We start from the raw sequence: 196,415 nt of genomic DNA, 5'->3' as shown, positions 1-196,415 counted from the left end.
TGGTGGGTCATGATGGATTCGAACCATCGACCAACGGATTAAAAGTCCGCTGCTCTACCAGCTGAGCTAATGACCCAAACAGGTGGTGTCGAAGTGGTGGGTCATGATGGATTCGAACCATCGACCAACGGATTAAAAGTCCGCTGCTCTACCAGCTGAGCTAATGACCCACTTCGATAACTTTAGTTTAGTGCGCTTTGGTGGGTCATGATGGATTCGAACCATCGACCAACGGATTAAAAGTCCGCTGCTCTACCAGCTGAGCTAATGACCCCCACTGCGGACGCATATCTTACTGATTTACGGCTTTTGTGCAACCAAAAAGTGTTAAAAAGGCCAAGGTTGTTGCCTGATTGGTCAAAATGCCAGCGTTACCGGCAAACTGGACACAGAAAAAACCCGGCTAACGCCGGGCTTAACTATTGTAATGCAGTTATGCGATCTTGCGCTAACTTTGCCGACGTGGCCGCAGCATGGTCTTTTACTACCTGGCGGTAATAACGCAGCGCTGCGTCTTTGTTGCTTTCACGCTCAGCAACCTGGCCAAGCTTCAACAGCGCATCAGCGACTTTTGTCGATTGCGGGAAATTATTCACCACACGCTCAAAATGGGTTTTCGCTTTAGCTAATTCATTGTTATTGAATAGCAACTGCCCTAACCAGTAATGCGCATTGGGCGCATAACCTGAATTAGGATAGCTACGGATGAAGTTTTCAAATTCGGGGATTGCTGCATCATAGCGCCGATCTTTCAGCACCATATTCACTGCTCGGTCATAGGCATCATTTTCGGAAACATCTGATGAATACACGGCAGCAGCAGGCTCGTTAATTGTAACAGGCGCAGGCGTGCTGGCGCTGTTTGTCGGAGATTGTATCGCACTAACCCGACGGTCGATTTCCTGATACAGGTCACGTTGACGCTGCAGGATTTCCTCTAACTGATAAGCATGCGTTTCTGTAACACCTCTTAAGTCGCTCACTTCGTCGAGCAATTGTTGCAGCTGTGATGTCATGCGCAACTGGGCTTCAGAGCGCGCTTCGACGATACGCTCAAGCGCAGCCAGACGCTGCTCAATAGAGCCGCCCATCTGAACTTGACCGGAGGTGTTAGCCGGGCGGTTACGGGTAATATCAGTAACGGGCGCCGGGTTTGCAATAACACTGGTATGAACCAGTGTTATTGCGGCGAGCAGAGTATATTTAACTGTCATTCGCTTCAATTAAGTGAGTAGTCTGGATTAATAGACTAACACTGCGCGACGGTTTTTGGCAAAGCCTGCTTCAGTACGTGAAGTGTCAGCTGGTTTTTCTTCACCGTAGCTTACAGTAGAGATTTGACCGGCAGAAACGCCCAGATTTTGCAGGTACTGCACTACAGACATTGCACGACGCTCGCCCAGCGCAATGTTGTACTCTGGTGTACCGCGCTCGTCAGTGTGGCCTTCAATTGTTACGCGCACTGAAGGGTTAGCTGATAAAAACGCACCATGAGCTTGCAGAGTTTCTACGAACTCTGGACGTACAGTGGCTTTGTCGAAATCGAAGTAAATGGTGTTTTCCTGACGCAGCGCCTCCAGCTTCTGACGCATTTGCTCTGCCGGGCTAACAACCTGCTCTACGGTTTCTACCTGAACTGTCTCTTGCACACCTGAAGTGTCTGCACCAGACTGGTCAGTAGATGAAGTTGAGCTACAAGCAGCCAGAGTCAGCACTGGTAATGCAATGAACAAACCTTTTAACACTTTATTTAATTTCATGATGTTGTCCTTAGTATTTAAATGTAATTACGATCTTGCTTTTTTATAAAAAAGGCGACCAGGCCGGCGATTTAACTTGTCCTTCCACCGCCGGCAGCCGTGCTTTAAAACGCCCGTCCATAGAAACCAGTGCTAACACCTGAGCATTGCCGTGCATAGTGCTATAAATAATCATAGAACCATTTGGTGCCACGCTCGGTGATTCATCCAGATTAGTTTTAGTCAGCACCTGCAAAAACCGGGTCTGACGATCCATTTTTGCAATGTGGTACTGGCCACGGGTGCGATTTACCATCACCACCGAACTGCCATCTGGCGTATAAGATCCAGCCAAATTCATTTCACCTTCAAAGGTTAAACGTCTGGTTGTATCCGTTAACAAATTTACGCTATAAAGTTGTGGATTTCCACCTCGCTCAGAAGTAAATAACAACTCTCTACCATCTGGCGACCACGCAGGCTCTGTGTCTATTGCCCGGTGATTCGTTACCCTTGTCAGTGCCTTTGTGGCCACATCCATGGTGTATATTTCAGTATTACCGTCTTTTGACAGTACCATAGCCAGCTTACGACCATCGGGTGACCACACCGGGGCACCGTTAATACCCGGCGTGCTACTCAGCATAGTGCGGCGGCCACTGTAAATGTCCTGAATATAAATTTGCGACTGGCGCTTCTCGAAGGTGACATACGCCAGCTTGGTGCCATCTGGCGACCAGCTTGGCGACATTAACGGCTCTTTTGAGCGCAGCAAAATTTGCTCGTTAAAACCGTCATAGTCAGCAACGACTAACTGATACGGAAACTCCAGTTGGCGATTAACCAACACATAAGCAATTTTTGTCAAAAAGGCGCCGCGCTCTCCGGTCAGTTTTTCATACACAATATCGCTGATGCGATGACCATACTGGCGGAACTGACTACCACTAATTGTCGTTTCGCGGCTGTCGAGAATGTGGCCCCCGGTAGTTAAGCGGCCAGCATTTAGCGATTGACGGCTGGCGACATTGCTACCTTTTAATACGTCAATCAGCTCAAAACTTACCGTGTAACGGTCGATACCTACCTCGGTAACCTGACCGATAACAATGGCTTCTACGCCTTCGCGTGACCAGGCGGCATAATCAATTTGTGCAGCGCTTTGTGGGCGCTGTGGAAATTTAATACTGGCCAGTGGGCTAAATTTGCCGCTACGCATCAGGTCGGCAGCAATCACTTCATCTAAACGCTGGCTGGGCAAAGTAGCGCCTTTAAAGGTGAAAGGCAAAATGGCTACCGCCCTTGCCGAGTCGATACCTTCGGTAATCACAATTTCCAGTGACGCATAAGCTTTTGCTGTTAGCAGCACTGTAGCGAACAAAACTGTCGTTCGGATAAATTTCAGCATAATTAAAGTTCTGGGCTTACCGTTAAGTTAATATCTTTTAACTGGTTATACACATCCGGATCTGCCGATACTGGCAGGGTTCCGGCCCGATTTACGGCCCTGACGGTCGCATCACACACCGTCTTGTCACCGCTTAACACGCCAACATTTGTCACAAAACCATTACTGGCCAGCCGGATATTGATCCGGCACGACTTACCACGCATGCTCTCATCAACCAACAAGTTACGCTGAATAGCATCACGTATCAGCGCCGTGTAACGCTGTACTTCTGTGGCTGCCTGTCGCGCGCGCGCTGCTGCACGGGCCTGAGCTTCTTTTGCTAGCTGCTCTTGCATAGCACGCTCTTGATCGGCGCGCTGACGCGCTTCTTCTGCCTGACGAGCCCGCTCAGCTGCTGCTTTCTCTGCAGCTTCCTGTTCCGCTTTGCGTTTTTGCTCAGCCGCTTTGGCAGCCTCTTCGGCTTTCTTGCGCTCCTGCTCTTTTACAATTCGCGCTTGCTCGGCCTCTTTTGCCTTAGCCGCTTCCTGTTGTTGGCGCTTTTTCGCCTCTGCAGCCGCGGCTTTTGCTTTGGCTGCTTCCGCATCAGCTTTACGTTTCTCTTCTGCTACCCGTTTTAACCGGGCTTCTTCGGCTGCCCGGCTCTTTTCGGCTTGCTGGGCGCGGCGCTCTAAATCACGAATACGCTTTTCTTCTGCGGCTTTAGCGGCATCACGTTCTTGCTGAATTTGCGCCACGCGCTTATTGAGCTGCTCTTCGTCTATCGCTACCGCTTCAACCGGCGCTGTCCCTTCACTGTGCAAGCTGACCGATACCATTTCGGGCTTGCTGGAAAAATCAGCGCTAAACACCAGCATAACTATAATGCCAAGGTGTAAACCCAGCGACTTTGCTACTGCTGGTTCTATCTGCACCGCCATATCAACCCGCGTCCACGTTGTCTGTCATCAGGCCAACTGCTGGCGCACCTGCGCCTTTTAACACATTAATAAGCCTGATCACGGCATCGTAACTCACTTTGCGATCGCCTTTTACAATCACCTGAGTACCTGGCTCTATTTTCAGCCAGCTGGCCACTTCCACTGTAAGTTCAGCAGCTGTAAAGGGCCCCTGCTGCTTGCCATCTTTTTCAAAATAATACAGGCCGTCCTGATCAACGGTGGCTACCAACGGCGTTTTACCGTCTTGCATTTGTTTAATTGGCTCTGCAGCAGATTTTGGCAGCTCAACCTTTACGCCTTGCGTAATCAAAGGCGTGGTTACCATAAAAATCACCAGCAGCACCAACATCACGTCGATATATGGCACAACGTTAATTTCAGCCTTTAACCGACGCTTTTTTCTCACATACATCAGGCAGCATCTCCGTTATTGGCAACGGCCTGACGGTGCAAAATATTGGCAAACTCTTCAACAAAGTTGGCATAACTGCTTTCCAGCACTTCTACCTGATGTGAGAACTTGTTGTAAGCAATTACCGCCGGAATCGCAGCGAACAAACCGATCGCTGTGGCAATAAGTGCTTCAGCGATGCCCGGTGCTACCATAGCAAGTGTGGCCTGCTCTACCGCGCCCAGCGCGATAAACGAATTCATAATACCCCACACTGTACCAAACAGGCCGATGTAAGGACTTATCGAGCCCACGGTCGCTAAAAAGGGCAAGTGCATCTCTAAGCGCTCTACCTCACGCGACAGACCTACGCGCATGGCGCGTTGCGTGCCTTCCATCACCGCAGCTGGCTGGCGGCTGTTGGTTTTATGCAAACGGGCAAACTCTTTAAAGCCTGCTTTAAATAACGCCTCTAAGCCATTATTGCTGGCGCGGGCACTCACTTCGTTATAAAGCTTGGCTAAATCAACACCAGACCAAAACCTGTCTTCAAACTTCTTCGCATCCACCACGGCATCGCTTAGTGCCTTACGACGGCGAAAAATCATGGTCCAGGACATTACTGACATCGCCACTAAAATCAGCATCACCAGTTGCACCACGAAACTGGCTTCAATTAACAACCCTAAAATAGAAATCTCACCTGCCACCTGATAATACCTCTGTAATGTCGGCCGGAATGGCCCTGGCCTTCATCTCCTGCGGTGCAACGCAGGCAACCTTAATGGTTGCCGAGCACACTAAATCCCCGGCAACATTATGAATTTTTTGTATAAAAACTATGCTCGCTTGCTTTAAGGTACTGATTTGACTGGAAACCGTCAATAATTCATTAAATTTAGCCGGCTTTTTGTTATCCATTAAAACTTGGGCAACAACAAAGGCGACATTTTTTGACAATAACAAATCCTGCTCAATACCCAGGGCACGCAACCATTCGGTGCGCGCTCGCTCGAAAAATTTCAAATAATTGGCATAGTAAACAATTCCTCCGGCATCGGTATCTTCATAGTACACGCGCACGGGGAATGAAAAGACAGTTTCTGACATGGCTGATCGCTTTAATTGCTGCATATGATAAGTAAGCACGCGCACTAACTCAATCGCCGATGCAAGCTAAACACAACTATATTTTTCTGCATCGCCTACTTGATTTTTTAAATTTGCTTGGTTGGACATTTTTTCTGCAATTAGTTCAAGTATTTCGTTAACTTTTATTCTTGCTAAGTTAAAGGCACCATACATTGTATCCGCTTGGCCCACTACATAAATTGTGACAAAAAGTAATGCGGTTATAATGCGACCTCTATCTTAACCCTGCATGAACAAAAGACCCACAGCAGAAGCAGCAGAAAATGTGCTCAATAATTAAGCAAGCAAAATCTTACTAGCATTAGTTTTTCTTATGCTTCTGTTGCAGTTTTTCTCGTTTGAAGTAAATACTCCAAATCGCCATAATACGCTTGTGTTCTGAGCTAGCGCAAAGATACGGCAGCCGAGCTGCTCTGTCTTAGTAAGGATCACTTGGTAATGAGATTTGTGTTTAAGCCAAATTTTGTTGCTGTTTCAACATGTTCCCTGGATTTTTTGAAGCACTCCTTCAACTTGTTGCATTGCCCGCTCCCTTGAGCGGGCTTTTTTTTATCCACGCCCTGGCTGGCACTACAGCGTTGTTGCCTGCATTAAAACACTGGTGCGCCAGTCCGAAAAACTCACATAGTCAGCTATGCTCGTCTTGCTTTTTAATTTATCGCCTAGCTGAAGCACCATCCAGTTAGTGGATACTTTTATTCAGCTCAGTCTGATTTGGGTATGTCGAAACCAAAGTGGGTGTAAGCGCGTGGCGAAGCTGTGCGGCCACGAGGGGTGCGCTGAATAAAGCCCTGTTGAATTAAAAACGGCTCTATCACATCTTCTATGGTGTCTTTTTCTTCACCTATCGCCGCAGCCAGGTTATCTAGGCCTACCGGGCCGCCGTCGAACTTTTCGATAATGGCTAAAATCAACTTGCGGTCCATATAATCAAAGCCTTCAGCGTCAACGTCAACCATCTGCAGCGCGGCGGCGGCAACGTCTGGCGTTACTTCACCGTTATGTTTAACCTGGGCATAGTCGCGCACGCGGCGCAGCAAACGGTTAGCAATGCGCGGTGTACCACGCGAGCGCCGGGCGATTTCAGCTGCGCCGGCCTCATCCAGGGTTAAATTAAGAAAATGTGCCGAGCGCAAAATGATTTGCGTCAGCTCTGAGACGTTATAAAACTCCAGCCGCTGCACTATGCCAAACCGGTCGCGCAGTGGTGACGTCAGTGCACCGGCGCGGGTCGTGGCGCCCACTAGCGTAAAAGGCGGTAAATCGAGTTTAATGGAGCGCGCTGCCGGGCCCTCTCCTATCATAATATCCAGCTGATAATCTTCCATCGCTGGGTAGAGAATTTCCTCTACCACCGGGCTTAAGCGGTGAATTTCATCGATAAACAGCACATCATTAGGTTCCAGGTTGGTTAACAGCGCCGCCAAATCACCGGCTTTTTCCAGCACCGGGCCCGACGTTGTTTTAATATTCACGCCCATTTCATTGGCGACAATCATCGCTAAGGTAGTCTTACCGAGGCCTGGCGGACCAAAGATCAATAAATGGTCCAGCGGATCACCCCGGCCTTTCGCCGCCTCAATAAAAATCGCCATCTGCTGACACACATGCTGCTGCCCGGTGTAGTCGGCCAATGTTTTCGGCCGTATCGCACGGTCGATGACTTCATCTTCACGCGTGGCACTGGTTTGAATTAAACGGTCGGCTTCAATCATGGCTTACATCATGCTCCTAAGCGCCGCTTTGATAAGCTGTTCACTGCTCATATCCGCTTGCTTCACTTTCTGCACTGCTTTATCAGCTTGCAGCTGACTGTAACCTAAAGAGACTAAAGCGCTGATAGCATCGTGCTCAGCACTTTCTACCGGGCTAAAAATAGCCTCATCGCCCTGCAATAATAACGCATCCGTTACCGGTGTATCCGGGGTTATACCCCAATCTTTTAACCGGTCCCGCATCTCTACCACTAAGCGCTCGGCCGTTTTCTTACCTACGCCTGGCAGTTTTACTAAGGTGCTGACATCATCCAGCTGCACACAGCGTACAAACTGCTGTGCTGTCATACCCGATAGAATCGTCAGTGCCAGTTTCGGCCCGACGCCATTAGCTTTAATCAGCTGGCGAAACAGTGCCCGCTCCGTGGTATTGATAAAGCCATACAATAGCTGGGCATCTTCCCGAACGACAAAATGGGTATAGAGAATAGCTTCTTCGCCAGTCGCGGGTAATTGGTAGAAGCTGGTTAACGGCAATTGCACCTCGTAGCCAACACCAGCGACTTCAATTAATAGATCCGGTGCCTGCTTTTCCAGCAAAATACCGCGTAAACGTCCGATCATAAATTCTGCTTATTTTGTTGCGGCTATGCTTAGCGTAAACGCCCGCGCACCGTCTTGCGCGCCTGGCCCGCTAAACCAATTAAACTTTGCTGAGTATGCCCATGACACAGTGCAACTGCAAGGGCATCGGCGGCATCTGCCTGTGGATTAGCCGGGAGCTTCAATAAGGTACGCACCATATGCTGCACCTGCGCTTTATCAGCAGCACCGGTACCCACCACCGACTGTTTTACTTGACGCGCAGAATACTCGAACACCTCAAGCCCGGCATGTTTGGCGGCAACAATAGCTGCGCCTCTGGCCTGCCCCAGCTTTAATGCCGAGTCGGCATTGCGCGCCATAAAGACTTGTTCAATGGCAAAGATGGTTGGCTGGGTCTGGCAGATGATTTCGCTGACGCCATTAAAGATATCCAGCAGCCGCTCTGCCAACAGATCGCTGCTGTTTAGCCGGATACAGCCACTGGCGACATACTCAAACTTCATACCGCTTTGGCGCACCACGCCATAACCGGTTAACCGGCTGCCAGGGTCGATGCCCAGGATGATATTCACGCTCAGCCGTGCGCTGCCATCAGCTCATCACTGATGTCGGCATTGTGGTAAACGTTTTGCACATCGTCAGAGTCTTCCAGCTGATCGAGCATTTTAAAAAACGCTGCCGCATGGTCGGTGTCTACTTCCGCGCGTGTTGAAGGTACTAAAGTCACTTCACCACTGTCGGCAACAAAACCGGCGGCGGCCAATGCGTCTTTTACATCACTAAAACTGTCTGGCGCGGTGAACACTTCCACACTGCCATCAGCGTCAGTCACGATATCATCTGCACCCGCTTCCAGCGCAGCTTCCATCAGGGCATCTTCATCCACACCCGGGGCAAATACCAGTACACCCCGGCGGGTAAATAAATACGCCACCGACCCCGACGTACCCAAGCTGCCACCGGCTTTGGTAAAGGCATGACGCACATCCGCTACCGTACGTTTATGGTTGTCGGTCATGGTTTCAACGATCACCGCTACGCCGTTCGGGCCATAACCTTCGTATACCAGCTCTTCATAATTTTCACCGTCATTGGCGCCAGCGCCACGTTTAATGGCGCGGTCTATCGTATCGCGGGTCATATTTTCTGACAGCGCTTTGTCTACCGCTAAGCGCAGACGGGGGTTAGCCGTTACGTCAGGGTTTATTCTGGCGGCAACGGTAAGTTCGCGGATAATTTTGGTGAAAATCTTATTCTTTTTCGCATCCTGACGGGCTTTGCGATGCTTCATGTTCGCCCATTTACTATGGCCGGCCATCAGTTACTCCTTTGTTGTGGCAGCAAAGCTGCTGCCACGGTATTGCAGATAAAACAGTATAACGCAGTGTTATTGTGGCTTAGCCACCACAGCAATGCCAAGCTCGGCTAACTGCGCCGGGTTGGCGGCACCTGGAGCATCGGTCAGCGGACAGGCAGCAGTAGCTGTTTTCGGGAACGCCATCACATCACGAATAGACGTCGCACCTGTCATTAGCATCACTAAACGGTCCAGGCCAAATGCCAGACCAGCATGTGGTGGCGCACCGTATTTTAATGCTTCCAGCAGGAAGCCGAATTTCTCAGCAGCTTCTTCATCACTGATGCCCAATAAGGTAAATACCTTAGCCTGCACATCAGCCGTGTGAATACGAACCGAGCCACCGCCTAATTCAGTGCCGTTTAATACCATATCGTAGGCATTTGACAGCAACTCACTCAATTTGAGTTCATTGTTGGCGGTATTTAAGAATGCGGCAGTATCCAGTGGTGAGGTAAACGGGTGGTGTACCGCAGAGAAGCTACCATCATCGTTTTCTTCAAACATCGGGAAGTCAACGACCCACAGCGGCTTCCAACCTGGCTGGGTAATGGCCAAATCTTCACCTAACTTCAGACGCAGCGCGCCCATGGCTTCACACACCACTTTGTAGCTGTCGGCACCGAAGAAAATCAAATCGCCGTTTTGCGCCTCAGTGCGGCTGATAATGCTGCTGATGATCTCTGGCGTTAAAAACTTCGCTACCGGTGATTGCACACCCTCTGCGCCTGCACCAATATCGTTAACCTTCATCCACGCCAGACCTTTAGCACCATAAATACCAACAAAGCTGGTGTAATTGTCGATATCTTTACGCGATACTTTTTCCGCAGCGCCCGGCACTTTCAGTGCGACCACACGGCCTTTAGCATCGTTGGCCGGGCCAGAGAACACTTTAAAGTCAACGTCTTTTAATAAGTCGGCGACATCGACAAATTGCATTGGGTTACGTAAGTCAGGCTTGTCTGAGCCGTATAAGCGCATCGCTTCCCAGTACGGCATACGCGGGAATTTGCCCAAGTCTACGCCCAGCAACTCGTTAAACATCTGATGTACCATCTTTTCGGTTACTTCAATAACCTGCTCAGATGTCATAAACGAGGTTTCAATATCGATTTGGGTAAATTCAGGCTGACGGTCAGCGCGCAAATCTTCATCGCGGAAGCATTTTACGATCTGATAGTAGCGATCCAAACCTGACATCATCAGCAACTGTTTAAACAGCTGAGGTGATTGTGGCAGCGCAAAAAACTGGCCTTTGTGGGTGCGGCTTGGCACCAGGTAATCGCGCGCACCTTCTGGTGTGGCTTTGGTCAGAATGGGTGTTTCCACATCCATAAAACCATGGCTATCCATAAAGTTACGCACAAAACTGGTTACCTTAGCGCGAAACTTCAGGCGCTCAGTCATCATAGGCCGGCGCAGGTCAAGGTAACGGTACTTTAAACGCTGCTCTTCGCTGTTATTTTGATTAGAATCCAGCGGTAGTGGCGCGGCTTTATTCAGAATGATGAGCTCACCGGCATAGACTTCAACTTCGCCGGTGGCCATATCTTTATTAATTTGCGACTCAGGCCGTGCCCGCACGGTGCCTTTTACCTGAATACAGAATTCATTGCGCAGCGTGTAAGCCACATCGAACAGGTCTTTTAAATCGGGGTCACAGACGACTTGTACTAAACCTTCACGGTCGCGTAAGTCGATAAAAATTAACCCACCGAGATCGCGGCGCCGGTTAACCCAGCCACATAAAGATACTTGTTGACCTACCTGTTGTGCAGTTAACAAACCGCAATAATGGCTACGCATTAAACCTTCCTTCTACCTTGCTAATCAGCGGCATTAAAATGACGGCTAATTATATAGAATTGACGCTTAATGTCACTGCCCGCTTACGAAAACACCGCCCGGGAAAAGCAATACTGATTTTTGCCCTGCTGCTTAATGCGGTACATCAAACTGTCAGCCACTTTCAGCAGTTTGGCACTGTCTGTACCGTCTTCAGGGTAAATGGCTATGCCAATACTGGCACCGACCTGCACAGGTCCAACAGACAAGGTGACCGGCTGACTAAACTGATACAGGATTTTTTGTGCAACAATGGCGGCATCGTCACGACTTAACAAACCGGTAAGTAAAATAACAAACTCATCACCGCCAAAACGGGCAACGGTGTCACTTTTGCGCACGGTATCTTTAAGTATGTCGGCAAGTTTAATCAATAACTCGTCACCGGCATCGTGGCCAAAACGATCGTTAACCTCTTTAAAGCCATCTAAATCGATAAATAGTAGTGCCAGAATTTCATTGTGCCGGGCGTGCTGCAGTAATGCTTGCTCAATCCGCTCTTTTATCAGGGTGCGGTTAGGCAGCTGTGTTAAATCGTCATGGGTAGCCATAAAACGCATTTTTTGCTCGGCCTGGCGCCTAAGCGATACTTCACGGCGCAGCGACAGGTTCCAAAACACGACAAACACCAACAACAACGCCACAGCACCGCCAATTTGCCACATTAAATTATGCAGTTGCGCTTTGTTAATACCTTGCGTGATTTGAAAACTAAACCACTTTTGGTACAGCTGCTGCCGCTCTTCCTTGCCAATACTGCGCAGGCCCTTGTTTAGCATTATAACCAGCGGCTGATAATCATCACGCACAGCAATCAGTGACGGGTATGAGGGTAAATCATCGAGTATCTGTACCCGTAGCGATAAGTACCCCATCTGGCGTAGCATCTCACTGGCCGCTTCTACCGAGTCCAAGACATAATCCACATTCTGCTGCTGCAGTAACTGCAGACCACGACGCAACGAACTTACCGCAACCACCTTTATCTCAGGATAAGTATCATTAAGATGGCGGGCCAACTGATAGTCCTGATAAACGGCAACGGTTTTACCATTTAACTGGGCAGTGCTGACGATATTCGTGTTGTCGTAGGCACTGATCACCGCCCATTGTGTCGACCAGAACTCATCAGTAAATTTGGCATAAGCATGCCGCTCTGGCCGCTCTGAGACATTGGCCACCAAATCAATGTTTTTTTGCTTAAGTGCAGCTAACATCTCGGAAAAGTCGGCAAAGGTGACGATTTCAAAACTGGTGTTTAAACGCCGGCTTAAGATGTCAAACATGTCAACGGTCACTCCCGCTGGCTCACCAGCGTCGTTAACGAATTCCATCGGTGGCCAGGTCGATAACATCCCCACTCTTATCTTGCCCGTCTGTTCCAGCCATTGCTTTTCACTCAGAGTAACGGGGACTTGCTGTAAAAACTGCGGAAAATAGCGCAAATGACTTTGTGTGATCCATGCTTTCTCGGTGTCAATTAACTGCTGCAATGGGATTTGATTAAACCCCTGACGGATTTGCTCGGCCAATTGCGGCCGGCCACTGCGGATTAAACTGTACAGCGGCGCACTGATCCGGCTATCCGCCTGCAGTTTAAACACATCCTGTAAATTCATTGCAGGCAAACGCTGCGCCATAATCGCTGTGGCGCCATAAAAGCCGGCCAGTTCACCAGCCATTGTCGCATCAATCATCTGAGTAAGAGAACTAAAACGCTGAAACTGAGCTTTGGGATAGCGCTGTGCCAACTCATCAAGATAAGGTGCGTTTTCAAACAGTCCTATTGTTACAGCACTGTCGGCACTAAGCGGTTGTTCACTTGCGCTTTGCAAAGTATAAAAATGCGAGTCAAACCCATATAACTGATAAGCGGTTGTCACCTCTGCCGGTAATTGCTGGTTGCTGGGAAAACCAATTAACACGTCAATGCGACCTTTGGCCAATTGCTGCAAATTATTGAAAGACGTATCCGGCACAAAAGCGATTTTAACGCCGGTAGCCGCTGACCACAGCCGCCAAAGCTCAACAAACAAGCCTTGTGCTTCTCCCTGCGGTGATACATGCATATATGGCTGGTTATCGATAGGCACACCCAATAACAGCGTATCGTCGTCGGCAGCTACACCGAGCCAGCGCCGCTCCAGTCGCTCAACAAAAGCATCCTCTACGGCGGCGGTTGCCTGCACTATGCTTGACGATAAAACTGAGTCTTTAATCATCGCGTAGTTAAGGCTGATGCTACGTAGCGGCACTTTTTTATACATCGGAAACTGCGCATTCAGCTCATCATAACGTGGATAACGCGGTGGCAAGCGGTCAAGCGCGCTCATTACCAGAACCTCCCCCGCCAGCGCTGCTTCGTACATGGCGCTAACATTCGGATACGGCTTTAGAATCGCATTAGGTAATAGCTTTTTAATGGTATCAACATGGCTTGACTTATCGATTACGCCAATAGCGTAAGGGGTGAGCTCTGCCACGTTGTTGGCATTGGGTAAATCACGATGTAGGAAAATATTGCTCTGAACGGAAATGCCGGTATCGCCCAAGTGATAGCGCTGTGCCCGCTCCGCAGTGTAAGCGATGCCACCATGCAAATGTACCTCACCACTTTGCAGCAATTGCAAGGTTTGCGGCCAATCTGTCATGGTAAAACGTACCGCAACCTCTTGCTTACGCCCCACTTCGCGCCAGTAATCTACCACCAGGCCTGACGGCTCGCCGTTATCATCAGCGAACATGTAAGGAAAGCTGTCGCTGCTGATAGCAACCTGCAGAGGGTCAGGCAAACTTGTTGCAGCAATGTGCCCTGACCAACCCAAGCACAGTAACAGACAGATTAATAATCTTATTATCATTATGTTATTCTTGGCCGTTATTGTTAGGTTCACGCTGTTAGTTGTACGCTGCCACTTTAAGAAGGTCAAGCCAGCATGTTATATCTCGGGTGCCCGGTCTGGGCCAATCCGGCCTGGAAAAACTCAATTTATGCCACAGATCAGCCAGCAGCACATTATCTGACGCAGTACGCTCGCTTTTTCAATACCGCTGAGGGCAATACCAGTTTCTATGCTGACCCATCAACTGAAACGCTGACACGCTGGCAGCAGGACACACCAGACGATTACCGCTTTGTGTTAAAGGTACCGCAGCGCTTAAGCCATCAACAACAAGCCGATCTGTCGCAGCTAACAACCTGGTTGGCGCTGCTGGCACCACTGGCACCTAAATTGGCGCTGGTGCATTTACAATTGCCCGCTCATTTTGGCCCCGACACACAGCCCCGGCTTAGCAGCATGGTGCAGCAGATAAGCCAACACTATCGCTGTGCGGTTGAAGTGCGCCACCCGGCCTATTTCGATAAAGGCCAGTACGAAGTTGCCCTGCACAAAATGCTGCAGCGCTATGGTGCTGAGCGGGTGGTAATCGACAGCCGGGCACTGTTTGCGGTGGCGCCTACCACGCCCGCCCTAATGGATGCACAGGCGAAAAAGCCGCGGGTCGCGGTGCATGCCATCAGCTTTAGCAGCACGCCAATGCTGCGGTTTATTGGCAGTGATGACATGGCATTAAACCGGCAGTTTTATCAGCCCTGGCTTGGTAAAATTAAGCAGTGGCTTGAGCTGGGTAAAACCCCGTTTTGCTTTTTTCATACACCGGATAACACTTTGGCACCGCAATTGTGTCGCCAGTTTGCTGCAGATCTCGGTTATCCGCATCCCTGCCTGACACCCTGGCCGGGCGAGCAGCAATACAGTCTGCTGTAGTGTTGGGCGCTTTTAGGCTAAACTAAGCGCCAAATTTTTAGCGCCACTTTTTACGGTAGTAACGCTTGTATGCAAAAAGATCAGATATTTGCCGAACCGTTGGCACAGGTGCAGGACTTTTGTTTTGACGATCGGGTAGCTGAAGTCTTTCCTGACATGATCCAGCGCTCTGTACCCGGCTATCAGACCATTATTCAAACCATTGGCAAACTTACTGCCCGCTTTCAGCAAGCAGACAGCCATTATTATGATTTGGGCTGCTCATTAGGCGCAGCTACCCTTGCCATGCGGCGTAATATCAGCGCCGCTAATAGCCGCATTATTGCCGTAGATAACAGCAGTGCCATGGTAGAGCGCTGCGAGCGTCACTTACAGGCCTTTCGCTCGGAAGTACCGGTGCAGGTACTACTGGCCGATATCCGCCAGCAACCCATCAAGCACGCGGCCGTCGTGGTAATTAACTTTACCTTACAGTTTTTACCTAAAGCCGATCGTGCTGCACTGATAGCGCGTGTATATCAGGGGCTAAAACCGGGCGGCATACTGATTTTGTCAGAGAAGTTTATCAGTAGCGACAACACCGCTAACGAGTTACTTATCGACTTACATCACGATTTTAAACGCGCCAATGGCTACAGCGAGCTGGAGATCAGCCAAAAGCGCAGCGCACTGGAAAATGTGATGAAACCCGACACCCTGGCCGAGCATCAGCAGCGTTTAGCCGCTGCTGGGTTTAGCAGTCAGACGCTGTGGTTTCAGTGTTTTAATTTTTGCTCTATGGTGGCGATTAAACAGGGTTAACTATGCTTGATTTCTCAGCGTTTTACGCCCAACTGGCGCAAAATAAATTACACCGCTGGCTGGAAACCCTGCCGGCGCAACTGGCCAGCTGGAGCAAAGAGGCGCTGCATGGTGACTTTAAACAGTGGCAAAAAGTTATTAGCAACCTGCCTGCTACCAGCATCAACCAGATTGAGTTAAAGCAACAGGTTCAGTTTGGCTCGGCAGAGGACATCAGCGCAGGCCAGGCACAGCAAATCCATTATTTACTGAAACAGCTTAAACCTTGGCGTAAAGGCCCATTTAACATCCACGGTATACATATCGACACCGAGTGGCGCTCTGACTTTAAATGGGATCGTCTATTACCGCACATAAGCCCGCTAAAGGGTCGCACCGTACTGGATGTGGGGTGTGGCAGTGGTTATCACCTGTGGCGAATGCGCGGTGAAGGGGCAGATTTTGTGGTGGGTATAGATCCATCACAGCTGTTTTATGCTCAGTTTCAGGCCATCAAGCACTTTAATCCGGATCCGACGGTAAACCTGATCCCTATCGGCATTGATGAGATGCCGCCACTGAAACAGTTCGATACGGTCTTTTCCATGGGCGTACTGTATCACCGCCGCTCACCACTGGATTTTTTACAACAGCTGAAGAGCCAGCTACGCCCGGGTGGTGAGCTGATTTTAGAAACGCTGGTGGTGGAAGGCGATGAGCATACCGTGTTGGTGCCTGGCGAGCGCTACGCCAAAATGCGTAATGTCTGGTTTATCCCAAGTGTTGCAGCGCTCACCCACTGGCTGCAGCGTTTAGGTTTCAGCAACGTACGGCTGGCAGATTTAAACCGTACCAGCTTAGACGAGCAGCGCAAAACCGACTGGATGGAAAATGAAAGTTTAATTGATTTTCTTGATGCAACTGATCATAGTAAAACCATTGAAGGCTACCCGGCACCGCTTAGGGCCGTGATTATCGCCAATAACTAACCCTGCCGGAGTGCTGACACTGCTATGCCATACCGCCCTCGCTCAACCTTAGAACAATGGCGCATTTTGCAAGCAGTGGTAGACGCAGGTGGCTATGCTCAGGCCGCTGACGTTCTGAATAAAAGTCAGTCGTCACTGAATCATGCGGTGGCAAAATTGCAGTCGCAGCTCGGTGTAGAGCTACTGGAAGTGCGTGGGCGCAAAGCCTATTTAACCGAAGCCGGTGAAGTGATGCTGCGCCGCTCACGCCTGCTAACGCAACAGGTTGAAGATCTCGAGCTTTTGGCATCGAATATTAACCAGGGCTGGGAGCCGGAAATCCGTATCGCGGTGGAATTAGCCTATCCACGAAAATTTCTCAATCAGGCCTTGGCAGCCTTTTACCCTCTAAGCCGCGGTAGCCGTATTCAGCTGATAGACAGTGTGATTACCGGCAGTGCGGAAATTATCCAGCAAAAAAAAGCCGATTTAGTCATTGCCGCCGCTGCAGTTATCCCCAAAGGCTATTTAGGTGAGCCCTTGTGTGTTACCCGTTTCATCCCGGTGACAAGTGCCCGTAACAGCCTGGCCAGCGCCGGCGAGATTGATCAGAACGAGTTAAGCCAGCATTTACAGCTGGTGATCCGCGATACCGCACAGAAGCCGCAAGAGAATGCCGGCTGGTTACGCGCTGAACAGCGTTGGACGGTGGATAACTTTTTTGAAGCAATAGAAATACTGCAGCTGGGGCTGGGCTTTTGCTGGTTACCCGACTTTTTGGTCAACGACGCCATAGCCGTCGGAGATCTGGTACAAATAAACCTGACACAAAGCAGCGAGCGTATCGCCGCTATTTCGCTGGTGACGCCAAAAGAAGAAACTCTTGGCCCTGGCAGTAAGCAGCTACGCCAGCTGATCCTGGCTGCCCATCAAAAAACTTGAGGCTTATATGCAACCATCTATGACACCACAAGAGCTGGCCAACCTGATGCAAGGATCTGCCACAGACGCCATTCGCTACGCGCAGGACGAGCATCAGCTGCAGCTGGATAACAGTATTGATAGCTTACATCAGGTCGATACCTTGCTGAGCAGCTTGCACCAGCGCGAACAGCAACAACGCCACAGCGCCGAGTTGGTGTTTACCCTATGCAATATTGTCGGCGCCTACATTGGCCAGGTGTTTATCGCAAATGTAGGTGGCAACTGGCAGCTTAATCAGGCTGACAGTGACGCACCTTTTGTTTATGTACAATTTCAGGATAAAGAATTTCCTTTTGCATCAGTTTGTTATCACAAAATTACCCGTGACAATAGCATTAGCCTGTACGACTACGTTAAACAAGCGATGGCAAATGCTATGCAGTAAGGCTTTTGTCGGCGGCGTTAAGCAGGTAAAATGCCGCCACTTTTAGCCTTTCCACTTTAGCCATTCGAGGATAGCCGTGAGCGAGCAAAAAACATCATTAAGCTACAAAGACGCCGGAGTTGACATAGACGCAGGTAATGCGCTGGTCGAACGTATTAAAGGCGCAGTAAAACGCACGCGGCGCCCAGAGGTAATGGGCGGCTTAGGCGGCTTTGGTGCTTTATGCCAAATCCCGGCAGGTTATAAAGAACCCGTGCTAGTATCGGGTACAGACGGTGTTGGCACTAAACTGCGCCTGGCGATGGATTTAAAACGCCATGACGGTGTCGGTATCGATCTGGTTGCTATGTGTGTGAACGACTTAGTGGTGCAAGGTGCTGAGCCGCTATTTTTCCTTGATTACTATGCCACCGGCAAATTGGACGTTGATACCGCCTCAGCAGTGGTTAATGGCATTGCCGAAGGCTGTTATCAGTCTGGCTGCGCCCTGGTGGGCGGCGAAACGGCTGAGATGCCTGGCATGTATCACGGTGAAGACTATGACATCGCCGGTTTCTGCGTTGGTGTGGTAGAAAAGGCCGATATTATTGATGGCAGTAAAGTAACACCGGGCGATCAGCTGATTGCACTAGCCTCTTCCGGCCCGCACTCTAATGGATTCTCACTGATCCGCAAAGTGCTCGAAGTGAGCGGTCAAAGCCCGGATACCTTGCTTGAAGGGAAAACTCTGGCAGATCACTTACTAGAGCCTACCCGCATTTACGTGAAAAACCTACTGAAGTTATTCAACCAAGTTCAGGTTAATGCGCTGTGCCACATCACCGGCGGTGGTTTCTGGGAAAATATTCCACGCGTGCTACCAGAAAACACTAAAGCGGTTATTGATGGTAACAGCTGGCAGTGGCCTGCGATTTTTAACTGGTTACAGCAGCAGGGTAATATCAGCCGGCATGAAATGTACCGCACCTTTAACTGCGGTGTTGGCATGATAGTGGTAGTACCACAAGACAAGCTGCAACAAGCGCTAAGTTTGTTAACACAGGCCGGTGAAACCGCATGGCACCTGGGCGAGATTCATGCTGCCGCCGCTGGCGACGAGCTGGTTGTGATTAACGAATAAGGCTGCTGATGAAATCTATCGTTGTGCTGATTTCTGGCAGTGGCTCTAACCTGCAGGCATTAATTGATGCCTGCAGCAGCGGTTTTATCCCGGGTAAAATCAGTGCGGTTATCGCTAACAAAGCCAATGCTTATGGTTTGGTACGCGCGAGTGAAGCAGGCATCAGTACGCAGGTACTAAGCCATAAGCACCATAGCAGCCGCGAGGCCTATGATAATGCGCTGATAGATGCCATCGACCAGCATCAGCCTGATCTGGTGGTACTGGCCGGCTTTATGCGCATTTTAACACCGGCCTTTGTGCAACATTATCAGGGCCGCCTGTTGAATATTCACCCTTCGTTGTTACCCAAGTACCAGGGCTTAAACACCCATCAGCGTGCTATTGATGCAGGCGATACCGAGCATGGCTGCAGCGTCCACTTTGTTACCGAGCAGCTGGATGGCGGCCCGGTGATATTACAGGCCAAGGTGCCGGTGTTCAGCGATGATGACGTCCAAAGCCTGGCAGAGCGTGTGCACGAGCAAGAACACCGGATTTACCCGCTGGTGGTGCGCTGGTTTTGTCAAAACCGTTTACAACAGCATGCAGATAAGGCATCGTTGGATGGCAATGTATTAGCTGCCAACGGTTATGCCAATGAAGACGAAGACTAAATACCACCTCTGGGCGCCCGCATTATTGTTGGGCGCTCTGCTAAGCCCGCTATTAAAAGCCGAAACCACGTTAAACGCCAAAGCACCGGCACTAGCCACTTTCAAAGCCGACTATGCTGTTTACCGTGCCGGTAAACAGCATGGTACCGCCCAACGTTATTTAAAGCTGACTGACCAAGGCTATCAGTTGGGTTACAGCAGCGATATCAGCTGGATGATTTTCACCGACAAACGCCAGGAAACCTCAGATTTTATTCTGCAGGATGGCCGTATTCAGCCGCAGCGTTATGTATTACAACGCTCTGGCACTGGCCCAAACCGGTATTACGAGCTAAATCTGGACCCGGTGAAGAAAACGCTGAGTGAAGGCAAGAAGCGCACTATTAAACAGGTTAGCTGGCAGGATGACTGGCTGGATCAACTCAGTTACCAGTTGCAACTGGTGTTGGATCTCAAGGCCGGCAAAACCGAGTTTCACTACAATGTGTTAAACCGTAACGGTAACGCCAAGATGTACCACTATAAAGTGGTGGCCGAAGAAGTATTACCCTTACCTTATGGCCGTGTTAATACCCTTCGGATTGCCCGTATTGAGCAAAACAGCGACAAACAGATTTATGCCTGGGTCGCGCCCGAGCTTGATTACATGTTAGTGCGGCTCTGGCGTGGCGAAGATAATGTCGAACAGTTTGATGTGCAATTGCACAAACTTAGCTGGCCCGACGCTCAGGCCAGTGGCGCACCATAACGGAATAACTGGCTTTCGCCCGGTTGCATTTTATGCCACTGCTCGTTATTGGTCAGTGGCTCGGTGGCAATAATGGTAACCACATCATTCGGTGTGGTCTCTCGGGTAAAATCAATATCCACATCGACATCTGACAAGCGCGCCACGCCAAAAGGTGCCCGGCGGGTGATCCAATGCAGTTTAGTGGTGCAGTAAGTTAATAAGTACTCACCATCGGTCAATAGCATATTAAACACACCCAGTTTTTGTAGCTCGCGGCATTTATGCTGAATAAACTTAAATGCCATTTTACGGCTGGGGGCCTTGTTCGGATAGCGTTTATCCAGCTCGCTAAGCAAGTAACAAAACGCCCTTTCACTGTCTGTGGTGCCCACTGGCGTAAAACGCGCTATTGGCAAATCGCGGTAACCGCTTAACTGCCCATTGTGGGCATACGTCCAGTAGCGCCCCCATAGCTCACGGCTAAAAGGGTGAGTGTTCTCCAGGGCTACTCTGCCCCGGTTTGCCTGACGCACATGGGCAATAACAGCACAACTCTTAATAGGATAGTCTGACACTAATCTGGCAATTTCAGACTGATAGCTCGGCAGCGCATCTTTAAAGGTACACACGCCTTTATTTTCGTAAAACGCTACCCCCCAACCGTCTTTATGCGGCCCGCTGCGGCCGCCCCGCTCTTTTAATCCTTTAAAACTAAAGCAAATATCGGTTGGCACATTTGCTGACATGCCAAGTAACTCACACATAATAAATCCCGAAGGTTGATAACAGCCGCAGGCATTATTAAACCAGCAGGCTATGCTTAAGCGTATAAGATTACGAGTTGCAACTTAAGTTGACAATCACTTTGCCGGCCATTACCAGCAAAGGCTTGCAACTTTCGCTAAAGCGTTCTACTCTAGCCAGATAGTGGTCAGACCTCTTATCAGGAGCAAAAGATGGAAGTGTTAATTCTCTGTGCGGCGCTTATCGCCGCTATTGGTGTACTGGCTTACAACCGTGCCAGCCTAACCATGTTTACTGCCGCAATAGCGGTAATACTGGCACTGGGCAGTGCCTTTGATGTTGTCGGCACTGTTGCCTGGGTTGTGTTTTTAGTTATCGCCCTACCGTTAAACATTGCCGGGATACGTCAGCAATATCTGACCAAGCCGTTGCTTAACGTATACCGTAAGATCATGCCAGAGATGTCCAGCACCGAAAAAGAAGCTATCGATGCCGGCACCACCTGGTGGGAAGCCGATTTGTTCCGTGGCAACCCCGACTGGCACAAGATGCACAACTTCCCGGCACCACGGCTAAGTGCAGAAGAGCAAGCCTTTTTAGATGGCCCGGTAGAAGAGCTGTTGGCGATGGTAGACGACTGGCATACTACGCATGAGCGCGCTGATTTATCGCCAGAGGTATATCAGTACCTGAAAGACAAAGGCTTCTTCGCCATGATCATCAAAAAAGAATACGGTGGTCTGGAGTTTTCCGCTTATGCCCAGTCTTGCGTTCTGCAAAAATTAACCAGTAAAAGCATGGTATTATCAAGTATCGTCGGTGTGCCTAACTCGTTAGGCCCGGGCGAGCTGCTGCAGCACTATGGTACTGACGAGCAGAAAAATCATTATTTACCCCGTCTGGCAAAAGGCCTGGAAGTGCCCTGTTTTGCGTTGACCAGCCCGGAAGCAGGCTCTGACGCCGGCGCTATTCCTGATACCGGTATTATCTGTAAGGGTGAGTGGGAAGGCAAAGAAGTTATTGGTATGCGCCTGACCTGGAACAAGCGTTATATTACGCTGGCACCAATTGCGACTGTACTGGGCTTAGCCTTTAAACTGTACGATCCGGAAAAATTACTCGGCGATAAAGAAGAACTGGGTATTACCTGTGCGCTGATCCCGGTTACTACGCCTGGCGTTAAAATTGGCCGCCGTCACTTCCCGCTGAATGTACCGTTTCAAAACGGGCCTACTCAGGGTGAAAACATTTTCGTACCATTGGATTACATTATCGGTGGTGCCAAAATGGCCGGTCAGGGCTGGCGTATGCTGGTTGAATGTCTGTCAGTAGGCCGGGCTATTACCCTGCCATCAAACAGTACCGGTGGTATTAAAGCTGTAGCTATGGCTACGGGTGCCTATGCCCGCATTCGCCGCCAGTTCAAACTGCCGATAGGTAAAATGGAAGGCGTAGAAGAAGCAATGGCCCGTATTGGCGGTTATGCCTATATGGCCGATGCCTCTACCACCATGTCGGTGGGTTCAATTGACCTTGGCGAAAAGCCGTCGGTAATCTCGGCTATCACTAAGTACCACATGACTGAGCGGATGCGCCAGGCCATTATTGATGCAATGGACGTACACGGTGGTAAGGGCATTTGTATGGGCCCGAACAACTACCTGGCCCGCGGTTATCAGGGGGCGCCTGTTGCCATCACGGTAGAAGGTGCCAACATTCTGACCCGTAACATGATTATTTATGGTCAGGGTGCTATCCGCTGTCATCCTTATGTACTGGCTGAGCTACAAGCTGCCCAGTTAGACGATCAGGGCGCGGCAGTTACCGCCTTTGATAAAGCGCTGTTTGGCCATATCGGCTTTGCTATCAGTAACTTCTTCCGTACTTTCTGGTTATCGTTAACCGGTGGTGCCTTTAGCAGCACACCTTTTGCTGACGCTACCGCCAAGTATTATAAGCAGATGAACCGTTTCAGTGCTGCGTTAGCACTGATGTCAGACGTTGCTATGGGAACCCTGGGCGGTGACTTGAAACGTCGCGAGCGTATCTCGGCCCGTCTGGGTGATATTTTAAGTATGTTGTACTTAACCTCAGCGGTACTGAAGCGTTACAACGACGAAGGCCGTAAAGCCGAAGATTTACCGCTGGTACAGTGGGCCTGTGAAGACAACCTGGCCAAAGCCCAGCTGGCGCTGAATGAGTTATTTGATAACTTCCCGAACCGCGCAATCGGTGTGGTGCTAAAGCGTATTGTGTTTCCTTGGGGTCGTACTCTTCGCAAAGCCTCTGACGTGGTTGAGCACAAAGTTGCCCGCATCATGCAAACGCCGGGCGAAGCACGTAACCGTCTGGGTCACTTCCTGTACCTGAAAAACGAGCCACTGAACCAGTTAGGTTTAATGGAGCAGGCTTTAACTGACATTCTTGCTGCAGAGCCAGTCTTTGATAAAGTGGCGCATGCTGCAGGTAAACGTTTACCGTTTTACCGCCTGAATGAGGTGGCTGATTTAGGCTTAGAGTTAAAAGCCATTACAGAAGCCGAAGCTGAACAACTGCGCACCGCCGAGAAAGGCCGCTTATTTGCCATTAACGTGGACGACTTCGAGCCTGAATATCTGGCAGCGGACAAAAGTTTACCGCAGCAAGGTGCAGGTGCAGTAGTGGGTAGCAAAAAGGTCAAAGCGGCTTAAGCGCAATACCGACATCAAGCACTAAACACAAAAACGCCGGCGATAATGCCGGCGTTTTTTATCTTGTGTTTGCTGCTTAGTTAAACTGCACCACCAAGGCTTCTGAGCAACTACCCGTCGCCTGCTGACAGATCTTGTACGTTACGCTGTCGGCCATGGAACGGAAGTTGTCATTTACCCGTCCTGATGGGTTTAAATCTCTTACTGCCACATCATCACGATACAGCGTCAAACCGCTGGCATCACCACTCCAGCGTAGCTGTACCAGGCTCATGCCAAAGCGTGACCTGACAGTACGCAACAGCTGCAGACTGACATCCAGCGGCGGAATCACGGCAGGTAAGTTCAGCGCTACGATCACCGGATCATGATCAGACGAGCGATATGCATCCGGCGCATAGAAATCCAGCTGCTGCTGTGCTGATTTAAACTCGACATTGTAATCCAGTGCTATTGGTTCATCGGCATTAATGTTCCATTTCGCTGCATCGGCCAGGTACTCAACTGCCAGATCGTTCAGCAGTGCATGGTCCAGTGAACCCGATAAACCAGAGAACACGTAACCATGGCTTGGCACCTTGCCCAGTACCTCGAACACGTTCTGATAACCGGCTTGTGCCAGCGTGGTAATAGGATCTTCTTTAGCGTAGGCGTTTAAGTCACCAATCACCAGTGCCGGCACCTCAGCAAAATGCTCTGCAGCAAAGATGCCGATAGCCTGAGCGGCACGAGTACGGTTTAGATTACAGTTGCCCTGACCATCTCCGGTATCAGGATCGTCTGCACCGCAGCCAGAGCCTTTAGATTTTAAGTGGTTAACCATCACGGCAAATTGAGCATCGTTTTCCAGCAAGCGGAACTGCTGGGCAAACATCGGCCGGTTGCGGCTATCATCAAACAAGGCTACGCCCTGCTCGTCCACAGCCGAATTGCTTGAATCTAACACCTTTAACGCACCCACCGGGCTTAGCAGATCGGCACGGTAAATTAACCCAACCGCAATCTCATCAGTGCCTACCGGACCTGCAGCACTTACATACTGCCAGCCATCAATACCTGAAGCCTGACGTAAACCAGCCACTAAATCGGCAATCGCAGAGGTGTCAGCGTAGCCGTCGTTTTCAATTTCCATCAGACCGATGACACTGGCATCCAGCGCCACCATAGCAGAGAGAATTTTTGCCCGCTGACGCTCAAACTCAGCAGCACTGTCGGCACCACGTGACGTTGGGAAGCTGCCGCCTAACCCATCACCATTGAAGTAGTTCAGCACGTTAAAGCTGGCTACTTTCACGTTGCCGTCGGCAGCTAATTGCGGAGCAGCAGTACGCGGGTTAGACGAGACAAAGTTTGGCACCTGCGTCGGCATAATACGATATTCGTTAAAACCATAATGCAAAGTACCGGTTAAATTAACGACAGTATCGCCGCTGCGCACCGTATTGGCCGCTGACAAGCCGCCAGCCGGGTAAGGCACCACTGCAGGGTTTTGCTGGGTACTGGCATCATCCAATAAAATTTTGTTCAGTGCATGCTGCTCTGCCAATGCAATCGCCTCAGCACCTGGCGCAACCACTTGTGTTGGTGTATACCGTCGGCCATTAGCCAGGGTTAACTCGCCGAAACGGCCCAACGTAAAGGTATCGTTTACCGTCAGCTCCTGCTCAAAGCGCACCAGCATGCCTTCAACGGCTTCCAGCACAGCTAAACTGGCAACCGGTAAGGTCAACGGTGTAGGTGTAGGCAATTCACTGCTGCCACAATCTAAACTGGCACTGATATTGGTTAGCTGGGTATGGCCATTAAATTCTGCTACGGTGGCCAATAAACGCACGCGCTGGCCTTCTGCTACCGTTAAGTTACTACTGTTAACATAAACAAACACGCCTTCAGAGGTGGCGGGGTCGTTATCTTGTTCAGTGCCTACAGCCTGAATGTTATAACCACGCAGGCCGGGTAAGGTTTGGGTGACAACCGCCTCTACCTGCACCGTCTGGCCCAGTAATGGGCTGGCAAAGCCTGGCCCCTGAATAGCGGAAATCGGTGTGGCGGCAGCGCCACAGCTTAAAACCGGGTCTGGGTCTGGCTCAGGATCAGTCGGGCCGCCACCCTCACCGTTAAACAAACCGATATCGCTAAAATCGTCCTGAGCAAACCCCAACCATTGATCGGCTGGTTCAAAGGTATCAAAGGGTTCGGTATCCACACTCACGGCTGCGCGACGCAGTGTGTCATTCGCCGTGGTAATGCTGCCACTGCCCCAAGCTGAGCCCGGATCAAAGCCTATCTGGCCGATGCTGTCGACTACAACACCTGCTTTGGTGAGAGTGATGGCATCATCGCCATTCCATAAGCCCGAGCTGGTGGTCTGGTCTGCTAAGGCGACCAGTTCCGGCGCTGCGCTGGCTGAGGCAAATACGTAAACACCACCCGGCACTAATTCACCTGCCAGCGCAACACTTAAACCGGCCGTGCTGCTGCCATTAAAAAATACATTAACGCGGTAGTCAGCCAAGTTAACTGCTTCGTTGCCGGCGTTATAAAATTCCAGCGCTTTGTTATTGCCTGAACCTTCAACATATTCAGAGATAAACACCTGTGACGATACCGCCGGGGCCAATAGCATAGCCATGGTTGCTGATAGCATCCTGAGTTTCATTGTTGCTCCTTGGAGTTATTTTTAGGGTTATTGTTATCGTGTTATTTTGTTTGGGGCAGTCGAATATAAAACGCTTTTATGGCAGATTCATTAACTTTGGTTAAATATTGTCAGGTTTTTTTTGACACAAATTCGTCAAATAAATTTACAGCTATACAAGTGATTGTTTTACAACATAACCACTAAAATTTGGCCACCCAGATAGCTAAATTTATATACGGCTATTTCTTTCACCGTGTAATTAGGTTTTACTGTTAGCCTTTGTTAAAGAGGAGCGACAGATGTTTAAAGTAAACCAGTATTTTGACGGCAAAGTGGCCTCAATCGCCTTTGCCGGTGAGCAACTCCCTGCCACCGTCGGTGTAATGGCGCCGGGCGAATATGAATTTGGCACCAGCCAACATGAAGTGATGACGGTAATAAGTGGGGCTTTAACGGTGTTGCTACCCGGCGCCGCAGGCTGGCAAACCTTTAGCCGCGGCCAGCAATTTGAAGTGCCGGCAAACAGCAAATTTCAGTTGCAGGTGGCCGTTGATACCGCGTACCTTTGCACCTACGCCTGATGTTGTGACAAGGATTAACCATGCGCGGTATGCGCTCTGCGGCCAAACAACCCGAGCCAACTAAACGCCCCGGGGCAACCAGCTTGAAGCAAACCCTGGCCATGCTTTGGCCGTATTTGTGGCAATTTAAATACCGCGTGCTGCTGGCGCTGCTGGCACTGGTTGGCGCCAAAGCCGCAGTGCTGTTTATGCCAGTGGCGCTAAAATACATTGTCGATGCACTGGATAGCGGCCAGCAAGTATTGTTAGTGCTGCCGGTTGCACTGTTACTTTTGTACGGCGGCTTGCGTTTTGCCGGGGTATTTTTAGGCGAAGTAAGAGACGCCTTATTTGGCCGGGTGACAGAGCATGCGATGCGCCAACTCGGCCTTCGGGTGTTTAAGCACTTACATAGTCTGGAGCTGGCATTTCACTTAGACAGGCAAACCGGCGGCATCAGCCGTGATATCGAGCGCGGCACCAATGGCTTAAGCTTCTTGATGCGCTTTTTAATGTTTAATATCGCGCCGACGTTGTTTGAAATTCTGGCCGTTGCGGTTATTTTCGCCGCCTTGTTCTCACCGCTGTATTCACTGGTTACCGTGCTGGCAGTGGGCATCTATATCTTTTTTACTGTTGTGATTACCGAGTGGCGCAATAAATACACCCGCGAGGCCAACCAGGCTGATAACACCACCAACAGCCGCGCCATCGACAGCCTGCTAAACTACGAAACGGTAAAATACTTTAACAACGAGCAATATGAGGCCAATACCTACGACAGCTTTTTAGCCAAGTGGGAGCAGGCCAGATTAAAAAACCGCTTAAGCCTGCTGGCATTAAACTCGGGGCAGGCGCTGATTATTGCTGCGGCCATTACCGCACTTATGTGGTTGGCCGCTGACGAAGTGGTGAATAAACAGCTGACGCTAGGCGATTTGGTGATGGTAAATGCCTATATGATCCAGCTGTTTTTGCCACTGAATTTTTTAGGTTTTGTTTACCGTGAAATTCGCCGCGCTTTAACAGATTTAGAAAATATGCTGGGGCTACTACACCGTAAGCCGGCTATTGTCGATCACCCCGATGCCATGCCGCTGCAACTAACAAGCGGCGAGATCCGCTTTGAGCAGGTGTCATTTGCCTACCAGCCCGCGCGACCGATCTTGCAGCAGCTCAGTTTTAATGTCGCCGCCGGTAGCAAAGTAGCGGTGGTCGGCGCCAGTGGTGCCGGTAAAAGCACTATATCGCGCTTATTGTACCGGTTTTACTCTATTAACGCCGGCGCGATTTATATTGATGGCCAGGACATCAGCAAGGTGACGCTGGACAGCTTGCGCCGCGCCATTGCCATAGTGCCCCAAGATACGGTGCTGTTTAACAGCAGCATCCGCGACAATATCCGCTATGGTCGGCCCAATGCCAGCGAGGCTGAGATTGATCAGGCGATTAAACTGGCGCACCTGCGCCACTTTATCGATAGCCTGCCAGAGGGCGATGCCACGCTAGTGGGCGAGCGCGGCTTAAAAGTATCCGGCGGTGAAAAACAGCGTATCGCCATCGCCCGCGCGATGTTAAAAGGCTCGGCGATCCTGGTGTTCGACGAGGCTACCTCCGCACTGGATTCCGCCTCAGAGCAGGCTATTTTACAGGCCATGCGTGAGGTAAGCCGCAATCACACCAGCCTGGTCATCGCGCACCGGCTTTCAACCATTACCGATGCCGACATTATTATCGTGCTAAAGAACGGCCAGCTGGCCGAACAGGGTAAGCATGATGAGTTACTCGCCGCCAAAGGCGAGTACGCCCGTATGTGGCAGCTGCAACAAAAGCAGCAAGCCATTCAGCACTGAGCAGTCTGCAACCGCTGAGACCCGACTAGTAGTTACTTAAAACCCTAACTGCCTCTGCGATATCGCATACTATGAACGTCGGGTTAGACCACATAAGCATTTGCGCTGCATTACAAAAAGCTGCAGATCTGTTCGAGGCTTTTCTTTTTCATCGCATGTGTTGGCACGGTGGCATCATCTGCCGGGTAGCCGGTGACAATCAGCATATAGGGCCGCTCGTTTTCATTGTCGCGGCCACAGATCTTGCTTAAAAAACTCATCGGCTTGGGCGTGTGGGTCAAGGTGCCAAGACCGGCGTGGTGCAGTGCCTGTAGTAGAAAGCCAGTGGCCAGGCCTACTGACTCATGTACGTAGTAGTTAATTTTATCATCTGCTGCCGCTATGCCGCCGCGCTTTTGGCTAAATACGGCAATGAGCCAGGGGGCTGTATCCAGATAGGCTTTGTTCGCATCTGTGCCAAGCGGTTTTAATGCCTCCAGCCATTCTTCACCAGCACGCCCACTGTAAAAACCCTGCTCTAATGCTTCTGCCTCCTGGCGGATCTGCTGTTTTACATTAGGGCTTTGAATAGCAACAAAGTGCCACGGCTGATGATTAGCACCACTGGGGGCTGAGCCTGCCGCCAATATACATTGTTCAATAATCTCACGCGCCACCGGTCGGTTGGAAAACTTACGAATAGAATGACGACGGCGAATATCCGTCAGATACTGCTGTGCTCTAGCAAGCATCTGCTCTGGTGGGTATTCAATAAAATCGGTCAGCGGAATATGTTGCTCAGTCATCTCATTCACCTTAGCCAAACTCAAAACACAGCCGTTTATAGCGAATATTTTGGAGGTATGCCAGATAAGAATGCGGGCTTTGCATGCGATACATTAGGCTGTACTGCAGTTTTAGTGGTGAGACAGGCCGTCATAACCGCTTACACTTTGTTACCCCCTTTAACCGGTAAAGCCTTTAAGCTTGCGTTATATCAAACCAGTGTATTGCCAGGCGCGTTACACTGCATTTAGTTTAGTACCTCTTGTTGCATTCGGCCGGTCAGTGCCCCAACCCCTGACCGGCCTTTTTTTAGCTTAAATGCTGACGGAAAAACGCCAGTGTTCGCTGCCAGGCCAGCTCCGCCATCTCTTTGTTATACCTGGGAGTCGAGTCGTTATGAAAGCCATGATGCGACGCCGGATACACTTCAATTTTGTAGTTAAGCTGATGCTGCTTAAATAGCGCTTCGGCGGCCGGCCATTGCTGATTAACCCGCTCGTCCAGTTCACCTAACTGCACCAGTAACGGCGCACGAATGTTACCGATAGACTCGGCCGGTGGCGGCGAGCCATAAAATGGCACACCGGCGTCGACGCTATCAGGCAGCTGTGCTGCCAGGCGCCCGGTCATAGCACCGCCAAAACAAAAACCCACTACCCCCAGTTTGCCACTTCCCCCTTCCAGTTGCTTCAGCCAGCGGGCGGCGGCTTCTAAATCGGCAACAATTTTTGCACCGTCCAAGCTGCGCTGCATGGCACGGCCAGCATCGTCATTGCCGGGGTAGCCGCCCAGCGGCCATAACGCGTCTGGCGCAAAGGCAATAAAACCGGCCTTGGCTAAACGGCGGGCCACATCTTCGATGTAGGGGTTTAAACCGCGGTTCTCGTGGATCACCAGTACCAATGGCAGCGGCGCAGTGGCATTTTTCGGTTTTACCAGATAGCCCCGCCCTTCACCATGGCCTTGTGGCGAGGCAAACTTCTGGTAGCTGGCAATGATATCGGCATCATTAAAGGAGACCTGCTGCGCCAATGCATAGTTGGGCAGCATACTGTTAATAAAGGTGGTGGCCAGCGTCGCATTTACCGCCAAACCGGCCATAGCAGTAAAAAAGTCGCGCCGGCTTAGCATGCCGTGGGCGTATTTATCGTAAAGCTGATACGCCTTTGCGGGTATCTGAGTTGAAGGCTGCTGTGTGTTGTTTTTCATCCGTACACTTCCCGTTGCTGAGTTGTTGAGCAGGTGTACGGTGTATAGTGCAGAAACGATCGGCTGTCAGCCTCAGCCGATCGTTTCTGTGTTATTGGCCCTGCTTTAGCGGGATCTTAATATAGCTAACGCCATTCTGTTCCGCTTTAGGCAGCTGGCCGCCACGGATATTCACCTGCACTGAGGGGTATATTAAGCGTGGTACCGCCAGCGTTTTATCGCGCGCTTCCCTTTTTTGCACAAACTCCTGCTCAGGCGTATCGGCTTTGACATGAATATTCTGTGTTTTTTGCTCCAGCACGCTGGTTTGATATTTCAGCTCACGGCCATTTGGCTGATAGTCATGGCACATAAAAATTTGCGTGTCGTCGGGCAGCTGATAAATGCGCTGAATAGAGCGGTACAATACATGAGCATCGCCACCGGGGAAATCGCAACGGGCAGTGCCGGCATCAGGCATAAACAGTGAGTCGCCGACAAACAAATTGCCTGCAATAAGATAACTCACACTGTCGTTGGTGTGGCCCGGTGTGTTAATGACTTTGGCTTCAAGGCTACCAATGCTGAAGGTTTCATTGTCGGCAAACAGCTTGTCGAAATAATCGCCCTTGGCCAGCAGTTCATCATCACCGATGTTAAACACCAGCTTAAAGGTTTGCTGTACCTTTTTAATGCCTTCGCCGATGGCTACCGGTGCGCCGGTTTTGGTTTTCAGGTAATGCGCAGCGGACAAATGGTCAGCATGGGCATGGGTTTCTAAAATCCACTGCAGCGTTAACTTATTCGCGGCAAGATAAGCCAGAATGGTATCAGCCCCTGCGGTGCTCACCTGGCCTGCGGCGGCGTCATAGTCCAGCACCGGATCAATCACCACAGCTATACCGCTACTGACATCAGCGACCACATAGCTGAAGGTAGAGCTGTCTTTGTCAAAAAACATTTCTATTGTTGCGTTAGTTGCGACCATACTCACCTCACCCCGTCAGACACAGCTTTACATTAGAACCTGCTAAATTTTGATTGCAGTTTAACCAAACCCACACTAGAATGCAATTATGGTTATAAGTATATTCCTATTGGTTATATAAGGTAAAGTCATTATGTTAGCCTTACTGGGTGCCATTGTTATCGGGTTAAGTCTGGGGCTATTTGGCTCTGGCGGCTCAATTTTGACCGTACCGGTACTGTTGTATTTATTGCACATGCCGCCACAATTAGCCATTGCGTCGTCACTGCTGATTGTCGCGGGCATTAGCCTGTTTGGTTCAGTGCGTAATGGATTACAACGTGTAATCAGCTGGCGCCATGTATGGTGGTTTGGTCTGCCCGGTATGCTGGGCACCTATGGCGGTGCCTGGCTGGGCACCTTGGTGGATGCCCGCTGGCAATTGCTAATGTTTGCCATACTGATGTTGGTCGCTGCCGTGATGATGTGGCGCAGTAATATTGGCGAACTGGGTAACGGCAAAGCCTTTAAACCAGTAAAAATTGTTATTGATGGTTTAGTGGTGGGTGCCATTACTGGTTTTGTTGGCGTGGGTGGCGGCTTCTTAATCGTACCTGCCTTGGTGTTGCTGGGCGGCTTGAGTATGCCAGTTGGCGTGGCGACCAGTCTGGTGGTTATCGCCATGAAGTCTTTTGTTGGTTTTGGTAAATACTATTGGGTGATGGCAGCGCAGGGCGCGGTGTTTGACTGGGCGACCATCGGTTTAATGATTGGCGCCGGTATTGCTGGCAGCTTTACCGGCTCAGCGCTGGGCAAGCGCTTACCCAAACAACAGCTGCAGCGTGCCTTTGCCGTCTTCTTAGTTGTTATGGCCGCCGTGGTCATTTATCAATCTGTTCTTTAACGTTAGCCGGGAGGCTCAAATGAAAACCGCTCAACAACTGGTCGCTGAAGCAAAAGCTGTGATAAAGGAAGTCAGCATTAATGATTTACAACAAGCGCTGAAACAAGACAGTGAAACCGTACTGGTAGATGTACGCGAGCCTGCCGAGTTTAGCCAGCAGCATATCTTCGGCGCGGTAAACTACCCACGCGGCGTATTAGAGATGAATATTCATAATCACCCCAAAGTGGCCGCCAGTGGCTGTGAGCCTGCAGTTGCCTTAAGTCAGCTTGCGACACAGCCGGTGTACCTGATTTGCCGCTCTGGTGCACGTTCAGCACTGGCCGCTGAGTCATTGCAACGTATGGGCTTTGGCAAGGTTTACTCAGTGGCAGGTGGTATGCAGGCCTGGCTGGATGCCGGTTTGGCGACTAAACAGTAACAGGAGCACAGCATGGAAAACTTTACCCCGTTTGAAGCGTTAATCGGCGGCGGCCTGATTGGCCTGGGCGCCATTATATTGTTTATTTTCTCTGGCCGTATTGCCGGCATTTCTGGCATTACCAGCTCGGCGCTGTTTACCAACGAAGGGCGCAGCTGGCGACTGGCTTTTGTCGCCGGTGTGGTTGCTGGCCCGCTGCTACTTGGCTTGCTGGTTACTGACTTTAGCTACAGCACGCCAGAGTTTGGCTGGCCGGTCATTGTTGCCGGCGTATTGGTCGGTATCGGCACCGGCTGGGGTAGCGGTTGTACCTCTGGCCATGGCATTTGCGGCATAAGCCGGTTATCGCCCCGCTCGATTACCGCCACACTGTTGTTTATGCTAAGTGGCGTTGTTGTTGCCACCTTGCTGCGCTAAGGAGTTTACCATGCCCATTATTATTGCTTTTGTTGCCGGTTTACTGATGTCGGTCGGTATTGCTTATTCGCAGATGATTGACCCGCAAAAGGTACTGGGCTTTTTGACGCTAAATGCCAACTGGGACCCCAGTCTGATATTGGTGATGGCTGCAGGTTTGGCGGTTTACAGCACCGGTTTTTGGTTATTTGCTAAAAAAGACAAGCCGTTATTTGCCAGTCACTTTAACTTACCCAGCAAAAAAGATTTAGATAAACCGCTGATTATCGGCTCTTTATTGTTTGGCGCCGGCTGGGGCCTGGTAGGTTATTGCCCCGGGCCAGCACTGGCGGCGATAAGTTCAGGTAGTGTGGGTACGCTGGCCTTTATTGGGGCTATGGTCACAGGCTGGTTTATCAGCCGCCGCTTACCCATTTAAGCGGCATTTGCTGCAGATCAAGCCGGTATGAGCTATCGAGGTCGCGGGCGGTTTTAGGCTATGTTATGCTGATTTTACTGAGTTTAACTTACCGGGAAGAGCGACCTTATGACGGCTTTCACCTCTATTTACCTGTTTATCGAGCGCAGTTTTTTTGCCACCTTAAGCCGTAAAATTATTGGTAATATCAGTTTCTTAGCCCTCTTTTTTCTCCTAGCACTATATTTGGCTTACCCCGCAGGCGGTGCTGGCACCGCTTGGTGGGCTTTGGCAATGTTGGGGCTTGGCGCCTATGTGTTTACCATAGGCTATATGCATTATCTGATTGTGCGGCCGGTAAAAGCACTGGTATCTGCACTGCACGACACCAATCGTAAAGGCACAGATTTGCATCACCGTCTGCCGGCTTTTACTTATGATGAGTTTCGCACCCTGTCTGAAGAATACAATCAGTTCGTTAGCCAGCTAGGCGTGTTGCTTGGTGACATTCACCAGCAAGCCCGCGAAACCCATCAGGTGAACGAGCAGGTGTCCGGTGCAGTAAAAAGTACCCGCAGCCATCTGCAAGATACCGAAAAGCGTAGCGGACAAATTCGCCGCGAAAGTGACATGGTGTTACAGGATCTGGCAGATATTGTGCAGCACGGTGATGAAGTGAATCAGGTTTCTGGTATAGCGGTAGACAAAGCCGCCGTTGCCAGCGGGCAGATGCAACAGTTAAGCGGTCAGCTGTCGGGAATTGTGAAATTATTGGACAGCTTTGCCAGCACCATTACCGGCTTACACAAAAATTCTGAAAATGTACGGCAAATACTGGTGATGGTAGAAACCTTTTCCGATCAAACTAATTTACTGGCATTAAACGCCGCGATTGAAGCGGCGCGTGCCGGTGATGCCGGCCGCGGCTTTGCCGTGGTGGCCGACGAGGTGCGCACCCTGGCCGCCAAAGTTAATGACGCGACCAAACAAATTTCGGGTTTCTTAAATGAAATGGAGCAGCTAGTCGGCGAAACCCGCACCGAGTCACAAAGCCTGAACCAGCAGGCACAGCAAGCGCAGCAGCAAATTGCCAACACCAGTGACGAGTTTCAGCAATTGCAGCAGGAGCTACAACAGGCAAAAAGCGGCATTCAGAATATTAACCAAACCGTGTCGCAGTTAGAGCAACGCTACCAGCAAACCCATCAGCATTTAACTGCTATTGAACAGGTTACCAGCGATGCATACCGCCAGATGGCGTCAATTGATCAGGCGGCAAAAGATCTGCTTAGTGGCACCGCCCGTACTCAGCAGCAATTAGGCCGCTTTGCCCGCAGCTAGCTGCACTGACCTTCTACAGGTTTAACCGGGTGTGGAATACGGTTAAACCTGCCATATTTGCTTACAGTTAGCGGCTTGATGACATTCAAGCCTGTAGGTATATTTGCCACTGTGGTAAACCACCCCCTACCCTTTTGCCGTCAAGGATGCCTTATGCTGAAAACTCTGCCCCGCTCTCCTGTTATTCTGGCCGTTGTTCTCGCTGTCGCCTTAGTGCTCTGGTTGCTCAGCGGCGACCATTATAGTGCGCAGCAAAGCGCGCCGGCCGCACAGCAAGTACCAGAAAAACAACTACCCCAGGTAGAAACCCGCTGGTCAGAGGCACAGCCTTATCAGGCCACCCAGATTGCTCAGGGCCAGGTATTGCCCTGGCGCAGTGTCAGTATAAAAGCGCAACAGGCCGGCCGCATCGAGGCTTTATTAAAACAACAAGGTGACGTTGTACAACAAGGGGATGACTTACTGCGGATTTCCGATGAAGGCCGCAGCGCCATGTTGGCTCAGGCTGAGGCAAATTTAACCTTGCGCCAAACTGAACTGGCGAGTGCCAAAACCTTGGGTAAAGCCCAGTTTTTATCTGCCACGGAGCTTACCCGGCTGGAAAGCGAATTAGCCAAAGCCGAGGCAGAAATGAAATCCGCCAGCCTGGCAGTGCGTCAAACGGTGCCGCAAGCGCCTTTTGCCGGCGTAATCGACCGCAGGCATGTTGAAGTAGGCGACCTGGTGCAAAACGCCAGCGAGCTGTTGCAGCTGGTAAAAATAGATAAACTTAAAGTCACCGCGCAAATTCCACAGCAACATATTACTGCTATGCACACGGGGCAGCGGGCGAATATCCGCTTGCTGGACGGGCGCAGCCTGCAAGGCGAGCTGAGTTTTATCAGCTACGCCGCCGATGCCGCTACCCGTAGTTTCTACATAGAAGTCACTGTCGACAACCCGCAGCATTGGCGCATCGCCGGTGCCAGCGCCACCGTTGAAATACAGCTTGATAGTGTCCAGGCGCATCGCATTTCGCCCGCACTGCTCAGCCTGAATAATAATGGCCAACTGACAGTTGCCACAGTGAATGAGCAGCAGCAGGTGACGATTTACCCGGTAACGATATTAACGGCTGATAATAATGGGGCCTGGGTCAGCGGCCTGCCACAGCGCGCCCATATTATCACCCAGGGGGCGGGCTTTGTTGCCAGCGGCGATACAGTGCGCCTGGGCGGAGAGGCAAAATGAACCAGCTGATCCAAGCCGCTATTGGCCGAAGCCGCGCCAGCATGATGCTGTTGGTGTTTTTATTTATTGCCGGTATCAGCGCTTATCAAACCATCCCCAAAGAAGCTAACCCCGATGTCGCTATTCCGATGATGTATGTGTCAATGTCGCTGGATGGCATCAGTCCGGAAGATGGCGAGCGCTTGTTAGTGCGCCCGATGGAGCACGAGCTGCGTTCATTGGAAGGCATAAAAAAAATGACCTCTACCGCCAGCGAAGGCCACGCCTCGGTGATGCTTGAGTTTGACGCCGGCTTTGACGCCGACAAAGCCCTGGCCGATGTGCGGGTGAAGGTAGATGCTGCGCGCTCCAAGCTGCCAAGCGAAGCTGACGAGCCTACGGTAAACGAGATTAATGTCGGCCTGTTTCCGGTGTTATCGGTGGGGTTGTCCGGCCCGGTATCAGAAAACCAACTGGTATTTATTGCCCGTCAGCTACAGGAAAATATCGAGGCGATTCCCGAAGTGTTGGAAGTGGACATCGGTGGTGACCGTGAAGACTTACTGGAAATCGTCGTCGACCCGCAGGTGCTGGAAGGTTATGGCCTGGACTACCAACAGCTGTTTAGCCTGGTATCCAACAATAACCGCCTGGTTGCCGCAGGCAGTTTAGATACCGGCGCCGGGCGCATGGCACTAAAAGTGCCGGGCGTAATTGAAGATTTAGACGATGTGCTGTCGATGCCGATCAAAACCGACGGCGATACCGTCATTACCTTTGGTGATGTCGCCACCATTAGCCGCAGTTTTAAAGATCCACTGGGTTTTGCCCGCATTAACGGCCAGCCTGCCGTGGTGTTAGAGGTAAAAAAACGCGCCGGCGCCAATATTATTTCCACCATTGAACAAACCAAGGCGTTAATTACGCAGGCCAGTAGCCAGTTTCCGGACGGTATGCAGATTAACTACATTATGGACCAGTCCAAAGAAGTAAAAAACATGCTGTCAGACTTACTGAACAACGTGTTAACTGCAGTGGTGCTGGTGCTTATTCTGATTGTTGCCACTATGGGCGTACGCTCGGCACTGCTGGTGGGTATTACCATTCCCGGTGCTTTTTTTGCCGGCATCCTGATGATAGCAGCGCTGGGTTATACCATGAATATCATCGTGCTGTTTGCGCTGATTTTAGTCGCAGGCATGTTGGTAGACGGCGCCATCGTGGTGAGTGAACTGGCAGATCGCAACCTGGCTGAAGGCCAGCCGCCGAAACAAGCCTGGGCCAATGCTGCCAGCCGGATGGCCTGGCCGATTATTGCTTCTACTGCCACCACCATAGTGGTGTTTATGCCGTTATTGGTCTGGCCCGGTGTAGTCGGTCAATTTATGAAGTACCTGCCCGCTACCGTCATTTTGTGTTTGGTGGCGTCATTATTCATGGCGCTAATATTCTTACCGGTAATGGGCGGCTTAAGCAAAGCACGCCCACCCGTGCACGAAGTACAGCAAAGCGGTGCCGGTAAAGCCTACCGCAGCCTGCTTGGCCGCTTATTACGCCGTCCCGGTTTAACCTTTGCTGGTATGCTGGGCGCTATGCTGCTGATTTTTGTTGCTTACGGTAAGTACAACCATGGCCTGGAGTTTTTCCCGTCAGTAGAGCCAGAATCGGCTCAGGTATGGGTGCGGGCGCGGGGCGATATGTCCATCTACGAAAAAGACGCCTTGCTGCAAAAGGTCGAGCAGCGCTTGCTGGGTTTAGCTGAAGTAAAAGCCTTATACGCGCGCTCAATGGCAAGTGCTGGCGGTGAGCTGGCACCCGATGTAGTCGGCACCTTGCAATTTCAGTTTATCGACTGGCACGACAGACGTCGCGCCGCGGCCATTTTAGACGACATGCGAGCGCTTACTGCCGACATTCCCGGTGTCCTTCTAGAGTTTCGCCAGCAGCAGGAAGGCCCGGCAGCCGGTAAACCCATAGAGCTGCAGGTTAGCAGTATGGAAAGTGCTGCTACAGAGCAAGCCGTACAGCACATTATTGCCAAAATGCGTGAACTGGAAGGCTTTGTCGATATAGAAGATGACCGCAGTTTGCCCGGCATAGAATGGCGTATTGAAGTCGATCGCGCCGCCGCAGCCCGCTTCGGTGCCGATGTGCTGACAGTGGGTAATGCCGTGCAGATGATCAGCAATGGCTTGCTGCTGGCGAAATTCCGCCCCGAGTATGCCAGTGACGAAGTCGATATCCGTGTGCGTTTCCCACAAAACTGGCGATCTTTAGAGCAGTTGGGGCGTTTAACCATTCAAACTCAGCGAGGTCAGGTACCACTGAGTAACTTTATCAAGTTGGTGCCAGCGCCAAAGACCAGTGTCATCAAACGCATTGATGGCAATCGGGCAGTGACGATAAAAAGCGATTTGGCAGAAGGCTTTCAGGTAAGTGAGCGTTTACAGGCACTGCTGGGTAGCGATATTAAGCTGCCAGACAATGTATTGGTTAAAACCGCCGGCGAAAGTGCCGACCAACAAGAGGCGATGAGCTTTTTGCTCGGCGCTTTTGCTACAGCGATATTTTTGATGCTGATGATATTGCTGGTGCAATTTAATAGCTGGTATCAAAGTCTGCTTATTTTATCCGCGATAATTTTCTCCACCGCAGGTGTACTTTTGGGCCTGCTGGTAAATGGCCAAAGCTTTGGCATTGTCATGGTGGGCATGGGTATCATTGGTCTGGCCGGCATAGTGGTGAATAACAATATTGTGCTTATTGACACCTATAATCAGCTGCGCGATGCCGGCTTGTCTGCCCGCGATGCGGCGCTGGAAACCGGTTGTTTACGCCTGCGCCCGGTGCTGCTAACCTCGATTACCACAGTGTTGGGCCTGATGCCGATGGTTTTGGCGGTGAACGTAAACCTGCTTGAGCCAAGCCTGGGTTTTGGCGCGCCCTCAACCCAATGGTGGACACAGCTTTCCAGTGCCATTGCCGGCGGTTTAACCTTCGCCACGGTGCTGACGCTGTTCTTAACACCCTGTATGCTGGTGCTAGGCGAAAAACTGCGGCCGTGTAAAACGACCAGTGATATAAAAGTAGCCAGCAGTGCTGATGATATTGCCCAGTTGGTGAAAAAGCGGGCCTGAGGTGTATCGGGCAAATATCCGACCAGTCAGTTAGCTGCGATGGCCCGGTTTTTAAGCGTCCGTCTTTAGGCTAAGATGCAGCTAAGTGTTAATACAAGGCTCTGTATGCGTATCTTACTGGTGTTAGGCTTACTACTGTGCTGCAACTTAGCAAGGGGCAGTGAAATCCGCCTCGGAGTACATAAGTTCCCACCTTATTTTGTTATGACAGATAACGAAAACTGTGGCGGTGAGGCGGTAGAGCTGACTCGTAATTTACTGCAAACAGACAGCATTAAACTGACTACCGTTTGCGCGACACCGGCCAGACTCTACAAGATGCTGCAAAACGGTGAAGTTGACCTAACTATTAATATTAAGCAAACCAAAGCCTTGCCCGATAATGTCAGCTTTGTCGCCACGCCTTATGTGCAACTATCGTTAGTGTTACTGACACACGGTGCGGCCGTAGCACGCGATAAAGCCCCTACTATCGCCGCCATTCGTGGTTTTGACTACCACGGCCAGCGTCAGGTATTAACCGATAAAGGCTATACCTTTATCGATCTGCCCGACAGCATCAGTGCGGTTGAAATGTTTATTAAAGCACGCAGCAGTGCGCTGCTGACCTACGAAGCGCCGTTTGACCATTACCTGCAACAGCATAACCTGCCCTTCGCCAAACACTACCAATGCCAGCTGCTGGAGCATATCGATGCGTTTTATGTGATCTCAGAGCAATCAGCACACAAAAGCTATATTAATGACAAACTTAACGAGCATGCCAGGCGTGAACAGTTAAGCTATTTTGCTAATTAGAAATGAGATACCGTTAGACACGCACTGAACTACCGCTAACCAAAAGCAAAAAACCAGCGCAATGCTGGTTTAAAGTGGCGGAGCGGACGGGACTCGAACCCGCGACCCCCGGCGTGACAGGCCGGTATTCTAACCGACTGAACTACCGCTCCGCGCCAATTGCGCTGCAAAATTTCATTTGGGTATCCTGCAGTGCGGCGGGAATGATACGGATAAGCGAAAAGGCCGTCAACTTCTTTTTTGCCGCTTTTGTTTAATCCTTAATCATCCGGCAAGGTCAGATCAAGAATGTCATCCATATCGTTGTTTTTTTGCGCATTCGGCGCATTTCTATCGGTTGCCGCCGCTGTGGCGGCTGGTTTTGCTGTGGTTGGTGCTGCTACTGGCTTTTTACGCCAAAACATCAGGTCAGTGAATTTACGATCCGTCATCACCAGCCAAATCGCTACGCCACCACCGCCCAAAATCACCAGGTTTGCCAGGATCACCAGCAGCCAGGGAAACTCCGGCTCTGGCGGGGCGTTTTCTTTAGCAATTTCATCTTTTATATGCTGGGGTAACTCCTCCAGCACCACCGCTTCAACCACCGGGCGGTTAACCACGAAACTCACTTCAGGCAAGTTCAGCATAAATTCGCGGCCATCCTGCATGGTGCCGTATGCCGATACTTCCAAAATATAACTACCATGGCCACGGTTATGCAGTTTCAGTTCACGCGGCGTGCTGCCTGGCTCGTTCAGCGCAAAGCTGTCTACCTCACCATTGGGGTAACGTACCCGCCCCTGCAGCAACACACTCTCGGCATTCACACTGGCGTCAGTAACTTTAAACAGAACCTGATGCGGTATCGCTTCCTGCTCTGGTTTATCGTCCGGAACCGCAGGCGAGGCAGTAATGTCTGCTACGATAGGTGCAGGTTTTAACACCACCGGTGTTTGTTGCACCTCCCGGGTATACAGTGGCGTTCTGACAATATATTTAGGCGTCCATTCACCGGCGACAAAGCGTAGCTGAAACTCGCCGGTAAACACACCATCGCGCGCTCTTTCATCATAGCCTTTGCCGTCGTCACGAAATTGCGCCACCTGCACCACACCGCGGCCAAAGTTATCGTATTCAGCGTTATTGGTGCTGACAAAGATCACTTCCAGCGCCAGTACTTCATTAAAGTCTTTGGCGGTAATAGGTTCATCACCATTGGTCAGTTTTGCGGTTATTTTTACCGTTTCGCCTACCATTAGGTTAGCCGGTAATGGGTCTACCTGCAGCCGGATTTCTGTCAGCAGCATAATACGGCTTTCCGGCAGCAAGCGGCCTATCGCTTGCCAGGGGCCTGGCATGGGGTTTTTAATCTGAATTAAGTCGTAACTGCTGGCATCGTGCCAACGTACCTGCTGAGCCTCTGCAGTATTAAAGTGGATTTTGCTGCCATCAGGCTTTACCAACACCACGGATGCTGAGCCTCGTCTGCGAAAGAGCAGTAAGGTGATTTCCTCAACGTTGTCATCTACCCGAAAGCGGTTATCGAACAGCGGGATCTGGTTTTTGACCGGCAAATCGTTTAGCAGCGCAAAGCCATGTTCTTGCAGCGCCTGCTCGACCTGCTGTGGTGTAATCGCCTCTTGTGACTGCGGCTCTGCTTGTTGTGCCCAAACAGGCAACGCTAGCAACAGCATCAGACAACAGATTAATTTCGCCACAGGCAACTGCCTCCTTTTTTCTGCACCAGATCAAGCCGGCTTTCATGGGCAGCCAGCTCTGCTTCGCTGGCGCGGATCACCTTTAAGCGACCACTACGTTGTATCGCCACCGGCCCACTGTTATTGCTGGTATTATCCTGCTCATTAGCCAGGTTTAAACTAACCTGACCGCCGGTCATCATCAGATACACATCTGCCAAAATTTCAGCGTCGAGCAAAGCGCCGTGTAAGGTACGGTGGCTGTTGTTAATGTCGTACCGTCGACACAGCGCATCTAAGTTATTCTTCTGGCCCGGATGCATTTCCCGCGCCAGTAATAAGGTATCTAAAATAGTGCAGTACTGCTCTACTGGCGGTAACGCGGGGCGCAGCAGTGAAAACTCATGGTTAATAAAGCCAACGTCGAAGGCAGCGTTGTGAATAACCAGCTCAGCGCCTTGAATATAATCAAAAAAGTTTTTCGCTATCTGGCCGAATACAGGCTCATCTTTCAGTCGCTCGTTGGTAATACCGTGCACCGCCACCGCTTCAGCGTCAATAATACGCTGCGGGTTAATATAGACATGAAAGTTATTGCCGGTAAAACGGCGGTTGATAAGCTCAACACAGCCAATTTCAATAATACGGTGGCCGTCTTTCGGGTTTATACCGGTGGTTTCGGTATCGAGGATAATTTGTCTTTTTGCCATGGCGGTTTCGTTTTCTACAGCATTTGGGTTAGATTATACGCCGTTTTGGTTTGAGGAAAGGCTTAATGCGCAAAACAGTTGCGATCTACACCGATGGCTCTTGCCTGGGCAACCCGGGGCCGGGCGGTTATGGTGTGGTGCTCACCTATAAACAGCATCGCAAAGAATTAAGCGGCGGCTTTAAACTCACTACCAATAACCGCATGGAATTATTGGCGGCCATAGTGGCGCTGGAAAGTTTAAAAGATAGCTGTGATGTAGACTTAACCACCGACAGCCAGTATGTGCGCTTGGGCATTACCCAGTGGCTCTCTGGCTGGAAGCGCAATAACTGGAAGACCAGCCAAAAGCAGCCGGTGAAAAATCAGGATTTGTGGCAGCGGTTGGATGCCGCTGCGGCAAAACACAAGGTAAGCTGGCATTGGGTTAAAGGCCATGCCGGCCACCCAGAGAATGAACGCTGCGATATGTTAGCCCGCAGCGCTGCAGAAGCGAAACCTACAGCAGTTGATAACGCCTTTGAACAAATTCATCAAGCCGGAAATTAGCGTTAACTAACCCTCAACTGCTTGCGCTGCAACACTCGCCTTGGCTCATCAAAGCAACTCGCTACCGCTTGAGCGTTCGCTCAGACACTCTGTGATGACCAACTCGAGGTTCCAGCCGCAGTTGACTACGCCGATGCAGATTTTACTCGCCGGCTTTACTTTCAGTCGCTGCAGCAGCATTAGCTGCCAGCATTTTCTCCAGCGCAGCAATAAAGTCCTTATCATCCGGCGCGGTGCGGCTGCCAAAGTGTTTCACCGTTTGCTCATCGCTACTTACCAGATACTTGTTGAAGTTCCAGCTTGGTGATTCACCGGTTTTGGCAATCAGCGCTTTAAATACCGGGTTGGCCTCATCGCCACGCACCTTAGAGCTGGCAAACATCGGGAATTTAACGCCATAAGTTAAATAACACACTTCAGCCGTTTTCTCGGCGTCGTCATATTCCTGCATAAAGCTGTCTGACGGGAAGCCCAGCACCACTAAGCCCTTGTCTTTATACTGCTGATACAACGCTTCCAAGCCTTCAAACTGCTTGGTAAAACCACATTTGCTGGCGGTATTCACTACCAACAGGGTTTTACCTTTAAAACTGTCACATAAATCAACGCTTTCACGGGTGTTGAGCTGCTGCATAGAGTGGCCGAGGATCTCGCCACACTGAGCGGCCTGTGACGGCGATGCAATCACTGCTCCGGCCAGCACCAGTGCACTTATTAACAACTTCATATTTTCTCCTAATCAGTGTTTATCGACACATTAGTTACGTATCGCAGGCGTTAGCCGATCTGTCCGGGGAACAAGTGTACTCCGGATTAAAAACGGTAAGCCAGCTTTAGTCTTAGCATACGCGGTTCTAGCGGGTGAGAATGTTTGTCCTCAATCCCGCCGGCAGGCTCACCGGCTAGGCGCGAACTGTAAAAATAATCTATATCGCTGTCATCGCTATCAAACAGATTCAGTAACTCCAACGCAAGTTGCCAGCGCTGCAATTGATAACGATAGCCTACATTGACCGTCGTGCTGGCTGATGAACGCTGCTGATTAAAACTATCCAGCGTCCGTTTACCAAAGTGACGCAAACGCACACTCAGCTGCCAAGGACTGTCTGCTTTATAAATCAAGCCCATGCTCAACACAAACGGCAAGGCACCATCGACATAGTTACCTTCATCATCGGCATCTTCAGTAAAACGGGAACGGGTAAGGGCCAGTTCAGTATCCAAACTCCAGTTGCGGTTTAACCAGTAATAGGCCGCCAGTTCAAGCCCATAGCGCTTTGACGCACGGCTTGGTTCATTGGTGCCGGCATCCCCGACATAGAGTAACTCTGAGTCAAGTTTCAGATACCACAACGCCAGCGACACATTAAGTGCGCTGTAATCGAAGTAACGCAGCCCCAGCTCTGCGCCATCACTTTTTACCAGCAAATCTACCGGCAGCACCGCTTCGCCGGTTTGCGGATCGGCTAAGGTAGTAGCGCCTCGGGCATCATTAGAGTGAAACCCCTGGCCGGCATTTAAATAAGCCTGCCAGTCAGCAGCGAACTGATAACTTAACCCGGCTTTTATTGATACGATGTCATCGTGGGTATTACCACTGTTGATTGACGTGTCACTGGCGACATCTGCGGTAAAAAAGTCATAGCGCAGGCCCAGATGCCCTTGCCAATCATCAGCAAGCTGTAGCGTACTTTGGCTAAATAATGCAGCAGAGCCCTGCTTTATGCTGTCCTGACGCACAGTACCCAAGCGCACTCTGGCTTGAGTAGGGTACAAGCCAACTTCAGAAATATCGTCATAGTGCAATTGCACGCCAGCCAGATGCTCCAGCGCAAAGCGGCCCAGCTGTTGGTGCCAATGCCGGCTTAGCTCTGCACCATAACTTCTGCGTTTATCTACCTGTTCAAATTGGTCACCCACAACCGGATCATTGAGGAAATAGGTAAAGTTTGACCAGAGATCTAATCTGCTTTGTATGGCATAAGCATGCCAACGCCAGGCGTCACTGTACCAACTGGCTGACACGCTATAGCGGGCACTGTCGCCACCCACGCTGGTATCCAGTGAGCCAAATGCATCAATCAGGCCCTGGCGTACAGCACGCAGCGGCACCTGATCTGCCGCGTGCCAGCGGTTTTCGTAGGCCATTGCGGTCAGCGCGAATTGTCCCCCACCATACAGCGCACTGTAGCGGCCTAACAGATTTATTTTTTCCACATCTTCGGCAATATCGCTCCAGGGGCCATCATACTGCTGTAACTCTGCCGCAACCAGCATGTCCGCGTGACCATAGCGGCGGCTACCTTTTGCGAGCAATCGCTGATAGCCGTTTTGGCCTAAGGTGAATGCAGCTTCGGTATCGGTGCTGTTTGCCATGCCAAACCTGGCACTACCGGCAGCAGAAAAGTCACCACTGTTGGCATAATATGCACCTTTTTGATAATGAATTTGTGATACCAACTCGGGTATCACAAAGCTTAAATCGGTGTAACCCTGGCCATGCCCATGGCTGCGCATGTTTACCGGCATACCATCCACGTAGGTAGCAAAGTCGGTACCATGATCCAGATTAAAGCCACGCAGAAAATACTGGTTAGCCTTACCACTGCCACTGTGCTGCGTAACCACCATACCCGGTATAAATTCAAGTATTTCGCCGGTCCGTGTCAGGGGTCTGTCAGCAATTTCGGCATCACCCACTATACCTTCAGACGCTGAGCTGGCCAGGCCAAGTAAATCGGTTTGTCGCCCTTTGACACTGATATGCTCCAGCATATGCTGCGATAACGGATCTGCCATAACCGGCATAGCAGTAAAGAGTAAACAGACCGCTGGTGAAGCAAGGTATTTATTAGCCATATATGACTGACTCAGGGTGCAAGTGTTTCAGGGAAAGTGGGTTTATCTGCTGATAACACAGCGTTGGCCTCAGCAGAGGGCAGCAACCAGGACAGTAGTAGCTTGTGGTTGTGCTTGCTATCAAACAGTGCCCGGTAACTGAGCTGCCACTGCTCTGTGCTGCTGCAGTTCACTCTGATGGGCAACACCAAAAACATCTCGTGTTGTAGCTGTTGTACTTTCCAGTCTGCCGAGCCGGTATTTAGCCCACAGGCTCCCGTGGCACTGTTAAAATGGATCTGTTGCCTAACATATTGCTGCACGCTGCTCTGACTCTGTAACACGTGCTGCCAACTCAGCGTATTGTTGTTACCCTCAGCAAGTAGTTCAGCCTGCGCCAGATCATGTAATGACACTTTCCAAATCAGCAGGGGTTGAGATTGCTGCAGATGCACTTCCATATAAGCTGTGCTGAATTTATGCGCATAAGCAGGTGTTAGCGTAACCATGCTGACAAGCGCCAGCAGGACTAAAAAATGTTTCATTACTCAACTCCGGTTTCGTTATTCAGCGCCATGCGGCTTAACATAAGCAATTGCTTGTCATCAGGCTCTTTTGCTGTTTGGTAATTACGCTCGGCCCATTTAAGCGCGGCTTTTGCATCTGCGACGATATACAAAAAATAATTGGCTACATCTGCTGCATGCTCAGTATCACCCCGGGCCAGACGTAATTGCATGCGCTGCGTTAGCCTTTGCTGAAAGTCGCGCGCTTTTCCCAGTTGCTGCTCAGCACGTGCCAGGCGCACTAACAAACTGTCAGACAATTGCGCTGTGGGCAGGACAGACAACTGTTGGTACACAGACGCTGCTTGTCCCTGTGCTAAGTTTAAATCGGCCCATTTAAGCCAGATGCTGGTAGGCGCTTGCGCCAGGATGGGCTCTAACCACTGCGTTGCTGTTGCAGTTAAACCCAGTTGCTCGGCCTGCTCCGCCAGGATGCCTCTTAGCCAGATATTCAGCTCAGTGGGTAAGCCTCTCTGACGTTGCCATAGTTGGCTTAAGGCGGCGTAACTTTGCTGCCACTGGCCTTGCCGACCGGCGACTTCATATTGGCATACGGAAAACAAAAAAAGGTCTTGTTGCCACAAGCGTCCACACGCGCGCCGTGCAGCCTCTGTCTGATCCATAGCCAGATGCACTCTGGCGGCCATTAAGCTGGCCTGCATATCGTTAGCCTGAAGCTGGAACACCTTGTCCAGGCTAGTCAGGGCCTCGGCAAACTGATGCTGTTGCTGCTGAATATCAGCCAGCAGCCGATAGTAGCTGGCAGACGCTGACGCCGGGCTGCTAATATCCTGCAGCAGCTGCTCAGCCTGGTGAAACCAGTCATCGTAACCCGGCCGGCGCGCCCCTGTTAAATAGTGATGTGCTAACTGCAACTTGCTGGCGTCACCCGCGCCACGACGGATCTCTTGCTGCAGCTGGCGCATTGCTTCTGTCAGCGGCAGCTCGGCCTGAATTTGCCATTGTGCTGCGGCTTCAGGGCGAAATTCAGTCGCGCCCACCAGGCACATCCAACACACGCTGACTATATATAGAATTTTTTTCATTATCATTACCAGAAATTGGGCGGCGGGGCCTGTAACAGCCCCGCCGCCTTGACCATTACTGACTATTGATCAGGTCAGCATAATCAGCTTCACTCATCACATCCTGGTTAAACTGCCGGCCATTAAGCGGCAAGGGCTCAGCCTGGCTGTCCTGTGTAAAAGCCATGCGGCTATATGATAAAAAAGACACTACCGCCACATTAACGTCGATAGTAACCTGCCCTTTGTCACTAAGCTTGCCGTCAGATACTTCAACCATAAAACTGTCGCTACCGGTAAACTCAGCCGCCGGGGTATAGCTGAAGCTGCCATCAGCGGCGAGCATCAGGTCACCGTTTTGTGGCCCAGCCACTAGGGTAAACAATAAGCTGTCACCGTTTTTATCGCTGACAATGAGTTTGTCCGTAATGGCGACATCCGTTTCGGTGACAAAACTATTGGCACCCAGCTGAGGCGCAACATTTGGCGCTTTACTGTCGTTACATCCGGTCAATAAAGCAGCGGCGGCCAGGCTGAGTAATAAGGATAACTTTTTCATAGTGCGCTCCTTAGTTTGGTGAACCGGCCAATGGTGTTAGCAAATAAGGGAAAGCCGCATCTAACATACTGGCATTTAACGGCGCACCATCAGTGAAGGGCACGTTGCCCACCGGTGCATCTTCTGGCGCACAGAAACCCAGGTTGGTCGGTTGCCCTGCTACCGGAATGTCATGACACAAGGCGCCCATTACCACTCTCAGGGCAATGTCTACCACATCATCGCCCGGACGACGGCCATTAGGGAAACCCGCCAGATCATCTCCGGCCACACCGAAAGCAGATTGCATCGCGGCAGGCGTGGCGGGAATAGCCGTGTTCAGGCGTAACATTTCAGACGGCGTGACGGTTGCGAGCTGATTAACACCGGCTACCCCCGTCAAGAACGCTGCAACAAGATCGTTACGCGGAAAGTTCGACGGTGCTAAATCGTCAATATTGGTGCCCAGTGTGGCATTAACCGCTTCCTTGAACAGAATATTCAATAACGCCGGTAAACTTGGGTGTGTCACGTAATCAGCAAACTGGCCATCATCTGCTGGCTTGCTACTGTTGAACTTGTCTTTGTCGGCCAGACCAATAACTAACTCGTTCACCAGTGGATTACTCAATCGTGATACCTGCACCATGGCACCACCATTTACTTCAGGACGGGCAAAATTGGCGTTAGGGTTTAACAAACGCGCTTGTGGCAGGCTGGCGGTGGTCCAGGCGCCTATCACGCCGTTGCCGCTACCGGTAACACAAGCTTTAGGCACTTCAATCGCCAGGGCGGTAACATTTTTGTCGCGCAGATCATCATTGGCACTGCTTTGAGTAATACCGCCGGGGAACCCGCCAGCATCACCGGCTCCGGGCGCACTATCCCCTTCCACTGGCACATAGTTTACCAGGTCAAAGGTTTCCCCCAGATTCACCACAAAGGGGTCTTTGCGCTGGCCCACAAAGACGCGGGCCATGGCATCGCAGCCAGGAATGGCGACATCGTACAGGTATTGGTCGGCATAGGCTTGATAGGCGGCAGCATCGCCGAAGGTTTTGTCACCCACATAGTCGTACGGTTTGGTAAATGTTGTGGCACCAGATGGCATCAACATACTGCTGCTGTTGCCAGACGTTAACTCCAGCGTGTAATTCTCGATAAAATTGAGCGAGGCCGAATTGCCAGCGCCAATACCCCCTACATTTTTCAGGGGCACCGCCACCATCTTTTGATTGCCTTCAGGGCCAATGGGCAGCTTAACGCCAGCACCATCGTTCACCAGGCTGTTGCTGAAACGGAAATGAAAACTGAGATTGGCTGCTGCATCACCATCATTGTCGATGTGAATGCTGTAAACGGCTGCCGGATCCATTGCAAAGTAGTTGGGGCCACCATAGGCATCTTGTAGTGGGATATAGTTAGCAATCAGCGTGACATACCCCTCCCGGCCCGGCTCATAGCTGTTAAACAGGTAAAAGTCGGTAGCATCCAGGGTGGGCATGCGGGTGATGTTTGGTGCTTCACGATGGCTGGACGCCTGAACATTAGCTACTGATACCAGCGTGCTTAAGGCAGCGCTGACCGCTAAAAAAGTGATTTTATGTTTCATTTTTTGTGTTCCTTGAAGTTAAGTTGCTACCAAGTAACGACTGACTTTCAGCATCGGATGCAGTTAAAAAGTAAAAAAGTGAAAATAAAAAAACCGCAGAAGCGGTTTTAGTGGATTAAGCAGCTGGCTTACAGCGTGACGATTTCGGCAGTGAACAGCACAGGGCCGGTTGGCGCGCCCGTGGTTGAGCCACCTCTGGGTTCTAAACTTACCGCTAACGCAGCTATGGCGATCCCCTCTGCTTGTGACGGCCAATTTAATACCCGCTCACCCTGTTGAGGTAGCAAGCCTAACGAGATAGGGGCCTGTCCATCAGCAGGTAACATCCAAAGTTCATAGTCATGTTGGATGTCGTCGGTTACCGCTGTGGTAGCCTTCACCTGTAATTTCTGCTCAACCTTACTCACCAGCCACCAGGCTTTGGCATCGCTGGTTTGAATCACCGCGATATCCCGGGGCGACACACTCTGCAACATCGGCCTTAGCATGATCACCGCCAGTAGCAATGATGCCGCCGTAGCCAGCGCCAACCAGTATCGGGTGGTTTTACTCGCCTTAACCGGTGCAGCAGGTGCTGCCAGCCAACCTAAGCGCTGCTGAATACGTTGCCACACTGCATTATTCGGCGTGGTTGCCGGTAAACTCTCGGCAAGGGGATTAAGATGTTGCTCCCAACGCCACACCGTTTTTCGTACCTGAGTATTTGCCATCATTAAGCGCTGAAAGCGTTTACGGGCAGCGCCTTTCATCGCGCCGAGAATAAAATCCACCGCCAGCGCATCCAATAATTCCTGATCTTGGTAATTCATGCTTCAAGGCACCTTTTCAGTTGTGTTAAGCCACGGCGGATCCAACTTTTCACGGTGCCCAGTGCAGAACCGGTATGGGTGGTAATTTCCTGATGGCTTAGTCCGTTAAAGTACGCCAGTTGAATAGATTGGCGATGCTCTTCACTTAAGCCTTGCATGCAATCATCCAGCTTCACCTTTTCCCGTACCAAGCCAATCACCTCCCCCGGCTGCACCTCGTCGCTGCTAAGCTCGAGTTCAGGCGCTGTAATATCCAGATGTTCCGCTTTAACCCGGCGCGACTTCAATAGATCCAGGGCGCGATAACGGGTGATACTGATCATCCAACTCATTACGCTGCCTTTTTCAGCATGATAATCGGCCGCGTTATGCCACACCCGTACAAAGGCGTCTTGTAACACATCTTCTGCCCAGTCATGCCGGCGTAACAGATGCAAACTGACCGAAAACAACTTACCCGATGTGGCCTGGTACAACTGTTCAAACGCCTGCTTATTGCCTTGCGCCGTGGCATAAAGCAGTTGCAACAAATGTTGTTGTGATTGTTCCATCGGTGCCTCTATTTAATTAACCCTCACCTGCAGATACGACACACTGCATGAAACAGATGCAGGCTTTACATTGCCATACGCAAAATTCACGTGTGTTTTTTCCACTATCCGCTATCATCCGCTTCCTTTTTTCACTGGCTCTCGTATGCTAAGCCAGAGTCTACTGCGCCGGAATTGTTATGCGTATTTGCTTTTTAATGTATCCGTGGGAAAAAGTGCAACCCGATGGCGACAGCACTATTCGCATGATCCACGAAGCGGTAAGCCGTGGTCACAGCGTGGCCATTACTCATGCCAATAACCTGACAGTACGTGACAGTATTGCTCAGGCGTTTTGCAAAGTGTTTGTCAAAGGCCAGAAAATCTCCAGTAATATTGCCAGTTTTCACCGTCACGCCAGTTTTAACCAGCAAAAGTTGCCACTGGCTGCCTTTGACGCCATTTTTATTCGCTTAAACCCCCCACTTGATCCGATAGTGCTGAACTTTCTCGATTCGGTACGGGAAGATACGTTTATCATGAACGATTTAGACGGTATCCGCATCGCTAACAATAAGATGTATACCGCCTCTTTGCATGACCCGGACAACGAGTTTATTCCCATCACCCATGTGTCGAAAAATAAAGATTATTTAGCCAGGGTGCTGGCAGAATCGCCCAGCGACAAGATGATATTAAAACCCCTGAACGGCTATGGCGGCAAAGGCGTGATTGTGCTGGAAAAATCGGCCGCACAAAGCGCCCGCTCCTTGCTGGATTTTTATATTGGCGATGCCGAGCGCGGCAATTACGTTATTTTGCAGCAATATGTCGAAGGTGCCGAACAAGGGGATATCCGTATCCTGATGCTAAACGGCAAGCCTATCGGCGCTATGCGCCGTATACCACCGATAGATGATGTACGCTCTAATGTGCATGCAGGCGGCACAGTAATGAAACATCAACTGAGCGAACAGGAAAAACGGCTCTGTGCCCATATCGGCCCCAAACTGGCCCGTGACGGTTTGTTCTTTGCCGGCATTGATGTGATTAACGGCAAGCTGATTGAAGTAAATGTGATGAGCCCTGGCGGCATCGCTCGTATTAACCGCCTAAACGGCGTTCGCCTGCAGGAAAAAGTAATTGATTTTATTGAGCACATGGTTACTAGCAAGCAACAATTGTCGCCACGCAAACAGGGCTTTCGTCAGCTTTTAAGCGATGCCGAACTGAATATTTAATTTTTTTATCGTGTTAAACAAAATAATTCACTGTTTAAAACCACTAAATCTCGGTAAATAGGCAAAAAAATAGCTGAGGTGCGCTTATGTCACAGGTAGAAAGCAACGAGTTTGAACTGGATGACCTTACTGACGACGTTGAGATCATCAAAGAAATATCCCCCAAAGACAGCAAAGCCAAGCAAAAATTAGAAGCTCGGCGACGCATTGACGAGCTGCTGGAGCAAAAACGGCTGCGCCAGTTGTTGGATGACTGGGATTTAGATGACGATGATGCATTAAATGATGCATAAACAACGGGCGCTGTGTAGCGCCCGTTTTTGCTTGTTTAGTACCGCAGTTATATTAGCCGCGGTATTTCTGCATCACTAAAGTTGCGTTGGTGCCGCCAAAGCCAAAGCTGTTCGACATCACAGTGTTAAGTTCAGCCGCAGTGGTTTTGGTAATAATGTTCAGGCCTTTAGCGGCTTCATCAAGCTCACTGATATTAATGGAAGGCGCAATAAAGTTGTGCTGCATCATCAGCAGTGAGTAAATAGCTTCATGCACACCGGCTGCGCCAAGTGCATGGCCCGTCATGGCTTTAGTGGCGCTGATGGCTGGCGACTTACCGGCAAACACTTGCTGAATAGCGCCTAACTCTTTTACATCACCCACCGGGGTGCTGGTGCCGTGGGTGTTCACGTAATCCACATCACCTTTTACGTTTTGCATCGCCATTTGCATGCAGCGCACAGCGCCCTCTCCGCTTGGCGCGACCATATCAAAACCATCAGAAGTGGCGCCATAACCGACGATCTCGGCATAAATAGTCGCACCACGGGCTAAGGCATGCTCCAGCTCTTCTACCACCACCATACCGCCACCACCGCTAATAACAAAACCATCACGGTTAGCATCATAGGTGCGTGACGCCAGCTCTGGCGTGTCATTGTATTTGGTCGACAGCGCGCCCATGGCATCAAACTCCATCGCTAACGTCCAGTGCACTTCTTCACCGCCACCGGCAAATACGACGTCTTGCTTACCCAGCTGAATCAGCTCTACCGCATGGCCAATACAATGCGCGCTTGTAGCGCAGGCTGAGCTAATCGAGTAATTAACACCTTTGATTTTAAACGGAGTGGCTAAACAGGCAGAGCAGGTACTGGACATGGTTTTAGGCACCGCATAAGGGCCTACCCGCTTAACACCTTTTTCACGCAGGGTGTCGGCGGCTTCAACCTGCACTTTGGACGACGCACCGCCAGAGCCGGCTACCAAGCCAATGCGGGGGTGCGAAATTTGCTCTTCGGTAAAACCGGCGTCCTGCATGGCCTCTTGCATAGCAAGATAGGCATAAGCAGCGGCATCGCCCATAAAACGCATGGCCTTGCGATCAATCAGCTCAGCTGGGTCCAGTTTAATATTGCCCCACACCTGAGAGCGCAGGCCCAGTTCTGCAAACTCCTCGGCGCGGGTAATACCGGAACGCCCGGCCTGTAATGCTGAGAGCACCTCATTTTTATTATTGCCAATACTGGATACGATACCAATACCTGTAATTACCGCTCTTTTCATGCTTGCTCCAAAACACCGGCTGCTGCCGGCAAGGTTAACCTTAATGCTGCGCGTTATTGTACGGACTTTAGTTGTTAAAGTGGTCAGCTTTCAGCGCACAGCTGTACTCTGTTTTCAATTCTGCGGTAGCTTAAGGTAAACTACAAGCCGAATTTTATGCCGGAACTGCCGCAGTATGTCTAAGCTTAGCCACGCAAAAATACACTTTAATGACCAGGGCACGCCGGTCGCTGCCGACTTCGACGATGTGTATTTTTCAAACGACGGTGGCCTGGCCGAAACTGACTACGTGTTTTTACAGCACAACGGTTTACCAGAGCGTTGGCGAACACATAGCCGCAGCACCTTTCATATTATTGAAACCGGCTTTGGCACCGGTGCTAACTTTTTACTTAGCTGGCAGCGCTTTCGCCAGTTTCGTGAGCAATACCCGCAGGCCCGTTGCAAACGTTTGTACTTCAGCACTGTTGAGAAGTTCCCGCTAAGTCATGCCGATTTGCGCAAGGCACTGACCGTACACGATGAACTTCGCCAACTATGCCAACAGCTGCTACACGTCTACCCGCTGGCCGTCAGTGGCTGCCATCGGTTAAGCTTCGACAATGGCACTGTCATATTAGATTTGTGGTTTGGCGATGTCAGTACGCTGCTGCCACACCTTGATACGCCAGCAGATGCGATTTATTTAGACGGTTTTGCACCGAGTAAAAACCCCGATATGTGGCAGCCAAACCTGTTTACTAACCTATACCGGCTCAGCCGACCTGGCACCCGTCTATCGACCTTTACTTCTGCAGGCCTGGTGAAACGTGGCCTTATAGAGGCCGGTTTTACCGTAGCAAAAGTAAAAGGATTTGGCCGCAAGCGTGAGATGTTAACGGCTTGCCTGCCCGATACCGTCTCTGTTGTAACAGCCGCACCAGAGAACAACAAACCTGAAGATAGCAGTGTAACGATTATTGGTGGCGGGATTGCATCGCTGTGCAGTGCGCTGGCACTTAGCCAACGCGGCGTAAAGGTGATGCTGCTGTGTGAGGATGATGACGTGGCCTGTCAGGCCTCACAGAACCGCCAGGGCGCGGTTTATCCTAATTTACACGCTAATCTTACCGACGACAGCCAACTGCACGTGCAGGCATTTTTGTATGCCCGCCGTTTTTATCAACACTGGCGCCAGCAAGGTGTTAACTTCGCTATGGACTGGTGCGGTTTGCTGCACATTGCCAGTAATAGCCAACTGCAGCAGCGCCAGCAAAAACTTATCGCCAACGGCTTGTGGCCAGATCAGCTGGTGCGGCAAGTTGACGCCAGTGTTGCCACTGGGCTGTCCGGCCTGCCGCTGACACAAGGCGGCATTTATTTTCCGCTGGCCGGCTGGCTAAACCCACAACAGTTTTGCCGCCAGGCTCTGACCTACTTAACACGGCAGAGCAGTTTTAGTGTGCAATTTAACTGTAACGTCAGCGCTATTAGCCAGCAGGATGGACACTGGCAGCTAAGCACTAACCAGCAGGCTTATAAATGCGATACTTTGCTACTGGCCTGTGGCAGTGCCATAAACCAGTTTGCGCAAACAGCCGGCTTGCCGCTAAATAAAATTCGCGGCCAGGTCAGTCACGTGGAAAATGCGGCGATGGCGCCATTAAAAACCGTGTTGTGCCACAAGGGTTACATTACCCCTCAGTGGCAGGGCCTGCACAGTGTGGGCGCAACCTTTGACCGGCAAGGTACTCAGGCAGTGGTAACCGAGGCTGATAACAGCGAAAACCTGGCGCTGGTAAACGCTCAGCTGCAGCAACCAGCCTGGTTTGCTCAAAGCCGGGTTAACAGCGCCGCAGCGGCGTTTCGCGCTACCCTGCCCGATCATCTGCCTGTCGCCGGACCTGTACCAGCGCAGCCCTCACTTTATGTGCTTGGCGGCTTAGGCGCCAGAGGCATTATGCTGTCGCCCTTGCTGGCAGAGCTTATTGCTTGCCAAATTTGCGCTGAGCCTCTACCGTTATCGACAACGCTACAGCAAAAAATCAGCGCTAGCCGGTTTTAAGCCCATATAACGCCCGGGAGCCATATGACTGCAAAACAGATACTGATTGCCGAGGATGACAGCTTTTTGCGCACCTTGTTGCTAACCCAGTGCCAGAGCCTGGGGATGAAAACGCATGCAGTTGCCAATGGCGAGCATTTAGTCAGCGAAGCGCTGAGTTATCAGTACGATATTATCCTTACCGATATCCAAATGCCGGTCTGTGACGGCATAGCTGCAACCCGTATCCTGCGCCGGCTAGGTTACGACAGACCTATAATAGCGATGTCGGCTGATGAGGTGCACGAGACCGGCTTTGATCAGATCCTGGCAAAACCCATCGACATGGGCCAGCTGGCGCAGTTGCTGCAGCAAACACCGGCACAAGACTCGATTGCACTACAGTTGGATGACGAGCTGATCGCCCTGTTTTACACCAACTTACAGCAACTTAGCAGCGAATTTGCCCGCGCGCTGCAACTGGCTCAGCGCGATACCCTGCGCCAGATCTGCCACAAAGTAAAAGGCGGCGCTGCCAGTTTTGGTGAGGCTGACTTAGCCAAACTGGCCGACAAACTGCAGCATGAGCTGCTATCCGACACCCCGCTGGATGAATTACAGCAAAGCTGTCAGTATTTTGCCCAGCTGCTGCAACAGTTCGGAGGTTCCAATGCGCGAACCTAAAATTTTGCTGGTGGATGATGTCGATTACAGCCGCCAGTTACTGCGTAACAACATTATGGCATTGACTAACAGTCGGTTATTGCAGCACAACACCTTTAATTTTTTCAATTCCGGTACGGCGTCGGCGGCCGTGTCATTGTTTAATCAGCAAAAGCCCGACTTAGTGTTTTTAGATATCGAGCTGCCCGACAGCTCAGGGCTGGAGCTGCTGAGTCGCTTTAAACAAGAGCGGCCTGATTGCTTCATTAGCATGATAAGTGGCCAGAGCACGCTGCAAAACGTGCAGCAAAGTATTGCCAAAGGCGCGGCAACCTTTATCGTTAAGCCGTTTAGCGGTGATAAAATTCTGGCCGCCATGCGTTTATTTGAAAAGCGCCTGACGGTGCGGCCTATTGCGTTAGATACACCATAATAGTGAGCAAAACAGAAAAAAATTTGTTAAGGTAGAGGCATTAAAACGGATTTAAGTAAGGAAATATCATGCGCTTAGCAGTGTTATTCAGTGTTGCGTTAACCTTCAGTGGCATAGCGGCCGCCAACGATTTTTATCAGGTGCCTATTCCCGCTGATGCCCGTGAATTTGCTCGTTTGGACAGCAAAATGCCCGCTGTACTTAGCTATTTCAGCCAGCAAACTGACAGTGCCCTGCGCGATTATTACGTTCAGCAGTTAGGTCAGCCCGACAACGAGCAAACCCTATATGGCCGGCTGCACCTGTATTTTCGTGTCAACAATAACCAGGTGCGAATTTTAATCTCCAGCCAGAACGATTGGCGCCAGGTTGATATCATGGTGCAAAACTAAACCCATCTCAGGGCTTCGTCAGCTGCAATACCACCCGCCGGTTGAGTTTACGTTCCAGCGCGGTGTCATTGGGCGCCACATGGCGGCGCTCACCAAAACCTTCTACCTGCACTTTATCTTCAGACAAACCGGCAGCTATAAAAAAGTTCTTCACTTTCTCCGCCCGCTTTACCGATAGCTGCTCGTTTATCCAGCGGCCACCATAACTGTCGGTATAGCCCTGAATCTCGACGAAATCGATGTCCTGATCGTATTTAAGGTATTCGGCAATCTGCGCCAGGCGCCGCTCTGACTCGCGCGTCAAATCATCACCACCACTTTCATAACTTAAAACGGTAAAGGCAATATCGTCAAAACCGTAGGGCAGCAAGCGTGATACACACTGTGTAAACTGCTGATATTGCGCTGGAAACTGTACCGGGTTCATCGACGCAACCACTTTATCATAAGGGCTGTACCAGTCACTGAAATAAAAGGTCGGGCTAAAGCCCTGCTCCAGCTCGGTGAGTAAGGTCCAGGCGGCTTTTTTCGGCAACTCACCATTAAACTGCTTCAGCAGCTGCATATTGGCTACCGCTTTGGCTGGCACTCCGGGTCGCCAAGTCGGCGGCATCGATATTACCTCGGCCAGCGCGTAGTGATCAGGCAAGCGCAGCATCTGCAGTTCAAAATCCAGATTCAGCGCTTTACTGGCCACGCTGCGAAATATCGCCGCACCAAACTGCGGGATCTCGTGTTGTAATTGGCACTCCAGCGGCGTGTTTTTGCTCAGCTGCCATACCGATTGCTCAATAGCGGCAGAATATTGACGCAATTGTGGCTGAGCAACAGGGCTGCTGCTAATCCAAAGGCTGCCTGTAACCAGCATTAGAGACAAGGTTAAGCTTTTCACCACATTGAAAGTCCTTCGACATCGGAAACATTAAATGTTAAGCAAACACTGTGCCGCAACAAGACGCTGAGCTCATTCTTTGGCATAATAGCCGCTGATAACACAAATGGCGACTGTATGACTGATGTAAAATCCGCTTTGGCCCAACGTTTTCGCGGCTACTACCCTGTAGTTATCGACGTGGAAACCGCAGGCTTTAATGCTAAAACTGATGCTTTGCTGGAAATAGCCGCTACCTTGCTGGGTATGGACGAAAACGGCCAGTTGGTACCAACACAAACGCTGCATTTTCATGTGGAGCCATTCGAAGGCGCTAACCTGGACGCCAGCTCATTGGCGTTTAACGGTATCGACCCCTTTAATCCGCTGCGCGGTGCGGTAAGCGAGCGCGAGGCCATTACTGAAATTTGTAAAGCGGTACGAAAAGCACAAAAAGACGCCGGCTGTCAGCGCAGTGTGATAGTGGCACACAATGCCGCCTTTGATCAGGGCTTTTTTAATGCCGCGGTGGAGCGGCTGAACTTTAAACGCTCGCCGTTTCATGCCTTTGTCTCGTTTGACACTACCAGCCTGTCTGCGTTGGCGCTGGGCCAAACCGTACTAGCCAAGGCCTGCCAGGCCGCTGGCATCGCCTTTAATAACAAAGACGCGCACAGCGCCTTGTATGACACCGAGCGCACAGCAGAGTTGTTTTGTTATATAGTCAATCGCTGGCAGCAACTGGGTGGCTGGCCATTAGCGCTGGATGCTGTAGACACTGACAGCGCCGAAAACACTGAAAACGCTACTGAACATCAGGCATAAAAAAGGCCGCAAAAGCGGCCTGACAACTCAGATGTCACCTTTTGGCTTATTCGGCGGCGTCTTCGGTTTTGTGTTTGGCTGCAGTTGCCTTAATCAGTGGCTGTAACTCACCACGCTGAAACATTTCCAGCATAATGTCGCAGCCGCCAATCAGTTCGCCCTCTACCCATAACTGCGGAAACGTTGGCCAGTTAGCGTACTTGGGTAATTCGGCACGAATGTCCGGGTTTTGCAAAATATCGACATAAGCAAACTGCTCGCCACAGGCAATCAGTGCTTGTGAAGCCTGCGCCGAAAAACCACAGCTGGGGAATTTCGGTGAGCCTTTCATAAACAACAGAATAGGATTGTCAGCAATTTGCTGTTTAATTTTATCTAGCGTTTCCATTACTACCTCTTTGAGCAAGCATCGTGATAATGGCGGCTATTTTACGCGGTTCTTTTGTTACTGGCACTTGAGTTTTACAAAAAAAACCCCACCTCTGTTGCTGATCACAACAAGGCTGGGAGTAAAACCAGCACGCTACACCACGCGTATAACCGCACTGTAAAACTTGAGTATTTTAGTCAGGTTTTGTAGTCTACGCCATGCAGACATGATTAACAACGCCAACGGAGAACGACTATGGCCTTTGAATTACCCGCCTTACCTTATGCAAAAGACGCATTAGCTCCACATATCTCTGCCGAAACGCTGGAATACCATTATGGCAAGCACCACAATACCTATGTGGTGAAGTTAAACGGCCTGATTGAAGGTACACCGTTTGCCGGCAAGAGCTTAGAAGAAATCGTACGTACCTCTGAAGGTGGCATTTTTAATAACGCCGCTCAGGTATGGAACCACACTTTCTACTGGCACTGTTTATCACCCAATGGTGGTGGTGAGCCAACAGGCGCTTTAGCTGATGCGATCAATGCCAAGTGGGGCTCTTTTGCCGCGTTCAAAACCGCCTTTAACGACAAAGCGGTAAATAACTTTGGTTCAAGCTGGACCTGGTTAGTGAAAAAAGCTGACGGCAGTCTGGATATCGTGAATACCAGCAACGCTGCCACACCATTAACTGACACCAGCTTAACCCCGGTAATGACAGTAGATCTGTGGGAGCACGCCTACTACATTGACTACCGCAATGCCCGCCCTACCTACTTGGATGCATTCTGGGCGCTGGTTAACTGGGAATTCGCCAGCAAAAACTTCGCCGGCTAATTAAGCCTGCCCCTGTTAAACCCGGCTTAAGCCGGGTTTTTTGTCCGCCCTGCTTTACACCCTGCCCGCTTTATTTCAGCAAACTATTTCTGCTCCTGCGCGTATAGCTTAAAGAAATTTGTAGATTTTTCTGTCAATTACTCAGGCGGGAACGCGCTTTACTGTCTAACCTTAAACATAACAGCTTGGCTGCTACCCTTTTTCGATGTTTATAAGCTGGAGGTGCATATGAGTATTTTCGAGCACTATAAATCGCGCTACGAAGCGGCAAAAGAAGAAGAATATACCATTGATGAATTCCTGGCGTTGTGCAAACAGGACAAAAGTTGCTACGCCAGTGCGGCGGAGCGTTTGTTAATGGCCATAGGCCAGCCGGAGCTTATTGATACAGCGCAAGATCCGAAACTCAGCCGATTATTTTCTAACCGCGTCATCGCCCGCTACCCAGCATTTGCTGAGTTTTACGGCATGGAAGATGCCATTGAGCAAATTGTGTCTTATTTAAAGCACTCAGCACAGGGGCTGGAAGAGCGCAAACAAATTCTATATTTATTGGGTCCGGTTGGTGGTGGTAAATCCTCACTGGCAGAAAAACTGAAGCATTTAATGCAGCAAGTGCCCATTTACTATCTGAAAGGCTCACCGGTATACGACCACCCGCTGTGCCTGTTTGAAGTGAACGAAGATGGCAATATTCTGCAGGATGAGTACGGCATCCCCAAGCGCTACCTGCGTAACATCATGTCGCCGTGGGCCAGTAAACGGCTGCATGAATTTAACGGTGATATTAGCCAGTTCAAAGTGGTGAAAAAATACCCGTCTATTCTTGATCAGCTCGCCATTGCCAAAACGGAGCCAGGCGATGAGAACAATCAGGATATTGCTTCGTTAGTGGGTAAAGTGGATATCCGTAAGCTGGAGCATTTTGCTCAGAACGACCCTGACGCCTACAGCTACTCCGGCGCCTTATGCCGAGCCAATCAGGGTTTAATGGAATTTGTCGAGATGTTTAAAGCGCCGATTAAGGTGCTACACCCCTTGTTAACGGCAACACAGGAAGGCAACTACAACGGTACCGAGGGCCTGGCTGCATTGCCGTTTGATGGCATTATTCTGGCACACAGCAACGAGTCTGAGTGGCAAACCTTTCGCAATAACAAGAATAACGAGGCATTTTTAGACCGGGTTTATATTGTTAAAGTGCCATACTGCCTGCGGGTGAGCGAAGAGATGCGCATTTACCAGAAGCTGCTGGAACACAGTGAGCTGAATACGGCCCCCTGTGCACCGGGCACCTTAATATCGCTGGCACAATTTGCTGTGCTGTCCAGGCTGAAAAACCCGGACAACTCCAGCATTTACTCCAAAATGCGTGTCTATGACGGTGAAAGTTTAAAAGATACTGATCCTAAGGCGAAGTCCTATCAGGAATACCGTGACTACGCCGGTGTCGACGAAGGCATGACCGGCTTGTCGACCCGCTTTGCCTTTAAAATACTCTCCCGCGTGTTTAACTTTGACAGCACCGAAGTTGCGGCCAACCCGGTGCATCTGTTTTATGTGTTAGAGCAACAAATAGAGCGCGAGCAGTTCCCCAGTGATGTCGCCGAGCGTTATCTGGAGCACTTAAAAGGCTATCTGATCCCCAAATACATTGAGTTTATTGGCAAGGAAATTCAAACTGCCTATTTAGAGTCGTACTCAGAATACGGCCAGAATATTTTCGACCGTTATGTAATTTATGCCGATTTTTGGATCCAGGATCAGGAGTACCGCGATCCGGAAACCGGCCAGTTGTTTGACCGCGCAGCACTCAATGCCGAGCTGGAAAAAATTGAAAAGCCAGCCGGCATCAGCAACCCGAAAGACTTCCGCAATGAGATAGTCAATTTTGTGCTGCGGGCCAAAGCGAAGAACAATGGCAAAAACCCAACCTGGACCAGCTACGAGAAGCTGCGCACTGTGATTGAGAAAAAGATGTTCTCCAGCACCGAAGAGCTGCTGCCGGTGATTTCGTTTAATGCCAAAACCTCAACCGACGATCAGAAAAAGCATGACGATTTTGTCAATCGGATGATGGAAAAAGGCTACACCCGCAAGCAGGTCAGGTTGCTGTCAGAGTGGTATCTGCGCGTGCGTAAATCGCAATAAACGGCGTGAGCCGGAGGTAGTATGGCGCATTTTATCGACAGGCGACTAAACGGGAAGAATAAAAGCGCGGTGAACCGCCAGCGCTTTATTCGCCGCTACAAGCAGCAAATTAAAAAAGCAGTGTCTGATGCCATTAGCAAACGCAGTGTGACGGATATCAACAGTGGCGAGAGCGTGACCATTCCCAGTAAAGACATCACCGAGCCGTTTTTTCATCAGGGTAAAGGCGGTCGCCGGCAGATAGTACACCCGGGAAACGATCAGTTCAGCCCGGGCGATCGCATTAAGCGGCCGCAAGGTGGCGGGGGGGGCAGTGGCCAGGGTGATGCCAGTAATGATGGCGAAGGCACTGACGATTTTGTGTTTTCTATTTCAAAAGACGAGTATCTGGATTTATTGTTTGAAGATCTGGAGCTACCTAATCTGCGCAAAAATCAGCTGGATAAACTGGTGCAGTATAAAAATGTGCGCGCCGGTTATCGCTCAGAAGGCGTGCCGAGCAATATCGACATCGTGCGCTCACTGCGTGGCTCGCTGGCGCGCCGTGTTGCCATGACCGCGGATAAAAAAGCGCAGCTGCGCGAACTGGAGCAGCAATTAGCCGCTATTGAGCGAGAGCCGGTACCGGATCAGCAGCAGCTACGGCAACTGCAGGAGGATATCAGTGCGTTAAAGCAGCGTATTGCCGCCGTGCCTTTTATTGACAGCTTTGATTTGCGTTTTCGCAATTTCCAAAAGCGGCCCGAGCCGACCAGTAAAGCCGTCATGTTTTGCCTGATGGATGTGTCTGGCTCTATGGATCAGGCCACCAAAGACATGGCAAAACGCTTTTACATCCTGCTGTATTTGTTTTTAAGCCGCAGCTACAAAAATGTCGAGGTGGTGTATATCCGCCATCATACGCAGGCCAAAGAAGTGGATGAGCAGGAGTTTTTCTACTCGCAGGAAACCGGCGGTACTATCGTTTCCAGTGCGATAAAACTGATGTACGACATCGTGCAGCAGCGCTACGACCCAACACAGTGGAATATTTATGCGGCTCAGGCGTCTGACGGTGACAACTGGACTGACGACAGTGCGCCCTGCGCCGAGTTTCTGGCCACTAAGCTGTTGCCGCTGCTGCGTTACTACGCTTACATCGAAATAACGCCAAGGGCGCATCAAAGCCTATGGCAGGAGTATGAAAAACTGCTGTCACGTTTTGACAACTTTGCTATCCAGCATATTCAAGATGTCAGTGATATCTACCCGGTATTTCGTGAGTTGTTTAAAAAACAGGCCGCCTAGCCAAAGCAAGATTGTCTAATTTGTCGTGAGGTGCAATTATGGCCAAAGCAAAAGCCAAAACCAGCCAGTGTCTGCCGGATGGCCCGGACTGGACATTTGACCTGCTCGACGCTTATCAGCGTGAAATTGCGCGGGTGGCCGCTTTTTATAAATTAGATACCTATCCTAACCAGATTGAGGTGATCACGGCTGAGCAAATGATGGATGCCTATTCCAGTATCGGCATGCCGATTGGGTATCATCATTGGTCATACGGCAAAAAATTTATCCAGACCGAGCAGCAGTACAAGCGTGGTTATATGGGGCTGGCTTATGAAATTGTCATTAACTCCAATCCCTGCATTGCCTACTTGATGGAAGAGAACACCATCACCATGCAGGCACTGGTGATGGCGCATGCCTGTTATGGTCATAACTCGTTCTTTAAAAACAACTATCTGTTTAAAACCTGGACCGATGCCGGCTCCATTATTGATTATCTGATGTTTGCAAAAAATTACATCAGCCAGTGCGAGGAAAAATACGGCATCAGTGAAGTAGAAGATACACTGGACTCCTGCCACGCGCTTATGAACTATGGTGTCGATCGCTACAAAAGACCACAGAAAATCTCGTTAGATGAAGAGCAGCGCCGCCAGCAGGAGCGCGAGAGTTATTTGCAGTCACAGGTAAATGATTTATGGCGCACTATACCGACCCGCGCCGCCAGCACCGAGCAGCGAAGCAATCGCTACCCGGCTGAACCACAGGAAAACATCCTGTATTTTATTGAGAAAAATGCCCCGCTACTCAAACCCTGGCAACGTGAAATTGTGCGCATAGTACGCAAAATCTCGCAATATTTTTATCCGCAAAAGCAAACTCAGGTGATGAATGAGGGCTGGGCCACTTTTTGGCACTACACCATTTTGCAGCATTTATACGATGAAGGTTTAGTCAGCGACCGCTTTATCCTGGAAGTGCTGCACAGCCACACCAATGTGGTAGCGCAGCCGGAATACAACAGTAAATATTATTCCGGTATTAACCCTTACGCGCTGGGTTTTGCCATGTTCAGCGATATTCGCCGCATTTGTGAGCAACCGACGGCGGAAGATAAAGAATGGTTCCCTGATTTGGCCGGTAGTAACTGGCTGGAAACATTGCACTTTGCCATGCAAAACTTTAAAGACGAGAGTTTTATCAGCCAGTATTTATCACCTAAGGTGATCCGCGATTTTCACTTGTTTGCGATTATCGACGATGACGAAGACAGCAGCCTGGAAGTGGCAGCCATTCACAACGCTGAGGGCTATCAGAAAATTCGCACTATGCTGTCGCAGCAATACAACCTGAGCCAGATAGAGCCGAATATTCAGGTGTATAACGTCGACTTAAATGGCGATCGCTCGCTGACGCTGCGCTATGTTCCGCAAAACCGGGTACCGCTGGCAGACAGCAAGCTACAGGTACTAAAACACCTGCACCGGCTGTGGGGGTTTACCGTTTATCTGGAGCAACAAAACGACGATGGTAGCACCGAGCTGTTAGCCAGCTGCCCGGAGCAGGGCGATTTATAACAGCGGTTAATCTGCCCTGTAGCAAGTTAGCTGGTTACGGCCATTGGCTTTGGATTGATATAAGCCTTTGTCTGCCGCTTCAATCCATTGCCTGTGCTCCTTCATGCCGCTATCGTACTCAGCCAGACCCAGGCTGAGTGTTACTTTGAGTTGTTGTCCATTGTATGGAATTGACAGGGCTTCAACGGATTTACGCAACCGCTCTGCCAATACCGCAGCTTGCTGCAATGGTGTATCAACTAACAATACCGCATATTCCTCACCACCATAACGGCCGGCAATATCGGTAGAGCGCAAGTTGTTGCGCACCGCGTCAGCAATAGCCTGGATCACCACATCGCCGGCTGCATGACCAAATGTATCGTTGATGCGCTTAAAATGGTCTATATCGCACATTAACAAAGTGCTTTTGTGCTGATAGCGCTGCAGCCGTTTAAATTCCTGAATTAAATTTTCTTCCCAATGGCCGCGGTTGAACAGCTGGGTAAGAAAATCGGTTTTGGTCAGCTGCTTTAACCGGCCATTCATCGACTCCAGCTCAATACGGCTTACGGCGACATCGGTCACGTCATAAATAATAAAACACAGGTGTGTCACCTGGCCGCGCGCATCGGTAAGCGGAAAAATGGTGCTGTTCTGGTACATATATTCGGCGCTGCCGGTGATTGGCCGGTAGTTACGGAATTTGAAAATATAGGGCCGCTGCTCCCAAATGGTGAAAGCGCGGTTTTTCAGCAAGATCACCGGGTCGCATTTACGTCTTAACCAGTCTTCATCAATTTCACTAAATAGATCAAATAAATAGCGATCTCGCACCTGACGCGGCGTTAAGCCGCTGTGGTTCTCCATAAAGCCATTCCACACCTGAATACGGTAATCACAGTTGAGCACCACCAACCCCACATCTACCGTCTGAAACATGTCCATCAGCCAGTGTACTTCTGATACCTCAACCTGTGCTTGTGACATGTTCAGCCCTCCAGCAAGAATGCAACTTTGTAGCTCAGCGTTTTCAGACTGTCTTCCGTGAATAGCAACAGCAAATCGCAGCTGATTTCGTAGTTCTCAATACCGTAACTCAGCTCAATTGCCAGAGTTTTCTTCCAGCGTTTTGCGTTGGCTTTGATGAGTTCGCTGACGGTAGCATGCTGCCCCAAAACGACAGGGTGGCCCTGACTAAAACTCATATCAATTTGCTCGGCCAAACCTTTCAATACGGCACCAATAAGAATATTGGCGATGTCCATCAACAGTTCCAGTTCAACTTTTACCGTTAAATCGCCCTGATAGTTCATCAGTTTGGCGATATCTTTAAAACTGGAGTCAGTTAAAATCAGCAGTGCCTCACCTGAAACCCCGCCGCCAATAAAACCCTGACACACTGCTGAGGTGGTCGACTCATGTTCTACCGAGGCCAACGCCATATGCAATTCGCTAACTTCAATTAAGTTAACATTTGGAATGGGTAATTTAACAAACACGTTCAGCAGCCGCGCCAGCAAATCACCGGCCTGCCCCATCGCCACGTTTGTAAGCTCCTGCAGGACGTCACGCATCTCTGCGTTAAGCTCCACAGTAGCTGCGGCTGCTCTGGCCGGTGTTACGGTATTGACAGGGCTTCGTACTGACATCGCATGCTGCTGCATCAGCTGCGCCAATTTGGCACTATCAACTGGTTTGCGGATAAAATCGAGTGCACCCAGGCTTTTCACCCGCTCGATGGCCTCAGGCTGCACATCACCCGACACCACCACGACATTAAGTTGTATTTGCCGCTGCTTCAGCTCAGCCAGCACCTGATAGCCGTCCATCACTGGCATATTCAAATCCAGAAACAACCAGTCAATATCTTGTGTTAGTAGGGTTTCCAGGGCCTCTGCGCCATGGCCGGCAAAAAACAGTTTGCTCTGCCACTCCTGTGGTAGAATCCGGGCAAGCTGTTTGCGTGCCAGGTTAGAGTCGTCACAAATTAATACCGCTACGGTCATTGGCGTCTCACTCAACTCGGGCTTCATTTCAGTCTAGACTGAAATCTCCGCTTAGGGCATAAAGTATAAAAAAATGTGCTGCAGCAGCATATTAGTATTAGCGTTTTCAATATTAACAGGAACTGTATCATGTTTGCCAAATCGCCAACACCATCATGTTTTCGTCGTCAGGCAACACTGGCGCTATTGCTTGCCGTCCTTAGCACCAGCAGTTTTGCCATCGATTTACAAGCCAGGTTACCGGAGCGCTTGAGCAAGGTAAAAGCGGGCAACCAGCAGATAGTGTTACTCGGCAATAAAGTCGAGCTGGGTGCTAAAGCACCTGGTTTTAAAGTGGTCGATGGTAATTTTAAACCGGTCAGATTGGCAGATTATAAAGGCAAAACCGTCATGCTAAGTGTAGTGCCAAGTATTGATACCGGTATTTGCTCACTGCAAACCAAACGCTTTAACAGCGAGGTAGCAAACTTAACGGACGACGTTGTCTTGCTAACCATCAGCGCCGACCTGCCCTTTGCGCAAAAGCGCTACTGTCAGCAAGAGCAGATTGATAAAATGCCGGTGTTATCAGACGCCGTCTGGCGCGACTTTGGCAGTAACTATGGCTTATTAATTAAAGACATGGGCTTACTTGCCAGAGCCGTGCTAATTATCGACGCCGACGGCAAGCTGGTGTATCAACAACTGGTAGACGAGCTGGCCAAAGAGCCAGACTACGATGCCGCACTAACGGCGCTACAACAACTGTTAGCGAAAAAGTAAGCCCAGGCTTCACAGGTCAGGGCAGGAAAATTTTTTCTGCGCTGGCTTGAAACCTCATTAACCGACCTTATTAACAGTGCAGGTGGCTGGATACAGCACCTGAAATACAACGACAGCCGCTGTGCTGTCAGCATTAACGCCCGTTCATATGAAGGGCAACAAAACACCTGTTTGCTAATGAGGAATTGGTTATGACAAATATCGACTTAACACCTTTCTATCGCTCATTTATTGGTTTTGACCATCTGGCGAATTTAATGGACGCCGCTGCCCGTAATGAAAAGCAGCCAGCCTACCCGCCGTATAATATTGAAATTACTGGCGAAGATCAGTACCGCATCACCATGGCCGTTGCCGGCTTTGATGAGCAGGAACTGAGCATTGAAACCGAACACAATACCTTGCTGGTAAAAGGCCAAAAAGCCGGCAAAGAGGAAGGTCGCCGCTTTGTGCACCAGGGCATTGCCGAACGCAATTTTGAGCGCAAATTCCAGTTATCTGACTATATTAAAGTTACCGGCGCCCATATGGCGAATGGCTTGCTGCATATTGAACTGGTACGTGAAGTGCCGGAAGCATTAAAGCCACGCAAAATTAGCATTGGCAATAGCTCAGCACAAGCGACGACACAGCTGTTAAACAGCGAAAAAGTTGCCTGAGCCTCAGCATGCTGACACAAAAAAGCCCTGATTTTCAGGGCTTTTTGCTATAAACAACTTTAGTAGTAGCTTAGCTTAACAAGCTTACCAGTTTAGCCGTTACTGCTTCTACTGCCTGGGTGCCATCAATGTGGTGATACTGCGTACGGCCGGCATCGGCCTCAGCACGGTAATAACCCACCAGCGGTTTGGTTTGTTCATGGTAAATCGCTAAACGCTTACGGACGGTTTCTTCAACGTCATCCGGGCGGATCACTAAATCCTCACCTGTGACATCGTCTTTGCCTGCTACTTTAGGCGGGTTATAGCTAATATGGTAAACACGACCAGACGCCGGGTGCACCCTACGGCCGGCCATACGCTCGACAATCACATCGTCTGGTACGTCAAACTCAATCACATGATCAATGCTGATGCCTTTTTCTTTCATTGCGTCTGCCTGCGGGATAGTACGCGGGAAGCCATCGAGTAAGAAACCTTTGGCACAATCCGGCTCTGCAATGCGCTCTTTTACCAGACCAATAATGATATCGTCAGATACCAGCTGGCCGGCGTCCATTACCTGCTTTGCTGCCAGGCCAAGTTCAGTACCGGCTTTAATGGCGGCACGCAACATGTCACCGGTAGAAATTTGTGGAATGCCATATTTACTCATCAGAAACTGAGCCTGGGTTCCTTTACCGGCACCCGGGGCACCCAACAAAATTATGCGCATAGCAACACCCTCATGTTTTGGGATTGATCCGTTAATATTAAAGGCTGGATCTTTACATAATGCGTCAGCTGAGACAAGAAATTTGTCGGCTACGACCAACTGGTCTGGCTATTTTACTGGCGTTTAGTCGAAGGCTGGTATAAATGCGGTTTCACCACGCTTTTGGTGCTCAAAGCGTTAAAAACAACAGTTTAGCCTAGAGGAAATACGACTAAAGTTTAATGCAAAGCTATGGTTTAGCATCGTGCTAAACCATAGCCAAAGGCGGCGAATTATTTCGCCAATGACAACAGTAAGCCGTTTAAGCGGCTAACAAAGCTGGCAGGGTCTTTTAAGCTGCCGCGCTCGGATAACAGCGCTTGATCTAACAGTACCTGCGACCACTGTTTAAAGCGGTCTTCATCCTGCTCATCTGCAACCCGTTTCACTAATGGGTGCTCTGGGTTAAGCTCAAAAATGGGCTTCACATCGGGTACTTTTTGCCCTACAGATTCCATCAGTTTGATCATCTGGGTACTCATATCAAACTCGTCAGTTACCACACAAGCAGGGCTTTCAGTTAAACGATGACTGACTTTCACATCCTTAACCTGCTCACCCAGTGCCGCTTTTACCCGGCTAATCACATCAGCAAAGGCCTTCTCGGTTTCTTGCTGCGCTTTTTTGGTCTCTTCATCGTCCAGCTTAGACAAATCGAGGTTACCTTTGGCCACTGAGCGCAGCTTTTTGCCGTCAAACTCCGGCAGGTGCTGTACCAGCCATTCGTCTATGCGGTCTGACAACAGCAGTACTTCCAGGCCTTTTTTACGCAGCACTTCCAGATGTGGGCTGTGTTTCGCCGCAGCATAACTGTCGGCAACGATATAGTAGATCTCGTCCTGGCCCTCTTTCATCCGGCTGACATAATCAGCCAACGCTACATTTTGCGTGCCGTCATCGTTATGGGTTGAGGCAAAGCGCAATAAGGCCGCAATTTGCTCTTTGTTGCCAAAGTCTTCCGCCGGGCCCTCTTTTAACACCTGACCAAATTCATTCCAGAAGGCTTGGTATTGCTCCGCATCTTTACTCAGTTTTTCCAACATCTTCAGCGCGCGGCTGCTACAGCCTTTACGCAGCGCTTGAGTAACCTTAGTGTCCTGCAGAATTTCGCGTGACACGTTAAGCGGTAAGTCACTTGAATCCAGTACACCTTTGATAAAGCGCAGGTAGCTTGGCATAAACTGTTCAGCGTCATCCATAATAAACACGCGCTGCACATAGAGTTTCAGGCCATGACGGGCTTCGCGATTCCATAAATCAAACGGGGCTTTTTTCGGCACGTACAATAAGCTGGTGTAGTTACTGTTGCCTTCCACCTTGTTGTGGCTCCAGCTTAACGGCTCATTCCAGTCATGCGAAATATGCTTATAAAACTCCTGATATTCCTCGTCTTTAATATCAGATTTATCGCGGGTCCACAGCGCCGTGGCTTTATTCACCGCCTGCCAGTGACCTGGCACAGCAGCGATTTTCTCGCCATCAGCACCGTCGCGCTCTGGCTGCTCTTCCTGCCACAGCTCAACCGGAATACTAATGTGATCTGAGTATTTGGTCACAATACTCTCTACTTTCCAGCGGCTTAAAAACTCATCTTCGCCCTCACGCAGGTGCAGGATAATGTCAGTACCGCGGCTATCTTTGCTAATAGGCGTAATGCTGTAATCGCCCTCGCCGGCCGACTCCCACTCTACCGCGTCATTAGCCGCCGTACCGGCTTTACGGGTGCGCACAGTAACTTTATCGGCCACGATAAAGGCAGAATAGAAACCGACACCAAACTGACCAATCAGCTTAGAGTCTTTGCTTTGATCGCCAGATAACTGCGAGAAGAACTCTTTAGTGCCGGATTTAGCAATAGTGCCCAGATGGCTAATCACTTCCTCCTGCGTCATACCTATGCCGTTATCGCTAACGGTCAGCGTGCGGGCTTTTTCATCCAGACTGATGCGCACGCGCAGCTCGCCGTCATCGCCATAAAGGCTGCCATCCGATAAGGCTAAAAAGCGCAGTTTATCGGCGGCGTCAGAGGCGTTTGACACCAGCTCCCGCAGGAAAATTTCTTTGTTGGAATACAGTGAATGGATCATCAGCTGCAGCAGCTGTTTTACTTCTGCCTGAAAGCCGTGGGTTTGCTTCTGGCCGCTGGAGGTGGCTGTGGTGTCACTCATTGTGGTTATCCTCACACATGAAAAGTTGCAGTTACATAAAGGGCTGCACCGGCAGCCGCGTAATGACAACTAATATGGGGAGTATTAACCGGATTTCAAGCAGGGTTTTAGCGGTTAAAATGCTTTACGGCCGCTAAAAGCATGTGACAAAGTAGTGCCATCGACAAATTCCAGCTCGCCACCCACCGGAATACCCTGAGCAATGCGCGACACTTTAATCTGCTGTTTATGGCACAGCTCAGCGATGTAAAAAGCCGTGGCATCGCCCTCTACCGTGGGATTAGTGGCCAGGATCACTTCGTTGATATCACCGGCGCTCAGCTGGCTTGCCAGCAGATCCAGGCCTAAATCCTGCGGGCCTATGCCGTCTAACGGTGACAAATAGCCCTGCAGCACAAAATAACGGCCATTGAACTGGCCGGTTTGCTCTATCGCCAGCTGGTCGGCAGCGGTGCCAACAATACACAGCAGACCATCGGCACGGCGTGCAGGTTCAGCACAAATAGCACAGAGCTCAGTTTCACAAAAAGTACGGCATTGCTGACAATGCCCTACTTTTGTCATCGCCGCTTGTAATGCTGCGCCCAGCTGCAGCCCACCTTCGCGGTTGCGCTCCAGCAAAGCAAATGCCATACGCTGGGCCGATTTTGGCCCAACACCCGGCAAAATACGCAGTGCGTCAATCAGCTGCTGCAGCAGCGGCGTTAAACGGTTCATTAAAATGGCATTTTCATGCCGGGCGGTAACTGCAAGCCGCCGGTTACGGCCGCCATTTTTTCTTTGCTGGTTTCGTCAACGCGGCGTACCGCATCGTTAATGGCGGCGGCGATTAAATCTTCCAGCATGTCTTTGTCATCCTGCATCAGGCTGTCGTCTATGCTGACACGGCGCACATTATGATTACCCAGCATAGTCACTTTAACCAGGCCGGCACCGGCTTCACCGGTCACTTCCATTGCAGCAATTTCAGCCTGCATTTTCTGCATTTTTTCCTGCATGGCTTGCGCCTGCTTCATGATATTGCCCATACCGCCTTTAAACATAAGCTGTGTCCTGCTGTAAAAGTAAGTTAAAAGTGTACTAAAACACCCTGTATTAATGGCGGCTAAGATAATAACTTCGCTACCAAATTACAAGCTGCTCTGCTGGCATCCGATGTTTAGCGCACCATCTTTGCCAAACTCTCGCTAGTGCACGACTATGGTGTCGGTGAGCAACTGGGCATTAAACAATTGCTGTAGTTGCTGCACCTTTTCATCCTGCTGTAGCAAACGGGTAACGTAAACCAGCCGCTCTTGCACTATACGCTGCTGAATCGCTAACGGGCTTTGTGTCACTTCAGGCTGATAATGAATAACCACCTCTAGCGGCTGATTAAAACTCGCTTCAAGCACCTGTTGCAACTTAGTACGAAATGCCGGGCTATCCAGATGTTGCTGGCTTTGCGCTACATTCAGCGTTAATTGATTGCCGTTTTGCTCAGCTGCCGCATTAAGTAAGAACAGCCGGCTTAAGCCCCCCGTGTCCAGTGTCTCCACCCGGGCGGCCCAGGCATCAACCTGAGCGGCAAAGCGTACCGAAAAATTCTGCTCGTCGATACTGCCATCAAAAGGCAACAAAGCATCAACATTAGCCGGTGCGTCCTGCTCATATTGCTGCCATAGCGCATCGCTTACTGCAGCGTAAGCCGCGCTGTCGGCATTCTCAGTATCATCAGCGATGCCTGTGTCTTCAGCGACGAGCCTATCGTCATAAGCATTATCGTTTTGCTCAGGCGCCAGTGTGTATTCAGACGCCGGTTGTTCAGGCGCCTTGGGGCGCTCAAACTTTTTTGGCGCGGGCGCTTCTGGTGTTACACCATTTGGCTCTTGCTGGATGGGTGTCGATGGACTTGGGTCAGTCGGGTTAACAACGACAGCTTTGCCTCCCATTGGTGCGGTTAACTGCACACCGCGACGCGCCATAATGCGGGCAGTAGCTTCATCCAGTTGTAATTCATCATTAACCGTCGTCTCTGCTGCATTGGTGTCTGTACTTTGTCCGGCAGTGGGGTTAACACTTTGGCTAGTATCACCAAGCTGAGTAGCACCCGAGTCAGTCGTGATGGGGTCATGGTGTGCAGCAAAGGTCTGTGCAGCCTGTGTCGGCTGATGCTGTACAGCCGGAGCAGGCACTGTCAGCGGCAAACTCGCCGGCATTGCCACACCGGTTGTTGGAGCTGCAGTGGTGGTTCGCGCTTCTGGCACAAACGCCATAGCGCGCAGCAGTGCCATTTCCAGCCCAGTGAGTGGATCTGGTGCATAAGGCAGCTCTTTTTTGCCACTGATCAGCAGCTGATAGTAAAGCTGAATTTGTGCCGGTGCCAGACTATCAGCCAGCGTTTGTACAAATGCTGGCTGTTGCGAAAACGCTGCTGCCTGCGGGCTAAATTGCGCCAAGGCCGCCAAATGTAACAGCGACAGCATATCATCCAGTACCTGAGCGAAATTACTTTGTTGCTGTACTAAGGCCGCTAATTGTTGCTGTAGCTGAGTGATGTTCTGTGCAATCACCGCTTGCAGTAGCTGCTGAGCCCAGCTTTGATCTAATAAGCCCAGCATGGTACGCACCGCTTCCAGCGTGATATTACCGTTGGTCTGTGCAATGGCCTGGTCGGTTAAACTTAACGAGTCGCGCAAACTGCCTTTGGCGGCGCGTGATAACAGTGCCAGCGCCGCCTGCTCAAAACTGATGTGCTCTTCGTTTAATACATAAGCCAGATGCTGCTCTATCTGTGCCGGGCTTAATGCCAGCAAATTAAACTGCAGGCAGCGGGATAATACTGTGACCGGCAGCTTTTGCGGATCGGTGGTGGCCAGTAAAAACTTAACGTGCGGCGGCGGCTCTTCCAGCGTTTTTAATAGCGCATTAAAGCTGTGTTTAGACAGCATATGCACTTCGTCGATAAGGTATACCTTAAAGCGGCCACGGCTGGGGGCATACTGAACGTTATCGAGTAAATCGCGGGTGTCTTCTACTTTAGTGCGCGATGCTGCATCAATTTCCAGTAAATCAACAAAATTGCCGGCGTCTATCTCGGTGCAAGCCGAGCACTGGCCGCAAGGCGTAGCGGTAACGCCCTGCTCGCAGTTTAAGCTTTTGGCAAAAATACGCGCTATGGTGGTTTTACCGACACCGCGGGTGCCGGTAAACAAGTAGGCATGATGCAGCCGGTTATTACTAAGGGCATTACCCAGTGCAGTTTTAACATGATCCTGCCCAACCAGACGAGAGAAATGCTGCGGGCGCCACTTGCGGGCTAAAACCTGATAACTCATAACGGCTGCTGTCTTACTAAGATTAGGCTAACAGACTAAACTTATTCGCCGCTATACTCAACCAGACTTAAAATATTTAACCCGGCTTGTTCCAGACGCGCCACGCCACCCAGCTCTGGCAGTGCGATAACAAAGGCGGCGTCTTCAACTACACCACCCAGCTGACGCACTAATTTAGCCGTAGCATCAATGGTACCGCCAGTAGCCAGCAAATCATCTACCAGCAGTACTTTATCGCCCGGCGTAATGGCATCGGCATGCAGCTCCAACGCATCTTCGCCATACTCCAGCTGGTAACGCTGTGAAATACGCTCACGTGGCAGCTTGCCCGGTTTGCGCACCGGTACAAAAGAGATCCCCAGCGCATAAGCCAGCGGCGCACCAAAGATAAAACCGCGCGACTCGGTGCCGACAATTTTGGTTATGCCTTTATCTGCATACAAGTGACTGAACGCATCAATCACTTTTTTAAAACTTGCGCCATCCTGCATTAAGCTTGTGACATCACGAAACACTATGCCCGGCTTAGGGTAGTCAACAACCGTTTTAATAACCTGTTTTAACTCAGCTGATAATGCCTGCTTATCCATGTTACAAACCTTTTATGTTAGGGTCCCGACGGGACAAAAAAGCCGCCCTTGGGCGGCCTTCGACACTACTGCCAGCTTACGCCAGAATTTGCAGCCAACGCACTATTGGCGCTAAACACAGCAATGACACAAACACTGCTACCAGGGCCAGAAACTGCCACAGGTTAAACGACTCTTTAAACTTCTCGTCAGCCATTGCACTTCTCTTTTGACATCAGTGGAATTAAGGGCGTGTATGGTAATGAATTTTGCCCTGCTTGAAAAGACATCAACAGGCCTTTTGCGGCAAAGTCCTGTAATATCGTGCTGGCACCGTTAAGCAAGGTGTCGCTGTCCAGCTGTGGTACGAATGGCGCAAGCAGCTCTACTAACTGTTGAAGCGTGCTGCCAGGTGCCTGCTGCAGGTGATGCAGCAGCGCTGCCGTTAACGGGTTTATCAGCACAAACTTCACCTCATCACCGCGGTTACGATACAACAAATAACACTGTGTCTCACCATCGGCTTGCGGTTGAAACTCACTACTGATTAGATGCACCGGATACGGATATGCTAACAGCATAGTTAACGCTGACAGCGCCAAGGGTGCTTCAGATAAATGCTCAGCGGATAAAGGCTGCTCTTGCTGCTGCAGCTGTTTAGTCGATAAATAAAGCTCTGCCCACTCGTAATGGGCTAAATCGAGCAGAAAAGGTGGATCCTCAGCCTGGGGCTGATAATCCTGCTGTAAAAAATGCAGGAAATGCTCAGCAATATGTAAGAAATAGGGGCTATTGCAGGTAAAGCGGATAAAGAACTGCCGCACTAACGCCTGCCAACGCGCTTGCGGGTATAAACTTTTTAATACCGGAAAGGCGCTGCCGACAAAGCCCTGCACATTATTAAAAAACAGCTCACGGTACACCGCCATCCGATCTTCAGCTATGCCTTCAGGCATTGGCAGCTCGGGGTTTTTAATGTGGGCGACAAAGGCCTGCTGTACTTGCTGAAAATGCATGCGTTAAGCCCTTAATGGCAGCGTTTGCTGCTGTGCGGCGTGCTGTAACGCTTTAATCTGTGCTAACTCCCGGCCAAGCTCAGCTAAATCTGGAATATTAAAATCACGCTCCAACAAGGTCGGTTTTACACCATGTTGCTGATAAGCCTTTGCAAGTAGCTGCCACACAGGATCGATAACGTCGGCGCCATGGGTATCAATCAGCAAATCCTCAGCTTGTTTAAAGTGGCCGGCAATATGGTAATAAGCGATACGCGCCGAGGGCATAGCACGCAAAAATGCCTCGGCGTTATAACCGTGATTTACCGAGTTCACATAGATATTGTTAACATCCAGCAGCAATTGACAATCCGCTTCAGCAAGCACCGCTAAGGTAAAGTCCTGCTCCGACATCTGCTGCCCTGGTGCAGCATAGTAAGACACATTTTCCAGTATCAGCGGTTGCTCGAGAATATCCTGTACCTGCCGGATCCGCTTGGCCACATAGTGCACCGCTTCTTGTGTGAACGGAATAGGCATTAAATCATACAAGTGGCCACCACCCGAGCAGTAACTTAAATGCTCGCTATACAGCAGGACATTATGCTCGCGCAGAAACTGCTTCACTTGCTTGATAAAAATAACATCCAGCGGATCCGGGCTGCCGATAGATAACGACAAGCCGTGACAAATAAAACGATGCTGTTCGGTTAACTGGCGAAACTGCTTTTGCAGCTTACCGCCAAAGGGGATCCAGTTCTCTGGCGCCACTTCGAAAAAATCGATACCCGCTGGTACAGCTTCCAGCAGTTGAGGCAGCATTTCCCGCCTAAGGCCGAGACCAGAGCCGGTTAAGGCGTTAGTGGACTTCATTACTGATTACCCAGTCAGACAACAGGCCTGCTCTATTGCAGACCCTTGTCACAGCTCGCTTAGTGGCTACCACCACATTTTCCTTCACCGCATTTTCCTTCGCCACACTTACCTTCTTTGGCTTTTTCTTGCATTTTGGCTTTGGCGTCTTTGGCTTTATCGCTCATTTTCTCTTTGGCCATGTCGCTGCCGCATTTGCCTTCACCGCATTTGCCCTCGCCACATTTACCTTCTTTGGCTTTTTCTTTCATTTTCGCAGCTTTGTCTTTCATCATCTCTTCGCCGCATTTACCCTCGCCACATTTACCCTCTTTCATCTTTTCCTTGGCTTTTGTGGCTTTGTCTTCACCACACTTGCCTTCGCCGCATTTGCCTTCACTGGCAACCATTTCATAGCCAGAGGCCAGCTCGACCGCGGTAAAGGGATTAGCATTCGCCGTCGTAGCAACACTGGCTAAAGAGCCTAATACCAAAGCACCTACTGCAACTGCAACGTTAGATTGTTTTACTGTTTTCATGGTTTCACCTGTTTTGTTGATTACCGATTAAAAGACCGAAGGTGGAGGCTAAAACTTTCATTGTATTTAACGCTGGCAGTAAAAATAGAAAAGATCTGTTGGAGACGCAAGAAAAAGCCGGCATTATGCCGGCTTTTTAATCGTTGTATAAGCTACAAAGAACTTAAGCTTTTAGAACTTATATGTTGCCTGAACATAGCCAAACCGGCCAATGTTGTCATAAATGGCAGAGCCTTCGCCTGTCCCCTGAGTAGTACCAGGTAACTTACGGTTGAATAGGTTATCGACACCCAACTTCAAACCTACACCATTTTCGAAGTTATAACCAATTGACGCGTCTGTAATGAAATATGAGCCATAGCGCATTTCGTTACTTGGGTTAGGGTTAGCAGCCAACTGCGTTGGGTTATATAACTCAACACCATTGATAAAGCGGGTGTTCCACTCTACTGACCAGTTATCACGAGAGTAATCAATTGAAATACTACCCTGCCACGTCTCGTCACCTAACACACCTTGATAATCGGTATAGTTTTCTGGTTCGTCCTGGAACGGATAGTCTTTAGCTTCAATCAAATAAGTTCCAATAAAGCTGGTATTGAAGCGACCACCTAAAGCATCAAAATCATAGCCAAACTCGAAGTCTACACCCGAGTTCAAGCTACGCGCGATATTCAGCGCGAAGCCTTTAATCAGGGTGATTTCACTTGTTGCAGGATCACGCGTAATTAATGCACAGAACTGGTTATTGATACCGGTTGGAGAATCGACACAACGATCGATAATGGTTTGGAAACCAATACCGCTGATCGTATCTTCGATGTCGATTTCCCAATAGTCAGCGGTGAAGCTAAACCCTTCCAGCCATTCTGGCTGGTACACAATACCGGCAGTAATCGATTTAGACTCTTCCGGTTTCAGATCAGGGTTCCCGCCTACCAGAGTTTCAAGCGTTGCGGCATCATAGTTAGAGTCGAAATCAGCCGGAACGCCTAACGCTGCGCAGTTTGCCTGACGAATGGCGCGCCCCTCTGGTGCCAACAGCGCCAACTCAGACACTTTACACTTGTCGTCAACACCGGCAAAAGACTGGCTTTGACCAGAGAATAACTCATCGATGTTGGGTGCACGGATAGCCTCAGAGACTGTAAAACGGGCGCGTAACTCTGGATTAATGGTCCAGTCTAAACCCAACTTCCAACTCGTCGCATTGCCGATAGTAGAATAATCGGCATAACGCACTGCAGTATCCAGCACCAGTGTATCAATAAGGAATACATCAGCAAGCAGCGGTAATGACAATTCAAAAAACGCTTCTTTTACATCGTAGTTGCCGTCTGTTTCACCTAACGCATTAAAGAAAGTTGCACCGGTTTTGGCAAACGGGTCTTCGACTGTCACGCTTGACTCATCACGGTATTCAATACCACCGGCAAAACCCACCATGCCAGCTGGCAGCTCATAAATGGCAGAGTTGCTAAACGTTGCGTTAAATACGGTCTGTTCGATCTCAGAGGTACCTACTGAGGTGGTAGTAATGTAATCGATTGCCTCTTGGCTAACAGCGCCATTGCCCATAATGTTAGCAGGCACACAGCCATCGGCACGTGCGGCTTCACTACGACACACGATGTTGCCATCACCGTCGAATACGGCATCAATCGCATTGGCATAATTTGCCAAAATTACGTTAGCAGCATTAACACGTTCAATCTCTGACTTTCCGTGAACCAAAGACAGATCCATCGACCAGCTTTCAGAAATATCACCCTGTAAACCCGCTACGAAACGGGTAGTTTCACGGGTATTTTCTTCTAAACGCCGGCCAATATCGTTGTACATCTTGTTTACACCGATAAATGGCAGCTCCATTTCATCCATTAACGCCGCAACATCTGGATCTAAGAAGGCGTTATCACGACGGATTAAGTTGGCGCCACTATAGAAACGGAAAAACGGTTGACCAATGTTTTCGCCTTCAGTCTTCGAATATTTTGCTTCAAAGTACGCATTTAGCTCGTCGGTAACATCGTAGTTGGTTTTGAAGTTGTAATTTACACGGTCAAATTTAGGCTGCACCTCATTGTACTGACGTAAATTTAAGAAATCACAACCGGGGCTTGCACAGAACTGGCCATCATCTATTGCTCCGGTGTAAACCGAACGCATAGAACTGTCAGGGTTAAAAATACCCAAGATATCGCCGGTAAACGGGTCCCAAGCAGTACCTTGATTAGAAATTAAATAATATCCTGCATTTGGCAGGGTGATACGGTCGGGGAACGCCTCATCATTCACTTTATCAGCAGGGCGAGCCTGGCCAGTAGCTACTGCATACGGGAAAGCTGCATAGGATGTCGCGGTCCATGGATTATCTAATGCGTTCAAAGAGTTTTGTGAGTTAAACTCAACAGAAACTGCGGCATTACCACGGCCTTCAGCAAAGTCTTGACCGTAAGAAAACGTATATTTTTCATTCTGATACGAGCTATTGTCAGCGAAACCTTTAATGGCACTTACATTTAAACCGGTAATATCTTTCTTCAGAATAAAGTTAACCACACCAGTAACAGCATCTGCACCGTATACCGCGGAAGCACCACCGGTAATAATTTCGACGCGATCAATCCAGGTACTTGGAATAGTGTTAGTATCAACAGACGATGTACCGGGAGAGCTTGCTACATGGCGTTTACCGTCTACCAGCACCAAGGTGCGATCTGTCCCCATACCCCGAAGGTCTAGCAAGCTGACGCCTGCAGTACCAATGAACCGGCCAGAGTTGGCCAGTGAGAAAGTTGTTGCCAATGCAGGCAGCTTGTTCAGTACCTCACCGATATTAATTGCCCCGGCATTAACTAAATCATCACCACTGATAACGGTTACAGGCGACGGTGCAATGGCACCTTCACGTAAAATACGTGAACCTGTAACTTCAATACGTTCTACCGCATTTTCATCTTTAGCAGTCTCTTCTTGCGCACTCACTGCAACAGAGGTGAACATGCCTGCAGACAGCGCACCAAAAGTCATAGCAAGGCGAACAGCACGTGTTACCTTATTTGTTGTTTGCATCCCGGATTCCTAAATTTATGATTATTATAAAAATTTTTTGACTTATATTCTAACGCGCATTTTTTGTTCGCGCCCCCAAATAAAGCAATATCCAGATACAAATTGCAACACTTTTGCGATTAATAACAACAAATTATGGGTAGATGTAAATGTTCAGACATCTTTACAAAGGGTATGTTTATTATAATAAGGTTTACTTAAGTTATTAGCGCTTGTTCAGTACCAATGACCAACACAGTACCTCACCATCGAGCACTATTGGTGTTAATGATTGTATTTGCCAGTCTGATTTAGCCAGTAACATAAAATCTTCGGCCTTCTGAACGCTCCAGGCAGACGCTATTTGGTCTTCTAGCCGGCGTAAATAAGCCATCATACTGCGTGATAACAGTGCCAAAGCGGCTGTATTAGCGTTTCGCCAATCGCTAAATACTGTAATTAAATCCTTAGCAAGAAAACTAAACCAATCTAATTGGTCGGCCGTTAGTCGTTGCTGAATTTGTATTAGATAGTGTCTGAGCTTATCGCTTTGCAGTTTTAGTTCGTCTTGCTGCTCATTTGTTAAAACTTTATTTGACGCCAGAGTTTCGCACAACCTGATGTATTCAGCTGCATGGCGAATTACCCCATCTGACTTCAGGAATTGCTGAAGCATATCTATGCCATGCCGGCAATCACGTGTAATAAAAGAGCTATCATGGTGTACCAGCGCCGCAAATCGCCCGCCCGATTTTAATACCCGATAGATCTGCCTTAACGCCAATTCAGGTTCAGCGTATTCAAATCCAAACTGACTGACAACTAAATCGAAACTGCCACTGTTAAATTCGAGTTTTTCTGATGGCATATTGGCGAAGAACTTTATTTGACTTAGTAACGGGTAAACCTCATCACTTTCACTAAATAGTGTCAGCGGCGAAATATCAGCAGCGTCAGAAGCAGAAACTGAAAAGCCATCGTTAGTCTGCAAGGCCAGGACAGCCAAAGCACCATTGCCGGTGGCTAAATCAAGCACTTGTGCCCCTGCAGTCTCGCCCCAAAAAATAGTCTGCCAAAAATCAGCAATAGGCCCGGTATAGCCCAGTCGTTGTTCACCTTCAGCAAAACTATTTAACGTCTTGGTGTTTTTCCAGTATGAATTCCAATGTTGCAAATGCAAACACCTCTTTTTTGTTACTACAATAGAAAAAGGCGGGAAATCCCGCCTTTTTATTATCTCAATGTCTTATTAGAACGACTGAGATACACGTAAGTACATTACGCGACCGTATGCGTCATACAGGTCGAAGTTGTAGCCACGAGTAAATGTTGGGTCAGTACCCAGTTGTGGCGCTTTTTCGAACACGTTATTAGCACCGATCGAAATCTTGGTGTTGGTAGGTAAGGTGTAGCTTACCTGCACGTCGTGCGTCACCCAAGATGCGAAGTGGCCTGAGCGGAACACATTATCGTTGTCATCTACGTCAACTTCGGCGTACTGAGAGCCGATAAAGTTGATGTTCCATGCGAAATCTAGGTTTTCCCATGTGTAGGTGTTGTTTAAAGAACCACGCTGACGCGGCTCACCTGGGTCGGTCACAGTGTTACGACCGCCATCGATTTCGCTTGATAAACGGTGGCTTAACTGTAACGTCTGGTTCAAGCGACCGAATTCACCGAAGTCGAAGTTGGTGTTAACGTTGAAGTCCAGACCAGTAATTGCCCACTCACCTTCGTTAGCAAAACCCTGAGTAACACTCTCGATACCGTTGTTGGTTGGGTTACGAGTTAAACCAACACCTGGAGGCAGAGGCAGGCCAGTCTGGTTACGCTGCAAAATAGTACCTACACCGAAGAAACGGATCAGGTTGCTGATTTCGATATCGTAGTAGTCAGCAGAGAAGTTTAACCAATCAGTTGGCTGGTAGGCTAAACCTAATGACAACTGCTTAGATGACTCTGAGCTAATTTCTGGGTTAGCGATAGTAACCGCACTAACCTGAACACCCGATACTGGACATGGAACCAGACCAAAAGCGGCACAAGTTGGCTCGTCAATTACTGACGGGTTACCTGGCTGAGGCTGCTGAGTTAAAATATCCAGCGTTGGTGCGCGGAAACCTTCACCGTAAGAGGCGCGGAATACCATACCATCCATTACGTCATAACGTAACGCCACTTTTGGCGAGAAATCACTGCCGTAATCTGAGTATTTGTCGAAACGACCAGCGAATGACAGTTCAACACCATCTGCAACTGGCACTAAAGCTTCGCCATATGCAGACTTCAGGTTACGTGAACCACCCGCGCTGTTACCAGCAGAACCACCTACCTGACCCGCTTCTGACAGAGAGTCATAGATATCAGCATAAGTTTCTTTACGGTATTCAGCACCGAATACGGCTTGCACAGTACCGGAATCCATTTCGAACACGTCAAAAGAGGCCGACGCAAACGCTTCTTCCTGATCGAAGATACCGATACGTGCCGTTGTTACTTTCAAGCTGCTCAACAGGTTGTTGTAGGCACTGATGTCCGCAGGGTCAGTGAAACGCGTACCAAACGGGTCGTCCAGGCGGTAAGAACCATCGTCAACCGCACGACGGGCATTAGAGCCCATTAAGTAGTTACGGCCGATTTCATACGTTTTTGACTTGCTCTTACGTGCGCCAAAGTCGATTGATACGTCACCCACCATACCTTCAGCACCAACCAGGAAATCTGTTGACCAGTTATCAACTTGGTTATCACGTGTGCCTAACGCAGCGAAACGGTGACGGAAACCGATTTCGCGATTTTCACCTGCCGCTGGGTTGTAGAATGGGCTATCTGGATTAGTCGGGTTGTTGATACTGTCTGCCGACATACGAGCGGCATCACCAGCATCGTTCAGTGACGGAGCATAACGACCAAATGACTTGGTTTTTGATACCAAGGTGTGAGAGAAGATTTTCCAGTCGTCATTGATGTTGTACTCAGCTTTCAGGAAACCTGAAGTATTACCGGTAGAAGCTTCGTTCGCATTGCTGGCGTTAAAGTTATAAGCACAGAAATCAGCTGACTCGATGTAGAAGAAGTCAGGAAGTGAGTTACAAGCTTCACCAGGAATAATGGATTTGAAACCATCTGGCGTAGAGTAGTTCACACCGAAGCTTGATGCACCTGGAGATACCCACGGAAAGTGACGTTCGAAAATAATGTCACGGTTGTTCCATGAAACACCACCGATAACGCTTGAGTTATCGCTGCTAGAGCCAAACACCGCTGAACCTTCCTCACGGTCACCGCCTTCTGAAGGGATGCTCACCGTTGATGCACCCAGACGGAACTCAGCACCGTTGAAGTCTTTACGGGTAATGATGTTGATTACACCCGCGATAGCGTCAGAGCCGTACACCGCTGAAGCACCATCAGACAGAATTTCAATACGCTCTACAGCAGCCATCGGGATAGAGTTTAAGTCTTGTGAGTTACCGGTTGACGGTGACTTAGGTAAACGACGACCATCTACCAGAACCAGTGAACGCTCTGCACCCAGGCCACGTAAGTTAACCTGAGAGATACCCTGTGCTGAACTACCAGACTGAGGACGGAACGAACCTGAGGTGTTAAATGAAGTGTTACGGATTAAGTCAGAAACAGACGTTTGACCAGAAAAGTCAATTGCTGCACGGTCGATAACCGTTACTGGTACAGCGCCTTCAAGGTCTGTACGCTTGATACGAGAACCTGTAACTTCAATGCGTTCTACTTTAGCTTCTTCCTCTTCAGCAGCAGTTACTGACGTTGCAGTAAACGCTGTCGCTGACGCAGCACCGAAAGCAATCGCTAAGCGCACGGCTTTGCTTAATTTATTATTCGTATACATGTATTTCTCCCTGGACCACTATCTAGTGATTCTATTTTTAACAGTTACCAACCTTTGACGGCGCTTGGCACTCCGTTTATCTCGGAAAACCTCCGATTTGTCGCCCACTGATAATAAACGCAAGGTTTCGACAGGGTCAACAGCTTTTGCGGAACAATTTGCAAATTAGATTGTCATGCGACATTGCTTAACGGAAGGCGAAAGATTGATTGCCGGAAGATGGAAACGGTAAGCTGGCATCTTCAAACTAAAACAAGACAAATCAGCGCTATAGCTAAGCCAGATTTTTATCCACGCGGCAATAGTGGTGTGGATACCTTGATGACACCCACTGCGGCGTAAACTTAACCGTACAAAATTAATGGTTTAATATCTTATTAAATTAACAGTTTTAGGAACTGAGCAAGTCAGTTTTTCGCGACTGCTGCTTTTGCTAATAGCGCTGAAGGGATATACAATCAATCAACTGTATAAAAACCCATACCCTTATGCTTAGCGACCAGATTAAAAGCCAGATCCGCACTATTCATGGCAGGATCAAAGACAGCCTGCCCAACTACCAACCGCGCGCCGGGCAAAACCAGTTGGTAGCTGAGATCGCGAAGATAGTCTCGGGCAGTTACCACCGCCACGAGCGTATTGGCCTGATAGAGGCCGGTACTGGTACCGGAAAGTCGTTAGCTTATATGCTGGGCGTAATTCCGTATGCACTGTCGCAAAAGAAAAAAGTAGTCATTGCTACCGCTACCGTGGCACTGCAAGAGCAACTGGTGAATAAAGATCTACCGTTTTTTCAGCAGCACAGTAAGTTATTGTTTGAATTTAGTCTGGTAAAAGGCCGCGCGCGCTATGCCTGTATAGAGCGGCTGCGCCAGCAGCAACGCCATCCTGAGCTGTTTGCCAGTACCAGTACCGCCGCTACTGACTGGCAGAGTTTATTAGACAGCTGGGCGAACCGTCATTGGCTGGGCGATAAAGACACACTAAAAATCCCTCTGGACGAGCAAAGCTGGCAGCAAATTGTTGCCGACCCGCTGTACTGCCATAAAGCTGACCGGCGTCATTTAAATTGCCCGTTTCATTTAGCCCGTGCCGAAGTTGAACATGCCGATGTGCTGGTGGTAAATCACGCGCTGTTGCTGGCGGATTTAGCCAGTGGTAACAGTGTACTGCCAGGCCCTGCCGACTGCATTTATGTGATAGATGAAGCACATCATTTACCCGACAGCGCCAGAGAGTTTTTTGCCGCCCAAGCACAGCTGAGCCACAACAACCAGTGGCTGGAAAAGGCCGGCAAAACGCTGCAACAATTAATACAGCTGCTACCGGCCACAGTGATGAAAGACCTGATACGGTTGCAGGATAGCTGTAATGAGCTACAAAGCCTGCTAAAGCCAGTGGAGCGTTGCACAGAGGAGTTTAAACCGCGCTGGTTTAGTGAGAAAACCGAGTATCGCTTCAGCGATGCAGCCCTGCCTAAATTGCTTCAGCAGCAAGCCGAGCCGTTGGCGCAGGTCAGCCAAAAGGCTTTGCAGCAACTGGAAAAAGTGCAGCAGCAACTGCAGGAGCATAGCAGTGAGCAGTCACTATCAAGCAAACAAAGTTTGGCACTGCTTCAGGAGCTCAGTTACCTGTATCAGAAGCTGGAGCAACAACAAAACCTGTGGCAGCTATACGCGCAGCCGCAGGATAAAACCGTGCAACAAGCCCGCTGGGTGGCGCTTCACAGCACCAGCCAGTATATAACGGCGCATGCTACACCACTTGCTGTGGCTGGGAAGTTGTCCCAGTTGCTGTTTGACGAGGCCTTTGCCGTGGTACTGTGCTCGGCTACGCTGACAGCACTAAATTCGTTTAACTACATTAAGTATGACTTGGGTCTTACACAGTTTGACGGTGTACAAACGCTGCAGGTCGCCTCACCTTTCGCCTATGCCGAAAAAGGCCAAATCCTCTTGCCTAAAATGCAGACTGAGCCAACAGAGGCCAGTTTCACCGATGAGCTGGCAAAAGTATTACCCCAGTACTTGCCTGATAACCAGGCCAGCCTGGTGTTGTTTGCGTCATACTGGCAAATGCAGCAGGTTGCTGAGCAGTTGCGCGCCAAAGGTTTCTCCTTGCTGGTACAGGGCGAAGCGTCACGCCAGGCGTTATTACAGTTACATAGCGAAAATTGTAAGCATGGCCGCAGCAGTATTTTATTTGGCACCCAAAGCTTTTCTGAAGGGCTGGATTTACCCGGCAAGCTGTTAACCAATCTGGTGATCACTAAATTGCCTTTTGCCGTGCCGACTTCGCCACTGGAAGAGGCATTGGCTGAGGCTATTAGCAAAAAAGGCGGTAATGCTTTTGCGCAGCTGACTATTCCGGCGACAGCGAAGAAACTGGTGCAAGCCTGTGGTAGACTGCTGCGCCAGGAGCAAGATGAGGGCCGGATAGTGATCCTGGACAGACGCCTGGTGACCAAAACCTACGGCAGCGCTATGTTGAACGCCCTACCGCCCTTTCGCCGCCAGATTGATTACTAACAGGAAGCACTGTGTTTGCTGAATTAGCTATTGAGCCATCCGTTTTACTGATCCTATGCCTGGTGGCGTTCAGCGCTGGCTTCATTGACGCCATTGCCGGCGGTGGCGGCCTGCTTACGGTACCAGCACTGCTGACAGCTGGCTTGCCCCCCCACGTTGTGCTGGGAACCAACAAACTGGCCGCAACTTTCGGATCTTTTACTGCCTCACTCACCTATTACCGAAAAAAGCTGTTTAACCCGCTGTATTGGCGCCGCAGTTTAGGCTATACCGCCTTGGGTGCCGTGCTGGGCACTCTGGTGGTTGACTATTTAACCACCGAGACGCTGGAAAAAGTCTTGCCCCTGCTGATTTTACTGGCCGCTATCTATACTTTATTCAATCGCATGCAGCCCGATGATGCCTTAAGCCTGCCGCCACAAGACCGCAAATTGTTCTGGCAACAGCGCGCTCAGGGGCTGGCACTGGGTTTTTATGATGGCATTGCAGGCCCCGGTGCCGGTGCTTTCTGGATGGTATCAACTATGGCGCTGTACCGTATTAATTTGCTGCTTACCAGTGGTGTCGCCCGTACCATGAACTTTGTCAGTAACGGCTTTTCACTGGTGGCGTTTATCGCCCTGGGACATGTTAATTTTGCTCTGGGCATCGCCATGGGACTGTGTTTAATGTTGGGCGCCTGGCTCGGTGCCAATTCAGCGATCAAATTTGGCAGCCGCTTTATCCGCCCGGTATTTATCTGTGTCGTGATTGCCATAGCGCTACGCTTAGCCTGGCAGGCCTGGAGTAGCTGATGGATTTACTGGCCACATTGACACAGCAGTTAGCGGAGCTTCAGCGCCGTGCTCAGCAGATCGACCGGCAGCAACATAGTGGCAGGCCTCAAAACTGGTTTGACAGCGCCTTGTTTAGTTGCCGTTCGACCGAGCTAACTGATTATGTCGTAGAAGCGCAGCGCAATCTGGCTCATTTACAACAAGGCCGCTTAACAGCTGCTGCAAAGCAGCGCCTGGTGCAACATTTAAGCGAGCAAACTGCAGCACTCACCCGCGCTTTTCATAACGTGGATACCAGACAAAAACCTACCAGCAAAGCCAAAGTTAAAGCACTGGTGCAACGAATAAGCGCCAGTAGCCAACAACTGTATCAGCAGCTTAGTGAAGTACAGCAATTTGAGCGACGCTTGTTAGATATGATAGCGCTGGCCAATCGGGATAGTTCTGCAGATGCCGTCGCGCGTACTTTGGCACTGCATGCACGGCTGGGCCGCTGTCGCAAAGCATTGTCCGATTTAGAGCTACAAATTCAGCAACTGGAACAGCGCAGCTTATGAGCTTCAAGTTACCTGCCATGATGTATCACCCTTGCTACAGTGCGCTTGAGTTACCCGCACAGCACCGCTACCCGATTATGAAATACCAGACATTGCATCAACAGCTGTTGAGTATGGGTGTGCCTGAGCATGCTTTTCAGTTATCAGAGCCGGTTAATGAAGCAACGCTAAGCCAGGTGCATTGTCCGGCGTATATCCAAAGCCTCAAAGATGGCAGCATTGATGCCAAAGCCATGCGCCGTATTGGCTTTCCCTGGTCGTCACAGTTGTATCAACGTTCACTGTGTTCCGTCGGTGGCACACTACAAACTGCACAGGCTGCGCTCGACACTGGCGGTATTGCTCTGCATTTAAGTGGGGGCTATCACCATGCGTTTTACGCCGAGGGCTCTGGTTTTTGCCTGTTTAATGACCTGGTCGTGGCGGCTAAAACACTGCTTCCCCGGGGCGTAGATAAAATTCTACTTGTCGATTTAGACGTACATCAGGGCGATGGCAGTGCGCTGCTATTGGCAGACGAGCCACGTATTATCAGCTGCTCGGTGCACTGCGAGAAAAACTTCCCTTACCGCAAGCAGCAATCAGATTGGGATATCGCGCTGGCCAAAGACTGCACTGATGACGAGTACCTGACAGCGGTAGAGCAAAGCCTGACAAGCCTGCTGAACTGGCACCAGCCGGATTTGGTGATTTATGATGCCGGGGTGGACGTTCACCGCGATGACGAACTGGGGCTGTTAAACCTCTCAACGCCCACGCTGTATCAGCGTGACTTGCTGGTGCTACAACACTGCCAAAAACTTAACATACCGGTAGCTGCCGTGATTGGCGGTGGTTACCAGCGCAACGTCGCTGCGCTGGTGCAATTACACTTACAATTGTTTAAAGCCGCTTTTACGCTTTATGGTTCAGATCTCGCCGGCAAAATAAAAACCTAAACGCTTTTTCACTGCTGGCGGCAATGCTGGCAAGTCGCTTTTGGGCAATAAGAAGGTGGCCATATTGAACAGATCGGTAAAGATACGATTTTTCTCAGTAGTACGTTTTAAGTAATCGTGACCGGACGAACCGCCGGTGCCGATTTTACTGCCTAACATACGCTGTACCATCATGGCATGTTTATAACGCCAAATAGTAAGCTGTTCATCAATTTCCGTCAGGCAGGTGAGCAGCTGAAACGGCAGATTAAACACCGGCTCTTCCTGATACAGACTGATAAAGAGTGCAGACAGCATGGCACGCTGACTTAAACGAAAAGCACCGCTTTGCTGTAACTGCTGATACTTATCTTTGTCGAGTAAAGCGGCAAATTTCTCTGCTGTGCGGCTAATTTCAGTAAGTTGCAGCTCTCGCTCATGCTCGGCAATCTGTACTATAGACTCAACCGTCGCTTTGTCATGGGCCAGCATGGCTTGCGTAGCCTGTTGATACATTTGCCAGAAACTGAAATTCTCCTGCTCTAAAAACGGCATCCGCTCCAGCCATTTCTCAATACGCTCAAACAAACTCGGCTGATGCTCTAACTGCTGCAAGAACACCCGGTCTGCTTCATTCAGGCGGCTGTAAAAGGAGTTTTTATCAAAATCGATACGAAAATCACTTTTTAACCCCAGGCCAATTTCCAGCATTTTAAACTGAATGCTCTGAAAACCTGATGCCGGCACCAGATAGTCGCGAAACGCCATAAAATCCTGTGGCGTCATGGTTTCGATAATGGCAATTTGCTGGTTCAACAGTTGCTGTATGCTAATAACACGCTTTAGCTTATGTACTATACCGGTAAGCTGCTCGTCTTTAACTTCATCAGCGGCAAATACTGCCATGACGGCTTTTAACTCGTGCAGAATTTGCTTAAACCACAACTCATACACCTGGTGCACAATAATAAACAAGGTCTCGTCATGTGCCTCAGCAGCATATTTAGCACTCTCGGGTGCCTGCGCTGTTAAGATTTTATCCAGCTGTAAATAATCACCGTAATAACAGGGGGTAGTGTTCTTTTGCATAATGGTTGTTCTTATCTTGCGGTTGACGCCGGCATTGTAGCAGGGGGCGGCACTAACTCAATCTTTCGGTGGAGTTTTGCCGTAAAGCTGATTATGCTTTGAAAACACACATAACCTGGCGAGACCACCATGAAGCTAGACGACGATATTCATAACTATTATGAGAAACTGACATTAGACCATATTGTTGAGCTGGGCTTAGACCGAGAAAAAGATGCTGAATATCTGGCCGATCTCTGCTGTATTTCATTAAATCTGCTGCCACCACGCTATATCCGTTATGAAGTTGACATGGCGTTTTATCTGCCGCAAAGCGAGCGTTTTGAAATGCAAATGAAAGTCAAAGAAGCCGTAGCCCGTGCCCGGCAGTTCCTGGACAGTAATCAGTAAACACTGGGATTCTAACTTAGTGACTAATGCTAAGACACCGCTGAAGCAAGCACCCGAGCACGTAAAATTGGCGGTGGATTTGATTATGATGCTGGAGCAGCATCAATTGCCGCCGGATATGGTGTTAAAAGCATTAGCCCTGGTTAAGCAGGATTATATTGCCAAGCAAAGGCAGCAACAGCAAAGTGGGTGTGATTAACGTTGGGTGGCAACCCCACCAGCCACATCCCGGCACATACGTCATAAACTGTGGCTGCTTCCTTCCGGACCTGACCAGGTTCGCTTACTAGTATTGCGAGAGGACCAATGGGGTTACCATTGAACTGCCAAATCCTCAGCAGGCGCGCATTATGCGCAAAAGCAGGTGCTGTTGCAAGCCTACCTGCATTAAAACCACAGCTTATTAAGGCTGCAATGCCTGTTGATATTGACGTAACACTGCTTTGATGCGCTTTTGATTATCAGGCCCAAGTCGGATCATTTGCTTCTGAGCGGCGGGTAATTGCTCAAGCACAGGGTCAGCAAACTGATACACAACAGACGGACGCACCAGTTGCACCGGATACTGTACTTCTGGAGTCTCTAACAATACCGCTATTGCCGCTAATAGCTTATTTTTAAACAACTCATCAGGATAACCAAGCTCAGCATACGCTTGCTGCAACAAAGGCTCATAGCGATTGAATAATGGCAATAATTGAGCAGCCGGCACGCTTTCTAACAGCTGAATATAAGGCTCGTAGCGAGCAAAATGCTGTTCACTCAGTTGCATGTTATCTGGGTCGCTAATAGCAAATTTTTGCTCCAGCGGTTGTAGTAACGGGTGCCCTACGGCTAACTGCCCCTGAGCAATATTATCGGTTTGCACAACGAAATTGCGCAGCATCTCTTCGGTAACAAACAAGCCGGCTAAACCCGCACGCCAATTAAGTGCCAATAGGCGTTGTTTTACCTCTGCATCCGAGCTATCCAGCGCGGGTAACGGTGGTTCGGGGGCGGTCACCGACTCTGGCTCGGGCTCTATGGCCGCTGTTGGTTCTGGTTCGGCCGGCGTTTGAGCTGGCTCTGGCTCGTCGGCAACAGGTGCTGCAGCCGGCTCTGTTGCTGGTGCTGGCTCACTTAACTCCGGTGGTAATAAGGTTAACGGCTCTGGTTTGTCTTCTTTACTAAACAGCAACCACAGCGCCAGCAACACGACCACCACCACGGCGGCAATACCGACATAATACAGCTGTTGCTGATTGTTGCTTTTTTGTTCTGTCATACGAACCTCATTGAACTAATCACATTGCTAGGCGATTAAGCGTTGCATTCTGTTGGCGTTAACGCAATATACTAAGCAATGAGCCTGTTGTCTGGAAAAAGTTCAACCCCAATATGACCGAACCTACACCCACTGCAAATAGAAAAACGGCGCTGTTGTTAACTGGCGGCGGTGCGCGCGCGGCTTATCAGGTTGGTGTGCTTAAAGCCATTGCCCAACAGTACCCGCGTAGCAGCAAATTACCATTTCAAATTATAAGCGGCACCTCTGCCGGTGCTATTAACGGCGCAGCCATGGCCTGTTATGCCTCCTGTTTTCATTTGGGCGTAAAAAAGCTGGAATGGATCTGGCGTAACTTTCATACCAACCAGGTGTATTATTCGGACTATGTGAGGGTTTTTCGTCAGTTATTACGGGGCGTTTTTAGCGCCTTTCAGGCTGACTATGCCAATAAACAACCGGTGAGCCTGTTCGATAATAAACCTTTGAAACAGCTGCTGACTAAGGTGCTGGACTTAAAACGAATCGACCGCAATATTATGGGCGGCTATTTGTCCAGCGTGTCAGTGACTGCGTCTTGTTATAACAATGGTGACTCCATCAGCTTTTTTCAGTCCGACAGCGCGCAAGAGTGGCGCCGCGCCAAACGCTGCGGCCAGCGCACGTTGTTAGGCGTGCATCATTTGATGGCCTCGGCAGCTATACCCCTGGTATTTCCGTCGGTACGTATTCATCAGCAATATTTTGGCGATGGCTCGGTAAATCAGCTGGCCCCGCTGAGCGCCCCTATTCATCTGGGCGCAGATAAGATATTAATTGTTGGCGTAGCAGACCCGCGTAAGACCGAACTGAACCAGCGTATGCTGCATCATCCAGATCTGGCAACTATTGCCGGGCATCTGCTCGATACCGTCTTTACCGATACGCTAAACTCAGACTTAGAGCGGATGCAACGGGTGAATAACACCATTAATACCATGGCAGAGCATGGTGTGCCGACCAATTTGAAACCGATTAACAGCCTGATGATTAACCCCAGCCAGAACTTTGGTCAACTGGCCAGCGAGCACTTTTTGTCACTGCCGCTGGCAGTGCGCACCATGCTACGCATTACCGGTATTCGCCAACACTCTGACTCCAGTCTGGCCAGCTATTTGCTATTTGAGCAAGACTATACCCGCCGGCTGATCCAGCTGGGCTATGACGACGCTATGGCGCAAATGGATGCGATAATGACTTTCTTAGCCGAATAAGGCCGCGCTAACCTTGTCGAACCGGTTTAAGTTGTCAACGCCTTGACGCTAAATCGTTAGCTCGCTGACTTTACAGCAGTTTCTATCGTGGCACAGCATTTGCTTAATAGGCTGAAAAGCATTAACGGATGTCTGTATGGAATACCTGTTAGTACACGAAGTGGCTCTTGGTAATACACCTTGTTATGCCAGTGTAACCAAGCGCCAGCACTGGCCTGAGCTACCGCCATGCCATGAGCAGAGCCTGGTCAGCCAGCTGCAAACTACGTTGGATTTACAGCAGCAGCTGAATATTGTTTCTATGGCGGCCGGCAAAGTATTGCCGCTGTCTGGCTTGCGGTTAAAAACGGCTGTGGGTGACTTTTCTGCCAGCGGCTCACGTGCGGCCGAGTGTGACCATCGCAGTGTACTGGTATTAAACCAGCAATGTCTGGCCGAGCTGATTTATCACAGTGATTACCCGTTTAGCCCGATGAACCTGCGCGAGCTTGGCTTATTGGAGGCCGAGTGGCTGTATGCGTTACGTAATGCGTTGGTGGTACATCGCCTGCAGCAAATGGCACTAAAAGACACGCTGACCGGCCTGGGTAATCGCCGTTTTTTTGACGACAGTTTCGACAAAGCCGTGTTGCTGGCACAGCGCCATGATGAGCGTTGCGCGCTGATTTTGCTCGATCTGGATAACTTTAAGCAGGTAAATGACTTATCCGGCCACAGTGCCGGTGACGATATTCTGCTAGCTGTTGCCGATTGCCTGCGTGACACTCTGAGAGTTACCGATAGCCTGTTCCGCTTTGGCGGCGACGAGTTTGCTGTGATCTTATCCGGCACCGACGCTGACAGTGCCGAGCTGGTGGCAAGACGACTGGTGCGGGCCATTAATCAGCATCATTTGTGTCAGCAGCATCAGGTCAGTGCCAGTGCCGGCTTGGCCGTGCTAAAACCGCAGCAGGATGTCAAAGCGCTGTTTAGCGCCGCCGACAGCGCACTATATGCCGCCAAAGATGCCGGCAAAAGTACGGTACGGGTGGCCTAAACCCGGCTATTAAGCCTTAACCTTAGGCTGCCAGCTTAACCAAAGCTTAGCTTCAGTCGGCGTTATGCTGCTGGCGAAGCCCGCTACCGCCACCAACTCGCCTTCCACCAGCAGCAGCGGCACCCGCTGACGCTGCCAGGGCGGAACCTGCCATAACTTAAACCACTGCTTTAGCGGCTTACTCATCGGCGCACCAGCCGGCTTAAACCGCAGGCTTAAACGGCCAAAAACCACCTCGCAAGCTGTTAAAGGTAGAGGCAAGCTGCCGGGTTGTTCACTGCGACTAAACTGCAACGTCCCACAGTCCGCCGGCAAACTCAGCATGCCCTGCATCGCATTTTCATTAACGACAAAGCTTAAATTGCCCTCGGGTACTTGTAGCTGTGTCGGATCTAGCAGATACAAGGTGTTGGCATAGCGACAAAGGGTATAATGGCCCAGCACCAGCTGCGGCGTTGCGTCGTGCCGGGCTGCAATTACCTGCTGTTTCAACGTAACTAACCACTGGGTTTCAGGGTTTAAGCCAAAGCCCTTCAACCACTGACGGATAACTAAATCCTGCTGCACCGGAAAATAGGCGGCCAACTGCGTTAAGTCCAGGCCCTGGGCGTTAACACAGACGCTAAGCGCTTGCTCAGTGTAGTGGTCTAATAGCGCTTGCTGCGCGGCAATATGCTGCATACTGCGCTGCGCAGTCTGGTGAAAATGCGGCCAGCGTTCCTTAAGCAGTGGCGCTATCTGCTGGCGGATAAAATTTCGCTCAAACCGGGTATCGCTGTTGCTGTCATCTTCTACCCAGCTAAGCTGATGTGTCTGGGCATACTGTTCCAGCTGTTGGCGACTAAAGGCCAGTAAAGGCCGAAGCAGCGTGCCTTTAGCAAAGGGCCGCCTGGCGGCTATACCGGCCAGGCCCGCGGTGCCGGCACCGCGCTTTAGCGCCAAGAGTAGGGTTTCCAGTTGATCATCGCCATGGTGAGCGGTTAACAACAGATGCTTGTCGGTGCAAATATACTGCGCCAGCGCATGATAACGCGCTTGCCTTGCCCTTTGCTCTAAATTATCAGTGCCGTTAAGCTTGACCTGCTGTTGGGAAAAGCTGACGCCAAGTGCCTGACACTGCTGCTGACAAAACTGCCCCCAGTGTGCGGCATGCACACTGATACCGTGGTTAATATAGACAGCCGATAAGACAAAAGGCTGCAGTTTTTGCGCTTGTACCAAAACATGCAGCAACACCATAGAGTCCATACCGCCACTTAATGCCAACACTAGCTGGCTATCAGGTGCTAAGGCAAGTGTATTGATAAGGCCGGCCGCGCTTAACTCAGGCGCCGGACCACTGCAAGGTTCTGTCATAAGCGAGGACGTTAATAAATAATACGGCAGACTACCACAAAACAAAAAGCCAGTGCAGCGGCACTGGCTTTTGTAACAACCTGTCTGGCAATACGGCTTAGCAATAACCGTATGACATTAAACGTTTATAACGCACATCTAACAGCTCTTTGCTGCTCATTTTTTGCAGCTTTTGTAAGTCACGCAGCAACGCCTGCTTTAACGTTTGCGCCATCTGCTCATGCGAGCGATGGGCGCCGCCTAGCGGCTCTGGTATCACTTCATCAATCAGCTTTAGCTCTTTAATGCGCTCGGCAGTGATGCCCATGGCTTCGGCCGCCAGCGGGGCTTTTTCGGCGCTTTTCCATAAAATAGAGGCGCAGCCCTCCGGGGATATCACCGAATACGTGCTGTACTGCAGCATGTTAACTTTATCGCCAACACCAATTGCCAAAGCACCACCCGAGCCGCCCTCACCGATAACGGTACAGATCACCGGAACTTTAAGGCCGGCCATCACTTTTAAATTGCGCGCTATCGCTTCAGACTGACCACGCTCTTCAGCACCTATGCCTGGGTAAGCACCTGGGGTATCGATAAAGGTTACTATCGGCATATTAAAGCGCTCGGCCATTTCCATTAAACGCAAGGCTTTACGGTAACCTTCCGGCCGTGGCATACCAAAATTACGTTTAATTTTTTCGCGGGTGTCACGGCCCTTCTGATGGCCAATCACCATCACGGGTATGTCACCCAAGCGCGCCGTACCGCCCACTATCGCCTGATCGTTGGCAAAAGCGCGGTCACCGGCTAAATCATCAAACTCTGTAAACATATGCTGAATATAATCCAGCGTGTAGGGCCGAAGTGGGTGGCGGGCTAATTGCGCCACTTGCCAGGCACCCAGCTCCGCAAAAATCTTTTTGGTCAGGCCCAGACTTTTTTCTTTTAGTTTATTGATTTCTTCTTCTAAGCCTAAATCGTAATCGCCATTACGGCTGACATTACGTAATTCGTCTATTTTTGCTTCAAGTTCAGCAATAGGTTGCTCAAACTCTAAATAATTCAGCATCATCGACTGTCACTACCTAATTAATTAAATTCCAGTTCTATTGTTGCCAATTGCTTTAACTGGTGCAACAAAGCGTCGGCCGGCGTTACCCACCACTGCGTTCCCAGCTGTAAAATAACCTCGCCTTCCTGGCGTTGATAGCGCAATTTTACCGGCACAGTACCTGCTTTATACTCACCCAATACCTGCTGCAATCTTTGCAGGTAATTGTGGTCTATTTGCGGCGATTGTACAGTGATATTAAGCGATCTCAGAGATTTTTCCCTTACTGCCGTGATCTCGCTGACATCGCGGCCGGTCATTGTAAGGCCACCGTTAAAATCATCAAAGCTGACCTGTCCGGTTATCACCAGAATGCTGTCTTTTTGCAGCTGTTGCTCGAAACTTTCCAGCAGATCCGGAAAAAATCGCACGTCCAGCCGCGCCGACTTATCATCCAGTGTAACAATAGCCCAGCGCCGGCCTTTTTTATTAATCATTACCCGTACCGACACCACTAAGCCGGCGACAGTGACACTTTGGTCTTTACGTGTTGGCTGCAGCTCTGACAAGCGGCAGTTAATATAGCGAGGTATCTCATCCAGATAGCGGTTAATCGGGTGGCCGGTTAAATACAAGCCCAGCGTTTCGCGCTCGCCTTCCAGCCAGACTTCATCCGGCCAAGGTGCTACTTGTTTAAACGCTGCAGCAGCATGCTCCGGCTCAGGGCCTAACAGACCGAATAGATCATCCTGCCCCACTGCCTGGGCTTTAGCATGTTGCTCGGCGGCTTTCATTGCCTCTTCCAAACTGGCCATCAGCGCGGCGCGATGCGGGCCTAAACGGTCCATGGCGCCGGATAAAATCAGTTTCTCAATCACGCGCCGGTTCAGTTTTTTTAAATCAACCTTGGCGCAAAAATCAAATAAGTCGCTAAAGCTGCCATGCTGCTGCCTGGCCTGTAAAATAGCGTCTATCGGGCCTTCGCCAACCCCTTTGATAGCACCAATGCCATACACAATATGGCCCTGCTCATTGACGGTAAATTTGTATACGCCGGCGTTAACATCGGGCGGAATAAGCTTCAGCTTCATCCGCTCGCACTCGTCCACCAGGGTGACAATTTTGTCAGTGTTATCCATATCGGCCGACATTACCGCCGCCATAAACTCGGCCGGGTAATGCGCTTTCATCCACAGTGTCTGGTACGACACCAGTGCATAGGCAGCAGAGTGCGACTTGTTAAAGCCGTAGCCGGCGAATTTTTCCACTAAATCGAAAATCTTCATCGCCAGCTCAGGGTCAATACCATTATTAGCAGCGCCCTGCTGGAAGGTGTCGCGCTGTTTGGCCATCTCTTCCGGCTTTTTCTTACCCATGGCTCGGCGCAGTAAGTCGGCGCCGCCCAGTGAGTAACCCGAGAGTACCTGGGCAATCTGCATGACCTGTTCTTGATACAGAATAATACCGTAGGTCGGCTCTAATATTGGCTTAAGCGACTCATGCTGCCAAGTGGCATCGGGGTAGGAGATTTCTTCGCGGCCACGTTTACGGTCAATAAAGTTATCCACCATGCCCGATTGCAGCGGGCCCGGACGGAACAGCGCAACTAAGGCGATCATATCTTCAAAGCAGTCTGGCTGCAGGCGGCGGATCAGATCTTTCATACCGCGCGATTCCAGCTGAAATACCGCTGTGGTATCCGCTTTCATCAGCACGTCGTAACTTTTCTTGTCAGTCAGCGGTATTTTGTTGATATCAACCAGCGGCTTACCTTCACGGCTTAGCCTCGCGTTGGCCATATTCACTGCCCACTGCAAAATGGTCAGGGTACGCAGGCCAAGGAAGTCGAATTTCACCAGACCGGCATATTCAACATCGTTTTTATCAAACTGGGTCACCGGGTTATTGCCTTCATCATCGCAATACAGCGGCGAGAAATCGGTAATCTTGGTCGGTGCTATTACCACGCCCCCTGCGTGCTTACCGGCGTTGCGGGTTACGCCCTCGAGCTGTCGCGCCATATCAATCAGATCTTTTACTTCCTGATCTTGCTCGTATAGCTCGGGCAAACGCGGCTCTTCTTTAAATGCCTGCTCCAACGTCATACCCGGCGTAGGAGGGATGAGTTTTGAAATACGATCAACAAAACCATAAGGGTGGCCAAGCACCCGGCCCACGTCGCGGATAACGGCTTTGGCCGCCATGGTACCGAAGGTGATAATTTGCGATACGGCTTCACGACCATACATATCAGCAACGTGCTCTATCACCTCATCGCGCCGGTCCATACAAAAGTCGACGTCAAAGTCGGGCATCGATACCCGCTCCGGGTTTAGAAAGCGCTCGAACAGCAGGTCAAATTCCAACGGGTCCAGATCGGTAATCTTCAGTGCATAGGCGACCAAAGAACCGGCACCCGAGCCACGGCCCGGCCCAACCGGAATGTCGTTATCCTTACTCCACTGGATAAATTCCATCACGACCAAAAAGTAGCCTGGAAACCCCATCTGGTTTATCACGTCCAGCTCTATCTGCAGCCGCTCATCGTACTCGCCGCGTTTTTGCTGTCTTACCTGCTCATCGGGGAACAGCTGTACTAAACGGTCTTCGAGACCTTCGCGTGATTTCATCACCAGAAAATCGGCGTCAGTCATGCCACCTGTAGGAAACGCAGGTAAAAAGTACTCGCCAAGGCGAATGGTCACGTTACAGCGTTTAGCAATTTCGACCGAGTTTTCCAGCGCCTCGGGCAAGTCAGCGAACAGCTGCTGCATGTCCTGCTCAGATTTCAGGTATTGCTGCTGGCTATAATTTTGCGGCCGGCGCTTATCATCCAGGGTAAAACCATCGTGAATGGCGACACGAATTTCGTGGGCAGCAAAATCGTCTGGCTGCAAAAATACCACTTCGTTGGTCGCAACCAGCGGCAACTGATGCTGCTCGGCCAGGCTAACCGCTTTTTGGATATACAGCTCTTCGTCAGGCCGGCCGGTACGGATAAGCTCAAGATAAAAACGATCGGCAAAATGCTGCTGATAAAACGCCAGCAGCTCATTAATAGTATTAGGATTTTCTTTTAATAACGCCTTACCCAGCAGGCCATCTTTACCGCCTGAGAGCACAATAACCCCCTGGCTGTAGTCAGAGAGCCACTCATGCTCAATTTGCGGTTTGCCATCAACATGGCCACGTAAATAGGCTTTGGATATCAGCTGGCTCAGGTTCTGATAACCCGCGTTGTCGGCGGCCAGCAGCAACATACGACTGGTTTCGTTGCCAAACAGCGGGTGGCGTACATAGCAGTCAACACCAACAATTGGCTTAATGCCGGCTTCATGTGCGGTGCTGTAAAAACGTACCAGGCCACAAAAGTTCATCTGATCGGTCAGCGCAAGTGCCGGCATGCCAAGCTTTTGTGCCGCTTTTACAATAGGTTTTACTTTCGCCAGGCCATCGACCATGGAAAAGTCGCTATGCACCCGAAGATGAATAAAGGCGGGTGAGCTCATAGCCCGCGTTGCTCCAGCACCTGGCGTACCGGCTTAAAACTGCGCCTGTGTTGTGGCAGCACGCCATGCTCGGCAATGGCCGCCAGATGTGCCGCTGTGGGGTAGCCTTTATGACTGTCAAAACCAAATTGCGGATGCGCCTGATGCAGCGCCTGCATTTCACTGTCGCGTGCCACCTTGGCTAAAATAGACGCGGCGCTGATTTCCGGCACCAGCAAATCACCTTTTACCACCGCACTGGCAGGTATGCCGAAGTCAGTCGTGCGGTTACCGTCTACCAGCACCCACTGTGGCTTGATGCTTAATGCAGCCACCGCCCGGCGCATCGCCAGCATAGTTGCGTGCAGGATATTTAATTGGTCTATTTCATGTGGCTCGGCCCGCCCCAGCGCCCAGCATAGTGCCTGTTGTTTAATTTTCTCTGCCAGTTCGACGCGGCGCTTTTCTGATAACTTTTTTGAGTCAGTTAAACCGGCAATCGGCTGCCTGGGGTCCAGAATCACAGCGGCTGTGACCACAGCGCCAATCAATGGCCCGCGGCCGACTTCATCGACGCCGCAAATCAGCGCAACGTCAGGCCTTGGGTACAGCGTCATCATTTATTACCTGTAAAATGGCCGCCGCTGCTTTTTCGCTGGCATTGCATTTAATTTTTTGGTGGATAGCGCGGTACTCTTCAAGCAGTGCCTGCCGGTTGGCAGAGAGCTGCGGCAGCATGGCATCGACCAGGGCTTGCGGTGTCACCTGATGCTGCAGTAGTTCTGGCACCATACCACGCCCGGCCAGTAAATTCGGCAAACTAAAATGCGCCAGCTTTACCAGCCGTTTACCAATTTGATAGGTTAGCCAGTTGGCGCGGTATGCCACTACCATTAAGCACTTGGCCAGCATAGCCTCTAAGGTAGCGGTACCTGAAGTAATAAAGGTGGCGTCAGCGGCTAACAGCACCTGTCTGGCCTGACCGGTAAACTCAGTAATAGCAAGCTCTGGCGCCAGCTGTTGCTTAATCGTATTAAACTGCGCTGCTTTTTGGGTTGTAACCATATTGGTCACCAGTTGCAGCGCTGGCAGCTGCTGCTGTAATAAGCGCGCCGCTTGTAAAAAGTCTGGCGCTAACAGTTTAATTTCATTAGTGCGGCTGCCGGGCATAATGGCTAATACCGGCCGGCTTGGATCTAACCCCAGTTCAGCTTTAGCGGCTGCCTTATCGACATCCAGCGGCATCGTATCGGCCATGGTATGGCCAACAAAGGTGCAAGGCACCTGATATTTATCATAAAAGGCTTTTTCAAACGGCAGCAGCGATAACACCATGTTCGTAGCGGCCGCAATTTTAAAAATACGTTTATGCCGCCAGGCCCAAACGGACGGGCTAACATAATGCACGGTTTTAATGCCGGCTTGCTTTAGCTTTAACTCTACCGGCAGGTTAAAGTCGGGCGCGTCGATACCAATAAAAACATCGGGTTTATCGGCCAGTAATGCCGCCAAAATGTCGCGTTTGACCTGTAGTAGCCTTGGCAGCCGGCCCAGCACTTCAACAATGCCCATTACCGCCAGCTCTTCCATATCAAACTGCGCGTTAAACCCCAGCGCTTGCATGCGCGGCCCACCGATACCGTAAAACACCGCATCGCGATGAGTGGCTTGAAGTGCTGTAATCAGATCGGCGCCTAAAATATCGCCGGAGTGTTCCCCGGCGATAATGGCGATTTTTAGTGGGCGGCCAAGCTGCATCAGCGCACTATGCCCCGGCTGGCGTTAGCAATAAAGTCGGTAAAGAGTTTAAGCTCTGGCATAGTGGCGGCTTTCTCTTCCAGTACAGCTAAGGCTTCAGCCACGGTTTGGCCTTTACGGTACACCTCTTTATAGGCGCGGCGGATTTCCAGCAATACCTCAGCATCAAAACCACGGCGCTTTAAGCCTTCAGTGTTAATTCCCGCCGGTACGCAAGGTGCGCCGTGCACCATGACATAAGGTGGTACGTCTTTAAGCACAATAGAGCCGCCACCGCAGAAGCTGTGAGCACCAATATGGACAAACTGATGCACGCCGGTCATGCCGCCTAAAATGGCCCAATCCCCTACATGCACATGGCCGGCAGCCTGAGCGCCACTGGCAAAAATGGTATGATTACCAACGACCACATCGTGGGCAATGTGGGTAGTGTTCATAAACAGATTGTGACTGCCGATGATGGTTTTGCCTTGGTCCTGCACGGTACCACGATGCACTGAGCACCCTTCACGAAACACGTTGTAATCGCCAATAATCAGCTGGGTTGGCTCGCCTTTGTATTTTTTGTCCTGACAAGCTTCGCCTATGCTAGCAAATTGGAAAAAATGATTACCTTTGCCAATAGTACTTGGGCCTTTAATCGCCACATGCGATTCCAGGATACAGTCGTCGCCCAGCACCACGTCGTTGCCGATATAGCAAAACGGGCCAACTTTAATATTATTGCCCAGCTTAGCGCCGGGCTCGATTACCGCAGATGGATGGATCACGTTAGAGCTCTCTTCTGGCACACATCAGCTCAGCTGAGCAGACAATCTGGCCTTCTACTTTTGCTTCGCCGTAAAACTTCCACATGTTGCGGCGTTCTTTTAAAAACTTCACTTCCAGCACCATGGTATCACCTGGTACTACCGGCTTTTTAAAGCGTGCTTCATCAATCGCCGCAAACAGATACAATTCATTCTCTGAACGCTCGGTTACTGTTTTAAAACCAAGAATACCAGTGGCCTGCGCTAAGGCTTCCAGAATTAGCACGCCAGGGAAGATTGGCATACCCGGAAAATGGCCGGTAAAAATAGGCTCGTTTATGGTCACATTTTTAATTGCCGTCAGACTCTCGCCTGGCGTGAAGTCGACCACTTTATCAATCAGTAAAAATGGGTAGCGATGTGGCAATAATGCCATAATTTCCTGAATTTGCAGGCTGTTAAGTTGGTTAGCCAAGGCTAGTCCTCTGTCTTATTGTCCATTTCGGTCGGGGTGGCCAGTACGGCAAACTGCTGTTCCAGTTGCTTCACCCGCTGATACAATTGTTCTATCTGGCGTAACTTGGCGGTATTTTTACGCCATTCCTGGTTACTGGTTGCCGGTAGACCTGATGAGTATACGCCTTTTTCTGTGATTGGCTTCATTACCATGGCCATACCAGTAATATGGGCACCGTCACAAATCTCTATATGGCCATTGATTACCACAGCGCCGCCAATAATACAGTAACGGCCAATTTTCGTACTGCCAGCCACTACAGTACAACCCGCCATTGCGGTATGGTCACCAATCTGCACGTTGTGAGCAATCTGGCACTGGTTATCAATAATGACATTATTGCCAATAACGGTATTTTCGATGGCACCACGGTCAATGGTGGTATTCGCTCCTATTTCACAGTCATCACCTAGCAAAACAGTACCTTTTTGAGGTATTTTAATCCAGTTGCCACGCTCATTAGCAAAACCAAAACCATCGGCACCAATTACTGCACCACTATGCACAATACAACGCTGACCAATGCGCACCGCATGATACAGGGTAACATTTGCCCATATTTTACTGTCGGCACCGATATTGACGCCTTCGCCGATAAAACAGCCGGCACCAATTTGTACATTGTCACCCAGTACGGCACCGGCTGAAACCACAGCGCCCGGGCCTATCGCCACCTTGTCACCCAACACTGCGCTGCTATCGATAACTGCGGTAGGATGAATACTGCTGGCGGCTGCAGGTGTGGTATCCAGCAGCTGTGCTATGCGGGCGAAAGCGACATAAGGGTCCTTCACCACCAAGGCATTGACACCCGGGGCCAAAAAAGCCGCATCGTCAGCCGTAATAAGTACGGCAGACGCACGCGTTTGTGCTAAAAACTTACGGTACTTACTGTTGGATAAGAAACTGATTTGACCGGTTTCGGCGTTTTCCAACGTGGCGATGGCGGTAACATAGCATTGGCTGTCACCAATAAGCTGAGCGTCAAAGCGCTCAGCCAATGCTGCTAGTGAATATCCTGCCATTATTTAGCTTTGCTAACCTGAGCTGCAACAGCTTCTGAAATGTCATACTCTGGCTTAGCATAGACTGCTGCGCCTGAGTTCAACACTACATCAAATTTTTCCCGCTCAGCCACAACGTCTATAGCGGCTTTAATCAGCGCAAGTACCTTGTTGCGCTCTTCTGCCTGGCGGGTACGAATTTCTTCGTCTAACGGGCGAGCTAACTGCTCATACTGCTGACGCTGGTTGTTCAGTGTAGTTTTTAGCTCTTCCTGTTGTTTTTCACTCATCGTTGGGCCATCGCGGCGCAGCTTTTCAATATTGAAATTAATGTCTTTTTCCAGTTTACCCACGGTTTCAATGCGCTGAGCAAACTCACTGCGAATGGTTTCCTGCATAGCGGCAGATTGTGGAATTTTCGCTGCTACCGCTTGCACATCAACAAAACCAATTTTCATTTCTTTTGCGGCGACAGTACCTGCCATCATTAAACCTGCTAACAACACCAATGCAGATTTTACCAAACGTGTATTTAACATCTTATTTTCCCTATTTTTGAATTTAGAATGTTGTACCAATATTAAAACTGAAGTTTTCCTGCAAGTCACCTTCATACTTTTTGATGATTTTGGCGAGACTAAACGTTAACGGGCCCATTGGTGAAATCCATTGTAAAGATACACCAGCGGTAGCGCGAATTAAACTGGGATCTGAGTAATCGGCTAGCAGAGGTTGACGCTGGCCGACAAAGCGCTGCGTTAACCCTGCATAGCGGTCAATATCAAACTCCGTATCCCAAACATTACCTGCATCGACAAATAAACTGGTGCGCACTGAGTTACGATACTCATCACTTAAAAACGGCGTTGGTGTAATCAGTTCCATGGTAAGCACTGCCATAGCATTACCACCGATAGAACGCTGCGATACTGAGTAACTATCGCTATCCGGATCAGCCGGGAAACCGCCACCACCGCCACCAAGTTCTGGTAAACCGGGCACTTGTTGTGCATAACGGAAAATTGCACGTGGGCCGATAATACGGCTTTCAAAGCCACGTAGATTCTGGCCACCGGCATAGTAGTTTTCAGTGAACGGTAAGGTGTAGTCATAGCCATTCTTATTGCCATAACCATTGCCGTAACCCAGCTCCAGTTTAGTCAGGAATGACCAGCTATGATCATCACTAAGTGGAATATAATTACGCCCCTCAAAAGCGGTTTTAAAGAATGTCAGATCTGAGTTTGGCGTAGTCACCTTAATACTGGCGCCTAAATAATGGCCTGCAGTAGGGAATAACCCCCGGTTAAGCGTACTGCGCACCCAGCCTGCGGTGAGTTCATAGTTAGTGAAGTTATAGCCGCCGTCCGGGTTTTGCGCATCCAGCAATACCGCACGGAAATGGCGAAGTTGATCATATTCGTTGATCGAATTGATTTTGTTGACCACATAGTTAGCGCCGAAATTTAGCCGGTTATATTCATTAATCGGGTAACCGATATTGGTGCCAAAACCATAGCGGCGCTGATTATAAGCTTCAAGGTTAGAGGAAGCGCTGCTGTAATCGATGTCGGAATAAAATACCTGTCCGCCCAGACTTACACCATCCAAGGTAAAATAAGGATCGGTGTAAGTCAGGCTCACTGATTTCTGGTATTTATTCGTGCTAAGGCTAATACCGGCACTGTTACCGCTACCTAAAAAGCTCTCTTGCTGCACCCCAACCTGGAACGACAGCCCCATGTAATTACCATAAGAGATACCGGCATTAAAGCTGCCAGACGGTTGTTCTTTTACGGTAAAGTTCACGTCTACCAAATCGTCCACCCCGGCAACCGGCGTAGTCTGAAAATCTATAGACTCGACATAAGGCAAGCGCTGAATACGTTGCTTGGACAACTCCAGGGCGTCATTAGATAGCCATGCACCTTCCATTTGCCGCAGTTCACGGCGTAATACTTCATCCTGTGTATTGGCGTTGCCGCTCATACTAATGCGACGCACATACACCCGTTTACCCGGGTCAACACTAATGGTGAGCTCTACTTCCTTTGTGTCGTCGTTAATTTGCGGAATGGTTCGCACTTTCGAGTTGGCATAGCCAAAACGGGCCAACAGCTTAGCAATCGTCTCTTCGGTGTAGGTAACCAAAGCACCGTTATACAAATCACCGTTTTTCATCGGCACAATTCGGCTGATAAACTCATCCTGGCCAATTAAATCGCCAACAAATTTAACACCGCTAATTTTGTATTGTTCGCCCTCTGTCACGTTAAGCGTAACATAGACTGATTCTTTATCCGGGCTGACAGACACCTGTGAAGAATCGATACTAAAGCGCAGGTAGCCACGGTCCAGATAATAACTGGTAATTTTTTCAATATCGCCTTGCAGGGTTTGCTTCTGGTAGCGGTCAGAAGATAAAAAACGCCACCAGGGTAAATCCTGCTTAGATTCGATATCACGCAATAGCTCTTCATCAGAGAACAGCTTATTACCAACGATGTTAATCTGCCGGACTGAAGCTGCATCACCCTCTTCAAATTTTATTTTTAAATTAACCCGGTTGCGCGGTAAGTAGGTTACTTCAATATCAACCTCGGCTTGGTACTTACCCACGCCGTGGTAAAACTCAGTGAGACCGTTTTCGATACTCTTCAGAATGGTCTTGTCCAGCGGCTCGCCGACTTCAACTCTGTTGCCAGCTAAACTTTCATTAAGCTGCTCTTCTTTAATATCTTTGTTACCGTCAAATTCAATCGCGTTGATCGTCGGTCTTTCACGCAAACGATAAATGACAGTATTACCATCGCGGAATACCTTGATCTCTTCAAAGTGCCCTGCGCTATATAAGGTTCGAATACTGCGCGACAAGCTGTATTCGGTTACTGTGTCACCTACGTTAAATGGCAGATTATTAAGCGCCGCACCCAGTGCCACACGTTGCAGGCCTTCAACCTGAATATCCTGTACCGTAAAAGATTCTTCAGCGAGCACCGAGCTACTGGCAGAAGCAAGTAACATCGCAGCTACTAATCGTTTAATTGTCATTATTTGAACTACTTATGATTAGTTATTTACAAACGAGAAATATCGTTGAGCAGCGCAATTCCCATTAACATCAGCAGGACTAACGCACCGAAGCGGAAACCTATTTCCTGCGTCTTCTCAGAGACAGGTTTGCCGCGTATTAGTTCCAGCAGCATATACATTAAGTGCCCGCCGTCCAGTACCGGTAACGGTAGTAAATTAATGACGGCTAAGTTAACACTTATCAGCGCTAAAAACGATAAAAAAGCGACTAAACCTATACTGGCTGTGGTGCCAGCGCCCTGTGCAATAGCTATCGGGCCACTTAAATGTTTTACCGATACATCGCCGGTAACCAATTTACCAATCATGGCAAAGCTTAACCGGGTTAACTGCCAGGTATGGGCTGCACCCGCCGCTATGGCATCAACAGCGCCATAATGCTGGGTATACAGCACGCCCTCTGGCCAGTCGCTTAACTTGGGGGTAATACCCAGCACCCCCTGAGAAAACCCATCTTCTGCCATGACCCGTTTGGGTGTCACGTTAAGCCTGACAGGCTGGCCATCGCGTATAATATCAACCTGCAGCTCGCGCTCGGGCGAGTTAGTAATCACTTGCTGTAGCTGTTGCCAGGCGGTTATCGCATTACCGTCAATGGCTTTAATTTTGTCGTTTGCCTTTAGGCCAGCTTGCTCTGCGGCAGAATCAGACGCTACAACAGCAATTTCGGTTAGCACCTGAGGCCTGGCTAACACCAGCCCCAGGCTATCAAACACAGTTTGTTGCTCAGGGTCAAACTGCCACTTGGTGGTATTTAACCTTACCTCACGCACTTGCTGTGTTGTAAGGTCCTGCAGCTTAAGGGCAATACTGTCGCGACCAATCTGCTCAACCAGTAGCAAATTGACGCTACTGGCATCGCTGGCTTTATGTTGGTTAACACCGATAATCTGTTGATTTGGGCTAACCCCTGCTGCTGCGGCGATAGAGTCAGGCGCCACATCGGCAACAACCGGCCGCATTGTCTGGACGCCCAGCAAATACATTAACCAAAGTGCAAAAATCGCAAACACAAAATTGGCTGCCGGGCCTGCAGCAATAATGGCCATACGCTGCCACACGGTTTTATGGTTAAACGCTAAATCTTTAAACTGCGGCAGTACCGGGTCGACCCGCTCATCCAGCATTCGTACATAGCCACCCAGCGGAATGGCGGCAATCACAAATTCGGTGCCTTGCTTGTCACGCCAGCGCACCAGGGCCTTACCAAAACCAATAGAAAAACGTTTTACCAAGACGCCATTTTTACGTGCAACCCAAAAATGACCAAACTCGTGCACCGTGATAAGTACACCCAGAGCAACGATAAATGACAATAAATTCCAGACGGCACCCGACATTACAAGCCTTTCCTTAATAAGGCGCGCGCATACTGACGCGCTTCTGTATCCAGCGCCACTATATCATCCAGTGTCGTCACCCTGAAACCGCTAAATTGCTCCAGGCAGCGCTGATTCAATCTGGCGATATCGGTAAAGGTTAACTGGCCGGCTAAAAAAGCGTCTACCGCTATTTCATTGCCGGCATTTAACGCTGTGGTAGCACCCTGTCCCTGCTCACAGGCCGCTATCGCTAAATAGAGGTTGGGATAGCGCTCGGGCGCGGGTTCGGTAAAGGTAAAATCACGCATCTGTTTAAAGTTAAGTGGTGCTACCGGGCTGGACATTCGCTTGGGGAAGGCCAGCGCATGGGCAATCGGTGTACGCATGTCAGGCTGACCCAGCTGTGCCAGAACAGAGCCATCCGTGTACTGCACCATAGAATGAATAATACTTTGTGGGTGGATCACGACCTCAATATCGGCAGGCTGACAATTAAACAACCAGCGCGCCTCAATAAATTCCAGGCCTTTGTTCATCATGGTGGCGCTGTCAACCGAGATTTTCTGCCCCATGCTCCAGTTAGGATGCGCCACCGCTTGCGCCGGCGTGATGCTGGAAAATTCACTGAGCGGCTTGGTGAGAAAAGGGCCGCCGCTGCCCGTCAGTAAAATTTTGCTGATGCCAAAATCGGCTAACTGCTGATCATGCGTGTGCTGCTGCAAGCCTGCCGGCAGACACTGAAAAATGGCATTGTGCTCACTGTCAATCGGCAGCAGTGTCGCACCGTGCTGTTTTACCTTGCTGATAAACAGCTCACCGCTCATCACCAAAGCTTCTTTGTTGGCCAGCAACACCGTTTTACCCTGCTCCACCGCAGCCAGCGTCGGCAGCAAGCCTGCTGAGCCCACTATGGCCGCCATCACAATATCGGCATCAGGGTGCGCGGCTAACTGACACAATCCATCAATACCGCTTAACACTTCTGTTTTACTGCCTGCCTGCTTTAGTGCCTGCGCCAGAGCCTTAGCTGCAGCGACGTCAAGCAAGGCGGCGTAACGGGGTTTGACCGCCAGACACTGCGCCAACAGTTTGTCCGTTTGGCTGGCAGCCGTTAACGCCAGCACCTGATAATCTTGTGGATGCGCAGCCAGCACCGACAAGGTGCTAATGCCGATAGAGCCGGTTGAACCTAATACCACCACCTGACGCATTAATAAAACCCGCTGTACAACGCAACAATGATGGCGAACAACGGGGCTGTCGCGGTTAAGCTGTCAATACGGTCTAAAATACCGCCGTGACCCGGTAAAAATGCACCGCTGTCTTTCTTGCCGGCGACCCGTTTAAACATACTTTCGGTTAAATCACCAAATACCGACAACACGGTCAGCAACAGTGCCGACACATACCATACCGGCGTCTGTGCCGGCCAATCCTGCAGCATCGCCACGCCAGTTACCACCAACGCCACTAGTGCCAGCCCGCCCAGCATACCTTCAATAGTTTTACCCGGGCTCACTTTGGGCAGCAATTTGCGTTTACCAAAAGGCTTGCCGACGATATAGCCGCCAATATCCGCCGCCCACACCAGGCCCAGTAAGGCGAAAATCAGCCAGGCGCCAGTAAAGCTTGAGGCTGCGTAGTCAGTTGAACGAATAAATAACACCGCGGCCCAGGCCGGAATAAGCGTTAGCCAACCCATCAGCGCCTTGCGCCAATCACTATTCGCCCACAGCCGTTGGCTACGCGGATACGTTAGTACCAAGGCTATTGCTAGCAGCCACCAGGCGACACCGGCCAGTAACAAGCTGCTTAACAGGACATTCGTCTCAATAGGCCAGCTGGCCTGCACCGGCAGCTGCCAATACAGCAGCGTCAGGATAACAGCCGTCAATAACACGTAAACTGCCCGGCTGGCCCGATTGGGTAAACCACAAAAGCCGCTCCACTCCCAGGCCCCTAACAAAAACGCCACGGAGATAAACACCGCAAAGCCAGCCAGCGGCAAATAAAACACCGCGGCCAGCGCCAGCGGCGCCAGTACTAAAGCGGTAATAACCCGTTGTTTAAACAATCTCGTTATCCTTTAGCCGAGGCCGCCATTTGCCGCACCTGCTCCCCGGTGCAACCAAAACGACGCTCACGGTTGATAAAGGCAGCAATTGCCTCGGAAAATACCTGTTGGTCAAAATCCGGCCACAAGGTCTCGGTAAACCACAGCTCCGCATACGCTGCCTGCCATAATAAAAAATTACTGATGCGCAAATCCCCCCCGGTACGGATCAGCAAATCCAGCTCGGGTTGATCGTGCATCTGCACCTGTTGAGCAAACAAGCTCTCATCTATTTGCTCCGGTTTTAACTGCCCCTGCGCTACCTGAGCAGCAAGCTGACGGGCGGCATTCACCATGTCCCAGCGGCCACCGTAGTTGGCAGCAATATTCAGTGTCAGAGCAGTGTTATTCGCCGTAAGCTGCTCAGCTTTACTAATACTGTCGCGCAGTTTGTCACTAAAGGCGGATAAATCACCGACTATTTTTAACCTGACATTATGCTTATGCAGGGTTTTTACTTCACTTTGCAGCACCATTAAAAACAGCTGCATGAGAGTCGACACTTCCTCTTCCGGTCGGCGCCAGTTCTCACTACTAAAGGCAAATAGCGTGAGTGATTTTATGCCGAGTTCACGACAAAAACTCACGCTACGCCGTACCGCTTCCACACCTTTTTTATGGCCCCATACCCGGGGTTTACCCTGGCGCTGAGCCCAGCGGCCATTACCATCCATGATAATTGCCACATGTTGTGGCAATGTTTGCGCGTTAAGCTGCGCATCTGCAGTCATAAAGTGCAACCTGTCCTTATACTTCTTAGGGTTTTAGCCGATAGCGGCTATCACACCACCAAATCATTCGCATATAAAAAGGCGCCGTAAAGCTTAAGCGTCACGACGCCCCAAAGGTTAACAGAAGTTGGTTTTAAACTTCCATCAGTTCCTTTTCTTTCTCAGCCAGCACTTCGTCAATCTTCTTCACGAAACTGTCAGTAATTTTCTGGATTTCCTCTGTTGCGCGGCGCTCATCGTCTTCGCTGATGGCTTTATCTTTTTGCAGCGTTTTCAAATCAGCATTGGCGTCACGGCGAATGTTACGCACCGCAACACGGCCATTTTCTGCCTCGCCGCGCACCAGTTTTACCAGGCTTTTACGCCGCTCTTCTGTCAGCGGTGGCAACGGAACACGGATAATGGTGCCGGCAGACATTGGGTTCAAACCTAAATCAGAGGCCATAATGGCCTTTTCTACTGCCGCAGTCAGGCTCTTATCAAATACGGTTATCGCCAGTGTACGGGCATCTTCAATAGACACGTTACCCACCTGACGCAGCGGGGTGTCGGCACCATAATAAGACACCATAATGCCATCGAGTAAACTGGGGTGAGCACGGCCGGTACGCACTTTACTCAGTTGGACCTTCAGCGCTTCTACGCTTTTTTCCATCCGTACTTTGCTGTCTTTAATAATGTCGTTAATCACCTTGAGTATCCTTTTTTCTTCGTCTTATCACTAAGCCGGGCTTAAGCAGGCCGGCTAGTTTACTGTAAATTCTCAGCGTGGTCGATGACCGTACCTTCCTGCTCGCCCATAATGACGCGCTTTAAGGCGCCGGCGGTGTTCATATTAAACACACGAATTTGCAGGTTGTGGTCACGTGCCAGTGTAAAAGCAGCTAAATCCATCACTTTTAGCTCTTTATCCAGCACTTCATTATAGGTTAACTGATGATACAGCGTGGCGGTGGGATCTTTTACCGGATCGGCTGAATACACGCCGTCTACTTTAGTGGCTTTTAATACTGCATCCGCTTCAATTTCAATACCGCGTAAACAGGCTGCCGAGTCGGTAGTGAAAAACGGATTGCCGGTACCGGCAGAGAAAATCACCACCCGGCCTGACTTTAACAGGCTTATCGCTTCTGCCCAGCTGTAATTATCACACACACCATTAAGTGGAATGGCGCTCATCATACGGGCGTTCACGTAAGCCCGGTGCAAGGCGTCACGCATGGCCAGACCATTCATTACCGTAGCGAGCATGCCCATGTGATCGCCTACCACGCGGTTCATACCCGCTTTGGCTAAGCCTTCACCGCGGAAAATGTTGCCACCACCGATAACGATACCCACTTGCACGCCAAGCTCGACCAGCTCTTTAATTTCCTGTGCCATCCGGTCCAACACTTTGGGGTCGATACCAAAGCCTTCATCACCCATCAGGGCTTCACCACTGAGTTTTAATAAGATCCTGCGGTAGGTTGGTTTTGGGTTTGTGCTCATGACATCCTCTTAGTGCTGGCTGGCGTTGACAATTTTGCGGGTAAAAAAAACCGCGGCCCGGTGGGTAAACCGAAAGCCGCGGTTATTCTAGCGGTTTTTGCCGTTAGGCAGAAGAATAAATTACTTCTTCGCTGCCGCAATCTGGGCAGCTACTTCAGCCGCGAAGTCTTCTTCTTTCTTCTCGATACCTTCGCCCACTTCTAAACGAATGAAAGAAATGGCTTTAGCACCGTTTTGCTTCAGGAAGTCACCGGTAGTGATAGACGGATCTTTCACGAACGGCTGTCCGGTTAAGCTCACTTCGCCAGTGAACTTAGTCATACGGCCAGCAACCATCTTTTCAGCGATTTCTTGTGGCTTACCAGAGTTAACCGCAATTTCAACCTGGATTTGACGCTCACGTTCTACCACTTCGGCAGATACGTCTTCTGGGTTCACATAGCCTGGGTTGTTTGCAGCAACGTGCATTGCCACATCTTTAGCGATCTCTTCGTTACCGCCTTCCAGTACCGCTAATACGCCGATACGGCCTGAGTGCACGTAAGAGCCGATAACCGCACCTTCAACTACCGCAGCGCGGCGTACGTTGATGTTTTCACCAATTTTAGCTACCAAAGTAGCACGGGTATCTTCTACTGAAGTGCCGTTTAAGTCAGCCGCTAAAATAGCTTCAGCCGTGAACAGCTTGTTAGCGTGAGCTAAGTCAGCCACAGCGTTAGCAAACGCCAGGAAGCTGGCATCACGTGCTACGAAGTCTGTTTCACAGTTGAACTCGATAGCAATACCGTAACCGTTTGCTACGCGAGTGATAATAGTACCTTCAGCAGCGATACGGCCAGCTTTCTTGGCAGCTTTGGCTAAACCACTTTTACGCATGGCGTCGATTGCAGCTTCGATATCACCTGCAGTCTCTTCCAGTGCTTTTTTACAATCCATCATGCCAGCGCCAGTGCGCTCGCGAAGTTCTTTTACTAAAGCGGCAGTTACAGCCATGGGAGCTTCCTCGTATTCATTCTGGTTGGACAAACAGGGGCCGTTGGGCCCCTGTCGCAATCTTGCACTGCACAGGCGCCAGCTTAGCGGGCACCTGTGACAATGAAATTACTCTGCTTCAACGAAGGCTTCGGCTTCTGCCTGAACTTCGATGTTTTTGTCACGACCTTCCAGGATGGCCTGACCAACAGCACCCAGGTATAACTGGATAGCGCGGATAGCGTCATCGTTACCTGGTACTACATAGTCAACACCTTTTGGATCAGAGTTAGTATCAACGATAGCCACAACAGGAATACCCAGGTTGTTCGCTTCTTTGATAGCGATATGTTCATGGTCAGCGTCGATAACGAACAGTACGTCCGGCAAACCGCCCATATCTTTGATACCGCCTAAGCTCTTTTCCAGCTTATCCATTTCACGGGTACGGTCTAAAGCTTCTTTCTTGGTCAGCTTGTCGAAAGTACCGTCCTGGCTTTGCGCTTCCAGATCTTTTAAACGCTTGATTGACTGACGAACGGTTTTCCAGTTAGTCAGCATACCACCTAACCAGCGGTGGTTTACGTAGAACTGATCAGACTTAACTGCAGCTTCTTTAATGGCTTCAGAAGCGGCACGCTTAGTACCAACGAACAGGATCTTGCCCTTTTTCGCTGCTACTTGCTGAATGAATGCCAGAGCGTCGTTCATCATAGGAACAGTTTGTTCCAGGTTGATGATATGAACTTTGTTACGCGCGCCGAAAATGAACGGCTTCATTTTTGGGTTCCAGTAACGGGTTTGGTGACCGAAGTGCACGCCCGCCTGGAGCATGTCGCGCATAGAAACTTTTGCCATGATTTAATTTCCTGTATAAGGGGTTAAGCCTCCATGTATCCCATACGCCGACTCTGGCCTGACTGTGGTTCAGTGCAGGGCAAAGCACCCCGGAATATGTGTCGATACATGTGTGTTTTGTTTAATTACGCCAATTAAGCACATTACAACGCGGTACAGAGCAAAAGGTTCTGCCTTATACGCGAATGCGATTTGCTAATTTGCGGCGCGCTTTATACCATAGACACCCTATAAACACAATGAAATGTGTATTTTTGCAGCAGCGGCGCCTGGCGTTGGCCCCGCCCTAAATAGAGAAACAGCATGACAGCGAACATCAAAACTCCAGCCGAAATTGAAAAAATGCGTGTGGCAGGTCGTCTTGCCGCGCAGGTGCTGGAAATGATTGAGCCTTATGTAAAAGCCGGCGTCACGACAGACGAGCTCAATACCATCTGCCATGACTACATTGTCAACGAGCAGCAGGCGATCCCGGCGCCACTGAATTACCACGGCTTTCCTAAATCAATCTGCACCTCGGTGAATCAGGTGATTTGTCACGGCATTCCATCCGATAAAAAACTCAAAGACGGCGATATTATCAATATCGACATCACGGTAATTAAAGATGGTTACCATGGCGATACCTCTAAGATGTTCGTAGTGGGCAAACCCAGCATTATGGCTGAGCGGCTTATTCGGGTTACGCAGGAGTGCATGTACCTGGCACTGAAAAAAGTGAAAAACGGCGTACGTTTAGGCGATATTGGCCATGTTATTCAGCAACATGCTGAAGCACACAGCTATTCAGTGGTGCGTGAATACTGCGGCCATGGTATTGGAGCGGTGTTCCACGAAGACCCACAAGTGCTGCATTACGGCAAACCCGGCACCGGCGAAGTACTCAAAACCGGTATGTGTTTGACAATAGAGCCGATGATTAATGCCGGTGGCCGTCAAAGCAAACTGCTGGCCGATGGCTGGACCGTCGTCACCAAAGACCGTAGCTTATCAGCACAATTTGAGCACACTATTCTGGTGACTGACACCGGCTGTGAAATTTTAACCCTGCGCAGTGACGATACTATCGAGCGCATTTTAACTGCAGAATAACCCCAGCGGAGACCAGCATGAGCCAGGCGGTAACTTTCAGTAAAGCCCTTCCCGACCGTTACAGCCTGGACAGCTATAAAAAGCACTTCGCCGATTTCCACGACTGGTTAAGCAAAAGCTTTGCTCAGCATCCGGTAAACGCGCTGGTAAAAGCCCGTGCCGCTTTTATCGACAAAGTGCTGGTGCAACTGTGGCACAATCTGGAGCTGCATAAAAGCAAAGACCTCAGTTTAATTGCTGTTGGCGGCTATGGCCGTGGCGAGCTGCACCCCTGCTCCGACATTGATTTGCTCATTTTGGCTGAAGGCCGGTTATCAGCCGCACAGCAAGACGCTATTGGTCAATTTATTACCTTACTGTGGGACCTGCGCCTGGAAGTGGGCCACAGCGTTAGAACGGTAAAAGAGTCGGTAAAACTGGGCAAAGACGACATTACCATTGCCACCAATTTACTGGAAATGCGCCTGCTGACCGGTAATAAGCCGCTGTTTGAACAGTTACAGCAAGAAGTGAGTAAAGACAGTTTTTGGACCAGCCAGGCGTTTTTTCAGGCTAAACGCCACGAGCAGCAACAGCGCCATGCCCAGTATCATGGCACGGCTTACAACCTGGAGCCAAATCTAAAAGCCAACCCAGGTGGCCTGCGCGATATTCAGACCATTGGTTGGGTAGCCAAACGGCATTTCCAAACCCGTACCATGCGTGAGCTTGTGGCATATCAGTACCTTACTGAAGATGAATATCAGGAGCTGATGGAGTGCGAGGCTTATCTGTGGCAAATGCGCTTTGCCCTGCATTTGGAAGCGGGCCGCAATGAAAACCGTATTCTGTTTGACTATCAGCCAGCCGTAGCTGAGCGGCTTGGCTTTGGTGCTGACGGTAAAGCCTCGGTCGAGCGGATGATGAAGCGGTTCTTCCGTACCGTACAGCGGGTAAGTGAGCTAAACGAAATGCTGCTACAGCATTTTGATGGCAGCATTTTAAACCACAAAGAGAAAGTCAAAACTCTTGTTTTGGATGATTACTTTGAGCTACAAGGCCATTTAATCTGCGCCCGTGACAATGCGGTGTTTGCCCGGCGCGACAACCTGCTGCGGCTGTTTTGGCATATTGCCAATAACTCCAATATCACCGGCGTACACTCTGCTACCATGCGGCTTATCCGCCAGGTTCGCCGGCGTTTAATGGGTGACTTACAAGACTACGAAGCCTGCCGTCAATTGTTTTTAGCCATTATCCGCCACCCGCGTGGTATGGACAAGGCCATTACCCTGATGCACCGTTATGGCGTGCTGGCAGCTTATTTGCCGCAGTGGCGTAATATTGTCGGTCAAATGCAGTTTGATTTGTTCCATGCCTACACGGTAGATGAGCACACCCACCGTTTACTGAAAAACCTGTATAAATACACGCTGACTGAACATGACAGCGAGTTTCCACTGTGCAGCGATATAGTGCGCAAAATGGAAAAACCTGAGCTTTTGTATTTAGCCGGCATTTTTCATGATATTGCTAAAGGCCGTGGCGGTGACCACTCCGAGCTTGGTGCCATGGACGTGCGTGAATTTGCCAAACTGCACAAGCTCAGTGACTTTGACAGTAAGTTGGTGGCCTGGCTGGTCGAGCATCATCTACTGATGTCTGTCACTGCTCAGCGCCGTGACATTCACGATCCGGCTGTGGTGGCGGAGTTTGCCGAAAAAGTACGTGACGAAACCCGGCTGAATTACCTGTATTGCCTGACGCTGGCCGATATTCGCGCCACCAATGACAACTTATGGAACGACTGGAAAGGTTCACTGCTGCGTGAGCTATTTTTAGCCACGCAAAAAGCCTTTCGCCGCGGCCTGGAAAAGCCAATGGACTTGCGGGACCTTATTCGCGAAAACCAAAGCGAAGCCATGCCGCTGCTGCTGAAGCAAACCTTTAGCGAAAGTGAAATATTGCACCTTTGGAGTCGCATCAAAGCCGATTACTTTGCCCGCTACAGCGCCAGGCAAATTGTCTGGCACTGCGAGCATATTTTACGGCATAAAAACCCGGACGAACCACTGGTACTCATTAGCAAAGCCCCTATTCGCGGGGGTACCCAGGTGTTTATTTACACCAAAGATCAGCCGAAACTGTTTGCCCGCTTAGTCGCGGCGCTGGACAGCAAAAAAGTGAATATTTTTGATGCCCAGATTATGACCAATAAAGACGGTTATGCCATGGACACCTTTGTTATTCTGGAGCAAAACGGCGAGCCGGTGAACTCGCCATCACGCCAACAAAGCATTAAGCGCGCGCTGGAACTGTATATTGCCGGCAAGCCAGACTTATCGCGACAAAAAACCAAATTATCGCGCCAGATGCGCCAGTTTAACGTGCCGCCAAAGGTGGTGTTCTTACCCGGCAATACCAGCAAACGTACCATGATAGAGTTGGCGGCGCTGGATACGCCCGGCCTGTTGGCCAACATCGGCGAAGTGTTTCAGCGCTGCGACGTCAACATTCATGCCGCGAAAATCACCACCATTGGCGAGCGGGCCGAAGACTTTTTTATGATTTCAAATAGCGACGATCAGGCGCTGTCCAGTGAGCAGCAAAGCGCACTGAAACGCGCATTGATCGAGCAACTTTCACAGCAAACAGAAGGCTAATATACCCAATGTCAGAGTTAAAAAGCATTATCGAACAGGCATTTGAACAACGTGCAGACATTACCCCAAGCACAGTGTCAGCAGAGGTAAAACAAGCAGTAGAAAGCGTTATCAGCATGCTGGATAACGGCAGCGCCCGGGTGGCAGAAAAAATTGCTGGCGAGTGGGTAGTACACCAGTGGCTGAAAAAAGCCGTATTGTTGTCGTTTCGCATTAACGACAACCAAGTGATGGACGGTGCGGAAAACCGCTTTTTTGATAAAGTACCAATGAAATATGCTAACTACAGCGATGCACAGTTCCGTAGCGAAGGGGTGCGCGTGGTGCCGCCTGCAGCAGTGCGCCGGGGCAGCTATGTCGCCAAAAACGTGGTGCTGATGCCCTCTTACGTTAATATCGGCGCCTATGTGGGTGAAGGCACTATGGTAGACACCTGGGCTACCGTGGGCAGCTGCGCGCAAATTGGTAAAAACGTGCATTTGTCCGGCGGTGTTGGTATTGGCGGTGTATTAGAGCCACTGCAAGCCAACCCGACCATTATTGAAGATAACTGCTTTATCGGTGCCCGCTCGGAAGTCGTTGAAGGCGTAATCGTGGAAGAAGGTGCCGTGTTATCTATGGGCGTATACATTAGCCAGAGCACACGCATTTATGACAGAGAAACCGGTGAAATCAGCTATGGCCGTGTACCAGCCGGTGCCGTTGTTGTGCCGGGTTCAATCCCCAGTAAAGATGGCAGCCACAGTTTATATGCCGCTATTATCGTGAAAAAAGTCGATGCGCAAACCCGTGCCAAAGTAGGTATTAACGCCTTACTGCGCAGTGTGGAATAACCTCGATACCAAAACGATAAACGGCAGCCTAAGCTGCCGTTTATCGTTATAAAGCCAGTAAACAATCAGCTGATATACATTAATACCGCAAAGCTTACCAAACCTGCAGCTGCAAACATGCTGTATTCCAGCCGCTTTTCAAAACGCGTCTCTGCACCCACTTCTGCCGGCACCAATAATGCCGAAAACAAACAGGTTAAGCCAGCCAATAAACACAAAGTGGTTAATCCAAATACCAGCGCCGAAGCTAACATCGCCATATCTCACCCTTACTTAACGTTAAACGGTTGCACCGCGCTGCGGTAAAAACTGTCGCTATTCTAGCATAAAATGCCCGGCCTTATGCCAGCACTGTGTAACAGCGTTATATTCTGTTACGAAAAACCAGCTAACAACGTGATGGCCCGGCAGCAGAAGGCTTTATACTGCGACTATTGTTCAGCGCACGCGGTTAGCGAGGGTGTAATGTACTATTTTTTTCGTGGCTTAACTTTGATCCACACCAAAGGTTTAAAGCGTTTTGTGCTGGTACCCCTTAGCATTAATCTTGTGCTGTTTTCATTTGCATTTTACCTGCTACTGCAACAAGTAAACGCCATGGTCTCCGCCGTACAGCAGTACTTACCTGCGTGGCTGCATTGGCTCGAGTATTTGCTGATCCCATTGGGTGTGATGACACTGGTTATAGGCCTGGCGTATAGCTTTACTATGGTGGCCAACTTTATCGCTGCGCCTTTTAATGGCCTGCTCAGTGAAAAAGTCGAAGCGCATTTAACCGGCAAAAAGCTTGCCGACACAGGTATGGCCAGATTTATCAGAGACGTGCCTCGAATGCTGGGACGTGAATGGCAAAAACTGCTTTATGCGCTACCACGCGCCATTATTTTATTTGTGTTGTTTTTATTTTTACCGCTGGTCGGCCCGATACTGTGGTTTTTGTTTACCAGCTGGCTGCTGGCGATACAGTATGCCGACTACCCTTACGACAACCACAAAATAGACTTTCGCACCATGCGCCAGCAACTACGCGGCCAGCCCGGTAATAGCTTTGCCTTTGGCATAACGGTAAATATTGCCTGCATGATCCCGCTATTTAACCTGTTTGTGATGCCCATAGCGGTATGTGGCGCCACGGCGATGTGGGTGGATAAACTGGCCGCACTGAATGACCCAGCACTTAAGATGCCGGGCGCCAAAGCCTATAATAAGCTGGACAAATACTGTTAGCTCAGTGCAGTAAACTGCTGCTTCAGCCAGGGCAAAGCAATCGTCTCTGGCTCCAGGGTTTCGCCGGCGTCAATACGCAGCATAGGTGACAGTTCTGTGCCCTGAATTTCCAACAGCAGCGCACGTAACTGTTCGCCGGCGCCACAAAAGGTATCATAGCTACTGTCGCCCAGCGCGATCACTGCAAAACGTTTGCCGGTTAACAGCGGAAAGCGGCTTTGCACATCGAGGTAAAATGGCAGTATGTTATCCGGAATGTCCCCCTGGCCTGTGGTAGAGCTTATCACCAGCCAGATATCGGCATTAAAGCTAAGCACATCATCCAGCTTCGGCTCTGCAAACAGCCTGGGGTCATGCCCCATAGTGCCAAGTAGTGAAGTTGCCTCCTCGGCAACATATTGCGCTGCACCGTACACACTGCCTACCATTACTGCGATTTTTGCCATTTCTCCTCCGCAAAAAGTTCAGCGAATTGCTGCTGATAATAAGCTTCATCTGTCGGCCAGCCAAACTGGCTAAACAGGCTGTCAAGTTCGTTCAGACCGGCACTGATCAACAAAGGTTCGCCGGTTACCGGATGGGGCAGCTGCAGCTGCTTCGCCAGCAGCAGCAAACGCTGACATTGTAAATGCTGTTTGAATAACGCATTGTGCTTACCATCGCCATGGCTGGTATCGCCCACTATCGGGTGGCGCAAATGTGCCAGATGGCGGCGTAGCTGGTGCTTACGCCCGGTTAGTGGCTGCAGCGCCACTAAGCTGTAACGCGCGGCCGGGTATTTACTTACCGGTATTGGCAGTTCGATGCGCGCCAATGGCTGATAATGGGTCACCGCCGGCTGGGGCGCTTTATCCGTGCGGGCGAACTTATCGGCGATATCATCCAGTTGCTCTTTTAACGGGTAATCCAGCTCACCGCCCTGTGCCATAAACCCGCGCACCACCGCCAGATAGTATTTACGCCACAACTTAAGCTCCTGCTGCTGACTGAGTATGCGCGCCACGTCGCTGGACAAGGCAAACAGCAGCACACCGGAGGTCGGCCGATCCAGCCGGTGCACCGGGAATACATGCTGGCCTAACTGATCGCGCAGCGTTTGCATGACAAACACCGTTTCGTGTTTATCTAAAAACGATCGGTGCACCAGCATGCCACTGGGCTTATCTATCGCCACCAGATGCTCGTCCTGATACAGAATCTTGAGCGGCGCGTCTAATTGAAACGGCGTCGCCGAGCTCATCGCACCTCCGTAAGGCGGCTATCCAACGCCGAAATAATGCCGAGCAAACGGCTAAAACGTGTATCGGTGTTGATAAACGCCTGCTCCGCCATCGGCAACAACGCAATCTTAGTCGGCAGCGGCGCAGCGGTGTTTAACAGCACCTGCATTTTAGGGATGAAAATAAATTGCAGCCACTGCTCAAAACGCAGCGTATCAACACAAAAGGGTAAGCGGCTCTGAAGGGCCTGCTCATCCGGCAGCGCAGACGACCACAGTTCAAGCTGTTTCAGTTCACGTTCAAGCGCATCTAACAATGACTGGATCTGTTCGGTCATATCACTTCTCTTACGGCAAGCGTCTAGTGTATCACAAGCGAAAACACCAGCCAGCTCTTGTAAAACACACGGCTAATCAGCATGATCGCTACATTGTGACGGGAGAGTGTTATGGGTTCAATTTTATTACTGCTGGCACTGGGCACAGTGTGCTATTTGTTTTGGCTGCAGCGTAAACAGGATGAGCGGGCTATCGTGGTGGCGCGCCAGCTATGCCAGCAGCAGCAATTACAGTTGTTAGACTGCGGCCGCACCGGCCACAGTTTTCGCAAAATCAATGGCCGGCTAAGGTTTATTACCCAATATCAGGTCGATTTTAGCGGTGATGGCGAAAGCCGCTATCAGGCTGAGCTGTTACTTAGCGGCATGCGTATGGCAGCATTTAACTTACCGGCTTATCGCATCAATTAGCCGGCAGTTTATGCTTTAGCTGGCCGGTTAAAAAATCTTTTAACATCACCCAGTCTGCCGCAAGGCTGTATAAAGGATATTTGAACGTCGCCGGCTTATTGTGCTCAAAGGCAAAGTGCCCAACCCAGGCGAAACCATAACCTATTAGCGGTAACAACCATAACAGCAGCCACTGCTGTGTTATCAGAGCATAACACAGCACCGCTATCACCAGCAGGCTACCGCAATAATGCAATGCCCGGCACAGCGGATGACGATGCTCGGCCAGATAGTAGGGATAAAACTCGGCGAAACTACTGAATTTACTCATTCGCACCCTCTGTCTAAATTGTGTTGTGTTAATAAAAACGGTTATCACGCAGTTTGCCGTGGCCGGAACATCAGGGTGCCACTTACGGTATTAAATGCCAAATCGGTGACCGGTTGATAATGATCACCAGCAAAAAAGGCTTTATATTTCTCCAGCGTAACAAACACCCCAATCCCGGCTGAACTGGCGTCTTTATCGACTAATGAATCAACCGCATGAATAAGATAATGCCCCAAGCCTAAATGCTGATATCGGGGGGCTACGGCAATAAAGGCTAACATATGATAAACATCAGCCGGCATAGCAGCGTGAATTTTTTGCTCCTTATCCAACAACTGACGGGTAGACACATACCCCGCGGTCAGCAACATTTTTAGCCGCCAGTGCCACAGCCGGCTGGCACCAATGCCAGAGTCAGGGTTAATGACACAGGCCACGCCAAGTAATTGCTCACCGTTAAACAGGCCTATCATCGGCTGGCCAGCTTGCCAGAAGGTGGTAAGCTCCTCCCGAATGGCTGCGCGCAATCGCTGCTCATACTCTGCTTTATCGGCCCGGAAGATTTCCATAAACAGCGGATCATCGAAGTACGATTGGTATAACAGTGATGCCGCCAGCTTTAACTCATCGGCACTGAGTAAAACCGCTTTTAACCGTTCCAGCTCCAGCGTGTTGATATCTGCCAGCATGTTGACTCCCTGTTAAGCGCGCTATTGTTGTTTTTTTATCCACAATAGCAGCAAGGTCATAACTTGCCAAGCGGCCTACATAAGCAAAATAGTAAAACAAGGCTAAGCTTTACTCAGCACTGGCCAACAGGAGAACCGTATGCAAAGCTCAGCTCCAACACTTAACAACTTATTTGCCCAACTTGGATTAGACGACAGCGACCAGGCTATTAATCACTTTATTCGCCAACACAAATTGGCCTCGGGCATGGCTATTCAGGATGCGCCATTTTGGAATAGCGCTCAGGCCAGCTTTTTACGCGAATCTTTAAAACAGGATGCTGACTGGTGTGAAGTGATTGATGAATTGAACGCTCTACTGCATTAACAGCAAGCCCCGGCATCAGTTTGCCGGGGCCAAACCTGAATTACAGATACTGATAAGCTTTGTCGCCCCAGCCGGTCAAACGGTTTTGTTTAAAGATAAGCGGAGTGCATTCATCCTTGGTGGTTTTACCATCACTTTTTTCATGATGGGTGCGGTAAAACAGTACCTGCACACTGTCACCGTCTTTGCTAAACGACTCGGTAAAATCCGGTGTGCCAAGCAATGTACGGATCTGCTCTGCGGTCATATCCAGCGTCAGGTTATTAATTTTCTCCTGATTTTGCCGCTGCGTTTTCTTCCAGCTGCTGTCATCATCAAACTCATGATTACCACCCACTGCCACCACACAGCCAGACAAACTCACTGCCAGCGCAGCAGCCATAACCATCTTTGCAAACATAGTTAATTTCCTTTGTTGTTGTAATACACTAGGGCTGTTACAGCCTGCTAGGTTGGAGCAAGCAGCATGCCACCCATTAAGTTCAATAAAAACAAAAACTTAAAAACAACCCACTATAACTAGTGACCAAAGGGTGGTAAATTTCGCTATTAGTTAGTCAATAAGGCAAACACGATGAACGATATTCAACAGCTGTTACAACAGGTGGCCAGCGAGTTACAGCAGGAGGGTAAAACACCCAGTTTGGCGCTGTTTCGTGCCCGCTTAGCTGGCAGGGTAGCTCCCCAGCAGCTGTTCGCTGCTTATCAGCACTGGCGCAGCAACCCGGTCTACGCCAGCCTTACACCGAGCAATACAGTACCTGATAGCTTACCAGCCCGGCAGACAAAGGCTGACGACATTAACGACCGTCTGGCTCGTATAGAAGCCAAACTGGATCTGCTGCTCAGCAAGCTCGAGCGCTAACCATGTATCTGGCAGAGCTAACCTTTAAAGTCATTGCCGATACCGACTTTAACCAGGCAGAAGCGGCGATACGCCGTTATATGGAAGCGCTGATATTTAACGGCCAGACGCTGGGCCGGGAGTTTCCCACTGCCTGGCAGCAGGACTGCTTTGTCAGCCGGATAGTGCTGCCGGCAACAGAGGCATTACAACAGCAGTATCACAGCCAGCGGGGTTTGGCCGCCCTGCAACAGTTAGCCACGGCTGGCCTTGGTTACCCGCAACTTAACGTGCTTGGTATGGATTTAATGTCAAACCATACCGATCCCTGCGCATCTGCACCTTATTACATCTTATACAGTCGTTTTAACGATACCTGCTCGCCACTACGCTGTGGCGAACACTTTGCGCCGGTACCACTGTATCTGCTACCTGCCGCCGTGGGTGATCATGAAGCACTGTTCCGCTGGCAGCTGCAATATCAGGCATTAGATGAAATTCAGATGCAACAAAGCAGAGTATTAAATCGCAGTGCCGAACGCAGCCTGCAGCAGCTGCACAGCCAGCTTAACCGGCAGGGACGGCTATTAGCCAACAACTTGGCACGCCTGTGTCAAAAGCCAGTGTATTACACGCTATACAGTGGCAGCAGTAATAATTGCGCCCTTGAAGCCGACAAAGCCTGCCCCGGCTGCGGTGGAGCCTGGCGATTGGCTAAACCACTGCACCAGCTGTTTGACTTTAAATGTGACCGCTGCCATTTACTAAGTAATATTGCCTGGGACTGTCAAAGCCCGTCTGACGAACAGGGTGTTAACTGACTGAGGAACTGTGCCAGATTGTCGGCCAGTTTCTCCTTGACCTCTTGCCCAACGTGCTCTAAATACACTTCGCCTGTGCTATTTAATACTGACAGCAAAATATCATCGTCTTCGGTAGTGGCAAAAAACAGTGTTTCACGCTGCTTTAGACGACGTTTCATGATGATATGACCAATGATATTTTCCTGCAGCCGTTTCACATCATCATCATTCCACACCATCAGCAGCATCAGCTTGCCACGGGGATGCTGGGCAGCTAACCCCGCACCGAAATACAGCTGATAAAAGGTTTTTATATCCGCGTGCAGCTCAAGCTCGAGCGCTTGTTCAACATTAGCAAAATCAGCTGGCTGTACCTGCTTAACCGGCTGCCACTGGACTTGATTATGCTGAATATCACCCCGCTGACACGGCGAGGGACTATCAGGATCGGCCCAGGTCACTAAAGGGTGTTGCTGGTTAGTTTGCCAGCTTAGCCATTGGCTTACAAAATCGTGGTAAATCTCGGTCAGGCTCACGCGACCTTCCTGTAAACTTTATGATAAACTTGCGCCATTGTAACGCTAACCAGTTGGGATGACAGCAACAGAGATGATGAAAGGCCATGCAGATGCGCTCGCCGGGCTAAGCTTGGGTAAAGTAACCGCCTATGCCGACAAATACGATGCCAGCTTATTGCAGGCAGTACCACGCAGTTTAGGCCGTGACGATATTGGCCTGGATGCCGCTGCCCTGCCGTTTTGCGGCCAGGATATCTGGCACGGTTACGAATTATCCTGGCTTAATGCCAAAGGCAAGCCGATGGTGGCACTGGCGACTTTTGTGGTGCCGTTTGATTCGGCTAACCTGATTGAATCTAAGTCATTTAAGCTGTATTTAAACAGTTTTAACCAAAGCCGTTTTGCCGACTTAGGCCAGGTGTATCAGCATCTGCAACGCGATTTGTCAGCTTGCGCAGGCAAGCCGGTAAAGGTCAGTTTGCATAACGTCAACGAAATTATGGCGTTTCAGCCTACCTGGATCCCGGGCCGCTGTATTGACGATTTGGATATTGAGATTACACAGTATCAATACGACGCGTCTTTACTGCACTTGCAGGCAGGCGGCGACAAAGTAGAAGAAAAACTGCATTCGCATTTGCTCAAATCAAATTGTCTTATTACCTCGCAGCCAGACTGGGCCAGCGTGTATATTCATTATCGCGGCGCGGCGATAGACCATGCCAGCCTGCTGCGCTACCTGATTAGCTTTCGCAGCCATAATGAGTTTCACGAGCAATGCGTTGAACGCATTTACACTGATATATGGCAGCGCTGCCAGCCAGAATTTTTAGCCGTGTACGCCCGCTACACCCGCCGCGGCGGTCTGGATATAAACCCCTGGCGCGCCAGCGAGCCTTGCAGCCCACCGGCTATCCGTTTAAGCAGACAGTAACAATTTCGTTAGCAGCCTCGTAAACGTTTCAAGGCGGTTTCAGCATCATGCAAACCGCCAAAAATTAAAAACCTATTAAATCAACAAACTAAAGACAACCCATTGTTACCTGCACGACATCAAACCCACCATTACTGAAAACAAAAAAGAAAGCTTACCAACACACTTTCAAAACATGGCGTTTTTTGGTTAAATATGTAGCGTCTGCCAGATGGACTGTCAGACTGAAGTGCCAACAAGGACTGCTGATTATGCAATATCTGACCTCTGCTGAAGAAGCATCCTGGTTACCTTACTATCTGTGTAAGAAATAACAGCCTGTAACAGCAACCAGTTATAACTATATTCCCTACCCCCAGCGGACCTTTTGGTCCGCTGTTTTCTGTTAAAGCCACTTTTCTGCCTAATGAGTGATCGCATTTAGCGCGATTGTCGATATACTTAAGTCTAAACATGGATTTAACACGAGCTCTAAGGTGATTACCTTGCAGGACGACACTAAACAGCAACTGAGTAATGCCCTAAAAGCGCGTAAAGCGCTGGAAGACACTTATGAAGCGCAGTTTAAAATTCTGGCGCTGTTTGTGTCACGGCTATCGTTAGCCTGCAAAGGCGTAGATGTTGATCTGGATAATCGCCTGGCTAAGCTGCGCACCGAGTTAAGCCGGGGCACCGATTTAGAAAAGCTGTTGCCTTTTATCGAAGGCACCAGTGAAAACTTAAAGCAGTTAGAAGCTAAGCAGCAAACTGATGTACATAAAGTCCAGCAAGGCCTGACAGAAGCTGGCAAGTTGCTGCAACAGCAAAAAGGTTTGCCGGATAAACTACGACGCGAGTTACGCGAGCTGTTGGGTAAAGTAGAGCAACCCTCAGCTACTGTGCATGCCTTTTTACCGCACCTGACCGATCTGACTAAACTGTATCAACATGCATTGCAAGCCAAGCAACAGCTCGCACAAGATGATAACAGCGACGAAGACCGTTACGACCATATCTGCCGACAAATTAGTGTTGAACTGACAAATTTACTCAGTGAGCTGGCTTTTGCTGAAGACAGCGCCGCCGAGATGGATAAAATCCGCTTAAGCCTGCTGGATAAATTGCCGATAGATGCGCTGCTGGAAGCCTGCCTGAAAACCATCAGTATTATTATCAGCAGTATTAACCGGGAGCGACAATCGGCAGAAAGCTTCCTGCTGAAACTGAATGACGCCCTATCCAGCGTACAACAGGCAGTAGTGTCATCACTGAATGACTCAGCTGAGCTAAAGCAAAAAATGCAGCTGCTGAACCAGCAGATAGAGCAGCAAATTGACCATTTAGGCCAGGCCAGTCAAAAAGCCACCTCACTGGAGCAGCTTAAAACCCTGGTCAGCGAGCGTTTATCGGCGATTACCGGCTCACTGCGGGAGAAAGATCAGCTTGAACAACAAGAGCGCCATCAGTTGTTGTTGACGCTGGGTGACATGGAACGGCGTTTAGATGAACTGGAAAGCGATGCGAAAACCTTTAAAAAGCGCATTTCCGATCAAAATTTCCGTAGCTTGCAAGATGCATTAACTGAAATACCCAACCGCGCTGCATTTGATGAGCGCTATGCCCTTGAAATGCAACGTTGGCAGCGCTACAAAAAGCCACTGTGTGTGGTATTGGGCGATGTAGACCATTTTAAAAGTATTAATGACAATTATGGTCACAGCGCCGGCGATAAAACGCTGAAAGTGATAGCGAAAACACTGAAGCTGAACCTGCGCGAAACTGACTTTATCGCCCGTTACGGTGGTGAAGAGTTTGTGCTGTTATTCCCCGAAACCGAATTAGCGGCACTGGAAGCGCCGTTAAATGCGCTGCGTGAGAAAATAAAGAAAATTCCGTTTAAATTTAAAAATGTCAGTGTGCCTATTTCTATTTCATTTGGGGCCACCCAACTGCAAACCTCAGACTCCGGCCGCGCCGCTTTTGATCGGGCCGACGAAGCCTTATACGAAGCGAAAAAGGCCGGCCGCGACAAGGTTGTGCTGAAAAAAGGTCGCTGATCTTTCCCGTTTACGTTAACTAAGGAGCGCACATGCATGTGCAACTAAACCCGCTAGGATCGATGGATTTATTATCGCAACTGGAAGTCGATCATTTAAAGCAAAATACCCAGCAGGAAGCCTTCCGGCTGTTTCGTAATTGTTGTCTGGCAGTATTAAACGTGGGCAGCCATACCGACAGCTCAGCGGAGATCTATGAGCAGTATCAGGATTTTGCCGTTAATCTGCTAAGCCGTGAGCGCGGTATAAAAATCGAATTGTTTAACCCACCGCAAAGCGCCTTTGTCGACGGTCAAATTATCAAAGGCATTCATGAGCACTTGTTTGCTGTGCTGAGGGATATTCTGTTTTACCATAGCAGGCTGCAAAGCAACAAGAGCTGGCTAGATCTGCAAAATAGCGCCCATATTACCCATACGGTGTTTGATATATTGCGTAACGCCCGCGTCATTGATGCCAGCAACGAGCCGAACATGATCGTCTGTTGGGGTGGCCATTCGATTAACGAAGTGGAATATAAGTACACCAAAGAAGTCGGCTACGAGCTTGGCTTGCGCGGGATGGACATATGTACCGGCTGCGGCCCGGGCGCCATGAAAGGCCCAATGAAAGGTGCCACCATTGGCCACAACAAACAGCGGCGCGCCACCGGCCGCTATCTTGGCTTGACAGAGCCCGGCATTATTGCCGCCGAGCCACCAAATCCGATAGTGAATGAGCTGGTGATCCTGCCTGATATCGAAAAGCGATTGGAAGCTTTTGTGCGCGTTGCACATGGCATAATTGTGTTCCCGGGAGGCGCTGGCACCGCTGAAGAGCTGCTGTATCTGCTGGGGATTATGCTACACAAGGATAATCAGCAACAAAGCTTGCCGGTAATACTGACTGGCCCCAAACAAAGCGAGGCCTATTTCCGTGAAATCGCCAGCTTTATCGAAGCTACGCTCGGGCAGCAGGCGCTAAAGCTGTTCGATATCATTATTGATGATGCGCCGGCTGTAGCGCGTAAACTAAAACTTGGCGCAGCCGAAGTGCGCCACTACCGCAAATCAGTAGGTGATGCCTACCACTTTAACTGGACACTGCAAATTGAGCCGGGGTTTCAGCAGCCTTTTGTCCCGAATCACCAGAATATGGCCGCACTGGACTTGCACCTGAACCAGGACAGCGCAACACTGGCAGCTAATTTACGCCGGGCGTTTTCCGGTATAGTGGCGGGCAATGTTAAAGACGAAGGTATTAAAGCCATCCGTCAACATGGCCCCTTTCAGCTAAGTGGTGAGCCAAAACTGATGCAAATGATGGATACGCTGTTACAAGCCTTCGTCGATCAGGGCCGGATGAAGCTGCCTGGCAGCAAATATGAGCCCTGCTACCGGGTGGTACGTTGATGGCACATTTGCTGTTAATTGATGCCCTAAACCTTATCCGCCGCTTATACGCGGTGCAGGAGCGGCCCTACCTGCCGCTGCCAGATGAAGTAGCTGAGAGCACCAAACAGCAAATCATTGTTAACACCGCCGCCATGCTGCGTCAGGCGCTACAGCGTCTGGTGCAGGAGCTAAGCCCCAGTCATGCTTTGCTGGTGTTTGATGGCCACGACAGTGTCTGGCGCAAAACGCTGTACCCACCATACAAAGCTAACCGCAAACCGATGCCGGCGATTTTGGCCGACGCCCTGCCCAAGCTGCAACTGGAGGCTCTGGAGCTTGGCATCAGCAGCATACAACGGGATGAATTTGAAGCCGATGATATGATTGCCTCTGCCGCCAGCCGGGCCGCGCAGCACGGCCAAACCGTGACCATAGTATCAACCGACAAAGGTTTTTTGCCATTACTGCCCGACGGAGTACAGATTTACGATACTTTTGCCCGTCAATACGTTACTGAGCAAATGGTACTGCAAAAATTTGGTGTACCCAGCCAGCAACTGGTGCGGTACTGGAGTTTGGTAGGCGATAGCACCAATAATGTGCCTGGCGTGGCGGGCATTGGCCCCAAAGGCGCTCACGATTTAATGGCATTGGGCGCTACCCTAACCGATGCACTGGAGCACCCGGATTGCCCGAAAAAACTGAAAGAGAAAATACTGCAGCACAAAGAGCAGATTAAAATCTTTATGCACATTTTAACACTTAAAACCGATGTTCAGCTGGGGCTGAACCTGCAACAGATGCGACTTAACCATGCCGCTGTCTAATCACACTGTAAAGCCGCTACCGTTAATAAGCTGGCTTAGACACAATAAAGTTGCGGTATTTATTGGTGCCCTGATACTGTACGCTTTTCTGACTCTGCTCGTGCTGCTGTATTATCCGGATGATGTCGAACAGATGAGCTGGGTAGATCGCGAGGTGTTTAACCATAAAGTGATCAGTAGCTATCAGCTATCTGATAATCTTACTCAGCAACAGGTTATCGAACGGTTGGGCAGCCCGGACATTACCGCAGCGGTTAAAGTCGATAGCCAGATTTACCAGTTGCTGTATTACCGCACACATCGCAGTGCACCCGATGGAATTACCACCGCAGATGAGTGCACGGCGCTATTGTTTAAAAATCGACGTTTAGTGGCGATCGGTGAAGACGCCACAGCCCAGTACCAGGCTGTAAGCCGCTCGCCTTAGCATACGAACTTCTGTTAACACTGTAGTTTTATTACCACATTCAGCAAACTTATACAGGGTATAACGGCGAAAATAGCGCTAAACCTGGGCTTAAGTGGCGGAATGTGCCGAAAAATGCTATATTCCACGCCGTTTTCCGGCCCGCCAGAGGCCCATTTTTTTGCATAATTACGACAGCTAAGGATCCCCATGAGCAAGCAAACAATTACTGTCATTAAAGGCGACGGCATAGGCCCAAGCATTGTTGAAGCCGCTATCCAGGTACTGGAAAAAGCCGGTTGTGAGTTTGACTATGAATATGTTGATGCCGGCCTAACTGCGCTGGAAAAAACCGGCGAATTACTGCCTCAGGCAACATTGGACGCTATTGCCCGCAATAAAATTACGTTAAAAGGCCCATTAACTACCCCGGTAGGTGAAGGCTTTACTTCGATTAACGTAACACTGCGCAAGAAATTTAACCTGTACGCTAACGTGCGGCCGGTTATTTCGTTTAAAGGTACCAAGGCGCGTTACGATAATATCGACATTATAACTATCCGCGAAAATACCGAAGGCATGTATTCTGGCCATGGTCAGGTGGTATCAGCTGACGGTTTAGTAGCTGAAGCCACCAGCATTGTCACCAAAGAAGGTGCTCGCCGTATTGCCGAGTTTGCGTTTGAAACGGCGCGTCGCGAAAAGCGCAAAAAAGTGACCATAGTGCACAAAGCCAATATTTTAAAATCGACCTCAGGTTTATTTTTAAAAACAGCGCGTGAAGTGGCGGCGAAATATCCGGATATTGAAGCGCAGGAAATGATTGTCGATAACACCTGTATGCAGCTGGTGATGAACCCGCAACAGTTTGACGTTATTGTCACCACTAACCTGTTTGGTGATATTTTATCAGACTTATGTGCCGGCTTAGTAGGCGGTTTGGGCATGGCGCCTGGCGCCAACATTGGTGCCGACTGTGCCATTTTTGAAGCAGTGCACGGCAGTGCCCCTGATATCGCCGGTAAAAACCTGGCGAACCCAAGTTCAGTGATTCTGGCCTCTATTCAAATGCTGGAATACCTGGGTATGCAGGACAAAGCGGAGAAAATTCGTAATGCGTTATCTGATGTGATTGCATCAGGCGATCGCACTACCCGTGATTTGGGTGGCAGTTTTGGCACCACTGACTTTACTGCTGCGGTATTAGAGCGTTTATAAGCTTTAGTTTTGCTAAGATAGCCACCCTGGGGTGGCTATTTTTTTGCCCCGCTGCAAAAGCGCGTAATTAAGGAAACGAAGATGTCACAACCAAATAATCCATTACACGGTGTCACGCTGGAGCAAATTGTCACTAAATTGGTAGACCATTTCGGCTGGCCGGCGCTGGCAAAACAGATTGATATTAACTGCTTTAAAGTAGACCCGTCGGTAAAAAGTAGTCTGAAATTTTTACGCAAAACCCCTTGGGCAAGAGAAAAAGTCGAGCAGCTGTACATCGCAACAAAGCTGTACCAGTAATCCAGTAATACTGAGACAGCTTTTGCTGCTGCACCGGGCACTGGTTAACTGTGATAACTTGTTAACTGCTATAGTCTGCTCAACCCTTATCGTTTAGCCGTTATAAATCTCACCGCCGCGGCTGAGGTAATTATCCAGTACCGCTTTGGCCTCATCGCGCAGTACCATTCGCACCACTTCAACACCAGCCTGTTGCAAATAAGCATAGCTGCTGTCGTATACCGGGCCTTCATCAAAACCAATAGCGCGCGCATCATCAGCCGTAGCGGCGCATACCAGGCGCTTTACGCCACTCCAGAGGGTGCCGCCCAAACACATGGCGCAAGGCTCACACGAGGTAAACAACTCGCGTTTAATACCATCGGCTGCCAAACTAAAGCTTTGCAGCTTGTGCTCAGCCAGCATAATAGCCATCATTTCACCATGCGCGGTTGAGTTATGCAGTGGTACGACCCGGTTTACCCCTACACTGAGTAGCTTGCCGCTGTCGATGGCAAAAATAGCACTGCCAAAGGGGCCACCACTGCCACGTAGTACATTTTGCCTGGACAACTCTACCGCCAGGGCCATTTTCTCTTCATCACTGCGATAGGTTTTATCCCAATCTACCACCTCGTCAACCCAATCTGGCAAGTGCAGTGTCAGCTGATGCTTTGTCATTGATAATCCTTAAAAAACAAGGCCCGCAGCTGCGGGCCCGGTACACTGTTATTTGTCGGCCAGCGGCTTACTGTAAGCCAGTTCCATATCCCATGGCAGCTGGATCCAGGTATCCTGTTCAATATCGGTAATATAGTGATCAACCAAGGGTTTACCTTGCGGTTTGGCATACACGGTAACAAAGCAGGCTTTAGGGAAATGCTCGCGCAGGGCTTTAGCCGTTTCGCCGGTGTCGACCAGATCGTCTACCACCAGCAGCTGGGCAGAATCCTCAATACTGGCATCTTTTAAAATACGTAAGCTGCCTTGCTTATCATGCTCATAGCTGGCAACACAGATGCTGTCTACCACACGAATATTCAGCTCACGGGCTAAAATTGCCGCCGGTACCAGACCACCGCGACTTACCGCAACAATAGCCGTGTAGTTCTTACCCAACAGCTGGTGTGCCAGCTCTTTAGTGGCGCGGTGAAAGGCCTCCCACGACACATAAAACATTTTATTGGTTGATAATGACATAATGTTGTCCTGCAAAATAATTAACAGCGGTTACAGACAGCCCGGGTTATAAACAGCCTAAGGCCACTTCAACCATTTCGTTAAAACTGGTCTGGCGCAGCTCAGCACTTAACGCTTCACCGGTACGGATATGGTCGCTAACCGTGAAAATCGCCAGCGCATTAATACCGTACTCTGCAGCGACACCGTATAAACCCGCCGCTTCCATTTCTACCGCCAATACACCGTATTTTTGCAAGGTGTCAAACAGAGTTTCGCTGGGGTTATAAAACAAATCTGAGGTAAACACATTACCCACTTTGACATTAATGTTTTTCGCCCGCGCAGCCGCAACCGCTTTTTCCAGTAACTCAAAACTGGCAATAGCGGCAAAATCCAGCCCGCCTAAGCGGTTACGGTTGACACTGGAGTCGGTGCTGGCGCCCATGCCTATCACCACATCACGTACTTTGACATCCAGCGGTAAGGCGCCGCAGGAGCCAATACGGATAATGTTTTTCACGCCATAAAACTTCACCAGCTCAGTGGCATAAATAGACATAGACGGCACGCCCATGCCCGAGCCCAATACGCTCACCGGCTTACCTTTGTAGGTGCCGGTATAGCCAAACATATTACGTACCGTGTTTACACAAACCGCATCGGTTAAAAAGGTTTCAGCAATATGCTTGGCGCGCAGCGGATCGCCTGGCATCAGAACAGTGGGAGCAAAAGCGCCTTCAGGCGCATTAATATGCGGAGTTGCCATAAAATTCTCTTAAATATGCTGTTAGTTAATAAATAGGCTGCTGATTAATAAATATACGGTTAGTTAAGCTGCGCCATAAACGAGTCGCCATAGGCCATCGCATCCAGCGCAAAATAGTCGGCTAAGGTCTGGCCAATATCGGCAAAACTCATCCGCTCGCCCAAGTCGGTTGCATGCATGCCAGGTTTGTATGCCAGCACCGGAATATATTCCCGCGTATGCTCGGTACCTTGCCAGGTTGGGTCACAGCCATGGTCGGCCGTGAGCAGTAACAAGGTATCCTGGTCGCACGCCGCCATCAGCTCAACTAAACGGCTGTCAAAGTATTCCAGCGCTTCACCATAACCTATCGGGTCACGGCGATGGCCAAAGTTCTGATCAAAATCGACCAGGTTGGTAAAGATCAGACTGTTATCGCTCTGCTTCGCCATTTGAGCCAGCGTGCTATCGACCAGGGCGGTAAGGCCAGTGGCTTTAAGGCTTTCGCTGATACCCTGGTGCGCATAAATATCGGCAATTTTGCCGATGCTGATGACACTACCTCCTGCTGCTGTCAGCTTGTCCAGCAAGGTAGGTGCTGGCGGTAATACCGAGTAATCACGGCGGTTGCCGGTACGGGCATAGGTTTGAGCGCTATCACCAATAAAAGGCCGGGCGATAACACGGCCGATGTTGTAATCGTCTAACAGCTCTCGTGCCACCTGACAAAACTGCAGCAGTTTCTCAAGGCCAAAGTGCTGCTCATGCGCCGCCACCTGAAACACGCTGTCAGCCGAGGTGTAGCAAATAGGTTTGCCTGTTTTAATGTGCTCATCGCCCAGCTTCACCAGAATATCGGTACCCGAGGCGTGGCAATTGCCTAAAATCCCCGGCACACCGGTGCGACGGCACAGCTCGTCAATGAGTGCCGACGGAAAGCTGTCGGTTTTATCGTGAAAGTAGCCCCAGTCAAACAACACCGGCACACCGGCAATTTCCCAGTGGCCGCTGGGCGTATCTTTGCCGCTACTGAGCTCACGGGCATAACCGTAGGCGCCGACAATCTGCTGGGCATCCTGCACGTCGGCTGCAACACCTTGTGCTGCAGCTTTAGCGGCTTTTACCAAGCCCAAGCGTGCCAGGTTAGGGAGCGCTAACTGACGGCCTTTGGCCGCTTTAAAAGCTTTGGCAATACTGCCAAAGGTGTTAGCGCCGACATCACCAAACCTGGCGGCATCAGGTGCATAACCAATACCAAAACTGTCTAATACCAGGATCACCGCTTTTTTTGCCATAGTCCTGCTCCTGCACTGGAATTCTTTGTTTGTGACCAGCATAACGACTGGTACAACACCACCGCAACCGGCGGCAACATTTTAAAAAAGGGCACGCAGTGTAAAACGAAGGCGATGACTTTACAACTGCCCTGACAGAAACAATACACCCGCCAGTTGGCGGGTGTATTAGCAGGGTTACACTCTTAGTGTAAGACAGCGCTTAAGGCAGCTGAGTATAACCCATGTTGTATAGCGCAAAGCTAAACACATCGGCAGCCTGATCAATTTGCATCGATACCGGCATACCTGCGCCGTGGCCAGCTTTAACATCAATACGGATCAGCTGCGGGTTCACGCCGCTGTCTTTGGCTTGCAGCTCAGCAGCAAACTTAAACGAGTGCGCCGGTACTACCCTGTCATCATGATCGGCAGTGGTAATCATGGTGGCCGGATAAGTGACGCCCGGCTTCACGTTATGTACCGGTGAATAACCCAGTAAGTAATTAAACATTTCCGGGCTTTGCTCACTGGTACCATAGTCATAGGCCCAGCCTGCGCCTGCCGTGAAGGTGTGGTAACGCAACATATCCAGTACACCTACCGCCGGAATGGCCACTTTAAACAAGTCTGGTCGCTGTGTCATCACTGCGCCTACCAACAAGCCACCGTTAGAGCCACCACGCAGCGCCAACTTGTCTTTGCTGGTGTAGCCTTCTTTTTGTAAATATTCAGCGGCAGCAATAAAGTCGTCAAACACGTTTTGTTTATTCAGCTGGGTACCGGCAGCGTGCCAGGCTTTACCGTATTCGCCGCCGCCACGAATATTGGCAACCGCATAGACACCACCTAAGTCCATCCACACGGCATTAGCTACGCTAAACGACGGTGTCAGGCTAATATTAAAACCACCATAGCCATACAAAATGGTCGGGTTTGCGCCATTTCGTTTTACATCTTTGCGGTAGCTGATGATCATCGGCACCCGGGTACCGTCTTTTGAGGTGTAAAACACCTGCTCAGAGGTGTAATTAGCCGGATCAAACTGGGTTTTCGGCTGATTAAACAGGCTTGACTCACCGGTTTGCGGCGCAAATTTGTAGATACTGCTTGGCGTAGTGTAATTAGCAAAGCTGTAATACACTTCGCTGTCATCTTTCTTGCCGCTAAAGCCACCAACACTGCCCACGCCTGGTAAGCTTATGTTACGTACCAGTTTGCCGCCGTAATCAAACTGCTTTACCTGGGCTACCGCATCAACAATATAGTTAGCGAAAATCGCACCTGCTGCTGTGCTGGCACGCAGCACATGTTCAGTTTCGCCAATCAAAGTTTGCCAGTGCTCTGGCTGTGGTTTGGCCGCATCAGCCACCACCACTTTACGGTTAGGCGCATCGCGGTTGGTAATAAACAGCAATTTATCGCCTACCGCATCAAGTAAATCGACATCAGAACTGGTATCGTCTACCACAGTCACGAAACTGCTGTCGGCTTTAGTTAAGTCTTTTACAAACAGTTTGTTGCCTGACGTAGACACCGCCGCCGAAACGACTAAATAGCGATCATCATCGGTTACCGTTGCGCCAACATAGCGGTGTTTTTCATTTTCAGCGGCACCAAACACCACCTGATCGGCCGATTGTGGTGTGCCCAGCTTGTGGTAATACAGTTTATGCTGATCTGTCATGGCAGAGAGCTCACTGCCATCAGGCTTGTCGTAGCTGGAGTAGAAGAAACCGTCATTACCCACCCAGCTAATACCACTGAATTTGATATCGACCAGTGTATCGCCAATTTGCTGCTTGGTTTCCACGTCAATAACAATCACTTTACGCCAGTCACTGCCACCTTCAGATATGGCATACGCGGCCAGGCTGCCATCGCGGGAAAAGCTGATGTCAGCCATCGAGGTGGTGCCATCCGGGCTGAAGGTATTGGGGTCTAAAAACACTTCACTGCTGCCATCGTCTTTTAACCGGTAAAGCACAAACTGGTTTTGCAGACCGTCGTTACGGTAAAAATACTGGTATTTACCTTCTTTGAAAGGCGCACCAACCCGCTCGAAGTTCCATGATTGCTGCAGCTTATCGCGAATAACACCGCGGTAAGGAATTTGCGCCAGATAATCAAAGGTCACCTGGTTTTGCGCTTTTACCCAAGCTTCAGTTTCACTGCTGCGGTCATCTTCCAGCCAGCGGTAAGGGTCGGCAACCTGTTGGCCGAAGTAAGTGTCAACTACCTCACCCTTTGCCGTTTGTGGGTAGCTGATGGCAGCTTTCTTTTCTTGTGTCATAGTGGTGGTGTTATTCGCCTGGTCGTTACTGTCTGTTTCTGGTGCACCGCCACAAGCGGCCAGCAAAGACACAGCAACAATACTTAACAGATGTTTCATCGCAGAGGACCTCGGATTCTTGTTGTTATAGCGGGTCTGAGCTTAACAAAGAAGCGAGGATTTGCCTATTTCTGCCTGGCAGCTTTTCTTGGCTGTTGGTCTGAAACCTGTTAGCCCAAAAGCAAAAGGCCCGTCATCAGACGGGCCTTGCTATTATGGTGCCCAGAGGCGGAATCGAACCACCGACACGCGGATTTTCAATCCGCTGCTCTACCGACTGAGCTATCTGGGCAAAACTGGGTGACGCTAAATGGTGCCGCTTATCCGAGTCGAACGGATGACCTACTGATTACAAGTCAGTTGCTCTACCAACTGAGCTAAAGCGGCTGCGACAACGTGGAAAAAGTTGTTGAAGTCTGATAAGTTACAACAACTTAGCACCGAAATCATGGTGCCCAGAGGCGGAATCGAACCACCGACACGCGGATTTTCAATCCGCTGCTCTACCGACTGAGCTATCTGGGCAACGCGGGTCGTATTAAACGGATTTTGGCTTATTAAGTCAATAGATATTTTAGTCGCGCCGGTGCGTTAGCTTATTAGTTGAGCAAAAGTGGCATTTAACCAAATAAACGGCGAAATAACCGTCAAACGTAAGTAGAAAATACGCCGCTATGTTAATTGCGAAAAGTTGTTAAAATAGCCGACAAAACACAGCGACTGCAGTGAAACGCAGCCACGAATTGGATAGCGCATGGAAAAAACTTCTTTCAGTAAAGCCATTTTTAAACCCCTGACGCTGTTATCAGTCATTGCGCTGGTAGCACAGGCCGCCATGTTTACCTTACTTAATCAACCAGAGCCCGGCTTGAGCACTGCGCAACTGGACAGGTTAACAGCTGACAGCCGGCTGGTGTCGCGCGTGCTCACGCCTTTATTGCAAAGTAAGGATATTAGCGCAGCCGAACAGGTGTTATTGCAAACCCGCAATGGCGATGCCAGCCGTGCGCTGTATCTGTACCGGCAAACCGCCGATGGCAACACTGAGCTGATTGCTAATACCAACAATGTGCAGGGTTTTGTGCCACAACCTTCGTGGCAGGCGCAGGGTACGCAGCAAGACAGGCATCTTGTTGTACATCAGGTTATTAGTGTGCCTGGCGAGCCAGCAGCACTGCTGGTTTACGTACAGCAGTTACAGGTTAAACCCTGGTGGCCTTATGCTGCAGCATTTGGCATCAGCTTGCTATTGGCACTGGTACTCAGCGGCCTATTTGCCGTGGGCATTGCCGGCTTTTTTAGCCGTCGCATTAAACCCTTATTGCAAGGTACTCGGCAGGCATTGGAAAAAGCGCAATTTAACGCCAGTCTGGACAGCCACGCCAGAGACAGCTACGGTGAACTGGCAAGCTGTATAAACCAGTTATTTCGTCGTATCGATGAAGCACAGCAGGGCCTGGCAGAGTCTGAGCAAAACATAAAAACGTTAAAGCAGGAAGTAGAAACCCGCATTAAAGAGCGTACTGATGCACTGGAAACTGCCAAGCTCACCGCCGAAAAAGCCAACGAAGCCAAATCGACCTTTCTGGCAACGATGAGCCATGAAATTCGTACACCGATGAACGGTATTATCGGCACTATCGATTTACTGCGAAAAACCCAGCTATCCACCTCGCAATTTAGAATGACCGACACCGTGCGCGAGTCCTCTTTTTCATTACTGCGCATTTTGGACGATATTCTCGATTTCTCAAAAATAGAAGCCGGCAAGTTAGAGCTGGAGACAATACCGTTATCGCTGGTTGAGATCATTGAGGCGGTAGGCCGTATTTTGGTATCGGTCGCTCATCAGCGGCAAATTGACCTGAAGCTGTTTATCGACCCGCGGATCCCAGATGGCTTGGTAGGCGACCCGGTAAGGCTGCGGCAAATACTGTATAACCTGGCCGGAAATGCGATCAAGTTCACCCAGACGACACCGGAAAAAACCGGTTTGGTGATCATTAAAGCCGAGCTACTGGAAGAAAACATGGATTTCAGCCAAATCCAGTTCAGTATTATCGATAACGGTAAAGGCATGACGCAGCGCCAGATAAGCTACGTTTTTCAACCGTTTAACCAGGCTGAGGGCTCTATTACCCGTAAGTTTGGCGGCACCGGCTTGGGGTTATCGATCTGTCAGCGTTTAACCACATTGATGTATGGCGATATCAATGTCAGCAGCCAGGTAGACAAAGGCACAGAGTTTACCGTGCGTATTCCGATGCGCCGCTCAGATGAAATTCATTACCTGGATAAAGAACTGCTACGGGATATTCATCTGTGTCTGTTTAGCAGCGATGAGCACAATCAAGTGCACTTGCAGGCATATTTTAGCCATGCCGGTGCTGAGCTCGAGACCGAAATCCTGTTTGATAGTCTGCTGCAACGCGCCCAACAGATGCGGCCGTTGCCACCGAAGCATGCTGCAGTGTGGGTACTGGACGCGACATACGAGCAAATCTCAGCTAACCAGATTGACCAGCTACAGCAACTGGATAGCATGATCCAGGTACAGTTTGTCGTGATCACCAATCAGGTAGAGCTTGCCGAGCGCAGTACTGACAGGGTGTATTACCTGCATAGCTCACCGATTTGCCGCAGCCACCTGTACGATGCCGTGCTCATTGCCGCTAAACGCAAAGCTAAACCCATCTACGCGGGTGAAAAAGTGGCGGTAGCCGCAGCACCGTCGATAGAGCAAGCCCGTAAAGAGCGGCGTCTGGTGCTGCTGGCAGAAGATAACCTGATGAACCAACGTGTAATAGTCGACCAGCTTAATGCACTGGGCTATGCGGTGGAAGTGGCTGACGATGGCGCTATAGCGCTGGAGAAATGGCGTCGCTACCACTACCCACTGCTGCTGACCGATTTGCATATGCCTAATATGAGCGGCTACGACTTGGCCAGTGCCATTCGTAAAGAAAGCTTGCATATTAGTGAGGGGGCCGAGTTTACCCGTATTATTGCCGTGACCGCGAATGCACTTAAAGGCGAAGAGCAAAAATGCTTAAGCATTGGCATGGATGGCTATATCACTAAACCTATTGAGCTTGCCACACTGCAAAGCATGCTGTCGCGCTGGCTACCGCACCCTACTATGCAAAAGCAGGCGCTAACCGCTGCTGGCGATAACGGCCAGCATAATTCGCCGATTTGCTTTACCACCATCGCCAATTTCCTTGGTAATGATCCGGCCAAGCATGAAGAGCATTTGAATTACTTTGTTAAACACGCCGCTGACTTGCTACAAACCCTGGATCAGCATGTCAATGCACAAGAGCGCAGTGGTGTACGCTCTGTAGCACATCAGTTTAAAGCGGTCGCCAAGAGCATTGGCGCCTTGAGCTTAGCCGAGCAAGCGTTAAAACTAGAGAAAGCCGCCGAAGAAAGCGATTGGCCGGTGATTAACGAACATATTCGCCTGATGCAGGAAAAGTATCAGGATGTGGTCAGTTACGTTAAGCAGCGTTATTAATTAGATTGCAGTAAAAGGGCAGCCGCAGCTGCCCTATTTTTCCCTTATCGTGCTATCGCTCCCGAGCGTTCAGGGTATAACACTTTGCGCTGCTTCTGTTTAGTTGCCGTGGCAGTTGATACGCTTTGTACGCTGTCATTCCAGTAATCATAAGGAATTTCTTCGTACATATTCATCCGCGTGCCTATAGATAACAGGAAACCGGACTCTTGCGTTGGCCTGAAGAAGTTTTCTTCAATAACGTAGATTTTACGTCCTAATAAGCCTTGTTTGATCTTAAGCAATTGCCATTCCCTGATCTGACAATTTTGCGCCTGATCAAAGCCACAATTATTGTATTGCATACTGACAGTCGCATCTTCCGTCAACGTCACATCCAGCGTATCTGCAGCAAGATTAGGTGTAAATACCAGTTCTGGTGGTAAGCCTGTACTGCCAAAGGCACGTAAACCGGTATTATCTGCGTTAATTTGCCAGCCAAAATAATTGTTGGCATTAAAAGCGCAGCCGCTGCCTTCAATAGCATTATCGGCACAATACACCAGGCGGCCATCAACCCAGTTACTGAACGTCCATTGGTTAATGGTGGTTTGCCAGTAACTCCCCTCAGGGTTCACCATATTGGTTGCTGTAAATGATGCTGTTGGGTCAACTTTGAAACCGTAATCAGCGTCAGAGCCAACAACCAGGCCTTCACTATTGGTCGCTATAGTAAACACGGAGAAATCATCATCAACCTGGTCCAGAATCTGTTTGATCAAGCCAGTTCCGTCGGCAAAATCTATAGCCAGTTGTCCATCAGTAATACTCCAGCTAAAAACCCGACCTGTGTCTAAACCAACACCAGTGCCATCAGCGGCAAATTGCAATGGATCCAAGTAGAAATTACTGATTTCACCAAAACTTAGTGACTTGGTAAGGTATGAATTCATTGCCCAAGTACCTGGCATCATTGCATCCGAGAATGGCGTTGCCGCGCTGTTGACTATCTTGCGCATTATAATACTGGCTTCACTAGTGAACGTACTACCTGGCGCAGTAATAACGCCCTGATTGGTATTAACGGGCGGCATTGTATCCACAACTTCGCTGACAATACGGAATGTGTCGATAGCTTGTCCCGTAGTGATACGCTGTAACTGAGAGCTAGTTGTGGTTGAGATAATTTGCACCTGCCCAATACCATCATTGAACAAGGCATCCACTTGCTGTTGTGTTAAGCCAGCAAGTCCAGCGAAAGGTGTTCTAAAACTGCTGCTGGCGAACTCATCAGTATAATTGACCGTTATTTTGCCATCTACTAGAGCCCAATCATAAGCAAAGGCGCCACTTTCAGTGGTACGGCTGCCAGATCCATCAGTACCAAACTGCCAACGTTGACCAGAACGCGCAACAAAACCCGGTGCAGCTCTTGAAATTTGGAAATATAGTGTAGGTATGCTTTCAGCGGCAACTGGAGGTGTTAAGACAGGATCATCAGCTATTGCAGCAATCGTGTTATTAATTAACTCAGGCGAGTCGTTATTAATTTGCTCGACTACTGAATTATAAGCATCAACGTCAATCAGCAAAGCGGTTAAGTCTGTTACCCCCTCTGGTAAAGCAAGATCAGGATTTTCAGTGAAGATTTTTACAATGGCAGCGGCTTCAATCAGCTCTTGCGGGTCGACTGATTTCTCTACAAATACCAATTGTTCAATATTAGTAGGCACAGCACCACCATTCGCAGATACCAATAAAGAGTACAGTGCTGTAGATACGGCATTTACCGATACTGTATTGCTGCCATCTGATGCTGCATTGACCTTAGTATCTTTTGTTTGCGATTTTACAGACGCAGTAGCAACAACTTCTGGCGCCGTAAATCCTGAGTATACCGAGCTGTATGCTAAACGACTACTCGTCTGACTGTTGACCGTCACCGCCACTACACTGTCAATCAGATCATCATCAAGTTGTAAATCAAAGCTAAAAGCTCCGTTATCATCTACCTCAGTACTGACCTCTTCATAGGCACCACTGAGCACCGCCGTACCACCGCTAAAATCTGCACCACTTACCGAGCCGGCCAATGTAAAGGCTACCAGATTGGGCTCTACCTCAACAGTAAGCTCCAGCTCTGCTGTTTCATCATCATCGTCGGTAACCGTTAGCATAAAGCTGAGTGTGGTCGCTTCAGTCACCTCTGGAGAGGTAAATACTACCGTATCAGTATCATCACCACTCAGCACTACTTCAGGCCCCGCTGTTTGCAGCCAGCTGATCGTCGTAATGTCACCGTCATCACTCAGCGCCGCCGTTAATTCAACTTCTGTTTTCTCAGCTACGGGATCAGGTTGAGCCGTTAATACTGGTAGTGTGTTGTTAACGATACTCACCGTTAAATCATCCGTCGCCACCTGCCCTTTACTGTCTGTCACAGTAAGCCGCAACACAGCTGTAGCATCGGCATCGACAGACGGTGCGGTAATCTCTGGCGTCAGCGTATCAGCACCGCTTATGGTCATTTCAGGGCCGGAAATTTGGCTCCACGCCACCGAAACAGCGCCTTCACCACTACCCGATGCGCCCGACAAAGTCTGGCTGCGACGTTCTTTTATACTCAACGCAGACCCTGCGTCAGCTAACGCTTCATCATCATCATCTAACCAACAACCAGACAGCATGATCGCAGACAGCATCACCACTATCAGCCTTTGACTTCTATTACTCATAACTGGATTCCTTATGACATTACCTTCAGTAGCATATAACCGCAGCAAAACATTGAAACGGCTATCCAAAATATAGGCTAGCCGTTAAGGAACGGTATAATTGTGCCCATTAAACTATTTGAAATTTTGTGAATCATTTAAAAACAAGTATTTAGACAAGATCGCTGCGCTTACTTAGAATGGATTGGCTAAGATATACTGATATAGCTGTTCTGGCTCCGTGGCAACACCTTGGGCCCCATATTGTTTCAACAGCTCAACCTTGGCGGCTGATGATATAACAGTGTATAGATAAAACGCCGTATTATTCCCCTGCTCTCGCATCATTTGCAACAAACGTAAACCGGCCAGCGGGTCATCAGCTCTGCCCATATCAGAAATCACCGCGTCATAGTGATACAGCGACAGCAGTGTCAAAGCATCATTGCTATTGGTAACACTATACACCGCCACCTGATGCTGCTTAAGGTAAGCCAGCTCTTGCAGGTTGTTTTGCGGGTTATCATCTACCCATAATACGCGGGCCCCGCTATCCGCTGCTTCACCGATTTGCAGGGGGGGAATGTCATCAGCACGATATTCTAGCGGGAACCACCAAAACGCACTGATAAAGGCTGCTGCCAACGGAATAACCGGCAATAACCAACGCTGCCGTTGGCGCTGCTGACTCAATACCCGATCAGACTGAGGTAAAAACGCCTCTTGCGTAGTGGTCAAACGGCGAAGGGCAAGCTCAGGCGCTAAGCGGTAGCCTTTGCCGTGTATCGTCTGAATACAAGGTATTGGATAACCAGCTTTTTTTAACCCCTTTCGGCAATCTGATACCAGGCGGGATAAAGACCAATGAGTCACTATGGTTCTGGGCCACAATTGTTGCAACAGTTCAGTTGATTCACAATAACCGGGCCAGGCCTCTATAAGCAGTACAAGTAACTCAACACAGCGCGCCTCAACCTTTAACTCAATACTGTCAACGCGCAGCAGCAGCGCATCACTATCAATTTCTAAGCTTTCAAAGCGGTAGTGCATCTTGGCTACATCGGAAAGTTAACGCTCTATTGGTATAGCACAAATTTTAGACTGCAACAGTTAGCAATAAAAAAGGGCAGCCGAGGCTGCCCAACTGTCAGTTACCTGACCACGTAGCGTAAGGAGTTAGAACTGGTTCATGGTGTTGTGCGCGCCACCGGCTTTTAGTGCCGCTTCACCAGAGAAATACTCTTTGTGATCATCACCAATATCCGAACCAGACATATTCTGGTGCTTCACACAGGCAATGCCCTGGCGGATCTCTTTGCGCTGCACACCTTCAACATAGCCCAGCATACCGGCTGCACCAAAGTACTCTTTGGCCAGGTTATCCGTCGACAATGCCGCAGTATGGTAAGTCGGCAACGTAATCAGGTGGTGGAAGATACCAGCTTCACGCGCCGCATCGGCCTGGAAGGTGCGAATGCGGTTATCGGCTTCTTTTGCCAGCTCTGTTGCATCATAGTCGGCACTCATCAACTGCGCACGGTCATAAGCTGACACATCTTTACCGGCGGCTTTCCAGGCGTCAAACACCTGCTGACGGAAATTCAGTGTCCAGTTAAAACTCGGGCTGTTGTTGTACACAAGTTTCGCATTGGGTACCACTTCACGAATGCGGTCAACCATTTCTTTGATCTGGCCAATGTGCGGCTTTTCGGTTTCAATCCACAGTAAATCGGCACCGTGCTGCAGTGAGGTAATGCAATCCAGCACTACCCGGTCGATACCACTGCCTTGTTTAAACTGAAATAATCCACTGGCTAAACGTTTTGGCTTTAACAGTTTATCATTAGCTTTTACGACCACATCGCCGTTGGCAATATCATCAGCACTGCTGATATAATCACCATCCAGGAAACTGTTGTACTTATCCCCCAGATCGCCTGGCGTTTTGGTAACCGCAATTTGCTTGGTTAAACCGGCGCCCAATGAATCGGTACGAGCTACAATAATGCCATCATCCACGCCCAGCTCTAAAAAGGCGTAACGCACAGCGTTGATTTTTGCCAGGAAGTCTGCGTGTGGTACCGTCACCTTACCATCCTGGTGGCCGCACTGCTTCTCATCCGATACCTGGTTTTCGATCTGAATAGCGCAGGCACCCGCCTCAATCATTTTCTTTGCTAATAAATAGGTGGCTTCTTCGTTACCAAAGCCGGCATCAATATCAGCAATAATCGGTACGACGTGAGTTTCAAAATTATCAATTTTGCTTTGTACGGCAGCGGCTTTAGCCTTATCGCCGGCTGCGTTGGCGGCATCCAACTCGCGGAATAAGCCGCCCAATTCACGGGCATCGGCTTGCTTTAAAAAGGTATACAGCTCTTCAATCAGTGCTGGAACGGCAGTTTTTTCGTGCATTGACTGATCCGGCAACGGGCCAAACTCAGAGCGTAGCGCTGCTATCATCCAACCGGACAAATACAGGTACTTGCGCTTAGTAGTGCCGAAATGTTTTTTAATAGCAATCAGCTTTTGCTGGCCAACAAAACCATGCCAGCAGCCCAATGACTGCGTGTACTGGCTGCTATCAGCATCATAGGCGGCCATATCAGCACGCATTAGTTTGGCAGTGTATTTGGCAATATCTAACCCGGTATTAAAGCGGTTTTGCAGCTTCATCCGCGCAGCTGACTCAGGGTTTATTGCGGCCCAGGCATCGCCCTGTTGCTGGCGTAACTGGGTAAGGTGTTGAATGGCATCTTGGTAAGCTGACATAGCAGTATCCTCTTGTTGCTTGTTGCCCGGCTTGCCGGACGCTGACTGTTCCCAGGCTGAATGCTGACCTGTTGCCTTACACTATAGGTTTCATTTTAATAATTCATAAAGGTGATTTTTGTGATGCTGACCATTCATATGATTAATACTAAAGTTGGCTTGACGCTGGCCCAAGCGCTAATGCTATGATTCAGGTCAGTGATGATTAAGGCTTGGGTTATTTAAACGATGAATATTAACAAGATGGATTTAAACCTGCTGGTGTACCTGGATGTACTGCTGCGGGAGAAAAACGTCACCCGCGCCGCCAACCAGTTAAATATTACCCAGCCAGCGATGAGCAACGGTTTAAAGCGGTTGCGCGATTTACTGAATGACCCGATTTTAGTGCGTACTTCTGATGGTATGGTACCGACTGAGCGCGCCCGGGAGCTGGCTCCTGTGGTGCGTGGTGTGTTATTAACGCTGGAAGAAACGCTGCAACCGAATAAAGACTTTGAACCGCTAAACAGTCAGCGCGTGTTTCGTATCATGGCCAGCGATTATGCCGCCTCGACCCTGATACCGGCGCTGCTGAAAAAAATGCGCGTGCTGGCGCCGCATACCAGCCTGGACATTATGACACCGTCCGATGTGACCTTTCACGACGTAGAAAACGGCAAAGTTGATATGGCGATAAACCGTTTTGATCAGCTGCCGCAATCGTTTCACCAAAAAACCGTCTGGCGCGACAGCTTTTCCTGCCTGATTAATGCGCAAAACCCGGTACTAAAAAACTTCAACCTGGACAGCTACTTAAAGGCGCAGCATATCTGGGTCAGTAAAACCGGTTTTGGTGTCGGCGTCGGCATGGACCCAAAAGACGTGCAGAAACTGGGCTGGGTAGACGAAGCGCTGGCCAAACTGGGCAAACAGCGCCATATCTCCGTGTTTACCCGTAACTATCATGTGGCCATGCATTTAGCCGTCGGCATAGATTTAATTGCTACCCTGCCCAGCCGCGCCGCTAAGTTGTACGAAAACGATAGCAGCATGGCCATTATGGACCCGCCGTTTGCTATCCCCTCGATTGAACTGAAAATGATCTGGAGCCCGTTGCTGCACCAGGACGCCAGCCATATTTGGTTTCGCCGGCTGATTGTTGAAACTGCAGATGAATTGAACTAACAAATAGCCATAAAAAAGGCGCTGTCAGCAAGTCAGCGCCTTTGGCTTGGTTTACTCAGGTTAATCAAGTAACTGATAGGCTGGCAGGGTCAGGAAATCTACCAGCTGATCAGAAGTCGTGATATCAAGCAGTAAAGTTTGCGCCCTGGCAAAATTTTGCTCTGCCCACAGCGTTTCACCTACCTCTGCCCGCACCACTTTTGCCTCTTCTTCTAACATCGAAGCAAATAACGTTTTGGTAATCAGCTTGCCATTTGACAAGCTTTTCCCATGTTTAATCCATTGCCAAATCGAAGTACGGGATATCTCGGCTGTGGCAGCGTCCTCCATAAGACCGTAAATTGGTACGCAGCCTTTACCGCTGATCCAGGCAGCAATGTATTGCAGTGCTACGCGAATGTTGGTGCGCATCCCCTCTTCAGTACGCTCGCCATCACAAGGCTCGAGCAGCTGGGCTGCAGTGATCTCGGCATCTTCGCTGCGACTCACATCTAACTGGTTTTTCTTGCCGCCCGCCAGATATTTGTCAAACACTGCATTGGCTGTTGCTGCCAGCCCCGGGTGCGCCACCCAGGTACCATCATGGCCATTACTGGCTTCAAGTTCTTTATCTGCCGTTACTTTGGCCAGAATTGCGGCATTTTGCTCGGGGTCTTTAGCCGGAATAAAGGCCGCCATACCGCCCATCGCCAGCGCACCACGCTTATGACAGGTTTTAATCAGTAAGCGCGAATAGGCATTTAAAAAGGGTTGTTTCATGGTAACCACCTGCCGGTCTGGCAGCACACGGTCCGGGTGATTATTTAACGTTTTGATATAACTAAAAATATAATCCCAACGACCACAGTTAAGTGCGACGATATGATCGCGCAGCATGTAGAGGATTTCGTCCATCTCAAATACAGCAGGCAGGGTTTCAATCAGCACAGTGGCGCGTACAGTGCCAATTGGCTGAGAGAATTTCTGCTCGGTATAGCGAAACACATCGTCCCACCATTTGGCCTCTAAATGGCTTTGCAGCTTAGGCACGTAGTAATACACACCGGTACCCTTGGCTAAACGGGTTTGGTAGTTGTGCAGAAAATACAGCGCAAAATCCATCAGGCCACCAGGAATTTGCTCGCCGTCGACCAGCAGGTGCTTTTCCCACAAATGCAGGCCACGTACCCGGGCAATCAACAGCGCGGGGTTATCCTTTAACGCATAGTGCTTGCCGCTTTGCGCATCTGTGTGACTAATGGTGCCAAGGTTAGCATCGCGCAGATTAAGCTGACCTTCAATTACACCAGACCAACTCGGAGCCTGTGAGTCTTCAAAGTCAGCCATAAACACTTTTACGTCAGCATTTAGCGCGTTAATAATCATCTTTCGGTCAACCGGGCCGGTAATTTCTACCCGCCGGTCTTGTAAATCGGCCGGTATTGGTGCGACCTGCCAGTCGGACTGACGGATATTTGCAGTATGTGGCAAAAAATCCGGCAAGGCGCCATTATCGTAGCGCTGCTGCGTGGCCTGCCGCTCTGCCAGTAACTGCTGTAATCTGGGCCTAAACTCACGCGTCAGCTCTACCAGCAAGGCACAGGCTTGCTCGGTTAAAATGCTGTCGTATTCGCCGTTCAACGATGCGTTAATGGTTAAGCCGGCACGGCTAATGCTTGCTGTCATAATAGTGTCCTTATCATGCTTAGCGCCCCGCCAAGACACACAGCGGCTGTGCCTGTATTGACGGAAACGGGATACCTAACTATAAGCGTTTTTCAATTATAAAATACATCAATGCAGCCAATGCCTGCCATTTCTTACATAAATACAGTACACGAGTAAAACCAAGAAACATTGGCACAGCTTATGCTTAAACATTCCAAGCGTGAGGCTGTTTCAGACAGCTCGTCAATTTTCTGTCGGAGGTAAGCATGGAGTTTGTCCTGCTGTTAATTTTACTGTTAGTCGTTGTGGTAGCGCTGGTCGCCAGCCGCTTTATTGACAGTGGTAACCCTTTTCCATTGCAGAAAAAAACCAGCTTATTCAGCCCGGTAGAACGCTCTTTTATGCAGCTGTTAGAAAAAGCCGTTGGCGCCGACTATAAAATTTTAAACCGGGTAAAGCTGGCTGACTTGATGGAGCTTAAGAGCGGCATCAGTGACAAAGCTCGCGCCAGTACCTTAGTCAAACTTAATGCCAAGTACCTGGATTTTGTATTGTGCGACCCCAACGATTTCAGTGTCATTGCTGTACTGGACCTGGTGAATAACAGCAGCAAAGACGGGCATAAAGCGGTACCCGACTGGTTTGTTAACGGCGCGCTGGACGCTGCCGGCGTGCCTTATCTTCGCATGAAAATAAAAGCCGGTTATACTGCTGCCGACATTCAGGCGGCTATAGCGACCCGCTTAGGTAAAACCGTTGCCAAAGCCGAACCTCAATTTAAAGGTTTAGTGAAAAAAGGCCCCACCCGGCCGCTACGCTCACTAAAACCGGCAACGGCCAGCGGCAATACCTTGCCGGTGCCAGCCTTGTCACACTCACAAATTAAAGCGCAGCAAACCGCGCTGATCCGGGCTTCTTAACGCACATGGAGAAATGAGTCACTCCGCGCTAAGTTGGAATGCCGCCTGCTGCAACAGGCGGCATTTTTTATTGCTGGAAAAAAGTTTCGTAATAACGCTAAAGTTAATCCTGAAGCTGCCGTTACAGTCTTGAGGAATTGGCATAGGAGGTAACTATGAGTCAATCCGTTGGCGCTGCAGGTTCAGGCTACGGCTATGAGGTGTTGGGTGCAGTAATGGCCCAAAAGCAGCAAAACCAGGAAGCGAAAATGGCAACCATGCTGGTACAAAGTGCTATGCAGTCGGTTGAGCAGGTACAGGCTTCATCCCCTGTTAGCAACCTGGGACAAAATATTAATATCACCGTGTAGCTGATATTAATGCATGAAAAGCAAAGGCCAGCAGATGCTGGCCTTTTTATTTGTATATCAACACTTTAGTTAAAAACTTGCGCTTAAGCAGTTGGGGTGTATGCTTAAGTTTCCAATATTCTCATGGAGCCTTACCGGCAAAGGAACTTGCCGCCTAAAATTAAAACTGAGGGCTTACCATGCTTCACAACTCGACCTTTGTACAAAATTTAACGGTGCGAAAAAAACTGCTTACCGGTTTTGGCTTAGTGCTCCTGATTTTACTGCTGATTTCAGTGTTAAGTTACAACGCGCTGCAAAGCCTGACCGCCCGCTTTCAGTTGGTGGCTGATGTGAGCGAAACAAACCTGCTAATCAGTGAAGCACGGCAGCAGGAAAAAAACTTTATGCTGCGAAACGACAGTCAATATTATGAACGTGCGATTGCAATTACTAATCAGGCTAAACAGCTTGGCGAAAAAAGCCTGGCACAATTCACCACACAGGAAAGTGCAGCCTTGATGAATGAGCTGCTGCGTAATGTCGAGCTGTATCAACAACAGCTGCAACAACTGTCGAGTGTGGATATGGTAAATAATCGCACTGAGACCCTGGCAATTGAAGAACGTATGACCAGCGTAGCACGCGCTGCAGATGAAGCCGGCACCAAATCAGTAGCGAATCAGCTGTTTATGCTGGAGGCAGAAGCCAACAGCCTGGAGCGGATTATTATTATCGCTGCGGCGTTAGCAATTGCTATTGGCATCGCAGCAGCAATTGTCATCACCCAAATGGTGGTTACGCCGCTGCAGCAAGTGGTCTCAGTGGCAGAAAAAATTGCCGCCGGCGACTTAACCAACGATTTACCTACCAATAGACTGGATGAGCCCGGTCAACTTATGGCAGCGATGCAGCGAATGAGTATCAGCCTGCGCAATCTTATTCAAAATCTCACGGCCGGCATTGCCCAGCTCGCTACTGCCACCGAGGAGATGGCAGCAATCTCTGAGCAAAATGCCGCTGGCGTAAACCAGCAAAAAGAAGAAACCGAGCAGGTGGCCACGGCGATGAATGAAATGTCAGCCACAGTGCAGGAAGTGGCCAAGAGTGCTGAAGATGCTTCAGGCGCGGCGACCGAGTCTGCACAACAGGCCAGTATGGGCGAGCAGGTCGTAGAGAAAACCATGCAGCAAATTAAAGCGCTGGCGCATGAAGTGGCCACCTCAGCCAAAGCCATTAGCGAGCTGAAAGAGCAAAGCAATAATATTGGCTCGGTGCTGGACGTAATAAAAAGTATTGCCGACCAAACCAACCTGCTGGCGCTAAACGCAGCGATTGAAGCCGCGCGAGCCGGCGAGGCAGGTCGGGGCTTTTCTGTCGTAGCCGAAGAAGTGCGTGCCCTGGCATTTCGTACGCAAGAGTCAACCGGACAAATTGAGCAACTTATCAGTACCTTGCAGCAAAAAGCCGAAGATGCAGTTAGCAATATGCACAAAAGCTCCGGCCTGGCAGAGAATACATTGGCCAGCGCCGATGACGCCGGTGACGCAATTAAGGCGATCAGTGAAGCCGTAAATAGCATTCAGCAGATGAACCAGCAAATCGCCGCTGCCGCACTGCAGCAAAGTACCGTTGCCGAACAAATTAACCGCAGCATTTACAGCATCCGCGATGTAGCAGAGCAGTCAGCGACGGCCAGTGAGCAGACAGCAGAAGCCAGCACTGATTTAAGCCGCTTGGGTACCGAGCTGCAGCAATTGGCTGCACAATTTAAAGTCGCCTGACAGCAACCTATACTGCCATAAAAAATAACCCGCCCAGCAAGGGCGGGTTATTCTGAGTCACTCAGGCTTAACGGGCAAAACGTACTACCAGCTCGTGCAGCTCATTCGAAATTTGCTGCAGCTTTTTTATACTGTCAGCCGAATTAGCCGCCTCAGTCAGGCTGTTGCTGGCCAGGCTGGAAATATTTACCACCTGCTGGTTTACCTCTTCGGCGACATTAGCCTGTTGCTCCACTGCAGCAGCCATCTGAATCGACATATTGGCGATACTGCCTACCGCATCAGAGATGCCATTTAGCATCTGCTCAGTTTCTTTTACCCGGCCCAAACCGGCTTCAGCACCGCTGGTGCCATCTTGCGCTACCCTTACGGCATTATCGGCTCGGCTGGTCAGATCGGCGATGATCTGATGTATCTCTTTGGTTGACTCCTGGGTACGCCGCGCCAGGTTGCGCACTTCATCTGCTACTACCGCAAAGCCGCGTCCCTGCTCGCCAGCGCGTGCCGCTTCTATCGCAGCATTCAGCGCCAGCAGGTTGGTTTGTTCAGCGATTTGTTCAATCATCTGCGCTACGCTGGCAATTTTTTTGGTTTGCTCTGACACCTGAGTGACTGAATCACTAATGTTCGTTACGGTGTGGCGCAAATCTTCAATCGCTTTACGGGTCACCGCCGCCGTCTGACGGCTGCGCAGCGCCAGTTCGTTAGATTGCTCTGCTTGCTGCGCCGTTTCCTGTACGTGTTTTGACACCTCTGCGATGGTGGTGGTCATTTGATGCATCGCAGTGGCAGTTTGCTCGGTTTCCTGTTGCTGGCGCTGGATTAGCTGCATCGACGATTTCGCCAGTGCCAAACCAGAGTCAGACTGCCTCGATACGCTCTTCGCCGCATCTTCCATTCGGGTTAGCACCGCGCCTAAATGGGCTTTTGAGCTCATAACCGCCACTTTTAATTCGCCTAAATCTTGCTCATCGTCTGTAAAGGTTTTTACCGCTAGCTCATGGCTAAACGCATTAGCCAGTAGTGTTTTTATGCTGCTAAGGGCGCTTTTCTTACTGTAGGCCGTCCAAATACACAGCACCATCGCAGATACTGTCACCAGTGCCATGGCGGTGGTAGCATAATTCTGGCTGTATAGTAACCAGCTCAATATAAGCGCCACCACCAGCACCACCATGTGATAATGCAAATGAAAATGCCGGGCGTTAAATTTACCGGCATTAATAGCGGCATAGAGTTTTTCTGCCCGTTTGATATCGGTGCGTGACGGACACGAGCGCACCGACTCGTAACCTACCACCTTGCCTTTTTCTGTCACCGGGGTGACATAGGCATCCACCCAGTAGTAATCACCATTTTTACTGCGGTTTTTCACCAGCCCCATCCAGGGTTTACCGGCTTTTAAATGCTCCCACATAATTTTGTACGCCAGTGGCGGCATATCGGGGTGACGCACGATATTATGCGGCTGGCCAATCAACTCATCTTTACTGAAGCCACTGATCGCAACAAAGGCATCGTTACAATGGCGGATAGTGCCATTTAAATCAGTGCTGGAAATTAACTTTTGCTCTGGAGGGAAGGTACGTTCTGTTGTCGTAACCGGGGTATTACGGCGCATTATGATGGCTCCTTGCTATCTGGCGCTGGCCTAAGTAGTAAAAATAGCAACAACCTGTAGTAACGCAACAAGGACAATACAAAATAGTTAGATTGCCTGGTAGATCAACACTGGCGCGATTCAGGTTAAATTCAGCCAGAAAACCTAAACTTCGGAACATTGTTTACCGCCGGGTGCCTGAATCTGCACTACACTGGTGACAGCCAGTATTAGCAATGGAGCTGCAATGACCCAACAACAATGTTCAATCCTGATAATTGATGATGCCTACACGGTGCGCGAATACCTGCGGCAAACCCTGATGCATCTGGGTATGTCACAAGTACACGAAGCAGCAGATGGTAGCCGTGGCTTGTCGGTGTTTAACCAGCATCAGCACGATTTAGTCTTTCTCGATATCGAATTGCCCGACATTAATGGTCAGCAGTTGCTGGCAAAAATCAAAACTGAATCAGACAGAACCCATGTTGTGATGGTGACCGCACATAACTCTGTAGACAATGTGCAAAAAAGTATCGCCGCCGGTGCCAGCGGCTTTATTGCCAAGCCGTTTTCACCACAAAAAATTAAGAATATTGTTGAGCGCTGCCTGGCGGCAAAACTGAATTAACACAGGTGCAAACATGCCAACACTATGACAAAGGCCGCGATATACGCGGCCTTTATGGTTGGGGCTAGTTTAATTGCTGCAATATATCTGCCCAGGGTACCAGTTTAAGGTTTTGGCCCTGTTCCGGCATGCGGTTACGGCCGTCCTGTACTATTAAGGCCCCTTGCTCAAAACCCGGCCCTAATGAGCGGGTAGTGACTTCCAGACCATCGGTTTCCGAGCTGCCATCTATGGCCAATTGCGGATTCGTGCTAACGCGAAAGCGCAGCCGCAGTGCATAAGGCGCAGCCGCATCATAAATCACATAGCTGTCGTTGCCCTGGCTGGAAGCAATCAAATATTGATTGTCACCATGCGTTGCCAGTGCTAACCCTTCCACGTCATCAACCAGGGTTTCGCCGTCGACCAGTATGATCTGCTCACCGGCCACAGCCGCATCCGGCTCGGCGGCAAAGCGCCAGATACCGGCATCTTCTTCACCGACAAACAGCATACCGCTGTTATCATCGGCGACACAGCCCTCAGGCTGAGACGGAACCTGTAAACTGCGCACCAGGCTGCCCTGCCAGGCATGGCCATTAGTATCAATACGGTACTGCTGGATCAGGCCGGATTTATCATTCACAAATACAAACTGCTGGCCGGTTTTGCTGCTCTGGTACATACAGAGGCCATAAATATCGGCCATATTGGTAGCAACCTTGCCGGCATTATGCAGTTTGCCGCTGCTATCAATCGCAAACAGCTGCAGGCTGTTATCATCACGCAAACTGGCGACAGCTATATCATGTTGAGCACCTTGCCACGCTAAACCGTAACGCAGATCAACATTATTTAACCGGCCCACACTAAGCTGCTGTACGCGCTTGCCCTGCATGTTATATACATCCAGCCCGGCGCGTTTATCGGTTGCCAGGATCAGGCTGCGTGCCGGCGCTGACGGGTGATGCCACACTGCCGGGTCGTCTATCACATCACCACGCTGACTGGCAGCATCGGTTTGCAGGGTTGGCATCAGTTGCACCATGGCGGCTTTGGCGCTGCGCACAGCAGTAGCCGGCACCGGCGCTGGCACCGACAGAATCAGCTGCTGCACGGCGTCTGCCTGTTCACTGCTGATAAAATCCGTTACGCTTTCAGCCTGCTGCTGTACAGCCAAACCACTGGCTTCGGCCAATGCCGGTACAGCAGCTGTGGTTAGCAGCTCACCGTTAGCGCTTAAGTGCAGCAGCCGCGCCGGCTGTTCTTCCAGCGCCAGTACGCTGCCATCATTGAGTAACTGCAGCGCTTTAACCTCGCCTTGCAACTGGCCAAAAGGCTTATTCACCTGCACTAAACTGCGGCCCTCATCAGCCTCAGGTTCGGCCTGATAGCGCCAGATCGCACGGTCTGCTTCAGCGATATACAGGACGCCTGCTATGTTATCTACCGCACAGGCGGTGCTGTCATAAGGGATATTCAGCTCGCGGATCACCAGTGGCGTTGCCAGCCATTGCTGCTGTTGTTGTAGCAATAACTGATCCGCGCCGCCGCGGCCCCCCATTAAAAACAGGCTGAGCTGTTGGTTTTCTGTGCTGTGATAGAAGCACAGATCGTCCACCACCCGGCTACTGATTAGCTGGCGTTGCAGCAATTGCAGGCCTGGCGCCTCTTTCGGTGCAAAACGCCACAGATATAAACTGTTGTTGTTAGTATCCATCGCTGCCAGCAATACTGCTTCGCTATTTAATGGCTGCAGCGTTAAACGGCTAAATTTTCCGCTCTGCCGGGCCAGCTCGTGCTCTGCGTTGCGAACCTGCAAGTCTGTTGCTGTGGTAAACAACTGATAATCCACCCCGGCCAGCTGCACACTGTAGTAATGGCTAGCATTAACATTCAGTGCCTGTACCGCCGGCGTTGCCTGTGCTGCTGTATCGGCCTGACAGCCACTTAACAACGCGGCCAGTGCCAGACTGCCCATGCTGAGTTTAAACATATTTTTATTGCCTAACATTATGCTGTCCTTGCTTACCAGTTAGTGAGCTGCACGCCCAGCACCAAAGTGCGGCCGTATTGCTCATACTGAAAGTTATATGGTTTAAGGCCGGTGTAAGCGTAGTACGGCTCGTCGTTCAGGTTAACCACATTAAAGTACAGCTGTATACCGCGGGCGAAGGTCCACTTAGCGGTAAAATCCAGCTGTAAATGGTCGTCGGCATACACATCATAGGCGCTGTCGGAAATATCACCCACCTCTGCCAGATACTCCGACTTATAATTGGCCGCCAGACGCAGACTAATTACATCAGTTTCATAGCCCAGGCTAAGGTTGGCGGTTTTATCTGACTGGCTTGGCAGCGCCACTTCGCGGCTTAACAGCATGCCGTCATCAAACCACTCAATATCAGCGGCAGAATCGGTTAACGTAAGGTTAGCGGATAGCAGCAGGTTATCTAACCAATTACCAAAACCCGACAGCTTATGAATGGCGTTTAGCTCAAGGCCATATAAGTCGGCTTTGCCGCCGTTAACAAAGGTTTCGGCTTTGGCAAAATCGGCATAGTCGCCACGACCAGCTAAATCGGCTTCATAAATAAAATTGTCTATCTGCTTGTAATACAGCATCGCCGATAACACGCCTAATTTATCAGCGTAGTGCTCTATGCCCAGATCCAGATTGTTGCTGGTCAGGGCTTTAACCTCTGGGTTACCAAAGGCCGCTTCGAGCTCATCATCGTCTTCTTCCAGAATAAACGCCGGTGATAGCTGTTCAAAGTTAGGCCGCACCAGGCCGGTGCTAAATGCCGCGCGCATAATGGTTTGCTCGGAGAAGTTATAGCGGCCTACCAGCGCCGGTAACCAATAGCCTTCAGAAGTACTGCCGCTGTTACTACTGAATACCTCCTGTATTGCATCATAGCGGCTACCGCTGGCGTCACGCTGTTCGTGTTCAAAACGCACCCCGCCAATTAACTGCCAGTTATCACGCTCCCACTGCGCCATCAGATAAGCGGCGCTAATATCTTCATCTACCTGATAATCATTAATTTGTGACTCCACTTCGTCAATAAAATCATTGCGGTTAAGCGCATTTACCAACTGATAAATACTGCTGCTGTTAATCGCCGGCCCCATAGCACTCAGGCTGTAATCGATGCTACCGCCAGCATAATCGCTCAGGCTTAGCGCACTAATGCCCAGATCGTCAAAGTCTTCGAACAGCCAGACGTCTTCAGCGGCGGTTTTCTCGCGCTGGCTGAATTTCGCGCCGGTTTTAAGCGTTAAACTGCCTGCCGTTTGTATAAGCTCGCGGCTGATATCAAAACGGACATTACGCTCGGTTTCTTTGGCATAGGTGTCACCCATCTCCACTTCGTTAAGCTCATAACCGTCGGCCAGGCGGGCCTCGTCCGGCGCCGTTAAACGTAAAATGTTACTGCCACTAAAGCCAACGCCATCAGCAAATGCCTGCTCAAAATCGGCAGCGCCGATATTAAAGGGCGTGTCTTCATCGGCTTTACTGGCGCTGGCTTCCAGTTGCCATTGCCAGTTGCCGGCCTGTTGCCGGGTGCCCAGCACCACAGCGCTGATGGTTTGGGTTTCTTTGCGCTGCTTTAACGAGCGGATTATCTCTGCTTCCCCCTCTGCACCGGCAAACTGCGGCTCTGCCAGTGCAATCACTAAGCCCTGGCGGGTTTCATCATCGCTAAATTCGCTGTACAGGGTACGCAGATAATATTCGTTGTGGTTACCGGGCCGGTAATCCAGGTTCAGCGCCAGGCCGATGCGCTCGCGGCTGATGCTATAATCGCGCAGTTCAAATTCTTCTAAGCCATCGTCAAAGTCCCAACTGCCACCGGTTTCGACGTTTTCAGAGCCAAATTTACGCTCAGCATAACTGGCCGCTATTGCTATACCTAAGCTGTCGGTTTCACCGCCGACGTCGAGAATTTTGCTAAACACCCCGGACAGTTTCGGGCTGGTTTTGCTTTGCTGTTCGTTATAACCCGCTTCAGCGGTAAAGGAGTAAAAGTCATTGCTGCGATCAAACGCCGATAAGCTTTTTATCTCTACCGTACCGCCCAAAGAGCCGGCCGGCATATCCGGTGTGATGGTTTTGCTCACTTCAACCGACTCGAGTAAATCAGATGGGATCACATCCAGCGCTACCGCCCTGCGGCCGGCTTCTGGTGCTGCCAACTGGGTACCGTTATAGGTTACTGCGTTATAATCCGGCGCTAAACCACGCACCCGCACAAAGCGGCCTTCGCCCTGATCGCGCTCTACCGATAAACCGGCCAGCCGCTGCAATGCCTCGCTGACATTGCTGTCGGGAAACTGCCCCAGCTCATCGGTACTGGCCACGGTCACAATGCCGGCAGCGTTGCGCTGGCGGTTTAGCGCTTTACTGACTGCACCGGACTGGCCTACCACCTCAATATGCTCAATGCTGTCGGTGGCCGACAGTAATTTAATATCACCCAGTTGCTGTGCGCTGTCGCCCACCACCAACACCCGCGTATCCGGTATAGCGCCGAGGTAATTGACCAGCAGGGTATAAGTGCCGCTCGGCAACTGATTAAACAAAAATCGGCCATCCGTACCTGTGGTGCGCCGCAGTTTCAGCTCAGGAATAATAACCTCAGCGCCCTGCAGCAAATTACTGCGGTTATCAGTAATGCGGCCCTGCACATCGGCATCGGCCAGTACCGGCGCCGCCAGGCTGGCAAAAGCCAGGCCAACAGCACAGGCAATAAGACTGGGTGAAGAAAGTGTATGCTTGGTCGGTTTCATCGGTTGCTCTCAGATCACGGCGAATAGTTGCAGCAAAGTGTGCCGCGGCTGTGTGACAAAATGCCGTTTGTTAACAACAGGGCTTGCGCTTTACTGACCCGGGTCTTAGCAGTGCAACGTCCTGCTACAACGACCGTCAACTGTCATGCCGTTGTCATACGGCAGCCGGAAAATGAGCTTTATTTGCCGGGATAACCTGACAATGTGGCGACAACACCGTTATAAAATACTGCTAAGCCTTGTTTTGCTGCTCTGCGGCTTGCTGCTGGCGCTCAATACCGGCGCGGCCAAACACAGTACTGAGTTTGACACGTTAGATATTCTCGGTGAGGGCACCACCTTGCTGGTGGCCTGTGGCTGGCTGGGGTTGATTATCAGTATTCGTCCTGCCGGGCGTGTTACCGAGTGGTTGTATTACGGCAGCCTGCTGCTGGTGTTTTCCTATTTTCTTGATCTGCTCGATGAGTTTATCCGCTATCCGGAGCAGTTCCGCCTGATGAGCTGGCTGGAATCGCTACCGGCGCCGATAGGAATGTTGGTACTCACTTACGGCCTGGTGGGCTGGCATCGCGAGCAGCGCGCTATTAACCGTCAATTGCGTGGCCGCGAGCTGTTTTTGCGCGATCATCAATTGATCGATCCGCTCACCCAATTGTATGGCGCCGACTACCTGCAAGCCGTGCTGCAACGTGAAATTGAACTGCACTTAAGCCAACACAGAACACTGTGTTTGCTGGTACTGGATATTGATAATTTCGCCGGGTTTAACCGCCGCCACGGTATTGCTGCGGGAGATACCTACCTTAGCCGGTTAAGTGAACTACTCAGTAGTCATCTGCGGCACAGTGATGTGATCTGCCGCTACGCCGGTGACCGCTTTGTCGCGGTTTTACCCAATACCACGGTGCAGCAGGCTCAAATCATGGCGCAGCATTTACGCCAGCAAATAACGCAGTTGGTATCAGCGGGTGACGCGCCGCAAATCACAGTAGCCGGGATGGAAGTGCAGCAACACAGCGCTCAAGCGGCACTGCAACAGGCTGACATTGCCATCAAACAGGCCAAAGCCGGCAGCGCATTGAAGTTGCGGCCTGAGTTATGAGCCAGCGCCATTTTGGTTATCAGGATAAAATTCTGCTGCTGCAACACGGCTGCAGCGAGCTGCTGGCGCTGGCACAGCGGCGTGGCGCACCGCTGCATAAACTGCTAAGTGGCACCAGCATTTTTGAGCAAGACTTACATAAACCACTTGGCAGGTTGCACTACAGCGATTGGCTAACCCTGCTGAAAAACTGCCAGCAGCAGTTAAACAGCCCGGAGCTGCCTTACCTGCTGGGCAATGCGCTGCTTAACAGCCACTATATTTCCCTGTGCCAGAGCCTGCACCATGCGCAAAACCTGCGCCAGGCACTGTCGCAGCTGTACTATTTTCGTCACCAGCTGTTTCCCTGTTTCTATGCCAGGCTTTACCGGCAACAACACGGAATAGTTATTGAGATAAAGCCGGCAATGGGGCTGGCAAACCAACATGGCTTTATGTTGAGCCTGCTGTTCGCGTTAGTTTTAAACCTAATAAAACAGCAACTGGGGACGGTGAACGGTATCAGCTTGCAATTGCAGCATGATGCGTCCGCCATGCAGCAACAATTTTTTGGCGTAGAGGTCAGTTTTAATCAGGCTGCAGACAGTCTTTGCATCCCGTTTTCGCTGTGGCTGCAGCCCTTTGCAGACGCTAATGCCGCGCAACTTAGTGCCAAAATTCGTAGTTGCCGCCAGCTCAATCGTATGCTTGATAAGCAAAGGGCGCTACCTGAGCTTATCTGCCAACTGCAGCAACGCGCCTTACCACAACTGCTCAGCCAGGATCAGGTTGCTGCTATGCTGGGGCTAAGCAGTAGCAGAGTGAAACGCCAGCTTAGTCAGCACCAGACACATTTTGCTGCCTTAGTCGACAGTGTGCGCCGGGATGCCGCCAGGCACTTGCTGCAGCAAGGCCAATATTCTAACCGTCAGTTGGCATCCAAACTGGGGTACTCGGACGAGCACAATTTTCGCCGGGCTTTTAAACGCTGGACAGGTGTGCTCCCCAGCAGCTTTAAAGACCTGTTTAATACCCACTAACCTTAAATTTTTACAAGGACTTTAAATGCAACGTCTCTACCGTTTTAGCCTGATCCTGCTGTTTAGCATGATATTGCCCGCCTGCTCACCGCACGATGCTGCAACAGCGCAGCATGATGCAGATGACGCACTGCTGCGCTTTGCCGTACTGGGTGATGCTGAACCTAAACCTGAGCCGCAGTTTCCCAATATGGCGGCAGCAGTTGCTGATATTAACCAACTGGCAATGCAGCAGCGATTAGACTTTGTGATTGGCGTTGGTGACATTGCTCATAAAGGCACTTTAGTGCAATACGAAAATGCCACGCCGGTGCTACAACAGCTAAGCCTGCCGTTTTATCCGATTATGGGTAATGAAGAGCACGGCAGCAGCGTTGAGCGTTTTATGCAGTTTGCCAATCTGTGGAACCAGGGCAAAATCACGCTGGATGCGCCCAGCTATGTACTGGAGTTTGACCGCGTGGCACTGGTATTGGCCTCGCCTGATCACGGCCGTGATTTTAATGATAGCGGCATCGCCTGGATGTTAAGCCAGCTACAACAACTGGCCCCTAAACCTGTGTTGCTGGTAGTGCATGGTGCCCAAGCCGGTGTGTACCCGGAAAACGCCGACAAAGGCATTCATCACCCCGGTTTTGCTGAAGTGATTGCCCAACCTAATTTAGCGGCGGTAATTTCCGGCGACTTACACATGGATATGGACCGCAGTAACCATTCTAAACAACTGGGCAAGGTGCACTATCTGCATATCCCGGCCCTTGAGCGCACTAAAATACCCGATGACAGCCAGCATACCGCTATGTTCCGGCTATTTACGCTGCATAACGACAACCTGATGCAGGTCGATACCTACCAAACCGGTGTACTTACACCACTGGCGCGCCACCGTTATCAGTTCAGCTTGAGCAGCGAGCATCAGTAGAACTTAAATTTTAGCCTGATCAGTGTGTTACTGTTCAGGCTGACAATATTGTTCAAGTTTTAACCAACTTTTACCGATAACCGAATAACTGAAATACCTTTGTGGAGCCGAAGATGGATATTACATCTGCTTCGCAACAGTTTGCGGTTGCCGAACAAAAACAGCTTGCTTATCGTCGCAAACAGCAGTTACTAAGCAACACCCCTAATGAAACCGCTTTACTAAAGCCTGCCTTGACTGCTGCGCCCCAGACAACCGCAGCTGCAGGCAGAACAGTGATCCCGCTATTAGCCGCTGCGCCGCCAGCTGTTCTACCTGCGGCACAACCTGCTACAGACGAGCAAAGCGAGCAGCCAAACGATGACGATCAGATCTTTAATGCCTATCAAACCGTCGGCATGGTTAAACGTATTTTGGCACAGCTAAGCAGCCACACTGGCGACTGGCTCGACAAGCCCCTGGTCGCTGAATTTTCTGCTCAGGACATCACCAGCGCCAGTTTTTCTGCCTCAATGTCGCAGCAGTCTATTTGGCTTAGTACCACTACAGTGCAGCAAAGTGAACAGCAGCCGCAACGCCTGGCAACTGAGCAGTGGGAGTTTGGCTACCAGTCGGTGCAAGCCAGCTTTAGTGGCGAGCTGCAACTTAAGGATGGCAGCAGTCTTAGCTTTGCTTTTGAATTTAGCATGGCCGTAAGCTGGGCCCGTTACAGCTACACCGAGCAGCCGCTGCAAGACCCCTTGGTGGTAAGTCTAACCGGAAGCCCGGTGCAGTTAACCGAACAAAATATGCTGTTCGATCTGAACAGTAACGGTGACAAGGTAAAACTTCCGCAACTGGCAGCGCAGCAATATTATCTGGCAGCAGATCGCAATCAAGACCGACAAGTTAACAACGGCACAGAACTGTTTGGCCCGCAAACTGGCCAGGGCTTTGCTGAGCTGGCTAAGTTTGATGATAACGGCAATGGCTTTATCGACCCAAGCGACGACATCTGGCAATACCTGTATTTATGGCGGCCTAATGAACAGCTGCTAAGCATGAATGACGCTAAATTAGGGGCGTTTTCGATAAGCTCAGCTGCGACGCCAATGCCGCTGTTGGATAACAAGCAGCAAAAAACGGGTGAAATTCAGCGCAGTGGTCTGGCCTTTACAGATGACGCCAAGCCGGTGTTAGTGCAACAGATTGATTTGGTGGTGTAAGCATCGAAGATGCCTACATAAAAGAACCGGTTTACTCTAAACCAACCGTTGAAGGCATGGATGCCTGAGTCGAGCCTACAAGGACGTATTCACGGCGTGTTGGTGTGAGTAAACCGGGTCTTGCCTCGGATAATACTTCTAGCTTTTATCCTGCTTTTCCAGAAATTCCTGAAACTCTATGGTGTAGAGCTTTAACAGCACCAGCGTCAGCGCAAAAATAATCGGGCCGTAAATAACACCGATTAAGCCAAATAACTGAATACCGCCAATTAATGACAGAAAAATCAGCAAGGTGTTCATGCCGGCGCTGCCCTGCATCAGCAAAGGCCGTAAAAAGTTATCTATAGAACCCACCACTATTGCGCCCCACAATGCCATAAACAACGCCCAGGGCCAGTCACCAATCAGCAGTAAATATAAAGACGCCGGCACCCAGATTAACGCCGTACCGACCACCGGGATAAAAGACGCAAACGCCATCATGGTGCCCCAGAACAGGCCGGGTAACCCGACAATTGCCATAGCGATACCCCCGACGATACCCTGGGCAATCGCGGTTAAAAACGATCCCATCACAGCCGAGCGCGCCACTTTTTTTGCTTCATCTAACAAGGCTTCTTCCTGTGAGCGTGACAGCGGCAATATCCAGTGCAGGGTGTTGACCACTTTGTCGTGATCGCGTAGCAAAAAAAATAGAATAAACAGCATCAGCAGGAAGCTAAATAGCAAGCCGGTGACATCTCCCACCAGCTTGGTACTGAGGTTCAGCAATTCTTTACCAAAACCCGAGGCAAATTCAGTGAGCTGTTTTACGATGCTCTCGCCGCTGATTTGCTCGGTGGGCAAAATGCGATTTATTTTCTCCAGTGCGCTTTGCAGCAAAGGATGCTGCAACAACTGTGCAGCACCGCCATCATTCAGCCAGCTATAACTTTGCTTGGTAAAAGCAATACCCTGCTGCACTATCGCCATAAACACCAGGGAGGCCGGTACTAGTATCACCACCACCAGCAATAAGCAGGAGATGGTCGCCACCAGATTCGGCCGGCCGGGCAGTTTTTGTTCAATATACTGATGCACCGGAAAGCACAGCAGCGACAGTACGAAGGCCAGCACGATAGCACCAACATAAGGTGCTACCAGCAAGTAACTGGCATACAGCGCCAACAACAGCGCCGCAATTAACACATAATGGCGTGATTCGGTTTTAAATCCCTGCATCTTATTCACTCCTTGTCAGCCTGCTTAAGGCGCGACCTGCTGTAAAATCAACCCACAAATGTAGGCGCCATAAGTACCCAAACCATAGCCTAACACCGCCAGCAACACACCAACCGGCGCCAGTGACGGGTGAAACGCCGCCGCCACCACAGGCGCTGACGCCGCGCCGCCCACATTGGCCTGGCTGCCTACCGCCATATAAAACATCGGTGCTTTAATCAGTTTGGCCACAATTAACAGCAGTGCGGCATGCACCAGCATCCAGACAATACCGACTAAGAACATCAGCGGATAATCTAAGATGGCGGTAACATCCATATGCATGCCAATGGTCGCCACCAGAATATATAAAAACGCCGAGCCCACTTTAGAAGCCCCTACGGCTTCAAGCTGACGTACTCTGGTCGTCGATAAAAACAATCCCAGCGTAGTGGCAGTTACCACCAGCCAGAAAAAGGTACTGGTTAAGCTGTACATCGCAAGCTGAGGTGCCACCTGCTCAATCCAGGGTGCAACGATATCCGCCACCAGGTGCGAGAAACCGGTGACGCCAAAGGCCACTGCTACGATCAGCATGATGTCGTTTAACTTGGGAATGCGGGCATTTTCCGCTTCGTATTTTTCTATTTTTTGTCTCAGGTTAACAATGCCGCTGGTGTCGGCACCGTTTTTACGGTCAAAAAACTCAGAACGGCTAGCAATAAACAGCAGCACCGCCATCCAGACATTTGCCACCAGCACATCCACGGTGATCATCACCGAGAAAATACTGCCATCAACATTAAATACTTCTTTCATCGCGGCCTGGTTGGCACCGCCACCAATCCAACTGCCAGCTATAGTAGTCATACCGCGCCAAACGTCGCCGCCAAGCTGCTCTGGGAAAAAATAGCCCATGCTAATAAGCGCTATTGGGCCGCCAATCACAATACCGGCGGTACCAGTTAGAAACATGATAAGCGCTTTAGGCCCCAGCCCCATAATGGCTTTAAAATCCACGCTTAAGGTTAATAACACTAAACTGGCTGGCAACAAATAACGCGATGCCATTTTATACAGCGACGAGCCTTCGCCATCGATAACACCAAAGGTGTTGAATAACGACGGGATGAAGTAACACAGCAACAAGGCTGGCACATAGGTATAAAATTTTTTGAAAAACGGCTTGTCACTGTGGCTGGTGTAAAACACGGCGCCCAAAATAACGGCCATTAGGCCAAGTACCACCGCATCATTGGTGATAAGTACACTGCTGTGTTGCATAGCGAACCTTAAACTGTGGTTATTGTTATGATGTTATTGCCACAGCAAAATACCACAGCACAGCAACAGAACAAAGCCAGCCAGGCCAGGGTAACAGCATAGTGCGTTGGCTTAGGGTACGGCTTTAGCACTCAGCGGTTGCTGACTAAACGCAACCCCGTCCCAACCGGTACGAATAAAATTGCGGATATTCTGATGGTCTGTGCCTTTGGGCGTGTCCAGTACATGGCGGTAGTAGTCACCAAACAAAAACAGCGTTTGCGCGGCCGATAACTGGTGCAATAAACCAAAGGCCAGAATTTTACAGGAGCCATTATTCTCCCCAGCAGTGTTATGCAGCTCTCCGTTAGTGAAGGCTGTGGGGGTAAACTGATATAGCGTATCAATTAACGCAATACTCTGCTCGAAACTGATGCTCTGTGGCTCAGTACTTAATTGAATAAAAAATGCTTCTAACATGCTGATTCCTTTTGTACCCGCTGCCTCACTGGCTTATTGATCCTAAGCGCTAAGTGACCACTTCGCAATACGACAAAAGCCGCAATGAGTTGAAGCAAGCATATAACCGCTGCATCAATCCTGCATTCAGTACCGGATCCGGCTATTGTCATTTCGCCAGGCTGTTATACTTCGGCCTAACCCCGTTACCACAAGGTATGTTGATGTTAGCCGCAGACCTTTGCCATCAGGCCCGTTTGGCACGTGATGCCCGTTATGATGGCGTGTTTTTTACTGCTGTGCACAGTACCGGTATTTACTGTCGGCCCATTTGTCCGGCCCGTGCACCTGCTGAACGGCATGTCAGTTACTTTGCTTCAGCCGCTGCCGCCAGTGCTGCTGGCTTTAGGCCCTGCCTGCGCTGCCGGCCCGACAGTGCGCCGGGCTCGCCGGCTTGGCTTGGCAAACACACAACCTTACAGCGGGCAATACGCTTAATTGATGAAGGTGGATTACAACAACAGACACAACAGCAACTGGCCGAACGGTTGGGCGTAAGCGAGCGTTACTTGCGTAAGTTGTTTCAGCAGCATCTGGGCATAGCGCCAAAACAATACGCACTATGCCAGCAAATACTCTTTGCCAAAAAACTACTGCATGAAACCCAGTTGCCAATCACAGCCATTGCTTATCAGGCCGGTTTTAATAGCGTAAGGCGCTTTAATGATGCGTTTTTACAGCAAGTAAAGCTGTGCCCGACAGCGATCCGCCGCAGACGCAGTACCAACAGCGACACTCTGCAGCTGACACTCAGCTATCGCCCGCCGCTGGCCTGGCAACAATTACTGATATTTTGGCGCGCCCGCACGCTGGATGGCGTCGACTGGGTGCGCGGCAATTGTTATGGTCGCAGTTTTTGCTTTAATGGCCAGCGTGGCTGGTTTGAAGTGACACCTGGCACTGGCGACAACCTGCTACTTAGCTTGTGCTGGCCGGGTACTCAGGGCTTATTAAACCTGGTAAAAAAGATCAGGCAACTGCTGGATCTGGACGCCAACATATTGCAGATTGAACAGTCACTTAGCGCCTCGCCGCTGTTTGACGGCGGCTTGCATAGCGGTTTGCGCATACCCGGCGTATGGGACAGCTGGGAAGCCGGTGTCCGAGCTGTGCTGGGCCAGCAGGTCAGTGTTGCCGGCGCCCGCACTCAGCTTAACCGGCTGGTGCTGGCGCTGGGCGAACCGCTGGATAACCAACGTCGCTTGTTTCCCACGCCGCAGGCGGTATTAGCCAGCGATCTTAACATGATTAAAGTACCCCAGGCCCGACGCGAGACCTTAAAAGCGCTGGCGCAGCGGGTATTAAGCACACCTGACGCTACCCCTGAGCAGTGGTTAACGATTAAAGGCATAGGTCGCTGGACGGTCAGTTACGCTAAGCTGCGTGGTCTAAGTGACACCGATATCTGGCTGGCCGGTGACTTAGGCATAAAAAAGGCGCTGAAAAAGGCCGATCAGGATACGCAGGCATTTAACCATCAGAGCCTCGCGCCCTGGCGTAGCTATGCCACCTTACAGTTATGGTTTAGTTTAGCCAGTTAATTCAGGACATCAGCATGTATTACCAATTTATCGACAGCCCGCTGGGCACAGTGAAAATAAGCGCAATCCCAACAGGCATTTTTGAAGTGGCCTTTGTAAATCACAGTGGCAACGCAGCGCCATCAATGCTGACCGAGCAGGCAGCAGCTCAGCTAACCGCCTATTTTTCCGGGCACTTAGCACAGTTTTCACTGCCGCTGGCTGCCAGTGGCACAACCTTCCAGCAACAGGTGTGGCAGGCGTTAGTCAAAGTGCCCTTTGCCAGCACCTGCAGCTATGCCGATATTGCCCGGCATCTTGCTAACCCCAAGGCGGTGCGGGCCGTCGGTGCAGCAAATGGCCGTAACCCTATCGCCATTATTGTGCCTTGCCATCGGGTAATTGGCGCCAATGGTACCCTAACCGGCTATGCCGGCGGGTTGGAAAAAAAAGCCTGGCTGTTAAAACACGAACAGCGCCATAAGGCGCTGCTGTGATAAAGCCATAAGCTCAGATCTTAGAACTGGTAGCTGACGCCAAAACGAAACTCGTTTTTGGTATCGCCGCTGTTAAGCGCGATGTTGCTGCGGATTGCCCAGTCCGGGCTTAAGTAAAATGCAATTCCGCCCGCCAAACTGCCGTGATCATCGCCGATAGAATGATAAGTCGCTTCTGAATACAGCTCTACCTGCGGCGTTAACGGATGGCGCAGGCCAACACCAGCATAACCACCAGTGTCATCCGCATCGCCAGACGCATGTTCAATACCGGCTAACAAATAAGTTTGTGTAGTAGGTGAAAAGTCCAGCTTAAAACCGGTCAGATAATTAACACCGGCTTGCAACAGGTTTACATCAAAAGGCCCGCTGGATAAACGCGAAAAGGTACCATCAACTACCCAGTTACCATCTAACCGGTAAGAACCCTCAACATAAGGGCCATCGCCACCGGCGTCAGTATAACCGGCGCCAACATAATCCCATTTCACATTAGCCTGCGCAGCACCGGCAAAAGCGGCCGCTACCAAAGTTGCAACTAACAGGGTCTTTTTCATGGTGATACTCCTTGTGTGTCCGCCCAAACCACCGGCGGTTAATGCTTAAACCAAAGTGCCGCCAGCTTAACGGTGCAGAATTAACACTGGCTGAACTGGTTTCGCTGGCAATCATGCTATTTTTTCGGATAAAAAGCGCACAAATATGCCATTTTCTTTTTGTTTTGCTTGGTATTTAATGGCAAAAAATGCCCGGAGGTCATTATGACAACACGTAGCCTACAACGCCTGATCCCATCGGTCGCCACTTCTGATGGTGCTGGCGTCAAAATTAAACGCAGCCTGGGACAAAACCAGCACAGCCGGCTGGATCCTTTTTTAATGCTGGACTTTTTCGGCTCAGACAAAGCCGGTGATTATATCAAGGGCTTTCCACCCCACCCGCACCGCGGTTTTGAAACCGTGACCTATATGCTCGAAGGCCATATGCTGCACGAGGACCATCTGGGCAATCAGGGCCATTTAAAAAGTGGTGGTGTCCAGTGGATGACTGCCGGACGTGGCATTATTCACTCCGAAATGCCGCAGCAGGAGCACGGCTTAATGCAAGGTTTTCAGTTATGGCTTAACTTGCCGGCGGCAGAAAAAATGAAACCGGCCGCTTATGTTGATATTGCGCCAGATCAAATCCCCACCCTTGCGCTGCCACAAGGCAGTATTAAGGTGATTGCCGGCACCGCGCAATCGGCAGAGGCTAAACAAAACGGCCCCATTCAGGGGCTGAGCACAGCGCCGCAGTATTACGACATCGAGCTGAAGGCTAACCAAAGCCTGACCTTAGCGCTGCCGGCAGGCCATACTGCCTTTGTCTATCCGTATCAGGGTGATGTGCAGGTTGATGCCGGCAACGAACCGCGCCGGGTACCCGAGCATCATGCCGGCGTGTTAAGCCAGGGCGAGAGCTTAACACTACACAGCACAACGCCCTGCCGCCTGCTGGTGTTGGCTGGTGCAGCCATTAACGAGCCGGTCGTGCAATATGGTCCTTTTGTGATGAACAGCGCGGCAGAGATAGAGCAGGCGATCCGTGATTATCAAAACGGTACCCTCACAGACAATAAAGCAGCGGCTAGCATAACGCTGTCGCACTAAACCGCCAGGCAATTACACAGAAGAAAGACGGGATTTTAACCGACAGGCCCTTTATACTAAGGGCCTTGTTGTTTGTTCAGAGATCCCTTATGCAAGTTATTGGTATTATTGGCGCCATGGAGCCGGAAGTGGCGCTGCTGCGCGAGCAAATCAGTGATGTGACCACACATCAGCTTGGTGGTTACACTTTTTATCAGGGCACATTGGCCGGCATGCCAGTGGTGTTAGTGCAATCAGGTATTGGCAAGGTGGCCTCGGCATTGGCGACGGCGCTATTGATCCAGCAATTTTCGCCCGCAGCGGTGATAAACACCGGCTCGGCCGGCGGCTTTGACCCCGAGCTGAACGTGGGTGATGTCGTCATCAGCACTGAAGTGCGCCACCACGATGTAGACGTAACCGCATTCGGCTACGAGATGGGCCAGGTACCACAGATGCCGGCCGCTTTCGTTGCCCACCCCAAACTGATTGACGCTGCCGAGCAGAGTATTGCCAAGCTGGGGTATTGCCACACCAAAAAGGGCCTTATCGCCACTGGTGACAGCTTTATCTGCGACCCTGTGCGCATTGCCACTATCCGCCAACAATTCCCTACCATGCTGGCAGTGGAGATGGAAGGCGCAGCCATTGCGCAGGTATGCCATATGCTCAATACGCCTTTTGTGGTGATCAGAAGTTTAAGTGACATTGCCGGCAAAGAGTCGCCGCAGTCATTTGAAGCCTATCTGGAAGTGGCATCCAAACACAGCTCAGCCATGGTATTGGAGCTGCTGCAACGGCTACAACACGTGACGCTGTAGTATGTGGCCACAGGGGCTAAGCGTCTATCCCGCCCTGCTGCTGGCGGTGCTGTTATTGCACCGCCTGTTACCCCTGCCCGATGCTTATCACCCGCTGACAGCATTGCGCTATCTTGCCAGTCAACTTGGTAAAAAAGTTAATCCCGATCCCAACCGCTCGCCAGAGCAACTTTATATTTCCGGTACGCTGGCGCTGTTGGTGTTTTGCCTGCCTTTTATTGCTTTAGGTTATGCGTTTTATACCGTTTCTGAGCTACCTTATGCGCTGGATGCCCTATTGCTTTACCTCAGCCTGGATTGGCAAAACCAGCGCAGCCAGGCCATGCAGGTGCAGCAGCAACTGCAAGCAGGCCAGTTAAGCCTGGCGCGCCAATTGGCAAAACCCTTGCTACTGCGCCAATGCCAGTCGCTGTCGGCCATGGGGCTAAGCAAAGCAGTGATTGAAAGCCTGGTACTGCGCGCCAGCACCAGCCTGCTCGGTGTACTGTGCTATTTTTTGCTCGGTGGCGGCCTGGCAGCCTTCAGTTACCGCCTGTTACTGCTGGCTCAGCAACAATGGAACAGCAAACTGCCCGTTTACCGTTATTTTGGTCGCCCTGCCGCGCTGCTGGCCAGGCTGGTTAACGGCCCGGTACAACTGCTATGCACCCTGGTGCTGGTGCTGCAACATGGTATTAAACGCTGTTATCGCCAGCTGCACCAACCCCGGCTCAATATCAATCTGTTGTCATTCTATTTACTGGGCTGTGCCAGCGTAGCACTTAACCGCAGCCTGGGTGGGCCAGTGTATTATCAACGGGAAAAAATCAGCCGCAGCAGATTGACCCAGCAACATGAGCCGGCAGCGACAGATATTGCCAGTGCTATAAAGATGTTGGCATTTATGCAGAGTTTGCTTTATTTGCTACTGATAGCCTTTGCCGTGCTGCAATGGACATTAACGCTGCGATAAGCCGTTAGCGCTTGGCTGACTAACAGCAGTTGGCTTACCTGGCTGTACTGGACAATAGGTAGGGTCTCGTTATATGTTTTCACACCTGACACAGGTGTAGCACCCATAATATGTATAAAGCTACCAAACGGGAGATACTGTGAATTTTCTGCCGCAGTTTTTGCGATACGCCGCAGTGCTGGTGTTACTCAGTGCTTTTAGCCTGACTGCGGCACCGCTGTTACGACCGCTCACGCCGGATCAAGGCCTCTCTCAGGGCAGCATTAACGACTTAATGCTCGATCACGATGGTTTTTTGTGGTTGGCCACTGCCGGTGGATTGAACCGCTACGACAGTAACCAAATAGTACAGCTAAGTGCCGCCGATTATGGCCTGCGTGAAGTGTCTTTCACCCGATTACTGCTCAGCAGCAATCAACAAATTTATGCTGGCACTGAAAGTGGCCAGTTGTACTATTACGACAGCCAAAGTGGTTTAATGACGCTGCTAACACAATTGCAGCAGCAATTTGAAGTATTATCCAGTTATCAACTTGTTGACCTGGTGGAGCAGGATAACGACCACCTACTCGCCATCACGGATTTCGCCCTACTGCAAATCTCACGACAAGATGGCTCTGCCCGTAAGCTTTTCGATTTAAAGGACGCCGGGCACCCTGACGGCTGGCTTCGCCGTGTGTTTTTATATCAGGGATACGCCCTACTTGCCGCTTATAACGGTGTGATAGCCCACGATCTCAGTACCGGCCAGCAACACTTTATTGCCCATGTTGACCCTGACAACAGCACTGACGACCAACAGCATGTTAAGGTGCTGAGCGTGGCGCAAAATAAACTGTGGATGGGCACAGTGGATGGTTTGTATAGCATCTCGCTGCCAGAGCTTGACGCTTATCTAAGCCAGCAAGTGCCCTATCAGGTTAAGACCGAAATGACCCAGCGCAATATCTGGCAACTGCTATGGCAGGGTGATGAAGCGCTGGTTCCCACTGAGCTTGGGTTATTGCGTTTGAACCCGCAAACCGGCGAGCTTAGTAAACTGGTGTCTTTCAATGATGCTAACCTGGGTCTGTCGGAAGGCAGTATGTTAGATATTGTCGCAGATAAAGACGGCGGTTTCTGGTTGGCCTCACGTGATGATGGTGCCTATTACTGGCAGCCACGCAGCGAAGCGTTTGAAAACCTCAGCCAGCTGACAGGCTCGGCACAGCAGCTGAGCGATAACCGCGTATACAGCATGTTAAATCATCAGGGTATGTTGTGGGTTGGCACGCCTAATGGCTTGAATAGAGTCGATTTAACCAATAACAGTATCGAACAGTACTTTGTATCAACCGACCCCAAAGCGTATTATCACAACGGCTCAGTGTTCCAGATATTACCCGCACCCAATGGCCGTTTTTTCTTACTCACAGGTGTTGGTCTTAAACTGTTTAACCCACAAACTGCCGCTATCGAGCCATTGCCACTGGCAAATGCCGGGGATAGCCAATTATTTGATCATCGCAGTTACGGCTTTTTTGCCCATCAGCATCAGCTGTATTTTTTCCATCAGGGCAAACTGTGGCGTTACCATACCCAAAGCGGCCGGGTGGAAGATTTAACCGCAAAATTTGCTGGTCTGGATGCCAGTAGCAATAGCGTGATTTTCGCCGCCTTACCCAACCGACAAACCAGCCTGTTGGTCGGTAAACCAGATGAGGTCTGGCTGTGGCAACCTGATAGCGGCCAGCAGCGCCTGCTCTACCGACACGAACATTATCTGCCTCATTCACAGCGTGTTGCCGATACGGCCGTGCTGGATAAACACAACCGGCTGTGGGTGGGCATATCCGGTATCGGTTTGCTGGGTTTTGACGCCCAGACATTAACCCTTCAGCACCGCTTTAATATCCGCGAAAGCCTGGTGTCAGACGCCATCTATAGTCTGCATACGGATCAGTTTGAGCAGATTTGGTTCTCATCGCACAAAGGCCTGGTAAGGCTTAACCCAGACTCGCTGCAAATTGAACTCTTCAATCGAGATGATGGCGTTGACACTCATGAGTACAACGCCGGCGCCGCAACTATGCTGGATAACGGTCAGCTGGCGTTTGGCTCGATGCGCGGCGTTACTCTGGTACAACCGGCGTTATTACAACAGCCGCCGGTAACGCCCGATGTCATCATCACCGGTATCCGGGTGTTAAGTGGCAAGCTTGAGCCACTGTACAGCAATCTGAATAACCGGCACTTTACGCTGTCGCATCAGGATTTAGGCATCACGCTGGACTTTAGCGCCATGAGTTTTAGCTTTAATCATAAAATGCGCTATCGCTATTGGCTAAGCGGTGCCAGCAATATTAACTTTCCGCAGCAAAGCGACAACTCTGTGGTGTTTCCTCAGCTAGAACCGGGTAACTACCGCTTTCACGTGGTGGCGTTATCGCCTGACTCCGGTATCGAAAGTGAGCCTGCTACCCTTACGCTGACGGTAAAAGCCGCACCATGGCAATCCGGCTGGGCAAAACTGCTCTATCTCATCCTGCTGGCGCTGGCTGGCTACAAATTATACCGCCTTCGCCGCAGGCAGCATGCCGAGGTACAACAAGCACACCAAAAGGTGCAACTTAGCGAACAACGGCTAAAACAGGCACTGCAGTCGGTTAATAGCGGCGCTTGGGAGTGGAGCGCCAACACCAATCAGCTTTACGCAGCTCGTATTCATACCATGTTGGGCTATCCAGAGAATATCAACCCGCTGACCCTGCAGCAGCATATGACGCTGATCCATCCGGATGACCGTAACAGCTTCGCCAGCCAGTGGCAGCGGTTTTTGCATGACCCAAGCAGTGGTTTTGATTGCACCTACCGTATGCAACATCAACAAGGCCAGTGGCTTTGGTTTCGAGATCAAGGCAAAGCAACCGAAATAGATGCCAAGGGGCAACTGCAAAAGGTGGTGGGCACTTTTAGTAACATCACCGAAACCCGTGCTAACCAGGAAAAAGCCCGTTTATTTGGCGAAGCCTTTCAGCAAACCCGCGATTGGGTGGTTATTCTTGACCATCGCCAGCGGGTGCTGGCAGCCAATCAGTCATTTGCCGCCGCCTTTGGCAATATCGAACATTATCTGGAGCAACCACGCACCCACCATCTGGGCATCAGCCTGGTGCGCCGGCGCTTTTACACCAAGTTGTTAAAAGAATTGCAACCCGGCCAGCACTGGCAGGGCGAAGAGCAGGTGATTACGCCTGATGGCCGCGAACGCCCCACCCTTATAAACATCAGTGCTATTGGTGAGCAGCAACAACAAACCTTCTTCGTGTTGGTGTTTACCGATATTACCGCACAAAAACAAGCTGAAGATGAGCTGCGTTATCTGGCCAATTATGATGCGCTAACCGGCCTGCCAAACCGAGCGCTGCTGATGGACAGAATTTATCATGGCATAGATCAGGCCAAGCGCGATAAGCGCTCGCTGGCACTGTGCTTTATCGACTTGGATAAATTCAAACAAATAAATGACTCGCTGGGCCATGATATCGGCGATCTGTTGTTAAAAGAAGTGGCGCGCCGGCTCACCCTCACCCTTCGTGAAAGTGATACCGTCGCCCGTTTGGGTGGTGACGAGTTTGTCGTACTGCTCGAAGGCTATAAAGCGGAGGACAACATTAGCCATGTGGCGCGTAAAATGTTAAGTGTGGTAAGCGAACCCATGTTGCTGGGCACCCATACTGTGGGCGTCTCACCCAGTATTGGCATCGCTGTCTATCCTGAAGATGCGCTAAGCGCCGGCGAGCTGTTAAAACATGCCGACGTGGCCATGTATCATGCCAAAGAAGCCGGTCGCAATAACTTTCAGTTTTTCACCGCTGAAATGAACGAAAAGGCCCATATGCGGCTGGCGCGTGAAACCCGCTTACGTAAAGCGCTGCACAACGATGAGTTTGTCAATTTTTACCAGCCAATCGTTAACAGCCAAACCCGACAGGTGGTTGGCGCTGAAGTACTGCTACGCTGGCAAAGCAGCGAAGGTCTTGTCTCGCCCGCCGAGTTTATTGCATTGGCTGAAGAGCTGCGGCTAATCATTAATATGACCCACGATTTGCTGGAGCGTGCGCTGACCGATTTAGCCAAGTGGCATGACGATGGCCATCTGTTATACCTGTCGGTCAACTTATCAACCCGCCATCTGGAGCAACCAGCACTGGCCGACTATGTACGCGGCTTGCTGCAAAAGTACAATTTATCCGCCAGTTATCTGCGCTTTGAGGTCACCGAAAGTGCGCTGATGCGCGACCATCAAAGCGCTATCGAAACCATGCTGGCATTAAGCGAGCTGGGGGTACAACTGGCGCTGGACGATTTTGGTACCGGTTACTCTTCTTTAAAATACTTAAAAGAGCTACCGATTGACGGTATTAAAATTGACCGCAGCTTTGTGCAGGATATTGGTATCGACAGCAGTGACGAAACCATTATTGAAGCCATGCTGAGTATGGCCAACAGCTTGGGGATGTATTGCGTGGCCGAAGGGGTGGAAACCGAGCAGCAGCTGGCGTTTTTTAACCGCCGCCACTGCTATCTGATCCAGGGTTACTTATTTGCCAAACCGATGCCGGCCGACGCTATGCCAGCATTTTTACAACGCGAACTTTAACGGGTAAAGCCGCTGCGTCAGGTAGCGGTTAACTTACGATTAGTGCGTTAATCACCGCTGCGAAGCTTAGCACGGCTCTGGTATACTTGCCCGCCACAACCTTGCCACCGGATCTGTATGTTAACGCCCCTGCTTAAAGGTGCCTTGCTGTTATTGTTGGCAGAAGCCTGCTTTGCCGGTATAGGTGCTGTGGTTAAATTTACCAGCGCGACCGCTTCAGAGGCGCAGGTGGTGTTTTTCCGTAATTTCTTCGCCCTGCTGTTAATGCTGCCATTTTTGTACCGGCACGGGTTTAGCCTGCTGAAAACCAATCGTTGGTATTTACATGTCAGCCGCGCGCTAACCGGCATTATTTCCATGTATTGTTTTTTCTATGTACTGGCCCGCCTGCCACTGGCGCAAGGCATGCTGGTGCTATTGTTGTCGCCCTTTATTGTGCCCATTATCGCCCGCTTCTGGTTAAAAGAGCGGCCGAGTAACCTTACGTTGTTTGCCATTTTACTTGGCTTTATCGGCGTGCTGCTGGCACTGCCCGGCAGTAGTGGTGGCCTGGACAGTATTATGCTGGTTGGATTGTTATCCGCTGTGCTGGTAGCGGTAACCAAAACCACTATCCGCTATATGTCAGACACAGAGCCGGCAGTACGCATTGTGTTTTATTTTTCACTGTTAACGGCAATATTGTCGGCAATACCGCTGCCATTTTACTGGCAACCGCTGAACAACGAGGTATGGCTGGCCTTCGTGGCTATGGGTGTGCTGGCAGCCATTGGCCAGTTGGCCATGACCCGCGCCTATGCCGTAGCACCGGCCAGTGATATCGGCATGTGGACATACAGCAGCGTGGTATTTGCCGGGCTATTTGGTTACTTATTCTGGCAAGAGCCGGTTACGATGGCCTGGCTTGGCGGCGTGCTGGTGATTTTTTATGCCGGTTATATTACCACCCGGCAAAGGCTGTTATGAGGTTTTAACGCCAATGCTGGCAACGCCGGCGTGAACAGGCTAAAATACGCTCCCTTTTTTCCAAGTGACAATACAGGTAACAACACGCAATGGGCAAAAAGCTGCACATTAAAACCTGGGGCTGCCAGATGAACGAATACGATTCATCCAAAATGGCCGACCTGCTGGATGCCACTCATGGCTATACCCTGACCGAAGAGGCAGAAGAAGCAGACGTGATCCTGCTAAATACCTGCTCGATCCGGGAAAAAGCCCAGGAGAAGGTATTCCATCAGTTGGGGCGTTGGCGTCCGCTGAAGGAAAAAAATCCTAATTTAGTTATCGGTGTCGGTGGCTGTGTTGCCTCACAAGAAGGTGCCGCCATTCGTGAGCGCGCGCCTTTTGTCGATATCGTGTTTGGGCCGCAAACGTTGCACCGTCTGCCTGAGATGATTAACTCAGTGCATGGCAACAAATCGCCAGTGGTAGACGTCTCTTTTCCAGAAATTGAAAAATTTGACCGCCTGCCCGAGCCTAAAGCCGAAGGCCCAACAGCCTTTGTGTCTATTATGGAAGGCTGCTCGAAATACTGCACTTTCTGCGTAGTGCCTTATACCCGCGGCGAGGAAGTTAGCCGCCCGCTGGATGATGTGCTGTTTGAAATTGCCCAGCTCGCCGAACAAGGCGTGCGCGAAGTAAACCTGCTGGGGCAGAACGTGAACGCTTACCGTGGTGAGAAATATGATGGCAGCATCTGTCATTTTTCTGAACTGCTGCGTTTAGTGGCGGCAATTGACGGTATTGACCGTATTCGCTATACCACCTCACACCCAGTTGAATTCACCGACGATATTATTGAGGTTTACCGCGACGTTCCTGAGCTGGTAAACCACCTGCACTTGCCGGTGCAAAGCGGCTCAGATCGCATTTTAAACCTGATGAAGCGTGGCCACACGGCGCTGGAATATAAAGCGCAAATCCGTAAGCTGAAGAAAATCCGCCCCGATTTAAGCATGTCGTCAGACTTTATTATCGGCTTCCCGGGTGAAGACGACGCCGATTTTCAAGCCACTATGGATTTAATCGCTGCTATCAATTTTGATATGAGCTTCAGCTTTATCTATAGCGCCCGCCCGGGTACGCCGGCGGCCGATCTGCCGGATGATGTCAGCGAAGAGACGAAAAAACAGCGGCTATATATTTTACAAGACCGCATTAACCAGCAGGCGCTAAAGATTGCCCGCGGCATGTTAGGCACCGAGCAGCGTATCCTGGTAGAAGGCCCGTCGAAAAAAGACATTATGGAGCTAACCGGCCGCACTGAAAATAACCGGGTGGTAAACTTTGTTGGTACGCCAGATATGATTGGCCAGTTTGTTGATGTGAAAATTACTGACGTATTTAGTAACTCACTACGCGGCGAGGTTATTCGTACTGAGCGCGATATGGGCCTGCGCCGCGATACCGCACCACAGCATATTCTGGCGCGGCAAAAAGCCGAGCCGGTGGCTGATGTACTGGGCGTAACCACGTACACACCTTAACACCCGGGGGCCTTACGCCCCCTTTTGCATTGAGGCCGCTTTTGAGCACAGCGTTACATACTGCAGAATTAACCCTCACCGGGGCCGATAGCCGGCGGCTAACGCTGTTGTGCGGCCCGTTTGACGATAACTTAAAACATGTTGAGCGCCGGCTGCAGGTGGATATCAGCCACCGCGATAACCAGCTTAAAGTGAGCGGCGAGCCGGACAACGTCGCCGCCGCGCTTGACGTATTACAGCAATTGTTTGACACCACCGCGGCGACAGACGCTGAATTAACGCCAGAGCAGGTACATTTAGTGATTAGCGAAAACTACGATATTCAGTATCAGCAAACCGATGGTAGTGCGCAAGATTTTAGTCTTAAAACCAAAAAAGGCTTAATTAAACCACGTAATGCTAACCAGGCAGTATATGTCAGCAATGTATTAAAGCATGACGTCTGCTTTGGTATAGGCCCGGCCGGTACTGGTAAAACCTATTTAGCCGTGGCCTGCGCGGTCGATGCGTTAGAGCGCAATTTAGTGCGGCGTATTATACTGACCCGGCCGGCAGTAGAAGCCGGTGAAAAACTGGGCTTCTTACCCGGCGATTTAGCGCAAAAAGTCGATCCCTATTTACGCCCGCTATATGACGCCCTGTTTGAGATGCTCGGTTTTGAAAAGGTAGAAAAGTACCTCGAGCGCGGCATTATTGAAATTGCGCCACTGGCTTATATGCGCGGCCGTACGTTAAACGATGCCTTTATCATCCTGGATGAAAGCCAAAATACCACAGTTGAACAGATGAAAATGTTCTTAACCCGCATTGGCTTTAGCTCTAAAGCGGTTATCACCGGCGATGTAACTCAGGTTGATTTACCGCGTGGTCAGTATTCCGGCTTAAAACATGCCATAGATGTGTTAAGCGAGGTGAAAGAAATCAGCTTTAACCACTTTACCGCCAAAGACGTGGTGCGCCACCCGATAGTACAGCGTATCGTCATGGCCTACGAAGCGCACGAAGCGGCAAAGCTTGCGGCCTCTGCCGCTGCTAAGGGTGACTAATGGCCATTACCCTGGATTTACAGCTTGCCTCAAGCGCCGGCAATTTGCCTACCGAAACGCAAATACTGCAGTGGCTGGAAGCGGCAATTCTTCCCTTTCAAGCCGATGCAGAAGTGACAGTGCGCATTGTTGACAACGACGAAAGCCAGCAGCTTAACCACGACTACCGCGGTAAAGACAAACCGACCAATGTGCTGAGTTTTCCGTTTCAGTGCCCACCCGGCATTGAACTGCCGCTATTAGGCGATTTAGTCATCTGCGCGCCGGTGGTCGCAGAGGAGGCCGCTGAACAGCAAAAGAGCTTACACGCGCATTGGGCACATATGGTGGTGCATGGCAGCTTGCATTTACTCGGCTTTGACCATATAAATGACGACGATGCCGAGCAAATGGAAGCCGAAGAAGTGACCATTTTGCAGCAACTTGGCTTTACTAACCCCTATTTGTTGGATGACGAATAGGATTTCTTTGTCTTTTGGAGTAACAGTTCACCCATGAGTGACGACAATCCCCACTCTAGTCGCGGTTCTGCCGGTAAATCCTGGCTGGAGCGTATAGCCAGCATGTTCACCGCAGAGCCACAGGATATTTCAGATCTACAGGACATCATCAGCGAGGCGCAAATGCGCAACCTGATTGATACCGACACCAAAAGTATGCTGCAAGGCGTATTGGACGTTTCCAGCATGCGTGCCCGCGACATTATGATCCCCCGCTCGCAAATGGCCACCATCGACATTGACGATGATGTCGCAGCTATGCTGCCGATCCTGCTGGAAAACAATCACAGCCGTTACCCGGTGGTGAACGAAGACAAAGATCATATTGAAGGCATTTTGCTGGTAAAAGACTTACTGCATTATGCATTAACCCCCGATAACACCGACTGGCACCTGCGTGACTTACTGCGCCCGGCAGTGATTATTCCGGAAAGCAAAAGAGTTGATGCGCTGTTAAAAGAATTTCGCCAGAAACGCTACCACATGGCGATAGTGGTCGATGAATACGGCGGTGTGTCTGGCCTGGTCACCATTGAAGATATTCTCGAGCAAATTGTCGGCGAAATTGAAGACGAGCACGACGATGAAGAAGAGCACGATATCAAAAAAATGGCTTCACGCGTGTTTCAGGTCAGTGCCCTTACGCCGCTGGACGAATTTAACGAAACCTTTGGCACCCGCTTCGATGAGGAAGACGCCGATACCATTGGCGGCATAGTGCTACATGCCTTTGGCCATATGCCAGCACGGGGTGAGAGTATCGAGCTTAACGGCCTGACGTTTAAAGTGAGTAAAGCCAATAGCCGCCGTCTGGTACAGTTGCAGGTTATTCGCGCCAAAGAAAACGTTGAAGCAGAAGACGGTTAACCCTTGGCCACAAGTTTAGCACCCTTACTGAGGCGGCTGTTGCCGCTGGCGCTACTGGTAGGCGGTGGCGCGCTCAACACCCTCGCCTTTGCGCCTTACACCCTATGGTGGCTGCCGCTTTTCACTGTCGCCTTGCTGGCTGGCATGCTACACCGGCAAGCCAGCGCAAACACCGCTGCGAGCAGCACCTCTGCCAGCCATGCCTCAGCAGGCCGCGCCGCCATTACAGGCTTTAGCTTTGGCTTAGGCTGGTTTGGCGTGGGCATAAGTTGGGTGCATGTCAGCATTGAGCAGTTTGGCGGCTTACCGCTGGCTGGCAGTCTGGCGCTGATGGCGCTGCTGGTAGGTTATCTTGCATTATTTCCGGCGCTGGCCTGTGGGCTGTACGCAAAACTTAGCACCCATTCGCTGTCAGGCTGGCTAAAACCGTTGTTATTTGCCGCCTGCTGGACGCTGGCAGAATGGCTGCGCAGTGTCTTGCTTACCGGCTTTCCATGGTTGTCGTTGGGTTACAGCCAAACCAGTTACGGTCTTGGCCACTTGGCGCCGTTAATCGGCGAGACCGGTATCAGCTTCTTGTTAGTATTAAGTGCGGCAGCACTGGCGCAATTAGTTATTCGCGGCCCACGCTGGCCACGTTTTGTGCCGACGCTTGGGGCTCTAGCGCTGTTTACAGTTAGCCCCGAGCTTAGCCGCTGGCAGGGCTGGCAGTACAGCGAACAGCAGCTGTCGGTGCTATTGGTGCAGGGTAATATCAAACAGGAATTGCGCTGGGTACCCGAGCAAGAACAGCCAACCATGCTGAAGTACATGGATTTAACCCGGCCGCATTTTCAAACCGATTTAGTGATCTGGCCCGAAGCGGCTATTCCAAGGCTAGAGCCACTGGCGGAAGATTATCTGGATAACTTAAACCGGGCGGCGCTTTACGCCGACACCGCCGTAATCAGCGGTATACTTGATTACAACTTTAAAACCCAGCAAGCCTGGAACAACCTGATTGTGCTGGGTAAACGTTACCCTGATTCCACCGATGGCGATTATTTTTATGGCCATGGTAACCGCTACAGCAAACATCATCTGCTGCCAATTGGCGAATTTGTGCCCTTTGAAAGCTTGCTGCGCCAGCTGGCACCGATTTTTGATTTACCGATGAGCTCATTCAGCCGCGGCAGCTATGTGCAGCCAAACCTGGTTGCTAATGGTTACCACCTACTGCCAGCGATTTGTTTTGAAATTGCCTTTCCTGAGCAAATCGCCGCCAATATGACACCAGACACTCAGCTGCTGCTAACGGTGAGTAACGATGCCTGGTTTGGCGACAGCATAGGGCCACACCAGCACTTACAAATTGCCCAGATGCGCGCCCGTGAGTTCGGCCGGCCGGTGCTTCGGGCCACAAACAATGGCATTACCGCAACCATTAATGCCAGTGGTGAAATAACCGCCCGGGCGCCCCAGTTTAGCCAAACCGTATTGCAGGATACCGTGCAACTCACTTCGGGCCGAACCCCCTATGCCAGCCTTGGTAATTATCCGCTTTTTATTGCCTGCACGCTGATTTTGCTGTTTAGCCTGGTAAGGCGCTGGCAACGCCGCTCAAACGGTAACGCCTAACCGTCAATAAAAGCCCAAGCAGCCTAGCCATACAGCCATCTACCAATCACTCTGATAGCCTTTCAGTTACACTTTATAACAGATATTTATTCAACATATTTCACAAAAATCACATAAAACAGCCATTATCGGGAACTTTCAATTTAGGGTTGCTAAAGCGGTTTTTCTCTGGCAGAAATAAAGCCATTGCTGAATTAAACAGCAAAGCGACAAAGCGCCGACAGAGCGCGACAAATAACAAGTAAAATCAGCAAAAATAACTGATTAAGCAACATCCAGAGGAAGTAAGTTAATGAAATATAATAAATTATCCACCATTGCGACCGCCACTTTGCTGGCGATGGGTTTTACCGCTACTGCAGCAGCATCTGATCGGGTCATCATTCAGGTTGATAACAGCAAAAAAGGCGTAGTAAAAGCGCTGGCTAAACAGTTGGGCGGCGACGTAAAAGTGGATGCTGACGGCTTTATCGCGGCGCAATTTACGGGTAAGACATTAAGCGAAATCAAAGGTCTGTTAAACAACCCTCACATTAAACTGGTAGAAGCAGACGAAATCCGTAAACCCATGGCCATCTATAACGATGATTTGGGCAACCCAATGACTGAGCAGCTGACCCCTTATGCGGTCTATCAGTCGCAAGCGAATCTGGTTAATTTCAATGCCGGCGCTGGCATGAAAGTGTGTGTTATTGACTCAGGCCTCGACCGCTCAAATATTGACTTTGACTGGGGCAACATCACCGGTGATAACGACTCCGGCACCGGCCGCTGGGATGTTGCCGGTGGGCCACACGGCACACACGTTGCGGGCACCGTGGGCGCAGCCGATAACGGCGTAGGTGTGGTCGGTATGGCACCTGGCGTCGCCATGCATATCATCAAAGTATTTAACGCTGAAGGCTGGGGTTACTCATCCGATTTAGCTTACGCGGCGCAAAAATGTACCGCAGCCGGTGCTAACATTATCACCATGAGCTTAGGCGGTGGCGGTGCTAACAGCACAGAGTCAAACGCTTTTGCTACCTTTACTAACAACGGCGGCTTAGTGCTGGCTGCAGCAGGTAACGACGGTAACAGTGTACGCTCTTACCCGGCGGGTTATCCGTCAGTCATGATGATCGGCGCCAACGATGCCAATAACAACATTGCTGATTTCTCGCAGTTCCCAAGCTGTACGTCAGGCTCTGGCCGACGCGCCACCACAGACGAAAAGATCTGTGTTGAAGTGACCGCTGGTGGTGTAGATACGTTATCGACCTATCCGGCCGATGGTGCGACCTCATCATCACTGTATGCTGGCAGCACCGCTTATGCTTCATCAGCAATGGAAAACGCCGGTACTGCCTCTGGTAGCACCTACTTTATGGGCCTGGCGACCAGCGTAAACAGCGCTGCCGCCGGTAAAGTGTGCGTAATTGACCGCGGAACCATTTCATTTCACGACAAAGTGAAAAATTGCGAAAGCTCAGGTGGTATCGGTGCAGTGATCATCAATAACGAAGCCGGTATGTTGTATGGTACTTTAGGCGAAGGCACAGCCAATACCACGTCCATTCCGGCGGTAGGCGCAGCATTGGAAGACCGTTCAGCACTGTTAGCGGCTAGCAGTATGACAGTGGCCATTGAGAGCAGTGACTACGGCTATATGAGCGGCACCTCAATGGCAACGCCAGCGGTAGCCGGTGTCGCAGCGCTGGTGTGGTCTAACTTCCCAAGCTGTACCGGTACTGAAATTCGTAACGCGTTAAAGGCTACGGCTCAGGATGCGGGCGCAGCCGGTAAAGACGTGTACTTCGGCTACGGTATTGTGAAGGCCAAAGCAGCATACGACTACCTGAGCGCCAACGGCTGCGCCGGCGGTGGTGACACCGGTGGCGGCGATACCGGTGGCGGTGACACGGGTGGCAGCTGTAAAGGCGGCCCAAGAAAATGCGGTTAATTGCTTAACTGCTCAAAGCCGGCATTACGCCGGCTTTTTTCTTGCTAAAGCGGCAAATGTTAACAAAACACCTTGAGTCACAGGCTATGTGCGTTACACTAAAACGTGTTTTTTGCTTTACACAGAACGGCTATGACCTTACTGCATAATATCAGCCGCACTTTGCAGCGCCGGCGTAACGCCACCTGGCATGCGCTGGGCTACGACACACAGGTACGCCCGGAAACACCAGCAGACTATACTGCAGTAGAGCAACTTACCTATGACGCTTTTCACCATGACGCTGAAGTTAGGCTTATCAAAACACTGCGCCAGCAGCCGGGCAGTATCAGTTTAGTAGCGGAGCAGCATGGCAAGCTTGTCGGCCATATACTGTTTTCAATCGCCCATTTAGCAGACCATGCGGATATCACGTTAATGGCACTGGCACCGATGGCAGTAACTGATGTATTGCAGCATCAGGGGATAGGCTCGGCGCTGGTACGCGCCGGTTTAGAGTTGTGCCGAGCGCGCGGTACAGCTGCAGTTGTGGTACTGGGACACCCCGGTTATTACCCACGCTTTGGCTTTGCTCCGGCCAGCCGCTTTAGCATAAGCTGCCCGTGGCAGGTACCGGATGAGACCTTTATGCTACTTGCGATGAAACCCGCTTTACTTAAAGGCAAAAGCGGCCAGGTGCTTTATCATCCGGCTTTCGCTGAGCTTTAGTTAGTCGTCATCCATAGCGCCATTTACCAGCTCGGCAATTTCAGCCAGCCGCACTACGGCGCGGCCATTGACGGATTTCTTTGGATATTGACCACGGCTGTTTTTCTCGCCAACCTCAACACCTGTCAGCAGATGTAGCGCCTCATCGACGGTTTTCACCACATAAATATGGAACTTATGCTGCTTTACTGCCGCTATCACTTCATCATTCAGCACCAGGTTTAACTGATTACTGGCTGGAATAATCACGCCCTGCTCGCCGCTTAAGCCCCGGCTTTGGCATAAGCGGAAATAGCCCTCGATTTTTTCGTTCACCCCGCCAATCGACTGCACCTGACCATGCTGGTTAATCGAGCCGGTAACCGCCAGGCTTTGTTTAATCGGGATATCGGTAATGGCAGATATGAGCGCGCACACTTCCGCCAGCGATGCACTGTCACCGTCAATATGGCCATAGCTTTGCTCCATGGCAATATTGGCCGATAGGGTGAGCGGGAAATTGCGCGCATATTTGGCGCCCAGATAACCGGTTAACAGCAGTACCCCTTTAGAGTGGATGGCTTTACCCAATTCCACTTCGCGCTCAATGTCTATCACGCCACTGGAGCCGGCAAACACCGTGGCACTAATGCGCGCCGGCGTACCAAAGGCGGTATCACCTATCTCCAACACGGTTAAGCCGTTAACTTTACCCACCGCCAAACCGTCGGTATCAATTAAAATCTGCCCTTCCTGAATATCTTCTAAGAAAGCTTCACTTATACGCCCGGTGCGGTACTGCTTGCCTTTTAAGGCCTGTTGCACATGCTCTGCCGTTAAGCTGTTGCTGTGCTGCTGGCCGGCGTAATAACAGGCTTCGCGCACCAGCTCTAATACATCGGCAAAGCGGGCCGATAATTTGCGCTGGTGCTCAGCCTGGCGAAAGCTGAAGCTAAGCAACTGGCGAAACCCGCTGGCGGTCAGCTCGTCGATATTTAACAGCTGCATTTGTTCGCGAATTTGCATCGCCATATAGCTTAGGGTCTGGGCGTTATACGGCAGATAATGCTCAAAGTCGGCCAACACACGAAACAGCTCGTTAAATTCATCATCCACGTCCTGAATAAGGTAATACAGGTCGCGTGAGCCAAGCAGTACCACCTTTACATTTAGCGGTATCGCCTTGGGCGTAATAATGGTCGAGTTAGTCACCGCATGGTCTGATAGGGTATCAATGAGTAACTCACCGGATTTTAGCGCCAGTTTTAACGCATCCCACAGCTGTGGCTGGGTTAGCAGACGGTCGGCATCTAAGATTAAGTAGCCGCCGTTGGCACGGTGCAGCGCACCGGGGCGGATCATGCGGTAGTTGGTATACAGCGAGCCACTGCTGGAGTTGTACTCAACACGGCCAAACAGGTTGCCGTAGCTGGGGCTGGGCTCAAAAATAATCGGCGCACCCGACATACTTTCATGATGCACCAACACGTTAGGCACAAACTCTTCGACAAAAATTTCGCGGTTATCGCTCTCTTCCTGCTTTTCGCTTTCCGACTCATCCGGCATCAGTTCCAGCACGGCTTTTACCAGATGGCTGCGCATCTCTCGCACATATCGCAGCACACCCAGTTCAGCTGCATAGTCGTGCTCCAGCTGTTTTAGCAGCGGTTTTATCGCCTGCTCTATGGTGTCTTTACGCAGCGCGCGCAGGTTTTCCGATAACTCGCGCTTCCACTGCGGCAACTCTAGTAGCTGTTCATTTAAAATGGTTTCCAGCTCGCCCACCAGGCCGTAAAAGTACTGCCGCTGCTCTTCGGTTAACTTACTAAACTCCTGATCATCAAGCGGTTTGCCGTCAATGATCGGTGAAAAGCTGACCGCGCCGTTTTCTTCATACAACACGACGTTTTTTTCCAGCGCTTTTTTCTCTACCAATTCCAGCGCCAGTTCGTATTTATCATCAAAGGCACGGGCAATGGCTTTTTTCTTGCGCTGATAACCCGGGTTATCAAAGGCTGCCGGGAAGGTGTCGAGCAACTCGTCAATTAAGGCTTCAATCTTCTTAACCAGTACCTTGCCTTCACCCGGCAACAGCCGCAGCGTGTTGGGTACACGCTCGTCATCAAAATTGTTTAAATAGCACCATTCATCTGGCGTGGCTTTTTCACTGGCGGCTTGCTGTAATATATCCTGCACCAGCGTAAAACGGCCTAGCGCCGGCTCCCCCATTACATACAGGTTGTAACCGGGCATATCCATACCGATAGCAAACGCCAGCGCCGCCTTGGCTCTGTCCTGCCCGATAAAGGCCGGCACCAGTGTGTTAGCGTCCAGCGCTTGTTTAATCAGTTTAGCGTCCAGCTGAGGCCCAAGTTGGGGTAGCGTAAGTGCCAGCGGATGTGGGTGATGAGTCATGCATTACCTAGTAAAACCTGCAATTATTGCCGCTATACTAGCAAAAACCAGCGCCGCTGTGCTGGTCAATTTCGCTGTTTGATTAAAGAATTCCCCCACCCCGTCGATACAGTAAGTATCAAGGCAAACAGTACACGGGGCCAATCATGAACGAGACATACCGCTTACAGAAAATTCGCAACCTGGGCGTACGGCTACAAGAGCTTGAGCTGGTGTCATTAACGCCTGGCAAATCTTACACCAGTGCAGCACTAAACTTCCTGTTTGCCGATCATGAGCTGGAGCGCCCTTGTGGTTTACCACTGGAACACACGTTAAAAACACTGGGCGAGGCTATTATGGCTAAACGCAAAGTACGCTTTTCCAGCCTGGACGCGGATGCAGTCATCGACTTTTTCTGCCGGCTATATCGCGTTCACTAACCGCAACTATTTACGCACAGCGCTGAAAGATAACCATCATACCGCCGTTCTTATGTTCTGTTGTTTTAACGGAGCATTAAGATGCCGGCGGTTTTTTCTTTTTATCAAACTATGGTCAATCGCAGCCAGGCGCTAGCCGGATTAGCACCTTTACTTCTGCGCCTATATCTGGCCCCCGTGTTACTGCAAGCGGGCTTTAACAAGCTTGAGCACTTTGACGACACGGTAGCCTGGTTTGGCAATACCGAATGGGGGCTGGGTTTACCCCTGCCAATGCTGTTAACCATATTGGCAATAACCGCAGAAACGCTGGGGGCAGTGTTGTTGCTAATGGGTTTATTCACCCGGCTGGCTAGCATACCCCTTATGGTGACCATGCTGGTGGCCATTTTTGCTGTGCATTGGCCTAACGGCTGGCTAGCGATTGCCGACAGCAGCAGTTGGCTGGCAAACGAGCGGGTAATAGAATCTACTGAGCAACTTCAGGCCGCGAAACACCTGTTGCAGCAACATGGTAATTACGCCTGGCTCACCCGCAATGGTAGTTTTGTGATTTTAAACAACGGTATTGAATTTGCTGCCACCTATTTTGTTATGTTGGTTAGCCTGTTTTTTACCGGTGGTGGCCGCTACACCAGCCTGGATTATTATGTTAAGCAGCGCGTCTATGGCGGAGCATCATGATGGGTAGCCTGCATTTTTTGCCAGGCAGGGCAAATAAAGCTAGTCTGAACACCACTAACGTACAGAGTAAAACGGCGCCAATGCCCGACCACACCACTCAGAACCAGCCAAGCGCTGCCGTGTTTACGCTTGGCGACAATAAAGCCAAACGCTACGAATTGCTGGTTAAGCACTACCATGCCGATCTGTATCGCTACGGTTACTGGTTATGTAAAGATGCGGACATTGCCCAGGATCTGGTGCAGGAAACCTTTTTACGCGCCTGGAGAAGCCTGGACAGCCTGCTGGACGCAAATGCCGCTAAAGCATGGCTTATTACTATCTTACGCCGGGAAAACGCCCGCCGCTTTGAGCGTAAGCAATTTGATTACGACGACGGCGCCGAGCAGGATAGTCTGGCCGATACGGTGCAAAGCAGTGCCGAGCAACAATACGACAACCAGATTGTGCGCCAGCATTTGGCGGCGTTACCCGAAGAGTACCGCGAACCCTTGGTGCTGCAAGCATTAGGCGGCTTTAGCAGTGACGAGATCGCCAGCCTGCTTCAACTGAATGTCAATACCGTGAACACCCGTTTATTTCGCGCCCGTAAATTAATGCGGGCCAGCCTGGATGTATCAGGAGAGCGTCACCATGACTAATACCGAATTACGCCGTTTATTACTGGCCGACCCTTATAGTCAGCACCCGGCGCTACAACAGGCGCTTGCGAAAGATGCTGATTTGCGTCAATTTGCCCAACAACTGCAGCAGCAACAACACGCCTTAGAAGATGCGCTGCAAATACCGGTACCGCCTATGCTGGCCGAGCAGCTAATGCAAATTCCAAAGCAACAAAAACGCCGTTGGCGCTGGTTAACACCGCTGGCCTTAGCGGCAAGTGTCGCCCTGATTTCAGTATTGGGGCTTAATGGGTATCACCATGGTTACACCAGCGATATCGGCAGCCATGCATTAGCCCATGTTTACCATGAACACGATTATTTACTGTCTCATGCCCAGGCGCAGCCGCTTGAAGAGGTAAACCTGAAACTGGCTGACTTTGGTGCCAACTTACAAGAGTGGCAGGACGAGATTATTTACGCCCGCTATTGTACCTTTCAGGGTGTGCGTTCGCTGCATCTGGCGGTGAAGACAGCCAGCGGCTACGCCACTATTTTTGTTATACCCAAAGACACAGATCTGAAAGCCTCACCACACTTTACCGATCAGCACTATCAGGGGCTGACACTGGCAATGCTCAATGCCAATGTGGTGGTAGTAAGTGACAACCCTGCTGATCTGCAACAACTGCCTGCCAAGTTACAACGTAAACTGGTGTTTTCAGCGTAAAAAAACGGCCCTGCCGGGCCGTTTTATCGCAAAACCATGCGTTTTATCAGGCGCGGCTTTTACGCAGACGCAGCGCAGCTAAACCCGCAGCAAACAACAGCACACTGGCCGGTGCTGGTACATCACTTGGGTCAACCTGAGCACCGACATAACTGATCAGATTTTTCGTCAGTTGTTGTGAATTTGGCACGTCAAATTGATTCATCATAAAATTCACGTCCAGGATAGTGGTCAGCGCGCCAGCCATAGCATTGGTTAAACTACCAACACCAAACGCCACACCGGCGCCCATAGAGCCATCGGCGCGAGAGGTGATCCACTCGCCGTTGCCGTGGTTGGTGTAACAACCCGAGGCAGCATAATTTACCTGACTTACCGTATTAGGACCGGTAAAGGGTTCATGCACCATTTGCACACCGTCGTAACAACCTGAAAAGCCCAGAGCGCCACCGCCCAGCAGATTAATTAACGATAAAATCGAGTTATTACGACTCATAAAATTATCGTTTTCACCCATTAAGAACAGGCCGCCACCGTTACCTAAATAATCCAGATAGATATTTTGCGCCGCGGCGTCTAGCGCTGCCGCGTTAAAAAAGCGTACATCCCATACCTGAGCATAACCTGAGAGATCAGCCAGCAAATTATTGCTGATAGTAACGGTGTTGCCCACTGCTTCATGTAGCGCTTGCAGATTGGCGGTTAATGCACTGGTGGTACCCACTTCTGTGGTTTGATCAGCGCCGTTAATAATTAAAATAGGACCGGCAGTCGCCGCAGCTGAACACATCAAGCCGGCGGCACAAAACAACGACTTCAACAACTTCATACTTCACTCCGTGAAAAATCAACTGGTTACCATCTTTTTTGGCAGAGAGGCTTAAGCAAGAACCACGCCTACATAAAATACCTATAATAATCAACAATATAAAATAAACCCGTTACAGATAACGTCTGTTGATGCAAAAAAAGCTGACAGCAACCACAACATTGACTAAAGTTTAAACAAATTAATTAAATTACGTCATATTTTTTTACATTACCCCTCAACACAGTAAATCAAATGAACATATTTCTATATTTTTCAAGTCGTTACAAATCACAGTCTTAAGGCATATTATTTGCTAGCAGCCGCAGGCTTTAATGCCTTTTATAACAATCAGCAATAATATGGAGATAATTAATGAAACTTAGGAATTTAGCGGCGGCACTGAGCTTTGCTGCCATACTGCCGGCACAAGCTGCAGTAATTGGTCTGGATGTCATGACATCAGTCAACAATGCTGCCAGCGAAATGACCAATGCACTGGTGGGTGCGGGCATTTCAGTATTTGATGGCAGCCAGGTCTTTCAGGGCGTGTTAAACGATGCCGCCAGTGCGCAATCCGCCATCTATCAAAGCGCGCTGTTTAGTAACGGTGTACATTCGGTTGGTATCGATGATGGTATCTTCTTAAGCACCGGTACCGCAAATTTGTCAAACAGCAACACATCGTCCAGCCTGGGTTTTAGCACAGGCACCGGCAGCGATGCCGACTTGTCAGCCCTATTAGCCGCCAATGGCGCGCCCAGCACCACCACCAACGATGTTAACTTTTTGGAATTTCAGTTCTCGGTAGCCGCTGGTTTTAATGCCATTAGCCTGGATTTTATCTTTGGCTCTGAAGAGTTTCCTGATCAAGCGGTAACTGACGTGCTGGGTATTTTTGTTGACGGTATTAACTATGCGTTTTTCCCGGACAGCAGCCTGGTGTCTTTTGTAACAGGCGTCAATGCCGGCAACTTTAATGACAACTCACAGGGCGATTATGACCTGGAGTACGATGGTTTTAGCAACCTGTTAAACCTGGTCGGCTTGCTGGATACATCGTTAACCACCCACACCATAAAAATTGCTATTGCTGATACGTCAGACAGCATTTATGACAGTGGTGTCTGGTTATCGAACATGCGGGCTGTGGTTGCAAACACCGGTGGGGTAAACAACCCGCCTAACCCGGTTTCAGCCCCGGGCACGCTGGCGTTGCTGGGTCTGGGCTTGTTTGCTGCCATGCGCCGCAAAAGCAAGCGTTAATAGTACAAAGTAATAACGAAGACAGCGGCGGCCGTTATTGCGCCGCTGTTTTTAGTAAACGCCGCCACTGATACCAGCCATACCAAGCGTTAAACCAAAAACCAGCATACACAATGGCAGTTAACTGCAGCTCACGCGATAAGTACAGCGGCACCGCCAGGGTGTTTACAATAAGCCAGAACCACCAGGTTTTCAGTTTGCGGTTCATCAGTAAAAACTGCGCAATAATACTGAACATTAAAATAGCCGAGTCAACAAAGGGCGCATAAGCATCGGTTAAACGGTGCAGCATAAAGCCGTATAACACTGTGACCACCAGCGCCAGCGCGGCATAGGCCAACAAGCGTGTTAAGGCGGTATCGGTTATCTGTTTTACCCCACTCGCCCTGCCCCACTGGTACCAGCCAATGGCGTTGGTGGCGATAAAAAACAGCATCAGCAGCACTTCGGCATACAGTTTTACCTGATAAAACAGTAGCGAAAATAAGGCACAGCCAATGATGCCAAGCCACCAGGTGTGAATACTGTTACGCGCCGCTAAAAACACCGCCAACAAGTAAAAGCCATTGGCGGCATATTCCAGATACAGTTGGTTCATGCGAGTGTCCTGCAGTTAAAAGCGCTCATTGCCGTCAATACCAAGGTTATTAATTTTGCGTTTGCGCAGTAACTTTAACAGCATATTGCGACAAGCGCGCAGCACAGGGTACAGCCAGTTGGCTACCTTGCGTGACTTAAACAGGTGGTAATTTAACCGGTTAAACAGCCCACTGCGGCTACTGAGCAGCGACAGCATATAAATGGCATCACTGCCGTAATACAGCTTACCGCCCATTTTCAGCACCATGCCCTGGTCAATATCCAGCCCCTGCGCCGTTAATTCGCGCAGTATGGCGCTGTCTTCGCGGGCATTAATAAGCGTGAGCTCACCGACACTCTGGCGAATGCGTACCAACTGGCAATAGGCGTTACACGCCGGGCAGTCTTTGTCGTAAATAAGTAATATCGGCTCAGGCATGGATTTTACACCTTGGTTTGGTAGCACAGAGCCAACAATGTTTGCAAAGTGGCATGGTTACTGTTGTTCAGTCACTGTTATAAAGAAAGCTTAACTACTCCGCGCTGTACCCTCTAAATCCTCAGCGTTGTTGACGACTCCTTAGGCTACTAAAGCTCTTTAAACTTTATATTACTAAAAAATTCTTCTGCGTTTTTATTTAGCTCTGGGTACTCTTTACCTTGAAAATGACGAAGAGAATATTCTGTATGCACACCAACAGACTTTTTAAAAGGGTGTATGCAGTTATACCCGATATACTCTATCTGCATTACCGCTGACTTATTGCCATCGATTTTGGCATTATTATCTTGAGAAATTGTTCTGTGCTTTACACACGTTGCACCGTTTAGACTTGCTAACTCCTCGGTGTTTTCTTTAAGTTCGAACCTGCCAATATCGGGTGATGATGCTCTTTGTTTAATTACATGTGAAAGAAATTCTTCATCTGACAGGAATTCGGGGAGTTGATAGAGCGACATATTTATAACGCCACTGCCGTTATCAGTCACTTTAGTTCCAAGGGCAACTTGATAGCCAGTTGAAGTAATCACAGACCAACTGCCATTTTTTGGTGATAACGATGTAACACCATAAATACTAACAGGCGTGCTTGAATTCAACTTGGCAGAAGTTGCTGCTGCGCATGAACTCACAAACAACAACGAAGTAATAATAATTGCTAGTTTAAACACCAAACTCTCCTTGTAGCCTGTTCTTACCCATAAAAAGTAGACACTCGGTTATGCGCATTTGCGCTCAAACTCAGCCGGGCTGACATAGCCAATC

At 50.2% G+C, this 196,415-nt stretch carries 179 protein-coding genes, 7 tRNA genes and 1 other RNA gene; 85 read left to right on the top strand and 102 right to left on the bottom strand.

Annotated elements, in window-relative coordinates:
* The 16 genes from ABGI61_RS11225 to ABGI61_RS11150 all read right to left on the bottom strand — a co-directional run bounded on the left by ABGI61_RS11225 (position 1) and on the right by ABGI61_RS11150 (position 13,949).
* Positions 1–76, bottom strand: a tRNA-Lys gene (locus ABGI61_RS11225).
* Between the two features lie 18 nt (positions 77–94).
* Positions 95–170 (bottom strand) — tRNA-Lys (locus ABGI61_RS11220).
* A 28-nt stretch (positions 171–198) separates the two neighbouring features.
* Positions 199–274: transfer RNA gene (locus tag ABGI61_RS11215), tRNA-Lys, on the bottom strand.
* A gap of 145 nt (positions 275–419) precedes the next feature.
* The gene (gene ybgF / locus ABGI61_RS11210; RefSeq protein ID WP_347601069.1) at positions 420–1,214 is read right to left on the bottom strand and encodes a tol-pal system protein YbgF; all 795 of its coding nucleotides are present in this window, start codon (positions 1,212–1,214) and stop codon (positions 420–422) included.
* Positions 1,215–1,241: 27 nt separating this feature from the next.
* A complete protein-coding gene (gene pal, locus ABGI61_RS11205) occupies positions 1,242–1,760 on the bottom strand; it encodes a peptidoglycan-associated lipoprotein Pal (RefSeq protein ID WP_347601067.1) in 519 nt (172 codons plus the stop codon).
* A gap of 43 nt (positions 1,761–1,803) precedes the next feature.
* Positions 1,804–3,147, bottom strand: coding sequence for a Tol-Pal system beta propeller repeat protein TolB (gene tolB / locus ABGI61_RS11200; RefSeq protein ID WP_347601065.1), 1,344 nt, complete (start codon positions 3,145–3,147; stop codon positions 1,804–1,806).
* Between the two features lie 2 nt (positions 3,148–3,149).
* Positions 3,150–4,067, bottom strand: coding sequence for a cell envelope integrity protein TolA (gene tolA / locus ABGI61_RS11195; protein WP_347601064.1), 918 nt, complete (start codon positions 4,065–4,067; stop codon positions 3,150–3,152).
* 1 nt (position 4,068) lies between these two features.
* Positions 4,069–4,500 (bottom strand): protein TolR, encoded by a 432-nt coding sequence (tolR, locus tag ABGI61_RS11190; protein WP_008221749.1) that lies wholly within the window; start codon positions 4,498–4,500, stop codon positions 4,069–4,071.
* Positions 4,500–5,189: a protein TolQ gene (tolQ, locus tag ABGI61_RS11185; RefSeq protein ID WP_008221750.1), complete on the bottom strand. Its 690-nt coding sequence runs from the start codon at positions 5,187–5,189 to the stop codon at positions 4,500–4,502. Before tolQ ends, tolR begins: the two co-directional genes overlap by 1 nt.
* On the bottom strand, positions 5,179–5,589 hold the full coding sequence (gene ybgC, locus ABGI61_RS11180) for a tol-pal system-associated acyl-CoA thioesterase (protein ID WP_347601061.1): 411 nt from the start codon (positions 5,587–5,589) through the stop codon (positions 5,179–5,181). The genes tolQ and ybgC overlap by 11 nt, the downstream gene beginning before the upstream one ends.
* A gap of 746 nt (positions 5,590–6,335) precedes the next feature.
* Positions 6,336–7,346 carry a Holliday junction branch migration DNA helicase RuvB gene (gene ruvB / locus ABGI61_RS11175; protein WP_347601059.1) on the bottom strand — a complete coding sequence of 337 codons (1,011 nt, stop codon included), beginning with the start codon at positions 7,344–7,346 and terminating at the stop codon, positions 6,336–6,338.
* 3 nt (positions 7,347–7,349) lie between these two features.
* A complete protein-coding gene (gene ruvA, locus ABGI61_RS11170) occupies positions 7,350–7,970 on the bottom strand; it encodes a Holliday junction branch migration protein RuvA (RefSeq protein WP_347601057.1) in 621 nt (206 codons plus the stop codon).
* A 29-nt stretch (positions 7,971–7,999) separates the two neighbouring features.
* Positions 8,000–8,524 (bottom strand): crossover junction endodeoxyribonuclease RuvC, encoded by a 525-nt coding sequence (gene ruvC, locus ABGI61_RS11165; RefSeq protein WP_347601055.1) that lies wholly within the window; start codon positions 8,522–8,524, stop codon positions 8,000–8,002.
* Between the two features lie 2 nt (positions 8,525–8,526).
* A complete protein-coding gene (locus tag ABGI61_RS11160; RefSeq protein ID WP_347601053.1) occupies positions 8,527–9,270 on the bottom strand; it encodes a YebC/PmpR family DNA-binding transcriptional regulator in 744 nt (247 codons plus the stop codon).
* A 69-nt stretch (positions 9,271–9,339) separates the two neighbouring features.
* A complete protein-coding gene (gene aspS, locus ABGI61_RS11155) occupies positions 9,340–11,118 on the bottom strand; it encodes an aspartate--tRNA ligase (RefSeq protein WP_347601051.1) in 1,779 nt (592 codons plus the stop codon).
* 83 nt (positions 11,119–11,201) lie between these two features.
* Complete coding sequence (locus ABGI61_RS11150; protein WP_347601049.1) at positions 11,202–13,949, bottom strand: transporter substrate-binding domain-containing protein; 2,748 nt, start codon at positions 13,947–13,949, stop codon at positions 11,202–11,204.
* 144 nt (positions 13,950–14,093) lie between these two features.
* Between ABGI61_RS11150 and ABGI61_RS11145 the strand changes: the two genes are divergently transcribed.
* The 8 genes from ABGI61_RS11145 (at position 14,094) to ABGI61_RS11110 (ending at position 20,568) form a co-directional block, all read left to right on the top strand.
* Entirely contained in the window at positions 14,094–14,927 is an 834-nt protein-coding gene (locus tag ABGI61_RS11145) for a DUF72 domain-containing protein (protein ID WP_347601047.1), read from the top strand.
* Positions 14,928–14,996: 69 nt separating this feature from the next.
* Positions 14,997–15,728 (top strand): carboxy-S-adenosyl-L-methionine synthase CmoA, encoded by a 732-nt coding sequence (cmoA, locus tag ABGI61_RS11140; RefSeq protein WP_347601045.1) that lies wholly within the window; start codon positions 14,997–14,999, stop codon positions 15,726–15,728.
* 2 nt (positions 15,729–15,730) lie between these two features.
* A complete protein-coding gene (gene cmoB / locus ABGI61_RS11135; protein ID WP_347601044.1) occupies positions 15,731–16,696 on the top strand; it encodes a tRNA 5-methoxyuridine(34)/uridine 5-oxyacetic acid(34) synthase CmoB in 966 nt (321 codons plus the stop codon).
* A gap of 24 nt (positions 16,697–16,720) precedes the next feature.
* Positions 16,721–17,617 (top strand): LysR family transcriptional regulator, encoded by an 897-nt coding sequence (locus ABGI61_RS11130; RefSeq protein ID WP_347601042.1) that lies wholly within the window; start codon positions 16,721–16,723, stop codon positions 17,615–17,617.
* A 7-nt stretch (positions 17,618–17,624) separates the two neighbouring features.
* Complete coding sequence (locus ABGI61_RS11125) at positions 17,625–18,044, top strand: hypothetical protein (protein ID WP_347601040.1); 420 nt, start codon at positions 17,625–17,627, stop codon at positions 18,042–18,044.
* A gap of 76 nt (positions 18,045–18,120) precedes the next feature.
* The gene (gene purM, locus ABGI61_RS11120) at positions 18,121–19,164 is read left to right on the top strand and encodes a phosphoribosylformylglycinamidine cyclo-ligase (protein WP_347601038.1); all 1,044 of its coding nucleotides are present in this window, start codon (positions 18,121–18,123) and stop codon (positions 19,162–19,164) included.
* 8 nt (positions 19,165–19,172) lie between these two features.
* Positions 19,173–19,820: a phosphoribosylglycinamide formyltransferase gene (gene purN / locus ABGI61_RS11115; RefSeq protein WP_347601036.1), complete on the top strand. Its 648-nt coding sequence runs from the start codon at positions 19,173–19,175 to the stop codon at positions 19,818–19,820.
* The gene (locus tag ABGI61_RS11110) at positions 19,804–20,568 is read left to right on the top strand and encodes a DUF3108 domain-containing protein (protein ID WP_347601034.1); all 765 of its coding nucleotides are present in this window, start codon (positions 19,804–19,806) and stop codon (positions 20,566–20,568) included. Before purN ends, ABGI61_RS11110 begins: the two co-directional genes overlap by 17 nt.
* Here the strand turns inward: ABGI61_RS11110 and ABGI61_RS11105 are convergent.
* Positions 20,547–21,314, bottom strand: a complete 768-nt coding sequence (locus tag ABGI61_RS11105; RefSeq protein WP_347601032.1) for a class II glutamine amidotransferase — start codon at positions 21,312–21,314, stop codon at positions 20,547–20,549. The two genes, ABGI61_RS11110 and ABGI61_RS11105, sit on opposite strands and share 22 nt — an antisense overlap.
* Before the next feature lie 192 nt (positions 21,315–21,506).
* Here ABGI61_RS11105 and fadE point away from each other — a divergent pair, with 192 nt between their 5' ends.
* Complete coding sequence (fadE, locus tag ABGI61_RS11100) at positions 21,507–23,984, top strand: acyl-CoA dehydrogenase FadE (protein WP_347601030.1); 2,478 nt, start codon at positions 21,507–21,509, stop codon at positions 23,982–23,984.
* Positions 23,985–24,060: 76 nt separating this feature from the next.
* Here the strand turns inward: fadE and ABGI61_RS11095 are convergent, their stop codons facing one another.
* A complete protein-coding gene (locus ABGI61_RS11095) occupies positions 24,061–26,643 on the bottom strand; it encodes an ExeM/NucH family extracellular endonuclease (RefSeq protein WP_347601028.1) in 2,583 nt (860 codons plus the stop codon).
* Between the two features lie 281 nt (positions 26,644–26,924).
* Here ABGI61_RS11095 and ppnP point away from each other — a divergent pair, with 281 nt between their 5' ends.
* Positions 26,925–27,206 (top strand): pyrimidine/purine nucleoside phosphorylase, encoded by a 282-nt coding sequence (gene ppnP, locus ABGI61_RS11090; RefSeq protein WP_347601026.1) that lies wholly within the window; start codon positions 26,925–26,927, stop codon positions 27,204–27,206.
* A 29-nt stretch (positions 27,207–27,235) separates the two neighbouring features.
* Positions 27,236–29,038 carry an ABCB family ABC transporter ATP-binding protein/permease gene (locus tag ABGI61_RS11085; RefSeq protein WP_440590656.1) on the top strand — a complete coding sequence of 601 codons (1,803 nt, stop codon included), beginning with the start codon at positions 27,236–27,238 and terminating at the stop codon, positions 29,036–29,038.
* 110 nt (positions 29,039–29,148) lie between these two features.
* Here ABGI61_RS11085 and ABGI61_RS11080 read toward each other — a convergent pair whose 3' ends face one another.
* From ABGI61_RS11080 to ABGI61_RS11070, 3 genes are all read right to left on the bottom strand, one after another.
* Positions 29,149–29,823 carry a nitroreductase family protein gene (locus ABGI61_RS11080; RefSeq protein WP_347601024.1) on the bottom strand — a complete coding sequence of 225 codons (675 nt, stop codon included), beginning with the start codon at positions 29,821–29,823 and terminating at the stop codon, positions 29,149–29,151.
* 289 nt (positions 29,824–30,112) lie between these two features.
* On the bottom strand, positions 30,113–31,012 hold the full coding sequence (locus tag ABGI61_RS11075; RefSeq protein ID WP_347601022.1) for a dienelactone hydrolase family protein: 900 nt from the start codon (positions 31,010–31,012) through the stop codon (positions 30,113–30,115).
* 91 nt (positions 31,013–31,103) lie between these two features.
* On the bottom strand, positions 31,104–31,979 hold the full coding sequence (locus ABGI61_RS11070) for an MBL fold metallo-hydrolase (protein ID WP_347601020.1): 876 nt from the start codon (positions 31,977–31,979) through the stop codon (positions 31,104–31,106).
* Positions 31,980–32,112: 133 nt separating this feature from the next.
* Here ABGI61_RS11070 and ABGI61_RS11065 point away from each other — a divergent pair, with 133 nt between their 5' ends.
* The 8 genes from ABGI61_RS11065 to ABGI61_RS11030 all read left to right on the top strand — a co-directional run bounded on the left by ABGI61_RS11065 (position 32,113) and on the right by ABGI61_RS11030 (position 40,582).
* A complete protein-coding gene (locus ABGI61_RS11065; protein WP_347601018.1) occupies positions 32,113–32,862 on the top strand; it encodes a sulfite exporter TauE/SafE family protein in 750 nt (249 codons plus the stop codon).
* 19 nt (positions 32,863–32,881) lie between these two features.
* Positions 32,882–33,283: a rhodanese-like domain-containing protein gene (locus ABGI61_RS11060; RefSeq protein ID WP_347601016.1), complete on the top strand. Its 402-nt coding sequence runs from the start codon at positions 32,882–32,884 to the stop codon at positions 33,281–33,283.
* Between the two features lie 12 nt (positions 33,284–33,295).
* The gene (locus tag ABGI61_RS11055; RefSeq protein ID WP_347601014.1) at positions 33,296–33,700 is read left to right on the top strand and encodes a YeeE/YedE family protein; all 405 of its coding nucleotides are present in this window, start codon (positions 33,296–33,298) and stop codon (positions 33,698–33,700) included.
* Positions 33,701–33,710: 10 nt separating this feature from the next.
* Positions 33,711–34,118: a DUF6691 family protein gene (locus tag ABGI61_RS11050; protein ID WP_347601012.1), complete on the top strand. Its 408-nt coding sequence runs from the start codon at positions 33,711–33,713 to the stop codon at positions 34,116–34,118.
* Positions 34,119–34,226: 108 nt separating this feature from the next.
* Positions 34,227–35,438 carry a methyl-accepting chemotaxis protein gene (locus tag ABGI61_RS11045; protein WP_347601010.1) on the top strand — a complete coding sequence of 404 codons (1,212 nt, stop codon included), beginning with the start codon at positions 34,227–34,229 and terminating at the stop codon, positions 35,436–35,438.
* Between the two features lie 153 nt (positions 35,439–35,591).
* Complete coding sequence (locus ABGI61_RS11040) at positions 35,592–36,668, top strand: efflux RND transporter periplasmic adaptor subunit (protein ID WP_347601008.1); 1,077 nt, start codon at positions 35,592–35,594, stop codon at positions 36,666–36,668.
* Positions 36,665–39,784, top strand: coding sequence for an efflux RND transporter permease subunit (locus tag ABGI61_RS11035; protein ID WP_347601006.1), 3,120 nt, complete (start codon positions 36,665–36,667; stop codon positions 39,782–39,784). Before ABGI61_RS11040 ends, ABGI61_RS11035 begins: the two co-directional genes overlap by 4 nt.
* Positions 39,785–39,889: 105 nt before the next feature.
* Entirely contained in the window at positions 39,890–40,582 is a 693-nt protein-coding gene (locus ABGI61_RS11030; protein WP_347601004.1) for a transporter substrate-binding domain-containing protein, read from the top strand.
* Positions 40,583–40,657: 75 nt separating this feature from the next.
* On the opposite strand, the gene ABGI61_RS11025 is transcribed toward ABGI61_RS11030, so the two are convergent.
* The 3 genes from ABGI61_RS11025 to dnaQ form a co-directional block, all read right to left on the bottom strand.
* Positions 40,658–40,734 (bottom strand) — tRNA-Asp (locus ABGI61_RS11025).
* A gap of 108 nt (positions 40,735–40,842) precedes the next feature.
* Complete coding sequence (locus ABGI61_RS11020; protein WP_347601002.1) at positions 40,843–42,282, bottom strand: TIGR03503 family protein; 1,440 nt, start codon at positions 42,280–42,282, stop codon at positions 40,843–40,845.
* Entirely contained in the window at positions 42,270–42,971 is a 702-nt protein-coding gene (gene dnaQ, locus ABGI61_RS11015) for a DNA polymerase III subunit epsilon (protein ID WP_347601000.1), read from the bottom strand. Before dnaQ ends, ABGI61_RS11020 begins: the two co-directional genes overlap by 13 nt.
* A gap of 65 nt (positions 42,972–43,036) precedes the next feature.
* Here dnaQ and rnhA point away from each other — a divergent pair, with 65 nt between their 5' ends.
* Positions 43,037–43,519, top strand: a complete 483-nt coding sequence (rnhA, locus tag ABGI61_RS11010; protein ID WP_347600998.1) for a ribonuclease HI — start codon at positions 43,037–43,039, stop codon at positions 43,517–43,519.
* A gap of 142 nt (positions 43,520–43,661) precedes the next feature.
* Here the strand turns inward: rnhA and ABGI61_RS11005 are convergent, their stop codons facing one another.
* From ABGI61_RS11005 to ABGI61_RS10970, 8 genes are all read right to left on the bottom strand, one after another.
* The gene (locus ABGI61_RS11005) at positions 43,662–44,246 is read right to left on the bottom strand and encodes a glutathione peroxidase (RefSeq protein ID WP_347600996.1); all 585 of its coding nucleotides are present in this window, start codon (positions 44,244–44,246) and stop codon (positions 43,662–43,664) included.
* 86 nt (positions 44,247–44,332) lie between these two features.
* Positions 44,333–46,318 carry a TonB-dependent receptor gene (locus ABGI61_RS11000; RefSeq protein ID WP_347600994.1) on the bottom strand — a complete coding sequence of 662 codons (1,986 nt, stop codon included), beginning with the start codon at positions 46,316–46,318 and terminating at the stop codon, positions 44,333–44,335.
* 71 nt (positions 46,319–46,389) lie between these two features.
* Positions 46,390–46,902: a hypothetical protein gene (locus tag ABGI61_RS10995; RefSeq protein ID WP_347600992.1), complete on the bottom strand. Its 513-nt coding sequence runs from the start codon at positions 46,900–46,902 to the stop codon at positions 46,390–46,392.
* Positions 46,902–47,969: a tetratricopeptide repeat protein gene (locus ABGI61_RS10990; protein WP_347600990.1), complete on the bottom strand. Its 1,068-nt coding sequence runs from the start codon at positions 47,967–47,969 to the stop codon at positions 46,902–46,904. Before ABGI61_RS10990 ends, ABGI61_RS10995 begins: the two co-directional genes overlap by 1 nt.
* 55 nt (positions 47,970–48,024) lie before the next feature.
* The gene (locus ABGI61_RS10985) at positions 48,025–48,507 is read right to left on the bottom strand and encodes an Ig-like domain-containing protein (protein WP_347600988.1); all 483 of its coding nucleotides are present in this window, start codon (positions 48,505–48,507) and stop codon (positions 48,025–48,027) included.
* Positions 48,508–48,517: 10 nt separating this feature from the next.
* Positions 48,518–50,098, bottom strand: coding sequence for a DUF4331 domain-containing protein (locus ABGI61_RS10980; protein ID WP_347600986.1), 1,581 nt, complete (start codon positions 50,096–50,098; stop codon positions 48,518–48,520).
* A 128-nt stretch (positions 50,099–50,226) separates the two neighbouring features.
* On the bottom strand, positions 50,227–50,907 hold the full coding sequence (locus tag ABGI61_RS10975) for an anti-sigma factor (RefSeq protein ID WP_347600984.1): 681 nt from the start codon (positions 50,905–50,907) through the stop codon (positions 50,227–50,229).
* Positions 50,904–51,458: a sigma-70 family RNA polymerase sigma factor gene (locus tag ABGI61_RS10970; protein WP_347600982.1), complete on the bottom strand. Its 555-nt coding sequence runs from the start codon at positions 51,456–51,458 to the stop codon at positions 50,904–50,906. The genes ABGI61_RS10975 and ABGI61_RS10970 overlap by 4 nt, the downstream gene beginning before the upstream one ends.
* A gap of 179 nt (positions 51,459–51,637) precedes the next feature.
* Between ABGI61_RS10970 and gshB the strand changes: the two genes are divergently transcribed.
* The gene (gene gshB / locus ABGI61_RS10965; RefSeq protein ID WP_347600980.1) at positions 51,638–52,678 is read left to right on the top strand and encodes a glutathione synthase; all 1,041 of its coding nucleotides are present in this window, start codon (positions 51,638–51,640) and stop codon (positions 52,676–52,678) included.
* Between the two features lie 86 nt (positions 52,679–52,764).
* A complete protein-coding gene (locus ABGI61_RS10960) occupies positions 52,765–52,971 on the top strand; it encodes a PA3496 family putative envelope integrity protein (RefSeq protein ID WP_008221845.1) in 207 nt (68 codons plus the stop codon).
* 52 nt (positions 52,972–53,023) lie between these two features.
* Here ABGI61_RS10960 and fabB read toward each other — a convergent pair whose 3' ends face one another.
* Positions 53,024–54,238: a beta-ketoacyl-ACP synthase I gene (gene fabB / locus ABGI61_RS10955; RefSeq protein WP_347600978.1), complete on the bottom strand. Its 1,215-nt coding sequence runs from the start codon at positions 54,236–54,238 to the stop codon at positions 53,024–53,026.
* A 175-nt stretch (positions 54,239–54,413) separates the two neighbouring features.
* Between fabB and mnmC the strand changes: the two genes are divergently transcribed.
* The 4 genes from mnmC (at position 54,414) to ABGI61_RS10935 (ending at position 57,749) form a co-directional block, all read left to right on the top strand.
* A complete protein-coding gene (gene mnmC, locus ABGI61_RS10950; RefSeq protein WP_347600976.1) occupies positions 54,414–56,282 on the top strand; it encodes a bifunctional tRNA (5-methylaminomethyl-2-thiouridine)(34)-methyltransferase MnmC2/FAD-dependent 5-carboxymethylaminomethyl-2-thiouridine(34) oxidoreductase MnmC1 in 1,869 nt (622 codons plus the stop codon).
* A 24-nt stretch (positions 56,283–56,306) separates the two neighbouring features.
* Complete coding sequence (locus ABGI61_RS10945) at positions 56,307–56,945, top strand: response regulator (RefSeq protein ID WP_347600974.1); 639 nt, start codon at positions 56,307–56,309, stop codon at positions 56,943–56,945.
* Positions 56,932–57,357 (top strand): response regulator, encoded by a 426-nt coding sequence (locus ABGI61_RS10940; protein WP_347600972.1) that lies wholly within the window; start codon positions 56,932–56,934, stop codon positions 57,355–57,357. Before ABGI61_RS10945 ends, ABGI61_RS10940 begins: the two co-directional genes overlap by 14 nt.
* A gap of 68 nt (positions 57,358–57,425) precedes the next feature.
* Entirely contained in the window at positions 57,426–57,749 is a 324-nt protein-coding gene (locus tag ABGI61_RS10935; RefSeq protein ID WP_347600970.1) for a hypothetical protein, read from the top strand.
* A 7-nt stretch (positions 57,750–57,756) separates the two neighbouring features.
* Here ABGI61_RS10935 and ABGI61_RS10930 read toward each other — a convergent pair whose 3' ends face one another.
* A complete protein-coding gene (locus ABGI61_RS10930) occupies positions 57,757–58,644 on the bottom strand; it encodes a flagellar protein MotY (protein WP_347600968.1) in 888 nt (295 codons plus the stop codon).
* A 114-nt stretch (positions 58,645–58,758) separates the two neighbouring features.
* On the opposite strand from ABGI61_RS10930, the gene rnt reads away from it, so the two are divergent.
* A complete protein-coding gene (gene rnt / locus ABGI61_RS10925; RefSeq protein WP_347600966.1) occupies positions 58,759–59,445 on the top strand; it encodes a ribonuclease T in 687 nt (228 codons plus the stop codon).
* A gap of 46 nt (positions 59,446–59,491) precedes the next feature.
* On the opposite strand, the gene ABGI61_RS10920 is transcribed toward rnt, so the two are convergent.
* Positions 59,492–59,833 (bottom strand): Grx4 family monothiol glutaredoxin, encoded by a 342-nt coding sequence (locus ABGI61_RS10920; RefSeq protein WP_347600964.1) that lies wholly within the window; start codon positions 59,831–59,833, stop codon positions 59,492–59,494.
* Positions 59,834–60,070: 237 nt separating this feature from the next.
* On the opposite strand from ABGI61_RS10920, the gene sodB reads away from it, so the two are divergent.
* The 4 genes from sodB to ABGI61_RS10900 all read left to right on the top strand — a co-directional run bounded on the left by sodB (position 60,071) and on the right by ABGI61_RS10900 (position 65,652).
* Entirely contained in the window at positions 60,071–60,655 is a 585-nt protein-coding gene (gene sodB, locus ABGI61_RS10915; RefSeq protein WP_347600962.1) for a superoxide dismutase [Fe], read from the top strand.
* 228 nt (positions 60,656–60,883) lie between these two features.
* Positions 60,884–62,806, top strand: coding sequence for a PrkA family serine protein kinase (locus ABGI61_RS10910; RefSeq protein WP_347600960.1), 1,923 nt, complete (start codon positions 60,884–60,886; stop codon positions 62,804–62,806).
* Positions 62,807–62,827: 21 nt separating this feature from the next.
* Positions 62,828–64,093, top strand: a complete 1,266-nt coding sequence (locus ABGI61_RS10905) for a YeaH/YhbH family protein (RefSeq protein WP_347600958.1) — start codon at positions 62,828–62,830, stop codon at positions 64,091–64,093.
* 38 nt (positions 64,094–64,131) lie between these two features.
* Positions 64,132–65,652, top strand: coding sequence for a SpoVR family protein (locus ABGI61_RS10900; RefSeq protein WP_347600956.1), 1,521 nt, complete (start codon positions 64,132–64,134; stop codon positions 65,650–65,652).
* 6 nt (positions 65,653–65,658) lie between these two features.
* Here the strand turns inward: ABGI61_RS10900 and ABGI61_RS10895 are convergent, their stop codons facing one another.
* The gene (locus tag ABGI61_RS10895) at positions 65,659–66,621 is read right to left on the bottom strand and encodes a sensor domain-containing diguanylate cyclase (protein WP_347600954.1); all 963 of its coding nucleotides are present in this window, start codon (positions 66,619–66,621) and stop codon (positions 65,659–65,661) included.
* Positions 66,622–66,623: 2 nt separating this feature from the next.
* Positions 66,624–67,640: a response regulator gene (locus ABGI61_RS10890; RefSeq protein WP_440590593.1), complete on the bottom strand. Its 1,017-nt coding sequence runs from the start codon at positions 67,638–67,640 to the stop codon at positions 66,624–66,626.
* A gap of 129 nt (positions 67,641–67,769) precedes the next feature.
* Here ABGI61_RS10890 and tpx point away from each other — a divergent pair, with 129 nt between their 5' ends.
* Both tpx and ABGI61_RS10880 read left to right on the top strand, forming a co-directional pair.
* Positions 67,770–68,402 carry a thiol peroxidase gene (gene tpx, locus ABGI61_RS10885; protein WP_347600950.1) on the top strand — a complete coding sequence of 211 codons (633 nt, stop codon included), beginning with the start codon at positions 67,770–67,772 and terminating at the stop codon, positions 68,400–68,402.
* Between the two features lie 191 nt (positions 68,403–68,593).
* Positions 68,594–69,061, top strand: a complete 468-nt coding sequence (locus ABGI61_RS10880; RefSeq protein ID WP_347600948.1) for an Hsp20 family protein — start codon at positions 68,594–68,596, stop codon at positions 69,059–69,061.
* Between the two features lie 70 nt (positions 69,062–69,131).
* Here ABGI61_RS10880 and adk read toward each other — a convergent pair whose 3' ends face one another.
* The 12 genes from adk to ABGI61_RS10820 all read right to left on the bottom strand — a co-directional run bounded on the left by adk (position 69,132) and on the right by ABGI61_RS10820 (position 85,177).
* Positions 69,132–69,776: an adenylate kinase gene (gene adk, locus ABGI61_RS10875; RefSeq protein ID WP_347600945.1), complete on the bottom strand. Its 645-nt coding sequence runs from the start codon at positions 69,774–69,776 to the stop codon at positions 69,132–69,134.
* 272 nt (positions 69,777–70,048) lie between these two features.
* Complete coding sequence (gene htpG / locus ABGI61_RS10870) at positions 70,049–71,983, bottom strand: molecular chaperone HtpG (RefSeq protein ID WP_347600943.1); 1,935 nt, start codon at positions 71,981–71,983, stop codon at positions 70,049–70,051.
* Positions 71,984–72,097: 114 nt separating this feature from the next.
* Positions 72,098–72,700 (bottom strand): recombination mediator RecR, encoded by a 603-nt coding sequence (recR, locus tag ABGI61_RS10865; RefSeq protein WP_347600941.1) that lies wholly within the window; start codon positions 72,698–72,700, stop codon positions 72,098–72,100.
* Positions 72,700–73,026, bottom strand: a complete 327-nt coding sequence (locus ABGI61_RS10860; RefSeq protein ID WP_347600939.1) for a YbaB/EbfC family nucleoid-associated protein — start codon at positions 73,024–73,026, stop codon at positions 72,700–72,702. The genes recR and ABGI61_RS10860 overlap by 1 nt, the downstream gene beginning before the upstream one ends.
* 144 nt (positions 73,027–73,170) lie before the next feature.
* Positions 73,171–75,300, bottom strand: coding sequence for a DNA polymerase III subunit gamma/tau (gene dnaX, locus ABGI61_RS10855; protein WP_347600937.1), 2,130 nt, complete (start codon positions 75,298–75,300; stop codon positions 73,171–73,173).
* A gap of 41 nt (positions 75,301–75,341) precedes the next feature.
* The gene (gene apt / locus ABGI61_RS10850; RefSeq protein ID WP_347600935.1) at positions 75,342–75,890 is read right to left on the bottom strand and encodes an adenine phosphoribosyltransferase; all 549 of its coding nucleotides are present in this window, start codon (positions 75,888–75,890) and stop codon (positions 75,342–75,344) included.
* A 188-nt stretch (positions 75,891–76,078) separates the two neighbouring features.
* A complete protein-coding gene (locus ABGI61_RS10845; protein ID WP_347600933.1) occupies positions 76,079–76,885 on the bottom strand; it encodes an HvfC family RiPP maturation protein in 807 nt (268 codons plus the stop codon).
* A 3-nt stretch (positions 76,886–76,888) separates the two neighbouring features.
* Complete coding sequence (locus tag ABGI61_RS10840; protein WP_347600931.1) at positions 76,889–77,737, bottom strand: HvfB family MNIO-type RiPP peptide maturase; 849 nt, start codon at positions 77,735–77,737, stop codon at positions 76,889–76,891.
* Between the two features lie 59 nt (positions 77,738–77,796).
* Positions 77,797–78,255 carry an HvfA family oxazolone/thioamide-modified RiPP metallophore gene (locus ABGI61_RS10835; RefSeq protein ID WP_347600929.1) on the bottom strand — a complete coding sequence of 153 codons (459 nt, stop codon included), beginning with the start codon at positions 78,253–78,255 and terminating at the stop codon, positions 77,797–77,799.
* A gap of 171 nt (positions 78,256–78,426) precedes the next feature.
* Positions 78,427–81,330, bottom strand: a complete 2,904-nt coding sequence (locus tag ABGI61_RS10830; RefSeq protein WP_347600927.1) for a TonB-dependent receptor plug domain-containing protein — start codon at positions 81,328–81,330, stop codon at positions 78,427–78,429.
* A gap of 205 nt (positions 81,331–81,535) precedes the next feature.
* Positions 81,536–82,483, bottom strand: coding sequence for a class I SAM-dependent methyltransferase (locus ABGI61_RS10825; protein WP_347600925.1), 948 nt, complete (start codon positions 82,481–82,483; stop codon positions 81,536–81,538).
* 75 nt (positions 82,484–82,558) lie between these two features.
* Positions 82,559–85,177 carry a TonB-dependent receptor gene (locus ABGI61_RS10820; RefSeq protein WP_347600923.1) on the bottom strand — a complete coding sequence of 873 codons (2,619 nt, stop codon included), beginning with the start codon at positions 85,175–85,177 and terminating at the stop codon, positions 82,559–82,561.
* Between the two features lie 488 nt (positions 85,178–85,665).
* Here ABGI61_RS10820 and dinG point away from each other — a divergent pair, with 488 nt between their 5' ends.
* From dinG to ABGI61_RS10800, 4 genes are read left to right on the top strand one after another with little or no spacing between them, the layout of a single operon-like run.
* Complete coding sequence (gene dinG / locus ABGI61_RS10815) at positions 85,666–87,705, top strand: ATP-dependent DNA helicase DinG (protein WP_347600921.1); 2,040 nt, start codon at positions 85,666–85,668, stop codon at positions 87,703–87,705.
* An 11-nt stretch (positions 87,706–87,716) separates the two neighbouring features.
* A complete protein-coding gene (locus ABGI61_RS10810) occupies positions 87,717–88,499 on the top strand; it encodes a sulfite exporter TauE/SafE family protein (RefSeq protein ID WP_347600919.1) in 783 nt (260 codons plus the stop codon).
* Complete coding sequence (gene priC / locus ABGI61_RS10805; RefSeq protein WP_347600917.1) at positions 88,499–89,038, top strand: primosomal replication protein PriC; 540 nt, start codon at positions 88,499–88,501, stop codon at positions 89,036–89,038. Before ABGI61_RS10810 ends, priC begins: the two co-directional genes overlap by 1 nt.
* Positions 89,035–89,976: a histone deacetylase family protein gene (locus ABGI61_RS10800; protein WP_347600916.1), complete on the top strand. Its 942-nt coding sequence runs from the start codon at positions 89,035–89,037 to the stop codon at positions 89,974–89,976. Before priC ends, ABGI61_RS10800 begins: the two co-directional genes overlap by 4 nt.
* Here the strand turns inward: ABGI61_RS10800 and ABGI61_RS10795 are convergent.
* Positions 89,947–91,044 (bottom strand): tryptophan 2,3-dioxygenase family protein, encoded by a 1,098-nt coding sequence (locus ABGI61_RS10795; RefSeq protein ID WP_347600914.1) that lies wholly within the window; start codon positions 91,042–91,044, stop codon positions 89,947–89,949. The genes ABGI61_RS10800 and ABGI61_RS10795 overlap by 30 nt on opposite strands.
* Positions 91,045–91,173: 129 nt before the next feature.
* On the opposite strand from ABGI61_RS10795, the gene ABGI61_RS10790 reads away from it, so the two are divergent.
* The gene (locus tag ABGI61_RS10790; RefSeq protein ID WP_347600912.1) at positions 91,174–91,434 is read left to right on the top strand and encodes a late competence development ComFB family protein; all 261 of its coding nucleotides are present in this window, start codon (positions 91,174–91,176) and stop codon (positions 91,432–91,434) included.
* A gap of 19 nt (positions 91,435–91,453) precedes the next feature.
* Positions 91,454–91,633 carry a YbaM family protein gene (locus ABGI61_RS10785; protein ID WP_347600910.1) on the top strand — a complete coding sequence of 60 codons (180 nt, stop codon included), beginning with the start codon at positions 91,454–91,456 and terminating at the stop codon, positions 91,631–91,633.
* A 13-nt stretch (positions 91,634–91,646) separates the two neighbouring features.
* Here ABGI61_RS10785 and ffs read toward each other — a convergent pair.
* Both ffs and ABGI61_RS10775 read right to left on the bottom strand, forming a co-directional pair.
* An RNA gene (gene ffs, locus ABGI61_RS10780) (signal recognition particle sRNA small type) lies at positions 91,647–91,743 on the bottom strand.
* Positions 91,744–91,837: 94 nt separating this feature from the next.
* Positions 91,838–92,698 carry a DUF3014 domain-containing protein gene (locus ABGI61_RS10775; protein WP_347600908.1) on the bottom strand — a complete coding sequence of 287 codons (861 nt, stop codon included), beginning with the start codon at positions 92,696–92,698 and terminating at the stop codon, positions 91,838–91,840.
* Between the two features lie 113 nt (positions 92,699–92,811).
* Here ABGI61_RS10775 and ABGI61_RS10770 point away from each other — a divergent pair, with 113 nt between their 5' ends.
* Together ABGI61_RS10770 and ABGI61_RS10765 are read left to right on the top strand one after the other, a co-directional pair.
* Entirely contained in the window at positions 92,812–93,951 is a 1,140-nt protein-coding gene (locus ABGI61_RS10770; RefSeq protein ID WP_347600906.1) for a patatin-like phospholipase family protein, read from the top strand.
* A 136-nt stretch (positions 93,952–94,087) separates the two neighbouring features.
* Positions 94,088–94,987 (top strand): GGDEF domain-containing protein, encoded by a 900-nt coding sequence (locus ABGI61_RS10765; RefSeq protein WP_347600904.1) that lies wholly within the window; start codon positions 94,088–94,090, stop codon positions 94,985–94,987.
* A gap of 9 nt (positions 94,988–94,996) precedes the next feature.
* On the opposite strand, the gene tilS is transcribed toward ABGI61_RS10765, so the two are convergent.
* The 18 genes from tilS to rpsB form a co-directional block, all read right to left on the bottom strand.
* On the bottom strand, positions 94,997–96,343 hold the full coding sequence (tilS, locus tag ABGI61_RS10760) for a tRNA lysidine(34) synthetase TilS (protein ID WP_347600902.1): 1,347 nt from the start codon (positions 96,341–96,343) through the stop codon (positions 94,997–94,999).
* Positions 96,344–96,440: 97 nt separating this feature from the next.
* Positions 96,441–97,397 carry an acetyl-CoA carboxylase carboxyl transferase subunit alpha gene (gene accA / locus ABGI61_RS10755; protein ID WP_347600900.1) on the bottom strand — a complete coding sequence of 319 codons (957 nt, stop codon included), beginning with the start codon at positions 97,395–97,397 and terminating at the stop codon, positions 96,441–96,443.
* Positions 97,398–97,414: 17 nt separating this feature from the next.
* Positions 97,415–100,885 (bottom strand): DNA polymerase III subunit alpha, encoded by a 3,471-nt coding sequence (gene dnaE / locus ABGI61_RS10750; RefSeq protein WP_347600898.1) that lies wholly within the window; start codon positions 100,883–100,885, stop codon positions 97,415–97,417.
* Positions 100,882–101,481, bottom strand: a complete 600-nt coding sequence (gene rnhB / locus ABGI61_RS10745; RefSeq protein WP_347601071.1) for a ribonuclease HII — start codon at positions 101,479–101,481, stop codon at positions 100,882–100,884. The genes dnaE and rnhB overlap by 4 nt, the downstream gene beginning before the upstream one ends.
* Positions 101,459–102,622 carry a lipid-A-disaccharide synthase gene (gene lpxB / locus ABGI61_RS10740; protein ID WP_347600896.1) on the bottom strand — a complete coding sequence of 388 codons (1,164 nt, stop codon included), beginning with the start codon at positions 102,620–102,622 and terminating at the stop codon, positions 101,459–101,461. Before lpxB ends, rnhB begins: the two co-directional genes overlap by 23 nt.
* Positions 102,622–103,392: an acyl-ACP--UDP-N-acetylglucosamine O-acyltransferase gene (gene lpxA, locus ABGI61_RS10735; RefSeq protein WP_347600894.1), complete on the bottom strand. Its 771-nt coding sequence runs from the start codon at positions 103,390–103,392 to the stop codon at positions 102,622–102,624. Before lpxA ends, lpxB begins: the two co-directional genes overlap by 1 nt.
* 1 nt (position 103,393) lies before the next feature.
* Positions 103,394–103,846 carry a 3-hydroxyacyl-ACP dehydratase FabZ gene (gene fabZ, locus ABGI61_RS10730; protein WP_347600892.1) on the bottom strand — a complete coding sequence of 151 codons (453 nt, stop codon included), beginning with the start codon at positions 103,844–103,846 and terminating at the stop codon, positions 103,394–103,396.
* Between the two features lie 2 nt (positions 103,847–103,848).
* Positions 103,849–104,913: a UDP-3-O-(3-hydroxymyristoyl)glucosamine N-acyltransferase gene (lpxD, locus tag ABGI61_RS10725; RefSeq protein WP_347600890.1), complete on the bottom strand. Its 1,065-nt coding sequence runs from the start codon at positions 104,911–104,913 to the stop codon at positions 103,849–103,851.
* Entirely contained in the window at positions 104,913–105,431 is a 519-nt protein-coding gene (locus ABGI61_RS10720; protein WP_347600888.1) for an OmpH/Skp family outer membrane protein, read from the bottom strand. The genes lpxD and ABGI61_RS10720 overlap by 1 nt, the downstream gene beginning before the upstream one ends.
* A 22-nt stretch (positions 105,432–105,453) precedes the next feature.
* Positions 105,454–107,943: an outer membrane protein assembly factor BamA gene (gene bamA, locus ABGI61_RS10715; RefSeq protein ID WP_347600886.1), complete on the bottom strand. Its 2,490-nt coding sequence runs from the start codon at positions 107,941–107,943 to the stop codon at positions 105,454–105,456.
* Between the two features lie 26 nt (positions 107,944–107,969).
* Positions 107,970–109,325 (bottom strand): sigma E protease regulator RseP, encoded by a 1,356-nt coding sequence (rseP, locus tag ABGI61_RS10710; protein WP_347600884.1) that lies wholly within the window; start codon positions 109,323–109,325, stop codon positions 107,970–107,972.
* Complete coding sequence (gene ispC, locus ABGI61_RS10705) at positions 109,325–110,518, bottom strand: 1-deoxy-D-xylulose-5-phosphate reductoisomerase (RefSeq protein ID WP_347600882.1); 1,194 nt, start codon at positions 110,516–110,518, stop codon at positions 109,325–109,327. The genes rseP and ispC overlap by 1 nt, the downstream gene beginning before the upstream one ends.
* Positions 110,518–111,381: a phosphatidate cytidylyltransferase gene (locus ABGI61_RS10700; protein ID WP_347600880.1), complete on the bottom strand. Its 864-nt coding sequence runs from the start codon at positions 111,379–111,381 to the stop codon at positions 110,518–110,520. Before ABGI61_RS10700 ends, ispC begins: the two co-directional genes overlap by 1 nt.
* 5 nt (positions 111,382–111,386) lie before the next feature.
* Complete coding sequence (gene uppS / locus ABGI61_RS10695) at positions 111,387–112,151, bottom strand: polyprenyl diphosphate synthase (protein WP_347600878.1); 765 nt, start codon at positions 112,149–112,151, stop codon at positions 111,387–111,389.
* A gap of 133 nt (positions 112,152–112,284) precedes the next feature.
* The gene (frr, locus tag ABGI61_RS10690; RefSeq protein ID WP_008223610.1) at positions 112,285–112,842 is read right to left on the bottom strand and encodes a ribosome recycling factor; all 558 of its coding nucleotides are present in this window, start codon (positions 112,840–112,842) and stop codon (positions 112,285–112,287) included.
* Positions 112,843–112,901: 59 nt separating this feature from the next.
* Entirely contained in the window at positions 112,902–113,642 is a 741-nt protein-coding gene (gene pyrH, locus ABGI61_RS10685; RefSeq protein ID WP_008223612.1) for a UMP kinase, read from the bottom strand.
* A 120-nt stretch (positions 113,643–113,762) separates the two neighbouring features.
* Positions 113,763–114,635, bottom strand: a complete 873-nt coding sequence (tsf, locus tag ABGI61_RS10680) for a translation elongation factor Ts (RefSeq protein WP_008223613.1) — start codon at positions 114,633–114,635, stop codon at positions 113,763–113,765.
* Positions 114,636–114,743: 108 nt separating this feature from the next.
* On the bottom strand, positions 114,744–115,472 hold the full coding sequence (gene rpsB / locus ABGI61_RS10675; RefSeq protein WP_008223614.1) for a 30S ribosomal protein S2: 729 nt from the start codon (positions 115,470–115,472) through the stop codon (positions 114,744–114,746).
* Between the two features lie 303 nt (positions 115,473–115,775).
* On the opposite strand from rpsB, the gene map reads away from it, so the two are divergent.
* The 3 genes from map to dapD are packed head-to-tail and all read left to right on the top strand — an operon-like array spanning position 115,776 to position 120,039.
* Positions 115,776–116,564: a type I methionyl aminopeptidase gene (gene map, locus ABGI61_RS10670; protein WP_347600874.1), complete on the top strand. Its 789-nt coding sequence runs from the start codon at positions 115,776–115,778 to the stop codon at positions 116,562–116,564.
* 17 nt (positions 116,565–116,581) lie between these two features.
* Positions 116,582–119,206, top strand: coding sequence for a bifunctional uridylyltransferase/uridylyl-removing protein GlnD (gene glnD, locus ABGI61_RS10665; RefSeq protein WP_347600872.1), 2,625 nt, complete (start codon positions 116,582–116,584; stop codon positions 119,204–119,206).
* Positions 119,207–119,214: 8 nt separating this feature from the next.
* Positions 119,215–120,039, top strand: a complete 825-nt coding sequence (dapD, locus tag ABGI61_RS10660; RefSeq protein WP_347600870.1) for a 2,3,4,5-tetrahydropyridine-2,6-dicarboxylate N-succinyltransferase — start codon at positions 119,215–119,217, stop codon at positions 120,037–120,039.
* 65 nt (positions 120,040–120,104) lie between these two features.
* Here the strand turns inward: dapD and ABGI61_RS10655 are convergent, their stop codons facing one another.
* Positions 120,105–120,299 carry a hypothetical protein gene (locus tag ABGI61_RS10655; RefSeq protein ID WP_347600868.1) on the bottom strand — a complete coding sequence of 65 codons (195 nt, stop codon included), beginning with the start codon at positions 120,297–120,299 and terminating at the stop codon, positions 120,105–120,107.
* Between the two features lie 205 nt (positions 120,300–120,504).
* Between ABGI61_RS10655 and cysZ the strand changes: the two genes are divergently transcribed.
* Positions 120,505–121,266 (top strand): sulfate transporter CysZ, encoded by a 762-nt coding sequence (gene cysZ / locus ABGI61_RS10650; RefSeq protein ID WP_347600866.1) that lies wholly within the window; start codon positions 120,505–120,507, stop codon positions 121,264–121,266.
* Here cysZ and ABGI61_RS10645 read toward each other — a convergent pair.
* Genes ABGI61_RS10645 through ABGI61_RS10635 form a run of 3 tightly spaced genes read right to left on the bottom strand, consistent with a single transcriptional unit; the run spans position 121,263 to position 122,823 of the window.
* Complete coding sequence (locus tag ABGI61_RS10645; protein ID WP_347600864.1) at positions 121,263–121,712, bottom strand: flavodoxin; 450 nt, start codon at positions 121,710–121,712, stop codon at positions 121,263–121,265. The two genes, cysZ and ABGI61_RS10645, sit on opposite strands and share 4 nt — an antisense overlap.
* A complete protein-coding gene (gene truC, locus ABGI61_RS10640; protein ID WP_347600862.1) occupies positions 121,694–122,506 on the bottom strand; it encodes a tRNA pseudouridine(65) synthase TruC in 813 nt (270 codons plus the stop codon). Before truC ends, ABGI61_RS10645 begins: the two co-directional genes overlap by 19 nt.
* On the bottom strand, positions 122,503–122,823 hold the full coding sequence (locus tag ABGI61_RS10635; RefSeq protein WP_347600860.1) for a YqcC family protein: 321 nt from the start codon (positions 122,821–122,823) through the stop codon (positions 122,503–122,505). The genes truC and ABGI61_RS10635 overlap by 4 nt, the downstream gene beginning before the upstream one ends.
* A 111-nt stretch (positions 122,824–122,934) precedes the next feature.
* Here ABGI61_RS10635 and ABGI61_RS10630 point away from each other — a divergent pair, with 111 nt between their 5' ends.
* Positions 122,935–123,234, top strand: coding sequence for a DUF3301 domain-containing protein (locus tag ABGI61_RS10630; protein ID WP_347600858.1), 300 nt, complete (start codon positions 122,935–122,937; stop codon positions 123,232–123,234).
* Here ABGI61_RS10630 and ABGI61_RS10625 read toward each other — a convergent pair.
* Positions 123,227–123,544, bottom strand: a complete 318-nt coding sequence (locus ABGI61_RS10625) for an Mpo1-like protein (protein ID WP_347600856.1) — start codon at positions 123,542–123,544, stop codon at positions 123,227–123,229. The genes ABGI61_RS10630 and ABGI61_RS10625 overlap by 8 nt on opposite strands.
* Before the next feature lie 44 nt (positions 123,545–123,588).
* A complete protein-coding gene (locus ABGI61_RS10620) occupies positions 123,589–124,233 on the bottom strand; it encodes a GNAT family N-acetyltransferase (protein ID WP_347600854.1) in 645 nt (214 codons plus the stop codon).
* 139 nt (positions 124,234–124,372) lie between these two features.
* On the opposite strand from ABGI61_RS10620, the gene ABGI61_RS10615 reads away from it, so the two are divergent.
* Positions 124,373–124,600, top strand: coding sequence for a DUF2789 domain-containing protein (locus tag ABGI61_RS10615; RefSeq protein ID WP_347600852.1), 228 nt, complete (start codon positions 124,373–124,375; stop codon positions 124,598–124,600).
* A 40-nt stretch (positions 124,601–124,640) separates the two neighbouring features.
* Here ABGI61_RS10615 and ABGI61_RS10610 read toward each other — a convergent pair whose 3' ends face one another.
* A complete protein-coding gene (locus ABGI61_RS10610; protein ID WP_347600850.1) occupies positions 124,641–125,000 on the bottom strand; it encodes a DUF3192 domain-containing protein in 360 nt (119 codons plus the stop codon).
* A gap of 174 nt (positions 125,001–125,174) precedes the next feature.
* On the opposite strand from ABGI61_RS10610, the gene ABGI61_RS10605 reads away from it, so the two are divergent.
* On the top strand, positions 125,175–125,465 hold the full coding sequence (locus tag ABGI61_RS10605) for a hypothetical protein (RefSeq protein ID WP_347600848.1): 291 nt from the start codon (positions 125,175–125,177) through the stop codon (positions 125,463–125,465).
* Between the two features lie 2 nt (positions 125,466–125,467).
* A complete protein-coding gene (locus ABGI61_RS10600) occupies positions 125,468–126,265 on the top strand; it encodes a Zn-ribbon-containing protein (protein WP_347600846.1) in 798 nt (265 codons plus the stop codon).
* Here ABGI61_RS10600 and syd read toward each other — a convergent pair.
* Positions 126,232–126,783, bottom strand: coding sequence for a SecY-interacting protein (syd, locus tag ABGI61_RS10595; RefSeq protein WP_347600844.1), 552 nt, complete (start codon positions 126,781–126,783; stop codon positions 126,232–126,234). The two genes, ABGI61_RS10600 and syd, sit on opposite strands and share 34 nt — an antisense overlap.
* Positions 126,784–126,856: 73 nt before the next feature.
* Here syd and queF point away from each other — a divergent pair, with 73 nt between their 5' ends.
* The 7 genes from queF to ABGI61_RS10560 all read left to right on the top strand — a co-directional run bounded on the left by queF (position 126,857) and on the right by ABGI61_RS10560 (position 133,859).
* Positions 126,857–127,699, top strand: coding sequence for an NADPH-dependent 7-cyano-7-deazaguanine reductase QueF (gene queF, locus ABGI61_RS10590; protein ID WP_347600842.1), 843 nt, complete (start codon positions 126,857–126,859; stop codon positions 127,697–127,699).
* Positions 127,700–128,175: 476 nt separating this feature from the next.
* Positions 128,176–129,735, top strand: coding sequence for a diguanylate cyclase (locus ABGI61_RS10585; protein WP_347600840.1), 1,560 nt, complete (start codon positions 128,176–128,178; stop codon positions 129,733–129,735).
* 32 nt (positions 129,736–129,767) lie between these two features.
* Positions 129,768–131,126, top strand: coding sequence for a nucleotide 5'-monophosphate nucleosidase PpnN (gene ppnN / locus ABGI61_RS10580; protein ID WP_347600838.1), 1,359 nt, complete (start codon positions 129,768–129,770; stop codon positions 131,124–131,126).
* Positions 131,126–131,935: a flap endonuclease Xni gene (gene xni, locus ABGI61_RS10575; protein ID WP_347600836.1), complete on the top strand. Its 810-nt coding sequence runs from the start codon at positions 131,126–131,128 to the stop codon at positions 131,933–131,935. Before ppnN ends, xni begins: the two co-directional genes overlap by 1 nt.
* The gene (locus ABGI61_RS10570; protein ID WP_347600834.1) at positions 131,922–132,362 is read left to right on the top strand and encodes a DUF3192 domain-containing protein; all 441 of its coding nucleotides are present in this window, start codon (positions 131,922–131,924) and stop codon (positions 132,360–132,362) included. Before xni ends, ABGI61_RS10570 begins: the two co-directional genes overlap by 14 nt.
* A 189-nt stretch (positions 132,363–132,551) precedes the next feature.
* On the top strand, positions 132,552–133,559 hold the full coding sequence (locus tag ABGI61_RS10565) for an isocitrate dehydrogenase (protein WP_347600832.1): 1,008 nt from the start codon (positions 132,552–132,554) through the stop codon (positions 133,557–133,559).
* Positions 133,560–133,640: 81 nt separating this feature from the next.
* Positions 133,641–133,859, top strand: coding sequence for a VF530 family protein (locus tag ABGI61_RS10560; protein WP_347600830.1), 219 nt, complete (start codon positions 133,641–133,643; stop codon positions 133,857–133,859).
* Positions 133,860–133,952: 93 nt separating this feature from the next.
* Here ABGI61_RS10560 and ABGI61_RS10555 read toward each other — a convergent pair whose 3' ends face one another.
* From ABGI61_RS10555 to ABGI61_RS10520, 8 genes are all read right to left on the bottom strand, one after another.
* Complete coding sequence (locus ABGI61_RS10555; RefSeq protein WP_347600828.1) at positions 133,953–134,519, bottom strand: nucleoside deaminase; 567 nt, start codon at positions 134,517–134,519, stop codon at positions 133,953–133,955.
* Positions 134,520–134,567: 48 nt separating this feature from the next.
* Positions 134,568–135,038 (bottom strand): xanthine phosphoribosyltransferase, encoded by a 471-nt coding sequence (gene gpt, locus ABGI61_RS10550; RefSeq protein ID WP_347600826.1) that lies wholly within the window; start codon positions 135,036–135,038, stop codon positions 134,568–134,570.
* Positions 135,039–135,084: 46 nt separating this feature from the next.
* On the bottom strand, positions 135,085–135,786 hold the full coding sequence (gene deoD / locus ABGI61_RS10545) for a purine-nucleoside phosphorylase (RefSeq protein WP_347600823.1): 702 nt from the start codon (positions 135,784–135,786) through the stop codon (positions 135,085–135,087).
* Between the two features lie 59 nt (positions 135,787–135,845).
* Positions 135,846–137,060: a phosphopentomutase gene (locus ABGI61_RS10540; protein ID WP_347600821.1), complete on the bottom strand. Its 1,215-nt coding sequence runs from the start codon at positions 137,058–137,060 to the stop codon at positions 135,846–135,848.
* Between the two features lie 202 nt (positions 137,061–137,262).
* Positions 137,263–139,431: a prolyl oligopeptidase family serine peptidase gene (locus ABGI61_RS10535; RefSeq protein WP_347600819.1), complete on the bottom strand. Its 2,169-nt coding sequence runs from the start codon at positions 139,429–139,431 to the stop codon at positions 137,263–137,265.
* Positions 139,432–139,587: 156 nt separating this feature from the next.
* A tRNA-Phe gene (locus ABGI61_RS10530) sits at positions 139,588–139,663 on the bottom strand.
* 19 nt (positions 139,664–139,682) lie between these two features.
* Positions 139,683–139,758: transfer RNA gene (locus tag ABGI61_RS10525), tRNA-Thr, on the bottom strand.
* Positions 139,759–139,820: 62 nt separating this feature from the next.
* Positions 139,821–139,896 (bottom strand) — tRNA-Phe (locus ABGI61_RS10520).
* Positions 139,897–140,125: 229 nt separating this feature from the next.
* On the opposite strand from ABGI61_RS10520, the gene ABGI61_RS10515 reads away from it, so the two are divergent.
* Positions 140,126–142,888, top strand: coding sequence for a hybrid sensor histidine kinase/response regulator (locus ABGI61_RS10515; protein WP_347600817.1), 2,763 nt, complete (start codon positions 140,126–140,128; stop codon positions 142,886–142,888).
* Positions 142,889–142,932: 44 nt separating this feature from the next.
* Here the strand turns inward: ABGI61_RS10515 and ABGI61_RS10510 are convergent, their stop codons facing one another.
* The 3 genes from ABGI61_RS10510 to ABGI61_RS10500 all read right to left on the bottom strand — a co-directional run bounded on the left by ABGI61_RS10510 (position 142,933) and on the right by ABGI61_RS10500 (position 148,353).
* Positions 142,933–145,671 carry a PKD domain-containing protein gene (locus tag ABGI61_RS10510; protein WP_347600815.1) on the bottom strand — a complete coding sequence of 913 codons (2,739 nt, stop codon included), beginning with the start codon at positions 145,669–145,671 and terminating at the stop codon, positions 142,933–142,935.
* Positions 145,672–145,776: 105 nt separating this feature from the next.
* Positions 145,777–146,631 carry a response regulator gene (locus ABGI61_RS10505; protein WP_347600813.1) on the bottom strand — a complete coding sequence of 285 codons (855 nt, stop codon included), beginning with the start codon at positions 146,629–146,631 and terminating at the stop codon, positions 145,777–145,779.
* Between the two features lie 126 nt (positions 146,632–146,757).
* Positions 146,758–148,353: an isocitrate lyase gene (locus tag ABGI61_RS10500; RefSeq protein WP_347600811.1), complete on the bottom strand. Its 1,596-nt coding sequence runs from the start codon at positions 148,351–148,353 to the stop codon at positions 146,758–146,760.
* Positions 148,354–148,581: 228 nt separating this feature from the next.
* Between ABGI61_RS10500 and ABGI61_RS10495 the strand changes: the two genes are divergently transcribed.
* Complete coding sequence (locus ABGI61_RS10495) at positions 148,582–149,520, top strand: LysR family transcriptional regulator (RefSeq protein WP_347600809.1); 939 nt, start codon at positions 148,582–148,584, stop codon at positions 149,518–149,520.
* A gap of 60 nt (positions 149,521–149,580) precedes the next feature.
* Here the strand turns inward: ABGI61_RS10495 and aceB are convergent, their stop codons facing one another.
* Positions 149,581–151,185 carry a malate synthase A gene (gene aceB / locus ABGI61_RS10490; RefSeq protein WP_347600807.1) on the bottom strand — a complete coding sequence of 535 codons (1,605 nt, stop codon included), beginning with the start codon at positions 151,183–151,185 and terminating at the stop codon, positions 149,581–149,583.
* A 248-nt stretch (positions 151,186–151,433) separates the two neighbouring features.
* Here aceB and ABGI61_RS10485 point away from each other — a divergent pair, with 248 nt between their 5' ends.
* The 3 genes from ABGI61_RS10485 (at position 151,434) to ABGI61_RS10475 (ending at position 154,200) form a co-directional block, all read left to right on the top strand.
* Positions 151,434–152,087: a DUF2726 domain-containing protein gene (locus ABGI61_RS10485; protein WP_347600805.1), complete on the top strand. Its 654-nt coding sequence runs from the start codon at positions 151,434–151,436 to the stop codon at positions 152,085–152,087.
* Positions 152,088–152,242: 155 nt separating this feature from the next.
* Complete coding sequence (locus tag ABGI61_RS10480) at positions 152,243–152,437, top strand: hypothetical protein (protein ID WP_008223676.1); 195 nt, start codon at positions 152,243–152,245, stop codon at positions 152,435–152,437.
* Positions 152,438–152,616: 179 nt separating this feature from the next.
* A complete protein-coding gene (locus tag ABGI61_RS10475) occupies positions 152,617–154,200 on the top strand; it encodes a methyl-accepting chemotaxis protein (RefSeq protein ID WP_347600802.1) in 1,584 nt (527 codons plus the stop codon).
* A 67-nt stretch (positions 154,201–154,267) separates the two neighbouring features.
* On the opposite strand, the gene ABGI61_RS10470 is transcribed toward ABGI61_RS10475, so the two are convergent.
* Entirely contained in the window at positions 154,268–155,821 is a 1,554-nt protein-coding gene (locus ABGI61_RS10470) for a methyl-accepting chemotaxis protein (RefSeq protein WP_347600800.1), read from the bottom strand.
* 226 nt (positions 155,822–156,047) lie between these two features.
* On the opposite strand from ABGI61_RS10470, the gene ABGI61_RS10465 reads away from it, so the two are divergent.
* Positions 156,048–156,431: a response regulator gene (locus ABGI61_RS10465; protein ID WP_347600798.1), complete on the top strand. Its 384-nt coding sequence runs from the start codon at positions 156,048–156,050 to the stop codon at positions 156,429–156,431.
* A 64-nt stretch (positions 156,432–156,495) separates the two neighbouring features.
* Here the strand turns inward: ABGI61_RS10465 and ABGI61_RS10460 are convergent, their stop codons facing one another.
* Positions 156,496–158,424, bottom strand: coding sequence for a phytase (locus ABGI61_RS10460; protein ID WP_347600795.1), 1,929 nt, complete (start codon positions 158,422–158,424; stop codon positions 156,496–156,498).
* Positions 158,425–158,438: 14 nt separating this feature from the next.
* Positions 158,439–161,204 (bottom strand): TonB-dependent receptor, encoded by a 2,766-nt coding sequence (locus ABGI61_RS10455; RefSeq protein ID WP_347600793.1) that lies wholly within the window; start codon positions 161,202–161,204, stop codon positions 158,439–158,441.
* A 172-nt stretch (positions 161,205–161,376) separates the two neighbouring features.
* Between ABGI61_RS10455 and ABGI61_RS10450 the strand changes: the two genes are divergently transcribed.
* From ABGI61_RS10450 to ABGI61_RS10435, 4 genes are all read left to right on the top strand, one after another.
* Entirely contained in the window at positions 161,377–162,306 is a 930-nt protein-coding gene (locus ABGI61_RS10450) for a GGDEF domain-containing protein (RefSeq protein WP_347600791.1), read from the top strand.
* Positions 162,303–163,325 (top strand): helix-turn-helix domain-containing protein, encoded by a 1,023-nt coding sequence (locus ABGI61_RS10445; RefSeq protein WP_347600789.1) that lies wholly within the window; start codon positions 162,303–162,305, stop codon positions 163,323–163,325. The genes ABGI61_RS10450 and ABGI61_RS10445 overlap by 4 nt, the downstream gene beginning before the upstream one ends.
* A 25-nt stretch (positions 163,326–163,350) precedes the next feature.
* Entirely contained in the window at positions 163,351–164,247 is an 897-nt protein-coding gene (locus ABGI61_RS10440; protein ID WP_347600787.1) for a metallophosphoesterase family protein, read from the top strand.
* 113 nt (positions 164,248–164,360) lie between these two features.
* Positions 164,361–165,452 carry an SPM autocatalytic domain-containing protein gene (locus ABGI61_RS10435; RefSeq protein ID WP_347600785.1) on the top strand — a complete coding sequence of 364 codons (1,092 nt, stop codon included), beginning with the start codon at positions 164,361–164,363 and terminating at the stop codon, positions 165,450–165,452.
* A gap of 138 nt (positions 165,453–165,590) precedes the next feature.
* Here ABGI61_RS10435 and ABGI61_RS10430 read toward each other — a convergent pair whose 3' ends face one another.
* The 3 genes from ABGI61_RS10430 to ABGI61_RS10420 form a co-directional block, all read right to left on the bottom strand.
* Entirely contained in the window at positions 165,591–166,673 is a 1,083-nt protein-coding gene (locus tag ABGI61_RS10430) for an AI-2E family transporter (RefSeq protein WP_347600784.1), read from the bottom strand.
* A gap of 24 nt (positions 166,674–166,697) precedes the next feature.
* On the bottom strand, positions 166,698–167,936 hold the full coding sequence (locus tag ABGI61_RS10425; protein WP_347600782.1) for a DUF819 family protein: 1,239 nt from the start codon (positions 167,934–167,936) through the stop codon (positions 166,698–166,700).
* A gap of 111 nt (positions 167,937–168,047) precedes the next feature.
* Positions 168,048–168,395, bottom strand: coding sequence for a HopJ type III effector protein (locus ABGI61_RS10420; protein ID WP_347600780.1), 348 nt, complete (start codon positions 168,393–168,395; stop codon positions 168,048–168,050).
* Between the two features lie 203 nt (positions 168,396–168,598).
* Here ABGI61_RS10420 and ABGI61_RS10415 point away from each other — a divergent pair, with 203 nt between their 5' ends.
* Together ABGI61_RS10415 and ABGI61_RS10410 are read left to right on the top strand one after the other, a co-directional pair.
* Positions 168,599–169,975 (top strand): Ada metal-binding domain-containing protein, encoded by a 1,377-nt coding sequence (locus ABGI61_RS10415; RefSeq protein ID WP_347600778.1) that lies wholly within the window; start codon positions 168,599–168,601, stop codon positions 169,973–169,975.
* A 14-nt stretch (positions 169,976–169,989) separates the two neighbouring features.
* Positions 169,990–170,451 carry a methylated-DNA--[protein]-cysteine S-methyltransferase gene (locus ABGI61_RS10410; RefSeq protein WP_347600776.1) on the top strand — a complete coding sequence of 154 codons (462 nt, stop codon included), beginning with the start codon at positions 169,990–169,992 and terminating at the stop codon, positions 170,449–170,451.
* 20 nt (positions 170,452–170,471) lie between these two features.
* Here the strand turns inward: ABGI61_RS10410 and ABGI61_RS10405 are convergent, their stop codons facing one another.
* The gene (locus tag ABGI61_RS10405; RefSeq protein ID WP_347600774.1) at positions 170,472–171,008 is read right to left on the bottom strand and encodes an outer membrane beta-barrel protein; all 537 of its coding nucleotides are present in this window, start codon (positions 171,006–171,008) and stop codon (positions 170,472–170,474) included.
* Between the two features lie 204 nt (positions 171,009–171,212).
* On the opposite strand from ABGI61_RS10405, the gene ABGI61_RS10400 reads away from it, so the two are divergent.
* The 12 genes from ABGI61_RS10400 (at position 171,213) to ABGI61_RS10345 (ending at position 187,663) form a co-directional block, all read left to right on the top strand.
* A complete protein-coding gene (locus ABGI61_RS10400; RefSeq protein ID WP_347600772.1) occupies positions 171,213–172,100 on the top strand; it encodes a pirin family protein in 888 nt (295 codons plus the stop codon).
* 89 nt (positions 172,101–172,189) lie between these two features.
* Positions 172,190–172,900 carry a 5'-methylthioadenosine/S-adenosylhomocysteine nucleosidase gene (gene mtnN / locus ABGI61_RS10395; RefSeq protein ID WP_347600770.1) on the top strand — a complete coding sequence of 237 codons (711 nt, stop codon included), beginning with the start codon at positions 172,190–172,192 and terminating at the stop codon, positions 172,898–172,900.
* 1 nt (position 172,901) lies between these two features.
* Positions 172,902–173,852 (top strand): cobalamin biosynthesis protein, encoded by a 951-nt coding sequence (locus ABGI61_RS10390; RefSeq protein ID WP_347600768.1) that lies wholly within the window; start codon positions 172,902–172,904, stop codon positions 173,850–173,852.
* 139 nt (positions 173,853–173,991) lie between these two features.
* Positions 173,992–178,494: an EAL domain-containing protein gene (locus ABGI61_RS10385; RefSeq protein WP_347600766.1), complete on the top strand. Its 4,503-nt coding sequence runs from the start codon at positions 173,992–173,994 to the stop codon at positions 178,492–178,494.
* 117 nt (positions 178,495–178,611) lie between these two features.
* Positions 178,612–179,460, top strand: coding sequence for a DMT family transporter (locus tag ABGI61_RS10380; protein ID WP_347600764.1), 849 nt, complete (start codon positions 178,612–178,614; stop codon positions 179,458–179,460).
* Between the two features lie 89 nt (positions 179,461–179,549).
* Entirely contained in the window at positions 179,550–180,983 is a 1,434-nt protein-coding gene (gene miaB / locus ABGI61_RS10375) for a tRNA (N6-isopentenyl adenosine(37)-C2)-methylthiotransferase MiaB (RefSeq protein WP_347600762.1), read from the top strand.
* A 41-nt stretch (positions 180,984–181,024) separates the two neighbouring features.
* On the top strand, positions 181,025–182,029 hold the full coding sequence (locus ABGI61_RS10370; protein ID WP_347600760.1) for a PhoH family protein: 1,005 nt from the start codon (positions 181,025–181,027) through the stop codon (positions 182,027–182,029).
* The gene (gene ybeY, locus ABGI61_RS10365; protein WP_347600758.1) at positions 182,029–182,490 is read left to right on the top strand and encodes an rRNA maturation RNase YbeY; all 462 of its coding nucleotides are present in this window, start codon (positions 182,029–182,031) and stop codon (positions 182,488–182,490) included. The genes ABGI61_RS10370 and ybeY overlap by 1 nt, the downstream gene beginning before the upstream one ends.
* Before the next feature lie 33 nt (positions 182,491–182,523).
* On the top strand, positions 182,524–183,396 hold the full coding sequence (locus ABGI61_RS10360; protein ID WP_347600756.1) for a CorC family transporter: 873 nt from the start codon (positions 182,524–182,526) through the stop codon (positions 183,394–183,396).
* Positions 183,397–183,399: 3 nt separating this feature from the next.
* Positions 183,400–185,013 carry an apolipoprotein N-acyltransferase gene (gene lnt / locus ABGI61_RS10355; protein ID WP_347600754.1) on the top strand — a complete coding sequence of 538 codons (1,614 nt, stop codon included), beginning with the start codon at positions 183,400–183,402 and terminating at the stop codon, positions 185,011–185,013.
* A gap of 292 nt (positions 185,014–185,305) precedes the next feature.
* A complete protein-coding gene (locus tag ABGI61_RS10350; protein ID WP_347600752.1) occupies positions 185,306–186,955 on the top strand; it encodes a S8 family serine peptidase in 1,650 nt (549 codons plus the stop codon).
* A 132-nt stretch (positions 186,956–187,087) separates the two neighbouring features.
* Positions 187,088–187,663 (top strand): GNAT family N-acetyltransferase, encoded by a 576-nt coding sequence (locus ABGI61_RS10345; RefSeq protein ID WP_347600750.1) that lies wholly within the window; start codon positions 187,088–187,090, stop codon positions 187,661–187,663.
* Here the strand turns inward: ABGI61_RS10345 and ABGI61_RS10340 are convergent, their stop codons facing one another.
* Positions 187,664–190,057, bottom strand: coding sequence for a Lon protease family protein (locus ABGI61_RS10340; protein ID WP_347600748.1), 2,394 nt, complete (start codon positions 190,055–190,057; stop codon positions 187,664–187,666).
* A gap of 146 nt (positions 190,058–190,203) precedes the next feature.
* Between ABGI61_RS10340 and ABGI61_RS10335 the strand changes: the two genes are divergently transcribed.
* The 4 genes from ABGI61_RS10335 (at position 190,204) to ABGI61_RS10320 (ending at position 192,495) form a co-directional block, all read left to right on the top strand.
* Positions 190,204–190,479 (top strand): hypothetical protein, encoded by a 276-nt coding sequence (locus ABGI61_RS10335; protein WP_008223928.1) that lies wholly within the window; start codon positions 190,204–190,206, stop codon positions 190,477–190,479.
* An 81-nt stretch (positions 190,480–190,560) separates the two neighbouring features.
* On the top strand, positions 190,561–191,163 hold the full coding sequence (locus ABGI61_RS10330) for an HvfX family Cu-binding RiPP maturation protein (RefSeq protein WP_347600746.1): 603 nt from the start codon (positions 190,561–190,563) through the stop codon (positions 191,161–191,163).
* Positions 191,160–191,804 carry a sigma-70 family RNA polymerase sigma factor gene (locus tag ABGI61_RS10325; RefSeq protein ID WP_347600744.1) on the top strand — a complete coding sequence of 215 codons (645 nt, stop codon included), beginning with the start codon at positions 191,160–191,162 and terminating at the stop codon, positions 191,802–191,804. The genes ABGI61_RS10330 and ABGI61_RS10325 overlap by 4 nt, the downstream gene beginning before the upstream one ends.
* Positions 191,797–192,495 carry a DUF3379 family protein gene (locus ABGI61_RS10320; protein WP_347600742.1) on the top strand — a complete coding sequence of 233 codons (699 nt, stop codon included), beginning with the start codon at positions 191,797–191,799 and terminating at the stop codon, positions 192,493–192,495. The genes ABGI61_RS10325 and ABGI61_RS10320 overlap by 8 nt, the downstream gene beginning before the upstream one ends.
* 46 nt (positions 192,496–192,541) lie before the next feature.
* On the opposite strand, the gene ABGI61_RS10315 is transcribed toward ABGI61_RS10320, so the two are convergent.
* A complete protein-coding gene (locus tag ABGI61_RS10315) occupies positions 192,542–193,324 on the bottom strand; it encodes a PEP-CTERM sorting domain-containing protein (RefSeq protein ID WP_347600740.1) in 783 nt (260 codons plus the stop codon).
* A 354-nt stretch (positions 193,325–193,678) separates the two neighbouring features.
* Between ABGI61_RS10315 and ABGI61_RS10310 the strand changes: the two genes are divergently transcribed.
* Positions 193,679–194,569, top strand: coding sequence for a choice-of-anchor L domain-containing protein (locus ABGI61_RS10310; RefSeq protein WP_347600738.1), 891 nt, complete (start codon positions 193,679–193,681; stop codon positions 194,567–194,569).
* Positions 194,570–194,603: 34 nt separating this feature from the next.
* Here ABGI61_RS10310 and pnuC read toward each other — a convergent pair whose 3' ends face one another.
* From pnuC to ABGI61_RS10295, 3 genes are all read right to left on the bottom strand, one after another.
* On the bottom strand, positions 194,604–195,167 hold the full coding sequence (gene pnuC, locus ABGI61_RS10305) for a nicotinamide riboside transporter PnuC (RefSeq protein WP_347600736.1): 564 nt from the start codon (positions 195,165–195,167) through the stop codon (positions 194,604–194,606).
* A gap of 15 nt (positions 195,168–195,182) precedes the next feature.
* Positions 195,183–195,587 carry a DCC1-like thiol-disulfide oxidoreductase family protein gene (locus tag ABGI61_RS10300; protein WP_347600734.1) on the bottom strand — a complete coding sequence of 135 codons (405 nt, stop codon included), beginning with the start codon at positions 195,585–195,587 and terminating at the stop codon, positions 195,183–195,185.
* Between the two features lie 149 nt (positions 195,588–195,736).
* Complete coding sequence (locus ABGI61_RS10295; protein WP_347600732.1) at positions 195,737–196,321, bottom strand: hypothetical protein; 585 nt, start codon at positions 196,319–196,321, stop codon at positions 195,737–195,739.
* Between the last annotated feature and the right edge of the window lie 94 nt (positions 196,322–196,415).

This window comes from Rheinheimera fenheensis, assembly GCF_039871805.1.
In the GTDB taxonomy this organism is placed as follows: Bacteria; Pseudomonadota; Gammaproteobacteria; order Enterobacterales; family Alteromonadaceae; genus Alishewanella; species Alishewanella fenheensis.
The sequence above is the reverse complement of the archived record's forward strand: the minus strand, read 5'-3'. Positions and strand labels throughout refer to the sequence as shown.

What these genes read in the sequence shown, in the direction of transcription:
- ispC (WP_347600882.1), bottom strand. Translation starts at nt 110,518, where the DNA reads ATGCGTCAGGTGGTGGTATTAGGTTCAACCGGCTCTATCGGCATTAGC.
- ybgC (WP_347601061.1), bottom strand. Translation starts at nt 5,589, where the DNA reads ATGTCAGAAACTGTCTTTTCATTCCCCGTGCGCGTGTACTATGAAGAT.
- ABGI61_RS11145 (WP_347601047.1), top strand. Translation starts at nt 14,094, where the DNA reads ATGTTATATCTCGGGTGCCCGGTCTGGGCCAATCCGGCCTGGAAAAAC.
- dnaX (WP_347600937.1), bottom strand. Translation starts at nt 75,300, where the DNA reads ATGAGTTATCAGGTTTTAGCCCGCAAGTGGCGCCCGCAGCATTTCTCT.
- cmoB (WP_347601044.1), top strand. Translation starts at nt 15,731, where the DNA reads ATGCTTGATTTCTCAGCGTTTTACGCCCAACTGGCGCAAAATAAATTA.
- tpx (WP_347600950.1), top strand. Translation starts at nt 67,770, where the DNA reads ATGTTTGCCAAATCGCCAACACCATCATGTTTTCGTCGTCAGGCAACA.
- ABGI61_RS11125 (WP_347601040.1), top strand. Translation starts at nt 17,625, where the DNA reads ATGCAACCATCTATGACACCACAAGAGCTGGCCAACCTGATGCAAGGA.
- pal (WP_347601067.1), bottom strand. Translation starts at nt 1,760, where the DNA reads ATGAAATTAAATAAAGTGTTAAAAGGTTTGTTCATTGCATTACCAGTG.
- deoD (WP_347600823.1), bottom strand. Translation starts at nt 135,786, where the DNA reads ATGGCAACTCCGCATATTAATGCGCCTGAAGGCGCTTTTGCTCCCACT.
- rpsB (WP_008223614.1), bottom strand. Translation starts at nt 115,472, where the DNA reads ATGGCAAAAGTTTCTATGCGCGACATGCTCCAGGCGGGCGTGCACTTC.
- ABGI61_RS10615 (WP_347600852.1), top strand. Translation starts at nt 124,373, where the DNA reads ATGCAAAGCTCAGCTCCAACACTTAACAACTTATTTGCCCAACTTGGA.
- ABGI61_RS10535 (WP_347600819.1), bottom strand. Translation starts at nt 139,431, where the DNA reads ATGAAACATCTGTTAAGTATTGTTGCTGTGTCTTTGCTGGCCGCTTGT.
- ABGI61_RS10405 (WP_347600774.1), bottom strand. Translation starts at nt 171,008, where the DNA reads ATGAAAAAGACCCTGTTAGTTGCAACTTTGGTAGCGGCCGCTTTTGCC.
- ABGI61_RS10630 (WP_347600858.1), top strand. Translation starts at nt 122,935, where the DNA reads ATGGGTTCAATTTTATTACTGCTGGCACTGGGCACAGTGTGCTATTTG.
- ABGI61_RS10330 (WP_347600746.1), top strand. Translation starts at nt 190,561, where the DNA reads ATGCCGGCGGTTTTTTCTTTTTATCAAACTATGGTCAATCGCAGCCAG.
- cmoA (WP_347601045.1), top strand. Translation starts at nt 14,997, where the DNA reads ATGCAAAAAGATCAGATATTTGCCGAACCGTTGGCACAGGTGCAGGAC.
- recR (WP_347600941.1), bottom strand. Translation starts at nt 72,700, where the DNA reads ATGAACCGTTTAACGCCGCTGCTGCAGCAGCTGATTGACGCACTGCGT.
- ABGI61_RS10790 (WP_347600912.1), top strand. Translation starts at nt 91,174, where the DNA reads ATGAAGCTAGACGACGATATTCATAACTATTATGAGAAACTGACATTA.
- ABGI61_RS11045 (WP_347601010.1), top strand. Translation starts at nt 34,227, where the DNA reads ATGACGGCTTTCACCTCTATTTACCTGTTTATCGAGCGCAGTTTTTTT.
- ABGI61_RS10500 (WP_347600811.1), bottom strand. Translation starts at nt 148,353, where the DNA reads ATGTCAGCTTACCAAGATGCCATTCAACACCTTACCCAGTTACGCCAG.
- map (WP_347600874.1), top strand. Translation starts at nt 115,776, where the DNA reads ATGACAGCGAACATCAAAACTCCAGCCGAAATTGAAAAAATGCGTGTG.
- ABGI61_RS11040 (WP_347601008.1), top strand. Translation starts at nt 35,592, where the DNA reads ATGCTGAAAACTCTGCCCCGCTCTCCTGTTATTCTGGCCGTTGTTCTC.
- ABGI61_RS10625 (WP_347600856.1), bottom strand. Translation starts at nt 123,544, where the DNA reads ATGAGTAAATTCAGTAGTTTCGCCGAGTTTTATCCCTACTATCTGGCC.
- ABGI61_RS10605 (WP_347600848.1), top strand. Translation starts at nt 125,175, where the DNA reads ATGAACGATATTCAACAGCTGTTACAACAGGTGGCCAGCGAGTTACAG.
- lpxD (WP_347600890.1), bottom strand. Translation starts at nt 104,913, where the DNA reads ATGGCAGGATATTCACTAGCAGCATTGGCTGAGCGCTTTGACGCTCAG.
- accA (WP_347600900.1), bottom strand. Translation starts at nt 97,397, where the DNA reads ATGATGCTGAATTATTTAGAGTTTGAGCAACCTATTGCTGAACTTGAA.
- ABGI61_RS11030 (WP_347601004.1), top strand. Translation starts at nt 39,890, where the DNA reads ATGCGTATCTTACTGGTGTTAGGCTTACTACTGTGCTGCAACTTAGCA.
- ABGI61_RS10775 (WP_347600908.1), bottom strand. Translation starts at nt 92,698, where the DNA reads ATGACAGAACAAAAAAGCAACAATCAGCAACAGCTGTATTATGTCGGT.
- miaB (WP_347600762.1), top strand. Translation starts at nt 179,550, where the DNA reads ATGGGCAAAAAGCTGCACATTAAAACCTGGGGCTGCCAGATGAACGAA.
- ABGI61_RS10345 (WP_347600750.1), top strand. Translation starts at nt 187,088, where the DNA reads ATGACCTTACTGCATAATATCAGCCGCACTTTGCAGCGCCGGCGTAAC.
- ABGI61_RS10610 (WP_347600850.1), bottom strand. Translation starts at nt 125,000, where the DNA reads ATGTTTGCAAAGATGGTTATGGCTGCTGCGCTGGCAGTGAGTTTGTCT.
- mnmC (WP_347600976.1), top strand. Translation starts at nt 54,414, where the DNA reads ATGTCTAAGCTTAGCCACGCAAAAATACACTTTAATGACCAGGGCACG.
- ABGI61_RS10440 (WP_347600787.1), top strand. Translation starts at nt 163,351, where the DNA reads ATGCAACGTCTCTACCGTTTTAGCCTGATCCTGCTGTTTAGCATGATA.
- ABGI61_RS11075 (WP_347601022.1), bottom strand. Translation starts at nt 31,012, where the DNA reads ATGAAAAACAACACACAGCAGCCTTCAACTCAGATACCCGCAAAGGCG.
- ABGI61_RS11065 (WP_347601018.1), top strand. Translation starts at nt 32,113, where the DNA reads ATGTTAGCCTTACTGGGTGCCATTGTTATCGGGTTAAGTCTGGGGCTA.
- ABGI61_RS11005 (WP_347600996.1), bottom strand. Translation starts at nt 44,246, where the DNA reads ATGAAGTTGTTAATAAGTGCACTGGTGCTGGCCGGAGCAGTGATTGCA.
- ABGI61_RS11110 (WP_347601034.1), top strand. Translation starts at nt 19,804, where the DNA reads ATGAAGACGAAGACTAAATACCACCTCTGGGCGCCCGCATTATTGTTG.
- tolA (WP_347601064.1), bottom strand. Translation starts at nt 4,067, where the DNA reads ATGGCGGTGCAGATAGAACCAGCAGTAGCAAAGTCGCTGGGTTTACAC.
- glnD (WP_347600872.1), top strand. Translation starts at nt 116,582, where the DNA reads ATGAGCCAGGCGGTAACTTTCAGTAAAGCCCTTCCCGACCGTTACAGC.
- ppnN (WP_347600838.1), top strand. Translation starts at nt 129,768, where the DNA reads ATGCATGTGCAACTAAACCCGCTAGGATCGATGGATTTATTATCGCAA.
- ABGI61_RS10795 (WP_347600914.1), bottom strand. Translation starts at nt 91,044, where the DNA reads ATGCAAAAGAACACTACCCCCTGTTATTACGGTGATTATTTACAGCTG.
- rnhB (WP_347601071.1), bottom strand. Translation starts at nt 101,481, where the DNA reads ATGACGCTGTACCCAAGGCCTGACGTTGCGCTGATTTGCGGCGTCGAT.
- tsf (WP_008223613.1), bottom strand. Translation starts at nt 114,635, where the DNA reads ATGGCTGTAACTGCCGCTTTAGTAAAAGAACTTCGCGAGCGCACTGGC.
- ABGI61_RS10565 (WP_347600832.1), top strand. Translation starts at nt 132,552, where the DNA reads ATGAGCAAGCAAACAATTACTGTCATTAAAGGCGACGGCATAGGCCCA.
- ABGI61_RS10890 (WP_440590593.1), bottom strand. Translation starts at nt 67,640, where the DNA reads ATGACCGTAGCGGTATTAATTTGTGACGACTCTAACCTGGCACGCAAA.
- ABGI61_RS10975 (WP_347600984.1), bottom strand. Translation starts at nt 50,907, where the DNA reads ATGAATTACCAAGATCAGGAATTATTGGATGCGCTGGCGGTGGATTTT.
- ABGI61_RS10945 (WP_347600974.1), top strand. Translation starts at nt 56,307, where the DNA reads ATGACTGCAAAACAGATACTGATTGCCGAGGATGACAGCTTTTTGCGC.
- ABGI61_RS10505 (WP_347600813.1), bottom strand. Translation starts at nt 146,631, where the DNA reads ATGCACTACCGCTTTGAAAGCTTAGAAATTGATAGTGATGCGCTGCTG.
- ABGI61_RS10475 (WP_347600802.1), top strand. Translation starts at nt 152,617, where the DNA reads ATGCTTCACAACTCGACCTTTGTACAAAATTTAACGGTGCGAAAAAAA.
- bamA (WP_347600886.1), bottom strand. Translation starts at nt 107,943, where the DNA reads ATGACAATTAAACGATTAGTAGCTGCGATGTTACTTGCTTCTGCCAGT.
- ABGI61_RS10300 (WP_347600734.1), bottom strand. Translation starts at nt 195,587, where the DNA reads ATGCCTGAGCCGATATTACTTATTTACGACAAAGACTGCCCGGCGTGT.
- ABGI61_RS10325 (WP_347600744.1), top strand. Translation starts at nt 191,160, where the DNA reads ATGATGGGTAGCCTGCATTTTTTGCCAGGCAGGGCAAATAAAGCTAGT.
- ABGI61_RS10515 (WP_347600817.1), top strand. Translation starts at nt 140,126, where the DNA reads ATGGAAAAAACTTCTTTCAGTAAAGCCATTTTTAAACCCCTGACGCTG.
- queF (WP_347600842.1), top strand. Translation starts at nt 126,857, where the DNA reads ATGATGAAAGGCCATGCAGATGCGCTCGCCGGGCTAAGCTTGGGTAAA.
- ABGI61_RS10895 (WP_347600954.1), bottom strand. Translation starts at nt 66,621, where the DNA reads ATGTCACAAGCACAGGTTGAGGTATCAGAAGTACACTGGCTGATGGAC.
- ABGI61_RS11050 (WP_347601012.1), top strand. Translation starts at nt 33,711, where the DNA reads ATGCCCATTATTATTGCTTTTGTTGCCGGTTTACTGATGTCGGTCGGT.
- ABGI61_RS10935 (WP_347600970.1), top strand. Translation starts at nt 57,426, where the DNA reads ATGCGCTTAGCAGTGTTATTCAGTGTTGCGTTAACCTTCAGTGGCATA.
- aceB (WP_347600807.1), bottom strand. Translation starts at nt 151,185, where the DNA reads ATGACAGCAAGCATTAGCCGTGCCGGCTTAACCATTAACGCATCGTTG.
- gpt (WP_347600826.1), bottom strand. Translation starts at nt 135,038, where the DNA reads ATGTCATTATCAACCAATAAAATGTTTTATGTGTCGTGGGAGGCCTTT.
- ABGI61_RS10540 (WP_347600821.1), bottom strand. Translation starts at nt 137,060, where the DNA reads ATGGCAAAAAAAGCGGTGATCCTGGTATTAGACAGTTTTGGTATTGGT.
- ABGI61_RS10425 (WP_347600782.1), bottom strand. Translation starts at nt 167,936, where the DNA reads ATGCAACACAGCAGTGTACTTATCACCAATGATGCGGTGGTACTTGGC.
- ABGI61_RS10430 (WP_347600784.1), bottom strand. Translation starts at nt 166,673, where the DNA reads ATGCAGGGATTTAAAACCGAATCACGCCATTATGTGTTAATTGCGGCG.
- ABGI61_RS10720 (WP_347600888.1), bottom strand. Translation starts at nt 105,431, where the DNA reads ATGTTAAATACACGTTTGGTAAAATCTGCATTGGTGTTGTTAGCAGGT.
- ABGI61_RS10320 (WP_347600742.1), top strand. Translation starts at nt 191,797, where the DNA reads ATGACTAATACCGAATTACGCCGTTTATTACTGGCCGACCCTTATAGT.
- uppS (WP_347600878.1), bottom strand. Translation starts at nt 112,151, where the DNA reads ATGACTGCAGATGCGCAGCTTAACGCGCAAACATTGCCACAACATGTG.
- ABGI61_RS10335 (WP_008223928.1), top strand. Translation starts at nt 190,204, where the DNA reads ATGAACGAGACATACCGCTTACAGAAAATTCGCAACCTGGGCGTACGG.
- ABGI61_RS10835 (WP_347600929.1), bottom strand. Translation starts at nt 78,255, where the DNA reads ATGAAAACAGTAAAACAATCTAACGTTGCAGTTGCAGTAGGTGCTTTG.
- dinG (WP_347600921.1), top strand. Translation starts at nt 85,666, where the DNA reads ATGCTTAGCGACCAGATTAAAAGCCAGATCCGCACTATTCATGGCAGG.
- ABGI61_RS10620 (WP_347600854.1), bottom strand. Translation starts at nt 124,233, where the DNA reads ATGCTGGCAGATATCAACACGCTGGAGCTGGAACGGTTAAAAGCGGTT.
- ABGI61_RS10360 (WP_347600756.1), top strand. Translation starts at nt 182,524, where the DNA reads ATGAGTGACGACAATCCCCACTCTAGTCGCGGTTCTGCCGGTAAATCC.
- ABGI61_RS10900 (WP_347600956.1), top strand. Translation starts at nt 64,132, where the DNA reads ATGGCCAAAGCAAAAGCCAAAACCAGCCAGTGTCTGCCGGATGGCCCG.
- apt (WP_347600935.1), bottom strand. Translation starts at nt 75,890, where the DNA reads ATGGATAAGCAGGCATTATCAGCTGAGTTAAAACAGGTTATTAAAACG.
- truC (WP_347600862.1), bottom strand. Translation starts at nt 122,506, where the DNA reads ATGAGCTCGGCGACGCCGTTTCAATTAGACGCGCCGCTCAAGATTCTG.
- ABGI61_RS10600 (WP_347600846.1), top strand. Translation starts at nt 125,468, where the DNA reads ATGTATCTGGCAGAGCTAACCTTTAAAGTCATTGCCGATACCGACTTT.
- ABGI61_RS10310 (WP_347600738.1), top strand. Translation starts at nt 193,679, where the DNA reads ATGAAACTTAGGAATTTAGCGGCGGCACTGAGCTTTGCTGCCATACTG.
- priC (WP_347600917.1), top strand. Translation starts at nt 88,499, where the DNA reads ATGGATTTACTGGCCACATTGACACAGCAGTTAGCGGAGCTTCAGCGC.
- ABGI61_RS10445 (WP_347600789.1), top strand. Translation starts at nt 162,303, where the DNA reads ATGAGCCAGCGCCATTTTGGTTATCAGGATAAAATTCTGCTGCTGCAA.
- dapD (WP_347600870.1), top strand. Translation starts at nt 119,215, where the DNA reads ATGTCAGAGTTAAAAAGCATTATCGAACAGGCATTTGAACAACGTGCA.
- ABGI61_RS10635 (WP_347600860.1), bottom strand. Translation starts at nt 122,823, where the DNA reads ATGACCGAACAGATCCAGTCATTGTTAGATGCGCTTGAACGTGAACTG.
- ABGI61_RS10410 (WP_347600776.1), top strand. Translation starts at nt 169,990, where the DNA reads ATGTATTACCAATTTATCGACAGCCCGCTGGGCACAGTGAAAATAAGC.
- ABGI61_RS10880 (WP_347600948.1), top strand. Translation starts at nt 68,594, where the DNA reads ATGACAAATATCGACTTAACACCTTTCTATCGCTCATTTATTGGTTTT.
- ABGI61_RS10495 (WP_347600809.1), top strand. Translation starts at nt 148,582, where the DNA reads ATGAATATTAACAAGATGGATTTAAACCTGCTGGTGTACCTGGATGTA.
- ABGI61_RS10460 (WP_347600795.1), bottom strand. Translation starts at nt 158,424, where the DNA reads ATGTTAGGCAATAAAAATATGTTTAAACTCAGCATGGGCAGTCTGGCA.
- tolR (WP_008221749.1), bottom strand. Translation starts at nt 4,500, where the DNA reads ATGTATGTGAGAAAAAAGCGTCGGTTAAAGGCTGAAATTAACGTTGTG.
- ABGI61_RS10980 (WP_347600986.1), bottom strand. Translation starts at nt 50,098, where the DNA reads ATGAAACATAAAATCACTTTTTTAGCGGTCAGCGCTGCCTTAAGCACG.
- lpxB (WP_347600896.1), bottom strand. Translation starts at nt 102,622, where the DNA reads ATGCAGCTTGGCCGCCCACTAAAAATCGCCATTATCGCCGGGGAACAC.
- ABGI61_RS10840 (WP_347600931.1), bottom strand. Translation starts at nt 77,737, where the DNA reads ATGAAGTCCACTAACGCCTTAACCGGCTCTGGTCTCGGCCTTAGGCGG.
- mtnN (WP_347600770.1), top strand. Translation starts at nt 172,190, where the DNA reads ATGCAAGTTATTGGTATTATTGGCGCCATGGAGCCGGAAGTGGCGCTG.
- sodB (WP_347600962.1), top strand. Translation starts at nt 60,071, where the DNA reads ATGGCCTTTGAATTACCCGCCTTACCTTATGCAAAAGACGCATTAGCT.
- ABGI61_RS10960 (WP_008221845.1), top strand. Translation starts at nt 52,765, where the DNA reads ATGTCACAGGTAGAAAGCAACGAGTTTGAACTGGATGACCTTACTGAC.
- pyrH (WP_008223612.1), bottom strand. Translation starts at nt 113,642, where the DNA reads ATGAGCACAAACCCAAAACCAACCTACCGCAGGATCTTATTAAAACTC.
- ABGI61_RS10940 (WP_347600972.1), top strand. Translation starts at nt 56,932, where the DNA reads ATGCGCGAACCTAAAATTTTGCTGGTGGATGATGTCGATTACAGCCGC.
- ABGI61_RS10450 (WP_347600791.1), top strand. Translation starts at nt 161,377, where the DNA reads ATGAGCTTTATTTGCCGGGATAACCTGACAATGTGGCGACAACACCGT.
- ABGI61_RS10655 (WP_347600868.1), bottom strand. Translation starts at nt 120,299, where the DNA reads ATGGCGATGTTAGCTTCGGCGCTGGTATTTGGATTAACCACTTTGTGT.
- ABGI61_RS10800 (WP_347600916.1), top strand. Translation starts at nt 89,035, where the DNA reads ATGAGCTTCAAGTTACCTGCCATGATGTATCACCCTTGCTACAGTGCG.
- ABGI61_RS10415 (WP_347600778.1), top strand. Translation starts at nt 168,599, where the DNA reads ATGTTAGCCGCAGACCTTTGCCATCAGGCCCGTTTGGCACGTGATGCC.
- ABGI61_RS10350 (WP_347600752.1), top strand. Translation starts at nt 185,306, where the DNA reads ATGAAATATAATAAATTATCCACCATTGCGACCGCCACTTTGCTGGCG.
- ABGI61_RS10560 (WP_347600830.1), top strand. Translation starts at nt 133,641, where the DNA reads ATGTCACAACCAAATAATCCATTACACGGTGTCACGCTGGAGCAAATT.
- fadE (WP_347601030.1), top strand. Translation starts at nt 21,507, where the DNA reads ATGGAAGTGTTAATTCTCTGTGCGGCGCTTATCGCCGCTATTGGTGTA.
- ABGI61_RS10380 (WP_347600764.1), top strand. Translation starts at nt 178,612, where the DNA reads ATGTTAACGCCCCTGCTTAAAGGTGCCTTGCTGTTATTGTTGGCAGAA.
- ABGI61_RS10985 (WP_347600988.1), bottom strand. Translation starts at nt 48,507, where the DNA reads ATGAAAAAGTTATCCTTATTACTCAGCCTGGCCGCCGCTGCTTTATTG.
- htpG (WP_347600943.1), bottom strand. Translation starts at nt 71,983, where the DNA reads ATGAGTGACACCACAGCCACCTCCAGCGGCCAGAAGCAAACCCACGGC.
- rnt (WP_347600966.1), top strand. Translation starts at nt 58,759, where the DNA reads ATGACTGATGTAAAATCCGCTTTGGCCCAACGTTTTCGCGGCTACTAC.
- ABGI61_RS11130 (WP_347601042.1), top strand. Translation starts at nt 16,721, where the DNA reads ATGCCATACCGCCCTCGCTCAACCTTAGAACAATGGCGCATTTTGCAA.
- ybgF (WP_347601069.1), bottom strand. Translation starts at nt 1,214, where the DNA reads ATGACAGTTAAATATACTCTGCTCGCCGCAATAACACTGGTTCATACC.
- ABGI61_RS11095 (WP_347601028.1), bottom strand. Translation starts at nt 26,643, where the DNA reads ATGAAACTCAGGATGCTATCAGCAACCATGGCTATGCTATTGGCCCCG.
- ABGI61_RS10420 (WP_347600780.1), bottom strand. Translation starts at nt 168,395, where the DNA reads ATGTTAGAAGCATTTTTTATTCAATTAAGTACTGAGCCACAGAGCATC.
- ppnP (WP_347601026.1), top strand. Translation starts at nt 26,925, where the DNA reads ATGTTTAAAGTAAACCAGTATTTTGACGGCAAAGTGGCCTCAATCGCC.
- ABGI61_RS10340 (WP_347600748.1), bottom strand. Translation starts at nt 190,057, where the DNA reads ATGACTCATCACCCACATCCGCTGGCACTTACGCTACCCCAACTTGGG.
- ruvB (WP_347601059.1), bottom strand. Translation starts at nt 7,346, where the DNA reads ATGATTGAAGCCGACCGTTTAATTCAAACCAGTGCCACGCGTGAAGAT.
- ABGI61_RS10770 (WP_347600906.1), top strand. Translation starts at nt 92,812, where the DNA reads ATGACCGAACCTACACCCACTGCAAATAGAAAAACGGCGCTGTTGTTA.
- ABGI61_RS11055 (WP_347601014.1), top strand. Translation starts at nt 33,296, where the DNA reads ATGGAAAACTTTACCCCGTTTGAAGCGTTAATCGGCGGCGGCCTGATT.
- ABGI61_RS10465 (WP_347600798.1), top strand. Translation starts at nt 156,048, where the DNA reads ATGACCCAACAACAATGTTCAATCCTGATAATTGATGATGCCTACACG.
- ABGI61_RS10315 (WP_347600740.1), bottom strand. Translation starts at nt 193,324, where the DNA reads ATGAAGTTGTTGAAGTCGTTGTTTTGTGCCGCCGGCTTGATGTGTTCA.
- ABGI61_RS10480 (WP_008223676.1), top strand. Translation starts at nt 152,243, where the DNA reads ATGAGTCAATCCGTTGGCGCTGCAGGTTCAGGCTACGGCTATGAGGTG.
- ABGI61_RS11000 (WP_347600994.1), bottom strand. Translation starts at nt 46,318, where the DNA reads ATGGCAGATCCGTTATCGCAGCATATGCTGGAGCATATCAGTGTCAAA.
- ABGI61_RS10920 (WP_347600964.1), bottom strand. Translation starts at nt 59,833, where the DNA reads ATGGAAACGCTAGATAAAATTAAACAGCAAATTGCTGACAATCCTATT.
- pnuC (WP_347600736.1), bottom strand. Translation starts at nt 195,167, where the DNA reads ATGAACCAACTGTATCTGGAATATGCCGCCAATGGCTTTTACTTGTTG.
- ABGI61_RS11080 (WP_347601024.1), bottom strand. Translation starts at nt 29,823, where the DNA reads ATGACTGAGCAACATATTCCGCTGACCGATTTTATTGAATACCCACCA.
- ABGI61_RS10995 (WP_347600992.1), bottom strand. Translation starts at nt 46,902, where the DNA reads ATGAAACATTTTTTAGTCCTGCTGGCGCTTGTCAGCATGGTTACGCTA.
- ABGI61_RS11060 (WP_347601016.1), top strand. Translation starts at nt 32,882, where the DNA reads ATGAAAACCGCTCAACAACTGGTCGCTGAAGCAAAAGCTGTGATAAAG.
- dnaQ (WP_347601000.1), bottom strand. Translation starts at nt 42,971, where the DNA reads ATGGCAAAAAGACAAATTATCCTCGATACCGAAACCACCGGTATAAAC.
- ABGI61_RS10830 (WP_347600927.1), bottom strand. Translation starts at nt 81,330, where the DNA reads ATGCAAACAACAAATAAGGTAACACGTGCTGTTCGCCTTGCTATGACT.
- cysZ (WP_347600866.1), top strand. Translation starts at nt 120,505, where the DNA reads ATGTACTATTTTTTTCGTGGCTTAACTTTGATCCACACCAAAGGTTTA.
- ABGI61_RS10470 (WP_347600800.1), bottom strand. Translation starts at nt 155,821, where the DNA reads ATGCGCCGTAATACCCCGGTTACGACAACAGAACGTACCTTCCCTCCA.
- adk (WP_347600945.1), bottom strand. Translation starts at nt 69,776, where the DNA reads ATGCGCATAATTTTGTTGGGTGCCCCGGGTGCCGGTAAAGGAACCCAG.
- dnaE (WP_347600898.1), bottom strand. Translation starts at nt 100,885, where the DNA reads ATGAGCTCACCCGCCTTTATTCATCTTCGGGTGCATAGCGACTTTTCC.
- ABGI61_RS10435 (WP_347600785.1), top strand. Translation starts at nt 164,361, where the DNA reads ATGGATATTACATCTGCTTCGCAACAGTTTGCGGTTGCCGAACAAAAA.
- ABGI61_RS10905 (WP_347600958.1), top strand. Translation starts at nt 62,828, where the DNA reads ATGGCGCATTTTATCGACAGGCGACTAAACGGGAAGAATAAAAGCGCG.
- ABGI61_RS11085 (WP_440590656.1), top strand. Translation starts at nt 27,236, where the DNA reads ATGCGCTCTGCGGCCAAACAACCCGAGCCAACTAAACGCCCCGGGGCA.
- ABGI61_RS10645 (WP_347600864.1), bottom strand. Translation starts at nt 121,712, where the DNA reads ATGGCAAAAATCGCAGTAATGGTAGGCAGTGTGTACGGTGCAGCGCAA.
- rseP (WP_347600884.1), bottom strand. Translation starts at nt 109,325, where the DNA reads ATGTCGGGTGCCGTCTGGAATTTATTGTCATTTATCGTTGCTCTGGGT.
- ABGI61_RS10570 (WP_347600834.1), top strand. Translation starts at nt 131,922, where the DNA reads ATGCCGCTGTCTAATCACACTGTAAAGCCGCTACCGTTAATAAGCTGG.
- ABGI61_RS10990 (WP_347600990.1), bottom strand. Translation starts at nt 47,969, where the DNA reads ATGAAAAAAATTCTATATATAGTCAGCGTGTGTTGGATGTGCCTGGTG.
- aspS (WP_347601051.1), bottom strand. Translation starts at nt 11,118, where the DNA reads ATGCGTAGCCATTATTGCGGTTTGTTAACTGCACAACAGGTAGGTCAA.
- ABGI61_RS10455 (WP_347600793.1), bottom strand. Translation starts at nt 161,204, where the DNA reads ATGAAACCGACCAAGCATACACTTTCTTCACCCAGTCTTATTGCCTGT.
- ABGI61_RS10970 (WP_347600982.1), bottom strand. Translation starts at nt 51,458, where the DNA reads ATGGAACAATCACAACAACATTTGTTGCAACTGCTTTATGCCACGGCG.
- ABGI61_RS11105 (WP_347601032.1), bottom strand. Translation starts at nt 21,314, where the DNA reads ATGTGTGAGTTACTTGGCATGTCAGCAAATGTGCCAACCGATATTTGC.
- ABGI61_RS10765 (WP_347600904.1), top strand. Translation starts at nt 94,088, where the DNA reads ATGGAATACCTGTTAGTACACGAAGTGGCTCTTGGTAATACACCTTGT.
- fabB (WP_347600978.1), bottom strand. Translation starts at nt 54,238, where the DNA reads ATGAAAAGAGCGGTAATTACAGGTATTGGTATCGTATCCAGTATTGGC.
- ABGI61_RS11035 (WP_347601006.1), top strand. Translation starts at nt 36,665, where the DNA reads ATGAACCAGCTGATCCAAGCCGCTATTGGCCGAAGCCGCGCCAGCATG.
- xni (WP_347600836.1), top strand. Translation starts at nt 131,126, where the DNA reads ATGGCACATTTGCTGTTAATTGATGCCCTAAACCTTATCCGCCGCTTA.
- ABGI61_RS10390 (WP_347600768.1), top strand. Translation starts at nt 172,902, where the DNA reads ATGTGGCCACAGGGGCTAAGCGTCTATCCCGCCCTGCTGCTGGCGGTG.
- ABGI61_RS10485 (WP_347600805.1), top strand. Translation starts at nt 151,434, where the DNA reads ATGGAGTTTGTCCTGCTGTTAATTTTACTGTTAGTCGTTGTGGTAGCG.
- ABGI61_RS11070 (WP_347601020.1), bottom strand. Translation starts at nt 31,979, where the DNA reads ATGGTCGCAACTAACGCAACAATAGAAATGTTTTTTGACAAAGACAGC.
- ABGI61_RS10845 (WP_347600933.1), bottom strand. Translation starts at nt 76,885, where the DNA reads ATGCATTTTCAGCAAGTACAGCAGGCCTTTGTCGCCCACATTAAAAAC.
- ruvA (WP_347601057.1), bottom strand. Translation starts at nt 7,970, where the DNA reads ATGATCGGACGTTTACGCGGTATTTTGCTGGAAAAGCAGGCACCGGAT.
- ABGI61_RS10820 (WP_347600923.1), bottom strand. Translation starts at nt 85,177, where the DNA reads ATGTATACGAATAATAAATTAAGCAAAGCCGTGCGCTTAGCGATTGCT.
- gshB (WP_347600980.1), top strand. Translation starts at nt 51,638, where the DNA reads ATGCGTATTTGCTTTTTAATGTATCCGTGGGAAAAAGTGCAACCCGAT.
- ABGI61_RS10555 (WP_347600828.1), bottom strand. Translation starts at nt 134,519, where the DNA reads ATGACAAAGCATCAGCTGACACTGCACTTGCCAGATTGGGTTGACGAG.
- purN (WP_347601036.1), top strand. Translation starts at nt 19,173, where the DNA reads ATGAAATCTATCGTTGTGCTGATTTCTGGCAGTGGCTCTAACCTGCAG.
- ybeY (WP_347600758.1), top strand. Translation starts at nt 182,029, where the DNA reads ATGGCCATTACCCTGGATTTACAGCTTGCCTCAAGCGCCGGCAATTTG.
- ABGI61_RS10910 (WP_347600960.1), top strand. Translation starts at nt 60,884, where the DNA reads ATGAGTATTTTCGAGCACTATAAATCGCGCTACGAAGCGGCAAAAGAA.
- ABGI61_RS10860 (WP_347600939.1), bottom strand. Translation starts at nt 73,026, where the DNA reads ATGTTTAAAGGCGGTATGGGCAATATCATGAAGCAGGCGCAAGCCATG.
- ABGI61_RS10400 (WP_347600772.1), top strand. Translation starts at nt 171,213, where the DNA reads ATGACAACACGTAGCCTACAACGCCTGATCCCATCGGTCGCCACTTCT.
- tolB (WP_347601065.1), bottom strand. Translation starts at nt 3,147, where the DNA reads ATGCTGAAATTTATCCGAACGACAGTTTTGTTCGCTACAGTGCTGCTA.
- rnhA (WP_347600998.1), top strand. Translation starts at nt 43,037, where the DNA reads ATGCGCAAAACAGTTGCGATCTACACCGATGGCTCTTGCCTGGGCAAC.
- tilS (WP_347600902.1), bottom strand. Translation starts at nt 96,343, where the DNA reads ATGACAGAACCTTGCAGTGGTCCGGCGCCTGAGTTAAGCGCGGCCGGC.
- ABGI61_RS11160 (WP_347601053.1), bottom strand. Translation starts at nt 9,270, where the DNA reads ATGGCCGGCCATAGTAAATGGGCGAACATGAAGCATCGCAAAGCCCGT.